The sequence below is a fragment of the Barnesiella propionica genome, from assembly GCF_025567045.1.
In the GTDB taxonomy this organism is placed as follows: Bacteria; Bacteroidota; Bacteroidia; order Bacteroidales; family Barnesiellaceae; genus Barnesiella_B; species Barnesiella_B propionica.
On the sequence record NZ_JAOQJK010000002.1, the window covers coordinates 57,672 to 288,357 of the forward strand.

178 protein-coding genes, 5 tRNA genes and 11 pseudogenes (2 of these 194 only partly in view) are annotated in these 230,686 nt (G+C 39.7%); 118 read left to right on the forward strand and 76 right to left on the reverse strand.

The annotated features are described in order from the left end of the window. The 6 genes from OCV73_RS02675 to OCV73_RS02700 all read left to right on the forward strand — a co-directional run. Window positions 1-608 carry the final stretch of a hypothetical protein gene (locus OCV73_RS02675; RefSeq protein ID WP_147548800.1) on the forward strand. The gene continues 1,168 nt to the left of window position 1, outside the view, so only the last 608 of its 1,776 coding nucleotides appear in the window; its start codon lies beyond the left edge, outside the window; the stop codon is at window positions 606-608. A gap of 11 nt (window positions 609-619) precedes the next feature. Beyond that, window positions 620-934, forward strand: a complete 315-nt coding sequence (rhaM, locus tag OCV73_RS02680) for an L-rhamnose mutarotase (RefSeq protein WP_147548802.1) — start codon at window positions 620-622, stop codon at window positions 932-934. 20 nt (window positions 935-954) lie between these two features. Continuing rightward, window positions 955-2,370: an L-fucose/L-arabinose isomerase family protein gene (locus tag OCV73_RS02685; protein ID WP_147548804.1), complete on the forward strand. Its 1,416-nt coding sequence runs from the start codon at window positions 955-957 to the stop codon at window positions 2,368-2,370. 654 nt (window positions 2,371-3,024) lie between these two features. Beyond that, on the forward strand, window positions 3,025-4,113 hold the full coding sequence (locus OCV73_RS02690) for an NAD(P)H-dependent flavin oxidoreductase (RefSeq protein ID WP_147548806.1): 1,089 nt from the start codon (window positions 3,025-3,027) through the stop codon (window positions 4,111-4,113). A gap of 31 nt (window positions 4,114-4,144) precedes the next feature. Continuing rightward, window positions 4,145-5,296, forward strand: coding sequence for a DEAD/DEAH box helicase (locus OCV73_RS02695; RefSeq protein WP_147548808.1), 1,152 nt, complete (start codon window positions 4,145-4,147; stop codon window positions 5,294-5,296). Window positions 5,297-5,410: 114 nt separating this feature from the next. Beyond that, on the forward strand, window positions 5,411-6,046 hold the full coding sequence (locus OCV73_RS02700; RefSeq protein ID WP_147548810.1) for a class I SAM-dependent methyltransferase: 636 nt from the start codon (window positions 5,411-5,413) through the stop codon (window positions 6,044-6,046). A gap of 13 nt (window positions 6,047-6,059) precedes the next feature. On the opposite strand, the gene OCV73_RS02705 is transcribed toward OCV73_RS02700, so the two are convergent. Then, window positions 6,060-6,623, reverse strand: a complete 564-nt coding sequence (locus OCV73_RS02705) for a sugar O-acetyltransferase (protein WP_147548812.1) — start codon at window positions 6,621-6,623, stop codon at window positions 6,060-6,062. Window positions 6,624-6,874: 251 nt separating this feature from the next. On the opposite strand from OCV73_RS02705, the gene OCV73_RS02710 reads away from it, so the two are divergent. The 4 genes from OCV73_RS02710 (at window position 6,875) to OCV73_RS02725 (ending at window position 9,645) form a co-directional block, all read left to right on the forward strand. Continuing rightward, window positions 6,875-7,333 carry a DUF2867 domain-containing protein gene (locus OCV73_RS02710; RefSeq protein ID WP_147548814.1) on the forward strand — a complete coding sequence of 153 codons (459 nt, stop codon included), beginning with the start codon at window positions 6,875-6,877 and terminating at the stop codon, window positions 7,331-7,333. Further along, the gene (locus OCV73_RS02715; RefSeq protein ID WP_147548816.1) at window positions 7,330-7,713 is read left to right on the forward strand and encodes a VOC family protein; all 384 of its coding nucleotides are present in this window, start codon (window positions 7,330-7,332) and stop codon (window positions 7,711-7,713) included. Before OCV73_RS02710 ends, OCV73_RS02715 begins: the two co-directional genes overlap by 4 nt. A 79-nt stretch (window positions 7,714-7,792) precedes the next feature. Continuing rightward, window positions 7,793-8,650 (forward strand): AraC family transcriptional regulator, encoded by an 858-nt coding sequence (locus OCV73_RS02720; RefSeq protein ID WP_147548818.1) that lies wholly within the window; start codon window positions 7,793-7,795, stop codon window positions 8,648-8,650. 116 nt (window positions 8,651-8,766) lie between these two features. Next, window positions 8,767-9,645 carry a pirin family protein gene (locus tag OCV73_RS02725; RefSeq protein ID WP_147548820.1) on the forward strand — a complete coding sequence of 293 codons (879 nt, stop codon included), beginning with the start codon at window positions 8,767-8,769 and terminating at the stop codon, window positions 9,643-9,645. Here OCV73_RS02725 and OCV73_RS02730 read toward each other — a convergent pair. The 3 genes from OCV73_RS02730 to OCV73_RS02740 all read right to left on the reverse strand — a co-directional run bounded on the left by OCV73_RS02730 (window position 9,642) and on the right by OCV73_RS02740 (window position 11,499). Continuing rightward, the gene (locus OCV73_RS02730; protein ID WP_147548822.1) at window positions 9,642-10,370 is read right to left on the reverse strand and encodes an SDR family NAD(P)-dependent oxidoreductase; all 729 of its coding nucleotides are present in this window, start codon (window positions 10,368-10,370) and stop codon (window positions 9,642-9,644) included. The two genes, OCV73_RS02725 and OCV73_RS02730, sit on opposite strands and share 4 nt — an antisense overlap. Before the next feature lie 74 nt (window positions 10,371-10,444). Continuing rightward, entirely contained in the window at window positions 10,445-11,197 is a 753-nt protein-coding gene (locus tag OCV73_RS02735) for a class I SAM-dependent methyltransferase (protein WP_147548824.1), read from the reverse strand. Between the two features lie 5 nt (window positions 11,198-11,202). Beyond that, complete coding sequence (locus OCV73_RS02740; protein ID WP_147548826.1) at window positions 11,203-11,499, reverse strand: nitrous oxide-stimulated promoter family protein; 297 nt, start codon at window positions 11,497-11,499, stop codon at window positions 11,203-11,205. Between the two features lie 231 nt (window positions 11,500-11,730). On the opposite strand from OCV73_RS02740, the pseudogene OCV73_RS02745 reads away from it, so the two are divergent. From OCV73_RS02745 to OCV73_RS02755, 3 genes and pseudogenes are all read left to right on the forward strand, one after another. Then, window positions 11,731-12,213 (forward strand): annotated as a pseudogene (locus tag OCV73_RS02745) (cupin domain-containing protein); the annotation flags it as partial. A gap of 226 nt (window positions 12,214-12,439) precedes the next feature. After that, a complete protein-coding gene (locus tag OCV73_RS02750; protein ID WP_147548828.1) occupies window positions 12,440-13,282 on the forward strand; it encodes an aldo/keto reductase in 843 nt (280 codons plus the stop codon). Between the two features lie 296 nt (window positions 13,283-13,578). After that, window positions 13,579-14,457: a DUF3078 domain-containing protein gene (locus tag OCV73_RS02755; protein WP_147548830.1), complete on the forward strand. Its 879-nt coding sequence runs from the start codon at window positions 13,579-13,581 to the stop codon at window positions 14,455-14,457. Between the two features lie 76 nt (window positions 14,458-14,533). Here the strand turns inward: OCV73_RS02755 and OCV73_RS02760 are convergent, their stop codons facing one another. Next, the gene (locus OCV73_RS02760; protein ID WP_147548832.1) at window positions 14,534-15,016 is read right to left on the reverse strand and encodes a YkgJ family cysteine cluster protein; all 483 of its coding nucleotides are present in this window, start codon (window positions 15,014-15,016) and stop codon (window positions 14,534-14,536) included. A 257-nt stretch (window positions 15,017-15,273) separates the two neighbouring features. Between OCV73_RS02760 and OCV73_RS02765 the strand changes: the two genes are divergently transcribed. Continuing rightward, window positions 15,274-16,116 (forward strand): ion transporter, encoded by an 843-nt coding sequence (locus OCV73_RS02765; protein WP_147549640.1) that lies wholly within the window; start codon window positions 15,274-15,276, stop codon window positions 16,114-16,116. Window positions 16,117-16,224: 108 nt separating this feature from the next. On the opposite strand, the gene OCV73_RS02770 is transcribed toward OCV73_RS02765, so the two are convergent. Next, complete coding sequence (locus OCV73_RS02770) at window positions 16,225-16,395, reverse strand: hypothetical protein (protein WP_167551194.1); 171 nt, start codon at window positions 16,393-16,395, stop codon at window positions 16,225-16,227. A 134-nt stretch (window positions 16,396-16,529) separates the two neighbouring features. On the opposite strand from OCV73_RS02770, the gene OCV73_RS02775 reads away from it, so the two are divergent. Further along, window positions 16,530-17,249 (forward strand): TIGR02757 family protein, encoded by a 720-nt coding sequence (locus OCV73_RS02775; protein WP_147548834.1) that lies wholly within the window; start codon window positions 16,530-16,532, stop codon window positions 17,247-17,249. Window positions 17,250-18,000: 751 nt separating this feature from the next. Here OCV73_RS02775 and OCV73_RS02780 read toward each other — a convergent pair. Together OCV73_RS02780 and OCV73_RS02785 are read right to left on the reverse strand one after the other, a co-directional pair. Beyond that, window positions 18,001-20,895: a toll/interleukin-1 receptor domain-containing protein gene (locus OCV73_RS02780; RefSeq protein ID WP_147548836.1), complete on the reverse strand. Its 2,895-nt coding sequence runs from the start codon at window positions 20,893-20,895 to the stop codon at window positions 18,001-18,003. A 265-nt stretch (window positions 20,896-21,160) separates the two neighbouring features. Then, entirely contained in the window at window positions 21,161-21,730 is a 570-nt protein-coding gene (locus OCV73_RS02785) for a DUF4476 domain-containing protein (RefSeq protein WP_262512851.1), read from the reverse strand. Window positions 21,731-22,556: 826 nt separating this feature from the next. Between OCV73_RS02785 and OCV73_RS02790 the strand changes: the two genes are divergently transcribed. From OCV73_RS02790 to OCV73_RS02865, 16 genes and pseudogenes are all read left to right on the forward strand, one after another. After that, complete coding sequence (locus OCV73_RS02790; protein WP_147548842.1) at window positions 22,557-22,874, forward strand: helix-turn-helix domain-containing protein; 318 nt, start codon at window positions 22,557-22,559, stop codon at window positions 22,872-22,874. Continuing rightward, entirely contained in the window at window positions 22,867-23,607 is a 741-nt protein-coding gene (locus OCV73_RS02795; protein WP_147548844.1) for a DUF6946 family protein, read from the forward strand. Before OCV73_RS02790 ends, OCV73_RS02795 begins: the two co-directional genes overlap by 8 nt. A gap of 223 nt (window positions 23,608-23,830) precedes the next feature. Continuing rightward, window positions 23,831-24,805, forward strand: a pseudogene (locus tag OCV73_RS02800) (type II toxin-antitoxin system HipA family toxin). Continuing rightward, window positions 24,784-25,104, forward strand: coding sequence for a hypothetical protein (locus OCV73_RS02805; RefSeq protein WP_262512852.1), 321 nt, complete (start codon window positions 24,784-24,786; stop codon window positions 25,102-25,104). Before OCV73_RS02800 ends, OCV73_RS02805 begins: the two are co-directional and overlap by 22 nt. A gap of 15 nt (window positions 25,105-25,119) precedes the next feature. Next, window positions 25,120-25,329 (forward strand): annotated as a pseudogene (locus tag OCV73_RS02810) (DUF2971 domain-containing protein); the annotation flags it as partial. A gap of 9 nt (window positions 25,330-25,338) precedes the next feature. Then, complete coding sequence (locus OCV73_RS02815; protein WP_262512853.1) at window positions 25,339-25,824, forward strand: hypothetical protein; 486 nt, start codon at window positions 25,339-25,341, stop codon at window positions 25,822-25,824. A gap of 6 nt (window positions 25,825-25,830) precedes the next feature. Next, window positions 25,831-29,130, forward strand: a complete 3,300-nt coding sequence (locus OCV73_RS02820; RefSeq protein WP_147548846.1) for a sacsin N-terminal ATP-binding-like domain-containing protein — start codon at window positions 25,831-25,833, stop codon at window positions 29,128-29,130. A 230-nt stretch (window positions 29,131-29,360) separates the two neighbouring features. Then, window positions 29,361-29,681 (forward strand): helix-turn-helix domain-containing protein, encoded by a 321-nt coding sequence (locus OCV73_RS02825; RefSeq protein WP_147548848.1) that lies wholly within the window; start codon window positions 29,361-29,363, stop codon window positions 29,679-29,681. 3 nt (window positions 29,682-29,684) lie between these two features. Beyond that, window positions 29,685-30,957 (forward strand): annotated as a pseudogene (locus OCV73_RS02830) (type II toxin-antitoxin system HipA family toxin). A gap of 135 nt (window positions 30,958-31,092) precedes the next feature. Then, a complete protein-coding gene (locus tag OCV73_RS02835) occupies window positions 31,093-31,347 on the forward strand; it encodes a helix-turn-helix transcriptional regulator (protein WP_147548850.1) in 255 nt (84 codons plus the stop codon). Window positions 31,348-31,365: 18 nt separating this feature from the next. Further along, a complete protein-coding gene (locus tag OCV73_RS02840; RefSeq protein ID WP_147548852.1) occupies window positions 31,366-34,638 on the forward strand; it encodes a helicase-related protein in 3,273 nt (1,090 codons plus the stop codon). Window positions 34,639-34,641: 3 nt separating this feature from the next. After that, entirely contained in the window at window positions 34,642-35,589 is a 948-nt protein-coding gene (locus tag OCV73_RS02845) for a DUF4238 domain-containing protein (protein WP_147548854.1), read from the forward strand. A gap of 3 nt (window positions 35,590-35,592) precedes the next feature. Continuing rightward, on the forward strand, window positions 35,593-36,276 hold the full coding sequence (locus tag OCV73_RS02850; RefSeq protein ID WP_147548856.1) for a DUF4391 domain-containing protein: 684 nt from the start codon (window positions 35,593-35,595) through the stop codon (window positions 36,274-36,276). Window positions 36,277-36,287: 11 nt separating this feature from the next. Then, entirely contained in the window at window positions 36,288-38,342 is a 2,055-nt protein-coding gene (locus tag OCV73_RS02855; protein WP_262512854.1) for a site-specific DNA-methyltransferase, read from the forward strand. 106 nt (window positions 38,343-38,448) lie between these two features. After that, on the forward strand, window positions 38,449-41,493 hold the full coding sequence (locus tag OCV73_RS02860; protein WP_147548858.1) for a type III restriction-modification system endonuclease: 3,045 nt from the start codon (window positions 38,449-38,451) through the stop codon (window positions 41,491-41,493). 72 nt (window positions 41,494-41,565) lie between these two features. Next, a pseudogene (locus OCV73_RS02865) lies at window positions 41,566-41,985 on the forward strand (5'-nucleotidase); the annotation flags it as partial. A 57-nt stretch (window positions 41,986-42,042) separates the two neighbouring features. Here OCV73_RS02865 and OCV73_RS02870 read toward each other — a convergent pair. The 6 genes and pseudogenes from OCV73_RS02870 to OCV73_RS02895 all read right to left on the reverse strand — a co-directional run. Next, window positions 42,043-42,186 (reverse strand): annotated as a pseudogene (locus tag OCV73_RS02870) (helix-turn-helix domain-containing protein); the annotation flags it as partial. Between the two features lie 99 nt (window positions 42,187-42,285). Then, a pseudogene (locus OCV73_RS02875) lies at window positions 42,286-43,130 on the reverse strand (hypothetical protein). Between the two features lie 136 nt (window positions 43,131-43,266). Beyond that, a pseudogene (locus tag OCV73_RS02880) lies at window positions 43,267-43,537 on the reverse strand (tyrosine-type recombinase/integrase); the annotation flags it as partial. A gap of 9 nt (window positions 43,538-43,546) precedes the next feature. Continuing rightward, window positions 43,547-44,143 (reverse strand): annotated as a pseudogene (locus tag OCV73_RS02885) (helix-turn-helix domain-containing protein); the annotation flags it as partial. Window positions 44,144-44,384: 241 nt separating this feature from the next. Continuing rightward, window positions 44,385-45,791, reverse strand: coding sequence for a tRNA uridine-5-carboxymethylaminomethyl(34) synthesis GTPase MnmE (gene mnmE / locus OCV73_RS02890; RefSeq protein WP_167551208.1), 1,407 nt, complete (start codon window positions 45,789-45,791; stop codon window positions 44,385-44,387). Window positions 45,792-45,804: 13 nt separating this feature from the next. Then, window positions 45,805-46,686: a DNA/RNA non-specific endonuclease gene (locus OCV73_RS02895; protein WP_147548864.1), complete on the reverse strand. Its 882-nt coding sequence runs from the start codon at window positions 46,684-46,686 to the stop codon at window positions 45,805-45,807. Between the two features lie 110 nt (window positions 46,687-46,796). Here OCV73_RS02895 and pepT point away from each other — a divergent pair, with 110 nt between their 5' ends. The 4 genes from pepT (at window position 46,797) to OCV73_RS02915 (ending at window position 51,855) form a co-directional block, all read left to right on the forward strand. Then, the gene (pepT, locus tag OCV73_RS02900) at window positions 46,797-48,017 is read left to right on the forward strand and encodes a peptidase T (protein ID WP_147548866.1); all 1,221 of its coding nucleotides are present in this window, start codon (window positions 46,797-46,799) and stop codon (window positions 48,015-48,017) included. 70 nt (window positions 48,018-48,087) lie between these two features. Continuing rightward, window positions 48,088-48,987, forward strand: coding sequence for a tRNA (adenosine(37)-N6)-dimethylallyltransferase MiaA (gene miaA / locus OCV73_RS02905; protein ID WP_147548868.1), 900 nt, complete (start codon window positions 48,088-48,090; stop codon window positions 48,985-48,987). A 138-nt stretch (window positions 48,988-49,125) separates the two neighbouring features. Then, window positions 49,126-50,052: a helix-turn-helix transcriptional regulator gene (locus OCV73_RS02910; protein ID WP_147548870.1), complete on the forward strand. Its 927-nt coding sequence runs from the start codon at window positions 49,126-49,128 to the stop codon at window positions 50,050-50,052. Window positions 50,053-50,064: 12 nt separating this feature from the next. After that, window positions 50,065-51,855, forward strand: a complete 1,791-nt coding sequence (locus OCV73_RS02915; RefSeq protein ID WP_167551195.1) for a helix-turn-helix domain-containing protein — start codon at window positions 50,065-50,067, stop codon at window positions 51,853-51,855. Window positions 51,856-51,895: 40 nt separating this feature from the next. Here OCV73_RS02915 and OCV73_RS02920 read toward each other — a convergent pair whose 3' ends face one another. Continuing rightward, on the reverse strand, window positions 51,896-52,168 hold the full coding sequence (locus tag OCV73_RS02920) for a hypothetical protein (RefSeq protein WP_147548874.1): 273 nt from the start codon (window positions 52,166-52,168) through the stop codon (window positions 51,896-51,898). 117 nt (window positions 52,169-52,285) lie between these two features. Here OCV73_RS02920 and OCV73_RS02925 point away from each other — a divergent pair, with 117 nt between their 5' ends. Continuing rightward, on the forward strand, window positions 52,286-54,217 hold the full coding sequence (locus OCV73_RS02925; protein ID WP_147548876.1) for an NAD(+) synthase: 1,932 nt from the start codon (window positions 52,286-52,288) through the stop codon (window positions 54,215-54,217). Between the two features lie 99 nt (window positions 54,218-54,316). Here OCV73_RS02925 and OCV73_RS02930 read toward each other — a convergent pair whose 3' ends face one another. Next, on the reverse strand, window positions 54,317-58,900 hold the full coding sequence (locus tag OCV73_RS02930) for a translocation/assembly module TamB domain-containing protein (protein WP_147548878.1): 4,584 nt from the start codon (window positions 58,898-58,900) through the stop codon (window positions 54,317-54,319). A gap of 126 nt (window positions 58,901-59,026) precedes the next feature. On the opposite strand from OCV73_RS02930, the gene tsaD reads away from it, so the two are divergent. The 10 genes from tsaD to menD all read left to right on the forward strand — a co-directional run bounded on the left by tsaD (window position 59,027) and on the right by menD (window position 68,559). Further along, a complete protein-coding gene (tsaD, locus tag OCV73_RS02935; RefSeq protein WP_147548880.1) occupies window positions 59,027-60,046 on the forward strand; it encodes a tRNA (adenosine(37)-N6)-threonylcarbamoyltransferase complex transferase subunit TsaD in 1,020 nt (339 codons plus the stop codon). 4 nt (window positions 60,047-60,050) lie between these two features. Next, the gene (locus OCV73_RS02940) at window positions 60,051-61,298 is read left to right on the forward strand and encodes a M48 family metallopeptidase (RefSeq protein WP_147548882.1); all 1,248 of its coding nucleotides are present in this window, start codon (window positions 60,051-60,053) and stop codon (window positions 61,296-61,298) included. Then, window positions 61,295-62,551, forward strand: coding sequence for a CinA family nicotinamide mononucleotide deamidase-related protein (locus tag OCV73_RS02945; RefSeq protein WP_147548884.1), 1,257 nt, complete (start codon window positions 61,295-61,297; stop codon window positions 62,549-62,551). Before OCV73_RS02940 ends, OCV73_RS02945 begins: the two co-directional genes overlap by 4 nt. Before the next feature lie 110 nt (window positions 62,552-62,661). After that, entirely contained in the window at window positions 62,662-62,901 is a 240-nt protein-coding gene (gene rpmB / locus OCV73_RS02950) for a 50S ribosomal protein L28 (protein WP_147548886.1), read from the forward strand. Window positions 62,902-62,921: 20 nt separating this feature from the next. Beyond that, window positions 62,922-63,110: a 50S ribosomal protein L33 gene (gene rpmG / locus OCV73_RS02955; protein ID WP_147548888.1), complete on the forward strand. Its 189-nt coding sequence runs from the start codon at window positions 62,922-62,924 to the stop codon at window positions 63,108-63,110. A 9-nt stretch (window positions 63,111-63,119) separates the two neighbouring features. Beyond that, window positions 63,120-63,269: a DUF4295 domain-containing protein gene (locus OCV73_RS02960; protein ID WP_147548890.1), complete on the forward strand. Its 150-nt coding sequence runs from the start codon at window positions 63,120-63,122 to the stop codon at window positions 63,267-63,269. Window positions 63,270-63,403: 134 nt separating this feature from the next. Continuing rightward, a complete protein-coding gene (gene ftsY / locus OCV73_RS02965; RefSeq protein WP_147548892.1) occupies window positions 63,404-64,357 on the forward strand; it encodes a signal recognition particle-docking protein FtsY in 954 nt (317 codons plus the stop codon). Between the two features lie 112 nt (window positions 64,358-64,469). Next, on the forward strand, window positions 64,470-65,765 hold the full coding sequence (gene rimO / locus OCV73_RS02970) for a 30S ribosomal protein S12 methylthiotransferase RimO (protein WP_147548894.1): 1,296 nt from the start codon (window positions 64,470-64,472) through the stop codon (window positions 65,763-65,765). A gap of 7 nt (window positions 65,766-65,772) precedes the next feature. Next, window positions 65,773-66,864 carry a chorismate-binding protein gene (locus OCV73_RS02975; protein ID WP_147548896.1) on the forward strand — a complete coding sequence of 364 codons (1,092 nt, stop codon included), beginning with the start codon at window positions 65,773-65,775 and terminating at the stop codon, window positions 66,862-66,864. A gap of 9 nt (window positions 66,865-66,873) precedes the next feature. Continuing rightward, window positions 66,874-68,559, forward strand: a complete 1,686-nt coding sequence (gene menD, locus OCV73_RS02980; protein ID WP_147548898.1) for a 2-succinyl-5-enolpyruvyl-6-hydroxy-3-cyclohexene-1-carboxylic-acid synthase — start codon at window positions 66,874-66,876, stop codon at window positions 68,557-68,559. 7 nt (window positions 68,560-68,566) lie between these two features. Here the strand turns inward: menD and OCV73_RS02985 are convergent, their stop codons facing one another. Further along, window positions 68,567-69,715, reverse strand: a complete 1,149-nt coding sequence (locus OCV73_RS02985) for a hypothetical protein (protein ID WP_147548900.1) — start codon at window positions 69,713-69,715, stop codon at window positions 68,567-68,569. A 190-nt stretch (window positions 69,716-69,905) separates the two neighbouring features. Continuing rightward, a complete protein-coding gene (locus OCV73_RS02990) occupies window positions 69,906-70,331 on the reverse strand; it encodes an Hsp20/alpha crystallin family protein (protein WP_262512855.1) in 426 nt (141 codons plus the stop codon). Window positions 70,332-70,701: 370 nt separating this feature from the next. Here OCV73_RS02990 and menB point away from each other — a divergent pair, with 370 nt between their 5' ends. Genes menB through OCV73_RS03005 form a run of 3 tightly spaced genes read left to right on the forward strand, consistent with a single transcriptional unit; the run spans window position 70,702 to window position 73,584 of the window. Then, window positions 70,702-71,526, forward strand: coding sequence for a 1,4-dihydroxy-2-naphthoyl-CoA synthase (menB, locus tag OCV73_RS02995; protein WP_147548902.1), 825 nt, complete (start codon window positions 70,702-70,704; stop codon window positions 71,524-71,526). 1 nt (window position 71,527) lies between these two features. Further along, a complete protein-coding gene (locus OCV73_RS03000; protein WP_147548904.1) occupies window positions 71,528-72,574 on the forward strand; it encodes an o-succinylbenzoate synthase in 1,047 nt (348 codons plus the stop codon). Continuing rightward, window positions 72,544-73,584 carry an AMP-binding protein gene (locus tag OCV73_RS03005; RefSeq protein ID WP_147548906.1) on the forward strand — a complete coding sequence of 347 codons (1,041 nt, stop codon included), beginning with the start codon at window positions 72,544-72,546 and terminating at the stop codon, window positions 73,582-73,584. Before OCV73_RS03000 ends, OCV73_RS03005 begins: the two co-directional genes overlap by 31 nt. Before the next feature lie 119 nt (window positions 73,585-73,703). Here OCV73_RS03005 and OCV73_RS03010 read toward each other — a convergent pair whose 3' ends face one another. The 4 genes from OCV73_RS03010 to OCV73_RS03025 all read right to left on the reverse strand — a co-directional run bounded on the left by OCV73_RS03010 (window position 73,704) and on the right by OCV73_RS03025 (window position 76,564). After that, window positions 73,704-73,958, reverse strand: a complete 255-nt coding sequence (locus OCV73_RS03010) for a YtxH domain-containing protein (RefSeq protein ID WP_147548908.1) — start codon at window positions 73,956-73,958, stop codon at window positions 73,704-73,706. A gap of 155 nt (window positions 73,959-74,113) precedes the next feature. Further along, window positions 74,114-74,186: transfer RNA gene (locus tag OCV73_RS03015), tRNA-Thr, on the reverse strand. 146 nt (window positions 74,187-74,332) lie between these two features. Beyond that, window positions 74,333-75,724: a DUF4270 family protein gene (locus tag OCV73_RS03020; protein ID WP_147548910.1), complete on the reverse strand. Its 1,392-nt coding sequence runs from the start codon at window positions 75,722-75,724 to the stop codon at window positions 74,333-74,335. Between the two features lie 6 nt (window positions 75,725-75,730). After that, entirely contained in the window at window positions 75,731-76,564 is an 834-nt protein-coding gene (locus OCV73_RS03025) for a glycogen/starch synthase (protein ID WP_147548912.1), read from the reverse strand. Between the two features lie 219 nt (window positions 76,565-76,783). Here OCV73_RS03025 and panC point away from each other — a divergent pair, with 219 nt between their 5' ends. The 7 genes from panC to OCV73_RS03060 all read left to right on the forward strand — a co-directional run bounded on the left by panC (window position 76,784) and on the right by OCV73_RS03060 (window position 83,298). Further along, entirely contained in the window at window positions 76,784-77,629 is an 846-nt protein-coding gene (gene panC, locus OCV73_RS03030) for a pantoate--beta-alanine ligase (RefSeq protein WP_147548914.1), read from the forward strand. Window positions 77,630-77,657: 28 nt separating this feature from the next. Further along, window positions 77,658-78,008 carry an aspartate 1-decarboxylase gene (gene panD, locus OCV73_RS03035; protein WP_147548916.1) on the forward strand — a complete coding sequence of 117 codons (351 nt, stop codon included), beginning with the start codon at window positions 77,658-77,660 and terminating at the stop codon, window positions 78,006-78,008. An 84-nt stretch (window positions 78,009-78,092) separates the two neighbouring features. Further along, entirely contained in the window at window positions 78,093-79,415 is a 1,323-nt protein-coding gene (locus tag OCV73_RS03040; RefSeq protein WP_147548919.1) for an MATE family efflux transporter, read from the forward strand. A gap of 71 nt (window positions 79,416-79,486) precedes the next feature. Then, complete coding sequence (gene ffh, locus OCV73_RS03045) at window positions 79,487-80,812, forward strand: signal recognition particle protein (RefSeq protein ID WP_147548921.1); 1,326 nt, start codon at window positions 79,487-79,489, stop codon at window positions 80,810-80,812. 115 nt (window positions 80,813-80,927) lie between these two features. Beyond that, window positions 80,928-81,809, forward strand: a complete 882-nt coding sequence (gene folD, locus OCV73_RS03050; protein WP_147548923.1) for a bifunctional methylenetetrahydrofolate dehydrogenase/methenyltetrahydrofolate cyclohydrolase FolD — start codon at window positions 80,928-80,930, stop codon at window positions 81,807-81,809. Between the two features lie 234 nt (window positions 81,810-82,043). After that, window positions 82,044-83,135: a CapA family protein gene (locus OCV73_RS03055; RefSeq protein WP_147548925.1), complete on the forward strand. Its 1,092-nt coding sequence runs from the start codon at window positions 82,044-82,046 to the stop codon at window positions 83,133-83,135. A gap of 87 nt (window positions 83,136-83,222) precedes the next feature. Further along, window positions 83,223-83,298, forward strand: a tRNA-His gene (locus tag OCV73_RS03060). 205 nt (window positions 83,299-83,503) lie between these two features. Here OCV73_RS03060 and OCV73_RS03065 read toward each other — a convergent pair. Then, window positions 83,504-84,403: a glycosyltransferase family protein gene (locus OCV73_RS03065; RefSeq protein WP_147548927.1), complete on the reverse strand. Its 900-nt coding sequence runs from the start codon at window positions 84,401-84,403 to the stop codon at window positions 83,504-83,506. Window positions 84,404-84,713: 310 nt separating this feature from the next. On the opposite strand from OCV73_RS03065, the gene OCV73_RS03070 reads away from it, so the two are divergent. The 3 genes from OCV73_RS03070 to rpe all read left to right on the forward strand — a co-directional run bounded on the left by OCV73_RS03070 (window position 84,714) and on the right by rpe (window position 86,303). Then, window positions 84,714-85,304, forward strand: coding sequence for an RNA polymerase sigma factor (locus OCV73_RS03070; protein ID WP_147548929.1), 591 nt, complete (start codon window positions 84,714-84,716; stop codon window positions 85,302-85,304). Window positions 85,305-85,382: 78 nt separating this feature from the next. Continuing rightward, window positions 85,383-85,547, forward strand: coding sequence for a hypothetical protein (locus OCV73_RS03075; protein ID WP_167551197.1), 165 nt, complete (start codon window positions 85,383-85,385; stop codon window positions 85,545-85,547). Window positions 85,548-85,649: 102 nt separating this feature from the next. Beyond that, the gene (rpe, locus tag OCV73_RS03080) at window positions 85,650-86,303 is read left to right on the forward strand and encodes a ribulose-phosphate 3-epimerase (RefSeq protein WP_147548931.1); all 654 of its coding nucleotides are present in this window, start codon (window positions 85,650-85,652) and stop codon (window positions 86,301-86,303) included. A gap of 85 nt (window positions 86,304-86,388) precedes the next feature. Here the strand turns inward: rpe and OCV73_RS03085 are convergent, their stop codons facing one another. The 6 genes from OCV73_RS03085 to serB form a co-directional block, all read right to left on the reverse strand. Further along, entirely contained in the window at window positions 86,389-88,830 is a 2,442-nt protein-coding gene (locus tag OCV73_RS03085) for a phosphodiester glycosidase family protein (protein ID WP_147548933.1), read from the reverse strand. Window positions 88,831-89,325: 495 nt separating this feature from the next. Next, window positions 89,326-89,399 (reverse strand) — tRNA-Arg (locus OCV73_RS03090). A 33-nt stretch (window positions 89,400-89,432) separates the two neighbouring features. Next, window positions 89,433-89,506, reverse strand: a tRNA-Arg gene (locus OCV73_RS03095). 54 nt (window positions 89,507-89,560) lie between these two features. Continuing rightward, window positions 89,561-89,634 (reverse strand) — tRNA-Arg (locus OCV73_RS03100). 166 nt (window positions 89,635-89,800) lie between these two features. Continuing rightward, window positions 89,801-92,089, reverse strand: coding sequence for a patatin-like phospholipase family protein (locus OCV73_RS03105; RefSeq protein WP_147548935.1), 2,289 nt, complete (start codon window positions 92,087-92,089; stop codon window positions 89,801-89,803). Between the two features lie 41 nt (window positions 92,090-92,130). After that, window positions 92,131-93,366, reverse strand: a complete 1,236-nt coding sequence (gene serB, locus OCV73_RS03110) for a phosphoserine phosphatase SerB (protein ID WP_147548937.1) — start codon at window positions 93,364-93,366, stop codon at window positions 92,131-92,133. Window positions 93,367-93,702: 336 nt separating this feature from the next. On the opposite strand from serB, the gene OCV73_RS03115 reads away from it, so the two are divergent. After that, the gene (locus tag OCV73_RS03115) at window positions 93,703-94,194 is read left to right on the forward strand and encodes a peroxiredoxin family protein (RefSeq protein ID WP_147548939.1); all 492 of its coding nucleotides are present in this window, start codon (window positions 93,703-93,705) and stop codon (window positions 94,192-94,194) included. Between the two features lie 139 nt (window positions 94,195-94,333). On the opposite strand, the gene OCV73_RS03120 is transcribed toward OCV73_RS03115, so the two are convergent. From OCV73_RS03120 to OCV73_RS03175, 12 genes are all read right to left on the reverse strand, one after another. Continuing rightward, a complete protein-coding gene (locus tag OCV73_RS03120; protein WP_147548941.1) occupies window positions 94,334-95,035 on the reverse strand; it encodes a Crp/Fnr family transcriptional regulator in 702 nt (233 codons plus the stop codon). 213 nt (window positions 95,036-95,248) lie between these two features. After that, complete coding sequence (trxB, locus tag OCV73_RS03125) at window positions 95,249-96,196, reverse strand: thioredoxin-disulfide reductase (RefSeq protein WP_147548943.1); 948 nt, start codon at window positions 96,194-96,196, stop codon at window positions 95,249-95,251. Window positions 96,197-96,219: 23 nt separating this feature from the next. After that, window positions 96,220-96,828 (reverse strand): LolA family protein, encoded by a 609-nt coding sequence (locus OCV73_RS03130; protein WP_147548945.1) that lies wholly within the window; start codon window positions 96,826-96,828, stop codon window positions 96,220-96,222. 11 nt (window positions 96,829-96,839) lie between these two features. Beyond that, complete coding sequence (locus OCV73_RS03135) at window positions 96,840-99,302, reverse strand: FtsK/SpoIIIE family DNA translocase (RefSeq protein ID WP_147548947.1); 2,463 nt, start codon at window positions 99,300-99,302, stop codon at window positions 96,840-96,842. 134 nt (window positions 99,303-99,436) lie between these two features. Beyond that, complete coding sequence (locus OCV73_RS03140; RefSeq protein ID WP_147548949.1) at window positions 99,437-100,165, reverse strand: hypothetical protein; 729 nt, start codon at window positions 100,163-100,165, stop codon at window positions 99,437-99,439. A gap of 6 nt (window positions 100,166-100,171) precedes the next feature. Continuing rightward, window positions 100,172-101,632: a TrkH family potassium uptake protein gene (locus tag OCV73_RS03145; RefSeq protein ID WP_147548951.1), complete on the reverse strand. Its 1,461-nt coding sequence runs from the start codon at window positions 101,630-101,632 to the stop codon at window positions 100,172-100,174. 12 nt (window positions 101,633-101,644) lie between these two features. Further along, window positions 101,645-102,979: a Trk system potassium transporter TrkA gene (gene trkA / locus OCV73_RS03150; RefSeq protein ID WP_147548953.1), complete on the reverse strand. Its 1,335-nt coding sequence runs from the start codon at window positions 102,977-102,979 to the stop codon at window positions 101,645-101,647. Between the two features lie 4 nt (window positions 102,980-102,983). Next, window positions 102,984-104,918, reverse strand: coding sequence for a 1-deoxy-D-xylulose-5-phosphate synthase (gene dxs / locus OCV73_RS03155; RefSeq protein ID WP_147548956.1), 1,935 nt, complete (start codon window positions 104,916-104,918; stop codon window positions 102,984-102,986). 490 nt (window positions 104,919-105,408) lie between these two features. Beyond that, window positions 105,409-106,182, reverse strand: coding sequence for a prephenate dehydrogenase/arogenate dehydrogenase family protein (locus tag OCV73_RS03160; protein ID WP_147548960.1), 774 nt, complete (start codon window positions 106,180-106,182; stop codon window positions 105,409-105,411). Window positions 106,183-106,193: 11 nt separating this feature from the next. Beyond that, entirely contained in the window at window positions 106,194-107,258 is a 1,065-nt protein-coding gene (locus OCV73_RS03165) for a bifunctional 3-deoxy-7-phosphoheptulonate synthase/chorismate mutase type II (protein WP_147548962.1), read from the reverse strand. Between the two features lie 11 nt (window positions 107,259-107,269). Continuing rightward, entirely contained in the window at window positions 107,270-108,466 is a 1,197-nt protein-coding gene (locus OCV73_RS03170) for a pyridoxal phosphate-dependent aminotransferase (protein ID WP_147548964.1), read from the reverse strand. Beyond that, window positions 108,441-109,289 carry a prephenate dehydratase gene (locus OCV73_RS03175; protein WP_147548966.1) on the reverse strand — a complete coding sequence of 283 codons (849 nt, stop codon included), beginning with the start codon at window positions 109,287-109,289 and terminating at the stop codon, window positions 108,441-108,443. The genes OCV73_RS03170 and OCV73_RS03175 overlap by 26 nt, the downstream gene beginning before the upstream one ends. A 643-nt stretch (window positions 109,290-109,932) precedes the next feature. Between OCV73_RS03175 and OCV73_RS03180 the strand changes: the two genes are divergently transcribed. The 12 genes from OCV73_RS03180 to mutL all read left to right on the forward strand — a co-directional run bounded on the left by OCV73_RS03180 (window position 109,933) and on the right by mutL (window position 127,330). Further along, window positions 109,933-110,391, forward strand: coding sequence for a hypothetical protein (locus OCV73_RS03180; protein WP_147548969.1), 459 nt, complete (start codon window positions 109,933-109,935; stop codon window positions 110,389-110,391). Window positions 110,392-110,515: 124 nt separating this feature from the next. Beyond that, on the forward strand, window positions 110,516-111,394 hold the full coding sequence (gene bla / locus OCV73_RS03185) for a class A beta-lactamase (RefSeq protein WP_147548971.1): 879 nt from the start codon (window positions 110,516-110,518) through the stop codon (window positions 111,392-111,394). A 257-nt stretch (window positions 111,395-111,651) separates the two neighbouring features. Beyond that, on the forward strand, window positions 111,652-113,007 hold the full coding sequence (gene tig, locus OCV73_RS03190) for a trigger factor (protein ID WP_147548973.1): 1,356 nt from the start codon (window positions 111,652-111,654) through the stop codon (window positions 113,005-113,007). A gap of 355 nt (window positions 113,008-113,362) precedes the next feature. Then, a complete protein-coding gene (gene clpP, locus OCV73_RS03195; protein ID WP_147548975.1) occupies window positions 113,363-114,043 on the forward strand; it encodes an ATP-dependent Clp endopeptidase proteolytic subunit ClpP in 681 nt (226 codons plus the stop codon). 34 nt (window positions 114,044-114,077) lie between these two features. Further along, window positions 114,078-115,316: an ATP-dependent Clp protease ATP-binding subunit ClpX gene (gene clpX / locus OCV73_RS03200; protein WP_147548977.1), complete on the forward strand. Its 1,239-nt coding sequence runs from the start codon at window positions 114,078-114,080 to the stop codon at window positions 115,314-115,316. A 104-nt stretch (window positions 115,317-115,420) separates the two neighbouring features. Further along, window positions 115,421-117,601 (forward strand): DNA helicase RecQ, encoded by a 2,181-nt coding sequence (gene recQ / locus OCV73_RS03205; protein WP_147548979.1) that lies wholly within the window; start codon window positions 115,421-115,423, stop codon window positions 117,599-117,601. 208 nt (window positions 117,602-117,809) lie between these two features. After that, complete coding sequence (guaB, locus tag OCV73_RS03210; protein WP_147548980.1) at window positions 117,810-119,282, forward strand: IMP dehydrogenase; 1,473 nt, start codon at window positions 117,810-117,812, stop codon at window positions 119,280-119,282. Between the two features lie 168 nt (window positions 119,283-119,450). Continuing rightward, window positions 119,451-121,406 (forward strand): peptidylprolyl isomerase, encoded by a 1,956-nt coding sequence (locus tag OCV73_RS03215; RefSeq protein WP_147548982.1) that lies wholly within the window; start codon window positions 119,451-119,453, stop codon window positions 121,404-121,406. A gap of 69 nt (window positions 121,407-121,475) precedes the next feature. Further along, complete coding sequence (locus tag OCV73_RS03220; RefSeq protein WP_147548984.1) at window positions 121,476-122,357, forward strand: peptidyl-prolyl cis-trans isomerase; 882 nt, start codon at window positions 121,476-121,478, stop codon at window positions 122,355-122,357. Window positions 122,358-122,374: 17 nt separating this feature from the next. After that, complete coding sequence (locus OCV73_RS03225) at window positions 122,375-123,745, forward strand: peptidylprolyl isomerase (protein ID WP_394802941.1); 1,371 nt, start codon at window positions 122,375-122,377, stop codon at window positions 123,743-123,745. A gap of 4 nt (window positions 123,746-123,749) precedes the next feature. Beyond that, window positions 123,750-125,378, forward strand: coding sequence for an OstA-like protein (locus OCV73_RS03230; RefSeq protein WP_262512858.1), 1,629 nt, complete (start codon window positions 123,750-123,752; stop codon window positions 125,376-125,378). Between the two features lie 50 nt (window positions 125,379-125,428). Then, window positions 125,429-127,330 carry a DNA mismatch repair endonuclease MutL gene (gene mutL, locus OCV73_RS03235; RefSeq protein ID WP_147548986.1) on the forward strand — a complete coding sequence of 634 codons (1,902 nt, stop codon included), beginning with the start codon at window positions 125,429-125,431 and terminating at the stop codon, window positions 127,328-127,330. Between the two features lie 12 nt (window positions 127,331-127,342). Here mutL and OCV73_RS03240 read toward each other — a convergent pair. Then, window positions 127,343-128,068 (reverse strand): annotated as a pseudogene (locus OCV73_RS03240) (SDR family NAD(P)-dependent oxidoreductase); the annotation flags it as partial. Between the two features lie 108 nt (window positions 128,069-128,176). Here OCV73_RS03240 and OCV73_RS03245 point away from each other — a divergent pair. After that, window positions 128,177-128,938: a YaaA family protein gene (locus OCV73_RS03245; RefSeq protein ID WP_147548990.1), complete on the forward strand. Its 762-nt coding sequence runs from the start codon at window positions 128,177-128,179 to the stop codon at window positions 128,936-128,938. A 116-nt stretch (window positions 128,939-129,054) separates the two neighbouring features. Here the strand turns inward: OCV73_RS03245 and OCV73_RS03250 are convergent, their stop codons facing one another. Then, window positions 129,055-131,178: a prolyl oligopeptidase family serine peptidase gene (locus OCV73_RS03250; protein ID WP_147548991.1), complete on the reverse strand. Its 2,124-nt coding sequence runs from the start codon at window positions 131,176-131,178 to the stop codon at window positions 129,055-129,057. Window positions 131,179-131,294: 116 nt separating this feature from the next. Continuing rightward, window positions 131,295-133,598, reverse strand: a complete 2,304-nt coding sequence (locus OCV73_RS03255) for an NADP-dependent malic enzyme (RefSeq protein WP_147548993.1) — start codon at window positions 133,596-133,598, stop codon at window positions 131,295-131,297. A 162-nt stretch (window positions 133,599-133,760) separates the two neighbouring features. On the opposite strand from OCV73_RS03255, the gene OCV73_RS03260 reads away from it, so the two are divergent. The 6 genes from OCV73_RS03260 to OCV73_RS03285 all read left to right on the forward strand — a co-directional run bounded on the left by OCV73_RS03260 (window position 133,761) and on the right by OCV73_RS03285 (window position 141,220). Then, window positions 133,761-134,435 carry a TetR/AcrR family transcriptional regulator gene (locus tag OCV73_RS03260; RefSeq protein ID WP_147548995.1) on the forward strand — a complete coding sequence of 225 codons (675 nt, stop codon included), beginning with the start codon at window positions 133,761-133,763 and terminating at the stop codon, window positions 134,433-134,435. Between the two features lie 47 nt (window positions 134,436-134,482). Continuing rightward, the gene (locus tag OCV73_RS03265) at window positions 134,483-135,943 is read left to right on the forward strand and encodes a TolC family protein (RefSeq protein ID WP_147548997.1); all 1,461 of its coding nucleotides are present in this window, start codon (window positions 134,483-134,485) and stop codon (window positions 135,941-135,943) included. 44 nt (window positions 135,944-135,987) lie between these two features. Further along, window positions 135,988-137,010, forward strand: coding sequence for an efflux RND transporter periplasmic adaptor subunit (locus OCV73_RS03270; RefSeq protein WP_147548999.1), 1,023 nt, complete (start codon window positions 135,988-135,990; stop codon window positions 137,008-137,010). A 47-nt stretch (window positions 137,011-137,057) separates the two neighbouring features. Beyond that, the gene (locus OCV73_RS03275) at window positions 137,058-140,183 is read left to right on the forward strand and encodes an efflux RND transporter permease subunit (protein WP_147549001.1); all 3,126 of its coding nucleotides are present in this window, start codon (window positions 137,058-137,060) and stop codon (window positions 140,181-140,183) included. A gap of 82 nt (window positions 140,184-140,265) precedes the next feature. Then, complete coding sequence (locus tag OCV73_RS03280) at window positions 140,266-140,559, forward strand: PG0541 family transporter-associated protein (protein WP_147549003.1); 294 nt, start codon at window positions 140,266-140,268, stop codon at window positions 140,557-140,559. Between the two features lie 196 nt (window positions 140,560-140,755). Next, entirely contained in the window at window positions 140,756-141,220 is a 465-nt protein-coding gene (locus OCV73_RS03285) for a MaoC family dehydratase (protein WP_147549005.1), read from the forward strand. A gap of 62 nt (window positions 141,221-141,282) precedes the next feature. On the opposite strand, the gene OCV73_RS03290 is transcribed toward OCV73_RS03285, so the two are convergent. Genes OCV73_RS03290 through OCV73_RS03315 form a run of 6 tightly spaced genes read right to left on the reverse strand, consistent with a single transcriptional unit; the run spans window position 141,283 to window position 148,988 of the window. Continuing rightward, window positions 141,283-142,059 (reverse strand): ABC transporter permease, encoded by a 777-nt coding sequence (locus OCV73_RS03290; RefSeq protein ID WP_147549007.1) that lies wholly within the window; start codon window positions 142,057-142,059, stop codon window positions 141,283-141,285. 3 nt (window positions 142,060-142,062) lie between these two features. After that, window positions 142,063-142,683 (reverse strand): ABC transporter ATP-binding protein, encoded by a 621-nt coding sequence (locus OCV73_RS03295; protein WP_147549009.1) that lies wholly within the window; start codon window positions 142,681-142,683, stop codon window positions 142,063-142,065. Further along, the gene (locus OCV73_RS03300) at window positions 142,680-144,803 is read right to left on the reverse strand and encodes a S9 family peptidase (RefSeq protein ID WP_147549011.1); all 2,124 of its coding nucleotides are present in this window, start codon (window positions 144,801-144,803) and stop codon (window positions 142,680-142,682) included. The genes OCV73_RS03295 and OCV73_RS03300 overlap by 4 nt, the downstream gene beginning before the upstream one ends. Before the next feature lie 13 nt (window positions 144,804-144,816). After that, window positions 144,817-146,718 carry a YgiQ family radical SAM protein gene (locus tag OCV73_RS03305; RefSeq protein ID WP_147549012.1) on the reverse strand — a complete coding sequence of 634 codons (1,902 nt, stop codon included), beginning with the start codon at window positions 146,716-146,718 and terminating at the stop codon, window positions 144,817-144,819. A 17-nt stretch (window positions 146,719-146,735) separates the two neighbouring features. Next, on the reverse strand, window positions 146,736-148,769 hold the full coding sequence (gene uvrB / locus OCV73_RS03310) for an excinuclease ABC subunit UvrB (RefSeq protein ID WP_147549014.1): 2,034 nt from the start codon (window positions 148,767-148,769) through the stop codon (window positions 146,736-146,738). Window positions 148,770-148,790: 21 nt separating this feature from the next. Beyond that, on the reverse strand, window positions 148,791-148,988 hold the full coding sequence (locus tag OCV73_RS03315) for a PspC domain-containing protein (RefSeq protein WP_147549016.1): 198 nt from the start codon (window positions 148,986-148,988) through the stop codon (window positions 148,791-148,793). 294 nt (window positions 148,989-149,282) lie between these two features. Here OCV73_RS03315 and OCV73_RS03320 point away from each other — a divergent pair, with 294 nt between their 5' ends. Further along, window positions 149,283-150,083 (forward strand): outer membrane protein assembly factor BamD, encoded by an 801-nt coding sequence (locus OCV73_RS03320; RefSeq protein WP_147549018.1) that lies wholly within the window; start codon window positions 149,283-149,285, stop codon window positions 150,081-150,083. 11 nt (window positions 150,084-150,094) lie between these two features. Then, entirely contained in the window at window positions 150,095-150,430 is a 336-nt protein-coding gene (locus tag OCV73_RS03325; RefSeq protein ID WP_147549020.1) for a DNA-directed RNA polymerase subunit omega, read from the forward strand. Window positions 150,431-150,510: 80 nt separating this feature from the next. Here OCV73_RS03325 and OCV73_RS03330 read toward each other — a convergent pair whose 3' ends face one another. Beyond that, window positions 150,511-150,858 (reverse strand): DUF3276 family protein, encoded by a 348-nt coding sequence (locus OCV73_RS03330; RefSeq protein WP_243764712.1) that lies wholly within the window; start codon window positions 150,856-150,858, stop codon window positions 150,511-150,513. Window positions 150,859-151,079: 221 nt separating this feature from the next. On the opposite strand from OCV73_RS03330, the gene nusB reads away from it, so the two are divergent. The 5 genes from nusB to OCV73_RS03355 all read left to right on the forward strand — a co-directional run bounded on the left by nusB (window position 151,080) and on the right by OCV73_RS03355 (window position 154,720). Then, window positions 151,080-152,006, forward strand: coding sequence for a transcription antitermination factor NusB (gene nusB, locus OCV73_RS03335; protein WP_147549024.1), 927 nt, complete (start codon window positions 151,080-151,082; stop codon window positions 152,004-152,006). An 81-nt stretch (window positions 152,007-152,087) separates the two neighbouring features. After that, entirely contained in the window at window positions 152,088-152,417 is a 330-nt protein-coding gene (yajC, locus tag OCV73_RS03340) for a preprotein translocase subunit YajC (protein WP_147549026.1), read from the forward strand. 139 nt (window positions 152,418-152,556) lie between these two features. Continuing rightward, window positions 152,557-153,555: a YbbR-like domain-containing protein gene (locus OCV73_RS03345; RefSeq protein WP_262512859.1), complete on the forward strand. Its 999-nt coding sequence runs from the start codon at window positions 152,557-152,559 to the stop codon at window positions 153,553-153,555. Window positions 153,556-153,558: 3 nt separating this feature from the next. Beyond that, the gene (gene coaE, locus OCV73_RS03350) at window positions 153,559-154,128 is read left to right on the forward strand and encodes a dephospho-CoA kinase (protein ID WP_147549030.1); all 570 of its coding nucleotides are present in this window, start codon (window positions 153,559-153,561) and stop codon (window positions 154,126-154,128) included. Window positions 154,129-154,210: 82 nt separating this feature from the next. After that, the gene (locus OCV73_RS03355) at window positions 154,211-154,720 is read left to right on the forward strand and encodes a DUF5606 family protein (RefSeq protein ID WP_167551198.1); all 510 of its coding nucleotides are present in this window, start codon (window positions 154,211-154,213) and stop codon (window positions 154,718-154,720) included. 114 nt (window positions 154,721-154,834) lie between these two features. Here OCV73_RS03355 and OCV73_RS03360 read toward each other — a convergent pair whose 3' ends face one another. Next, the gene (locus tag OCV73_RS03360; protein WP_147549032.1) at window positions 154,835-155,404 is read right to left on the reverse strand and encodes a sugar O-acetyltransferase; all 570 of its coding nucleotides are present in this window, start codon (window positions 155,402-155,404) and stop codon (window positions 154,835-154,837) included. Between the two features lie 238 nt (window positions 155,405-155,642). Here OCV73_RS03360 and OCV73_RS03365 point away from each other — a divergent pair, with 238 nt between their 5' ends. Beyond that, window positions 155,643-156,134: an RNA polymerase sigma factor gene (locus OCV73_RS03365; protein ID WP_147549034.1), complete on the forward strand. Its 492-nt coding sequence runs from the start codon at window positions 155,643-155,645 to the stop codon at window positions 156,132-156,134. Window positions 156,135-156,148: 14 nt separating this feature from the next. Beyond that, a complete protein-coding gene (locus tag OCV73_RS03370; RefSeq protein WP_147549036.1) occupies window positions 156,149-156,742 on the forward strand; it encodes a hypothetical protein in 594 nt (197 codons plus the stop codon). Between the two features lie 228 nt (window positions 156,743-156,970). On the opposite strand, the gene OCV73_RS03375 is transcribed toward OCV73_RS03370, so the two are convergent. Next, a complete protein-coding gene (locus OCV73_RS03375; RefSeq protein WP_147549038.1) occupies window positions 156,971-158,101 on the reverse strand; it encodes an acyltransferase family protein in 1,131 nt (376 codons plus the stop codon). 4 nt (window positions 158,102-158,105) lie between these two features. Continuing rightward, window positions 158,106-159,269 carry an acyltransferase gene (locus OCV73_RS03380; protein WP_394802942.1) on the reverse strand — a complete coding sequence of 388 codons (1,164 nt, stop codon included), beginning with the start codon at window positions 159,267-159,269 and terminating at the stop codon, window positions 158,106-158,108. A 379-nt stretch (window positions 159,270-159,648) separates the two neighbouring features. Between OCV73_RS03380 and OCV73_RS03385 the strand changes: the two are divergent. Further along, a pseudogene (locus OCV73_RS03385) lies at window positions 159,649-159,836 on the forward strand (MFS transporter); the annotation flags it as partial. A 45-nt stretch (window positions 159,837-159,881) separates the two neighbouring features. On the opposite strand, the gene OCV73_RS03390 reads toward OCV73_RS03385, so the two are convergent. Both OCV73_RS03390 and OCV73_RS03395 read right to left on the reverse strand, forming a co-directional pair. After that, window positions 159,882-160,022 (reverse strand): hypothetical protein, encoded by a 141-nt coding sequence (locus OCV73_RS03390; protein WP_167551193.1) that lies wholly within the window; start codon window positions 160,020-160,022, stop codon window positions 159,882-159,884. Window positions 160,023-160,203: 181 nt separating this feature from the next. Then, the gene (locus tag OCV73_RS03395; protein WP_147549040.1) at window positions 160,204-160,851 is read right to left on the reverse strand and encodes a pyruvoyl-dependent arginine decarboxylase; all 648 of its coding nucleotides are present in this window, start codon (window positions 160,849-160,851) and stop codon (window positions 160,204-160,206) included. 99 nt (window positions 160,852-160,950) lie between these two features. On the opposite strand from OCV73_RS03395, the gene OCV73_RS03400 reads away from it, so the two are divergent. After that, a complete protein-coding gene (locus OCV73_RS03400) occupies window positions 160,951-161,556 on the forward strand; it encodes a C40 family peptidase (protein WP_317244119.1) in 606 nt (201 codons plus the stop codon). Here the strand turns inward: OCV73_RS03400 and OCV73_RS03405 are convergent, their stop codons facing one another. The 5 genes from OCV73_RS03405 to gldB form a co-directional block, all read right to left on the reverse strand. Next, window positions 161,557-163,653 carry a ComEC/Rec2 family competence protein gene (locus OCV73_RS03405; protein ID WP_147549042.1) on the reverse strand — a complete coding sequence of 699 codons (2,097 nt, stop codon included), beginning with the start codon at window positions 163,651-163,653 and terminating at the stop codon, window positions 161,557-161,559. A gap of 213 nt (window positions 163,654-163,866) precedes the next feature. Further along, complete coding sequence (locus tag OCV73_RS03410) at window positions 163,867-164,808, reverse strand: YeiH family protein (RefSeq protein ID WP_147549044.1); 942 nt, start codon at window positions 164,806-164,808, stop codon at window positions 163,867-163,869. A gap of 96 nt (window positions 164,809-164,904) precedes the next feature. Then, a complete protein-coding gene (locus OCV73_RS03415) occupies window positions 164,905-165,792 on the reverse strand; it encodes a LysR family transcriptional regulator (protein WP_147549046.1) in 888 nt (295 codons plus the stop codon). A 23-nt stretch (window positions 165,793-165,815) separates the two neighbouring features. Further along, window positions 165,816-166,559 carry a shikimate dehydrogenase family protein gene (locus OCV73_RS03420; RefSeq protein WP_147549048.1) on the reverse strand — a complete coding sequence of 248 codons (744 nt, stop codon included), beginning with the start codon at window positions 166,557-166,559 and terminating at the stop codon, window positions 165,816-165,818. A gap of 17 nt (window positions 166,560-166,576) precedes the next feature. Continuing rightward, the gene (gene gldB / locus OCV73_RS03425) at window positions 166,577-167,596 is read right to left on the reverse strand and encodes a gliding motility lipoprotein GldB (RefSeq protein ID WP_147549050.1); all 1,020 of its coding nucleotides are present in this window, start codon (window positions 167,594-167,596) and stop codon (window positions 166,577-166,579) included. A gap of 254 nt (window positions 167,597-167,850) precedes the next feature. On the opposite strand from gldB, the gene OCV73_RS03430 reads away from it, so the two are divergent. From OCV73_RS03430 to dnaA, 3 genes are all read left to right on the forward strand, one after another. Beyond that, window positions 167,851-169,023, forward strand: coding sequence for an N-acetylmuramoyl-L-alanine amidase family protein (locus OCV73_RS03430; protein ID WP_147549052.1), 1,173 nt, complete (start codon window positions 167,851-167,853; stop codon window positions 169,021-169,023). Between the two features lie 45 nt (window positions 169,024-169,068). Continuing rightward, window positions 169,069-169,962: an MlaD family protein gene (locus OCV73_RS03435; RefSeq protein ID WP_147549054.1), complete on the forward strand. Its 894-nt coding sequence runs from the start codon at window positions 169,069-169,071 to the stop codon at window positions 169,960-169,962. A gap of 341 nt (window positions 169,963-170,303) precedes the next feature. Next, window positions 170,304-171,713, forward strand: coding sequence for a chromosomal replication initiator protein DnaA (dnaA, locus tag OCV73_RS03440; protein ID WP_147549056.1), 1,410 nt, complete (start codon window positions 170,304-170,306; stop codon window positions 171,711-171,713). 59 nt (window positions 171,714-171,772) lie between these two features. On the opposite strand, the gene OCV73_RS03445 is transcribed toward dnaA, so the two are convergent. Next, window positions 171,773-172,516: a nitroreductase family protein gene (locus OCV73_RS03445; protein ID WP_147549058.1), complete on the reverse strand. Its 744-nt coding sequence runs from the start codon at window positions 172,514-172,516 to the stop codon at window positions 171,773-171,775. A 375-nt stretch (window positions 172,517-172,891) separates the two neighbouring features. Between OCV73_RS03445 and OCV73_RS03450 the strand changes: the two genes are divergently transcribed. The 3 genes from OCV73_RS03450 (at window position 172,892) to OCV73_RS03460 (ending at window position 180,123) form a co-directional block, all read left to right on the forward strand. Next, window positions 172,892-175,417: an adenosylcobalamin-dependent ribonucleoside-diphosphate reductase gene (locus tag OCV73_RS03450; RefSeq protein WP_147549060.1), complete on the forward strand. Its 2,526-nt coding sequence runs from the start codon at window positions 172,892-172,894 to the stop codon at window positions 175,415-175,417. A 180-nt stretch (window positions 175,418-175,597) separates the two neighbouring features. Continuing rightward, the gene (locus OCV73_RS03455) at window positions 175,598-178,282 is read left to right on the forward strand and encodes a 4-alpha-glucanotransferase (RefSeq protein WP_147549062.1); all 2,685 of its coding nucleotides are present in this window, start codon (window positions 175,598-175,600) and stop codon (window positions 178,280-178,282) included. Between the two features lie 983 nt (window positions 178,283-179,265). After that, entirely contained in the window at window positions 179,266-180,123 is an 858-nt protein-coding gene (locus OCV73_RS03460) for a hypothetical protein (protein ID WP_147549064.1), read from the forward strand. 608 nt (window positions 180,124-180,731) lie between these two features. On the opposite strand, the gene OCV73_RS03465 is transcribed toward OCV73_RS03460, so the two are convergent. The 4 genes from OCV73_RS03465 to nfo all read right to left on the reverse strand — a co-directional run bounded on the left by OCV73_RS03465 (window position 180,732) and on the right by nfo (window position 184,515). After that, window positions 180,732-181,052, reverse strand: a complete 321-nt coding sequence (locus OCV73_RS03465) for a DMT family transporter (RefSeq protein WP_147549066.1) — start codon at window positions 181,050-181,052, stop codon at window positions 180,732-180,734. A 104-nt stretch (window positions 181,053-181,156) separates the two neighbouring features. Next, window positions 181,157-182,194 (reverse strand): threonine aldolase family protein, encoded by a 1,038-nt coding sequence (locus OCV73_RS03470; protein ID WP_147549068.1) that lies wholly within the window; start codon window positions 182,192-182,194, stop codon window positions 181,157-181,159. A gap of 156 nt (window positions 182,195-182,350) precedes the next feature. Then, a complete protein-coding gene (locus OCV73_RS03475) occupies window positions 182,351-183,670 on the reverse strand; it encodes an SLC45 family MFS transporter (protein ID WP_147549070.1) in 1,320 nt (439 codons plus the stop codon). 11 nt (window positions 183,671-183,681) lie between these two features. Beyond that, window positions 183,682-184,515, reverse strand: coding sequence for a deoxyribonuclease IV (nfo, locus tag OCV73_RS03480; protein WP_147549072.1), 834 nt, complete (start codon window positions 184,513-184,515; stop codon window positions 183,682-183,684). A gap of 123 nt (window positions 184,516-184,638) precedes the next feature. Between nfo and OCV73_RS03485 the strand changes: the two genes are divergently transcribed. From OCV73_RS03485 to OCV73_RS03540, 12 genes are all read left to right on the forward strand, one after another. Continuing rightward, window positions 184,639-185,403 (forward strand): RNA methyltransferase, encoded by a 765-nt coding sequence (locus OCV73_RS03485; RefSeq protein ID WP_147549074.1) that lies wholly within the window; start codon window positions 184,639-184,641, stop codon window positions 185,401-185,403. An 81-nt stretch (window positions 185,404-185,484) separates the two neighbouring features. Further along, a complete protein-coding gene (gene radA, locus OCV73_RS03490) occupies window positions 185,485-186,858 on the forward strand; it encodes a DNA repair protein RadA (protein WP_147549076.1) in 1,374 nt (457 codons plus the stop codon). Between the two features lie 18 nt (window positions 186,859-186,876). Continuing rightward, complete coding sequence (locus tag OCV73_RS03495; RefSeq protein WP_147549078.1) at window positions 186,877-188,430, forward strand: NAD(P)/FAD-dependent oxidoreductase; 1,554 nt, start codon at window positions 186,877-186,879, stop codon at window positions 188,428-188,430. Between the two features lie 59 nt (window positions 188,431-188,489). Next, window positions 188,490-189,203, forward strand: a complete 714-nt coding sequence (locus OCV73_RS03500; RefSeq protein WP_147549080.1) for an MBL fold metallo-hydrolase — start codon at window positions 188,490-188,492, stop codon at window positions 189,201-189,203. A 17-nt stretch (window positions 189,204-189,220) separates the two neighbouring features. Continuing rightward, complete coding sequence (locus OCV73_RS03505; protein ID WP_147549082.1) at window positions 189,221-189,598, forward strand: VOC family protein; 378 nt, start codon at window positions 189,221-189,223, stop codon at window positions 189,596-189,598. 476 nt (window positions 189,599-190,074) lie between these two features. Continuing rightward, window positions 190,075-191,520, forward strand: a complete 1,446-nt coding sequence (locus OCV73_RS03510; RefSeq protein ID WP_147549084.1) for a carbon starvation CstA family protein — start codon at window positions 190,075-190,077, stop codon at window positions 191,518-191,520. Between the two features lie 3 nt (window positions 191,521-191,523). Then, window positions 191,524-192,372 (forward strand): histidinol-phosphatase, encoded by an 849-nt coding sequence (locus OCV73_RS03515; protein ID WP_243764709.1) that lies wholly within the window; start codon window positions 191,524-191,526, stop codon window positions 192,370-192,372. Window positions 192,373-192,480: 108 nt separating this feature from the next. Beyond that, complete coding sequence (gene ileS / locus OCV73_RS03520; RefSeq protein ID WP_147549086.1) at window positions 192,481-195,918, forward strand: isoleucine--tRNA ligase; 3,438 nt, start codon at window positions 192,481-192,483, stop codon at window positions 195,916-195,918. A 129-nt stretch (window positions 195,919-196,047) separates the two neighbouring features. After that, entirely contained in the window at window positions 196,048-196,428 is a 381-nt protein-coding gene (locus OCV73_RS03525) for a TraR/DksA family transcriptional regulator (protein WP_147549088.1), read from the forward strand. A 130-nt stretch (window positions 196,429-196,558) separates the two neighbouring features. Then, complete coding sequence (locus tag OCV73_RS03530) at window positions 196,559-197,188, forward strand: lipoprotein signal peptidase (protein WP_147549090.1); 630 nt, start codon at window positions 196,559-196,561, stop codon at window positions 197,186-197,188. 60 nt (window positions 197,189-197,248) lie between these two features. Next, window positions 197,249-198,049 (forward strand): DUF4296 domain-containing protein, encoded by an 801-nt coding sequence (locus OCV73_RS03535; RefSeq protein ID WP_147549092.1) that lies wholly within the window; start codon window positions 197,249-197,251, stop codon window positions 198,047-198,049. A gap of 109 nt (window positions 198,050-198,158) precedes the next feature. Further along, entirely contained in the window at window positions 198,159-198,542 is a 384-nt protein-coding gene (locus OCV73_RS03540) for a hypothetical protein (RefSeq protein ID WP_147549094.1), read from the forward strand. Window positions 198,543-198,611: 69 nt separating this feature from the next. Here the strand turns inward: OCV73_RS03540 and OCV73_RS03545 are convergent, their stop codons facing one another. From OCV73_RS03545 to tgt, 3 genes are read right to left on the reverse strand one after another with little or no spacing between them, the layout of a single operon-like run. Further along, window positions 198,612-199,097 (reverse strand): RNA polymerase sigma factor, encoded by a 486-nt coding sequence (locus OCV73_RS03545; protein ID WP_147549096.1) that lies wholly within the window; start codon window positions 199,095-199,097, stop codon window positions 198,612-198,614. 34 nt (window positions 199,098-199,131) lie between these two features. After that, window positions 199,132-200,202 (reverse strand): LptF/LptG family permease, encoded by a 1,071-nt coding sequence (locus OCV73_RS03550; protein ID WP_147549098.1) that lies wholly within the window; start codon window positions 200,200-200,202, stop codon window positions 199,132-199,134. Window positions 200,203-200,218: 16 nt separating this feature from the next. Further along, entirely contained in the window at window positions 200,219-201,349 is a 1,131-nt protein-coding gene (gene tgt, locus OCV73_RS03555; protein WP_147549100.1) for a tRNA guanosine(34) transglycosylase Tgt, read from the reverse strand. A 226-nt stretch (window positions 201,350-201,575) separates the two neighbouring features. Here tgt and OCV73_RS03560 point away from each other — a divergent pair, with 226 nt between their 5' ends. The 3 genes from OCV73_RS03560 to OCV73_RS03570 all read left to right on the forward strand — a co-directional run bounded on the left by OCV73_RS03560 (window position 201,576) and on the right by OCV73_RS03570 (window position 205,778). Continuing rightward, complete coding sequence (locus OCV73_RS03560; RefSeq protein ID WP_147549102.1) at window positions 201,576-202,406, forward strand: hypothetical protein; 831 nt, start codon at window positions 201,576-201,578, stop codon at window positions 202,404-202,406. Between the two features lie 282 nt (window positions 202,407-202,688). Continuing rightward, entirely contained in the window at window positions 202,689-205,277 is a 2,589-nt protein-coding gene (clpB, locus tag OCV73_RS03565) for an ATP-dependent chaperone ClpB (protein WP_147549104.1), read from the forward strand. A gap of 72 nt (window positions 205,278-205,349) precedes the next feature. After that, window positions 205,350-205,778 carry a PPC domain-containing DNA-binding protein gene (locus OCV73_RS03570; RefSeq protein ID WP_147549106.1) on the forward strand — a complete coding sequence of 143 codons (429 nt, stop codon included), beginning with the start codon at window positions 205,350-205,352 and terminating at the stop codon, window positions 205,776-205,778. An 86-nt stretch (window positions 205,779-205,864) separates the two neighbouring features. Here OCV73_RS03570 and OCV73_RS03575 read toward each other — a convergent pair whose 3' ends face one another. The 3 genes from OCV73_RS03575 to OCV73_RS03585 form a co-directional block, all read right to left on the reverse strand. Continuing rightward, window positions 205,865-206,788, reverse strand: a complete 924-nt coding sequence (locus OCV73_RS03575) for an NAD(P)-dependent oxidoreductase (protein WP_147549108.1) — start codon at window positions 206,786-206,788, stop codon at window positions 205,865-205,867. Between the two features lie 17 nt (window positions 206,789-206,805). After that, the gene (serC, locus tag OCV73_RS03580; protein ID WP_147549110.1) at window positions 206,806-207,873 is read right to left on the reverse strand and encodes a 3-phosphoserine/phosphohydroxythreonine transaminase; all 1,068 of its coding nucleotides are present in this window, start codon (window positions 207,871-207,873) and stop codon (window positions 206,806-206,808) included. A gap of 138 nt (window positions 207,874-208,011) precedes the next feature. Then, complete coding sequence (locus OCV73_RS03585; RefSeq protein WP_147549112.1) at window positions 208,012-209,286, reverse strand: replication-associated recombination protein A; 1,275 nt, start codon at window positions 209,284-209,286, stop codon at window positions 208,012-208,014. A 168-nt stretch (window positions 209,287-209,454) separates the two neighbouring features. On the opposite strand from OCV73_RS03585, the gene OCV73_RS03590 reads away from it, so the two are divergent. Then, window positions 209,455-209,904 carry a hypothetical protein gene (locus OCV73_RS03590; protein WP_147549114.1) on the forward strand — a complete coding sequence of 150 codons (450 nt, stop codon included), beginning with the start codon at window positions 209,455-209,457 and terminating at the stop codon, window positions 209,902-209,904. A gap of 126 nt (window positions 209,905-210,030) precedes the next feature. On the opposite strand, the gene OCV73_RS03595 is transcribed toward OCV73_RS03590, so the two are convergent. Both OCV73_RS03595 and OCV73_RS03600 read right to left on the reverse strand, forming a co-directional pair. After that, window positions 210,031-211,878: a glycoside hydrolase family 13 protein gene (locus OCV73_RS03595; RefSeq protein ID WP_147549116.1), complete on the reverse strand. Its 1,848-nt coding sequence runs from the start codon at window positions 211,876-211,878 to the stop codon at window positions 210,031-210,033. A gap of 28 nt (window positions 211,879-211,906) precedes the next feature. Further along, window positions 211,907-214,606 (reverse strand): alpha-L-rhamnosidase-related protein, encoded by a 2,700-nt coding sequence (locus OCV73_RS03600; protein ID WP_147549118.1) that lies wholly within the window; start codon window positions 214,604-214,606, stop codon window positions 211,907-211,909. Window positions 214,607-214,732: 126 nt separating this feature from the next. On the opposite strand from OCV73_RS03600, the gene OCV73_RS03605 reads away from it, so the two are divergent. Further along, window positions 214,733-216,931 (forward strand): B12-binding domain-containing radical SAM protein, encoded by a 2,199-nt coding sequence (locus OCV73_RS03605; RefSeq protein ID WP_147549120.1) that lies wholly within the window; start codon window positions 214,733-214,735, stop codon window positions 216,929-216,931. A gap of 72 nt (window positions 216,932-217,003) precedes the next feature. On the opposite strand, the gene gdhA is transcribed toward OCV73_RS03605, so the two are convergent. Continuing rightward, window positions 217,004-218,338, reverse strand: a complete 1,335-nt coding sequence (gene gdhA / locus OCV73_RS03610; RefSeq protein ID WP_147549122.1) for an NADP-specific glutamate dehydrogenase — start codon at window positions 218,336-218,338, stop codon at window positions 217,004-217,006. Between the two features lie 172 nt (window positions 218,339-218,510). Here gdhA and OCV73_RS03615 point away from each other — a divergent pair, with 172 nt between their 5' ends. Continuing rightward, a complete protein-coding gene (locus tag OCV73_RS03615; protein WP_394802944.1) occupies window positions 218,511-221,483 on the forward strand; it encodes a PEP/pyruvate-binding domain-containing protein in 2,973 nt (990 codons plus the stop codon). Window positions 221,484-221,520: 37 nt separating this feature from the next. Beyond that, on the forward strand, window positions 221,521-223,404 hold the full coding sequence (locus tag OCV73_RS03620) for a coiled-coil domain-containing protein (RefSeq protein ID WP_147549126.1): 1,884 nt from the start codon (window positions 221,521-221,523) through the stop codon (window positions 223,402-223,404). Window positions 223,405-223,489: 85 nt separating this feature from the next. Here the strand turns inward: OCV73_RS03620 and OCV73_RS03625 are convergent, their stop codons facing one another. Then, window positions 223,490-226,381: a PD-(D/E)XK nuclease family protein gene (locus OCV73_RS03625; protein WP_147549128.1), complete on the reverse strand. Its 2,892-nt coding sequence runs from the start codon at window positions 226,379-226,381 to the stop codon at window positions 223,490-223,492. Window positions 226,382-226,511: 130 nt separating this feature from the next. Here OCV73_RS03625 and OCV73_RS03630 point away from each other — a divergent pair, with 130 nt between their 5' ends. The 3 genes from OCV73_RS03630 to OCV73_RS03640 form a co-directional block, all read left to right on the forward strand. Further along, a complete protein-coding gene (locus tag OCV73_RS03630) occupies window positions 226,512-228,461 on the forward strand; it encodes an ABC-F family ATP-binding cassette domain-containing protein (RefSeq protein ID WP_147549130.1) in 1,950 nt (649 codons plus the stop codon). A gap of 20 nt (window positions 228,462-228,481) precedes the next feature. Further along, window positions 228,482-230,512 (forward strand): M13 family metallopeptidase, encoded by a 2,031-nt coding sequence (locus OCV73_RS03635; protein WP_147549132.1) that lies wholly within the window; start codon window positions 228,482-228,484, stop codon window positions 230,510-230,512. 129 nt (window positions 230,513-230,641) lie between these two features. Further along, a protein-coding gene (locus OCV73_RS03640) for an MBOAT family O-acyltransferase (protein WP_147549134.1) crosses the window boundary here: on the forward strand, window positions 230,642-230,686 show its start. The gene runs 1,401 nt beyond the window's last position; only the first 45 of its 1,446 coding nucleotides appear in the window; it begins with the start codon at window positions 230,642-230,644; the stop codon falls past the right edge of the window.

Genomic DNA, 230,686 nt, shown 5'->3' on the forward strand with positions numbered 1-230,686 from the left:
CCGAAGCTTTTGAAATATATCCCTGGGACATTTCCTGGTATGCCCGGGAAGTGGGAAAAAGCCAGCCGGAACATGCACTTACAGCAGCTACGCTGAAGGGTGCATCTTGGGTGACTCCTTCTTGGTTGTCTAACCGCCGGGCTGCATTTATGCGTACTGTAGAATCCGATTATCCGCATTTTTGGATGATGGAAGATGCACAATTGCGTTTTGAGACCACTGCTTCTTTGATGGATAAAGCGTTGGAAACGGCTGCAGAATGCAGAAAAGATATACCTGAGAATCTGCTGAAAGATTTTGACGATGGAGTTCGCGAGCTTAAAGGTTTCCGGCAAAGAGTGCTTTCTTATGCTTATCATATCCGTGAAACAAATCTGGTAAATATCATGCGTCATTCTCTTCAGAAATGGGGTATGGTAAAAGATGAGAACGTACAGGAACTTAAATCGTTGCTTATACGTGATATGCAAAACCAGCAGACAGAAAGAAAGGATATGGAGGATGCCCTACAGATGTTGAATAACGATTTACATCGTTTCTTGAATACTTATTTCCAGGAAACGACTGTTCCCGGAAATTATGAGGTATGGACAATAACATCGAAATAATTTGAAACGACATGAAAAAGACAAGTTTTAAAATGTACCTCAAACCGGGTTTTGAGGAAGAGTATAAAAGACGGCATGATGCCATTTGGCCCGAGTTGAAGAAATATTTGAAAGAAAACGGTGTTTCCGATTATTCGATTTTTTGGGATGAAGAGACGAATATTCTCTTCGCTGTACAGATGAATGAAAGCGACACCGGTTCTCAGGATTTGGGAGTGGAACCGATCGTCCGGAAATGGTGGGATTATATGGCCGACATAATGGAAGTCAATCCGGATAATTCACCGGTTTCCATTCCGCTGAAAGAACTTTTTTATATGGAATAATTAAAAGAAGAATAGTTAGGATGAATACGAAAGTCGGTTTATTCGGTATTGGTCTTGAAACCTATTGGGCACAATTCGATGGTTTGCTCGATCATTTGAAAATATACCAGGGAGAAATTAGAGATAGGATTGCGTCGTTCGGTGTGGATGTCGTGGATGCAGGTATGGTGGACAATCCCGTAAAAGCAGGAGAGGCTGCCGAATATCTGAAAAAACAGGATGTGGATATCGTATTTTTATACGTGGCGACGTATGCCCTGTCATCTACTGTACTGCCTGTCGCCCGGAAACTGAAAGTTCCGGTGATTATTTTAAATCTGCAGCCTGTAGCCAGATTGGATTATGAAACATTCAATAAGTCCGGCGATAGCGGTAGAATGACCGGAATCTGGCTGGAACATTGTCAGGCTTGTTCTGTTCCTGAAATAGCATGCGTGTTTAACCGTACCGGAATACGTTATGAGATAGTGACCGGATATCTAAAAGATGAAGAGGCTTGGAAAGATATTCAGGCCTGGACCGAAGCGGCCGGAGCCGTAAGAGCATTATGTAATAACCGTATGGGTATTTTAGGGCATTATTACTGTGGAATGCTGGACGTATATACCGATATAACGAAACAATCGGCCGTGTTCGGAACACATTTTGAAATACTGGAAATGTGCGAGCTTAAGAAATACCGCGATTCTGTCACCTTCGAAGAAGTAGAAGAAAAGATTCGTGAATTTGGAGAAGCTTTTGACATTGTACCCGAGTGTGAACCGGCAGAGATAGAACGGGCGGCACGTACTTCCATAGCCCTCGATAGAATTATAAAACATCATAATCTGTCTTCTATGGCCTACTATTACGAAGGTGAAGGAGGAAACGATTATGAAAATATGGTTACCTCGGTCATTGCAGGTAATACCTTGCTTACCAGTAATAATATACCGGTCGCTGGAGAGTGTGAAGTGAAGAATGCACAAGCAATGAAGATTATGGCAGAGTTAGGAGCCGGAGGATCCTTCTCGGAGTTTTATCTGATGGATTTTGAGGATGATATCGTGATGCTCGGACATGACGGGCCGGCCCACTTCGCTATTGCCCAAGGCCGGGTGAAACTGGTCCCCCTGCCGGTATATCATGGTAAACCCGGGAAAGGATTGTCGATACAAATGTCGGTGAAATACGGACCGGTTACCCTGTTGTCTGTCGTAGAAGGAGCCGACGGTATATCTCTGCTGGTTGCCGAAGGGGAGTCGGTTCCCGGACCTGTATTGCAGATAGGCAATACGAACAGCCGTTATCGTTTTTCTATCGGAGCGAAGAGATTTATGAACGAATGGTCTAAATACGGACCTGCACATCATTGCGCCATAGGGGTAGGACATATTGCCGGTAAAATAGAAAAATTAGCATTTTTGCTTAATATCCCGGTAAATATTGTCTGCTGATTATAACAATGTTTTCCAGTTATAATAAAGTAAAAGATTGCCGACGTCACACCTTTTTGAAAGAATAGCAAAGTAAATAAATAATACCGTGGAGAAAATTACCCGAGAATTGTTTTTCCATCCTTTAATCGGCAGTCTTGTTAAGTAAAAGCAATATTCATAGAATGTATCGGGTAAGAACGGGCTGCCCGGAATAATTTTGTTGTAAACTTCACGGTCGGGGAGACGGACTGAGCCAGTTCGTCTCCCTTCCTTTTTTGAAAGATTTGGGTATATTTATCTTTTTATGGTTAAAAGCTGTTTTAAAAAAGATGAAAAGTGTAAATATCGGGTTTTTGAAAAAAATATATGTTGAATCATAGTACAGAATCAAAATATTGTTCCCTCCTTTGTACCATAAACATTGAGTTTATTTTGTTCTTCTCTTCCTTGTATTTATCTTGACCTGTGAGTCGAGTCTTTTTCAATGTTGGAATGACCTTTAGAAACTTTCTTGTTTTTTATTAGTTATCAGTTTTTTATGAAGTTTTCAAAAGGTATCTGCCGGAAAAACGGCAAATCGAAATCGCAAGAGCTTGAGTTTAATTTACATTTTAGCATATAAATCATACGGACGGTTCCGGTTCTGGAATTGTTTGTCTTATCTTATCATTTATGAAATCGTTTTACATAGGTAATATGGAAATAAAACTGCCCGTTATTCAAGGTGGTATGGGGGTAGGAATATCTTTGTCGGGGCTTGCTTCGGCTGTAGCCAATGAAGGGGGTGTTGGAGTAATTTCATGCGCAGGGCTTGGATTGCTTTATCACAAGTCGCCTTCGGATTATAAAAATAATTGTATATGGGGGTTAAAAGAGGAATTGAGGAAAGCGAAAGAAAAGACCCGGGGAATTATAGGGGTGAATATCATGGTTGCATTGAGCAACTTTTCCGATATGGTGCGTACGGCTATTGCAGCTAAAGCCGACATTATTTTTTCGGGAGCCGGTTTACCTCTTGATCTGCCTTCCTATCTTACACCGGGAAGCAAGACCAAGCTTGTTCCGATCGTTTCTTCGGCCCGGGCAGCTAAATTAATTTGTGAGAAGTGGAAGACCGGATATAATTATTTGCCGGATGCCATTGTCGTAGAAGGACCGAAAGCCGGCGGACATTTAGGTTATAAAAATACCCAGATAGAAGATGAGAATTATTCTTTAGAACATATCGTTCCTGAAATACTGGATGTTACACGACAGTACGAAGCGGAAAAGAAATGTGCGATTCCCGTGATAGCCGCCGGCGGACTCTATACGGGAGAGGATATATATCGTCTTATTTCTATGGGGGCTTCGGGAGTTCAACTGGGTACGCGTTTTGTGACTACGGAAGAGTGTGATGCTTCCGTAGAATTCAAACAAACTTACATTGATGCACATGCTGATGATATAAAGATCATAGCCAGTCCGGTAGGAATGCCCGGAAGAGCTATAGACGGAGAGTTCATACGTAGAGTTGAAGCTGGTACCGAAAGACCGGAAAGATGTTCTTTCCATTGTATAAAAACATGTGATTATACCAAAAGTCCGTATTGTATCATAAAGGCATTGTATAATGCGGCGAAAGGAAATTTTAAAAAAGGATATGCCTTTGCCGGGGCGAATGCCTATTTGTCTCAGAAAATTGTAAGTGTGAAAGAGATGGTATCATCTTTGAAATCTGAGTTTTTCGAGGCTGAAAAAAGTCGGCAGAATATTAATTAAAGATGGCTGCTAAGAGAGCAGTTTTAAACAAATGACATTTGATAAATTAAATATTATCGAGCCTGTATTGAAGGCTTTGAAAGAAAAAGAATATTCGGTTCCTACTCCTATTCAGCAAGAGGCCATTCCGGTGGCTCTTGAGAAGCAGGATTTGCTGGGCCTGGCTCAGACCGGAACTGGGAAAACCGCAGCGTTTGCCATACCTATTATCCAGCATCTATATAACGAAGCTCGTCAGGAAAAGAAAAAAAATAAGGAGATTAAAGCTCTTGTACTTACTCCTACCCGGGAACTGGCTATACAGATTGAAGAAAGTTTTCGGGATTATGCCAAATATACCTCATTACGCCATTGTGTGATATTCGGTGGGGTCAAACAAAAGGCACAAACCGATGAATTACGTAAAGGAGTGGATATACTTATCGCTACGCCGGGACGTTTGCTGGACCTTGTGGCACAGGGATTCGTGAGTTTGGATGCAATCCGCTATTTTGTTTTGGATGAAGCTGACAGAATGCTGGATATGGGATTTATTCATGATATAAAGCGTATCCTGCCGAAATTGCCGGTGAAAAGGCAAACCTTGTTTTTTTCGGCGACGATGCCTCCTGCTATATCTTCTCTATCCCGTTCCATCTTAAAAAATCCCCGGAGGGTCGAAGTTACTCCGGTTTCATCTATTGTGGAGACAATCGAGCAGTATCTTTATTATGTGGAGAAACAAGAGAAAAAAGATTTACTGATTAAGTTACTGGCTGAAAAAGAAGAAGCGTCTTCGGTACTGGTATTTTCCCGTACTAAACATGGTGCGGATAAGATTGCCCGTATATTGTGTAAGGCGGGGATCGGGAGCGAAGCTATACATGGCAATAAATCACAGAATGCCCGTCAAAAGGCTTTGTCCAATTTTAAGTCGCATAAAACACGGGTGCTCATAGCTACCGACATAGCCGCCCGGGGAATCGACGTAAACCAGTTAGAAACGGTAATCAATTACGATCTGCCGGATGTTCCGGAAACTTATGTGCACCGTATAGGCAGAACGGGGCGCGCGGGCAATAGCGGAAAAGCTTATACTTTCTGTTCGCAGGATGAACGGCCGATGTTAAAAGATATACAGAAACTTACAGGAAGAGTTTTAAGGCCGTTAAATGCCGGGATAGGAGAAATGTCCGGTTTGTAATATATCACATACAGAACTTTATAAGAAAGAGGTACGGGATTCCCGTACCTCTTTCTTATTGCAACCGGGTTGTGAATGGAAGAAACTATTTTTGCCCGGTAAAAAGAACAATGCATGAAATGGAATAGATTTATTGCGTCTCAATTTGGGAAACCATCGGGGATATCCGGTATTGTGGCGACTTTCATAATGAATAGAATGAATGGAAAATTATATCGTTTTGTTGAGGACAAACTGAGTTTGAAACCCGGAGAAAAAGTTCTGGATATAGGTTTCGGGAACGGAAGCTTTATCCGTCGGCTGTCCGGCATAGGAAAAGGTAATAAAATTTATGGTATAGATATCTCTGAGGATATGTTAAAAGTAGCAGTAAAGAAGAATAGGAATGCCGTTTTACAGGGAAGAATGGATCTAAAGGTCGGTGATGTTATCTCATTACCATATGAGGATAGTACTTTTGATAAGATATATACGATAAATACCCTTTATTTTTGGAAAGATCCGGTAAAAGGACTGAAAGAGATCGGACGGGTATTGAACCCGGATGGAAAATGTTTTCTGGTCGGTTATGAGAAAGAATGGCTGGATAAGATACCTTGTACCCGGTATGGTTTCAGAAAATATGATTTTCCGGCTATTTTGCGTATGATAGACAAAGCCGGGTTGGTAATAGTAAATACCGAACCTATAGAAGAACGCAAGTCTTACGGTATGACCATTTCCCGGCATCCCTATTCTTTATTTCCCTGAAGTATATAATAGATTATTGTCCTGTAAGTTTCTTGATTATTCTGGCCGGAACTCCGGCAGCCATGCAGTCATCGGGAATATCTTTACTTACGACGGAGCCTGCTCCTATAACGCAGCGGTTGCCTATTGTCACCCCGGGACATATCACCGCACCTCCTCCAATCCAGCAGTCGTCTCCTATACTGATAGGTTCTCCATGTTCTATTCCGGTAGCCCGTAGTTTATAGTCTATAGGATGCATAGGGGCGTATAATTGTACGTTAGGTCCTATAAGGATATTTTTTCCCAGTGTTATTTTTGCCGTATCCAGAATAGTGCAGTTATAATTGATAAAACCGTTTTCTCCACCGTAGATATTAAATCCGAAATCACATAGAAAAGGCGGCTGAATGACCAGTGACGGATGAGCATGAGGAAGTAATTTGTGAAGGAGTTCTTTTCCTTCATCGCATCGTACGAAATACCTGTTGTTATATTGTTCCAGCAGCGTAAGCGCATCCCGGTGCATTTTCGTTAGTTCCGGGTCATACGGACTGTATTCTTCACCGTCCGCCATTTTTTCTTTTTCTGTTTTCATCTTTTTTTATTGTGGCCTCGTAAAGTTAATCATAACTTTATTATTATATATGATTTGTAGCGTGAAGAGTGGTATTTTCTCCGGTTTCGGGCTTGAGACCCCGGAGAAATATTTATCTTTGTTCGTCTTGTTATCGCAAAACGACATAATAAAATAATAACAGATGAAGAATATATGAAGTTTGAATTTGTCGTTTTATTGTCTAAGCTATAGAGTCCTGTAATACTTTATCTTATAATGACTGGATTGAAATGAAAGAAAGCCTGATAGAAAAATATTTGCCGGCAGATTATTCCGACAGATTTACACGCCGGATAAAAACCGGAAAAAAAATAGAACCGGGCGATCTCCTTACAGGTATGTTCGGCATGACTCCCGGATGGGTAAATGTACTTATGAAAATCAGGAATATGATTGTAAAGCCATTCGGCATAAAGAGTGGAAATCTCGGGACGGAATTTTCTAAAACAGTAAACGAGCAGAATGACGATGAAGCTGTTATAGGGATGGATGACAAGCATCTGGAATTTCATGTTTCTGTCGGTGTATTTGCCGTTGAAGAGAATGAACAGGAAATAACCGTAACCACGGTCGTTAAATATCATAATACATTGGGACGGCTTTATTTCTTTATGGTATTTCCTTTTCATAAAATCATAGTTCCGGTCATGACAGACCGCGTAATAGCAAAAATTATTATTAAAAAATGAAAGTACATCATTTGGCTCTGTGGACACATCATCTGGAAGAGATGAAAGATTTTTACTGCACCTGGTTCGGAGGAGAGTGCAGCGAAAAATATGTGAATCCGGTGAAACAATTCGAATCTTATTTTATTCGATTCGTTTCGGGAGCATCCCTCGAAATCATGAGACGTCCTGATATTACTGTCATTGAACCTGGAGAATATAAGGGCTATTGTCATATAGCATTTGATGCAGGTTCCGAAGAAAGGGTAATAGCCTTGACGGAAGCTCTGAGGGATGCCGGCTATACGGTCGCCGGAGAGCCCCGTACGACCGGGGACGGATATTTTGAAAGTGTGATACTGGATATTGACGGAAACCGGATAGAACTGGTAGCCGGGTGATTATTTTCGTTTTTAGCAAGTTTGGAAAAGTTCGTGTAATTGTCATAAGGTATTTTTGTTTCGGAAAACCAAAAGAATCATGCAACAAAGACCAACGACGATAGAAGATTATCACGAAAGGGTGAATAGACTCGTAGAGTACATCAACAATCATCTGGAAGAAAATATCGATCTGGGAGTACTGGCCGTTATGTCCGGGTTCTCACCCTGGCATTTTCACCGGATAACCAAAGCTTTTTTGGGAGAGCCGATAGGTGCTTTTATTGTAAGAATGCGCATGGAGGCTGCAGCTCGTTTATTGCGTTATTCAGTTCTTCCCATAGGGGAAATCGCTTACCGGATAGGATATGACGTACCATCTTCCCTGTCGAAGTCTTTTAAGCGGTTTTATGGTATTTCTCCTAAAGAATATCGTATTAATAAAGACTACACGATTATGAAACCAGTAGAATTAAGGCCCGAATTGGATGTGGAGGCCGAAGTAAAAGAATTACAATCTTTCCGGGTTGTTTATGTTCGTCTTACAGGAGGATATAGCAATAACGATTATTGTGCCGCATGGAACAAATTATACGGTTACATGGCGGCAAACCGTTTGGATATGTCCGATGTGGAACATATATGTGTATATCATAACGATCCTAAGGTTACTCCCGGAGACAAATTACGCACTGATGTTTGCCTTTCAGTACTGCAGGATGTTTCTCCTGTAGGAGAGATAGGAACGAAAGTGATTGAAGGTGGGAAATATGCCGTATTTCGTTATAAAGGATATTATGAGAACCTGAGTTCCGTATATGATACTATTTACGCCTGTTGGTTGCCCGAATTAGGATACTCTCTAAGGAATATCCCCGGTTATGAGAAATATTTGAATCATCCGGGAAATACAAAGCCGGAGGATTTGCTTACCGAAATTTATATACCTGTCGGATAAATGTTATGATAAAAACAGATCGGGGAAAACAAATCGTTTTTCCCGATATTCTTTATTGGAGGCAATAGAACTTTTCTGTCATCCGGTCGTTCTATTTTAATTAAGATATGTATAAAATGAAGATCAAGACAGTACAGCAAATATTACCTCCTCCTCCTTCTCACATGGTGGGCGATGGTTTTAGGGTTCATAATTTCTTTCCTGGCGGATATAATATGGGGCACGACAGAATGAGCCCGTTCATTTTGTTGGACTATAATGCTAAAATGGAATTCTCACCCCGGGATATCCCTCGTGGAGTGGGAGTACATCCTCATCGTGGATTTGAAACGGTAACTTTTGCTTACCACGGTAAAGTAGCGCATCATGACAGCCGGGGGAACCGCGGAGTAATAGGTGAGGGAGATATTCAGTGGATGACGGCGGCGGCAGGAATCCTCCATAAAGAATATCATGAACTGGAATACAGTAAAAGAGGAGGACCGTTCCAAATGGTCCAGTTGTGGATTAATTTGCCGGCGAAGTATAAAATGACTGAGCCCGGCTACCAAGCCATTGTCAATCGTATGATACCCAAATATGAAATACCGGATAACGGAGGCACAGTAGAAGTCGTTGCAGGGGAATATGAAGGGATTAAAGGTATAGCCCGTACATTCAGTCCTATGAATATATATAGTATTCGTATGAATGAAAGTGCATATTTGAATATGTCTTTGCCAACGGATTATAATACCGGAATATTAGTCATAGAAGGAAATGTGCGTGTAAATGAACAGGATGATGCTCCTGCCGACCATTTTATCCTGTTCCGTAATGACGGTGAAGAGTTCGGGCTTTATACCTCATCGGGTTGTGTGCTGTTATTGCTGAGCGGAGAACCCATTCGGGAACCTGTTGTGGCGTATGGACCTTTTGTAATGAATACGAAAGAGGAAATATTACAGGCTTACCAGGATGTAAATACAGGGAAGTTCGGTAAATTGGAAGATTAACCGTTCTTTACAGGTAATCTTTCCCATATCCGGCGGGGGATCAGTTTCCAGAAAAATACGAGCAAGCGGTATCTCCGGTCTATAATGGCAATCCGTTTTTTCCGGTCGAGAGCGTGTACGATATGTTCTGCTACTTTTCTTGGGTTCATTAACATGGGATATTTTCCCCCTTTCAATAAGTCGGTAGCGACAAATCCCGGTCTTATATCGGTAAACGAAATATTTAATTTTTCCATTCGGGATAACTGGGATAAAGCTTCTATGTATGTGTTCTGGAAGCGTTTGGTCGCAGAATAAGCGGCTGCTATACCTAATCCTTTGGTTCCGGCGATGGAACTGATAACGGCGATATGTCCTCTCCCTTTTTGTCTAAAGTATCCGAATGCCGTAGTAATGACCCGGATAAAACCTTCGACATTTGTTTTTGCCGTATTTAATTCGATATCGGGATTTAACATGGGATTTTGACTTCCTATGCCCGAGCATAAAAGCAATATATCCATACCTCCTGTTTTTTCGATCAGATTGTTTATTTTAACCGGAGCATCTTCCTGGGTAATATCTATAGTTTCCGTCTCTACCCGTTCGGGAGAGATCGATTGTAATTCGGTCAGGGCAGTTTCGCGTCTACCTGCTATACCTGTTTTCCAGCCCTGTTTTATATATGCCAGGGCAACTTCTTTACCTATACCCGATGTGGCTCCGATAATGACGATTCTTTTCATATAATTTATTTAAGGTTTTTATCGGTCTGACTTCATCGATTTAATAATAAACTTTTAGCAAAGCCATTGATTACTTATTGGCAAACAAATATTTGTTTGTCGGAGTTATCATAAAACACTTCTTCTTCGAAACTTCCGAATTTATGAATAATTTTAAAACCATTCCATTCCAGATAAGAATCTAATTCTTGAGGAAAGAATAATCTCATATCCAGATTTTGAATCGAATCAAACTCACCATTAATAAAATAATGCCATTCTATGCGGTTTATCTGGGTTTTTCTTTCATATCGCATGATTTGCCTTATCAATATGTCCCTTCCGTCTACGGTTGTATATTCGGCAACTTTTGTTTGTTTTTTTGAATGTTCAACAATATACTGAATATTGGGATTAAAACAATCTAACAGAAATAAACCTCCTGTTTTGAGATGATTTTTAACGGCATTTAATGCCATAAATAAATCTTCATTTTGATATAAATGATGGATTGAATTAAAAGGAATAAAAATAAAGTCATATTTTTTCTGTAAATCCAAAGTTCTGATATCTGCTTCAATAAACTCGACTTTTAGTCCTGCTTCGGATGCTTTTATTTTTGCTTGTTCGAGCATAGAAGAAGTGTGATCTACCCCGCTAATATCATATCCGTCCTTTGCTATCGGAATAGTAAGTCTGCCCGTGCCGCAACAAAGCTCAAGTATACGGGCATCTTTATTTTCCGGCAGCCACCGTTTGTAAAATTCCAAATCATCTATGTGGGTGTTCATTCCATCATAAATATTAGCATCATAAATTAAATCTCCAACTTTATAATTGCTGTTCATTTTGTTTATTTTAAGTAATGACGTAATAATTCGAGAGGAGCATACCAAATCATACGTGGTCCCATATATCGCATTACTTCTTTTATTCGTTTTTTCATCTCTGGTTTGTAGCAATGTACCGGACATTTTTTGCACGAATGTTTTTTCTCTCCGAAAGAACAGTGTTCCAATCGTGAATTTGCATAGCTAAGAAGAGACTCGCACTCCGGACAAAGAGTCTTGTTTCTCTCTTTTTTCCGGCAGTAGAGCCGTATCATCAAGGTTATAATTTCTTTCTCTTTTGCAATGCGTGAACGTGCCATAAGTTCGTTTTCATATTTTATTTCAAAGATAAGGATAAAAAGCGTGAAACAGAATAAGGGGGGAAGATGATATTGTAAATAAGCGTACTTATTGTAAATTGTACGTCAGAATATTATAATCCGTAAAAATGGTCTGTCAATCTGTAATTCGTATAATTGAAACCTTATTGTATAAGTTTACTTTTGTAAAGTAGATAAAAAAGAATGATTATAGAATAACGTATGGAACAAATAAATAAAAATTTAATTATTGTGGTATTGACGATATTCGTCATATATCCGCTTAACGCTCAGAATCAGAAAATGGATAAAAAAACAGAATTTGAACAGATTTTTCCACTTGGCGAAAAGAATGATAGTTTTTCGCAATATTTCATAGGCCGCTCATATCTCGCTCCGGTAAGTAATAACGAGACATTGGGTACGCATATTTTTAATGTTACGTTTGAGCCGGGATGTCGCAACAACTGGCACAGCCATACCGGCGGACAGTTACTTATATGTATTGCCGGCCGGGGATATTATCAGGAGAGAGATAAAACAGCCCGGGAACTACTTCCCGGCGATGTGGTCGAGATAGCTCCGGATGCGGTTCACTGGCATGGAGCGGCTCCGGACAGTTGGTTTTCACATCTGGCAGTAGAATGTAATTCCGCTACGAATAAGAATATATGGTTTGAGCCTGTGAATGATGAACAATATCTTGAAGCAACAGCAAAACCGTAAGTCTTTTTTTTATAAGAGCCAAAAAACTATTTGCAGTATGGCGAATACGTATGCGGCTGAAATTCTTTTTGAAGAGGCAGGAATGGTTGATTATGACAGATTGAGGGGAGCAGGGATGGTTTATTTTAAGACAAGAGAATAGGTCTTTATGTGTGTGAGAAAATATAAGGAAGGTATTGATTTGTAATTACCGGAAATTTTTAATTGGAAAAATATGGAATATATAAAATTGAATAACGGCATTGAAATGCCGGTTTTAGGTTATGGTGTTTACCAGGTAAGCCCTGAAGAATGTGAACGTTGCGTTATGAATGCTATCGGAGCAGGGTATCGCTCTATTGATACGGCACAAGCTTATTACAATGAAGAAGGGGTAGGTAATGCAATGGCTAAATGTGGAATACCTCGTAACGAATTATTTGTCACGACTAAAGTGTGGATATCGAATGCAGGTTATGAGAAAGCAGCGGCTTCTATCGACGAGTCTCTTCGTAAATTGAAAACCGATTATATAGATCTGTTGCTTATTCATCAACCGTTTGGGGATTATTACGGAACATACCGTGCCATGATCGAGGCTAATGAAGCCGGTAAAGTACGGGCTATCGGTGTATCGAATTTTTACCCCGATCGTTTTAAAGACCTGGCTGAATTCGGGCCGGTCGTTCCCGCCGTTAATCAGGTGGAAACACATGTCTTTAATCAACAAGTGAAGGCTCGGGAAATCATGCGTCAATATGGAACTCAAATTATGTCGTGGGCACCGCTTGCAGAGGGCCTTAATAATTTCTTTTCCAACGAGGTATTAAAAAATATAGGAGCTAAATATGGTAAATCTGTAGCTCAAACAGCCTTACGTTTTCTTATCCAGTGCGGAGTGGTAGTTATACCTAAATCTACACATGTAGAACGTATGAAAGAGAATTTCGACGTGTTTGATTTTTTTCTTTCGGAGGAGGATATGGAACGTATTTATGCATTGGATACAGGCAAGACCTTATTCTTTTCACATCAAGACGATTCCACGGTAGATTTTTTTGTAAGTATCGGTAAATAAGATGACAATGAATATAGTGATGGAAAAGGGCCGTTTTACAAGAATGTACCGTGGAAAGTAAAGAAAATTTATCTTTTAGTTATAATATTTCCGGTATACGGTAGTTTGTATTGTTTCTTAAAAAAAATCCATATATTTTGTTTGTTAATTATTTTTATACATAGATGAAGATAAAGAGTGTTGTTTCTCCTTATGAAATAGATTTGTATCTATTACTATTTTTATAGTATGATAAGATAAAATGAACAAAATAGTGTTTCCGATTGTATAAATGTAAGTTATAAAACTAAATTACAATGAATCGGAAATATTATTTAGGAATGGCCATAAGTTTGTGCGCATTTGTACAATCTTTACAGGCAGCTGAAAAGAACGATACGCTATGGACACTGTCGGGATATGCCGGCATTAAGTTGACACAGGTTAGTTTTTCCAATTGGGCGACGGGTGGAGATAATGCCGTAGCGTTTGATATACAGGGAAACTACGAGGCGGATTACAAGAACGAGAAACATTTATGGAAGAATAGGATAGAATTGGCCTATGGGCTTAACCGGAATGGAACGGACGGTACTAAAAAGACCAGCGATAAGATTTATCTGAATACGAATTACGGTTACGAGATATATAAGAATCTTTATCTGAGTGCATTGCTTAATTTTCAGACTCAATTTGCCCGAGGATATGATTATGCAGTAAGCCGGGATATATACATATCGGAATTTATGGCGCCGGCTTATCTTTTAACGGGCGTCGGTCTCACCTGGACTCCGGTTAAATATTTTTCTGCTACTCTTTCTCCGGCTGCCTGGCGTGGAACGTTCGTGCTGAGCGACCGTCTTTCGGAAGAAGGGGCTTTCGGAGTTAAACCGGGTAAGAAATTACTGTCGGAATTTGGTGCGAACCTGAAAATGGAAGCTAAATACGAATTTATGAAAAATATGACAGTTTATTCCCGCCTCGATTTTTATTCGGATTATTTGCGTAAGCCTCAAAATGTGGATGTAAATTGGGAAGTGCAGATAAATATGCAGATAAATAAGTGGTTTGCGACTACTTTGACAACCAATCTTGTATATGACGACGATATAAAGATTATTCAAAAAGACGGAAGCAAGGGACCTCGTGTACAGTTTAAAGAATTGTTGGGAGTAGGGGTACAATTTAATTTCTGATAATAGCAGAGATAATTTATGTAAAGGTGATACTCATATAGTATCGCCTTTGTTGTATGATAAATGAATTGTATGGTCAGAATTCTTTTTTTAACCGTTCCAGTATTTGATATACGGCCGGACATGTTTCTGTATTGAGGATTGCCAGAGAATGTATCTGGTAGAATTTTTTCCGGTCGGTATGAGGATATTCCCGGCATGCTTTAGGACGGTCTTCGTAGATATGGCAATAGTTGTCGTTTCCCAGAAAGGGACATGGCATTTCCTTGAAAACATAGTCGTTGTCTTCATCGATGCGTAAATAAGAATTGACTATCTCATGCGGTTTCATACGTAGCTTTTTCGACATGCGTTCTATGTCTTTATCGGTGATACGCGGTCCCAAAGTACGGCAGCAGTTGGCACATTCGAGACAGTTTATATGGCTGAAAGTCTCTTCGTGAAGATAATGAACAAAATCATCCAGTTCGCGTAACCGGTTTTTCTTGATCAATTTGAAGAAATTCTTATTTTCCGTTCGTGTTCTGCGCGCTTTCTCTCCGAGGTTTTCCAGATTCATATTTAAATGATATGATTCGGATGCAAAGATACGATTAAATAATTCTTATACAATGATGAGTACCTACGTACAGGCGGATAAAGAAAAATAAAAGAAGGAAGAAGAATGGTTTGTGGGAAAATTGTTATACTTGCATAAATAAAAATGCAGGTAAGAGTGTTGTATATGTAAAATTGCCTGAATAAAAGCAAATATAAAGAGAGATTCGTGATATGGAGCAACAAAGTAAAAAAACGGATGGAAGTTTCCTGGAGGAAATGAAAAGGCGTATTAATAATTTTCTTCATGATAAAGAACTAAAGAGAAAACTTTATGTCATTATTTTTGAATCGGATACTCCTAAAGGCAAGTTATTCGACGTCTTTCTTATTGTCTTTATTCTCCTGAGCGTAATGGTGGCGATACTTGAAAGTCTGCAATCGGTATCTTCTTTACATAGAATAGGTTTCAAGATTCTGGAATATATTTTTACAGCCTTTTTTACGTTCGAATATCTTACCCGTATATATTGCTCTCCCAAGCCCCGTAAATATATATTCAGCTTTTTTGGAATTATAGATTTACTGGCGACATTGCCGTTGTATCTGAGCTTTTTCTTTTCCGGAGCACGCTATTTCTTGATATTGAGAGCTTTTCGCCTGATACGTGTATTCAGGATATTCAAATTGTTCAATTTTCTGAAAGAAGGAAATTTGTTGTTACGATCATTAAAAGCCAGCGCCCCTAAGATCTTTGTGTTCTTTTTGTTTATTTTAATATTAGTTACTTCATTGGGTACGCTTATGTATATGATTGAAGGTACTATACCGGGAACTTCCTTTAATAATATTCCCAATAGTATTTACTGGGCTATTGTTACTATGACGACAGTGGGATATGGTGATATAACGCCAGTAACACCTTTGGGCAAGTTGTTGTCGGCCTGTGTTATGCTCATTGGCTATACGATTATTGCGGTTCCTACTGGAATCGTATCGGCTAATATTATGCGGGAACATCATAAACTAATGATGGAAGAATGTCCGCATTGTCATCGTACCGGCAATGACGAAGCTTCTGTTTATTGTAAGTATTGCGGAGGTTTGCTGGAAGAAGAATAGCCGCAATACTTTTATAAAAGTTTTTATAGGACTCATAAAATAATTCCATCCGGCAGGATTCTTTAAAAAAATCATGCCGGATGGAAAGAAGAGGAAGACCAGGTAAATTTATGAGTCTTCCAGTTCATCGTCATCGTACAGGTTGTTTAATTCGAAAGACAAGCTGTCCATTTGCTTGTGCCAGGCTTCCACAATTTCCTGAGGCGTTTCGGGAGAGGCATTATCGAGGCATTCCTGTGTAAGTTCTATTTCTTTTTCGAGTTCCGAACGTCTGCTCATAACATATTATTTATAGGTTTATTTAATGTGAGAACAATATCCGGTTTAAAAAGTTCCGTTTATATTTGTATCTTTATGGAATAAAAACAAGAATAAAGAGACGGATCTCTCTTGAAAAATGAAAGATTTGTAATATGGACTCCCATACTTTAGAACAGCTTTATCAGTGGGCCCGGAAATATAATACATCCGAATTTATCGCGGACGATCCAGTCCAATTTCCTCATCGATATAAAGAGCATGAAGATATAGAGATAAGTGCTTTTCTTACTTCTTGGATTTCATACGGAAATCGCAGAGCCATTATTCGTAAAGGAGAAGAATTGGATGCTATGTTCGACGGCTCCCCCTATAGTTTTATCTGTAACAGGAAGTATAACTTGTATAAAAATGATAAAAGAAGTTTTTACCGCTTTTATAAATATGAAGATTTGTATGGAATATGTGAGCGTCTGGCTGTTTGTTACCAGAATTACGGCACTTTACAAAATGCGGTAAAAGCTTCGTTGTCTTCCGGTGTGATCCGTAAAGTGCAGGATACTTTCTCCGGTGTTACCGGAATACCCGATATAAATGGAAATTCGGCCTGTAAAAGATTATCTATGTTTCTCCGCTGGATGATACGACGGGACGGAAAAGTGGATTTGGGAATATGGAACGGATTCTCCCCCTGTGATTTATTGATCCCGTTAGATACACATGTTCATCAGGTCGCGCTGGAACTGGGGATTACTTCCCGAAGATGTGCCGATATGAAAACGGCAATAGAGATTACCGAATATATGAAAAATGTTTTTCCTGAAGATCCTTGCCTCGGCGATTTTGCTCTGTTCGGGTATGGTATATCCCGTTAAGGATTAGTATTCCGGTTGCATTGCGATGACAGGAGCAGTATATGATTTTATTATATTTTCTCCTTCTGTTTCAACAATAGCTACTTTGCCTCATTTAAAAAGCCTGTCCTTAATGTCCTGATGGATATAATCCAGTATGAGGCAATTCTTCGGGGAGTGTGAGAAATGGCATGATTTCCTTTATCATAGTAAATAATTGGTTCTTATGGTTCTCCTGTTATGTATTTCATAAGTATATATAATTCCCCGGGATCCCCCTCTTTAATCATAAAACTATCAAGGGGTATGAAGCTGCCTTTTGAATATGGAATTAATGCGGGTGAATATCTTTTTAACAACAACTTTATCTTGTAGTTGAACTCTTTTAATTGGGAGCCTGTTTCATCGTTTATATTTTGAAATAAATTAGTTTTTTCCGGAATTCCCCTTTTTTGTGTAGTCGTTTCATTATTTCCCTCCTTGAAGATATAATTTCAGCTTCATAGGTATAAAGGTTTTAGTCACTTTTTCTCGGGATAATTCGCATACCGATATCTTTTTGTTGTTCCGTCAAATTTCCAATATATTTTCAGAAATATCAGGTAATATTATTTTATCCTGGTTATTACGTTTAAAAACGGCTGCTTTTTTGGAATAATTGAGATATAATATAGCTTTGTCCCGTTCGTTATCCGGTGCATATAATACATGAGTTTATTGTCCTTACTAATGGTAAATTCAAAGTGAATATGTTCTTTCATATTCTTGCATGCTAATTATTTTCTGTTTTCTGGTCGATAAATTCATTAAGCAGTTGTTCGAATTCATCGTCTTCTGTCACTGATGTAAGGTGTTCCGTACCTTCATTCATCATTAAATGAGGGATGTTTTCACAGGCTTTCCGGCATTTTTCCAGCAGGCCTATTTCCTCCTCATTAGGTTTGGTTATTTTTTCTATCCATTGTTTGATAATAAGATAACTGTGAGGAAGGTTTTTGTTATCCAGTATTTTTGTATATACGGCTCTGTAGTCTGTGTTCGTTTGACTGTATTCGGCTTTCTCGATACTCAGGTATAGTCCGTACATCTCGGGAATAATAGTTTCGATGGATATGTTAATTTCGACAATATTTATGAGTGCCATTTGCAGCTCTTCATCTGTTTCTTTTTCTGCTATGTCCAGTATTTGTTCGTGGTCGTAAAAATAAGTGTTATAAAGCTTATACCGGAAATATCGTTTCAGGAAGAACCAGCTGTTGATAATGTCAAGTCTTATTTTTTTACCGATATCCAATGTATAGATAGGAAATAGTTGATCTATCTCTACAATGTTGAAATCGAAAGGTTTGACATTTATATTTTGAGCGATATTTTTTATCGTGTTTTCGAGGCTTACCCAGGCATTATACATGTCCAGTACATAAGCGGGAATGATCATCTGCTCAGTTTCGTTATCTTCGTTTTCTCCGGTTGATACGCTTGTTTGACTGCATTCTTTATATGAGATTAACGGAGCATAAAATTCTTTGAGTTTGTTTTCGATAATTTCGGCTGAATCTCTTTCATCACCATAATCCAGAGGGAAAATTTTTTCATAGATATCTTCATTATCATCGTTAGATGCCAGAAAAACATCTTCTTCTTTGCGAGTAGTCTCGTTCAGTTTTTGTCTGTTTTTAAAAATAGAATGAAGTTGTTGCTTTGCTTCTATATATCCGTTCTCAATGGCATCTTTCAGGTAAGGTTCCGCTTCATCATAGTTCTCTTTTTCATATAAATAAACTCCCGACTTGTATTGTCCTTCGCCGCTGCCGTTTTTGGCTGCCAGCTTATACCATTCGAAAGCTTTATCTTGATTCCGGCAAATGATACCCGGAATACCTTTTTCATATAAACCCGCCAGTTCCAGTTGTGCTTTCAGGTCGTTGGCTTCGGCTGCTTTCTTATACCATAGAATGCCTTTGGATTCATTCAGAATTTTTTGTTTTTCCGAAGACGCGCCTACTCCATCCAAATACATTCTTCCCAATCTTCGTTGTGCATCTACATCTCCGTTTTCTGCTATCACCTTTACCCAATGTAATAGTTCAGTATCATCTTTTTCTACCAATTTACCTTCACTATAAAGTTCGCTCATTTTTTTTTGTGCTTCCGAAAGTTTTTGTTCTGCGGCCATACGGTACCATTGAACAGCTTCTTTGGGATCGTGTCCTTCGGGAGCTATCCCGTCTTCGCACATGGAACCTAATTGATACATGGCATATATGTTTTTATGTTTTGCGGCTTTCATAAACCATTCCCACGCCAATGTCGTATTTTCTTCACAGCCTATACCGTTCTGGTAAAAATATCCAAGTTGGCATTCGGAATCTGGATCTTTCAGTATGGCAGCCTTGTAAGCCCAGGCAAAAGCGATATCCGGTTCGTTATTTTGCCAGTAATAACATGAAATTCTATATTTTGCCGAAAGCTCTCCTTTTTCGGCTGCAAGCTCCAGGCATTCGAGAGCTTTGGCACGGTCTATATTGATATCGAACCAACCGAATTCGTATAGATTTCCCAGATAGGCAAGATACCATAATTCTCCGGCATCTATCGCTTTATGGATATATTCCAGTCCTTTCTCTTTTTCGTTTTCGTTCAGGTATAAAATACCTAAGTTTCCCCAGCATACGCCGTCGTTTAATTGAGTACCTCGTTGATACCATTCTATTGCCTTATTGATGTCTTTACGGACACCTTTTCCACGTTCGTACATAATCGCCATATTCACCATGGCGAACGAATCTCCTTTTTCCGCAGCTTTCAGGTACCAGTCCAGAGCCAGTTTATAGTTAGTTTCAACACCTTCTCCTCGTTCGTAATGCCTTCCTACCAGGAATTCTGCATATTTTAGCTGTTGTTCGGCTGCTCTCATTGCCCATTTGAAAGATTCGCTGGAATTGCTTTCCTTATCTTCAAAATCCTGTTGATACATTTTCGCTATAATGAACTGTGCGTATGCCTTGCCTTTTTCCGCTTCGGGAAGAAACTGGGAGTAGGTCGTTTCGGTGAACTCCGTGCATCGTAGTTTATCACGAAATATCTGGCATAACAATTCCTGGGCTTCTTCATTGTCGTTTATAGCCGGTGTGATTAGCATTTCTACTGCTCTTTCATACTCTTGATTCTCTATAAGTTCGCGTCCGTCCGAGCATAAGGTTTCAGCTTTATTGATGCTATGAGGGATTGTTTCATCAGGAGATTTTATCTTTGGCTGTAATCCTTTATCCTTCAGAAAATCAGTTATCTGGTCACATATCTCTGAAATGGCATTTTGATTGAAATTATCTATTTCGAGATAATTGTTCTTGGATAGGCGGTATATCAAAGTTCCGGAAGGTTCGAATCTTCCTATTTTAAGAGCTACGATCGGTTTCTTTAGATTAAAAGCTATAGATATTTCTGAAGTGGCATGTTCCGATATATTGGAGTTTTCACTCCATATAAAAAGCATGATTTTACATTCTTTTATCGCTTCTGCTATTTCTTCAGCATAATCTTTGCCTAATTTTATATTTCGTTTGTCTATAAACGAATTGATCTTGCGGTTGGCGAGTTCTGCTTCGAGAAATTTCAGTATGTGAGTATCTTTTCTGGAATAACTTACAAATACGTCTTTTTTCATGGTATCCTATTCTAAGGTTGTAATAATATAAGTTTTTCTATTTTGCTAAGATACGGTCTTAAAATTATATATACAATCTTCTATATTTATTTGTCGGATTTTTTTGAAATAAGACTTTTTTATATCGTTCAATATAAGAATTATGCCTGTTGAAAAATAAAAATGGGAATCTTTAGAAAATGATTCTCCCGGTCATGTTGTATTGGTGTTTTGTCATAATCGGGAAAAATTGTGGTATTGAATTGTCTTTATCGAAATAATATTTTTAATAGTTGTTTTTATAATTCGGAATACCCATTAATATTTTGGCTTTATCTTTATTGGAAGAAAAAGTTAAAGACTCTGTAATTATCTCATAATTTTGTTTATCCACCAAACGTGATGCAAGTATATTGAGTACCTTCAATTTATCGTTATCAAAAGTATATAAGGACATGAGTTGCAGTTCTTGTTTACAGGTGAAATAATTATTCATGGCTTCTATATTCAATAGTTCCAGTTGGTCGTCTTTGAATGGCTTTTTCTTTAAGTTGTTATATAATTTCTGAAAATCTTCATTGTATATACTTCTGCCGTTCGGTCTGTGATTAGGTTGCTGAATGATCGGCGGAATGAATTCGGCTTCGTTAGTAGGTGCTAAGATTACAGGAGGATGAACTACCGTTTCACCTTTGAAAGAATTCATATTTACTACCTGATCGTTTATAATATTAATTATGATGACGGTCGTTTCATCACTCAGAGGATTTTTCTGATATTCCCATTCTTCCGACACTTCGTTGAACCGGCGGTATTTCGGCTCTCCCAACAGGCTTTTAATTTCTTTTTGCGTCATGCCCTTTTGTACTTTCATTAAAATATTGCTGCCGGACATATAACTTTTACAACTGCTGGTAAATACGATAAGTATTAATGTGACGAATAACAGTTTTTTCTATTTTCATACTTTAGTTTATTTCGTTCAAAGATAAAATATCCGGATTTATATTACTTCGTTTTTAGATTTATTTAATAAGATATTTATTTTCACTACTCCGAGAGATATAATCATTAAATTGGCAAGCCGTTGGAAATATATAAGTTGTTGATTCTAATATTATTATTTCTTTATATTCCCGTTTTTGGGAAATATAAAAGAGTATTTTATCCAAGATGATTTTTTGAAATTGATGATGTAGCATATTATGCTGGTTGATTTTCAATGGTTTATGGTTTAAAAGATAGAAGCCTCGAAAATTTACTTGTTTTTTTGCCGAAAATCGAAGATTTAACACTTTTAACCTTGATTTGTCTTCACGCGAAGGGAAAAAGAGGAAAATGGCTCTCTTTTGCTCCGAAACCTCCGGTTCGCAAAGATAAGGCATATCGGTGATTATTTCGCCGATTGGGGCTGCAAAATCGTAGATGAGTTAACAGATATTTTAGTTGATGGATGCAGCCAAAAGAGAAAGTCAGCAAGCATAGTTCGGCTTTGGCGCAGCCATCTCTTTTCTTCCCTTTTTAGCTTTACTTTAATGCACGCATATATGAATACGGAGATAAAGTAAAGCTGTTTTTCATTTGAGGTGCAAATAAATTCTCAATTTGGCGGTATGTTCAAGAATAAATTTTATCTTTATATTAAATAATATTTTATTTGTTGGTTGGTAAATATGTGAACTATGAATAATATAGTAGCTTTTAATTTTTCTAATCCCAATGATGTTGCTTTACAGATTGCAGCGAGGGTCAATGCTCGGAGACTTGAACTGGATTTAACCCAAGAGGGATTGGCAGCAAGAGCCGGGATCGAGTTTGCCTCTTATCGTAGATTTGAGCAGACGGGAGAGATTTCATTGAGAGGATTGCTCCAGATTGGATTTGCCTTGAATACGCTATCTGAGTTTGATGCTCTTTTTATGCAGAAACAGTATCAATCGATTGATACTGTGTTGAATGAGCAGAGTGTTATACGTAAACGAGGCGAGAAAAATGAATAGCTTTATAAGGAAGATAAAAGTTAAAAATACGGAGATTTCTAGTTTCAAAGAGTGGGAACATGCGTTTCATGATTCTATACATTGGAAAGAGGGACGAAGTGCCTATTCATTAGCTGATTTCGTGATTAATAGGAATGGGATTGAAAGGATAACTGAAATATTAGGTCGTTGTGGTTTCATTGGTTTACAACTTTTATCTTGCGATGTAGAAACATCTGTTAAATTTGATGATTATAATAGGCCCAGTCAGAGAGACATGATCTTAACTGGAGAATTGAAAAATTCGGATAGGGTCTTTATAACTGTAGAAGCAAAAGTGGATGAAAGTTTTGGTAAAACAATAGGTAATAGTATTATTTCTCAAAGTTCTCACAGAGCGAAAGAATTACTTAAGAAATTCATACCGTATTATAAAGATCAGGATAAAAAACTGCGATATCAATTGTTCCATGCAACAGCTGCAACAATAGAAAAAGGAGATTATGGGCAAGATTTTCAAATATCGATTATGCTTGTTTTAGTGTTTAAAACAAAAGGATATGGGAATGGTGTGGACTATAATGAAGAAAAAAGCCAAAAAAACTTCTCAGATTTTAAGGATTACATGCAAGCAATAGGAGCTAAAAAAATTATTGATATAGAACCTTATGTTTGGAGCCTCAATTATAATGGTAAAGAGGTTGTTTTCATATATTCACAAATTGAACATAAAAATCTTCAAATCAAAGAATGAAAATATATTTGCGTATAAGAAGTGATTTATAGTGGAATAATGTATTGAACGAGCAAAATGTTACCCGTAAAAGAGGATAGAAAAAATGAATAGCATAAAACAGATAGAGGTCATTTATGATAATCGGCAGGTTGGCCGCTTGGCTCTGACCAAAGAGGGCTTGTGCGCATTTGAGTATTCGGTAGAGTGGCTCAATGCATGATTTTCCATATCTCCGTTTGAACTGCCATTACGCAGTGGGGGCGTAAAACCTCGTCCGTTTGAAGGTGGTTTCGGTGTTTTTGATGACTGCTTGCCTGATGGGTGGGGATTGCTAATGATAGATACTTGCAACAGAACGGAATCAAGCCATGTGTATTGTCATTACTTGACCGCTTTGTATTGGTCGGTTCGACAGGACGTGGAGCATTGGAGTTCCGTCCTGACAAAAGTGTCGTGTCGAAGCAAGAGTATGCGGATTTCGAGAAACAGGCTTTGGAAGCTGAGCAGATTCTTGATAATGAAGATTACACAGTGGAGGGGATTAAGGAGTTTCAATATAGAGGCGGTACTCCCGGTGGTGCCAGACCGAAAATTTTCACTCGTTATGAAGGGAAAGAGTGGCTGGTGAAGTTTTGTTCAAAGAGAGATTCCAAACGCATCGGTGTCGATGAATACCGTTATTCGCTTCTCGTAAAGAAGAGTGGAATAGAGATACCTGGCGGCTATTTGAGGACAAATACTTTGGTGTAGAGCGTTTTGACCGTACACCGAATGGTAAATTGCACGTGGTAAGTATTGCTGGATTGATTGGTGCTGACTATCGGATACCGAGTATAGACTACACGCATATCTTTCAGGTGGCGCAGCCTTGATACATAGTGTTGTAGAATTGTGGAAAGTTTATCGTCTGATGGTATTCAATTATCTGATAGATAACAAAGACGACCACGCCAAGAATTTTGCCTTTATCTATCGTGCTGGAGACTGGCATTTCGTACCGGCATACGACCTTTTGCCAAGTGATGGGATAAACGAGTTTCGCACAACGTCAATTAATGATAGCATCGAACCTGTGAAAGAAGATCTTTTGAGTGTTGCTGTAAAGGCTGGTTTGGATAAGAAAGAGATTGTAGAAGTGTTTGAAAAAATAGAAAAATGTGTAAGAAGGTTTTTGTCTCACCTAAACCAAAGTGAATGTTTTTCAAAGGAATGTTGAATACGATGAGGAAATATTACAAATACAGAGGAGGAATAGGCGTTTTTGATAAGAATGGTAATTCGATATTTGAGAGAGATATAAACACTCTTGCAAATAATCAAATCTTTCTTCCCACAAAAAGAGAATTAAATGATCCAACGGAAGGCTTTTGTAATGACGATGTGATTAGAACTTTATTTGAAGAACTAAAAGATTTTTCAATAGAAGTAAAAAGACAATATGAAGGATTGCTTGAAAAGTTTGCAAAAGTAGGGATTTATTCGTGTAGTAACAATGTGACCAATGAATTGTTATGAGCTTATTATGGTGGTGGACATTCTGGTTTTGCTATAGAATATGACATTGATAGGCTCAAAGAATCGTTAAATTATAATCAATATTTTCAATCTATTTTTGATTTTGACGTTAAGTATTCTCGAACCATTCCTATTGCAGATTTAACGGTACTTCATGGGAAAGACATTATTCGAATCCTGAAGACATTCTTAGGAACAAAATCATATTCATGGAAGCATGAAGAGGAACATCGTTTGATTGTTGAAGGGAGTGGATTGTTTGATATTGATTACAGAGCAATAACAGGGATTTATTTTGGATATAGAATGCATGAAGGAGAAGTAGATTATATAATGAATACTTTGCAAAGCAGAGGATTGTCATATTATAAAATGGAACTAATAGATAAAACTTACGAGTTTATACCCATGCCAGTTGAAGATAAATATGTTAATGCAACTAAATATGTCGCTAATTGTATTGACTATGATGTGGATAAATTACTTCTTAATAGTTGTGTTAGCGAAGAGGATATTCTATTGTATAGAGATAAATTTATTGAGGCATTGGAAAGTATAAAAAATGAGCCATTCATAAAAGATGTTTATATAGCAACAAAAAGTTCTGATTCTGTAGAACCGTTATTTAAAATCTTTGCTAATACTAAATCCGGGATGCCTCCGATTAGAGAATTTAATTTTAAACTCAACGATAAAGGAGAACTTTATAGAATAAAATAATGTGTTATGGAAGATAAAGAGTTGACTCTACAAGAAAGGATAGAACAAGAAGCTAAAGATACCTTAAATAGAACAATGTGGGAAGGTTATGCAAACGATATTCTTACAGGACTTCAAAAAAATCCAGGTATACAACCAGATCGTCCAATATGGGAACTTGTACAAAATGCTCGTGATGTTTCACTTGAAGGAGAAAAGTCTAAAATTGTGTTTGTGCGTAAGCAAGATAGTTTTATATTTAAGCATAATGGACAGCCATTTACTCGCAGAACATTGCAATCGCTTATCTTGCAAACAAGTTCGAAAGTTAGGCAAGATATTATTCAGGTTGGACAGTATGGAACAGGTTTTCTGACTACCCATAAGTTTGGTTTGAATTTTCGCTTAACAGGTTCGTTGTCTTTACTTGATGGATTGAAGTTCCACGATTTCTATGGCGGAGATTTTATGATTAAACGTTCTGCCCAAGACAGAGTAATGCTTAGCAAAGATCTTGGCGACATTATTTCTAAAACTCAACAATGGGGCATAGATTTAAGTTCTTTGTTAGATGTACCTATGAAAGAAACAACATTTGAATATCTGCACAATGTTGATGCAGAACGTGAAAATGCTAAAGTTGCTATTGAGGATGCGTCAAAACTAGTTCCATTTGTGCTGGCTTTAAACAAGCACATAGAATCAATCAGTTTTAGGGATGAGGTAGAAAACTCTATTGAAAGTTTTATTTTTCAGAAAGAAGAAGTATTTGATAGTTTTGAAGATCTATGGGTATATGAAACCACTATCCTTCATTCAAAAAATGGACAACAGAGTGAGATGATAAATTTGTTTCTACTAAAAAGTAAAACTTCATTAGAAGAGAAAACAGGGGAAAGTAAATTTACTGTTATTTTACCTTTAGAGAAAACAAAGTATGGATTAAAGGTATTCAGTTTTGATACTGATATCCCTCGTCTTTACCTCTATTTGCCTCTTCTAGGATCAAAACAATGGGGTTCTAATTTCTTATTTCATAGTCCTTCATTTACATGTGATCAAGATTCTAGGGATTCGCTTATGTTGCGGTCAAATCCTCAATCAGAGGTGCAACATGATCAAAAGAATAAAGCTATAATTAAGGAGGCGGGAGAAGCTCTTAGGAAATATTTAACACACAAATATTATTCTATAAAGGATGCAAGATTGTTATGTCCTATTAATTTTATGATGGGAAAAGGAACGGATGAGGTTGGCCGATATTACCGTGACTTACAAAAAGAATGGGTTTCTTTTTTCGAGAGTTTAGATCTTGTTGAGACAAAAGATCACAAGACATGTTCGGTTCAGTCTATTCGTGTACTTAACAATGAACTTAGTTCTGCATGTGAGCAGGATGCAGCTTTATTAGATGCTGTCTACGAATTGCTATCCAAGACAACTCATAATTTAGTTTTACCCAAGAAGGAAGAAATGTTGTTTTGGAGTAAAGTGACAAATGAATGGTATGAAAGTGATGAATCCCCAAACAAACATGTAGTATCTATGGACAGTATTGTATCTATGATACAAATAACTGTCATTACTGAAACGGATTTGGATTGGTTGCATAAACTCTGTGATTTTTTCAAGTATAATAATCATGCAGATTATTTAAATAAGCCAATAATCCCGAATGAGGAATACACCTTATGCACTCAAAAAGATTTGGTGAAACCTGCTAACTTTGGAAATCAGTTAAGGACTATTCTTAAAATTTTGACACCAGAATCTATAAAAAAATTCGTTCATTATCGCTTTGTTGATATTGTAAAAGAATCTTCTATCGACTTTGGATATATAGAGGTAAATACTACTTTAAGTAGTTATTTCGAGCATCTATCTCCTTCTTACGATGTGCTGAAGAATTCTATAATCGCAGGTAGTAGAGTAAATATTTATCAGTATACCGAAAAGCGAATTCCGCAGAATGAGGTTCATGCAATTTTGGACTTGTATAAAATGCTGGTAGCAAACAGCATTGGTGGGTTTCCTGAAAGATGTTTTAATCTACTTTCTGAGTATTATGACTATCATTCAGAAATAACAGAAATCGCCACTAAGGATGTTCTTGATGTGCGAAAATGTTATAATACCTTATTACATGATGCTTTGCTGGGATTTACATTACAGGAAGATAAAAACAGTATGGCAAATTGGACCTTAAGAATGGTAAAGGAATTGTTTGATTTTAAGGATAGTCAAATTTTTCTTAGAAATTATCAAGTATATCCTGATCAAATTGGGACCTTTAAGTATGCTTCTCAATTAAAAAAAGAGGAAAGAGGTATGCCTCCACGGATTAAAGAACTATATAACGAGATTTGCAAAAATGGAGACGATAAAATTGAAAATGAATTGGTAGATAATGCTTTTGCACCTTATTTTGTTGAATTAAACGAATTGAAATCGCAAGAATTGGCTGATGAAATCCAGAAGCCATTTAAGGGAGATGATGGCAAAAGAACCATAGCGAAAGATAAGAATCAAAAGCAATATTTGGAAATTATTGAGCATTTTAATGATAAAGAGGATGGACCTGTTTGGAAAGGATTGTTTTCCATTATAAACAATATACGTCCATACTTAATGCTCTCGGTTATTGATAGCCCACAGAAACAAGAGAGTATCTTTACAATTATGAAAGTAGAAGATGAGATAAAATTACAAAAGATTGCAGAACTTGCTAAAGATCCGAATTTTGATCTTATAGTCACATTGGGCAAGGAAGCTCTTGATAAGGAAGAACGCGAAAAGAATGATTTTGAATTTAAAAAAGAACTTGGTTTTATTGTGGAAAAAATTTTGCAGGAAGAATTTAAAGGCATTCTAGGAGAAAATAAGTTGACGGCACCCTTAGTTGATAATAAACAAGGGGGGCAGGATTTAATGTTATATATCAACGATGTTCCTGTCTATTACATAGAGGTTAAGTCGAGATGGTCTTCTGATAAGTCTGTTTTGATGAGTACCCTACAGCACAGAACCTCTTATCAAGAAAAAGAACACTATGCTCTTTGTGCTGCTGATATGACATCGTTTATTGAGCAGGCTAGGAAACATGAATATCCTCCTTTCAAACAAATTGAAAGTCATCTAACTTTTGTTCCAAATATTGGAAAACTAAATGACCGATTGAAGGATGCAACATTAGAGGAAGATAAGCAAGTGCATATTGCTGGAGGTTATCAAGTGCTTGTTTCCCAAACAGTAATAGGTGATAATGGTATTTCGTTTAGAGACTTTATGGAATTGCTAAAGAGTAAGATTAACGAGACCTTAAGGTAACAATTTTCAAAATTGGAACGATTGCTTATATCATAAAACTGTAATATGTTTGGCTAGAAAATTGGTATATTGGTAGTTTGGATGTGCATGACAATTGTGTGATGCGGCTGCATTTTAACCTATGACATATCATTAAATAAATAAAAAGCATTAATTTTGCATATTATATGATATGTTGGACATAGCAAAGTCATTGACGCAGTCGCTTTGCACCTTAAATAGATAAAATAATGACAAAGAATACAATGGGGACTAAGTTGCCCCGAAAATTAGAGCAGAAAATGTCGGTTGTGGGAGAGCAGATTAAATTGGCTCGCTTACGCAGAAATCTGAGTGTGGCTCAGATTGCAGAACGTGCAACTTGCTCTCCGTTGACTGTTTCCCGAATAGAGAAAGGCGTACCAACAGTAGCAATCGGAATCTACTTGCGAGTGTTGTATGCTTTGCAACTTGACGCTGATATTCTGTGGCTGGCAAAGGAAGACAAGTTGGGAAAAGCTTTGCAGGATTTGAGTTTGAAGACAAGGGGACGTGCCTCAAAAAAGGAATAAACGATGAAAACACTATATGTATATGCCGATTTTGACTGGTTCAAGGAAACAGAACTCGTTGGTGAGTTAGGCTATGAATCTCTTCGTGGCTCGGACAGCTATTGTTTTACTTTCAATGATGAATGGTTGAAAAAACACGGAGATTTGTTTCTGAGCGATGACCTGAATAATTATCCGGGACAACAATATACGCAACCGGAGAAAGATATATTCGGATGTTTTGCCTGATCGTTGGGGGCGAGCACTGTTGCTGCGACGTGAGCAGATTGCAGCGATGGAAGAGAAGCGACCGGTACGGAGACTTTCTTCTTTCGACTTTTTGATCGGTATCGATGACTTTTCCCGGATGGGTGCTTTCCGTTTCAAGGAATCAAAAGACGGAGGATTTATAAATGTAAGTGAGTCGTTGAAAATCCTAACTCTGACGGATATTAGAGAATTGATTGCAGCCAGTACGGAAATTGAGAAAAGCGAAGAGGGGAATGTCCTTCCTGATAGGAAATGGGTTGCCCAACTTGTACAGCCGGGCTCTTCATTGGGTGGTGCAAGACCTAAAGCCAGTGTGATAGACACGGATAAAACGCTTTATATCGCCAAGTTTCCTTCTCGCAAGGATGATTATGATGCCGGACTTTGGGAGCATTTCAGCCACCTTCTTGCCGTGAAAGCCGGTATAAATGTAGCGAAAACCAAAGTGCTGGCTACCGGAGAGAAATATCACACGTTGCTTTCTCAACGCTTTGACAGAACCCAAGAAGGTAAACGGATTCACTTTGCTTCTGCCATGACCTTATTGGGGCTCAATGACGGCGACAACGCAACTACGGGACACGGTTATCTGGATATAGTCGATTTCATAATCCAGGACTGTACGAATGTGGAAGAGAATCTGCAGGAACTCTATCACCGTGCAGCTTTCAATATCTGCATTGGCAATAGCGATGACTATTTCCGCAATCATGGTTTTCTTTTGACTGCAAAAGGTTGGACGCTTTCTCCTGCATACGATATGAACCCCACTCTGAATGAATATCAAAGTCTGCTTATCTCATCAACTTCCAACAAGGCAGACCTTGGTATTTTGCTTGATGCTTGTGACGACTACATGCTTAACCGTAAAACGGCTGAAAAGATTATTTCAGAAGTAGTTGAAGCAGTGAAAGGATGGCGAGAATTGACAACGTGGTTAGGCATTTCCAAAAGAGAGATGGATGTGTTTGGTGGGGTGTTGAATAAAAAGTATAAGATAGGGCACAAATTAGCATTTGGAACATAGACGCGACGTAAATCAACCAGTCATCATCTATTATTAGACGAAAAACGCAAATAATTATCGAAATAGACCTAAAGATTGTGGTGTGTGAAAATAATTTAGTAAATTTGAAAACGACAAACATCAAATTGGATATATATGGTGACGAACAAAGATATTAATCGTATAAAAGTAGTACTTGCAGAAAAGAAATTAACCAATAAATGGCTGGCGGAGCAGTTAGGTAAAGACCAAGCGACAGTGTCGAAATGGTGCACTAATAATGCCCAACCATCATTGGAAATGCTATTAAAGATAGCCGGGGTACTTCAAGTTGATGTAAGAGAATTGCTAAGGCCTACTGAGAATGATGCTACATATATCAGAGTGCCTAAAGAATTTACAAAAAAGTAATATCTAATAAAAACGAGGATGGAACAACCCAAGTTAATAAACAACATAAGTGAGCGTGTAGTGGATGACCTCAAACAACGGTTATCCAAAAGTTCTTGTGTGTCTATTGCAGCGGCATCATTCTCTATCTATGCTTACGAAGCATTGAAAGAAGAATTGGAGCAAGTGGAACAATTGCGTTTCATTTTCACGTCTCCTACTTTTATCAAAGATAAATCAAAGAAAGAGAAACGAGAGTTTTTCATCCCTAAACTTAACCGGGAACGCAATTTGTATGGTACAGACTTTGAAATTCGCCTTCGTAACCAATTATCACAAAAAGCGATTGCCAAAGAATGTGCGGACTGGATTCGTAGAAAAGTGCAATTTCGTTCCAATGCTTCGCAAGAACAAATGGGTGGATTTATGCACGTTAATAACGAGCCCCAACAGGTTTATCTCCCATTTAATGAGTTTACCACCACACAGTTGGGCTGTGAACGAGGTGCCAATGTGTATAATGTGGTAAATGTATTGCCTTCACCGACTGCAAGCGCATATTTGGAAATTTTCAATGAGCAATGGAGTAACGATGCGAAATTTGAGGATGTAACGAAACGTATCTTGGAGTATATAGATACAGTTTATCAAGAAAATGCACCGGAATATATCTACTTTATTGCTCTTTATAATATCTTCAATGAGTTTTTGGAGGACATCAGTGAAGATGTGTTACCCAATGAACGCACGGGGTTCAAAACGAGTATTATTTGGAACAAACTCTATAATTTCCAACGTGATGCTGCGCTGGCTATCATTAACAAATTGGAAAAATACAATGGCTGTATTCTTGCCGATTCTGTAGGCTTGGGCAAAACCTTTACGGCATTGGCGGTAATCAAGTATTACGAAAATCGTAATAAGTCGGTGCTTGTGCTTTGCCCGAAAAAGTTGAATGACAATTGGCAGACTTTCCGTGCCAATTACAAGAACAACCCCGTAGCTGCCGATCGACTAAGGTATGACATCCTCTTCCATTCCGACCTTTCACGTGACCGTGGTTTGAGCAATGGTCTCGACTTGGAACATATGAATTGGGGTAACTATGACTTGATTGTAATTGACGAAAGTCATAATTTTCGCAATGGTGGTAATGTGGACGAAGAGGATGAAGTTGATTTTGATACATTCATAGAAACAGACCGTCACAAGGAGAACCGTTATCAGCGGTTGATGCGATGTGTCATCCGTCAGGGTGTAAAGACGAAAGTACTCATGTTGTCAGCAACTCCTGTCAACAACCGATTCGGTGATTTGAAGAACCAGTTACAACTGGCATACGAGGGGCGTGTGGAGAATATCAACGAAGCCCTCGAACTTGACCGTAACATTGACGACATATTCAAGTCTGCTCAGACTGCCTATAACCGTTGGGCTAAGCTAGAACCAAACGAACGGACTACGGAACGATTGTTGTCAGGTCTTCAATTTGACTTTTTTCAGATACTCGATGCTGTGACTATCGCACGTAGTCGTAGCCATATCATCAAGTATTACGACACGAAAGCTATTGGCGAGTTCCCTAAGCGGCTTACACCCTTATCCCGCCGTCCGCACTTGACGGACTTAGGAGATGCTATCAATTTTAAGGATATTGCCGAACAACTCAATGCCCTGAATCTTTCCATATACACCCCTTCACTCTATCTCTTCGATTGTGCCCGTAGTGGTTACAGCATTGACTACGATGGTGAAGGGCTGTCTATTGACGGTCGTGAGAAAGGCTTGCGCAAACTCATGGCCACCAACCTATTGAAACGCCTGGAGAGTTCGGTCAATTCTTTTCGACTGACTCTTAATCGTATTCATGAGTACATCTGGCAGACAATGGAGTTGATTGACGCATACGACAAGAAACATTCCGGTGCAACCATTGATGTATCTTCTTTCACTGATGATATGGATTCATCCGAAGGTGACACCGATCCGTTTGCCACTAAGAAGTCGAAGATTTCATTGGCTGACATGGACTATGTAAGTTGGCGACGTGACCTCGAAGCCGATTTTGAACGGTTAGACCAGCTCTTGCTGATGCTGAAGGATATTACGCCCGAGCATGATAGTAAGTTACAGATGCTTATTGAGGATTTGAAACATAAGTTCAGCAACCCGATAAACGGAGAAAACAAGAAAGTGCTTATATTTACGGCATTTGCCGACACAGCCAATTATCTCTATGAGCAGTTATCCACGAAGATAAAGGCAACTTGCGGACTTGATACGGCACTTATCACCGGATCTACCGATGGCAGATGCACGTTGCCGAAGTTCCCCATTTCGTTCAATAATGTACTGACCTATTTTTCACCATTCTCAAAAGACCGTGCAGCCCTCTTTCCCAATGCTACGGGTGAGATTGATGTACTAATTGCTACTGATTGTATCAGTGAGGGTCAAAACTTACAAGATTGTGACTATCTTATCAATTACGACATCCATTGGAATCCTGTGCGCATCATCCAGCGTTTCGGGCGTATCGACCGTATCGGTAGTCGGAACAAGCAAATTCAGCTCGTCAACTACTGGCCGGATATGGAACTTGACGACTATATTCAACTCAAAGGACGTGTAGAAAGCCGAATGAAAGCCACCATCCTTACCGCAGCAGGTACCGGCAATCCGCTTTCCATGGGTGAAGAAGCTGATTTGGAATATCGTCTTGGGCAACTAAAGAAATTGCAGAACGAAGTGGTTGACATCGAGGATATGGACACCGGCATCAACATCATGGATTTGGGATTGAACGAGTTTCGGCTTGACCTCTTGCAATATGTCAAGGAGCATCCTGATATTGAACATGCACCTTTCGGATTGAATGCGGTGGTAGCCAGTTCTGAATTGGCGAAGCCGGGTGTGATGTTTATACTGAAGAACCGTAACAATGCCGTCAATATCGACCGCAAGAATCAATTGCATCCGTTCTACATGGTCTATTTGTCTGACGATGGAGAGGTAATTTATGACCATCTGCATCCCAAGCAACTGCTCGATACCATGCGTGCGCTTTGCAAGAATCAAAAGGACTATGACCATGCACTCTGTTCTTTGGTCAACCGTGAAACACAAGACGGTCGCCGCATGACCAAGTACAACACGTTGCTTCAAACGTCTATTGACAGCATCGTAAATATTAAGGAAGAAACAGACATTGAGAGCCTTTTCTCTGTGGGTGAGACAACAGCCCTACAAGGAGAAATCAAAGGTTTGGACGACTTTGAGTTAATCACGTTCTTAATTATAAAGGAGAAGTGAATTATGGGTAAAGACAAGAAGCAACATTATATCCCTCAGTGCTATCTGAGATTATTTTCGGATGACCAAAAACATATATGGACCTTTGATAAGAAAAAGGGAAGCGAGTACTCTTCGACTATCACTGATGTTTGTACGAAAAATGATTTTTATACAATATCGAAAGAATATGTTGAGTCAAATGAAGGGGTATCTCCTCTGTCTTTGGAAAAAGACTTTTTTGCGGATTGGTATGAGCCAAAGTTTTCCGAATACTTACAGAAAATAAACCACTTAGCTATAGAGGCTATTAATAGTTCGCATAACATAATATCGTTGAATAACGAACAAAAATATAGCTTTGCAAAGCTATTAGTGATACAATGGTTTAGACTACCATCAATAAAGTACGATAATGAGTCTACATTTGATGAGTTTATGCCAAAAGTAATGCAATTATTCAAGGAAGGTCTTTCAAAGGAAATGAACAATCCAGATATAGCGAAATTAGATGTAGAGGTTTCGATAGTAGATAAATCAGTCTATCATGCAAAAAACACTTTCTTAAACGAAGAACTCGTTGGTAACTATGCGGCTGAATTGAGTAAAAATATTTGGACGTTCTCTTTTTCAAAAGATTGTGATTTTTATACATCGGATTTCCCTATTACGGTAAATGCTCATAAAAAAAATGTGAGACCAATATGTCAAGGATTAGCACAGTATGGTGCAGAAGTAACATATCCATTGTCTAAGAACTTGGCTTTAACCATTTGGGATAAAGAGTATTTTGCTGATAAGGACAAGAAAGATTTATCTTTATGTACAGCTACACCAAAGGAAATAAGGACCTTTAATGCATTGCGTTACTCATATGCACAAAGACAACTTTTTAGTTGTAAAAACAATTTTGAAGTAGTAAAATATATGTCTTTATTCTGTCCAACATCGTTGAACCCATTTAAAAAGTAGATTATGGACAACATACTTAACTTTCCCACCTCCACGCATGTGAACAGATTGGTGCCCAAAACAGCCTTCTACAAGCATTTGGAGATAAATACCCGCTTGAAAACGCGATTTGTGGAAGATGTAGAACGCATACAATGGCTCTATAAGTTGACACCGTCTACAATGAATGTGGACGAGGGTAAGGCGGTGCATGAAATAGTGGTGTTTATGGTGACGCTCAAAGTGGAAGATACGCCGGATGATGTGTTCCTTGCCATCGACCGTCAGATGCCGCGCCATGTGGTGTTTGTGCTGCAATATGTCAACCGTGGCCGACTGTTGCTCAACTACAAGGAATGGGCGGATGCGGACAAAACGCTATTCAACATTTTGAAGACCTTCCGCACGGAATGGATGCCATTGGCAGAGGTGAAGTTGGAATTGATTGGTTCGTCACTGGATAACATATACGAAATTTTTGTTGGTCAAATCTCTGGATTCGGCACAACCAATGCCGCCGAAACGAAACAGATTTTGGCACTGCAAGATGAGATAGCCCGTAAACGACGAACAGCGGAAGCCTTGCAGAAACGGGTACGGAATGAAAAACAGTTTGCCAAACAAATGGAACTTAACAGCGAAGCCCGCACATTGAAACGTGAGATGGCCAAGCTGGAGGAGGAAGTAAAAACATTAGAAAACAAATAAGAACAAGATATATGACTGACATATTAAAACATTTGGATTTGAACTCCGTGGACGGAACGCAACTCAATCTTGATGCACTCTATCAAATAGCTCCTTCGGTATTTACCGAAGTACGTGATGACAAGACGGGTGAAATCTCCCGAAAGGTAAACTTTGAAGTGCTTCGCCAGTTGCTTGGCGACAATGCCACAGATGGTGACGGAGAGATGTATCAGTTTACATGGGTAGGCAAGAATGCTGCCCGTACGGAAGCAGCCAAACCGACAGATAAAACATTACGCCCGGTGTTGGAAGATTCCGTGGATTGGGACAACACGAAGAATATCTATATCGAAGGCGATAACCTTGAAGTGCTCAAACTCTTGCAACGCTCTTATATGGGTAAGGTGAAGATGATTTATATCGATCCTCCCTACAACACTGGTAATGACTTTGTGTATCATGATGACTTTACTCGCACTGCTTCCGAGGAGGATTTCCAAGCTGGCAATGTGGACGAATTGGGCTATCGCTTCCGTAAGAATACCGATACGAATGGTAAGTTTCATTCGGATTGGTGTAGCATGATTTATAGTCGTCTGTTGGTAGCTCGCTCTTTACTTACTGAGGATGGCGTTGTCTTTATTTCGATTGATGATAATGAAGTTAATAATCTCCACAAAATATGTGATGAAATATTTGGTTATAGTAATCGAATCAACACAATATGTATAAATATGAATAGTCTTTCTGGTGTAAAAATGACTCATGTGATTAAAGGAAAAAGATTTCCAGCACAGAAAGAGTATCTGTTGATATATAAAAAAGGAGGAGTACAACCAATATTATCTATCGAGAAGAAACCAAAGGACAAATGGGATAAAGAATATAATATGATTATTCCTGAATTATCTGACAACCAATTCGAGTCTTTTTCAGAAATGACTGATGAAGAAATGAATAATATTCTCAAAAAAATGCATTTGATTTCTTTGGCAGAATATGCAAAAACTAATAACATTGAACTTTCTGATGAATGGAAATTTACAAACTCGTATAGAATATTTGGGACTAAATCGAACCGTTCTTTAGCAAAGAAGGTTGCAAATCAAACTTTTGGTCAACAAATATTGGGATATACTAATACGGATGACAACAAGCGTTTCTTCAGAACTGATTATAACGAAAACACTAAGGATCCTCGAATTGAATTAGTGCAGGCGAAATCAACTCTTGAGGTCTTTATTAGTGATAATTGGGTGGATATATCAAATGATGGTGGAGTTGCTCAAGAGGGAGATGTAATCTACCCAAATGGTAAGAAACCATTACAGCTTATCAATAGAATAATTAAAACATCAAATTCTAAAGAAGGTATTGTTCTTGATTTCTTTTCGGGGTCGGCAACAACAGCACATTCTGTATTCTTACAAAATGTTATTGATGGAGGAACAAGACGTTTCATAATGGTTCAATTACCAGAAAACCTTGATGACACTTTACAAAGAGCAAGTGGTGATGATAAAGATGATGTACAGAGTCTGATAGATTTCTGTGATAGTATCAATAGACCTCATAATATTTGTGAATTGGGCAAGGAGCGCATTCGACGTGCCGGCAAGAAGATAAAAGAAGACTCTTCTCTTACTACCCAAAACCTCGACACTGGTTTCCGCGTCTATCGTTTAGACGAAAGCAACTACGAAAACGTATCACTTTCACCCAAGGAATATAAGCAAGACCAGCTCGACCTCTTTGCCAACAACATCAGACGCGACCGTACCGACCTCGACCTGCTCTATGGTTCTATGTTGGCATGGGGCGTTCGTTTGGATTTACCCTTGCAGACAGAAACCGTGGATGGCTGCACCATCTACATCGTCAATGATGGCGACCTCGTGGCTTGTTTTTCTCCAGATATTACCGATAAGGTAGTAGCTGCCATGGCCGACAAAAGCCCCTTGCGTGTACTTTTCCGAGATGCCTGCTTCAAAGAAGATGCTCAGAAAATCAACATTTACGAACAGTTCAAGCAAGCCTTGGACTGGGCGGATAATGATGCGTTTAATAATATCAGGGTGATATAAATATGTGAGACACGTTTCACATATCTCATTATAGGTAATGCCAATTGGGTCGTTGGTAACGACCCAATTAGATAAAGAAATGTTACTATAAACATTGGAAACAAGAATGAAAATCAGATATAAACATCAACGCTTTCAAGCAGAAGCTACCAAATGCGTGAGCGACGTATTTCAGGGGCAACCCAAACATGACGGCAGCCGTACCTTCTTGAATAAGTTTGGTGCGCTCGACTTCGATGGCTTCGGCAACCTACCCCTTGTGCTTGACAATGAAAGCATTTGCGAGAATGTGCGTGGTATACAGATGGCTGAAGGATTGAAGCCTGTGGAGCACTTGGAAGGCGACGGACGTACCTTTACCATCGAGATGGAAACAGGTACGGGTAAGACCTATACCTACATCAAAACCATGTACGAGCTGAACGCCCGCTATGGTTGGTCGAAATTTGTAATCGTAGTGCCTAGCATTGCCATCCGCGAAGGCGTGTTCAAGAGTTTTGAGAGTATGGCGGAACATTTTGCCGAAGAGTACGGCAAGCGTATGCAATACTTCATTTACAACTCCAAGCAGCTCGCCAAGATAGAAGCGTTTGCTTCGGATAACAATATCCATGCGATGATTATCAACACGCAAGCATTCAATGCTTCGCTCAACGAAGATAAGAACAAAGAGGGGCGGGCTGGTGATGCTGCTGCCCGTATCATTTTCTCACGGCGTGACGATTTTGGTTCGCGAAAGCCGATTGACATCTTGGCCAAGACACATCCCATCTTGATTATCGATGAGCCACAGAGTGTGTTGGGCACGGATAAAGGCAATGCCACACGAAAGGGAATCAAACTGTTTAACCCACTCTTTACCTTACTTTATAGTGCCACACACCGTGAGATATACAATTTGGTGTATCGCCTTGATGCCATTGACGCTTACAACAAGAAATTGGTGAAGAAAATAGAGGTGCGCAGTGTGCATCAGGTGGGTTCTACAGCTACCAATGGCTATGTCTATCTTGATGAAATTGTCATTAGTAAAGGCAATCCACAGGCTCGATTGGGCTTCGATGTCAAGACTACTAACGGTACGCGTCAGACTATTCGCTTGGTCAGCGAAGGCTTCGACCTCAAAGAGCAAAGTGGCGGTCTGCAAGAATATGGCGACAACTTCAAAGTAGAACGTATTGATGGATTGACCCAAACCGTACATTTCTTGAACGGATTGACGCTTCATCCCGGCGATGTGGTGGGCAGCGTGAATGAGGATATTCTCCGTCGTAATCAGATACGAGAAACCATCAAGACCCATTTGGAACGTGAACGTCAACTTTTTGCTCGCGGCATCAAGGTGCTTTCACTTTTCTTTATCGACCATGTGGACAGCTACCGTATCTACGATAAAGATGCGGTAGAAAAGGGTAAGTTCGCTCAAATGTTTGAAGAGGAATACCAACGTGCCTTGCAGGAGTTTATGTCTACCTTTACGGATGCCGCCTACACTCGCTTCCTTTCCGATCCGAAGAATACGCCCGAAAATATTCACGATGGTTACTTCTCTATCGATAAGAGGGGAAAGAGTGTGGAGTCGAAAAATAAGGAAGGCGAAAACGAAGAACGTGGTTTCGACCTTATCATGAAGGATAAAGAGCGTTTGCTTAGCCAAAGTTGCCCCATTCGCTTCATCTTTTCACACTCGGCCTTGAAGGAAGGTTGGGACAATCCTAATGTATTTCAGATTTGTACGTTGAAAGACACCTCCAACGAAATTAAGAAACGCCAGGAGGTGGGTCGTGGTATGCGCCTATGCGTCAACGATAAGGGCGAACGTCAAGATGCCGATGTATTGGGCGACCATGTGTTCGATACCAACATCCTGACCGTCATTGCCAGCGAGAGCTATGATGACTTTGCCAAGAAGCTGCAAACCGATATGGCAGAAGCCTGCGCCAACCGTCCGGTAGTAGTAACGGCAACACTATTTACCGACCAACAGACACAGACACAAGATGGACACAGCATAAAGATTACGACCGAACAGGCCGTGGAAATCCACGAAGAGTTGATAGCGCAAGGCTACATCAAGAAAGGCAAACTTACGCAAAAGTACTTTGACGAAAAGAAAGCTGGTTCGCTCCACTTTGGTGAAGTAGAACACATACACTCATTCATCGTCAAGCAACTCGATAAGGTGTTCAATCCGGATGCCATCAAGCCGACTAATGGACGTAATAAGACGGAGGCGCACTTCGTGAAGGACAACTTCAATAAGAAAGAGTGGCAAGAGTTGTGGAAGCGCATCAACACACGCACCTACTATAACGTGAGTTTTGAAACGCCGAAACTCATCAAGAATGCTATTGATGCACTTGACAAACACCTGAACGTGACAGAAATCCGCATCATAGTGGAGAGTGGCGGTATGGAAAGCATCCGTGACCGTGAAGAATTGGAAGCCGGAGCAGCCATGAGTGCCGCTACCGTGAAAACCGTTCGGGTGACGGAAGCTATTGGAGCAGAAGTAATTTACGACTTGGTGGGTGAACTCGTACAAACCACCGGTCTAACCCGCCGTACCATTGTAGAGATACTGAAAGGCATCAATCCTGCGACTTTCCATCAGTTCAAACTAAATCCGGAAGAGTTCATCATCAAGGCAGGACGTATTATTAATGACTGTAAGGCTATTTCGCTCATCCAACACATCCAGTATGAGAAACGTACCGGAACCTTTGGTACTGACATCTTTGAGGAAGCTACGCTGCGCGGTACACTCGGCAGGGACGCTATCGAAAGTACCAAGTCGCTTTACGACCTTGTAGTGGTGGATAGCGAAGGTATCGAAAAATCCTTTGCCGAGTCACTGGAAGCTGAGAATGATGTGGTGGTATATAGCAAACTGCCCGGTGGATTCTACATCAACACTCCGATGGGCAAATATAATCCCGACTGGGCTGTAGCCTTCCGCGAGGGTTCCGTGAAACACGTCTATTTCGTGGCAGAAACCAAAGGCAACGACATCGAAGTATCACAACTTCGCCGTGCCGAGGATGCCAAGATAGAGTGTGCCCGTCGTCACTTTGCAGCCATCAGTACAGGTGATGTGGTGTATAGTGTGGTGAAGACCTATCAGGATTTATATAATGCGGTAATGAAATAAAATATCAATAATATGCCATACCCAATAGAAAAGAAGCTTGTAATAGCAGTCTCTACGAGTGCGTTATTTGATATGGAAGAGTCCGATAGTATTTATCAAGCAAAAGGTGTTGATGCCTATCGGAAATATCAAGAGAAGAATTTGGACGTTCCTCTTAACAAGGGAGTTGCGTATCCTTTTATCAAAAGGATACTTTGTCTAAACAACTCATTTCCTGCAGAAAATCCGGTAGAAGTAGTTGTATTCTCAAAGAATAGTCCTGAGTCTGGATTAAGAGCCTTTCGTAGCATTGAGCACTATCAACTGGACATTTCAAGTGCTTGCTTTTCTTCGGGAAAGAGCAATTTCCAGTATCTGCCTGCCTTCAATGCATCCTTGTTTTTATCTGCAAACCCAGATGACACTCAGAAAGCCATACAGGCAGGATTTGCTGCAGGTACAGGGTTGGACACGAAAGTCATTGATGATGAGAATGATACGCAACTTCGGCTAGGCTTCGACTTTGATGGCGTGATAGCAGATGATTCTTCCGAGCAGTTTTATAAAAGTGCTCATGGGGATGTGCGTGTTCTCTTTGGTTTCGTACTGCTTGGAAAGTTTCTCTGTCAGCAGGTTTTCCATACTTGCGATTCTGTCGCATAGTTCGCCTACCACAGTAGGCAGGTCGTTGAATGTCAGTTGGTCTTTTTCCATATTATGACTATTTTAATCGTTTAACATGCTGCGAACCAACTCAATGAAACCTTGCAGAACAATACAGACCGGATTAATTATTTCGTCTGTATACGTTTTTTATTGTGAGTCATCATCATCTGCATCTAAATGGAAACGATAATCGCCTTTATCGGGCACATCAATGGGAATCTGGCTTGAGACATTATCCCGTAAATTAAGTTTGAGATATTCAGGAGTGGCATTTACAAGTTCATGCGGAAACGAAGCCTTTATGAATTCAGTTCTTTTTACCAAAGATACCCCCAATCGTTCACCGATATTCCATGCCAGAAGGCGTAATCCTGGCGATCTTAAAGGATTATCTATATTGGAACGAAGCGGTTTATATAAATCGGTTTGACCGCAAACCATGCACTCGATATTGGCAATGAGGGTGGCAAGAGCTTCTTTAGAGAGATAAGGTGCTGTTTTGATTGTTACATATTCCCGAATAGCATCCATGATGTCCGCCTGTCTTTTAATTTCTTTCTTTTTTAGTTCCTCCAATATTGCGTCATAATTGTCTAAATGAGAACTTTTTCGGCAATCCAAATCCGATGAATTTTTTCTAATTGAAGAGGTGAGGAAAAGTCGTGTACAATCGATTCATTTGACTGCTCGATAGGTTGCGTTTCATCTGTACAAATGACTTTAATGGCATTGTCTGATTCTGTGACTGGGGAGGATTGCCCACCCAAAGAGGATAAAATCTGATTTTTTGTCAGTCATACATAGAAAAAACGGTTTAACAGGCCGCATAATAGAATTGTTACCACAAGTCCGAGTATGACCGGAGTCGTTACCTTCATGGTATTGATCTCGTGGCAGGTGAAAAGATAAGTGTCTATCGCCGCATAGGTGATTACAAACAGCGCAAGAACAAAACTTATTTTCTTAGTCTGAATTTGGGTCTTATTTGTCATATTCTGTAAGTATTTGGAATTATTGTACGTCAAAATTATATGCGATATTCCAGATACTAAGAATAAAAGAGTGATAATTGCAATATATTATGCAAAATATCATATTCCAACCGCTAAAATTGGAGTAAAACTACTGTTAGTCTTTCCTTGTCAAAGTAATCTTCTTGCTGGCTTCACGTTTGTTGGCATCCACGACTTTGATATACCTTTGAGTGGTGGTGATACTCTTGTGCGCCATGATGCTCTGTATAGTGCGGATGTCCGTCCCGGCAGCTGCTTGTAACGTTGCAAATGTTCTACGATACGAGTGAAATGTTATGTTCTTGGTAATTCCGGCAGAACGAATCCACTCTTTCATCGGGATTTGCGTCCAACTAACTACGCATAAGCCCCTTGAATACCAAACCTTACGAGTGTGTCACGCCGTACTTCTCCTGAATCTCTTCCGGTGTGTACCATTCAGTAAGGTCGGAATCCGCCTCGTATTTGGCAAAGGCGGCATCGATATGCTTTTTGCTATAATAGTTGAACTGGCGTATTCTCACCTTCGGCACTTTATGTTGCCGAGTGTAAGTCCACACCCATTTAGCGTTGACCTTATATTTTTCCGCAATCTCTTCGGCTGTGTAATACTCGGAGATGTCGAAGTTATTTTTCGCTACCAATTGTTCGTAAGGTTTGCTTTTGAGCATTAACTCTATGTCTGCACGCCTTACCAAAGCCATTCTTCCGCTAATTCGGGATGCTCTAAGTTTATCCTCTTTGACTAATTTATAAATGTATTGACGACTCACACCCATCAATCGGGCAGCCTGCGAGAAAGTGAAATATTCTTGTTTCTCCAGACTGGAGCGTAACTCCTGCATTTCTTGAATATGGCGCAGTTCCATTTTGCGCTCCTTAATACGATGTTTGTAACCTCGCTTCGAGCATTGAGGGCTACAATAACAGGTCGTTGTTTTCTGTGCGATGAATGGTTTTCCGCACCATTGACAAATTCTCTTTACTTCCATATTTTCTATATCATTTTCTCTGTTTTTTAATTTCCCTTTTTGTCAACACATGTAAACTGATGCGTCATTGTGACATTCGGGCTAACCGTGAATTTGTGTCGTGGTAGAAATATGATAGAAAAATATGGATAAAAATCGTTACTTCCAAATACGGACTGGAAAGTGTTAAAACATAAAAGTCGCTGATATACAGTGACTTTATTGTAAATAATTATGGTTGGTTATGGCTGTTTCCAAGCCATCACTTGCCGATGCAAAACTTGCTGAAGATATTTTTCAATATATCTTCGGTAGAAACTTCTCCTACTATTGTACCGATGTAATAGAGACATTCGCGGATATCCTGGGCGAGGAAATCGCCCGACACTCCTGTGGCGAGTCCTTCTTGTACTCGTGTAATAGATTGCAGGGCGTGTAATAAGGCTTCGTAATGTCGTGCGTTGGTAACGATAATATCGTTACCGGATTCCGGCAGATGTGCTGCGGTTATCAGTAGTTGTTCAAGCCGGTCGATATTTTGGTTTTCCGAAGCGGATATAAATAATATATCTGTGTCGGGACGATCCTTTAGCAGAGTATGTATAAATTCTTCTTTTTCTTTTTGTTCGTCAGCAGATAAACGGTCCAGTTTGTTCAGTAGGATGATCAGTTTTTTTTCTTCACAGCGAGGCAGGATACGTGTAGTAACATCCGTAATATGTTTGTTTTCTCCTGTGGCATCTATAAGCCATAAGACGATATCGGCTTGCTCCAGTTTTTTATAGGTCCGTTCTATTCCCATGCTCTCTATTTTATCCTGCGTATCCCGTATGCCGGCAGTGTCGATAAAACGGAAAGTAATGCCTTGTATGTTGAATGTATCTTCAATGACATCGCGAGTCGTACCGTGTATGTCCGATACAAGGGCTTTTTCTTCGTGAACCAATCGGTTCAGTAAGGTTGATTTGCCCGCATTGGTTTCTCCGATAATAGCCGTCGGAATACCATTCTTGATGGCATTACCGATATGGAAAGAATCGGAAAGACGACGTATGACCTGTTCTATTTCCCGGGAGAGTCCGTTAAGTTGATCCCGGTCGGCAAATTCCACTTCTTCTTCGCTGAAGTCGAGTTCCAGTTCTATGAGCGATGCAAAATCGAGCAAACGTGTACGTAACTGCGCAAGTTCGTTGCTGAAGTCTCCCCGCATTTGGTTTATAGCCAGGCGATGGGTAGCTGCTGATGTAGATGCGATAAGGTCGGCTACGGCTTCGGCCTGTGACAGGTCTATTTTACCGTTGGAAAATGCCCTGCGGGTAAACTCTCCCGGCCGGGCCAGACGGCATCCGGTACGTATGAGAAGTTCTATGATACGTTGTTGAATGTAGAGAGAACCGTGACAGGATATTTCTATCGTATCTTCTCCTGTGAAAGAGTGGGGGGCGACGAATTTTGCGATTACCACTTCATCCAGTAGTTTGCCGTTTTCTTCTTTTAATTCTCCGTATAGCAGGGTGTGGGATGTTTGTTCCGCAATATTTTTATTTGTCCGGAATGGATGGAATATTCGGTCAGTAATCTCAAACGCTTTGTTACCGCTGATACGGATAACGGCAATACCTCCTTTTCCGGGAGCTGTAGATATGGCGCATATAGTGTCTTTTGTCATCATAATCTTTGTTTTATCTTAAATTCCAAATGCCGGGATTGGAATATCCCTCTACAAGAGTTTCCGCTTCATCGGGAAGAGCCGGAAAGAAGTCTATTCCTGTTATGTCTTCTATACTGTCAATAGTAACAACATAGTCCTGCAACCTCCTGTTCTTATCGTCGTTCGTGAAAAGAAATCCTATTCCTCTGGGTTTTTCCAGATATGGTGCTACGATTACTTTGAAAAACCGCTCCGGTATTGTTACTTTATTTTTTCCTATTGTTTTGTTCTTGCTTTTATCTGTGACAACGGGCCCGCATACAATGAGCAGGACGCTGTCCAGTATGGCCCATTCCCGTATTTGTTCTTCCAGCTCTTTCCAATTTCCCCGATTTAGTCCCGGTTTCTGAGGGCATATGTTCGTCATATAAAACGACTCTTTCATTGCTTGCCTGTTCCATTTCATATCCCCGGCAGGGGCCATATGTCCCCGGTCATATCCCGATTGGCTGTAATCTCTGTATGTCGGGCATGTACCTATAACCCCGGGGTCAATTTCGAAACGGCCGCTTCGTTCTTCATTCCCGTTTACTTCATTTCTCAGTAATTCGTAAGCTACCCAGTTTGGCAGACGTAGTTGGTTATTATATGATACGGTATAACCTTTATGGCGGATTATTTGTTCTTTGCGGTCTTTTAGCCGGGCCGGTATTTCGGCATCAGGGATGTGCGTGAGAATCCGTCCTCCGGTATACGTGATTTCAGATTTGCTTTCAGGATATAGCACTTCTCTATTCCGGGAGATATACCAGCAGCATCCGGTTACGATTATCAGCAATATTATTGTTCCGGTCTTTTTGTATATGGAAGACGCGAAATTATCCTTTTTTTTCCCTTTTCTTTTCCTCGCCATATATTTTGAATAATGGAGTACAAATGTACAAAAAAAATGTCTTATCTTTGTTTGTCGTTTTGAACAAACGTCGTACCATGACATATCAATGAAATTTTAAAACACACAATATGAAATTAGTAGAACGCTTTCTTCACTATGTAAGCTTCGACACACAGTCCGATGAACTTACCAATATGACACCCAGTACTCCGGGGCAGATGATCTTCGCCAGGGAACTTGAAGCGGAACTTCGTAAAATAGGTCTTACTGAAATCACTCTGGACGATAACGGTTATCTTATGGCTACATTACCGGCGAATACCGATAAACAATTGCCGGTCATAGGCTTTATTGCTCATCTCGATACGAGTCCTGACATGTCGGGACGGCATGTTTCTCCCCGTATCGTGAAGAATTATGACGGAAAGGATATTGCACTTTGTGCGGAAGATGATATATATTTGCGTCCTTCGGAATTTCCCGAACTGTTGAACTATATAGGACAGGACCTTATCGTTACGAACGGTAAAACATTGCTGGGTGCTGATGATAAGGCTGGTGTTGCCGAAATTATAACGGCTATGGAATATTTGCTGGCTCATCCTGAGATAAAACATGGTAAAATCCGTGTCGCTTTTAATCCCGATGAAGAAATAGGAAAAGGTGCGCATAAATTCGATGTGAATCATTTTGGTGCCGATTGGGCTTATACTCTGGACGGTGGTGAAATAGGAGAACTCGAATATGAGAATTTTAATGCCGCTGTTGCTCGCGTAACTTTTAAGGGACGAAACGTACATCCCGGATATGCCAAACATAAAATGATAAATTCTCTCCGCATAGCCAATCAATACGCTATCATGTTACCTCGTTGGGAAACTCCCGAGCATACCGAAGGTTACGAAGGTTTTTATCATCTTATTTCTTCGGAGGGTACGGTAGAAAAAACGGTGTTGACCTATATTATCAGGGATCACGATAGAGATCGTTTCGAACGCCGTAAAAAAGAGCTTGAACATCTGGCACGTAAAATTAATAAAGAATTTCCCGGATGTGCGAGCATTGATATTAAAGATCAGTATTATAATATGCGTGAAATGGTGGAACCTGTGATGCATATCGTAGATCTGGCCTCAGATGCCATGAAAGAAGTCGGTATCGTGCCTAAAGTGAAGCCAGTGCGTGGAGGAACAGATGGTGCCCAACTTTCTTTTAAAGGGTTACCCTGTCCCAATATTTTTGCAGGAGGTCTCAATTTCCATGGACGTTATGAGTTTGTTCCGGTACAGTCGATGGAAAAAGCTATGGAGGTCGTGGTACAGATAGCTCGCTTGGCAGCTGCGAAATAATAAAAATTTTAGAAAGCCCTCCGTATAATTAAGATTGTACGGAGGACTTTTTCTTTTACGACAATGTGGTATGAATAAAACTCTGATCGTATTGTCCGGACCTACCGGGGTAGGGAAGACCGAATTAAGCTTGCGTTTGGCGGAATATTATAATTGTCCTATTCTGTCGGCAGATAGTCGTCAGTTATACCGGGATTTGCCTATAGGGACGGCTGCTCCTACTGTGGAACAACTGGCCAGAGTACCGCATTATTTTGTAGCACGGTTAGGGTTGGAGGAATATTATAGTGCGGCATGTTATGAAGAGGAGGCAGTTCGTTTGCTGGATGAATTATTTGTGGTTCATGATGTCGTTCTCATGACAGGAGGCTCTATGATGTACATCGATGCCGTATGTAAGGGTATAGACGAGATACCTACCGTCAGCGAGGAAGTGCGTAAGGAAGTAGTGGAATGGTATGAACGGGAAGGACTTTCGGTTTTGTGTGAAGAATTAAAACGTCTGGATCCCATGTATTATACACAGGTCGATCTTAAAAATCCTAAGCGGGTCATTCATGCAATAGAGATTTGCAGGATGACGGGTAAACCTTATTCAGAGTTCCGTACCAATAAGGCAAAGCCTCGTTCGTTCCATATTATAAAAATAGGCCTTAACCGGGAACGTGAAGAATTGTATGCGCGTATTAATGCCCGGGTGGACGCCATGATGCAGGACGGATTACTGGAAGAAGCACGTAAAGTATATTCGTTCCGTAACTATAATTCTCTTAATACAGTAGGATATAAAGAGTTGTTTGCTTATTTTGACGGAATAATGACATTGGAGCAGGCAATTGAAAAAATAAAACGAAATACTCGGGTATATTCCCGGAAACAGGTGACCTGGTTTAAACGTGATGCCGATGTAATGTGGTTCTCTCCCGATAATGAAAAAGCTATTCTCAGGTATCTGAATAGCCGTTTGTAAAAAAAAGGTACATTTCTGTATCTGATTAATTGATAAATTGTTATATATTTGTCAATTAAGAAAGTAGGGGAGAAATGTCTTCGAAAAACGGAAAACAGGTGTTTTCTGTATTTGAAATCTATCCAAAAAATAAGAAGTGTGAGGGTATTTGTAGTGTTGAGTTCGATTGTTGTGTTTTTTTTGTTTACCATTATATCTGCGGGTGCAAAAGAGACTCGTATTATTCCTGTTTTGCCGCAACATAGTCTTGCAAAAAAAATTCTACAACCCGATTCTTTAATTATGCAACGTAAGAAAGCCTGGGAGATAGAAGCTGGTATGCTTGCGTGTAAGGGCGATTATGCCGGTGCATATGAGAAGTCCTGTCTTATCGCAGCCTTATCCGATTCTCTGGCTTCACGGGATATTCATTTGTCTTCTATTGCTATAGATAAAGCTTTTAGAAATTGGGAAAAGCAGCAGGAAATTATCCGGCAAAAGCAGGAGTTGAAATATTGGAATGTATTGACCTATCTGTTATTGTTTCCTTTATGTGCGTTTATATTTATGATAGTGAAGCAATGGTATAACTACCGTACGATTCAGCAAGTGAATCTGAATCTGATAGAACATGTCAATATGCAAAGAGAAGAACGTGACAGATTATTTCGTTCGCGGGCAGAGTTACTCAAATTACAGGAACAGGGAGGGCGTGCGCAGCAGGCAGCGAATGAGTTACTCTTCATTAAGATAAATGAATATCTGGAGAAAAACGACCGTTTTCTGGAACGTGATATATCCAGGGAGATGCTGGCTACGACTTTAGGTACGAATCGTAATTATATAGGTGACGCGGTAAAGAGTGAAACCGGTATGACTTTTAATGATTATATCAATAATCTTCGTCTGGATTATGCCTGGCAATTATTAGGAAGAGAGCCATCTTTTCCGGTGAACATGGTGGCGGACGAATCAGGCTTTAATTCGGTCAGGACTTTTTACCGGCTTTTTAGGGAAAAATACGGGATGACACCTTCGGAATACCGGTATATCTTGTCAAAACGGAAGAATACGGATTGTAAATAAATGATTATGGTTATGGAACGATTAGAAAATGAGATAAAGTGCCTAAAACGGTTTATCCTGCTATTGTTCCTGCTTTCCTGCACTGTTTCCGGTTCTTTTGCAGGAGAGAATTTAAGACAGCTTCTTGATCTGGTGTATGATCTGTCTGCAGAATCGGACGATGCATACCGGTTGTTGGATAGCGTGAAGCTTCTTTCGAAAAAAGATAATTATAAAAATATCCATTGGCTGGAACTGGAATATGCAAATGCCTATGTCGATTCCAGACGACAAAGAACCCGGGAATCCATACAGAAGCTTGAAAAGCTTTTTCATAATGATTCTGTCCAGAGTAATCCGGATTGGTATATGAAGGTAACGGGATTATTGGCAAATGAATATTATATGCTGAACCTGGTCGGTAAATCCATGAAGTATTCTCTTTTGAATATGAAAAAAGCGCAAGCGGTGAATGATTTAGGGATGTGTGCCAATGCTTATATGCAGCAATATATGTTACATCGTTTAACGGGAAATATGCGTGAAGCCGAATCATTGATTAATAAAGCGTTGCCATTGTTTGAAAATATGTCTGATTCCGAACGTAATTCTTATATGGTGTCCGGTCTTAAGTTACAGGCATATTTTTATATGTGTGACAAACAGTTCGATAAAGTAGACGAGATAAGCCGGAAACTTTTGAAACTTATAAGTGCGCTTAAACCTTCGGAATGTTATGGAACAGAACTTGACACTCAGGAACATTTTGATGCCCGTCTGCTGGAAGCTTATCTTATCCGGGCTATAGCGTTGAAAAAAAACGGAAAATTCAAATTGGCTGAAAAACATTATCGTCTGGCTATAGAAATAGAGCAAAGACGTTCCGGAAGGCTAAGTGCAGAAATAAGCTGGTTAATGTTATATTATCTTATATCGGGCAATCGTTGGGATGAATCACTGACCTTGGCACATAGATTCGAATCGTCCATTATGGATATTGATTCTATAAACATTAATAATATTTTTATTAAAAGGGAGTTATGCAAAATATACTCTGGATTTGAAGATTATGAGACGGCTTACAAGATGCAAGTCATTTATAATAATTTAACCGACAGTCTATTAGCCAGAGAAAATTATGGCCGTATGATGGAAGTCCTTTCTATATATAAGTCTATAGAAAATGACCATGATATTTATGCTCAGAGAGTGAAAATAGTCCGTCAGCGTATTTCGTTCAGTATGCTGTTACTTTTTGTGTTTTTGATGCTCGGTATATGGGTACAGCAAAAAACTAATAGTCGGTTATTAATAAGAAAGAACAAAGTTCTGGAATCGAAAATAAATGAATTCAGAAAAGATTACCAGGTTCATAACCGGATTAAAGAAAAAACTTTATTGTTGAAGAAACAGGCAGATTCTTTCGTACGTGGAACCGGTCATTTGCTACAAAAGCCGGAATTATACGGCAAAAATAAATCTGCCGATCTTTTAGCAATTTATCAGTCGCTGGAAAAATATATGAAACAATCATTTCGGAATCCCGGTCTTACACGGGATGTTGCGGCGCAACATCTGGGCACGAATCGTACATATATCAGTGAAGCATTGAACCGATGTACCGGACTTACTTTTAATAATTATCTTATATCCCTAAGACTTGATTATGCATGTGTGTTGTTAGCCGATCCTCATAAGTATACGATAGAAGCCATATCAACCGAATGCGGGTTTAAAACGACCCGGACCTTTTATCGTTTATTCCGGGAGAAATTCGGATTCAGCCCTTCTCAATATCGTTCTACTATAAAGAATAGAGAATAGTTTGCGTTTACGGTTTTTAGGTATCTGAATGGTTTGAAATTTAAAAATAACTTCTGATGACAGCAAGTACGAACCTGTAGAAAGCCCAGTAAAGAATAGCCAGAAAAAGTAGAGAAACAAACCAGGAAGCCCATTCCGGCATACCGAATCCGAATGACATCATGAAGGTCATGCTATTTACCGTCTCAGCCGGGTTCAGGCTGGATAATTGTCCCCAGGCTCCCTCTCCGCCCGCCGTTGCATTAAATATATAAAGTACTGCCCACATAAGTAATGCAGCTATGATACCGGATAAAATATTGTCTTTTTTCATTATTCGAGAATTTATCGATTGTTTGTTTTTCAAAAATAATATATATCTGCCGAAATATAGAGAATAGGACTAATTTTTTTACATTTGTGGTATAATTACATGTAAAAGCAAGCAATGATGAACCATGGATTTTTTAAAGTAGCGGCTGCCGTTCCCCACGTTACTGTAGCTGATTGTCGCGAAAATGCCGGGCATATTATAAAACAGATAAAAGAAGCTGCATATGATGGGGTACAGCTGATTGCTTTCCCCGAATTGTCGCTGACTTCGTATACGTGCGGAGATCTTTTCGGTCAAAGGCTTTTGCTGGAAGATGCGGAACAGGAAATGAAGAGGATTCTGGATGAGACATCTTTTAGTGATATTCTATGTGTGGCAGGCATGCCGGTTGCAATGGGCGATAAGATGTATAATTGTGCCGTCGTGTTCCAATCCGGACACGTTCTTGGCGTTGTCCCTAAGACCTTCTTACCCAATTATAAAGAGTTTTATGAAAAACGCTGGTTTACTTCTGCTTCAGATGTATGTGAGGATAATATCGTTCTATGCGGTGAATCGGTTCCCTTTGGTTCTCATCTTCTTTTTCATAGCGGTAATGCCGTCGTAGGAGTTGAATTGTGTGAGGATCTTTGGGTTCCTATACCTCCCAGTTCAGTGCATGCTTTACATGGGGCCGATATCATTGTAAATCTCTCAGCCAGCAATGAAGTGATAGGAAAACATAATTATTTATTGTCGCTTATCCGTCAGCAGTCCGCTCGTTGTATGTCTGCGTATATTTATGCTTCCGCCGGATTTGGGGAGTCGACTACCGACCAGGTGTTTGCCGGTAATGCTGTTATTGCCGAGAATGGAACGATTCTGGCCGATAGCGGGCGGTTCTCTTTTGAACCACGTATGGCTGTTACAGAGATCGATCTCGAACGTTTATTGACGGAACGGCGTGTGACCGGGAGCTTTAGCGAAGGAAGAAATATATATTTTGCGGAATATAGGAAGATCCCTTTCCTTTATCCTGCCAGAGAAGATATAAAGCTTACCCGGGAGATACATCCTTTGCCTTTTGTTCCTTCTTTATCCGGGGAACTTAATGATCGTTGTGAGGAAATTTTGCAAATACAAATATCCGGGTTGGCAAAGCGTTTGCTTCATACTCGTGCGCAAACGGCTGTAATAGGTATTTCCGGTGGACTTGATTCAACTCTTGCTTTATTGGTTTGTGTAAAAGCATTTGATAAGCTTGCTTTACCTCGTGAGAGGATTATAGGAATAACTATGCCGGGATTTGGGACTACGGACCGGACTTATTATAATGCACTCGGACTAATGCATTCTTTGGGAGTAGAAGTAAGGGAAATATCTATCCGGGAATCTTGTGAGCAACATTTCGAAGATATAGGACACGATGTACAGGTTCATGATATCACTTACGAGAACTCACAGGCAAGAGAGAGGACACAGATATTAATGGATGTAGCCAATCAAACAGGGGGACTTGTCATAGGTACGGGCGATCTTTCTGAATTGGCATTGGGGTGGGCAACCTATAATGGGGATCATATGTCTATGTATGGTGTTAATTCGGGTATTCCCAAAACGCTGGTCAGGTATCTTGTCGAGTGGATTGCAGATAATGGTCTGGAAAAAGAATCGCGCGAAATATTATTGGATGTAGTTAATACGCCTATCAGTCCCGAACTTATTCCGGCAGACGAGAAAGGGAATATATGCCAGAAAACCGAAGATATCGTAGGGCCTTATGAATTGCATGATTTTTTCTTATATTATATGGTAAGGTACGGGTTTCGTCCGGCTAAAATATATTATCTGGCAAATGCGGCTTTTGAAGGAAGATATCCCCTTGCGACTATAAAGAAATGGATGGTCGTTTTCTATCGTCGTTTCTTTAACCAGCAGTTTAAACGTTCATGTCTCCCTGATGGTCCTAAAGTGGGTTCGGTGAGTTTATCTCCCCGTGGGGACTGGCGGATGCCGAGCGATGCATCTTCTGCTATGTGGATTAAAGAATGTGAGTCCTTGCCTGAATAATAAAAATAAATAAAAGTATAATATATGTGGCGGAAACCGGTTTAAACCGGTTTCCGTTTTTGTATACCGGAATATCAAAGAAGCGGATGTAAAGTGTGGCTATTTACTTTCCGTATTTTTAATTTTTATATCTTTTCTTCTTGTACTCGGTATGGAGTCTAACCGATTTACCTGAACAGAATCCGTAACCAGTTTCAGGTCAGGTATGAGCTTATTTTTCTTTTTTCCCCAGGGAATAAGGTCTCCGAATACACGGTTGAAATCTCTCTTGAATAAAATACCGACCCCCTGAGTGGTTAGGGCCGATTTTATATAATAATTCCGGTCATTGTAGTGGTTATAAGCTTTTAAACGTAAATTACCGCTCTTGGTAAGTAAATATTCCAGATCGAAATCGCCAATAAATGTATTGTTGTTCATTGTATTGTCCCGGTAGCCGAAATTCCCGTTAAAAATAAGACGGTTATTTAATAGCTGGCTGGATAATGCCAATTCTACCTCCATGTCCGAGAAGTCTCCTTTTTCGCTTCTGAAGTTCGGAGCGATACTCCAGTTGTCGCTTAATTGCCCTAAGATATTCGTCAATTGGGAGGATAAAGTAGAAGATGCCACCGATGCAAGTTCATTATTCCGGTTTTGTCCTGTATTCATATAATCGGGCGTATAGAATCTGTTCAGTGCCAATAAATAAATTATTTGCCTGTTCATCATGTCATCCGTATTGATGATGCTTTTCACCTTTCGGTCTATATCTTGTGTCAGTGTAGGGAATTCTATATCGAAACTCAGGTCGGGATGCTGGATATCCCCTCTAACGTTCAGTACAGTATATACCGGAACTGTGGTACGGGTTAGATCTTTGTCGTTTACGAATGTTTCGTCCAGGTCCAGTAAGTTTGCAGTCAGAGAATATATGGCGCTAATATCCAGCATGGCCGCCATAGGATTACCGTGGAATGCAATGCTGCTTCCCTGGCGGATGGAAAAATCCCTCATGATGATATCCTGCAGACTGAAATTGTAGTTCCCTTTTTCGAGCGTATAGGTACCGTATATGTTTATATCTTCGGAAGAAGAGTTGTATTCCAGACGCATAGCTCCGTTTCCGGTTGCTTTTATCATATCGCCAGAAGAGGGATCCATGACAAGATTGACTGCCGTATTGTTGCCGGCATCCACCTGAAGGTTGAGATATAGCACGTTTTCGGTTTGCCTTTCCTGTAGCATGCGGGCGTTGTTCGTTGTCACCGTGCTATCTTCCAGCGAACTCTGAATATGTTGTTGTCTCCTCTTGTCGGTAAAAGTAATGAATGTATAATCCCCGGCTGCTTCGGTATTGGAAAGTACAAACGTGAATTTAGAATCTCCGGCCGTACTCATATTTACATCTATATCGGTGCGGGCCGGATTTCCTTTAATGGAAGCTGAGCCGGTTCCGAATATTGTACCGTAATAGGTAGGACTTTGTAATTCTGTTACATTGTATGACAGGAAATTACGGGCATCTGTAATAGATATGTCGAATGTAAGGTCTTTAAAATAATGATGCCGGAGCAATCCGCCCGCTTTTGCCGTATGTCCGAATTTATCATGAACAGTAACATTATTGAACGATACGCTGCTGGGGGTAAGGTGAACGCTGTCGGAAAGAGTATAAGCCGTGTTGAGATATTCTATACCGAATTTCAGGTTTTCGGCGTAGGCATCTCCGGCTACTGTAAGCTCCTTGAAATTCCCGTAAAAATCTATATGTCCAGAAGCAGTTCCTGATATATTTTTCATGATTTTCGATATGAACGGCTGTAAGAATGAGATATTGAGTTTTTGCGCGTCGAAAGAAAGAGATAGGGAATCTTTCGTGGGGAAAATATAACCGTCTATCCTCGTCTTGTATCCTTCTGCCTGATCGATATGTCCCTGCATGAGGATACCTTTATTGTCATTGTTCCACATACTGTGGAGATTCAAGTCGCCGAATATAGCATAATTATAGGAGAAGTTTTTTACAAAAAGACGATCGGTATTGAGTTGAGGAGCACCGCTGAACAAGGATGAAGCAGTAAAATCGCCAGTAGCACGGCCTCCGAATGTTACATTATTGATATTCAATGTTTCAAAAACATAATCAAGGTTGACATCATTCAGCCGGAGTACTATCATATCTTCGGGGTTTGGGGATGCCGCACCGTTGACACGAATATGCTGGGATTCATGGGCTATTTCAAAATTATTGACCGATATCTGTTTGTCACGTATTGAAATGTCTGCCGGATGCATTTGCCATATAGTATCATTGAAAATGATTTGAGACGGATTTATTTTCACTTCTGCCTGTAAGGATTTATCTTTATCCGGTCTAAAGATATGTGTGGACGTGTTTATTTCTCCGCAATATGTTTTTGCCATATCATTATTCCAGTTTATGATAAGATCTACGTTATCTTGTAAGGCTGAGCTCCGCAGGTTCCAGTTTGTATGTGAATTGAGTTTTTTATTGAACATGCTTACTTCTGCCAACAGGGATATTTTCCCGTTACTTTTATTCAAAGTAACAGTTATGTCTTCCAGTTGCTTTTTTTTATGCCATAAATAAGGCGCACTGAAAGAGAGGTTTATTCGGTCTGAGGGATCGCTCAGACTGCCTTGTAATATAGCCCGATCCGTAAGAGTGACAGGTAAATTAAATATCCGGGCCATTTCAATATTGGGCTCGAATGTGAAATAGTAAGAAAAATCGTTTTCATTGTCATATTCGTTTTGTTTCGGTAATTCCGGTAATAAAGAAGGAAGTGCCGAAGAAAGCAACTTATATGCCGATTGCTTTAATGTGCTGAAACGATATTTTCCGGTGATGGACCCGTTTATATAGTCCGAAGTTATGGCGATGGATTGAGGATAAGTCTGGTTATGTGCTTCTATGGTAAATTGGGCTATTTTAAAATCTTCTTTGCCATTAGAGAACTTTACGCTGTCCAGTTTAATGGTTCCATTCGAATTATCCAGATTATTACCTGTGAAATTGGCATCGGTGGCGAACGATAGTTCGTAACCGGGATATTGCTTGGTAAGATGTAGTTTATGCAGATTAATTTTGCTTCCCCGGATAGTCAGGTCGAATTCCGGTTTTATTTTGTTTATGTCGGCTAATCCTTCTATCCGTAATTTACCGTTAGGATCTTCTATATTTATGAAGCCTTCATATCTGTTGTCCCCGAAAATGCCGTTGATCTCGATATTTTCATACGGATAATCGTTATAATCCACACGATTTATAATTCCGTTTATAGAACCTTCGGGTGCTTTTTTCCCTGTCTTTTTTGCATCCAGTTGAATAGACAAGCTTACTTTACCATAAGGATTTTTTTGTCCGAATAAGTTATAAAGGTCAAATTCTTTGGTTTCTACAATGCCTGTGCATATATGTGTATTTCGCGCCGTGTCGTTGCGGAGAGTGAGATCGGAATGTACGCTCCCACAGTCTGAGGATAATATGCCGCAGGCCGATAAATCACTTAAATATCCCGATAAATCTCCATTGAAATGGATATTTCCCAAGCGGCTGAGTACAGGAATAAAGGAAGCGTCTTTTTGGTTCAGGTTTTCTATTAATAACCTGGTACCTTCTGCCGTAGCGTTCAGCTCTATAGGTTTGCATTCCAGTCTTGTTCTTTTTTTGTCGGTAATATAGTTCAGGTTCATATCTCCGGTTACAGATACGTTTCCCTGACTCGTTTGTAATTTTATTTGTTTTATTTTCATTTGGTTGATGCTTCCGGACAGGTCGACGGAAAAAGAAACAGGAGAAGTGAAATAAGATAATGCCGGGACAAAAGGCGATGCGTCCTGTAGTACTAATTTTGAATTATCCAGTTTGAAATGTATTTGTGCGCTATCGCAGAATTGTTGCAAAGAGTCCACGTGGGACATGTTTATTGTAGCGGCAGTTGAGGAAATTTGACTTTTGTTCAGGTGGATGAGTAGATTGTTTAACGTCGCTTCTTGTGTGTTCGTGATAAAACGGAAACTCATTCGTTTTAATGCGAATCCCGATTTTTCTTCAAAACTCAACCGTTTAACGAACATGTTGATAGAATCTCGTGTAAATGCTTTAAGTGAAATGGTCGACAGGAGATTATGCACTTCTATGTGATTCTTGTCAAATAGTCCAGGAGCTTTCCCGGACTCGGACAATACGTCGTATTGTATCCTTCCTCTTCGAATAAGGGCCGAATTAATACGTAGGTCTATGTTGTTTTTTTGCTTCGGTTTATCCTTCTTAAAAGCGTCGATAATGAACTGGAAATTCGGAACTGAGTCGGGGTGTGCTTTGGAAATGCGTGCGTCTACTCCGAATAACTGTATATTGTTAAATACCAGATGTTGATAAAATAGATCCGATATCTCGATTCCGGCTGCCAGTTTTTTTGCATATAATAATGTATCACCTTGCTGATCAGGAATCAAAACCCCGAATAGCTCGAGTTTATTGAAAGGTGATATATTTATTCTGTCGATTTGTACCGGAGTATGCAGGAGTGCTGTCAATTCTGTGACACCGGCCTTTTTTACTTTTTCCTGTATAGACGGAATAAGTAAAAGTGTATATATCCCCACGTAGAGTATTACAAGGATGATCAGGGGGATTTTTATCAGATGTTTAAATATTGAAAATAATCTTCTCATAACTATAAGCAGACAAAAATATTACTTTTCATTGAATAAATCTCCATTTAATTGGTTTTTATTGTTTAATTTCGTCCCCGGTTTCATCACTGTTCAATGAAATGAGTAATTAACGACATTAGTTATATGAGTACAATTATTTTAGGGATAGAATCTTCTTGTGACGATACGTCCGCTGCGGTGATCCGTGACGGAGTTATCATGTCCAATGTCATTGCAAGTCAGGCTGTACATGAAGCGTTTGGCGGTGTGGTTCCCGAACTTGCATCCAGGGCTCATCAACAAAATATAATTCCGGTGGTATCCGAAGCCATTAAACGGGCTGGGATCGCCAAAGAAGAATTGAATGCTATCGCTTTCACGCGGGGCCCCGGCTTATTGGGTTCACTACTCGTAGGGACCTCTTTCGCTAAAGGGCTTGCCACTTCGTTGAATATTCCCATGGTCGATGTAAACCATTTGCAGGCGCATGTCCTGGCTCATTTTATTAAAGAGAGTGAGGATGATAATGATCAACCGTCCTTTCCATTTCTTTGCCTGTTAGTATCCGGTGGTAATTCTCAGATTATTCTGGTTAAGGCTTATAACGATATGGAGGTGATAGGGCAAACTATAGACGATGCCGCCGGAGAAGCGTTCGATAAATGTGCCAAAGTAATGGGTATGCCTTATCCGGGGGGACCTATTGTTGATCGTTTGGCAAAGGAAGGCAATCCTAAAGCATTTGTTTTGAGTAAGCCTCATATTGCCGGATATAATTATAGTTTCAGCGGGCTTAAAACTTCTTTTCTGTATTTACTGAGGGATAATTTGAAGGAAAATCCCGATTTCATCGAAAAAAACAAGGCCGATTTGTGTGCTTCATTACAAGCAACAGTAGTATCTATTCTGATGGATAAATTATATAGGGCTGCTCGTGATCTGGGAATAAAAGAAGTAGCGGTGGCCGGCGGGGTTTCTGCTAATTCCGGAGTTAGGGGTGCTTTTGAAGATTATTCAAAACGGTACGGATGGAAGATTCATTTGCCTAAATTCGCTTTTACAACCGATAATGCGGCGATGGTCGCTATAACCGGGTATTATAAATTCCTTGATAAACAATTTTGTCCTGTTTCCGAGGTTCCTTTTGCCCGGGTAGAATTATGATATAATGGAATATAATGCTCTGTTCTGGATAATAATTTTTATTGTGACAGGCGAATATCTTTTGTCCCAATATTTGTCATTATGTAACCGTAGAGCGGCTTCTCAGGAACTTCCTGAGCTTCTTGCCGGATTTTATGACAAAGAACAGTATGCACGGCAACAAGATTATTTCAAGGTGAATAATCGCTTCGGAAGTGTTACTTCTACGCTCATGTGGATACTTACAGTAATATTGCTGTGTATCGGATTTTTCGGATGGCTGAACGGCAAAAGTCTGGAAATAACATCTTCGCCTGTTTTGTCGGCTTTAGTGTTTTTCGGGATCGTAGGTTTGGGAAGCGAATTGATAAGTTTGCCGGTGGAATGGTATGAAACTTTTGTTATTGAAGAACGTTTCGGATTCAACCGAATGACAAAATGTACTTTTATTCTGGATAAAATCAAATCTTTATTATTGACGGCTTTGATAGGAGGCATGCTATTGGGACTTACCGTATATTTATATGAGATATTCGGTCAGATGTTCTGGATTTCGGCTTGCTGTGCCGTCATGCTGGTGCTCACTTTCATGAGCCTTTTTTATTCGCAGTGGATAGTTCCGGTTTTTAATAAACAGACTCCTTTAGAGTCCGGGGAATTGCGTAATGCTATAGAAGACTTTGCCTCTGAAGCAGGTTTTCAGATTCATGATATATATGTGATAGACGGTTCGCGTCGGTCTACCAAAGCCAATGCTTATTTTAGCGGCTGGGGCGCTACTAAAAGAATCGTATTATATGATACGCTTATACAGGATTTTTCGGTTCATGAAATAGTTGCCGTTCTTGCCCATGAGATGGGACATTGTAAGCATAATGATACATTGAAGATGTGGAGTCTTTCGATATTTAATGTGTTGTTATTGTTTTTTCTTTTTTCTTTGACAATCGATAATACTTATTTGGCCGGAGCTTTGGGAAGCCGGGAGTCATCGTTTATGCTTTCGTTGGTTGCGTTTTCTTTGTTATATACGCCAGTGAGCCTGGTGACGGGGCTTGTGATTAATAGTATGACACGCCGGGCTGAATACGCTGCCGATCTTTATGCCGCATCTTGTGGTCTGGCAGTTCCCCTGATAGAAGGATTAAAAAAAATATCGGTGAAGTCGCTGACTAATTTGACCCCTGATAAACGATATGTATGGTTTTATTATTCGCATCCTACGCTTTTACAACGTATGGCTAATTTAAATAAAAGAAAGGATTTGCTATGAATGTCGAAATTGTTGTTATAGGAGATGAGTTGCTGATCGGGCAAGTGATTGATACCAATTCCAACTGGATCGCTCGTGAAATGAATAAAATAGGATGGGAGGTAACTGAAATTACTACGGTTCGTGATCGCAAAGAAGAAATGGTATCTGCGTTCGACCAGGCTTTTTCCCGGGTGGATGTTGTTCTGGTAACAGGAGGCTTGGGACCGACCAAGGATGATATAACCAAACAGACATTATGCGAGTATTTCGGTGGAAAACTTGTACTGGACGAATCGGTACTTATTAATATTGAAAGGCTGTTCCGGCTACGTAATATTCCTATGAATGTACTTACTCATGATCAGGCTTATGTTCCGGACGTTTGCACCGTAATACAGAATGAAGTGGGTACCGCCCCTGTCATGTGGTTCGAAAAAGAAGGGAAAGTTCTGGTTTCCATGCCGGGAGTTCCTTTTGAAATGAAAGCAGTTATGATTGGTGAAGTAATTCCCAGGCTGCGTGCACGCTTTTGTCTGGATTCGGCGATACTTCATTATACTTGTCTGGTAAAAAATTATACGGAATCCAGACTGGCGGGTTTTCTGACAGACTTTGAATCTGCGTTGCCATCTTGTGTAAAATTGGCATATCTGCCTGCTCCCGGAGTGATAAGATTGAGATTGACGGCCCGGGGAACCGATGAAGAAGAATTGAAAAAAATATTGGATGAGCAAGCTTGTAAACTTAACAGGCTGATAGGAGACGATGTATTTTGTAATGAAGATACGTCGCTGGCGGGAGCATTAGGGCTCATATTATTACGTAAGAATATGACTTTGGCTACAGCCGAAAGTTGTACCGGAGGTAACATAGCGCATGAAATAACACGGATACCCGGTAGTTCTGCTTATTATAAAGGAAGTGTGGTTTCTTATGCTAATGAAATAAAGGAACATGTATTAGGCGTAAGTCCTGTTTCTTTGGAAAGAGCCGGAGCCGTGAGCCGTGAAGTAGTGGAACAAATGGCTTTAGGAGCGTGCCGGGTATTGAATACTTCTTGTTCTATCGCTACGTCGGGCATTGCGGGTCCCGGCGGAGGAACACCTGAGAAACCGGTAGGTATGGTATGGATAGCTTGTTGTATTGGTTCGGATGTAGTCTCGGAAGAGTTCCGTTTTGCCAGTACCAGAGAATACAATATAGAGCGTGCGACAAGTGCTGCCATGCTTAGAATGATTAAATTTCTTACGGAAGAACATCTCCAAAAATAAATATATTTTGAATTTTACCGTTCTAAAATTTGGAACGTATTTACAAAATCATTTACTTTGCACTCTGTTTGTGAAAGCAGTATGAAATTAATAAAAAAATAAAGATAGCGATGTCAAAGATTTGTCAAATTACAGGAAAAAAAGCTTTGGTTGGCAACAACGTTTCGCACTCCAAGAGAAGAACGAAAAGAAAATTTAATGTCAACCTGTTTACTAAAAAGTTCTTTTGGGTAGAACAGAATTGCTGGATTAGCCTGACTATTTCAGCTGCTGGTCTTCGTACCATCAACAAGTTAGGCTTGGATGCTGCTTTGAAACAAGCAGCCGGAAAAGGTTATTTAAACGCATAATTTAGAAGAGAGTTAGAAAAATGGCAAAGAAAGCTAAAGGTAATAGAGTACAAGTTATCCTTGAATGTACGGAGCACAAAACAAGTGGTATGCCCGGCACGTCAAGATACATTACCACCAAAAACAGAAAAAATACCACAGAGAGATTGGAATTGAAAAAATATAACCCGATTCTGAAAAAAGTAACTATTCACAAAGAAATTAAATAAGCTTGAACCATGGCAAAGAAAACAGTTGCATCATTGCAGAAAGGCGAAGGCCGTACCTATTCTAAGGTAATTAAAATGGTGAAATCACCTAAAACAGGAGCTTATATTTTTCAAGAAGAAATGGTTCCTAATGACGCAGTTAAAGACTCTCTTAAGTAAGAATTTTACTTTAAACGATATGAAAAAACTTTCTCACACGAAATGTGCGGGGAAGTTTTTTTTTAACATAATAAATTTATAGCTTTGCATTGCGAATATTTCGCTATTTCTAATTTTGATAAATATTGTAGATCATGGGATTGTTCAGCTTTTTTTCAAAAGAAAAAAAAGAGACTTTGGATAAAGGTCTTTCTAAAACAAAAGAAGGCGTTTTTTCTAAACTGGCCCGGATAGTTGCCGGTAAATCAAAAGTTGATGACGATATACTGGACGATCTTGAAGAAGTTCTGATTACTTCCGATGTTGGAGTCGATACGACTTTGCGGATAATAGAACGGATTGAGAAGAGAGTGGCCCGCGATAAATATGTGAGTACCAGTGAACTGAAAGCTCTTTTAAGAGAAGAGATTACTGCACTGCTTACTGAGAATAGCGGGACGGACGAGAGTGAATTTACAGTACCGCAAGACAAGAAGCCTTATGTTATTATGGTCGTCGGAGTGAACGGTGTAGGTAAAACTACTACTATTGGGAAACTGGCATACCAATATAAGAAAAATGGAAATAGCGTATATTTAGGTGCGGCTGATACTTTCAGGGCTGCTGCTGTAGAACAATTGGTTATATGGGGAGAACGGGTAGGAGTACCGGTGATAAAACAAAAAATGGGAGCCGATCCGGCTTCCGTTGCCTATGATGCGCTTAGTTCGGCGAAGGCAAATAATGCCGATGTCGTAATTATAGACACAGCCGGTCGTCTTCACAATAAAGTGAATTTGATGAATGAGCTGACCAAGATAAAAAATGTTATGGAGAAAGTCGTTCCGGGTGCTCCTCATGAAGTATTATTGGTTCTTGACGGTTCGACAGGACAGAATGCTTTCGAACAGGCTAAACAATTTACAGCAGCTACTGAAGTGAATGCTTTGGCAATAACCAAACTGGACGGTACGGCAAAGGGAGGAGTGGTAATAGGTATATCGGATCATTTTAAAATGCCCGTTAAATATATAGGACTGGGAGAGGGTATGGAAGACCTGCAGGTTTTTCGCCGTCAGGAATTCGTAGATTCTCTTTTCGGGGATTGAATCGGACCGGATTTATACCGGAGGTATAGTTCAGGCACGCACTCATAAGACTGTTACGGAGTTTTTTACACCGGCAGTAGTATGGATTCGTGCTTTTTATATATAAAGAAATATGGTAAAAAACAGAATAGATATTATTACATTAGGGTGTTCCAAAAATCTGGTGGATTCGGAACATTTAATGCGGCAGTTCGCGGTAGCAGGTTACGAAGTGAGGCATGACGCTGCAAGAGTGACGGGAGAGATTGTGGTGGTGAATACTTGCGGTTTTATTGGTGATGCTAAGGAAGAGTCGGTTAATATGATTTTGGCTCTGGTAGACAAGAAAGCAAAACGTAAAATACGTAAACTTTATGTAATGGGGTGTCTGGCCGAACGCTACCGGAAGGATTTGGAAACGGAAATACCCGAAGTTGATAAATTCTATGGAAAGTTCGACTGGAAAGATCTTCTTTCCGATTTGGGAAAAACATATGACGAGCGCTATGATTTGGAACGTGTACTTACTACGCCTCCGCATTATGCATATATCAAAATTGCAGAGGGCTGTAACCGTTTTTGTTCTTATTGCGCCATTCCTATAATTACCGGACGTTATGTTTCATATCCGATGGAAAAGATTCTTGAAGAAGTCGAATTGTTGGTCTCTCAAGGAGTGAAGGAATTTCAGGTGATAGCACAAGACCTCTCTTATTACGGACTTGACCTGTATAAGGAACTGAAATTACCGGAACTTATCGACCGAATGGCCTCTATTCCCGGAGTAGGCTGGATACGGCTGCATTATGCATATCCGTCTCAATTTCCTTATGATTTGTTACCTGTCATGAAGAAACATAAGAATGTCTGTAAATATCTTGATATTGCATTACAACATGTCAGTGATAATATGCTGGATAAAATGCACCGTCATGTGACCCGTAAGGAAACTTATGAGTTGCTGGAACGCATACGGAGGGAAGTTCCCGGAATACATATCCGTACAACGCTTATGGTAGGACATCCGGGTGAGACCGGGGCTGATTTCGAAGAATTGAAACAATTTGTAAAAGATATGCGTTTTGAAAGGATGGGGGCTTTCACTTATTCAGAGGAAGAAGGTACATTTTCGGCCAGACATTATACCGATGATATACCGGAAGATGTGAAACGGGCTCGTCTGGATGAACTTATGGAGTTACAGGAAAGCATCGCGGCTGAAATAAATACAGGGAAAATAGGGGAAGTTCTGCAAGTGATAGTAGATCGCGAAGAAGATGATTATTATGTAGGCCGTACTGAGTATGATTCTCCTGAGGTGGATCCCGAAGTGCTTATTTCAAAAGATACACCTTTAAACATAGGCGAGTTTTATAAAGTGAGAATAACAGATGCAATGCCATTCGAACTTATAGCCGAGTTAGTCTGATATAGATATGGAATTTATAGATATTCAACATGTAATTGCGGAAGCCCAGAGTCATTGTTTAGCGGGGAATATTCCTTTTTTTTCTTATAGAAAACCTGGTGAAGAGATGGTTTTCGGAGCGCAAATTTCGGGAAATGATGTATCTTGTCCTAGCTCCGCAGAAGCGTTTTTGCAAGAAGGTTTTTTATTAGTTCCGTTCAATATGCATGGTTCTGATGTTCCTGTTTTTATTAGAGGAGAAATAAATACTTTACAAAAACGGACATTAGATTTAAAAGCACTATCGGATAAAAGTTTTTTCCAGGAAGACAGTTGCTTTTCTGTAACAGATGTCGCGTTTGAAATGTATCGCCGGCAGATTGAAAACATGACCTCGTATATGCGTCAGGGAAAACTGAATAAAGCCGTTCTTTCACGGACGATCACGTTGAATAAAGCTATATATGACGATGTGGTACCTTTGTTTTTCCGGCTTGCAGAACAATATCCGGAAGCTTTTGTTTTTCTGGTCTCCACAGGTAAATACAGTTGGATAGGAGCTACACCCGAAACTTTCTTTTCAAAAAACGAAACAGGATTTTTTACAATGGCTCTTGCCGGTACAAGAAAAACCGGTACAAAAGGAGAATGGGGAGAAAAAGAACTGGAAGAACAACGTATCGTAACCGATTATATATATAAAGCTATTACTGATATTGGAATTACTCCGGAGGTGGAGGGCCCCTTTTCCCGTAATGCTGGTCCTGTGGAGCATCTATGTACTACTTTTAAAGGATATACGGAGCTTTCTTTTGAACAAGCTGCAGCTTTGGTAGGTGCTTTGCATCCTACTCCCGCCGTAGGCGGATTTCCGAAAGATGAAGCAATAAGGCTGATTCTGGAACAGGAGTGCCACGACAGAAGATATTACGGTGGATATCTGGGACCTTTGCATGGTAACGGATGTTTCGATTTATTTGTGAATTTGCGCAGTATGGAATTTAACCGTCATCAGGTACGCCTTTATATCGGTGGTGGTATCACTGCTCAATCGGAACCGTTGTCCGAATGGAACGAGACGGTTGCTAAGTCCCGTACATTACTGGATATGATAAAATAAAGAATAAGTATGGAAACGACAGATAAAGAGGCTTGTCTTATACTGGTTGATTTACTGGTAAAAAAAGGAGTTAGACGTGCCGTGCTTTCTCCGGGTTCACGAAACGCTCCTTTACTCGTAGCCTTTGCCCGTACCCGTGAGATAGAGCATTATGTGATGGTGGATGAGAGGAGCGCTGCTTTTATGGCTTTGGGAATGTGCCAGCAAACAGGTGAACCGGTTGCTTTGATATGTACTTCGGGCAGTGCATTGCTCAATTACGCTCCTGCTGTAGCCGAAGCTTATTATCAGCATTTACCTCTTATCGTGATCTCTGCCGACCGTCCGGTTGAATGGATAGACCAGAATGATAGCCAGACGATAAGGCAGCAAGATGCCTTACGTCCTCTTGTTAAAAGAGTATGTACTTTTCCGACGGCTGTTTTTGGAGAAGAAGAACGCTGGTATATCAATCGTATGGTGAATGATGCGTTGAATTATGCTGTAAGAGGAGAAAAAGGTCCTGTGCATATTAACGTGCCGTTGAGAGAGCCTTTATGTGAGGTGCGGTTTTGCGAAAAAATAAGCTCCAGGAATGTAATAGTTACGGAACCGGAATCAGTATTAAGCGAATGGGATTTATCCCAAATGACACAGGAATATTCTTCGGCCGGTAGGGTTATGATCATTGCGGCATTCGGATCGCCGGATAAGGAGCTGAATACGGCGCTTTCTGCTTTAGCCGGTCTGGATAATACGATTGTATTTACAGAAAGTATAGCGAACCTGAAAGATGAACGTTTTATCTCTACGATAGACAGGGTGCTTTCGGTCACAACCCGGGAAGAAAAAAAATCATTAGCTCCCGATTTGCTGATTACGCTGGGAGGAGCATTGGTCTCTCGTATCATAAAAAAATATTTGAGGGATAATCCTCCGAAATATCACTGGTATTTCAGTAAAAGTGAATTTCTTATCGATACGATGCAATGTATTACCCGGCAGGTAACTGTAAATGCTTCTTCCGCTTTGGAGCGATTGAGTAAAACAGTCGTTTCTCCAGAGAGCGATTATTCGGTGAACTGGCATAGACAAGCCTCTTTGGCAACTCGTCTGCATGATTCGTATGTTTCGGGAGTCGGATGGTGCGATTTGAAAGCATTTTCTCTTATTTTGCCGGCAATACCGCAAGGTACGGCTTTACAACTATCCAACGGAACTTCGGTGCGGTATGCACAGCTTTTCCCGTGTGAACAGGTATCAAGGGCCGATGCAAATCGCGGTGTGAGCGGTATAGACGGTTCTACGTCTACGGCATTGGGAGCTTCCTGTGTATATGAAGGGACGACTCTTCTTATTACGGGAGATATGAGTTTTACATATGACGTTAACGGTTTAGCCTCTTCTTATAATTCCCCTCGTTTTAAAATTATCGTAATGTGTAATGGCGGAGGTGGAATATTCCGTTTTATTAAGGGACCGAGCGATCTGAAAGAATTGGAAGAATGTTTCGAAGTAGCCAGAGATATTCCGGTAGAGGGATATGCTGCATTATTCGGATATCGTTTTTTTCGGGCCTCGAATGAGGAAGAATTGAAGTCGTTGCTTCCTGTGTTTTTTGCAGAAGATAAGTCTCCGGCTATTCTCGCAGTAGAAACTCCCCGTGTAGAAAACAGTGTAGTGCTTCGCGGGTATTTCCGTCGTCGTCCCCGATAAAGCCGTCTTATCGTTTTAATATACCGGCGTTGATGTGTAAGGCTAAAGATATGCCTATTTGAGAACCTCCGATATTTATATCCGATTTGTAATTTGTTCCTGTAATGAATATTTTGGTACGGATAGAGTATATGTCGTTTTCTCCTCCTGCATTGCGTAAAATAAAAGATTGTGCTGCTCTGAAATTGTAGATGTTTTTAAATCTGAAATCAAAACATAATCCTGCATTCCAGCTGTTACTTTCGTTTTTAAGAATCATATATTTATCTTCATTCTTATATTTTTTGGAATATGTTGAGCCGTTATACCCTGCAAACGGGATAAGTGCGAACCTGGGAGTAGAATAAATTTCGTAAGCCAGGGAGAACATACCATTTAAATATTGAAGGTTTTTTCCTCTTTCCCATATTTTGTTGCTGCCGTCATATAATAAAAGTATATCTTCTTTTGGAGTCGCATTTCCTATATTATAATCGAACATTAAATATATCCGTTGCCAACCAAGTTCAAAACCCAAATTCAGACATGGTGCAGCGTTATATAATTTTCCTATATCTCCGGTCGGGATGATATAGCTTCCTCCGAGATATACACTTACATTGAATTTACGTTTAAATGTTTTTTGTAATACAGGCTCCGGATTCTCTACCAGGGCTTTATTCACATATAATTCCCATTCTTCTAAACGATTCTCATTTAGACCGTTTTTTGTTTCTTCATCTATAATCTTTTTTTGTTTTTCAAAATCATCCAGTACATACTTGTAGTCTGCAATCATGTTATAGTTACCTGCAAACAACTGTTGTTGTATAAACCTTCTGTATACTTCGAGCAAGTCATAATTCAGTTGGGCAAAGCGTATGGCATTTATATTTGCTGAATCGGTGATATATGAGTTTTTCCGGTCGAACAGGTTTTCTACTTTATAGTATTTATATGTGATTCCATTATATTTTTCTTTTCCATTGGTTATTTCCAATCTGATGGAGTCTTTAGATGGTATTCCTTTGAATGTGTTTTGACCTTTAAAATCTTCTTGAGAGAGTTTTCCGCTTTTCCATTTTTTTACGTCAGTCTCATTCGTTTGTGTGTGAACAGGAAAGAAAAATAAAAGAAGAGAAATTAATAGTAAGAATCTTAGAAATGTGTTTTGCATGATATGTGATATTTGAATGATATTTACAAATATATATAAAATAATAGGAATAGAAATATAATGGGCTGCTGAAATAAACGTTTATATTGGGAATCCGAGTATAACGTCATAGACTTATAATAAATAGATAAAAAAAGAGATACCTTTTTTATAAAGGTATCTCACAAATCTGAAAGTATTTAGGTTATGCTTATTTAACCTCAATGCATTTTTGTATCTTGGTCGCTTCTTCGTTTCGTTTAGGAATATCCACAGTCAATACGCCATCTTCAACTTGTGCAGTAATTTTGTCTTTTTCAACATCATTAGGCAATATCATTGTTTGTTGAAATTTAGAGTATGAAAATTCCCGGCGCAGATATCGGCTGTTCTTTTTCTCTTCTTTCTTTTGTTCTTTTTTCTCCATGGCGATAACTAAATTATTATCTTCGTCAATGTGGACATTAAAATCTTTTTTAGTCATACCCGGAGCAGCTAATTCGATTTTATAATCGTTTTCGCTTTCGATTACGTTAATAGCAGGAGCTGTGGCATTGGCTCTTTCCATCCAGTCGTTATCAAAGAAATCATTAAAGATACTTGGTAACCAATTCTGAGTTCTTCTTACAGGCATCATAATTTAATCTCCTATCATTTAGTTAAACATTCGGTTTTATTGGAACTGAGTTTTTTAACTTAGTTCATTTGATATGAGACAAATACAATGCCAATATAAGAAAACTGACATTTTGTAACTATATAAATGATATATACTGTAAAAATGTCTTTTATTGTGTAAAAATGTCATGTTATATTAAAATTAAAGATGAATACTTGTGGATAGTCTTTAATATTGAAATTATTTTTTTAACAGCAATATAAAGTAAAGCGTATGTAGAATTAATGCCGATTGAATAATTCTTGCCTGTGATATTATAACTCATCGTTGGTTTTTATTAACTTTGAAGAATTGAAAATGGAAATATCAAACTTTTAAATATAAAATTATGGCTACGAGAGAATGGAAGAAAATAAAAGATTATGAAGATATTAAATTTGATTTTTTTGAAGGAATAGCGAGAATTATGATAAACCGTCCGCAAGTATATAATGCCTTTCGTCCTCAGACTAATTTTGAAATGCTGGATGCTATGGCGATATGCCGGGAGAGAAATGAAATCGGTGTTGTCGTTCTGACAGGTGCCGGAGATAAAGCCTTCTGTTCGGGAGGAGATCAAAAAGTAAAAGGAATAGGCGGTTATATCGATGAAAACGGAGTACCCCGGCTTAATGTGCTGGATTTACATAAAGCTATTCGTTCTATTCCTAAGCCGGTTATTGCTATGGTAAACGGCTATGCCATAGGGGGTGGCCATGTGCTTCATGTCGTGTGTGATTTGACGATTGCATCCGAAAATGCCCGTTTCGGTCAAACAGGCCCTAAGGTAGGCAGTTTCGACGGAGGGTTCGGTTCTTCATATCTGGCACGTGTGGTGGGACAAAAGAAAGCCCGGGAAATATGGTTCTTGTGTCGTCAATATACTGCTAAGGAAGCAGAAGATATGGGTCTGGTAAATAAAGTTGTACCATTTGAGAAACTGGAAGATGAGACTGTCGATTGGTGTAAAACGATACTCCAGCGCAGCCCGATGGCTATACGAATGATAAAACGTGCATTAAATGCCGAGCTAGACGGGCAGCACGGTCTTATGGAATTTGCCGGAGATGCCACTTTGATGTACTATCTGATGGAAGAGGCACAGGAAGGAAAGAACGCTTTCCTGGAAAAAAGAGATCCCGATTTTCAGAAATTCCCTAAATTCCCCGGATAAAATGCAGGCAGCTTTCACACGCTATGTATTGCAGTTTAAAACACCTTCAGGAACTTCCAGGGGAATTTTACGTGAAAAGGAAACGTATTTTATCAAAATATGGGAGACAGCTTCTCCCGATATTTTTGGTATAGGGGAGTGTGCTCTTTTCCGGGGATTAAGTGCGGAGGATAATCCGGAGTATGAAGCTAAATTAGCACAAGTTTGCCATAGTATAAACGACGTAACTTTAGATTCGTTAAAGGATTGGAGTTCTATTTGGTTCGGCCTGGAAACTGCTTTGAACGATTTAAGAAATGGTGGCCGCAGAGTTATTTTTCCCGGAGAGTTCGTGCAAGGAAAACAAAAGATAGAGATCAATGGTCTTATCTGGATGGGTGACAGGGAGACTATGAAGCAACGCATTGAGGAGAAATTAAGAGCCGGCTTTCGGTGTATAAAATTGAAAATAGGAGCCATAGACTTTAGTAGCGAGTTGGATTTGCTGCAATATATACGTTCCCGTTTCGATAAACATACTGTGGAGTTGCGTGTGGACGCCAACGGTGCTTTTGATCCGGCGGAAGCTTTACAAAAGCTGCAAATGTTGTCGAGATATGATTTACACTCTATCGAGCAGCCTGTTCGGCAAGGGCAATGGGAAGTGATGGCGGAGCTGTGCAGGCGTTCTCCTGTACCTATAGTTTTGGATGAAGAATTGATAGGAATAAACGATTTGATCGAAAAAACAGCTTTGCTGGAAACTATCAGACCGGCATATATTATTTTAAAGCCTGCTTTGGCCGGAGGATTTTCCGGTTCGTCCGAATGGATCTCGTTAGCTGAGGAACGGGGAATCGGATGGTGGGTGACATCCGCGCTTGAGTCTAATGTTGGCTTGAATGCTATTGCTCAATGGACAGGTATGATGCCAGTCACAATGCCGCAGGGTCTGGGAACGGGTGGTTTATATGTCAATAATATAGGATCGCCTCTATACCAGAACGGTTCTTCTATCGCCTATGACCCGCAGAAAGAATGGATTTTACCGATGGAATCATGGAAATAAATGTAAATCATATCTTATGTACTTCCTGGAGTGAATTGGAACAGGCTGCTTTACCCGAAGTCGTTGCTTTTTTAAGGGAGTGGTATGACGGTTCACCCTATATTGTCGCTCATACTTCCGGTTCGACCGGAATACCTAAAGAATTAAAATTGCTAAAATGTGATATGGAAGCTTCGGCTAAACTCACGAATGATTATTTTGGAATTGATCGAACGTCTGTTTTGCTGTTGTGTCTGTCTCCCGATTATATTGCAGGAAAAATGATGATAGTAAGGGCTTTGTGTTCCGGCGCTTGTTTATTGACTGTCTCTCCGTCTTCACATCCCTTGGACAAGATAGAAGAAAAGATTGATTTTGCGGCTATGGTACCCATGCAGGTTCAGAAGATACTGGAAAATGAATCTGGTAAATCACGTTTAAACCGCATAAAAAAACTCATAATCGGAGGAGCTCCCGTTTCTCAGGAGTTGGAAAGTAAATTGAAAAACTTGTCTGTCGCCAGTTATATTACGTATGGTATGACAGAAACCGTGTCTCATGTGGCTTTAAGACAACTGAATGATGGGTCGAATATCTATTTTGCGTTAGGAGATATTTCATTTTCGGAAGATAATAGGAATTGTCTGGTTATACACGCACCTCATCTGAGCCAAAAAGTATTTGTGACCAATGACGTCGTGTCATTGTGTGATAGAACGCATTTTATTTGGAGAGGCCGTTTTGATTGGGTGATAAATTCAGGCGGAGTGAAAATATTCCCCGAATCCATCGAAAAAAAGCTGGCTTCGGTCATACCGGTAAGATTTTTTGTAACGGGAGTTGATGATGTTCTTTTAGGACAAAAGGTGGTATTGGTCTTGGAGGGTGAAATGTGGGATGAGAAGGAAGAACAAAAATTGAGAGCATGCATGAATAATATCCTGGGACGTTATGAACAACCTCGTGAAATAAAATATATGCCTGTTTTCAGGGAAACCGCTTCCGGCAAAATAATAAGAGAAATACACTGATTTTATTTCGGGTATGTGTTGCACGATGTTTTACCTGATAACGGTTGTTATGATGATATATATTACATGAGTAGTATAATAATAAGCATAGATGGAATGCCATCTATGCTTATTTCTTTTTAAGAGTTGAACTTTTCTTTTACCCTGTCGGTACCTTGCTGTACTTTTTCTTTCACCGTATCGGCTATTTCCGTACCTTTTTCTTTGGCGACGTTTACGGCATGTTTCGTTTTTTCTTTTAATTCCGATGTTTGTTCTCTCGCCTGTTCTTTAGCATTGTCCATAGAGTTCTTCGTTTTTTCCTGAGCAATGTTTGCAGCTTCTTTCAGATTTTCTTTTGCTGCATCTACTTTTTGTTTCACTTCTTTGTCCATAATCATGTAATTTGGTTTAATTGTAATACAATGATTATAGCTGAAAGTTTGCAGTATTAAGCTTCTTTGTTCTATCGTTTCGTTTATTTTAAAAGAAATGATATAATAAATGAAAAGCCCTTTTGAATCTTAAAGAATCAAAAGGGCTTTTTATGAGCCACGACCGGGACTCGAACCCGGGACCTTTTCGTTACGAATGAAATGCTCTACCGACTGAGCTATTGTGGCGAAAACGGTGCAAATGTAATGCTTTTTAATCGTTGAAACAACCTTTTTACAAAAAAAATGCGGAACTTTTTTGTTGAAATAAAAAGTAACGGGAATAAATAATTTTATTCCCGTTACTTTTATTGTTTTAGTATATTGATATCCGGCTATTTATAAGCACTTTTCACACTGAAGATCATATTTACCTTGATGTTTTCGGTATCGAGGTGTACTAATGCGGGACCCATTACGAAAGGAATTATTTCATTCACTACAACGGAACTTGAATAACCGTTCGATACGGTTTCGGTATATACCCATACCGGAGTTAGTACTATTTCTTCGTCTTCTGCTGTCGCATTTCCATCAGGATTATTTTTCATGATATTCGTAATATAATCTCTCAGATTACCGAAATCATATTCTTTTTTGGTACTGTTATATGTTGCATAAAAAGAATTTTTATTGTCCGGTAATTCTTTATCTTCAAAGAATTTATCTTTTTTTGATTTACGGATAAATAACAAATATTGAGGCGGTTCTATATCGTATTTCGTTTTTACCGGTGAAAATGCCGGTACTTTAAAAGATATTGTATTCAGAACACCTTGGGCATTTCCGTCTTCTTTTAATCTGTTTTTGTATGTGTCGATGATCTTTTGAGCAGGAAAATTTATAATAGCATCATATCCTACAGGAGCCTGAATGTAGACGTCTCCATTATTGACGGCTTCTTCTATTTTAGCATCAGGCGTTAATTGTATATGATTTACCGAATTGATTTCGGGGGTGACCGCCAGGAATTGTTGGCTTGCGTTGTATAACGATTCTTTCCCGTCGTCGTCGGTTTTGAATTTCCTGTAATACATTGCCATTACGGTTTGTTGTATGTTTATTACATTACCGCTGCCGTAACTGCTTTGTACATATATGCCCGGAAAGAACTGGGCGAATTTATTGGGTGATTCGTAAGTTGAAGGATTATTGATGTATTCCCGGTAAAAATTAAGAGCCATTTCTCGTGGTAGCTTTACGTCTACTGCTTTAATTTTAAGTTTTTGAAGAGTATCCGGCATACTCACGAAAGATGCCGTATATGCTTTTTTAGCAAGTAGATTATTCTCTGAATAATATTTGTCCGGGTTAATATCGGTGTACAAAGGTTTCTCTAATGTTTTTGAAAGTTGATAGACTTTCAATTGCATGGGAGCCAGCGAATCTCCGGTAAAAGAGTTGATACTGAAATTGAGATGGAGTACGAGAGAATCTATATTTTCTTCCAGAACTGTTGTTGTGTCCAGTTTCGTGGCCGGCATGAATTGTGTGAGGAAATCGGAACGGAGGTTCCCGTATCCCGGAACATCTATCTCTCCGATCAATTGTATAATAGTACGTCCCGATGCCCGGTTAGTTATTTCGGAATGTGCGCTTACCTGAAACGTAGAATCTATAATGCTGACAACGGAATTATCGACCGAAGTACCTATCTGGCTTAAATCGTCTCCACAAGATGTCAATAGGGCTATAGCCGCAATAGGTAAGAATCTTGTAATCTTCATTGTATCTTAATCGTTTTGATGTTCTTGACCCCAAACTTCATTGTAGAAGTCATTATAAGCGTCGATATAAGAGTCTGGTTGTTGGTATCCGAGGAATGGCACGTTCGTAGATTGTGCGTATTGCAATATCTCGGGTGAGATGTTTTCACTGGCCTGTATTATTCCGTCGGAATAATTGATGGCGAGTTTAGTTAAATCTTCTGTATTAACCGGAGTCCCGGCTTTAAAGTTGATATCGTCGGGTGTAATACCGTCCAGTAGCAGCTTATTGGCAAAATTAGGATCAAAAGGTGTTTTAAATGCTCTGTCGTATAGAGAGAATATGACTTTCGTATCCCGGAATGACGGATCTTCGGCGTATGCTTTCTTTATATATAACGGGGTAAGCGAAGTCATCCAACCGTGACAGTGAATAATATCGGGTACCCAGCGTAATTTCTTTACGGTTTCCATAACACCCCGTACGAAGAAAATACTGCGTTCGTCGTTATCACTACGGCTGTCTTCATCTTCGTTTCCGTCTCCATTGCAACGTTGGAAGTAATCATCGTTATCAATAAAATAAACTTGCATACGAGCCGATTGTATGGAAGCAACCTTGATAATTAAGGGATGGTCTGTATCATCGATGATTAGGTTCATGCCGGATAAGCGGATTACTTCGTGAAGTTGGTTCCGACGTTCGTTAATATTGCCGTATTTGGGCATGAAGGTCCGTATTTCGTGTCCTCTTTCCTGGATTCCCTGGGGAAGATTGCGACATACGGTGGATATTTCCGTTTCAGGTAGATACGGTGTGATTTCTTGGGCAATAAATAGGACTTTTGCAACTTTCATTATGGTATTCCTCTGATCTCAATAAAATTATTCTGCAAAGATAATAAAAAAAACGGCTCGAATATCCAAATGTTAGAAGTATTAACATGTCGTTATCGCTATTTTATTGTTATTTGTATCTTAAACGAAGATTTCAACCGACATTTTATGAATTTTATCCTGCTTTAGTTTCGCTGTTTGGGTTTTATTTACTTCTTTTGCACCGATTTTCTAAATACGACTATGGAAATAATAACAAAAATAGCTGATCTGCAGCAGAAAATGTCTTCTGCCAGAATTCAGGGAAAGCGTGTAGGGCTATTACCTACGATGGGTGCTCTTCACGAAGGACATATAACACTAGCCAGAACTTGTGTCGATGCTAACGATTGTTCTGTGGTGAGCGTGTTTGTTAATCCTACCCAGTTTAATGATAAGAACGACCTTTTACTTTATCCCCGGACATTGGATAAGGATTGTGCCCTTTTGGATGAAGTGGGGGTGACTTATGTGTTCGCTCCTTCGGTCGAAGAGATATACCCGGAAGAGGACACGAGGGTTTTTCATTTAGGCTCTGTTGCAGAAGTCATGGAGGGCAAATATCGTCCGGGACATTTTAACGGGGTGGCTCAGATCGTAAGCAGGCTTTTTGACATTGTGAAACCTGATAATGCATATTTCGGAGAGAAAGATTTTCAGCAGATAGCCGTAATAAAAGCTATGGTTAAGCAATTAGGGATGAAAGTCCATATTGTTGCATGTCCCATTGTCCGCGAGCCTGACGGATTGGCATTAAGCAGCCGGAACGTAAGACTTACTCCCGAACAAAGAAAAAATGCGCCTAAAATAGCAGAAACTTTATTTAAAAGCCGTACCTTTGCGCAAGATCATACGGTAGCGGAAACTATTAAATACGTGACCGATACGATCGATGCGGTTCCTGAAATGCGGGTGGAATATTACGAGATTGTGGATGGTAATAATTTGCTCCCTGTAATATCGTGGGAGGACTCTGAATATATAGTGGGTTGTATTACAGTGTTTTGTGGAAACGTTCGTTTGATCGATAATATATCATATAAGCACTGAGTGTATTCATAAATATAAATAGAACGGTATGCTGGTAGAAGTAGTAAAATCTAAGATACACCGGGTGACAGTTACTCAGGCGGATCTTAATTATATCGGTAGTATTACTATCGATGAAGATCTGATGGATGCGGCCAATATCATTGCGAATGAGAAAGTGTCGATTGTAAATAACAATAACGGAGAACGATTTGAAACTTATGTGATAAAGGGCGAGCGGGGATCGGGTGTAATTTGTCTTAACGGAGCTGCCGCCCGTAAAGTCCAGCCTGGAGATATCGTTATAATCATGTCGTATGCGCTGATGGATTTTGAAGAGGCAAAACAGTTTACCCCAGCGGTTATTTTCCCGGATACGGCAACGAATAAACTTATTTAATACAAGGAAGTTTATAAAATAAAACCGGGACCCATCTTTTACAGATGGGTTTCTTTTTATTATTAAATTGTAAATTCATACTTTATGTTTAGCAAGAAAGAGATATGGAATGTTTCATATCCGATCCTGATCAGCCTGTTTGTGCAGAATCTTATTAATATTACCGATACGGCTTTTATGGGACGTGTTGGTGAGGTGGAGTTGGGTGCATCTGCTCTGGCCGGAGTATTTTATCTGGCAATTTATATGATGTGTTTCGGTTTTAGTACCGGTGCGCAGATTTTGATGGCCCGTCGTAACGGAGAAGGAAGATATCGGTGTATGGGAGGGATTATGTCGCAGGGAATAATTTTTTTGGAGTTATTTTCAGTTTTGCTATTTTTTATCGTTGCATCGTATGCGCCTGCCTTATTACGTTTGCTGATTTCTTCTGAGTCGGTTTATAGGGCTGCCGCAGAATATATGGACTACAGGATTTACGGACTTTTTTTCTCATCGGTAGCAGTTATGTTCAGGGCTTTTTATGTAGGAATAACCCGTACCCGGGTATTGATGCAGAATGCTGTCATTATGACTCTGTCCAATGTTATGCTGAATTATCTTCTCATTTTCGGGAAAATGGGATTTCCGGCAATGGGGATCGGTGGTGCTGCGTTGGCTTCTTCACTGTCCGAAGCGGTATCAATGTTACATTTCATAATTTATACGTTGGCATGCATGGATACACGTAAGTACAATCTGTTTCATTTTGGGGAGAAAAGTATGAATGTTATTGCAGGCATACTTAAAGTTTCTATATGGACTATGATACAGAATTTTGTTACGATAGGTACTTGGTTTCTGTTTTTTGTTGCTGTAGAGCATTTGGGTGAAAGACCTCTTGCTATCTCTAATATAGTGCGTAGTCTTTCAACCGTTTTGTTCATGCCCGTAAATGCTTTTGCCGTAGCTTCCTGTACGTTGGTGAGTAATGCACTGGGGGCGAAACGGTCGTATGATGTAATTCCAATTATCCGGCGTGTTATAGTTTTGTGTTATATGGTGGTCATACCGTTAATCGGACTTATTTATATATGCCCGGATTTGTTTCTTCGCATTTATACCGGTGATACGCTTCTTATAAATAGCAGTTTGCCGTCGTTATATGTGATGGCTTCATTTTATATATTTGCCGTGCCGGGCAGTATCTTGTTTCAGTCGGTTTCAGGAACAGGTGATACCCGTATGGCGTTTATTATAGAATTTATAACTGTGTTGTTCTATATAGCCGCAATATATGTAATCGTGCTTGTCTTGCGTTCCGATGTGGCTTATTGCTGGACAGTAGAACATGTATACTGGGGGGTAATGTTATTGCTTTCTATATTTTATTTTAAAAAAGCGGATTGGCGTAATAAAAAAATATAGAAAATCCCAACCTTTTTTGTATTTTTGCGCTTTCAGATAATCGAGGTAATAAGAAAAAGATAAAATAAATTATGTTTGAGAATTTAAGTGAAAGACTGGAACGTTCTTTCAAGATACTTAAAGGTGAAGGTAAAATTACTGAAATAAATGTTTCCGAGACCTTAAAGGACGTACGTCGCGCTCTTTTAGACGCCGATGTCAATTATAAAGTAGCCAAGCAATTTACCGATACGGTTAAGATGAAGGCTCTGGGACAGGATGTATTGACCGCCGTTAAGCCCGGTCAGTTAATGGTGAAAATTGTTCATGACGAGTTGACTTCCCTCATGGGTGGAGAAGCGGTAGATATAAAAGTATCGGATAATCCTTCGGTGATTCTTATGTCGGGTTTGCAGGGTTCCGGTAAAACTACGTTTTCCGGAAAATTGGCCAATATGCTTAAGTCCAAAAGAGGCAAACATCCTTTGTTGGTTGCAGGTGATGTGTACAGGCCGGCGGCTATAGAGCAGTTGAAAGTTCTGGGTGAACAGATCGGGGTTCCGGTTTATACCGAAGAAGGAAGTAAGGACCCTGTGTCTATTGCCCGTAACGGTATAAAGTATGCAAAGGAAAATCATCTGGATCTTGTGATTGTCGATACTGCGGGACGTCTGGCGGTAGATGAACAAATGATGAAAGAGATTAAGGCTATAAAAGATGCTATTAATCCGAATGAAATATTGTTTGTCGTGGATGCCATGACGGGACAGGATGCAGTAAATACCGCGAAAGAATTCAACGATCGTCTTGATTTTGATGGCGTAGTCCTCACGAAACTGGATGGAGATACGCGTGGCGGTGCCGCTTTGTCTATTCGTACGATAGTGGACAAACCTATCAAGTTTGTAGGTACGGGAGAAAAAATGGAAGCTATCGATCCATTCCATCCCGCCCGTATGGCAGACCGTATCCTGGGAATGGGGGATATCGTTTCTCTTGTAGAGCGTGCACAGGAGCAATATAACGAAGAAGAAGCAAAACGTCTTCAAAAGAAAATAGCAAAAAATCAGTTTGATTTTAATGATTTTATTAGTCAGATACAACAAATCAAGAAGATGGGTAATCTCAAGGATCTGGCTTCTATGGTTCCCGGATTGGGAAAAGCCATCAAAGACGTTGATATTGACGATAATGCATTTAAAAGTATAGAAGCGATAATTTATTCTATGACTCCTGCGGAGAGAACTTCTCCCGAAATATTGAACGGAAGCCGTCGCCAGCGTATCGCACGAGGTAGCGGAACCACAGTTCAAGAAGTGAACCGGCTTATTAAGCAGTTTGATGAGACGAGAAAGATGATGCGTATGGTAACACAGAATAAAGGCGCAATGCGTATGATGAGAGGAATGAAGAAATAAAAATAATACATACAATGAAAACACCGGATACATTTTGGTTTTCTGTTCTTATTGAGTGAATAAAGAGCCGGGAATGTATCCGGTGTTTTCTTATATAATTAAATAGAATAATATTATGCAGCTGATAGACGGTAAAGCTATTTCGGATCGCATTAAGCAGGAAATTGCCTGTGAGGTGGAAAAAATTAAAGCAGAAGGAGGGAAAATACCTCATCTGGCAGCCATTCTGGTAGGTCATGATGGAGGTAGCGAGACCTATGTGGCGAATAAAGTAAAAGCGTGTGAGCAATGCGGTTTTAAATCTACTTTAATTCGTTATGAAACTGATGTGACGGAAAACGAGCTTTTGGCGCGGGTGGAAGAATTGAATAGGGATGAAGATATTGACGGCTTTATTGTACAGCTCCCTTTACCTGGTCATATTTCGGAACAGAAAGTAATAGAAGCTATAGATTATCGTAAGGATGTCGACGGTTTTCATCCTGTAAATGTAGGTAGAATGAATATCGGTCTTCCGTGTTTTGTTTCCGCTACTCCCGCCGGTATATTGGAATTACTGAAAAGGTATGATATAAATACCAAGGGAAAACATTGCGTCGTATTGGGAAGAAGTAATATAGTGGGGAAACCTGTTGCAGCACTGATGATGCAAAAGGCTGTACCTGGAAATGCAACGGTAACCGTGTGCCATAGCGCTACGCCGGATATTAAAGATATATGCCGTTCGGCCGATATTATTATTGCAGCTCTGGGCTCTCCGCATTTTGTTACAGCAGATATGGTAAGGGATGGTGCGGTGGTTATTGATGTAGGTACGACAAGAGTTCCGTCTGATAAAACAAAATCAGGTTTTAAATTGACCGGAGATGTGAAGTTTGACGAAGTGGCTTCTAAATGTTCTTATATAACCCCTGTACCCGGGGGAGTCGGCCCTATGACGATCGTATCTCTTATGCGTAATACTTTACTCGCAGGGAAAAAAGAAATATATAAATAAACGGAAATATCTGCTGAAAAAGTATTTTTTGTGAAGGAATAACATTTCCAAAGAGATCAGGAATTCTCTGTCTTTTGATATATATAAGACAGGGGATTTTTGTATTATTTTTCATAGGCGGGTAGGAAGGGGTAATATGAAAAATATGTAATAGAAGCGGTTAAAAAGAATAGAATACATATATTTGTAAAATTGAGACTTGTTTTTGTTTAAAGTCTTTTTAAATGCAGAGATATGTTTTCACTTATACCATTTGCCTTAGCTCTGATGATGGGGTATCCTGTGTCAGATTCTCCGGAACCGGTAACAATACTTTTTGCGGGGGATGCTATGCAACATACCGCTCAGATTGAAAGCGCCGGAAAATCGGAGAGGTATGATTATAGGCATTGCTTCTCTCTTGTGGAAAATGAAATAAAGTCGGCAGATTTAGCTGTGGTAAATCTGGAAGTTCCGTTGGGAGGAAAACCTTATACGGGATATCCGGCTTTTAGTGCTCCCGATGAATATGCAGTAGCTTTAAAAAATGCGGGATTTGATATTTTCTTAACGGCAAATAATCATTGCTTGGACAGACGTTCTTCGAAGGGATTGCTTCGGACTATACAGGTTTTGGATTCTATAGGTGTAAGGCATGCTGGTACATACCGGGATCGGTCGGCACGGCATAGCTGTTATCCGTTGATGATAAAGAAGAAAGGAATCCGGTTTGCTTTTCTTAATTATACATACGGAACGAATGGAATTAAGGTCGTTCCGCCGGCTGTCGTGAATTATATAGACAGAAATACGATAAAAGAAGATATAAAAAGGGCGAGAAAACTCGATGCGGATATTATTGTGGCTTGCATGCATTGGGGGGAGGAGTATAAATTGCTACCAAACAGCGAACAGAAAGGATTGGCCGATATGCTGGTAGAAGAAGGGGTTCAATTGGTGATAGGCGGACATCCTCATGTTATACAACCTATGGAAATGAAATATGATGAATATGGGAATGCGAAGGCTCTGGTAGTATATTCTTTGGGAAATTTTATTTCTAATATGAAAACGCGTGATACGGTAGGAGGAGCTATGGTAAAAGTAACAGTTACAAAGGAAAAGCATAAAATCAAACTCAAATCCGCCGGGTATTCTTTGATATTTACGGTGCGTCCGGGACAAGGTTATACCGATAATTTTGTTATAGTGCCGGCTGATAAATCTTTGAATGATAAATTATTTCCGAATGTAGTGTCCCGGCAATTAGAGGATTTTGTGAGAAGCGCCCGGAATATTTTTTCAAAGTATAATAAAGGAGTAAGCGAATACAATTTCCCGAACTAATTTTAATAAAAATATTTTTGTAAAAATAGACTTCAGATATTGCAGGATTCAAAAAAATATCCTATCTTTGCATCGCATTTGAGAAATGGTGTTTGTAGCTCAGTTGGTTAGAGCATCGGATTGTGGTTCCGAGGGTCGTGGGTTCGAGTCCCATCTAGCACCCGTTGTAAAAAAGCCGGTTATTAACCGGCTTTTTTATTTATATTTTATCTATGATATAAGGATGATTACTGTTATTTGAGAGTTTAATGAGGAACAAATAAAGTTCTTCTGCCCGAACATAGAAGAGGAAAATATTGGCATATGGACTAAATAAACGACCGGAGAAACATATATGTTTCTCCGGTCGTTCTTACATGAAAAGATTCTTAAAATAATTTGGCAGGATAATCGCCTTTTTCTATGAGTGCATTGATTTTATCAACAACCGACTGCCGGTCTTGCGCATATGTAACTCCGAACCATTTGGACGGTGTATCCAGCACTTTTACGGTTGCCGTATTGTTTTGGATCAATTCATTTACCATTAGCGGAATGAAAAATTCGGCTTTGATATTATCGGCATTTTCTTGTAAAAATGTTGTGAAATAATTTTCGCTGTATTTGAAATAATCGGGAGTAAATCCCCACATGTTCATGGAAACAGGAGCATTTTCGGCTACTTCGGTCCATGTTTCGCCTTCCTTGAACATCACTTTTCCCTCATGACGTTCGATATGAGTGCGTTCTACGACAGAAGTAAGGTTTTCCTTGCTATCTGTTTCGCAAATTCCGCGTGCTACGCTGCCATTCTCCGAAAGAGTATTGCATATTCTGTAGCCTACCATACAATATTCGTTCTTTTTACCTTCCAGCTTTTTGAGATAGTCAGCCAGAATCGCGAAACTTTCACGGCCATAGAAGTCATCGGCATTAATTACAGCAAAAGGTTCTTTTATAACATCTTTTCCCATAAGTACTGCATGGTTGGTTCCCCATGGCTTTACACGTTCGGGATTTAAGTTATAACCTTCCGGCAAGTAATCGAGTTCCTGAAAAACGAGTTCGACAGGTATTATATTTTCGTATTTTTTTATTATTTTATCTCTAAAATCATTTTCGAAAGTATGACGTATGACAAATACTACTTTGCCGAAACCGCCACGCACGGCATCAAAAATAGAATAGTCCATAATGGTTTCACCGTTTGGACCCAGACCATCCAGCTGCTTTAAGCCTCCGTAGCGACTTCCCATTCCGGCAGCAAGTACAAATAAAGTAGGTTTCATGTTTTTCTTATTTTTTATAGTGGTTAATAAATGATTTTTGAATTATGACGACGCAAATGTAACGAATAAATTCATATATTGACATAGTGAATATTCTTCTTTTACATGGAAAATATTCTGATATTTACTTTTAACTTTTTATGGGTTAATTGTGTTAAATTGTAGAGTTGGGTTTAAAAAATAACTATTTCTCTTCCATTTTATTGAAAAATGTATTTTATTTGCATCATAGATAAATCATTTCTAATCCTAAAATCAAAAGCCTATAGACAAACATTACTCTTTAAAAACTAAATAACACACAAAGGTAATGGATGAACTTATGTTACGAACAGATGAAGAGCTGGTCGTACTTTATGCAAAAGGGAATAATGAGGCATTTGATATTCTTCTCAGACGTCATCAGAACAGAATCTTTTCCTATATTTATTATATAGTGAAAAATCGTGATTTGGCGGATGATATCTTTCAGGAAACATTCGTTAAAGCTATTATGACTATAAAACAAGGAAGATATACCGAGAATGGGAAATTCCCGGCTTGGATATCACGTATAGCACATAATCTTATTATTGATTATTATCGTCAGGAGAAAGCAGAAAATCATCAATTGAATGGTGATGAAAATACCGATATATTCAATAAGAAGGAATTAAGCGAAGGGACCATAGAAGATCATATGGTAAAGCGTCAGATAGATTCGGATATACGTAAACTGGTTAAAGCTTTGCCGGAAAATCAACGGGAGGTTTTAGTGTTACGTTATTATAAGAATATGAGTTTTAAAGAGATAGCAGATGCTACTCATGTGAGTATAAACACGGCGTTGGGGCGTATGCGTTATGCTATACTTAATATGCGAAAGATGGCCGAAGAAAATAATATCGTTTTAACTCTATAAAATAAAAAAATAGGATAGAATAAAATAATTCATAGGTATAGGCGTTATAAATATACAGTCCTAAAAAATAAACAGCCTATGAAGAAAAATTTTACTATTAAAGACATTCCAGCTCCTTGTATTCAAAAATCTCAGAGAATTACTCCCAAAGCATCGACATTGGATGCGATAATGCAATTTGCGCGGGTGTATTCTTATGAAATACAGATGCCGAAAGGATTAGGCGCTTTTGTCGCTAATTAAGAAATAAAAAGAGCTCTTATCGTAAGAGCTCTTTTTATTTCCTGATAAGTATATAAATCTTCTTCGATATTTGTTATATTTGTTCATCTAATAGATTTTGATATGAGTGATGTAATTGTTTCCCCGTCATTATTATCTGCCGATTTTGGCAGATTGAATGAAGAGATAGATCTGATAAATGAGAGTGATGCCGATTGGTTGCATATAGATGTAATGGACGGTGTTTTTGTTCCTAATATATCTTTTGGATTTCCGGTACTCGAGTTTGTAAAACGCCGTTCTGTTAAGCCCTTAGATGTACATTTAATGATAGTCGAACCTCAGAAGTTCATTACGGAAGTAAAAGAGTCGGGAGCTTATATTATGAATGTACATTATGAGGCATGTCTCCATTTGCATCGTACTATTCAGGAAATAAAGAAGGCTGGTATGAAAGCCGGGGTTACTTTAAATCCCCATACGCCGGTATGTATGCTCGAAGATATAATTCAGGAATTAGACCTGGTTCTTATCATGTCGGTAAATCCTGGTTTCGGCGGACAAAAGTTCATCGAGCATTCTGTAGAAAAAGTATCGAAATTACGTAATTTATTGGAGCGGAAAAATTCTCACGCTTATATCGAGGTTGACGGAGGAATTAATCTGGAAACAGGAAGGAGACTGGTAGATGCCGGTGCCGATGCACTAGTGGCCGGAAACTTTGTTTTCCGTTCTTCCGATCCTCTGGAAACTATATCGTCACTTAAGTCATTGTAAGAATAGATAGGAATGAATAAAAAACCACGGTAATTTAAATTACCGTGGTTTTTTGGTGGCTAATAAACGATAAGTTATATAAAACTTATTTTATTACGATTTTTACAACATCTGTTGCATTATCTCTGTTAATTTGTACAAAATATGTACCTGTGGAGAGAGAGGATGTAGGAAGTAAAATATTGCCTGCTTCTTGCATTCCGTATTTTTGTGATTTAACGAGCTGTCCTCCTATATTATATATGTTAACAGAAATATTGGTCCTTTCCGTATTTCTGAAATACATATTTTCTTCTCCCTGACGTGCGGGGTTCGGGAATACAATGAGATTGGATAATAATTCATTTTTTTCGACTGAACTAAAATTCTTATAAACAGCATTTATAGCAGGGATTTTTACCGTGTATTTTCCAACTTTGTTTCCTAAGTCCAAATAAAAGCGTATGCTTGATAATTTGATCGGATAGTTGATAAGATCGTTTTTGTCTGTCAATAAATCAGACATATTTACCCGGATTATAGTATCCTTGTTCAAAGACGGAGCGGCAATATCAATTGTTTTGCTGCCTCCTGAATTGGGCCGGAATTCTACCTGAATCTTCGTCATCAATAAATTGCCGGGATTCATATTTATTTCCATAGCTTCAGGGATACTGTATAATGCAATTGATTTTGCAATTTGTACATACGGACCCCGTGTTACGGCATATTCGATATTTAAATTGACTCCCTCTTCCGCCTGCTCCGGAGTTACAGCTATAGCACCGGTCTTTGTGATGGTCCAGGTATTCATATCCAGATTATCTACAGGCATTTTTGCACTGGTAGGGATCTCTACTGTTACGGGTAATACTCCCGTAAAATCTTCTAATGTTCCGGTTATATTTGCGGTTCCATTTACATGCCCTTTTAAAATACCCGCTTCCGATACAGTAGCTACGCTTTCGTTGTCACTGCTCCATGTCAGGCTAGAAGGGGCAATATCCATTTCTCCTTTATCCACCATGGATTTTACTTCAATAGGATATTCGATAAAACCATCATTAAGAACATTGCTGAGACGTAATTTTAATCCTTTTGATTCAAGGACGGTAACGGGTATTTTTGTGGTTGCACCATTGTATTCTGCATAGATAAAACCACTTCCCGGATCGCCGGCTATAAAAGTATTCCCTTCTATTCTTCCGATGGCTTCATCACATGTGAATTTTACGTTTTGTACATCGAGATCCACTAATACGCCTTGTTGGCTGTAACCGTATATTACCGGTATATATTGACCGTATTTCGGAAGGTCGATTTTCCAGTCTTTGCAATGGATTTCCTTGATTTCTTTGTCCATGGTTCCGGTATATACGGCAAACATGGCGCTACCTACGGCTCTTTCTTTTCCGTCGCTACAATGATTGCGTACTCCGAGAGCATTGGTATATAAAGTGCTGGAACCGCCGCCATCCCAGTTCATGGCCCAGGCCGCACCTGCATATCGCATTACATCGCCTAACATAGAGGTGGTTACACCTACCGATAAAGCGCGTCCGTCTATTACCATTAAAATAATTTTGGATTTGTCTGCACTGTATCCGGCAGCAGTACGGGGATGGCGTGCCGATGCGTCTCCACGGTCGCCTTCTGTATCAAGGGTTTCTCCGTTACCTACAATAATAGGATTACCTCCACTCATATTTATGAGATTGTGTATTTCACCGTCTACTGTCAGGTGATTTTCAATTTCTACTATATCACCGGCTTTTAAATCCTTGATGAATTCTTCGGCAGTTCCGTGTCCAGATAATACGAATCCGTTTTCGGGAATTTTCATATTACCGACTTTAGCGACAGGAGCGGCTGTGACTTTTACTTTGAATGTATTTCCTATTTTAAATTCACCTTCAGTTAATTCTACGGCTACTTCGGTACCGTATGCATTTGTGCCGGTATTGCCGTCTCCAATGATAGGTGTATATAATATTAAATTATTTTCGCCGCGTCCAACATTTATTCCTTCTAAATCATGTGTTTGCGTGCCGATTTTTGCCGTACCATTGAAAGCTGTAACTCCCAGCCAGGGAATTCCATCAGCATCCACACCCATTTGTTTATAGGATTTGCTTGTTTTGCAGGGAACGCCTTCTACCGTACTGGAACCGGTAGGTGTTCCTATAAAACCGGAAGTATAATAAAAGTCCCCGTTTACACCACAAAAATATAATTCGTTTTCTGTACTTTTGCGATTTGCCATAGTTGCAACAGTTTCATTGCCTGGTAACCGGTCTTTGGCTAATACAGCTTTCATTTTAATATTAGGGTTCGTACGATCGATTGTGAGATAGAAAACTCTAAGTTGGTTGGTCGCACTTCCGTTGGGGAATAAAGCCAGTGATGTCTGTGTCGTTCCAGGCCCTACTTTAGCATGGAAAGTAGTATCGACTTCATAATCAACACCCTTAATGTTGATAGACCCTACTGAATAAGATGACAAAACCAGGGTAAGAAATGCCATCAAAAAAGTAATTTTTAATTTCATAACAGTGTGTTTTTGTTAGTTACGATTGTTTGATAAAAGTATAATTTTGAATCGTATTATGAAAGAATTATTTATGGAAAAATTGTTCATAATTCTTATAAAAAGTAAAAATAATAGTGGATTTATTGTATAATTAATGATACTAAAATCAGAACTGTAAAAATATAGATACATGATATAACTTTTGTGATATATGAAATACAGGATTTTATTTGGACGGCAAAGGGTTGAAATTATAATTGACGGGAAAAAATTATATTTTTCTTGCACAAATATTTGTTTTTGTATTTTACGTATTGATTTATATTATTTCCGTATGATGGGAAGTTTGTAAGCGATTGTTTTTATATGGGAAATAATGAATAAGGTCTTTTGGAACCGGACAGATCGTTTGGTATTGAAGATGTCTCCGGTTAAGCTTTTTGTTATATGTAAGAAACTCCTGCAATATTTATATTACAGGAGTTCTAATTGCTTATTTAGTTTTTATTTCTGTGATCCCGACAGGATTCAAACCTGTAACCTTCTGATCCGTAGTCAGATGCTCTATTCAGTTAAGCTACGGGACCTTATTGTATTATTTTTTGATTGTATCATATGTGTGATCCCGACAGGATTCAAACCTGTAACCTTCTGATCCGTAGTCAGATGCTCTATTCAGTTAAGCTACGGGACCTTTTTTTGATACTATAAAAAATAAAGATAACTGTTCTCGCTTGAAACAGTGCTGTGACTCCGACAGGATTCAAACCTGTAACCTTCTGATCCGTAGTCAGATGCTCTATTCAGTTAAGCTACGGAGCCGATTGCGGATGCAAAGGTATGAATAAAATCGATTAAAACAATAATATTTTCCCCTTTTTTGGGATTTTGAATATATAAATAGTCAATCTAACAAAGTTTATGTTATACGAAACAAAGGAAATAAATTGAAATAAAATAAGTTCCGTTATCGTTATGTTTAGATTGATTACTCTAAAAATTTAGGGCTGAATATCAGTAAACCTATATTAACGCCAAAATTCCAGTTATTTTTTGGATAACTATATCGGTTTCCATATACGCTGATAGATGCGAAAGGTAAATTGTAAACAATGGAGACTTCGCCCATGAAACTTACCGTATTCATGAATTTACCATAATAGGCTTGATTCTCTGAATCCTCTTTAATTTTAAAGAAAGGAGAAAAAGCGTAGAATTCGGTACGTAGCTGAAGATTATCTATAATTTTCCAGATAGGTACTAACCCTCCCGCTAAATATTGAGTAGAACGGAATGCCGGATTGAACGAAGTTTTGCTATGAGGAGTAGGGGTAAATGCCGGAGCTTGTACTATAGTTGCCGTATAGTTGTCGTAAAAATCTTTACTCGATAGTACCAATTCTCCTCTAATGCCTAATGTGAAGTTTTTGGCAAGAGAAAAATATTTACTGCCGTAAGCAGTCATTTGCAACCAGGAATGATAAGTCTTATTGTTGTTCTTTTTTCCTTGTTCCAGATACCTTTCGGAGCCGTAAACAACTTCGCCCGTTATCGAAATTTCATTTCCCGTAGTAGGATACATGAAGTTGTCCAGATTATTTTTTTCAAATCTCATGGAGCCCATCCATAATAAATATTTGCTGCGGTCGCTCTTGTTCTGGGCGAAATCTATATTATTGCTTTGATAATAGTCGTCAAACAGATACCCGTATCCTAAAGAAACTTCGGCTTTAGCTTTTGTAAGAAAAGGAAGACCCAAACGTAACTTCAAGTATGATTCGTTTTTACTGATAAAAGTAGGTAATTTGTCGGAATAGAATAATTTATCGCTTTCGTAAAATTTATGTTTGGATAATACTCCCATGAATTTTAGAAACATAGGTATAGAAGACGGAAGGTCTATACGTGCAGTAAGCATACCTGAGTTGTAAGATTGTCCTATCTGTCCTGTCAGATCCAGGTCGAGGGAGTTCAGACTTACTGTACGGTAATGTGCTCCCAGACATATTTGATTAGAGCTGTTTGACGCAATAAATCCCCCTATTCCCAATGCCAGACGGTCTTTTACTTTTGCCTGTAGATTGAGGTCGAACATTCCTGTTTCGGGATTATATATGGCGTGCGGGATCAGGTCTGAGATTTTGCCGTCGGATATAATCTTATAATAAGCCTCTTTAGCTTCTGCCTCACTCAATACACCGCTTTTGTTGTCGGTAAACTGTTTTTTTATATAAGCTGTTTGTGCGTGGTTAGCTCCTTCGATATTGACACGGTCGAACTCCAGTTTAGGAGTTTTGCTCTTAAAGACTTTACGTTGTAAATTTTTTCTTTCCAGAGGTATCTCTCGGGGAATACGTCCTTTAATAGAGTCTATCATGCTGATGGCTTTGTCATAACCTATCTGGTATATTTCTTTTGCGTTCGGGAAATCGAGCAATTCTACTCCTTTTAGATCAAATTTTAACAAGATGCCATCTTTAGGATCCACGGTGTAATCGCTTTTTTGCATCACCATGTTTTCTATCTGCGTCATCAGGTTGTCCTCTTTAGGTTTTGTTACTTCTGTTGCTACGACACTACCGATAATCACATCAGGATTGAAATCCTCTTTCATAACATCTACCGGGAAGTTGTTATAAATGCCCCCGTTATATACCAGGACACTGTCGATCTCTATAGGTTTGAAAACGAAAGGGAAACTCATAGAAGCCCTTACCGCATCTCCCAGATCTCCGTTTCTTAATATCACTGCCCGTTTATGGTAAACATCCGAAGCTACCGCACGAAAAGGAACAAATAATTGATTGAAATCGTTATTAGCCTGGGCAGAATAAGGCGCGAAAATACGCATGAAAGCGAAATTCATAGGTAATGGATTGATAAGGCTTCTGGGAAGGAAGTGTGGTGTGATTTTGGATGAGTCTTGTATTCCCAGATTGAATGTTACGAATTCGGGAGTAGGCTCGGGTTTCTTGAAATAATATATATAGTCGTCTTCAAGTATGCCCCGGGACCATGAATTAAAATCATCCGATAATATTAGCTGGATCATTTCTTCCGGTGTATATCCCATTGCATATAGCGCACCTACAATAGCGCCCATAGACGTTCCTGCCACATAGTCGATAGGGACATTATTTTCTTCCAGTGCCTGTATGAGACCGATGTGTGCGATGCCTCTAGCGCCTCCGCCGCTCATGACGAGACCTACGGATTGGGATTTTATTCCGGTACAAAACAGAATGACTGCCAGAAATACCATAATGATTTTTTTCATACGATCCTTTAGTTATATTGTTTTTTCTATGGGGGACGGTATTACATCAGGGTAGAGTCGTCTGCGATGAACGAATCTTTGAATCCCAGAAAATAAAGTACACCATCCAGTCCTATAGTGGAGATGGACTGATCTGCATTAGCTTTTACTTTGGGTTTGGCATGATAAGCAATACCTAATCCGGCCGCACTCAGCATAGGCAGGTCGTTAGCTCCGTCTCCAACAGCAATCGTTTGAGCTATATTCACATTTTCCACCTGGGAAATAAGTCTTAGTAATTCAGCTTTACGTTTGCCATCTACGATATCTCCGACATGGCGTCCGGTCAATTTATTATTTTCAATTTCCAGTTCATTAGCATAGACATAGTCTATACCATATTTCTGCTTCAGATAATTTCCGAAGTAGGTAAATCCTCCGGACAAGATCGCTATTTTATAACCGGCTCGTTTTAAAACTTGCATGAGACGATTAACACCTTCTGTAATGGGTAGATTTTCCGCAATTTCGCGCATAACGGAGACGTCCAATCCTTTTAAAAGGCTTACTCTGCGTCTGAAACTTTCCGAAAAATCAATTTCTCCTCTCATGGCGGATTCCGTGATCGCTTTCACTTTTTCGCCTACACCTGCTTTCATTGCCAGTTCGTCGATGACTTCCGTTTCTATAAGGGTAGAGTCCATATCGAAACAGATTAATCTCCGGCAACGCCGGTACATACTGTCTTCTTGTAAAGAAATATCCATTTCCAGTTCTGAAGATAGTTTCATAAAATCCGATTGCATTGTATTCCTGTCTTTCGGAGTACCGCGAACCGACAGTTCTATACATGACTTGGGAGGGCGGATGTTCTCATCCAAGGGAATACGGCCGGTAAGACGTTGTATAGCGTCTATATTCAGTCCCTGGCTGGCTACGATGCGCGTAACCTCACTTATTTGACGGGCGGTAATGCAACGGCCCAGTATGGTGATAATATATCTGTTTTTTCCCTGTAGGCTCACCCAACTTTCATATTCCTTTTCACTGATAGGATTAAACCGTATGTTAATTCCCAGTTCATATGCCTTAAAAAGCAGGTCTTTAAGAATTTCCCCTGATTTGGTCTCGTCTGTTTTGAACAATATACCTAAAGATAAAGTGTGATGTATATCTGCTTGTCCTATATCCAGAATAAAGGCATCGTACCGTGCCAATACTTCGGTGAGTGCTGTTGTTACTCCGGGCTTATCTTCACCGGATATGTTGATAAGGATAATTTCAGTCTTAGGGTTCATTTCTTGAAAATGTTATTAACTAACGTGCAAAATTAATAAAAAAGGGAAGAAATAGATATTTAAACGTCTAAATAATCATTTGTATTCACAAAGTGTTGTTGTTTTTACTTATTTCGTAAATTGTTTATTATTAGATGTTTGACTTTTATTAGTGCTAAAAAAACAAGTGAAAATTTGCTTATGTGGTTGTAAATGTGCAACTTTGCGCAGTTTTGTAGCATTATGGGGCAAAGAGAGCTTTGTAGACATAATTGCTTACCGCTGAAAATCAGTGGGGTTTGTCGTTTCGGTGTGATGCCTAACCGGCAGATTTAGTGTAAACTATAAAACTTCGATATGAAGAAAACAAAGTCAATCATTGTTGTACTGTTGTTGTTTTTATCTTTATCGTCGGCCTTTAACCCTCAGGATACAGGACTTAAACCAGGCAAGTTCGCTCCTGTATTTGAGATTAAAGATTCATCACAGACTTTTAGTCTGAGTTCTTTGAAAGGACAATATGTCGTGTTGAATTTTTGGGCTAGTTATGATGCCCAGTCACGTATTGCCAATATTCGTCTTCGCAATGCTGTGGATAAGATGGTAAATAAAAACGTTTGTCTGGTTTCTGTTTCTTACGATACAAATAGGAGCGTATATGAGGAAACTCTGAAACTTGATAAATTTAACACTGGTAGACAATTCTATGACGAGGCTGGTAGTACTTCGAAAGTTTTTGGAGATTATCGCCTTAAAAAAGGATTTACAAGTTATTTAATTGACCCCGAGGGAAAGATAATAGCGAGTAGCCTTAGTCCGGAAAAATTGACAGAACTGATTAGTCAATAACCTTAATAAAGCCTGTTTCTTATAAAGATACAGGCTTTTTCTTTTTATCGTATAAAGAAATATCGTGGAAGCCGGAATAAAAGATTAGAAGAAAAGAAAGGCGGAAGGAATAAGATTCTTATTAAATAAAATTTATTGATTAACCGAATTTACTGATTTTTTTTAATTTCTCTTCATCCAGAATTTTAATTTTTCGTCCGTCTACAATAATGATTTTTTCATTGACAAAGCAAGATAAAGTACGTATTGCATTGGAAGTAGTCATGTTTGAAAGATTGGCAAGATCTTCCCGAGCCATATATATGTTCAGTGTCGAACCGTCTTGTTCCAGCCCGTAGTTTTCTTTCAGGAAAATGAGAGACTCGGCGAGCCTTCCGCGTATATGTTTCTGTGTAAGATTCACAGTACGGGCGTCCGAGATTCCCAGATTGGTCGCTAATTCTTTAATAAAGAAAAGTGCGAATTGATTGTTACGTTTCAGTTGTTCTTCAACAATGGACATGGGTAAAGTTCCGATCGTAGAAGTTTCGAAAGCCGATGCCGCAGTAACGTAATTTTCATTGGCAAAATGAGCCCGGTATCCGAAATATTGAACAGGGCGGATAAGCCTGATAATCTGACTGCGTCCTCCTACGCCGTCTTTGTATATTTTTACTTTTCCTTTAAGCAAACACATGAGCAGCTTAGGTTCTTCCCCTTCACTGTAGATCACTTCATTCTTTTTAAAGGTATGAATGCGAAAATTGTCGGTAATAATACGTTTATCTTCGTTCGTTAAAACCGACCACATTTCTGACATTTCTTCTTTAAGAATCGATTCTAATGTGCTTTTTTTTACCATTTTTTGTTGTATAACACTGTTTTACAGCACAAAATTAGAGAAAAAAATGGTTCTTGTTACATTTTGTGAACAAAAAAAGCATAGAAGTTTCTGTTTTTTAGAAAAGTTAATGGTTGCTTGATAAATATTAGGAAGATCGGCTGGCAAAATGCTGGAATATGAGAATCCCCCATATTTGAAGTTTCCGGCATATGGGGGATTTCTATAATGAGATTATAAATTTTGATTTGTTAAATAGCGTTCCGCATCGATAGCCGCTTTACAACCCGAAGCAGCAGCCGTGATGGCTTGCCGGTAAATGGGATCGGCTACGTCTCCCGCGGCAAAAACACCGGGAATATTTGTTTCTGTGGTATGAGGATTTGTGATGATATATCCGTTATCATCAAGTTTCAAAAAGTCTTTGAAAATATCCGTGTTAGGTTTATGGCCTATTGCCAGGAAGAAACCGTCGATAGGCAGGTTAAAACGTTCTTCGTGGCTACTCCCCAGTCCTTTTACCAGATGGACACCTTCTACTCCGTTACTTCCGAATAAACCTTCCGCCTGTGTTTCAAAAAGAATTTCTATATTATGGTTTTCTTTGACACGTTTTTGCATAATTTCCGATGCGCGCAAATAGTTTTTGCGTACGATCAAATAAACTTTACTGGCCAAATGGGAAAGATAAATAGCTTCTTCGCATGCCGTATCACCTCCGCCAACGACTGCAACTACTTTTTTCCGGTAGAAAAAACCGTCGCAGGTAGCACAGGCCGAAACTCCCATGCCGGCATATTTATCTTCGTCCGGTAACCCTAAATACTTGGCAGAAGCACCTGTAGATATGATAACCGTATCTGCTTCAATTATCTTCTCTCCTTCTATGGTAATACGATAAGGTTTTTTTGAGAAATCAGCAGCAGTCGCGATTCCTCGACGTATATCTGTACCAAAGCGGGAAGCCTGTTTTTTCAAATCTTCCATCATGTCGAATCCAGATATACCATCCGGATAACCTGGGAAGTTTTCTATATCTGTCGTTGTTGTAAGTTGACCTCCGGGTTGTAAACCTTCATAAAGGACAGGGGCCAGGTTTGCACGGGAGGCATATATAGCTGCTGTATATCCGGCAGGCCCGGAACCAATGATCAGACAGCGGACTCTTTCATTTTGTTCCATGATTTCTCTCTTTTGTGTTGTTATTATCTTAGGTCTATCAGTTCTGCATCGGGATAGTTTTTCTTATCGAAAACAAATGTACGGTCAGGATAGTTCAAGCCACTTTTGTATTTTGAAATTTCTATCTGCGTCACTTTATTGTTTTTGTCATAAATTGTTACAGACAATGGATATAATAATTGGGAATCTATTATCAATACTATTTTTTTAAAGTCACTCTGTTTGTTCTTAGGGATTAATGTAACGGTTTGTTTTCCGTTTTTGGGTGTTCCCGTTTTTTCGGTAAATCCTTTTTTATATCCGTTTATAATAGCGTAAGGATTTATATTTTGTAATTCTGACAAGCTGGGAGTGCTCAAATTTACTTCTCGCGTAGAAAACATATAGGACCACATCTCTTTTCCGTTATACCACGAGATTATTTCAGGGGTGTTCAGGACGAATTTTTCGCCAGCCATTTTTATGTCTCCGACGATCTTTCCCTGGGTTCCTTCCTGCATGATTGTAAAAACAGCCGAAATACCTTTGGATGATTCGTATTTCGATTTTACTTTATCTAATAGCGAATTTTGAGCATGTGATAAAGGTAATATCAGCAAAATCAATAAAAAAGATATATATGCTCGTCTCATTTTTTTAAATATTAAGAAAGTTTATTTTCCAGTTGCATGATGTCCATTACCAGCACCTGTCTGGGTTTACCACCTTCACTCGGTCCCACGATACCCGCTGCTTCCAATTGGTCCATGAGCCTGCCTGCCCGGTTGTATCCTATGGAATAACGTCGTTGCAGGGAAGATGTAGAGGCTTGTTGTGAAACGACTATCATGCGTGCCGCTTCGTCGAACAAGGGGTCTCTCTCTCTCGTTTCGGAAAAATCTATAGCACCGCCTTCGCTGTCACCCCCTGTATATTCAGGGAGCATGAAGGCGGTAGGATAACCTTGTTGCTGGCTTATATATTCACAAAGCCTTTCTACTTCCGGTGTATCTATAAACGCACATTGTACCCTTTCCAGTTCACTGCCTTTGAATATAAGCATATCTCCCCGCCCGATGAGTTGGTTGGCTCCGGGACAATCCAGAATAGTGCGGGAATCTATCATGGACATGACACGGAATGCGATACGGGTCGGGAAGTTTGCTTTAATAATACCGGTAATCACATTAGTCGAAGGTCTTTGTGTCGCTATAATCATATGTATACCTACGGCACGCGCCAGTTGTGCTATACGTATGATAGGTGCTTCCACCTCTTTTCCGGCTGTCATGATGAGGTCGCTGAACTCATCGATAATGACTACTATATACGGCATATAATGATGACCGTTGTTCGGATTAAGTCCCCGGTTAATAAATTTCGTGTTATATTCTTTGATAGTACGTACACGCGCCTTTTTTAGCAGGTCATAGCGGTCGTCCATCTCTTTGGTAATAGAACTGAGCGTTTGTACCACTTTGGTGACATCTGTTATAATAGCATCTTCGGTATCAGGCAATTTTGCCAGAAAATGCCGTTCAATAGCAGAATACAGGCTAAATTCCACTTTCTTGGGATCTACCAATACAAATTTGAGTTGGGACGGATGCTTTTTGTACAGCAAAGACGATATGATGGCATTCAGTCCTACCGATTTTCCCTGGCCTGTAGCACCTGCCACCAGTACGTGTGGCATCTTGCACAGATCTGCCACATATACGTCGTTCGTGATGGTTTTTCCCAACGCAATAGGTAGCTCATAGTTACATTCCTGGAATTTTCTGGATGCTATGATAGAATACATGGAAACCGTTTGCGGTACATTGTTCGGAACTTCTATACCGATGGTGCCTTTACCGGGGATAGGAGCGATGATACGTATTCCGAGTGCAGACAGGCTCATGGCTATATCGTCTTCCAGGTTCTTTATTTTTGCAATCCTTATACCGGCTTCCGGAACGATTTCGTATAATGTGATGGTGGGGCCTACGGTCGCTTTTATCGAAACGATATGTATTCCGTAGTTTTCCAAAGTTTCCGTAATGCGTTTTTTATTGGCGATCAGTTCTTCTTGATTAATCTCCGATGACGATTCGTATTTATTCAACAGATCAAATCCCGGCGCCTTATAGTGGGATAGATCGCGCGTAGGATCGTAGTTTTCCAAAGGTGCGTTATTGTCGGTCAGTTCCTCGGTTCCTTGCGCGATAGTAAATCCGTTTTCTCCGGCTATAGTCAGTTCTTTTAAAGGTGGTGCAGGTATATCATTACCATCTGTTTCCCCAGTAGATACTTCGAATGGTATTTCATCTTCTGTATCGTCCGAATACGGTGCTTCTTCATCGTCGAAAGTGAGTTCCGGCGATGGAGTATGGGCGGCATATTCTTTAATTTCTTTTTTGGTAACGTTATTCTTTTGCTCTGCTTGAGCGATATTTTTTTCAGGAACCGGATCGGTTACAGGCTCATTTAAGATAGGCTTTATGGTTTTCTTTGAAGAAATTTTCAAGGTAAATATACGGCGAATAATATCAATCGTTTTTTTGCTGATAATTATAAGAAAAAAGAGAGTCAGCGCCATGATCAGGAGAGGTGTTCCTACTTCTCCTATGTTGTGCTCCAGAAACAGAGTTGCATAATACCCATGATATCCTCCCAGAAATAAGAAGCTGTCGTTATAATTGTCTATAAAGAAATAGCCGAAGAACAGAGAAGATATGATGATAGTCAGGCTGCAATATAAGGTAAGTTTAGGCAGGTTGCAGCGATTTACCTGCATGAGTTTAAGCCCTATGACTGCCAGCCATAAACTTACGACAAAAGAAGATATCCCTATCCATCGGTTAATGAACAGGTCGGACAGATAGGCTCCGAAAGCTCCTCCCCAATTAAGTATTTCATTTTCGATACGGCTGAGTTCTACTACAGGTAAATTTTCTATTTTACTTTGATCTACAGTTCCTGTATAGAAAAAAGAAAGAAAAGAAATAAATGTATATGCAGCGAATAGTACGAAAAAAATGCCTGTTATAAAGTGTATGCGTTCGTTTCGTAAAAAAGCTCGTATGCTGCTAAAAAATCCTGTTTGGGGTGTATCTTTGGGATTTGCATCCTTTTTTGCTGCCATGATATTCAAGTAAAGAGTTGATTCGCTTACAAAAATAATAAAAAAGTTTGGTGAGAACAGAAACAATCATGAGCATTCTTTTTTATTTTTTCATATCTGCGAACAGATTATGGTTTTAAAAGACGAATCCGATTTTATGTTCCGGTATATTCTTCTTTTATGGAATGGAATTTTTGTATTAACCCTTCTTCTAATATACATTCTCGTTGCAGTTCTTCCTGCTCATTACTTTCGCACAGATATTTGTTCAGAATATTTAAATAGTCTAATACATGCACTATAGATAAATGAAGATAATATTTAGAGCGGATATATCCATTATTTGCAGCCAGAACAGTACCGTTGTAATTAAGCATGTTTTCCAATTCAATATCGGTGAACTGGAACAAGACCGGATGTCCGGCGTTTCCTGAAATCCGTAAGGTATATTGTGGCTGAAGAAGAAAATTACAAAGAGTAAAAATTTCCTGTCCCGATAATTTTTGAAGTGTTTTTATTTCTTCTTCACTCAATGGGAATTTATTTTTCCAGTAATCAACTGCCTTTTGTTCGCTTGTTCCGGTCGCATGTTGGAATAGGATGCCTGCGCCTACATATATCGAACAAAGAGTAGTAAAGGCATCGGTATGTAAACCTTTTAACATTCGAAGAAAATCAAATTCATGCGGATAATCTCCGGGGGAAGCTTTCTCTGTTTCATCGAATATAGTAGCCGTAATTATGAGGGTAGCTATACGGTCATGAATGCGGGATATTATTTTTTCATCTTCGTAGTCCAGTTGGGCTGTTTCCAGATATGGATTTAAAGGCAAGAAAAAACCGTTCTCGGTAAATAATTTTTTATATAGGGAAGATAGTTTCATTATTTATTATTTTTTCCAAAAATATTTAGTAAATAAAATAAGGACGGTAAATAGCTCCAAACGTCCGATAAACATCACAAAGGATAATATCCATTTGCCGGATTCGGGTATATGGGAATAATCTCCGGCCGGTCCGCTTGCTTCAAGTCCTGGGCCGACATTGCTTATGCAGGAAAGAGCCGCCCCGAACGATTCGTCCATACTGAGACCTAATGCAGTAAGCGAGACCGTACTGGCTACTATCACGAACATGTATACAATAAGAAAAGCCATTGTTTTTGTAACCAGCTCGTGTGATATCAGTTTGCTATTTACCCGTATAGGGACAACGGCATTAGGATGTATAGCCCGGTAAAATTCATTCTTGATATTTTTGATTAAGATAACCATGCGGTCTATCTTTGCCCCGCCGCTGGTAGAACCGGCGCATGCTCCGAAAAACATGAGTATAAGGATAATAACACAGAAGAAAGGTCCCCAGACTGTATAATCGGCCGTGGAAAACCCCGTAGTAGAGATAATAGAAGAAACCTGGAAAAAAGTCATACGGAATGTTTTCTCGAATCCTTCCCATTGACCGGTAATGTATAATCCCGTCATGATGACGATAATAGCTCCTATTACCATAATCAGGAACCAGCGTAACTCTTCGCTGTGGATGAGTTTGGAATAATCGCCTTTTACCGCGCGGTATACCAGTGAGAAATTGATTCCGGCAATAATCATAAATATCGCTATAACATATTCGGTATAAGAAGAATTCCAGTAAATAATACTTTCCTGCCGGGTGGAAAATCCTCCAGTTCCCATAGTACTCATAGCGTGACAAACGGCTTCGAATAAGTTCATGGGCCCCATAAACAGCAAAATTACTAATACGGCAGTAATAGTACAGTAAACCACCCATAGTTTCTTTGCCGTTTGACTGATACGGGGACTAAGTTTATCGTGAGTAACACCGGTCACCTCGGCATTAAATAATTGGATTCCTCCTCCGGAATTAAGCATAGGAAGAACGGCAAGTGTGAAAAGGATAATTCCCATACCTCCCAGCCATTGTATGAGACACCGCCAGATATTAATACCGTGTGGCAGGATATTTATGTTCTCCAGGACTGTAGCTCCGGTAGTTGTAAATCCCGACATGGTTTCAAAAAAAGCATCGACAATACGTGGTGCGTATCCTGAGAAAATAAAGGGCAGCATTCCGAAAAATGAAAAGAATAGCCAAGTGACCGATACTAAGAGAAATCCTTCCCGTTTTCCTACATGGTTGGATGCATTTTTTCCGCATAATACCATGATTCCAGCACATCCTGAGGTAATAAGTAAGGTATAAAGAAACGGCATAAAGTCGCTTCCTCCGTATAAAAGTGAAGTTACTAAAGGTATCAGCATAAAAAAAGCTTCTACAAATAGTAGCAAGCCGATAATTTTTAATAACAGACGATAATTTATTTCTGCCATTTCATTTTTTTTTTAATAAAACAGTTTCTCTATTTTTTGAATAGCAGTATCCAGGCAAAAGACGACTACATGGTCATTCGGCTGTATATGAGTATTACCGGTTACGATCATTCCTTTTCCTTCCCGTATAAGACCACCGATAGTGAGATCTTTTGGTAAAGATAGTTCTTTAATAGGAGCTTTTGTTATTTTAGAACCTTCTTTAGCTACTAGTTCCGCGACTTCAGCATCTGCCAGAGCCATACATTTGGCATTTGAAGAATCTTCAGCCAATAACAATTGGAAAATACGGCTGGCGGCCAACAATTTTTTGTTGATAATAGTACCTATATTTAATCCTTCTGCAGTGGAAATGAATTGTATGTTTTCGACTTCGGCAATCGTTTTGCGTACACCGAACTCCTTAGCGGTAAGGCACGCTAATATGTTCGTTTCCGAGCTGTCCGTCAGTGCTATGAATGCATCTACATCTTTTATCCCTTCTTCTTTTAAAAGTTCCGTATCTCGTCCGTCACCTTGTATGATAATGGTATCATCCATTTTTTCCACGAGTTTGTAACTTTTTTTACGGTCTATTTCAATGAGTTTGATTTTTATATCGTTAGGGGTACAGGCTGCAATGCGTACGGCAATACGGCTGCCTCCCATGATCATTACTTTCTTGATATCTATTTCTTGTTTTCCGGTCAGTATGCGAATGTCTTTAATATGATCAGGCGTAGTCGTAAAATAAACGATATCTCCTAATTTCAATTCGTCGTTACCCCGGGGAATTATGGTCTCGTGTTTCCGTTTTATGGCAGCTATGTGAAAATAACTGTCCGCATTGGTCAGTTCAAACAGTTTTTTATTGAGTATCATTGCTGTATCTCTAAGCCGTACCCCTACCACAATGAGCTCGCCGTTACAAAGTTCGAACCAGTTACGTACCCAGTTTCTTCGTAAAGCAGTACTCACTTCATGGGCAGCTAGCATTTCCGGATAGATAAGTTCGTCGACACCCATTTTTTTGAAAAATTCTTTATTACCCGGTTTCAGGTATTCGTAATTATCTATGCGTGCAACTGTTTTTCGGGCTCCTAAGCTGGATGCTATGGCACATGCCGTAATATTTCGTGTTTCGAACGGGGTTACTGCAATGAAAAGATCGGTATGTTCTACATCTGCCTGTTTTTGCACGTGGAAAGAAGTCGGACTGCCTATTATGGTCATGAGGTTATAACGAGAATCCAGTTCCTGAAGTTTCTCATCATCGGTGTCAATTAATATGATGTCCTGTGCTTCTCTTGAGAGCATTTTGGCAAGGTGGGTTCCAACTTCTCCGGCTCCCGCAATTATTATTTTCATTTTATTATTGTATCGTGTGCAACAACTGTGTTTGTTTTTGAGGAACAATGCTCAATATTGTGTTTAATATACTGTCCTCGTCCATTCCGCATAATTTATATAATTCGTCAACTGTTCCGTGTCCGATAAATTCATCAGGAATACCTATACGTTTTACAGAGACCATGTATCCGTTATCATTCATAAATTCTATGACGGCCATTCCAAGACCGCCTTTGATACTACCGTCTTCGACGGTTATGACCCGTTTGTAATTTTTCCCTACCTCATGCAGGATATCTTCGTCTATAGGTTTTAAAAATATCATATCATAGTGCGCCGCAGAGATTCCTTGCAGGTTTGCTTTTTCAATAACATGGGCGACGGATGTCCCTATAGGGCCTAATGTAAGTATGGCGACATCATTGCCGTCGCGTAATTTGCGGCCTTTGCCATATTCCAGTAACTGAGGCGTACAATGCCAATCGGTCATATTTCCGCGTCCGCGGGGATATCTTATAGCAATAGGGCCCGACAGTTTTTTTTGCGCCGAGTACATTAAATGTTGCAAAAAATGCTCGTCCATCGGAGACGCGATATTCATGTTAGGTATGCAACGCAGATAGCTGAGGTCGAAATTTCCATGATGTGTTACGCCGTCTTCCCCGACAAGACCGGCCCGGTCGATACAAAAAATTACCGGAAGATTTTGTATGGCGACATCGTGAATTACCTGATCGAAAGCACGTTGCAGGAATGTTGAATAAATGCTGCAAAAGGGGATAAGTCCTTCTTTTGCCAGACCGGCAGCGAATGTAACGGCATGTTCTTCGGATATTCCTACGTCAAAGGAACGGGTAGGGTGGGCTTCCATCATATATATCATGGAGCTCCCGGTAGGCATGGCAGGAGTTATGGCGACTATTTTGTCGTTTTTATCGGCCAGCTCCACCAGTGTTTTGCCGAATACGTCCTGAAAACGGGGAGGAAGAGAACTTTCGTCCGACTTTACCCGTTCTCCCGTATCTTTATTGAATTTACCCGGGGCATGCCATGTAGTCGCCTCTTTTTCGGCAGGTTCGTAACCTTTTCCTTTTATCGTGCATAAATGTAGTATCTTGGGACCTGTCATGTCTTTAATATCGTTCAGAACACGAATGATATAACCTATATCATGTCCGTCTATAGGTCCGAAGTAACGTATGTTTAAGCCTTCGAATATATTTTGTTGTTTACTCAGTAAGGCTTTAAGACTATTGTTAAAGCGTAATATTGTACCTCTGTGGGCTTCATCTATAAGCTTAAGACGCCGTAATGTACGGTAAACGTCATAACGCAATTTATTATAACCTTTCGAGGTTGTGATATCTACCAGATAATTATTTAATCCTCCCACGTTATGGTCTATTGCCATATCGTTGTCGTTGAGGATAATGAGCATGTTGTTGGGAATGATGGAGGCGTTGTTCAAACCTTCGAATGCCAAACCTCCGGCTATGGAAGCATCTCCTATAACAGCAATAACCTGCCGTTGCTGTTCATCTTGTAATTGGGTAGCAGTCGCCATTCCCAAAGCGGCAGAAATAGAATTGGATGCGTGTCCGGCTACGAACGCATCGTATTCACTTTCCGAAGGGAGAGGAAAACCGCTAAGGCCGTTTAATTTTCGGTTGGTATGAAAAAGGTCACGTCTTCCCGTTAATATTTTGTGACCGTAAGCTTGGTGGCCGACGTCCCATACGATCCTGTCGTACGGAGTATTGAATACGTAATGTAAAGCGACGGTTAATTCCACTGCACCCATACTGGAAGCGAAATGTCCCGGATTCTTTGATAAAGAATCTATGATAAAGGAGCGGAGTTCGTTGCAAACTTGAGGTAGCTGATCTATGTCGAGTTTACGAAGATCTTCGGGAGAATCCAGAGTGGATAATATATTTGTTTTTTTTGTATCCGTCATATCTGATATATATGAGCAAAATAAAATATTCGGTACGGTTAAATCCAAATTGGTCTAAGAAAGTTATTTCTTATCCTTTTCACGGTTTATTTTTTTATATATGGGGATAAAAATAATAATACCCGATGCTATGATAGTAAATATTACCTGACCGTTTATTCCTCGTCCTCTGATTAATAAGAAACATAGGAATACCCATAATAATACAACGCATAACAATCTGAATATACTGTATTTTCGCATTTTAATTTTCGGTTATTTATAAATAACTACGGGCAGGAAAATTCCTGTCTGTTGTAACTTACAAATATAGATAATGTTTTACAATTGCGAAAATTAAAGTTTTTCTTTTACGGGTTATGTGTATATTCTTTGATATGATATTTCAGTTTGTTGGGAAAGTGTTTTTACGGATATTGCTTATAATGATAAAGATAAGTAGGGTGTTTATAAGACAAAGGCGCTTTAAAAGCGCCTTTGTCTTATAAATTTATTTGATGTTTTCCCTGAATTTTTTCAGATATTGCGTCATTTTTATATTGTCTTTTTCTTTGACTATTTCCAATAAAGTGGATAATTCGGTTCTTATTTTTTCCAATTGTTCCGGAGTATGCGGATTGAACAGGATTTCGGATAATAAATAGTCGTCTTCCGACGAAAGTCCTCGTGCGATAGACATATGCTTTTTAAAGGTAGTTCCGGGAGCGTCCTGGTGTTTCATGACCGCTGCGAACACAAGCGTAGAGGCGAAAGGAATGGATAGCGAGTATGCTATCGTTTCGTCATGCTCTTTGAATGAATATTCGAAAATATTGAGATGCAATTCATTATACAGGTCTTTGAAAAAGACTTTACCCAGATGGTCGCTTTCGGTGATAATGATCGTGTTTTGTGTACTCAAGTCACTCAGGTTTGCAAATGTGGGTCCGAACATGGGATGGGTTGATACGAACGGATGCCCCGCTTGTTTGTAAAATTCCGGTAATCCTGTTTTTACCGATGCGATATCCGATAATATACAATTCTTGGATAAATATGGTAATATCATTTTAAAAGCATCGATAGTATATTTTACGGTAGCAGCGTTAATAACAAGTTCAGGCTTGAAATCGGTTATCTCTTCCGGACGGGACATACGTATAGTATTGAATGTAAAACGCAGTCTCTGTAAATCGGTGTCGAACATAGCGACCTCATGTTTAAAACTTAGTACGTCCGCAAAAAACGAGCCCATTTTCCCGGCCCCTAAAATCAATATTTTCATGACCTGTGCTTCTATTTATTTATAATTTCGATTTGCTGACGTACCGATTCTTCATGGATTGCCTGCAATACCAGTTTCATAAATTCTCCGTCCATACCCAGTTCCATAGCTTGAGAGATACGTTTACTCAATATCTCATCATATCGGGTTGCTTGTAATACAGGCATGCTATGTTCTTTTTTATATTGCCCTATTTCTCTGGAAATACGCATACGTTTAGATAGAAGTTCCAGGAGCTGGTTATCCAGAATATCTATCTGGCTGCGTAATTCTGCCAGATTTTCAGTGGTTTGTGTGGTGTCACGAATAACCAGCATATGTAAGATATAATTCAGTACATCGGGAGTAATCTGCTGATTTTTATCACTCCATGCGCAATCCGGTTCGCAATGGGTTTCCACTATAAGACCGTCGTATCCCAGGTCCATGGCCTGTTGAGAAAGAGGAGCTATCAATTCTCTTTTACCACCCATATGGCTGGGATCACAGTAAATAGGAAGATTTGGCATACGTCTTCTCAATTCAATCGGTATGTGCCATTGAGGTTGATTACGGTAAATCTGCTTATCATAAGTACTGAATCCCCGGTGGATAACTCCGAGTTTGTGTATTCCCGCGTTATAAATACGTTCGACAGCCCCTATCCATAATTCCAGATCGGGATTTACAGGATTCTTGATAAGAACGGGAATATCCACGCCTTTAAGAGCATCGGCTATTTCTTGTACGGCAAAGGGATTGGCGGCAGTACGGGCTCCTATCCATAGCATGTCAATACCATGTTTCAATGCTTCGAATACGTGGCGTTCTGTGGCAACTTCGGTAGAGATGTACATCTCTGTCTCTTCTTTTACGCGTTTTAACCAGGTAAGTCCTTCTACCCCGACCCCTTCGAATCCTCCGGGTTTTGTACGGGGTTTCCATATTCCTGCACGAAATATTTTTATTCCTTGTGAGGCCAGCTCTTTGGCTGTTCTCATTACTTGTTCTTCTGTCTCTGCGCTGCAAGGACCGGCTATGATTAATGGTCTTTTCGCTTCTATACCGGGAAGCAGGATAGGTTCTAAATCTTTCATTGGGATATATTTTATTTATTTTCTTTAAAATTTAATGTCTTTATACGTTGAAGTGCTTTTTCCAGGACATCCTCAGTTGCACATAAAGAGATTCTTATATAGCGGTCTCCTTGGCTGCCGAAAATAAAACCGGGAGTGATAAATACATTAGCATCGTATAAAACCCGGTCTGCCAATGCTTCCCCGCTATTTGCGGTATCGGGAACTTTGCCCCACAGGAAAAGACCTTTTTGTCCAGAATCGAATGTGCATCCGAGAGCATTCATGATTTTTTCGGCAACCAAACGTCGTGACGCATATTGGCGGTTGAGGGAATCATACCAGTCTTTACCGCAATGTAAAGCTGTTACGGCTGCCGATTGTAGCGGACGGAACATTCCTGAATCGATATTACTTTTTACCCGTAATATCCATTCGATGAATTGGGAGTTCGAAGCCAGCATACCGATGCGCCATCCGCTCATATTATGGGATTTGCTCAATGAATTCATCTCTATGCATATTTCTTTGGCTCCTGCAATTTCGAGGATGCTCAACGGATTATCGTTTAAGATAAAACTGTACGGATTGTCATTCACAATTATAATTTTGTGGCGTTTCCCGAATTCTACCAGACGGGTGAATAATTCGATAGTCGCACAGGTTCCGGTAGGCATATGAGGATAATTTACCCACATAAGTTTTATTTTTTCGAGAGGCATTTTTTCAAGCGCTTCGAAATCAGGCATCCATCCGTTTTCTTCCTGAAGGTCATATGTGTAAATATCCGCTTCGGCGAGACGGCTTACCGAACAGTAAGTAGGATAGCCTGGATTAGGAACGAGAACTCCGTCCCCCGGGTTAAGAAATGCCAGAGAAATATGCAAGATACCTTCTTTCGAGCCTATCAAAGGTTGAATTTCTGTTTTAGGGTTTAATGTTACTCTATACCATTTTTTATACCATTCTGCAAATGCCTGCCTCAATTCGGGAATACCGACATAAGGCTGGTATACATGAGTGTCGTCCCGTCGGCTTTCCCGGCATAAGGTTTCTATGGTGTCGGCGTGAGGCGGCCGGTCCGGTCCGCCGATGCCCAGGCTTATTACCTGTTTTCCGTTGGCATTCATTTCAGCTATTTCTCTTAATTTTTTTGAGAAATAATATTCGCTGATGTTGTTTACCCGGTTTGCCGGGGTTATTTCAGATAGTTTGGGTGCATTCTGCATATTCTCCAAGTATTTTAAAGTCTTTAGTTAATGGTCTTATTGCGTCGAGAGATTGTTTGTACCGGGTAAAGTTGTCAAAGGTTACATCTACGTAGAAGCGGTATTCCCATTCTCTTCCGATGATAGGTAATGACTGTATCTTAGATAGATTGATATCATAAAAAGATAAGATAGTAAGAACTTTTGACAGGCTGCCGTGTGTATGGGGAAGACTGAAAACCAGAGATGCTTTGTTTATAGTATGTCTGGCCGTGTATTCTTCTCCGGCAAAACGGTCTGCCAGAATCAGAAAACGGGTAAAATTCCGTTTATTGGTTTCGATCCCTCTTGCGAGGATGTTTAGACCGTAAATTTGTGCTGCGAGCTCTCCGCATATGGCTGCATGTCCTTTTAGTGAATTTTCCGATATTTCTTTTGCACTTCCTGCTGTGTCGTCCTTTTCTACGATCTTCATGTGCGGATTGCTTTTGAGGAATTCTTCACATTGCATTAATGCGATAGGGTGGGAATTCACTTCTGTGACAGTTTGCAGGGTATCGTCCGGAAGAGCAGCCAGTACATGGGAAATGCGTAATTTATATTCACCTATGATGTTTAATTCACTTTTACGTAATAACTCGTGGTTTTGTAATAAACTACCCGCAATCGTATTTTCGATTGCCATGATTCCCAATAAAGTGCAGTCATCGTTCATTTTTGCAAATAACTCCGGAAAACTCATGCACGGAACGGCTTCTATTTCTTCCTGATAAAAATAAGAACGTGCGGCAGCTTCATGATAACAGCCTGTTACTCCTTGTATAGCAATTCTTTTCTTTTCCATTTTATAGTCATAAAATAAAAATCCCATCTTTTGGCAAAGGTGGGATTTGTCTTTTTATTTGAAATTCGTATTTATAACAGCAACAACCCACCTTACATTTTTAGTAAAGAAAAAATAAAGGCCGTAAAAGAAAAATGTATGATTGACGTTCATTGTCGTATCGTATTAAAATAAAAAATCCCGTTTGTTCGAAACGGGATTTTAATATATTATTTTGTTTTTATCGTTTTTGTGTTTTACATAAAACCCCGTTTTTATTTTTTTCCGAAATAAAAATAAAAATAAAAGTAATATGCAAAATTCAGATTTTTCATTGTTTGTAAATTGTCATTTTTCTGTGACAAAAGTAATGATTAGTTTCTTCTTTCCAAACTTTTTGCGGCTTTTTTTGATGTAATATTAAAAAAATAAGTTTGAGGACTCGGTGGAGAATAATACAATTCTGAATACCGGAAATATGATTAAAATAAACCAAGATAATGTGTGTAAGTATTTAAAAATATATATTATGCTTTGGAATATATATGTTGGTAAGTATGGCAATAATGAAGTAAACAGGGAACCTTTTTATTAAAAAATAAGCAGGAATAGTAACTTTTACGAAATTTTCTTTATCTTTGAACGATTTATAAAGGAGGCAAATATGAAAGCTGTAGAGCAGATACTGGTAAATGGTATAGAAAACGCATTTAAAGAGGCGATAGCAAAAGCTGATGAGAAGAATTTGGCATTATCCGATATGTACATACGGATAAAAAATGAGGAAGCTTCTTTTACTATATATGATGATACCGATAATGTATTGGTCCAGGTGAATGTTGATGAACTCAGTGAATGGAAAGATCCTTCGGACGAGGGTTATGAAATGGCTTTAACCGGATTCCTGAAACAAATATTGAATACTCCCTCATTGAAATCTGAATTTGAAAAGCTCAATATATTAACTCCTTTTTCGGTTGTGCTGGTCGATGATGATTTTGAGGCAATTGCCGAGTTATTGACTATAGATGATGAAAATATTTATCTTGAAGATAATTTCTGGAACAAAATGGATAAGGAACTGGATGAATTTTTTGAAAATCTGATGAAAGATGTAAAATAAGAATATACTGAAAAAATAATATAAAGTGCCGGTCATTATTCTCTATGAACGGCATTTTCGTGTTTTGTACCCAATATAAAAGATAAATCATGAAATAAAAAATATAGAATTGTAAACTATTAATATGAAAAAAATAATTCTATCAATTGCATTATGTCTTTATTGTATTATAACATTCGGACAAAATCTAACTCAAGAAATTGAAAAAGTGATACAAGAGAAACAGGCTTCTATAGGCGTGGCAGTCATGTATGGAGACAAAACTTTTGCTGTCGCCAATCATAAAAAATATCCAATCATGAGTGTATTCAAATTTCATATTGCAGTAACAGCATTAAAAAAGATGGAAACGGAAAATATACCTTTAGATAGTATGATATATATAGAGCCAAAACAAATCCATAAAAAAACATTTAGCCCATTAAGAGATAAATATCCAAATCAAAGAATACACCTATCATATCGAGATATGATAGAATATACAGTTGCACATAGCGATAATAACACATGTGATTTACTGATAGAATTTGTAGGAGGGATAAAGAATGTGGATACATATATAAAATCACTTGGAATTAAAGACCTAAATCTTACGGAGACGGAACATGATATGCATGAAAACATAATGAATTGCTACAATAATTGGAGTACGCCTTTATCTATTGCACAATTATTAAAGAAAGTCTATACAGAAAATATTTTGACTGAAGACCACTTTACTTTTTTAGAAAAAATCATGCTTAATTGTTCTTCAGGAAAAGACAAATTAAAAGCAGGATTGCCTGCAGACATTAAGATAGCTCACAAAACAGGACATTCAGATCGCACTTCTGACGGTTTGCAAATAAGCGAGGCTGATGCCGGGGTTATTTATTTACCTAATGGAGAAAAATGTTATATTGTGGTTTTGATAAAAGATTCTCGAGAGTCGGATAAAGACAATGCTAAAATAATGGCAGATATAGCGAATTTAACTTTTAGAATTTATAATACCGGTATTTAATATATGAATTACCCCAATAATATAATACGTACAAAAGGGCTCTTTTTTCAGAGCTCTTTTGTATTTAGATATTCTCTTATACTGAAATAGAGTTATACCTAAAGATGAAAAAAATCAAGTATTAGTTTGAATATCGAAACTAAACAACTATTTTTGCGGTCGCATTTTGTAAACGTGTGTACAAATATCTTTGTTCTTGTTATACAAAGCATATTATCGTATTGATTATAAGTTTAATATTAAATAAATTCGAAAGAATGAACGTTTCGCAACAAAACACTGACAAATTAAATGCAGTAATTTCTATTGAGGTTACTAAAGCAGATTACCAGGAGAGTGTAAATAAAGCTCTGCGCACTTATGGCCAGAAAGCAAATATTCCCGGTTTCCGTAAAGGAAAAGTTCCCTTTGGTATACTCAACAAGATGTTCGGAAAATCTGTGTTGGTAGAAGAGATCAATAAGTTGGTTTCTGATAAACTTTTCGGATATATTCGTGAAAATCAATTAAATATTTTAGGTGAACCTATGCCTGTAGAAAATCAGGAAATTGATTTTGATAAACAGGAAGATTTTACCTTTAATTTCGATATAGCTTTGGCTCCGGAAATAAAAGTTTCACTGAATAAAGATGTACATGTTCCTTATTATAATATCACCGTGGATGATGATATGGTTAATAAACAGATAGACGCTTTTGCAAACCGCTATGGAAAACAAGTAGTAGTGGAAGAAGTGGGAGAAAAAGATCTGGTGAAAGGTTCAATGGTGGAACTGAATGAGGATGGAACATCTAAAGAAGGAGGAATTGTGGTGGAATCTACGGTCGTTTCTCCTTATTATTTTAAAAATGAAGATGAGAAAGCTAAATTTGTCGGTGCTAAAACAGGTGCTAAAGTCGTATTCAACCCGGCAAATACCTGTGATGCGAATCCGGCTGAACTGGCTTCGATGCTGAATATTGATAAGGCTGTTGCTGCTGATGTGAAGTCTTCTTTTGAAATGACCATTAAGGAAATTACAGGTTTGAAACCTGCTGAAATGGATCAGGAATTCTTTGATAATGTATTTGGTAAAGATACGGTAAAATCGGAAGATGAATTCAAGGCAAAAGTTCGTGAATTCATTGCCATGCAATTAGCTCCCGAAAGTAATTATAAGTTCGGTATCGATGCACGTGAAGTCATTGAAAAACAAATCGGGGAATTTGATTTACCTGATACTTTCCTGAAACGTTGGTTGTTGGCTACCAATAAAGAACGCAAAGCAGAAACTATCGATGACGAATATACAAAAATGTTGCCGGACCTTAAATGGCATCTTATCAAAGAACAGATTGCTAAAGATACTCAATTGAAGATAGAAGACGCCGATCTTATGATTATGGCTAAGAACGTAGCTGCATCGCAATTTGCTCAATACGGAATGACCGGACTTCCTGACGATGTATTGGAAAAATATGCTAAAGAAATGCTGGATAACCGGGAAACAAAAAGCAATTTGATAGATCGTGTTACTGAAACCAAGATACTTGCCGGTATTAAAGACGCTGTGACATTAGATGAAAAATCTATATCCAGCGAAGATTTCTACAAAATGTTTGAGAATAAATAAGACCTTATAGATATTCTCTTTTAAGGAACCCGCTCTGTTCAAATGCAGAGCGGGTTTTTATTTAGGTTTTCCTTTTTACCGGAAATAAATTTGTGACTATAAAATATGGTTACTTGCATGTCAATGTTTATATTTGCACTCCTTTTGCTGAAAATGTGTAAAGACAGTTCTTGCAATTATGCGGATAAATAGAAAATCCTTCGGGATTTTTGTTTTATAGAACAAAATTTACAGTGTGTAATTCTTAATGATATTAAATACTGTTTTCCGCGTGAATAAAACTTGCAGGATTCTTGAATTTATTTATAACTTTGTTTGTTAGTATAATAGAAAACCAATTAAAAAGAACATATTTATGGCTAATGACTTTAGAAATTATGCGGTAAAACATCTGGGGATGAACGGGCTGGCTATAGACCAGTATATGGCGGCTTCGGATATTACCAGTAGTTACATTTCTCCGACCATTATCGAAGAGCGTCAGCTCAATATCGCTCAAATGGACGTGTTTTCCCGTTTGATGATGGATCGTATTATATTTATGGGAACTCAGGTAGATGATTATTCCGCCAATGTGATTCAGGCCCAGTTGCTTTATCTGGATTCGGCCGATCCCGGAAAAGACATATCTATTTATTTCAATAGTCCCGGAGGTTCGGTATATGCAGGATTAGGCATTTATGATACTATGCAATATATTAGCAGCGATGTATCCACTATATGTACAGGCATGGCGGCATCGATGGCTGCTGTATTATTAGTATCTGGAACCAAAGGAAAAAGATTCGCTTTACAGCATTCTCGCGTAATGATTCACCAGCCGATGGGTGGTGCTCAGGGGCAGGCTTCCGATATAGAGATTACGGCTCGGGAAATACAAAAACTTAAAAAAGAACTTTACACCATAATAGCCGAACATTCCGGAAATTCTTATGAAAAGGTAGAAAGAGATTCCGATCGAGATTACTGGATGACTGCTGTCGAAGCAAAAGAATACGGTATGATTGATGATGTATTGATAAAAGCGGCCCGTTGATATAAAGGCCCGCAGTTATATAACCTAAACAAGAATGGCAAAAAAAGAAAACAGATGTAGCTTTTGTGGCCGCTCCGAACACGAAGTTAATTTGCTTATGCCCGGCCGTGACGGATGCATTTGCGATATGTGTGCCGAGCAAGCCTATCTCATAACAGAAGAATATTTGAACAAAAAGAAGTCGGGAAACAAGAATGATTTGGGTTTCACCAAGCAGGATCTGCCTCGTCCGGCCGATATTAAAGCATTTCTGGACCAGTATGTTATAGGACAGGATGCCGCCAAGCGTTATCTTTCCGTATCGGTGTATAACCATTATAAACGGCTGATGCAGAACTTTTCTCAGGATGATGATGTGGAAATCGAGAAATCCAATATTATCATGGTGGGACCTACGGGGACAGGAAAAACTTTGCTGGCAAAAACAATCGCCAGGCTGCTGAAAGTACCGTTCACGATTGTCGATGCAACAGTGCTTACCGAAGCCGGATACGTAGGGGAAGATATAGAAAGTATTCTTACCCGTTTATTGCAGGTGGCTGATTATGATGTTGCCGCTGCCGAACGTGGTATAGTTTTTATCGATGAAATAGATAAAATTGCACGTAAAAGCGATAATCCGTCGATAACGAGGGATGTTAGCGGCGAAGGAGTTCAGCAAGGGCTCTTAAAATTACTGGAGGGTTCTATTGTGAATGTTCCCCCTCAGGGAGGACGTAAGCATCCGGAACAAAAAATGATCCCCGTAAATACTAAAAACATACTATATATTTGCGGAGGGGCTTTTGATGGAATAGAGCGTAAAATAGCCATGCGCCTTAACACTCATGTGGTAGGATATAATAGAGGGAACCGTCATTCTGTAGCCGATCGCGATAATATGTTGCAATATGTGGCGCCTCAGGATTTAAAGGCTTTCGGCCTGATTCCCGAGATAATAGGCCGCTTACCTATACTTACTTCGTTACAGCCGTTGGATAAGGAATCTTTGCGCCGTATACTCGTCGAACCGAAAAATTCCATTATTAAACAATATATCAAGTTGTTCGATATGGATGGGGTTACTCTTACATTTGATGACGATGTGCTGGACTATGTTGTAGAGAAAGCTATTGAATTTAAGTTAGGAGCACGCGGTTTGAGGTCTATAGTCGAGACTATTATGATGGATGCCATGTACGAGATACCGTCTTCCAATAAGAAGAAATTGACTATTACCCAAAAATATGCTGCGGAGAAACTTGAAAAAGCAAATTTGTTGGCGTTGCATTAAAAAATAATCAAGAAAAAATTGGAGAAATCAAAGAGATATTTATAAATTTGTTACAGTCAATTATGCTAAAAAACTGTTTTGAACACCAATAATCCTAACGTTACATGGCTGATTATATAAATCTGACAGATGAACTGAAAAAAAACTTCGGGTTTGATACATTTAAAGGAAATCAGGAGGCAATTATAAAAAACTTACTGGCTGGAAAAGATACTTTTGTACTTATGCCTACAGGAGGTGGAAAGTCATTATGCTATCAGTTGCCGTCCTTAATGATGAAAGGTACCGCCGTTGTTATTTCTCCGTTGATCGCATTGATGAAAAATCAAGTTGATGCCATGCGTAATTTCAGCGAAGAAGATGGTGTCGCTCATTTTATAAATTCATCTCTGAATAAAGCTGCGATAGATCAGGTCAAAAACGATATACTTTCGGAAAAGACCAAATTATTGTATGTAGCACCCGAATCGCTTACTAAAGAAGAAAATATAGAATTCCTTAAACAGATCGATATCTCCTTTTATGCCGTAGACGAGGCTCATTGTATTTCGGAATGGGGACACGATTTCCGTCCGGAGTATCGCCGTATTCGCCCGATCATTAATGAGATAGGCGTACGTCCGGTTATTGCTCTCACGGCAACGGCAACCCTTAAGGTTCAGCACGACATTCAAAAGAATCTTGGAATGACCGATTCTGCTGTATTTAAATCATCCTTTAACCGCCCTAATCTGTATTATGAGGTACGTCCCAAAACACAGAATATTGATAAGGATATTATTAAATACATAAAATCGCAGGAAGGAAAATCGGGTATTATTTATTGCCTGAGCCGTAAAAAAGTAGAAGAGCTGGCCGAAATGTTGCGTGTAAACGGTATAAACGCCCTGGCTTACCATGCCGGGATGGATTCTGCTACCCGCACACAAAATCAGGACGCTTTTCTTTTGGAGAAAATCGACGTTATTGTGGCGACTATCGCTTTCGGGATGGGTATAGATAAACCGGATGTACGTTACGTTATCCATTACGATATACCTAAAAGCCTGGAAGGATATTATCAGGAAACCGGTAGAGCCGGTCGTGACGGCGGAGAAGGTCAGTGCATCACGTTCTATATGAATAAAGACTTGCAAAAACTGGAAAAGTTTATGCAGGGTAAGCCTATTGCCGAACAGGAAATCGGTAAACAACTATTGCTTGAAACAGCTGCTTATGCAGAGTCTTCCCTCTGCCGTCGTAAACTGTTGTTGCATTATTTCGGGGAGGAATACAATGAAGATAATTGCGGTAATTGTGACAATTGTTTAAACCCTAAAAAACAAGTGGAAGCTAAAGATTTACTTTGTGCAGTTATTGAAACTGTTATTGCGTTAAAAGAGAAGTTCAAAGCAGATCATGTGATCGATGTGATGTTAGGAAAAGAGACTTCCGAGGTATTATCCTATCATCAGGACGAACTGGAAGTGTTCGGCTGTGGCCAGGGAGAAGATGAAAAGACCTGGAATGCCGTGATACGGCAAGCCCTTATCAGTGGTCACCTCGATAAAGATATTGAGAATTACGGATTGCTCAAGGTGACTAAAGCCGGGCATGCATTCCTTAAGAAACCGGTTTCTTATAAAATTGTGCAGGATGCCGATTTTGAGGATACCGAAGAAGAAGTACCGATGAAAGGAGGGGCAATATGTGCCGTTGATCCCGAACTTTATTCTATACTTAAGGATTTACGTAAAAAGATTGCTAAAAAGCTGGAATTACCTCCTTATGTAATATTTCAGGATCCTTCGCTGGAAGCTATGGCTACGACCTATCCGATCACAATGGACGAGCTGCAGAATATTCCCGGTGTCGGAGCCGGCAAGGCTAAACGATACGGAGAAGAATTTATTAAAGTTATTAAGGCGCATGTAGAAGAAAATGAGATCGAACGTCCTGAAGACTTGCGTGTACGTACCGTAGCTAATAAATCGAAACTTAAAGTCTCCATCATTCAGGCTATCGACCGTAAGATAGCATTGGATGAGCTTGCAGAATCCAAAGGCCTTGAGTTTACCGAGTTACTGGATGAGGTAGAGGCTATTGTATATTCCGGAACAAAAATAAATATCGATTATTTTTTACATGAGATCATGGACGACGATCATATAGAAGATATTTTCGATTATTTTAAAGAGAGTGAAAGCGATAGTCTGGAAGATGCGATTGAAGAATTCGGTCGTGAATATACCGAGGAAGAAATACGCTTGATCCGTATAAAATTCCTTTCGGAAATGGGAAACTAATAGATTTTGTATATAATATAAATGCAGTAAATGCGGTATTCAATACCGCATTTACTGCATTTATATTATTGGATGGAATATTTTTATAGTATAAATAGTTTCAATAGTCGTAATTTAAAATTTTCTTAAAAATAAAAGGAATCATTTCCTGCGAAACGGGAAATATATGTATCTTTGCGTGCAATAAAATTTTAATGTCACCATCATTATGTCATTTATTGCAGAAAAAGTGGTTATGGACGGTCTAACATTTGACGATGTTCTGTTAGTTCCGGCGTATTCCGAAGTCCTTCCAAGAAATGTCGATCTCTCGACGAAGTTTTCACGCAACATCAGTCTTAATGTCCCTTTGGTTTCAGCGGCAATGGATACTGTAACCGAAGCTCAGTTGGCTATAGCTATAGCCCGCGAAGGAGGAATAGGAGTGATTCATAAAAATATGCCTATCGAGGCGCAGGCGCGGCAGGTACATGCCGTGAAAAGAGCTGAGAATGGCATGATTTATGACCCGGTAACGATCAAGCGGGGGTCAACGGTGAAAGACGCTCTTCAAATGATGAAAGAGTTCCATATCGGAGGCATTCCTGTGATAGATGATAATAATCATTTGGTAGGTATCGTTACGAACCGGGATTTAAGATTCGAACGAGATTTGGATCGCCTTATCGATGAAGTCATGACTTCCGAGAGTCTGGTTACCACTACGCAATCTACCGATTTACAACAAGCGGCCGATATACTTCAGCAGTACAAAATAGAAAAACTGCCCGTAGTAGATAAGGATGGAAAATTAGTCGGTTTGGTTACCTATAAAGATATAACTAAGGCGAAAGACAAGCCCTTTGCCTGTAAAGATAAATTAGGCCGTTTGCGTGTCGCAGCCGGGGTTGGTGTTACCAACGATACAATGACTCGAGTGGATGCATTGGTAGAAGCTGGCGTAGATGCGATCGTGATAGATACGGCTCACGGACATTCCGTTTATGTCGTGAATGTTCTTAAAGAAGTAAAGGCAAAATATCCCCATATAGATGTAGTCGTAGGAAATGTCGCAACAGGAGAAGCTGCCAGATATTTGGTTGATGCCGGTGCCGATGGTGTGAAAGTGGGTATAGGTCCGGGTTCTATTTGTACGACACGTGTGATAGCCGGAGTGGGAGTTCCCCAGCTTTCTGCTGTTTACGATGTCGCTAAGGCGCTGGAAGGAACAGGGGTTCCCCTTATTGCCGATGGTGGTATACGCTATTCCGGCGATATTGTTAAAGCGATAGCAGCCGGAGCTTATTCTGTAATGTTAGGTGGTGTGTTGGCCGGAGTGGAAGAATCGCCGGGCGAAACTATTATTTATAATGGACGTAAATATAAGACATATCGTGGAATGGGTTCTTTGGAAGCCATGGAAAAAGGTTCCAAAGACCGTTATTTCCAGGCGAACGAATCCGATACGAAGAAGCTGGTTCCAGAAGGAATAGCAGCCCGGGTTCCTTTCAAAGGATCATTGTACGAAGTCGTTTACCAGATGGTAGGTGGTTTGCGTGCGGGAATGGGATATTGCGGAGCCGGGAATATAGAGAAATTGCACAAAGCTAAATTTGCACGTATAACCAACGCCGGTGTTGCAGAGAGTCATCCGCATGACGTGACTATTACAAGTGAAGCACCGAATTACAGCCGTGGATAAAGAATTATAATTATTTTTTATCTTTATAATACACTATTTTCTCGTGTTCAATATAATTTTCTTATATTTGGAACGTTAAAATAGTGTATTATTTTTTATACTAAAATTTATGATGAATAAAGCGGAGTAATGCTCCTCTGCTTATAGTGCTTAAATATGATAAAACCAATGAAAAAGAAATTGCTGTTACTGTCTTTGTGTGCCGGAGGAACTCTCCTAATGGCGCAACCTGTCAATGACCCAGTATTGATGAAAATAAATGGGAAGGATATCAAGAAATCGGAATTTGAGTACATTTACAACAAAAACAATCAGCAGCAACTTGAACACAAGTCGCTTGATGAGTATTTGGTTCTGTTCACCAATTATAAACTAAAGGTAGCTGAAGCAGAAGCTTATGGTCTCGATACGGTGCAGGCGTTCAAAAAAGAACTGGCCGGATATAGAAAAGAACTGGCGAAACCATATTTGGTCGATTCCAAGCTGGATGAACAAATGGCCCGCGAGGCATACCACCGCCTGAAAGAAAATGTGGAAGTCGAGCATATTCTTTTTTCTATAAATAATCCGAATGATGAAGCTGAGAAAAAGGCCGCTTTCGATAAGGCTATGCAGGCCCGTGAAAGAATATTGAAAGGCGAAGATTTCGGTAAGGTGGCTTTTGAATGCTCTGATGATCCTTCTGCGAAAGAAAATAACGGTTATTTGGGCTTTATCAAAGGATTCCGTACTGTATTGCCTTTCGAAGATGCTGTTTATAGCATGAAACCGGGAGATTTGTCCAAACCTGTATTAAGCCAGTTCGGATATCATATTATAAAAGTATTGAGTACTCGTCCCGATCCGGGGAGTGTGCTTACCGCCCATATCGCTCTCATGGTTCGGAAAAATGCGCCGGAAGGATTGATGGCTGAAAAGGAGAAAGAAATAAAAGAAATTTATAATGAAGTTATCAATGGAGGTGACTTTGCCAAAATAGCAAAAGAAAAATCAGAAGACAGAGGTTCCTCTCGCAACGGAGGACAATTACCTTGGTGTAACAGTGGTGATTTCGTTCCTGAATTTGAAAAAGTAGCATTTGCCTTAAAAAATAAGGGTGATATTTCGGAACCAGTGCTTTCTCCTTTTGGCTGGCATATAATTAAATTACTGGATCGTAAGGAATTTCCTTCCTTTGAAGAGAAAAGAAACGAAATTATGAACCGCCTGGCACGCGATAGTCGTGGAGCGAAAGCAAAGGAGTCGTTAGTTACACAATTGAAAGAAGCATATCATTTCAAACTGAATCAGGATATTTTAAATAAAATGTATGCTCGGACAGAAAAGAAGGGAATCGATTCTTTGTTCTTGGCTGATATAAGTAAAGATGAAACCTGGTTGTTTTCGTTTGACGGAGGAGGAATGAAATTATCCGAATTTGGTGAAGCGATAACTCCGGTAGTTTATGGTCTGGTTTATAATCCCAATACTCCTGCCCGTGAGTTTATAGATACTCAAATTAAGAAATATGTAGAAAACCAAATCCTAACGTATGAAGAGAATAATCTGGATGTTAAGTATCCCGATTTTCGTAATCTTATGAATGAATACCGTGATGGTATGCTGCTTTTCGAAATAAGTAATCGTGAAGTTTGGGAAAAAGCATCTCAGGATACTCAGGGACTTGAAAAGTATTTCAAGAAAAATAAAAAGAAATACAACTGGAAAGAACCTCATTTTAAAGGGTATTTGGTTCAATGTGCGAATGATTCTGTTGCCGGACTTGTGCAGAACCGGATTAAAACCGCTCCTAAAGATTCTGTCATATATTATGTAATTCGGGAATTCAATAACGATAGTGTCAAGAATGTCCGTATTGAACGTGGATTATATGTGGCAGGAGACAATGCGAATATAGATAATCTGGTATTCGCGCAAGGGGAAAAACAAATAGATGAAAAATTTCCTGTTATGTTTACAGCAGGTAAAATCTTGAAAAAAGGACCGGAAGAGTATACCGATGTTCGTGGGCAGGTGACAGCCGATTATCAAACTTATCTTGAAAAAGTGTGGGTAAAGATGCTAAATAAGAAATATCCGGTTGAAATAAATAAAGATGTTCTAAAAACGGTTAATAAACAATAGATTCAGCACTTTTCGTTGTATTTTTATGACGAAGATTTGTTTAGAACGTTTTTTATTAAATCGTAAAATATGCGAAAGTCCGCTCTCTTATTCGTACCATTTGTTTTATTTTCTTTGCTTGTAATAGCATGCAAAGGAAGTAATAACGGCGAAGACGGGAACGGACTTTTGGTTAGGATAGGCGGTCATACTCTGTCAAAAGAAGATCTGGCAGAGGTCATGCCGAACAATTTGTCGGAGGCAGACAGTGCCGAGTTCGCCGAACATTATATCAGGCAGTGGATTGACGACCAGTTATTATACGAAGTAGCCAGTAAAAATGTTCCGGATATGGACCGTATTGACAAGGAAGTAGAACGTTATCGAAAAGAACTGATAACTTATGAGTATCGCAATAGATTGATAGGCGAAAAAGCTGGTACGGAGTTTTCCGATGAAGATATGGAAGCATATTATAAAGCCAATCCTGAACAGTTCAGACTGAAGAGAGCGGTAATAAAAGGCCTTTTTTTGAAAGTACCGGAAAAGTCCCCTAATATTGACAAGCTGAAAAGATGGTATAGTTCCGGTAAACCCGAAGCCATAGAAAATATAGAAAAATACGGTTTGAAAAATGCCGTGATTTATGAATATTTTTATGACAAATGGGTAGATCTGGATGAAGTAATGGCAAATATACCTTATGTAATGGAAGATGAAACTTCTTTTTTGAAAAATCATAAAACTTTGGAGGTTCATGATAAGGGATATTGGTACTTGCTTCATATTAGTGAATATCGTCCCGAAGGAGGAGAAGCTCCTTTTGACTTCGCCCGTACTCAGATACAAGATATTTTTGTAAATAGAAACCGGTTAAGGTTTAACCGTGAGATGGAAGAGGAGTTGTATCGTGAAGCTATGAATAAGGATAAGATAGAATTCTTTTATAAAAATCCTGAAGAAAAGAAATAAAAACGAATAAATAAAAAATGCGAAATCTAAAAAGTATTACGGCCGCTATGCTTTTGGTATGTGCGGGTATTGCAACACCGTTTGCAGCGACGGCGCAGGAAAACAATGTTATTGATGAGGTCGTGTGGGTAATCGGTGACGAGGCTATTTTTAAGTCCGAAGTGGAGGAACAATATCGTCAAATGCAATATGAAGGACAAAAGATAGACGGGGATCCTTATTGTGTCATTCCTGAACAACTGGCAATTCAAAAGCTTTTTTTGCATCAGGCGAAGATAGATACGATTAGTGTTCCCGATGCTACTGTATTTCAGCAGGTCGAATCCCGTATGAACTATTTTATAGCGAATATAGGTTCGAAAGAAAAACTGGAAGAATATTTTAAGAAATCGGTTACCGAGATTCGTGAAGAATTGGCGGAAGTTATCCGCAATACCGGAACCGTGCAGGAAGTACAACGTAACTTAGTGAAAGATGTAAAAATTACACCTTCCGAAGTTCGCAAATATTTCAGTAGATTGCCCGATGACAGCATACCGTTTATTCCTCTTCAGGTAGAAGCGCAGATAATAACATTAAATCCCCGTATTCCCCAACAGGAGATAGATAATATTAAAGCTCGCCTCCGGGACTATTCAGACAGGATCATGAGAGGAGAATCGGATTTTTCAACGCTGGCTATTTTGTATTCCGAAGACGGTTCTGCCAGAATGGGAGGAGAAATCGGTTTTCTGGGAAAAGCTGAATTAGATCCGGCTTATGCCAATGTAGCTTTTAAACTTACCGATACGAAGAAGGTTTCCAAGATTGTAGAATCGGAATTCGGTTATCATATAATACAATTGATAGAAAAGCGCGGTGACCGTATCAATACCCGTCATATATTGCTGAAACCTCATGTATCGGATAAAGACCTGACAGATGCTTTAAATCGTTTGGATTCATTGCGTACTGATATTATGGATAATAAATTCACTTTTGATGATGCCGCGGCAGTTGTTTCTCAGGATAAGGATACGAGGAATAATAAAGGAATTATGGTGAACCAGAATACCGCTACAACCCGTTTTGAAATGAGTCAGTTACCTCAGGAAGTAGCGAAGGAGATAGATAAAATGAAGGTTGGCGAAATATCCAAACCTTTTATCATGATGGATCGAGCCAAAGGAAAAGAAATTGTCGCTATTGTCCGGTTGAGGAATCGTATTGAAGGACACAAGGCAAATATGTCCGACGATTATCAGGAACTGAAAAGTATAGTTGAGGCTGAGAAGAAAAACGAGATTATCAATAACTGGATTAAGAAAAAACAGAGTGAGACATATATCCGCATTAACGATGGATGGAGAAATTGTGATTTCCAGTATGATGGTTGGATAAAAAAATAAAAAAATGTCTTTTCACAGAAAAAAAATGCATAACAGCGGGCATAGGATACTTGTATGTATTCTATGCCTGTTGGCTCTTTGTGCCTGGGCACAGACGATCCGGCGGGGAGCGCCTTCCATGCCCCAGGCCCTCAAGGATAATCCCGATAAAGTATATTTATTATATAGCGATGAACTTACGCTGAACGAAAGCCGTCCCGATTATCAGGTATTAAGAGGAAATGTCCGTTTTCGTAAGGATAGCATGTATATGTATTGCGACAGTGCTTATTTCTATAGTAAATCCAATTCTTTAGATGCGTTCGGTAATGTGAGAATGGAGCAAGGAGATACCTTATTCGTATTTGCCGATGTCCTGTATTATGACGGACCAGCCCAGCTCGCCCGTTTGCGTTATAACGTAAGAATGGAAAACCGGGATGTAACCCTTTTTACAGATAGCCTTAACTATGATTTGGTTCCTAATATCGGTTATTATTTTGAAGGAGGGAAAATAGTGGATTCTCAAAATGAACTTTCCTCCGTTTACGGACAATATTCTCCGGATACGAAAGAAGCTGTTTTCAATTATGATGTGGTATTGGTGAACGAGCAATATACTCTTTATTCCGATACGCTCGAATATAGCACAATGACTAAGATAGCCGATATTGTAGGCCCTTCGAAAATTGTATCGGACAGTAATATTATATATTCCAGTAAAGGATGGTATGATACGGAAAATAATAAAGCACTGTTACTTGACCGTTCGGTGGTGGTTGGGAAAACTCAGCAACTTACCGGCGATTCACTTTTCTATAATAGAGAAAAAGGGTTTGGAGAAGTATTCGGTAATATACAACTTACCGATTCGGCCCGCAAAGTGATTATGGAGGGGCAATATGGCTTCTATAATGAGAAAAACGAATTTGCTTTTGCTACGGATTCGGCTCGTTTATTGGAATTTTCAAGGGGAGATACCCTTTTTCTTCATGCCGATACTCTCCAATCTATGTTGGTATTGCCCGATTCATCCCGTATTTTGAAAGCTTTTCATGAGGTCCGTTTTTTTCGTGTAGACGTACAAGGTGTTTGTGATTCATTGGAATATCTTACAGCCGATTCAACTTTATATATGTTCCGTGATCCTATTATATGGAACGGAAGTTACCAGATATTCGGAGATACGATAAGGGTGCATATGAATGACAGTACGGTCGAATGGGTTCATATACCTCAATTTGCTTTTGCTGCACAACACAAGGATTCTGTATATTTCGACCAGTTGGCCGGTAAAGATTTAAAGGCATTTTTCCGGGAAGGAGAGCTATATAAAATTGATGTCAGCGGAAATGTACAAACCATATTTTATCCTATGGAAAGGGATTCCACCTATACGGGGCTGAATAATGCCGAGAGCAGTTTCCTTACCATGTTGTTAAAAGACCAGAAAATGGACAAGCTTACTATGTGGCCCGAGGTAAAAGGAAGTATGACGCCTCCGCAGCTTATTAAGCGTTCCCAGCTTTTTTTGCCGGATTACCGTTGGTATGAACCTATTCGCCCAAAAGATAAGTGGGACATATACCGTAAAATTGAGAAAAAGGTTGAGGACGTGCCTAAAAAACAAAAGCATCGTTTTGGAGAACAGTAACATATTATGCGTATTACCGCAAAGTTTATAATCTTTGTCTAAATGAAAATATGAGTGATGTAATTAAACTTTTACCCGATTCGGTAGCGAATCAGATAGCAGCTGGGGAAGTGATACAACGTCCGGCTTCTGTGATCAAAGAATTGGTGGAAAATGCTATTGATGCCGGCGCGACATCAATACAGATAATATTGAAAGAAGCCGGACGCACTCTTATACAAGTGATCGATAATGGAAAGGGTATGTCTCCTACAGATGCCAGACTGGCTTTTGAGCGCCATTCCACCTCAAAGATACGTTCGGCAGAGGATTTGTTTACCTTACAAACAATGGGTTTCCGGGGAGAAGCCCTGGCTTCTATTGCAGCTATAGCCCAGGTCGATTTAAAATCCCGTCGTCCGGATGACGAAATAGGTACATGTGTGTGCATATCGGCTTCACAATGCGAGTCTCAGGAGCCCGTTTCTTGTCCTCCCGGCAGTAATTTTTCGGTCAAGAATATATTCTTTAACGTACCAGCCCGGCGTAAGTTTCTTAAATCCAACCAGATTGAATTGAGTAATATTCTTACTGAATTTGAACGTATAGCATTAATCAATACCGGTGTGGAATTTTCTCTTTCTCATAATGGTAATGAACTGTTTAACCTGCCGGCTTCCAATTTCAGGCAACGCATCATCTCTATTTTTGGAAAAAGTTTGAATCAGCAGTTGCTGACGGTCGAAGTAAAAACTTCATTGGTAGAAATGGAGGGTTATATTGGAAAACCGGAAGCCGCTCGGAAAAGAAATGCATTGCAATATTTTTTTGTAAACGGGAGATATATGCGCCATCCTTATTTTCATAAAGCTGTAATGACTTGTTATGAAAATCTGGTTCCCGTAGGAGAAATGCCTAATTATTTCCTGAATCTGAAAGTTGATCCTGCTTCTATAGATGTAAATATACATCCTACGAAGACCGAAATAAAATTTGAAAACGAACAACCCATCTGGCAAATTATTTCTGCTTCGATCAAAGAGACTTTGGGAAAATTTGGAGTAGTTCCTTCCATTGACTTTGATATGGCGGATGCTCCCGAAATTCCGGTATTTCATAACAATCCGTCCGTTAAACCTCCTCGTGTCGATTTCGACCCCGCTTATAATCCGTTCAAAAGTTCCCCCGGTGTTACAGGCAAACGCCCTGAGTATGACTGGAAACAGTTATATGACGGATTTCGTTCCGGAGACCGTCAGCAAGAAACAGGAAAACCTTCTGACAATGAAGTGATATTTGAATCTCGTCTTAACAAAGACGAGATTGTAGACGGAATAACAGGAATGATTGATATCCCTGAAAATGGGGAAGAGCAGATTCTTATTGATGGAATGGATAACGTATCGGGAAACGGCTCTGATTACTTACAGTTAAAAGGGCGTTACATACTGGCTCCTGTTAAGTCGGGCTTGGCGATGATAGACCAGCACCGGGCACATGTGCGTATATTGTTCGATGAATATATCCGCCATATATCATTACATAAAGGAATATCTCAACGAATACTTTTCCCGGAAATTATACAGCTTACTTCGGTTCAGGCAGCTGTTTTGCAGGAAATCAGTGAAGATTTGCTGGCATTGGGGTTTGAATTGAGCGATATGGGACATTTTTCATATGCCGTGAATGGAGTTCCTTCAGGTATTGAAGGAGTGGATGTAAAAAACCTTATAAGCAGTATGATTGATTCGGTAACAGAAAAAGGAAACGATATAAAAAATGATGTTCACCAGCGTATTGCCCTTTCTCTTGCACGGGCAGCTGCTATTCCGGTAGGGCAAGTGCTTTCCGTTATGGAAATGGATAGGCTCGTCGGAGACCTGTTTGTCTCGGCTATGCCCAATTATACCCCCGACGGACAAGTGATTATCCATATTCTGTCCGATGAGGATATCAAACGTTTTTTTTCATGAAATAATCCGGTTTTACAGGTATATCATTTTTTTTGTCATTCCCCCGTCAACTGTTATGTTCTCTCCGTTGATAAAGTCATTTTTGTCTTCACATAGGAAGAGGCACGTCCGGGCGATGTCTTCCGGTTTTCCTACTCGCCCTGAGGGGTGCTGATGGTGATCTTTGTCCGTAAGAGAATCGTAATTATGAGTTTGTATCCATCCCGGACTTATACTGTTTACCGTAATATGATAAGGACTGAGAGATATTGCCAGGGCATGTGTCAGGGCATATATTCCCCCTTTAGAGGCAGCATAACCTTCACTTCCGGGCTCGCTCATTAAGTAACGGGTCGAAGATATATTAATGATCCTGCCGTACATGTTTCGAACTTTTTGCTTATCGCGATGGATGGCAAGCAGTTGGGAGGTTATAAATACGGGCCTCAGATTAGTCCTTATGATTTTATCGAATTCTTCTATTGATGTTTCTGTGATAGGAGAGAAGCAGCTTATTCCGGCATTATTCACCAGGATATCTATATCCCCCCAGTTGTCTAATACCTGTTTCATGCAATTTTCCAGTTCCGTTTCATTATTCAGGTCTGCCGGATAAAATACAGCTCCGGTATCACGCGCAACTTCTTTTCCAGCTATTAGGTCTTTGTCACAAAACGCTACATTTGCTCCTGCTTTTATAAAAGCCGTTGTTATACTTTTACCTATGCCGCGGGCGGCTCCCGTTACAAATACTCTTTTTCCTTTCATTCCGGTAATTTATTATAGAAGTAAATATAATGTTTTCCAGAGAAAAAATTATCCTTTATCTGCTTTTTTGTAAATTTGCTATATATAAATAACCTTACTATGATTATTTTAATATCCTCGGCCAAGACTATGTCATCCTCCTCTTCCATAATAGTGCCGGAAAGAACAGTTCCGATATTTGGTGCGGAAGCAGCCGGATTAATGAAGCAAATGTTACAATATTCTCCGGAAGAATTAAAGGAAATATTAAAAGTAAGTTCCCGGATTTCTTTAGAGACGATTCTCAGATACCGGCGTTTTTTCGAACCGGATTATTTCGGTCTTCCAGCTATTCTGGCATATACGGGGGTTGTATACAAGCATATTGCTCCGGAAGATTTCTCTCCGGAAGATTTTCTTTATATGCAGGAACATTTGAGGATTGCTTCTGTCGGTTATGGTTTACTGAGACCATTGGATTCCATTCGTCCTTATCGTTTGGAATATGATGTGCAGCTTCCGGATTTCGATTCGGGGAGTGTCGCTGATTTTTGGAAACCGAAACTTACGAATAAATTGATAGAAGATATTCTGGCGGATGACGGAATTTTACTTAATCTTGCCAGTAAAGAAATACGGGCTGCTTTTGACTGGAAAAAACTCGATAGGGAAGTAAAAATCGTGACACCGGAATTTAAAACGTGGCGGGGAGGAAAATTAAAAACAATTGTTATATATGCGAAAATGATGAGAGGACAAATGACGCGGTATGTTTTGAAGAAGCGGATTCGTGTTCCGGAAGAACTTGTTGGATTCGGCTCCGAAGGATTTAATTTCAGACCTGAATTTTCGGATGATAAATCTCTGATATTTACGGTATAGGATTAATATTATCCTTATCACGTTGTATGTGAAATAAGGTTCTGTTATAAAATTTATTTTAAGATGAAGTCCGGTTCATAATTAATAAACCGGGCTTCATCTTTTCTGGTGGTATATTATTTAAAATCAGGTTTCATGCCCAGATTGTACATGATAAAAGAGAACATGTCAGCTTGAGCGTCAATAACCTTACTTATAGGTTTTCCTGCACCATGACCGGCTTTGGAGTCGATTCGGATAAGAGTAGGGTGAGTTCCGTTGTTCGCCGCTTGTAATGTTGCCGCAAATTTGAATGAATGTGCCGGAACTACCCTGTCGTCATGGTCTCCCGTCATAACAAGAGTGGCCGGATAAGCTGTACCTTCCTTGACATTATGAAGAGGAGAATAGCCCAGTAGATATTGGAACATTTCGGGGCTGTCGTCGCTTTTACCGTAATCTGTGGCCCAGGCCCATCCGATTGTGAACCGATGATATCTCAGCATATCCAGTACCCCTACTTCGGGTACTGCCACTGCATAGAGGTCCGGTCTCTGGGTAAGACAAGCACCTACTAAAAGTCCGCCGTTCGAACCTCCGTTTATAGCCAGTTTTTTCGATGAAGTATATCCTTTGTCTACCAAATATTCCGCAGCAGCAATAAAGTCGTCGAAAACATTTTGTTTTTGCATTTTCGTTCCGGCTTTGTGCCATTCGGCGCCATATTCGCCTCCCCCTCGCAAGTTTGCTTCCGCATATATTCCGCCTTGTTCCAGGAAAGGTATTTTCATGACCATGAAACGGGGATTCAAATTGATGTCGAAACCTCCGTAACCATATAACAGAGCAGGGTTGTTACCATCAAGTTTAATCCCTTTTTTATAAGTAATTGTCATCGGTACTTTTGTTCCGTCTTTGCTCGTATAGAATACCTGTTCGCTCGTATAATCTTCAGGATTGAAATTCACGTCACAAGAACGGAATATTTCCGATTTATTATTTTTTACGTCATATTTATAAATAGTGGGAGGTAAAGTATAGGACTGGAATGAGTAAAAAGCTTCGTTATCTTTTTGTGTTCCTGAAAATCCTTCTATGGAACCTAAAGCGGGAAGTTCTATCTCCCGGGGATTAGTTCCGTCCAGATTATAACTATAGGCGTGGTCTATCGCATCTTTGATATAAGTGACCAGTAATTTGTCTCCGGCGATACGTACGCTGCTCAATACATTGTCCGACTCAGGGATGATTTCTTTCCAGTTTTTCTTTTCCGGAGCTTTGGGATCTACGCTGATAAGTCTCCATTTGGGAGCATTATCATTGGTGAGTATAAATATATTTCCGTTCACATCATCGATAACATTATAGTCTGCATCGAACCCGCCGGATATCGTGATCCAAGGTGAACCGTGACGTGTGAGATCTTTTATTTGAAGCGTATTTCCCGATGTAGATTCCGTTTGGGAGATGAACAGGTATTTTTCGTCATCCGATGTACCGGCATTAACATTTCGTAAAGGATGTTTTTTATCCTCGAAGATCAGTTTATCCTGCCTTTGCGGAGTACCGGCTTCATGGAAATATACTTTGTGATATTCATTTTTGCCGGAATATTCTTTTCCGCTTTCCGGGGCGTCATAACCGCTATAGTAAAAGCCGTTTCCCTGCCATGAAATACCCGAAAATTTTACCCATTCAAGGCGGTCTGATAAAAGTTTTCCCGAATGCAGGTCCAGCACATATATCTCGTTCCAGTCCGACCCGCTGCGGGCGATAGAGTAGGCAAGATATTTTCCGTCTTTAGAAAAAGATATTTGTGAAAGGGCTACTGTTCCGTCTTCCGACAAAATATTCGGATCCAATACGATGACGGGTTCGGCTCCTATACTATCCTGAACATATAGAACAGACTGATTCTGTTTACCTTCCCGTTTGAAAAAATAATATTTATCGTTCTTTTTGAAAGGTATATTATATAAAGGATAATCGGAGATATTGGTAAGTCTTTCTTTTAAAGCTTCCCTGAAAGGGATATGAGACAGATAGTCGTTGGTAACCGCGTTTTGCTGTTTTACCCATTCGGCTGTTGCTGCGGAAGTATCGTTCTCAAGCCATCGGTAAGGATCGGACACTATGTGGCCGAAAAATGTGTCACATACTTCTTCCCGGGCGGTTTCGGGATATGATAATTTAGGTGTTGTTCCGCAAGAGGTTGCCAGGATTGCCATGATGCCGGTAGATATGAATAAGTTTTTTTTCATATAATATATATGTGTGTGAATTTGTTCGTGGAGACAAATTTAATCATTAAAAAGGAATAATAAAAGAAGGCGGTAGATACAATTTCTGCCGCCTTCGAATGTATGAGGGAATATTATTATTTACATTTGCATGAAGAATCGTGGTCCAGCTTCTCTTGAACGATAGCGTCCATGACAGCAACGGTCGTAAGGTTTACAATATCCCGGGTAGAACTTTCGATATCTGTAAAATGAATCGGTTTGTTCAATCCCATTTGTATAGGACCGATGGTTTCCGCCATACCCATTTCCAGTAACATTTTATAAGCTGTGTTTGCAGAACTCAGATTCGGAAATATAAGAGTGTTTACTTTCTTTCCGGCCAGTTTGTTGAACGGGTAGGTTTTGTCTCTCAATGTATTATTCAATGCGAAGTTAACCTGCATTTCTCCGTCTATAGCTAAGTCCGGGCAACTTTCCTGTATCAGGCGCACTGCTTCATGTACGCTTGCCGGACTACCTTTCTTATCGGAACCGAAATTGGAATAAGAGACCATTGCCATGACAGGTTCGTGTGCAAAGAACCTTACCGAATTTTGAGCCAGTTTAGCGATGTCAACCAGCGTTTCAGTCGTAGGATGTCGGTTAATCAGGGTGTCGGCCAGAAAGAAAGTTCCCTTTTTCGTATTCATGATATGCATGGCACCGAAATGTTTAAATCCGGGCTTGATGCCTATTACGTCTTTTGCGATTTGTATCGTGTCGGTATATTTTGAATACGTTCCTGTTATGAATGCATCCGCTTCGCCTACTTCCACCATCATCATACCGAAATAGTTGCGGTCGTACATTTTTTCTCTTGCTTCGGCAAGGGTGATACCTTCCCGTTCCCGTTTTTGAGTAAGGGTTAATGCATATCTTTCCCGTCTGTCCGCCTGATTATCATGTCTCAGGTTCACTATTTCTATATCATCCAGGTTAACACCTATCTCTTTGGCTGTCCGGTTGATAAAGTCCGGATTACCCAATAAAACAGGAATGCATATTCCTTCTTGTTTGGCTTGTACGGCGGCCCGTAGCATATTGGCGTGGTTTGCTTCAGCAAATACGACACGTTTTGGATTTTGTGCCGCCATTTCTGAGAATCTCCGGATCATCTTATTATCACATCCCATGAGTGTTTTCAGTTTCGTTTCATACTCGCTCCAGTCCTCAATACGGTGTTGTGATACACCCGAATCTATAGCGGCTTTAGCTACTGCCGGGGCTACCGTGGTAAGCAAACGGGGATCGAGGGGTTTCGGGATGATATAATCGGGTCCGAAGCTCAGGTGCTTCATATTATATGCCGCGTTTACCACATCGGGAACCGGTAATTTCGCCAGATTGGCAATGGCATACGTAGCTGCCAGTTTCATCTCTTCATTGATAGCAGTAGCCCGGGCGTCTAAGGCGCCCCTGAAAATATATGGAAATCCCAGCACGTTGTTTATTTGGTTCGGATAATCGGAACGTCCTGTAGCGAAAATCAGATCCGGCCGCGATGCTTTGGCTTTTTCGTAAGAAATTTCGGGATTTGGATTAGCCAGGGCAAAAACAATAGGTTTGTCGTTCATGCTGCGTATCATTTCCTCTGTTAATACATCGGCTACGGACAATCCTAAAAATACGTCGGCTCCTTTTAACGCATCGGCGAGAGTATGAATGTCGGTACGTTCGGTCGCGAAGAATTTTTTAGAAGAATTCAAATCGGTCCGGCTGGTAGAAATTACGCCCTTGCTGTCTACCATGACAATGTTTTCCTTACGTACACCAAGCATCATATATAAGCGGGTACACGAACTGGCCGATGCTCCGGCTCCGTTTACGACCAGTTTTATATCTTCTATTTTTTTATTTTGTATTTCCAGGGCATTCAGCAAACCGGCACCGGAAATGATGGCGGTCCCGTGCTGGTCATCATGCATGACCGGTATATTCAGTTCCGCTTTTAACCGGTTTTCTATTTCGAAACATTCCGGAGCTTTTATATCTTCCAGATTGATACCACCGAAGGTGGGAGATATAGCTTTAACCGCCTGTATAAATTTTTCGGGATCTTTTTCATCCACTTCGATATCGAATACATCTATGCCGGCAAATATTTTGAATAGCAAGCCTTTTCCTTCCATGACAGGTTTCCCCGCCAGTGCTCCTATATCGCCGAGTCCCAGAACTGCAGTACCATTCGATATTACGGCTACAAGATTTCCTTTTGCCGTGTATTCGTAGGCTTTTTCCGGGTCTTTTTCTATTTCGAGACATGGTTCTGCTACTCCCGGGGAATATGCGAGGGACAGATCGAGTTGGGTACTATAGGGTTTCGTTGGAACGACTTCTATTTTTCCAGGTTTGCCTTCGCTATGATATTTCAAGGCAATTTCTTTTAAATTTTTAGACATAACCTAACATTTGTAATTTAATAAACCTTTTTCCTTAATAATTAAAAATTAATCACCATACAAAAGTAATAAATGAAATTATCATTATCGATTTTTTCTTTTGGTTTTATGAAAGTTCTATCATTCGTTTTGTTTAATTAACGTAATACACAAAAAAAATCTATGAAAACTATTTTGGTTTCCAAAGTTTTCTATACTTTTGGCAAGAATTTATTGCAAGATATGGATCAGGAACTAAAAAACAGAATTATTCAAAATGCAAGTTTGTTGTTTTTACAACACGGAATAAAGTCCGTAACGATGGATTTTATTGCTGGTCGTTTGGGTATATCGAAACGTACTTTATACGAGGTCTTTCCCGATAAAAATACTTTAGTGATGGCCAGCCTTCAACATTGTGAAGAAGGACGTCAGGTGCTTTTTGAAGAATTGACTCGTAGCAGCCGCAATACTTTGTACCTTTTGTTGGGTTTTTATGAGGCGACACTACAATTTATGCGTAATGCGAGTCGTTCTTTTTTTACCGATTTGGAACGTTACCATCCTCAAATAGCGGAAGAATATGAAAAAGAGAAACACAGCAGCAATGAATATATTGCAGGTGTATTGACAAAAGGAATGGAAGAAGGTCTTATAAGAACCGATATAAACCCACATGTAGTGGCTGTCTTGTTGAATGCGCAGATCGAAACGTTGAAGAAATCGGACGATTTGTTTACTTCACGTTATACCTTTACCGAGATTTTTGAAACTATATTCAAGATGTTCTTACGGGGAATTTCCACTCCCGAAGGGGTTAGACTGGTCGATGATTTTATGGAGACCCACAAAAAATAAAATTAATGTTAGATTATATAATGATGATTCTTTAGAAAAAAAGAAGTATGAAAAGAAGATTGAACTTTAAGACGGTCGGTGCTTTACTTATTCTTTCTCTTCTCCCCGGAATTTCCAGGGCGCAGGAAACGGCGAGTCGTCCGGCTTCTCTGACTCTTGATCTGAATACAGCGATTGACATTGCGATGAGTGAGAATCCTCAGATCAAAATTGCAGATATGGATATTGAGAAAAAAGATTATTCGAAAAAAGAGACTATTGCCGGTTTATGGCCCCGTATCGATGCTTCGGGGAGTTATAGCCGTGCTTTGAAAAAGCAAAAGATGTATATGAACTCCGATGCTTTCGATGTATCTTCAATGCTCGAACCTTTAATTACAGCTCTTTGGGGACCGGAAGGTGCGGTAGCAGGAACAAAACCTCCTCAATTCAAAACACAAGAAGGTGGAGACGGTGGAATAGAAGTTGGATTGGATAATACATATTCTATGGGATTCAATTTACAATTACCATTGGTAGCGCCTCAGTTGTGGAAAAGCGTTCAGTTATCTTCGGCCGATGTAGCGCAATCGGTTGAAGCGGCACGTTCCTCCCGTCTTTCTTTGGTAAATCAGGTACAAAAGGCTTATTACAATCTGTTATTGGCTCAGGATTCCTACGATGTTATCAAGCAAAGTTATGAAAACGCAAAGGTTAATGCCGTGGATTTCAGACACAAATATGAACAAGGAACAGCATCTGAGTATGACGTGTTGCGCGCCGAGGTTCAGGTAAGAAATTTGGAACCTTCTTTGTTACAGGCCGAGAACGGAGTGAATCTTTCCAAATTGCAACTGAAGGTATTAATGGGAGTGGATATGGAACTGGAGATAAAAGTAACTGATCAGCTTGCTGCATACGAGTCATCCATGTATGACACAACTCTTTCTATAGATACATCATTAAATAATAATACCGATTTGAGAAAACTGGATTTGCAGACCGACTATTTGAAAAAAGCGCTCGACGTACAAAAAGCTGCATGGTATCCGACCCTGTCCTTGTCTGCAGGTTATAATTGGATATCCATGTCTGACGGAGCAGTCTTCAATCAATTTCGTTGGAATCCTTATTCAACTGTCGGCTTGACTTTATCGATACCTATTTTTCAGGGAGGGGCCCGTTATTACAAGATAAAACAAGCGAAAGCCAATGTGATACAGATGGGATGGCAGCGTGAGAATCTGGTGCGCGGATTATCTATGCAGGTGCGGAATGCTATGGACAATATCCAAAAATCGGTCAAGCAGATAGCCTCAAACAAGCAAGGAGTATTACAGGCTGAAAAAGCCTATTCAATCATGCAAAAAAGTTTTGAAATAGGTTCTGCTACCTTTATACAGGTAAATGATGCCGATCTGGCACTTACCAGTTCGAGACTTTCCTACAATCAGGCTATTTTCGATTATTTGACGGCAAAGTCCGATCTTGAATTATTATTGGGTAATACCGATGTGAAAAAGTATTAATAGAAAGGATAAATTAAACACATGTAAAAAATAGAATATCATATATGAAACGTATTAATTATTTTACAGCAGCTATTATTGGTCCGGCTTTGTTATTAGCATCTTGTTCCGGATCGAAAGAAGATGAAAAAGCCGGACAAAAACAAGATGAGGCTACATTGATAAAGGTGGAGAATGTAAGGATTCAGCAAGTACCTCAGATTGCCGAATATACGGCTACGGTAGAGCCATATAAAAAGAACCAGATCAGTTCCTCGATGCCCAACCGTATTAAAAAAATATATGTGGAAGTCGGCGATAACGTAAGGGCAGGACAGAAACTGGTAGAGTTGGATGCTGCGAATCAGGCCCAGCAAAAATTACAGCTGGATAATCTTGAACTGGAATACAAGAGGGTGCGTGAATTGTTTGCCGTAGGCGGTGCTTCCCAGCAACAGGTGGATCAGTTGCGTACACAGTACGAAGCAGCGAAGACGGCTTATACCAATCTGGTGGAAAATACAATATTGGTAAGTCCGGTAAATGGAGTGGTAACAGCCCGTAATTATGATGACGGGGATATGACCGGTGCGAATCCTATCCTTACCGTTATGCAGATACAGCCGGTTAAAGTATTGGTAAATATATCGGAAAGTGATTTTTCAAAGGTGCATGTAGGTATGCCGGTAAATATCAAACTGGATGTATTCGGTGAGGAAGAATTTAAAGGTAAGGTTTCGCTGATCCATCCTACGATCGATGCAGCTACCCGAACATTTGTTGCCGAAATAAATATACCGAATGCCAACAGCCGTATACGCCCGGGAATGTTTGCGCGTGTGGTACTTGATTTTGGTATAGCTAACCACGTAGTAGTTCCTGACCGCTCTATCGTAAAACGCACAGGTTCCGGCGATCGTTATGTTTATGTGTTTAAAGACGGAAAAGTTTCTTATAATAAAGTAGAACTCGGTCGCCGCATGGATGATACATATGAAGTTATATCGGGGGTTGATGATAATGCCCAGGTCGTAGTAGCCGGACAAAGTTCATTATCCGATGGAGCTTCTGTTCGGGTTGAGAAATAACGGCCTATTTCCGATAACTTTTTACAAACTATTAAAAAGACAATTTTATGAGTATATATGAAGGTTCGGTTAATAAGCCGGTCATGACCTCCCTCTGCTTCCTGGCAGTGGCTATTATGGGACTTTTCTCTTTGCAGAAACTCCCTATTGATTTGTACCCGGATATAGAGACTAATACCATTATGATAATGACGGCCTATCCGGGTGCCAGTGCGGCCGATATAGAGACAAACGTTACCCGTCCTCTTGAAAATACGTTGAATGCTGTAAGTAATTTGAAGCATATTTCTTCGAAGTCCAGAGAGAATATATCGTTGATTACTTTGGAATTCGAGTTCGGTAACGATATAGATGTGATAACTAATGATGTGCGGGATAAACTGGATATGGTGAAATCGGATTTGCCGGATGATGCAGAGAATCCTATTATATTTAAGTTCAGTACGGATATGATACCTATCGTATTGCTCTCTGTACAGGCGAATGAAAGTATGCCCGCATTGTATAAGATACTGGATGAAAAAGTGGCAAACCCTCTTGCCCGTATCAGCGGAGTAGGTTCTGTCTCTATCAGTGGTGCGCCGAAACGGGAAATACAGGTTTATGTAGATCCGGTTCGTTTGGAAGCTTATAATCTTTCGGTGGAGACAATTGCTTCCATAATCGGGGCAGAGAACCGCAATGTGCCGGGTGGTAGCTTTGATATTGGTTCTGAAACGTATTCTTTACGTGTACAAGGCGAATTTGCCGATGCGTCTCAGATGAAAGATATTGTAGTAGGTGCTTATAACGGAAAACCGGTTTATTTGAGAGATGTTGCCCGTATTCACGATTCAGTCGAAGAACGCGCCCAAGAGAGTTATAATGACGGGGTACAAGGTGCTATGATTATCGTTCAGAAACAGTCGGGAGCCAATTCGGTTCAGATTTCCGAGGCGGTTCTGGCTGCTATGCCGAAATTGCAGAAAACATTACCAGCCGATGTGAAACTGGGTGTGATTGTCGATACATCCGATAATATCCGTAATACGATCAAGAGTTTGTACGATACGATTCGCGATGCACTGATCTTTGTGTCGTTGGTGGTGTTCCTCTTCTTGGGAAGATGGCGTGCAACGGCGATAATCATTATTACGATTCCGTTATCGTTGGTCGGCTCGTTTATCTATCTGGCGGTTTCGGGAGGTACCTTGAACATTATTTCGCTCTCTTCTTTGACGATTGCAATCGGTATGGTTGTGGACGATGCGATTGTGGTGCTGGAGAATGTTACGACGCATATAGAAAGAGGTAGCGAACCTAAACAGGCTGCTATCCATGGTACCAATGAAGTGGGGTTATCTGTTGTAGCTTCTACGTTGACTCTTATTGCCGTATTTTTCCCGTTGACAATGGTAACCGGTATGATGGGAGTGTTCTTCAAACAATTAGGATGGATGGTGACGATCATTATGATTATATCTATTATATGTGCTTTGTCACTTACTCCGATGATGTGTTCGAAAATGTTGCGTCTGCAGACCACACAATCTAAATTGTTTACGAAATTATATGGTCCGGTACAAAAAGGATTAGACGCTTTTGATAATTTTTATGAGCGGATGTTGAACTGGGCGCTCGGCCACCGTACGGTTATAATACTTTCGTGTATGCTTTTCTTCATCGGCAGCTTATTCTTGTTTAAATTCTTAGGTACGGAATTTATGCCTGTTCAGGACAATGCCCGTATAGGTGTAACCGTAGAAATGCCTATCGGTACGCGAACCGAAATATCAAAGGATATTGCAGGTCGTTTGTACTCTCAATGGAAAGAGAAATATCCCGAAATAAAGGTCTTGAACTATACCGTCGGACAGGCTAGTACCGATAACGTCTTTGCATCGATGAGCGATAACGGTTCACATATTATTACTTTTAATATCAGTCTTACAGATCCGGATCAGAGAAAACGCGGACTGGAAGAAATATGTGATATGATGCGTCAAGATTTATCCAAATATCCCGAAATACGTAAATCCCAGGTAAATCTGGGAGGTGGTATGGGAGGAAGCATGGGAGGGCAGGCTACTCTCGATTATGAAATATACGGTTATAATTTTGCGGAATCGGATAGCGTGGCGTCTCAGTTGCAAACTTTATTGAAAAGAATAGAGGGGGTTTCGGAAGTACGTATTAGTCGTGGAGACTACCAGCCCGAATATCAGGTTGATTTCGACAGGGAAAAACTGGCCTTGAATGGTTTGAATTTGGGTACGGCGGCATCCTATTTGAGAAACCGTATCAATGGCGCTACTGCCTCGAAATTCCGGGAAGAGGGTGATGAGTACGACATCAAAGTGATGTATGCACCTGAATACCGTACTTCTATTGAGGATATTGAGAACATTATGATCTATAATGCTCAGGGCAAAGGGGTGCGCCTTAAAGAAGTAGGAACAGTGGTTGAACGTTTCGCACCTCCTACGATTGAACGTAAGGACCGTGAACGTATCAATACGGTATCGGCTATTATATCCGGAGCGGCCATGAGTGACGTTATAAAAGAAGCTCAGGTAAAAATAGACAAGCTGCATTTACCGTCGGGCATAAATATTCAATTGTCCGGTACGTTTGAAGATCAACAGGATTCTTTTAGTGATCTCGGGGTATTGGCGATATTGATTATTATTCTCGTATATATTGTTATGGCGGCACAGTTCGAGTCTCTGGTATATCCGTTTATCCTGATGTTCTCTATTCCGTTTGCAATTTCCGGTGTATTGATTGCCTTGTTTATCACCGGAAATACCTTTAATGTCATGTCTATGATCGGCGCTATTATGCTTATTGGTATTGTGGTGAAGAACGGTATCGTGCTTATCGACTATATATCCTTGAATAGAGAAAGGGGAATGGCTGTTTTAGGAGCCGTTGTTAAAGGCGGAAAATCTCGTTTGCGTCCTGTAGTTATGACTACCCTGACTACGATCCTGGGTATGGTACCTATGGCTATAGGAGGCGGACAGGGTTCTGAAATGTGGCAGCCTATGGGTATCGCTGTGATTGGAGGTCTTACTGTCTCCACTGTATTGACTTTGATTTTCGTTCCGGTAGCGTATTGTGTATTTGCCGGTATTGGGGTAAAACGAAGCAGAAGGAAACACAGGAAATCATTAAGAGTGGTAAGTGAATAAAAATTTTAAACTTGAGGAGCCGGCGGCAGTTGTCCGCTTCAAAGACAATACCGTCGGTTTCCTTTATAATGGTATATAAACAATGAAATCGGTATTAATAACATTTGACCAGGCTCATTACGAAAATATTGTGGATTTACTGGATAAAAGTAATTGCAGGGGGTTCTCTCATCTTCCTATGGTAAGAGGAAGAGGTTCTAAAACAGGCGATCCTCACTTCGGAAATCATGCGTGGCCTTCTATGTGTTCTGCTATTATTACTATAGTTGAAGATGATCGTGTGAAAAATTTATTGGAACGGCTCCGTGAGATAGATAAAGCTAAAGAGCAATTGGGACTTAGAGCTTTTGTCTGGGATATAGAAGATTCTATTTGACAGATATTCAATTTTTATTGTATAGAACTCCGGCTTTTTGTCGAGAAATAGCCGGAGATTTTTTATGGGATAATGAATCACGTTCTATTTCTTATGTATTTTTTAGTTTATATAAAATTGATTATCTTCGTTGCCGGAAATAAGATTCGGATACAAGAAAAAAGAAATTTTTAAAGATATAAACAATCAGATAATTATGGATAAATTAGTTATCAATAGCTTTGAAGAATTTGAACAATACGTGGGGAAAGAGTTGGGGACATCTGACTATATTAAAGTTACCCAAGAACAAATCGATAAATTTGCCGATGCCACATTAGATCATCAATGGATACATGTGGATGCGGAAAGGGCTAAAACCGATAGTCCGTATCATTCGACAATAGCTCACGGATATCTCAATCTTTCCCTGTTGCCTTATCTATGGAATCAGATTATAGAGGTGAACAATATCAAGATGCTGGTTAATTACGGGATTGAAAAGCTTAGATTTAATCAGGCCGTTTTGGTTGATAGTGAAGTACGTATACGCGCTAAGCTGCTTTCTCTGGTAAATCTTCGCGGCATAGCAAAGGCGGAAATACAGGTGTCTTTGGAGATAAAGGACTGTAAAAAAAACGCATTGGATGCGACAGTGGTATTCCTTTATCATTTTAATTAGTAAGAAATTTAAAAAATATAAAAAAGGTACGGGATCATATGTTTTCCGTACCTTTTTTATATTTAGAATTTTTTCATGCCGAATTCGTCAAATGCCCGGCGGGAAGAAGTCCATAAAGTAATTAAGACAGATATGAGGGAAGATGCGAAAATGGTGACCATGAGCATGATCTGGTATTTGATAGCCACGTTCGGGCTGCTGCCGCCCAGAATTTGTCCGGTCATTGTGCCCGGTAAAGCGATAAGCCCCATAACAGCCATGGATGCTATCGTCGGATTGAATGATTTTATAAGAGCCTCTTTCATAAAAGGAGATAAAGCTTCGTTTTTGCTGGCACCGTTTCCGAGTAGATAAAAATATAGTTGACGTTCCCTGTCTATACTTCCGTAAAAGGCATTTAGAGCGATTACATTAGCCGAAAGCATATTTCCTAATATCATACCGCTAATGGGAATAAAATAGCGGGCTTCCAAAAGATTGGGCGGACGTATGACAACTCCCAGGAAATATATATCAATGAAAAATAAAGCACATAGAAAAGCTGAGATAACAGGGGTTAGTAGTTGGCGGACGGGTAATTTTGTCCGTTGTAATATGGTGTAAGATGCTATCCCTATCATGATCAGTACCCAAAGTATGTTGATATATATATTGTTCCAGGTAAACAAATATTCCAGATAAAAACCGATGAAGAATAATTGTACCGTCATGCGTACCGCCGCAATGATAGTTTCTCTTATAAGTCCGGTGCGATAATAATACAGGAAATATAAGGGAATAAGCAATAGTAAAAATCCCAGGAGCATATGTATATAGCTTATATCTATGGTCGAGGTCATATTTCAATCTCCTATTTTTATTTTTTGTCCGAATGATTCGATAAAACGGGAATCGTGCGATACCATTACGACGGTAGCATTCATTTTATCGTTAATAAAATTGACAGTACGGTCTACCGATTCGTGATCTAAAGCGGAAGTCGGTTCGTCCAGCAACACTATTTTCTTTTTTAAAAGGGCCGTAATAATAAGCATAACCCGTTGTCGCTGTCCTCCTGATATTTCAGAAGGACGTTTAGTATATACATTATGTTCCAATGCGAGAGAGTCGAAATATTCCATTAAGACAGATTTTGCAGGCAGGTTGTTTCTGTTGGAGCGCAACCGGAACGGGGATTCTATCATTTCTTTTACAGTCTCGAAAGGCAGATAGAATTCCTGCGGCAGCCATGCTATATTCTTTCGTATTTCATTAATGTGAAGCGGAACTACCGGATATTCCATAACTTTTATGGTTCCCGATGAAGGCCGGATAAACCCTGCTATAGAAGTGAGAAGGGTGCTTTTCCCTTGACCCGAAGGTCCGAAAAGCACCGCTTTTTCTCCTTCTTTGACAGAGTATGAGAAATGTTCTATCAAAGGTTTGCCGTCATATATGAACGTGACGTCGTCGAATGTGATCATTTGGTTTCTTCAGTTTTATTATCTGTAGCCTGTGGTTTTAACCAGCGGTCTAGCCAGCGGAAGAAAATACGTTGCCACAACACGGCATTTTGTGGTTGTGCTACCCAGTGAGTTTCATCCGGAAATATCAGCATTTCGGCAGGTATTCCTCGTAATTTGGCGGCATTGAAAGCCGACATACCCTGTGATGCAAGGATGCGGAAATCGTGTTCACCGTGTATCACAAGGATGGGTGTATCCCATTTATCAATGAATTTATGGGGCGAATTGGCATACGTACGCTGTGCTACGGCATTGTTTTTGTCCCAGTACGGGCCTCCCAGATCCCAGTTGGCGAACCACATTTCTTCGGTCTCTACATATTGTTGTTCGAGATTGAAGATTCCTGCATGGGCGATGAATGCTTTAAAGCGTTTGTCATGATGTCCGGCCAGCCAGTATACCGAAAAACCTCCGTAGCTGGCTCCTATAGCACCCAGATTGTCTTTTTCCACATAACTTTCTTTAGCCATTTCATCTATGGCGCTCAGGTAATCTTTCATATTCTGTCCTCCGTAATCTCCGCTTATTTGTTCCAGCCACTCTTGTCCGAAACCATACAGACCTCGGCGGTTAGGCGCGACTACGATATAGCCATTGGCGGCCATCATTTGCAAGTTCCAGCGATATGACCAGAATTGGCTGACAGGGCTTTGGGGGCCTCCCTGACAATAGAGCAGCGTAGGATATTTTTTGTTGGGATCGAAGTTCGGCGGGTATACTATCCAGGTAAGCATTTTTTTATTGTCGGTAGTAGGGATCCAGCGTTCTTCCACTTTTCCCATTGTGAGCTGGTCGAGTATTTCTTTATTTTCGAAAGATATTTCTTTCGCCTCTTTGGACTGCAGATTGATATTATAAATTTCATCCGGTTGCGACAGAGAATGACGCATAGCTATGAGATTCTTATCATCTACCGGTGACAAGGAAGCATAGTCATAATAACCGGTAGTAATCTGTTCGATAGATTTATCGGATAATTTTACGTTGAAGATATGTTCTTCTCCCTGATATGCTGTGATGAAATAGATGGAATTGCCATCGGGGCTCCAGGAGAACATATCTACGCTGTAGTCAAAATTATCGGTGAGGTAATTTTTTTCGCCTGTTTCCAGATTCAGAATGAAAAGTCTGTTCTTGTCGCTTTCGTATCCGTCACGCTCCATGCTTGTCCATGCCATATATTTTCCATCCGGAGAGAACGAAGGATTTGTATCGTATCCCATCATCCCGACGGTGAGATTGACCGTATCTTTAGTTTCCGGAGTATAAAGGTAAATATCTGAATTGGTCGACAAAGCATAATCTTTTCCAGTCTTTTTCCGGCTGGTATATGCTATTTTCTTACTGTCGGGAGTCCAGGAAAAAGATTCAACTCCGCCAAAAGGTTTCATCGGAGATTCATACGGTTCTCCTTCCATAATGTCGGTAATACCAGTGAGTGCGTTACCGTCGAATACAGCGATGTAAGGATGAGGAATTTCATCTACCCATTCGTCCCAGTGTTTGTACATCAGGTCGTCGATAACACGGCCGGTAGCTTTGGGCAGGTCCGGGTATATATCACCGGCTTTGTCGGTTGCTTTTATATTGGCGATGAAAAGGATTTTTTTCTCGTCCGGGGAAAAGAGAAATCCCTGAATATCTTTTTCGTAATTACTGATTTGTTTTCGGTTACTGCCATCGGCATTCATTACCCATATTTGAGAAGAACCGCTTTCAGGAGAAAGAAAGGCGATTTTTTTACCACCGTCAATCCATACCGCATTTTGTTCTGATGTGGAGGTATTGGTAAGTTGTTTTTTATCGCTGCCGTCGGTGTTCATGACGAACAAGTCGCGATTGCTTTTGTTTTCTTCGACGCTAACATAAGTGACGCCGTAAAGTATTTTTTGTTTATCCGGTGAAACGACCGGTTCGCTGATACGCCCGAAAGACATAAGTATCTCCGGTGTCATTATACCGTTCTCAACGGTAATGTTGCGCTTTCCGATAACTCCCGTATCGGTTTTGTCCTGCGTGTGACAGGCCGTGAGTAATAATGCTCCTGCCATCATAAAACTGTTTAGATATGTGTTCATTGTCTCTAAAAAATTATTTATGTCTTTTTTTCTTCTTTTCCCGTTCTTGTTTACTTTTTGGATTTATCCGTTCCGGCTCGATAGAAGTGTGCCCGTACAACTTTTGTAACAGGTCTGTACGATGCATGCGTAATAAAGATTGCTGTATATCCTTTCTTTGTTCGGGGTGATACCAGAAAAAGTATTTTCTTTGCCCTAATTTTTCTTCTTTGGTTCGTGCAGTATAGATTTTTTCTCCGGTATAAGGATGATATCCGGTATAATATATTTCGGTTGCTAAGGTCATAGGGGTGGGAGTGAAATCCTGTACTTGCTCCAAATGGAAATTCAGATTTTTTGTAATAGTTGCCAGTTCGGCCATATCTTCTTCCCTGCAACCCGGATGACTGGAAATAAAGTAGGGAACAATTTGTTGTTTCAACCCCTGTTCTTCATTGATAAGATCGAATGTCCGTTTAAAGTCTCCGAATAATTTAAAAGATGGTTTTCGCATTATTTCCAGAACTTTATCCGATGTATGTTCCGGTGCTACTTTGAGTCTGCCGGATACGTGCCGGGATATTAATTCTTCGGTATATTTTTTTGTGGAAATATTGATTTCGTCATCTTTGTGGCGATGTGTCAGTAAATCGTATCTTACTCCACTACCTATGAATGATTTTTTAATCCCTTTTAGGCTGTCTACAATCTTATATATGTCGAGGAGCGGAGTATGGTCGCTGTTCAGATTGGGACATACTACAGGATGCAGGCAGGATGGTTTTTTGCATTTTAAGCATATTTCCTGATTCTTGCCTTTCATTTTGTACATATTAGCCGAAGGACCTCCGAGATCGCTGATATATCCTTTGAAATCAGGCATCTCTATCAGAGATTTCACTTCTTTCAATATAGACTCTTTTGAACGGGAGGCAATGAATTTTCCCTGGTGTGCCGATATAGTACAGAAGGCACATCCTCCGAAACATCCCCGGTGCATATTAACCGAGAATTTTATCATTTCGAAGGCAGGTATGTTTTTACCTTTATAACGGGGATGAGGCAGGCGGGTGTAAGGCAGGTCGAATGATGCGTCTATTTCCTCCTCTGTCATAGGGGGAAATGGGGGATTAACTTTTATGACAGAGTTTTTATAGCGTTGCCACAATCGTTTTGCGTGATATTTGTTTGACTCTTCTTCGATATGTCTAAAGTTCCGGGATTGTTTCTTCCGGTCTTTCAAACATTCTTCATGAGAAAATAAAACGATGTTATCTTCATCTTCGGTGCATAACGGCATTTTATCTGTGGATTGTATGACTGCAGTTTGTCTCAGATCGCAGATATTTGCGAAAGATTCTCCGTTCTGCAAGCGATGTACCAGTTCACGTATAGGTTTTTCTCCCATACCGTAAATTAACAAATCTGCATTGCTTTCTGCCAGTATGCCGGGCTTTAATTTATTCTGCCAGTAATCATAGTGGGTAAGTCTGCGTAAAGATGCTTCTATACCGCCGATTACGACCGGGATGCCGGGATATAGCTCTTTTAGAATCCGGGAGTATACAATAGTAGGGTAATCGGGTCTCATGCCGTATCGTCCGTCAGGGGTGTATGCGTCATCGGAGCGGAGCCGTTTGTTAGCCGTATAATGATTAACCATTGAATCCATTGCTCCGGCAGATATGCCAAAGAAAAGACGCGGGATTCCCAGTTTCTTAAAATCCCGGAGATCATCCCTCCAGTTAGGTTGAGGAACTATTGCTACCCGTAAGCCTTCAGCTTCCAGTATTCGTCCTATGACTGCTGCTCCGAAAGAGGGATGGTCTACATAAGCATCTCCTGAAAACAGGATAATATCCACGTAATCCCATCCTCGCATTTCAAGTTCTTTTTTCGTTGTGGGCAACCAGTCCTTAAGAGAATATTCTTTCATTTATATAGTTTGTTTCTCTATGATTGTTTTTTGTCGAGTATTTCTTCCAATTTTATCAGTTCGTCCCTTAATTGGGCTGCTTCGATAAATTCCATTTTTTTTGCTGCTTCGACCATGGCTCTGCGTGTACGTTCTATGGATTTTTTTAGTTGATCCTTTGTCATATATTTTACAACGGGATCGGCTGCAATAGATTGGACCGGATTGTATTCTTCTTCATAGAGAACTTTGGAGTGAGGTGCCGGGGTTCCCTTTTGTTCCTGTGCCCATATCGAACTTTTTACTTTTTGTATGGCCTGAGGTGTTATATGGTGTTCCTCATTATATGCAAGTTGTTTTTCCCTGCGCCTGTTCGTTTCATCTATAGTCTTTTGCATACTTTCGGTAATTCGGTCGGCATACATGATAACCATACCGTTCAGGTTTCGGGCTGCACGACCCACTGTCTGTGTAAGTGAACGATGTGAGCGAAGAAATCCTTCTTTGTCCGCATCCAGAATCGCGACTAACGAAACTTCGGGCAAATCAAGCCCTTCTCGCAATAGGTTGACACCGATGAGCACGTCATATATACCGGCTCGTAAATCTTCCAGTATCTTGATCCGGTCCAACGTATCTACGTCGGAGTGAATATAGTTACAACGGATATCCAGTCGTCCCAGATAAGAATTGAGTTCTTCCGCCATTCGTTTGGTGAGTGTAGTAACTAAAATACGTTCGTCTTTTTCGATGCGCAATTGTATTTCTTCCAGTAGATCGTCTATCTGGTTTAAGCTGGGACGTACTTCTATGACGGGATCGAGCAATCCCGTGGGACGTATTACCTGTTCTACTATAACTCCTTCGCTTTTTTCCAGTTCGTAATCTGCCGGCGTTGCACTGACATAGATAACCTTAGGAGTCAGATCTTCAAACTCTTCGAACTTTAAAGGTCTGTTGTCAATGGCTGCTTGTAGACGAAAACCATATTCCACCAAATTCATTTTGCGGGAGCGGTCTCCACCGTACATTGCCCGTATCTGAGGTATGGTCACATGACTTTCGTCTATAATGGTAAGAAAATCATCGGGAAAATAGTCCAGCAGGCAGAACGGCCGTGTACCGGCCGGACGTCCGTCAAAGTAACGGGAATAATTTTCTATACCCGAACAATGACCTATTTCACGTATCATCTCCACGTCGTAGGTAACTCGTTCGTAAAGACGTTTAGCTTCCAGGTTTTTTCCTATGGATTTAAAGAACTCGACCTGTTGTCCCAGATCTATTTCGATTTCGCCGATAGCCCGGTTTATACGTTCCTGGGTCGTAACGAAAAGATTTGCCGGATATATATTGTATTCTTCGAATTGTGTGATGCTGTTTCCGGTAAGCGGATTAATTGTTTCTATGGACTCTATTTCATCATCCCAGAATATGACGCGCAATATAGTTTCGTCGTAGGCCAGATAAATATCTACCGTGTCCCCTTTAACACGGAAATTTCCCCGGTTAAGCTCTATTTCGTTACGGGAATACAAGGCGTTTACCAGAGAGCGGAGGAATTGATTACGTCCTATTTGACTTCCTTTTTTCGCCGTTATGACATTGCTGTGGAAATCGGCTGGATTCCCTATGCCATATAAACAGGAGACCGATGAGACCACTATTACGTCTTGACGTCCTGAAAGTAGTGCGGAAGTAGTAGCCAGCCGTAAACGGTCTATTTCTTCATTTATGGCCAGGTCTTTTTCAATATAAGTATCGGTTACGGGTATGTAGGCTTCGGGCTGATAATAATCATAATACGAAACGTAATATTGTACGGCATTATCGGGAAAGAAACCTTTAAATTCGTTATATAATTGGGCTGCCAGTGTCTTATTGTGACTTAATATGAGCGTTGGCTTTTGTACTCTTTCAATGACGTTAGCCATCGTAAAGGTTTTTCCTGAACCGGTAACACCCAGCAATGTCTGATAGGGGAGCCCTTCTTTTAGTCCCCGGCTCAATTCTTCGATAGCCTCCGGTTGGTCTCCGGTCGGTTTGTAGGGTGAAACGATTTTAAAATCCATGTATATATCCGGAGCCTTTGGTTAATATTTGCTTTGTGGAATAATGAGAGCCATGGCGATATATGCAATCACACAAGGTAATATAGCCGTGACCAGTGTTAGCAGGACAAAGATTACACGTATTACGGTCGGGTCCAGATTCATATAATTTGCCAGTCCCGCACATACACCCGAAATGATGCGGTCATTCATTGGACGTGTTAATTTTTTATTTTCCATCTTTCTTCTTTACGTGTTACAATGTAAGAATTACTGGTTTTGTTTTACTGCAATATCAGGCAAAAATATAAAAAAAAGATGAGACTGATCGTTTCTTGTTTTATATTATGTAACTTTGTGATAGGTTAAAAAGAGATTCAGCATGAATTTTTTATTAAGGACGAACATATTACGACTGTAAACTTACATGATGCTTTTATAGGTAATTACGGATTCTTACCGTTAAATTTCACTTTTTTACTTTTGTTATTCAAACAGATTGTCTAAATTTGCACACTAATAAATATTTTGGCAATGAAGAAGATACTGTATCTATTGCTTTTGGTGAGTATAATGACGTCGTGCGGAGAGTACAATAAAATACTCAAAAGCACCGATTATGAGGCGAAATATGAATATGCCAAGAACGCATTTGAAAAGAAAAAATATACACAGGCCTATACTCTTCTGGAAGAACTGGTTACTATATTCAAGGGAACTGATAAAGCGGAAGAATCTTTATATCTTCTGGCCCGCAGCCATTACTTGAATAAGGATTATGAAACCTCCGGTCAATATTTTACGCATTATTATACACATTATCCGAAAGGACAATATACCGAACTGGCTCGTTTTTATGCCGGTTATGGGTATTATTTGAACTCGCCTGAAGCAAAACTTGACCAGTCGGGAACCTATAAAGCAATTGATGAAATGCAGCGTTTTCTTGATTACTTTCCACATAGTGAAAGAGCAAAAGAGGCTCAGGATGTGATATTCGAATTACAGGATAAGCTGGTGTATAAGGAACTATTGAATTCCCAGTTATATTATAATCTGGGAAATTATATGGGAAACAATTATCAGTCTGCCGTCATTACAGCACAGAACGCTATAAAGGAATATCCTTATTCCAAATATAAAGAGGCTTTATCGATGATAATACTCAAGGCTAAGTTTCAGGAAGCTTCACAAAGTGTATATGAAAAGAAGGCCGACCGTTTCAGAGATGTGATCGATGAATATTATTCGTTCATCAACGATTATCCCGATGGCCCGAATGCGAAAGAAGCAAAGGATATTTTTAGAGTGGCAAATAAATATGTTAAAGAATAATCAATAAGATAATGGATTACAAGAAAACAAATGCACCGACGAATACGGTGACCCGCGACATGATCGCCCTTTCCGAACCGACAGGAAATGTATATGAAACTGTTTGTATAATAGGAAAGAGAGCCAATCAGATATCTGTAGAGATGAAGTCGGACCTTGAAAAAAAATTGCAAGAATTTGCTTCGTGTAACGATAATCTCGAAGAAGTATTTGAAAACCGTGAACAAATAGAGATTTCACGTTATTATGAAAAATTGCCGAAACCGACACTTATTGCTACCCAGGAATATGTCGAAGGTAAGGTATATTATAAAAATCCGAATAAGGAAAAAGATAATCTGGATTGATATTTTTTATTTGATAAATAAAGATAAGGCCCTGAAAAACTTTTCAGGGCCTTATCTTTATGTTTTCTTAAAAGGCGAAATTATAAAATATCGTCCATTTCTATTTCTACGGCAACGGGTATCTCATCTGGCTGCTCTTTTTGTTCCGGCAGTTCTTCTTTCTGATTTTTCTTAATGTAGCCGATACTTTCGCTAAGTCCATTCAGGAACTTGTCAAAGTCTTCTTTATACAGAAAGATTTTGTGTTTTTCAAATTGTACGACAGGGCTGGCCTCGTCTCCGCTAAATATTTTCTTACTTTCGGTAATAGCCAGAAATAACTCCTCTTTTCGATTTTTCTTTACATCCAGATAATAAATCCTTTTTCCGGCTTTAATTGATTTCGAAAAAATGATATCCGTGTCTCTCTTTTCATCTGTGTCTTTCATAATTATCATTTTTTGTAACTATATATGTTTTTCTTATGTTTTGTGAAACTTAATATGACAAATATATAATTTAGCTTTTATAAAAACAATTTTTTAGATAAATATTTCAAATATAGTTGAAAGAAAAAATTAAAATCAAAAAGTCCTTTTGTAAATCGTTTATAACATAAAAAAGTGGTAAATTTGCGCCGAATTTAATTTACATAGCTCATTTAAATATTATGGTCAATCGCATTTTAATCCGCATCAAAGTAGTACAGATGGTTTATTCTTACTATATAACAAAAGATAAGACGCTGGATACGGCAGAAAAAGAACTTTTTTTCAGTCTTGATAAAGCTTATGAATTATATCATCTTTTGTTACAGTTGATGGTAGAACTGACGCGTACACAAAGAAATCGTGTAGAAGCAGCGAAAACGAAATTTCTGGCAACGGCCGAAGAAAAAAATCCCAATACCCGTTTCATAGATAATCGTTTCATTTCTCAATTGGAAGATAATGTGATGCTTCGGAATTATCTCGATGAGCATAAGATTTCCTGGGCCAATGAGCCTGAGTTTATCCGGGGCCTTCTGGAACGGATTGTAATATCGGATATTTACGAAGAATATATGTCTTCTCCGGAAGATTCTTACGATGCCGATGTAGAATTCTGGAGAAAAATATTCAAGTCTGTTATATCTGAAGATACGGAATTAGTAGAATTATTGGAGTCTCAATCGTTATATTGGAATGATGATCTGGATATTATTTCTACGTTTGTTCTGAAAACTATCAAGAGGTTTAAAGAAAAGAGCGGAGTGGAGCAGGGATTGCTTCCTATGTTTAAAGATGAAGAAGATGCAGCCTTTGCGCGTGATTTGTTCCGATATACTATTCTGGAAGGAGATAAACACCGGGAACTTATCAATTCTTTTACTAAAAACTGGGAAATAGAACGGGTTGCTTTTATGGATGTGGTGATTATGATGGTTGCCATAGCGGAGATAAAACATTTCCCTTCTATTCCGACCCGTGTTACTTTGAACGAGTATATTGAGATTGCCAAGGCTTATAGTACGCCGAAAAGCGGGGTGTTTGTAAATGGAATACTGGATTCCGTTATTTCACAGTTAAAAAAAGAAGGTGCTCTAACAAAAGAATAACTAAAATGTTATATATTTGTGAATGAAATTTTCCTTATGTAAGAAGGATTTGAGTATAAACATTTATTTAATAATACGATTATGACTTTAGCTACAATTTTATTACAAACAGCAAGTCCGGCTGGTGGGTCTGGAATGTCTACTATTATCATGATGGTTGCATTGGTGCTCGTTTTCTATTTTTTTATGATTCGCCCCCAATCTAAAAAACAAAAAGAAATTCGTAAATTCCGTGAGAATCTGTCCGTGGGAGATAAAGTAATTACTGCGGGAGGTATTTTCGGTAAGATTAAGGATATCAAAGACGATGCATTTGTCTTGGAAATCTCGGAAAATGTACGTATACATATTGATAAAGGTTCTGTATATCCTACAGCTGCAGATGCAACGCAGAACGCAGTTCAAAAATAAAAATACCATCGTTTATATTTGTCGTAAGACAGAAGAATATTTTGATAAAGTTTTTTCTCTCCTGCTTCGGTATGCAGAGAAAAAACTTTATCTTTGTTTACAAGATATACGATAATACCGGCAAAAAGCCTGAAAATAAATGGGAATGCGGAGACTGAATATAGTTATATATCGTTTACGGAAAAGAATCAATAGTTTCTTTAAAACGAGTCTTAGTAAAGAGTTATTTATCTTTCTGGGATTTGTTGTACTTTCTTTTTTCTTTTGGCTGCTTCAGGCCATGAATGAAGATGTGGAAGATACATTCAAGATTCCTGTTGAGGTTACTAATCTTCCCGATAAAGTAATGCTTATAAATGATCCTCCAGCATATATCAACGCGAGGTTGAGAGACAAAGGGCCTATCATCATAGGATATTCGGTTAATCGCATATCTCCCGTTAAGATCGATTTTTCGACCGTATCGGGAAAAGACGGCAAAGTATCGGTCACATCTTCCCAATTGACCGATTATATACGTAAAGAGATAAGAAATACGACACAACTCATTGCTTTTTCTCCAGACTCGCTGCAGATATATTATACGACAAATCCGGGTAAAAAAATACCGTTGGTTATTGACGGGGATGTTTCTACTTCTCCACAGTGCGTGATGAGCGGACAGATTCGCTCAAGTACCGATTCGGTTATGGTTTATGCACCTTCGCACATATTGAGACATCTGAAAAAAGTTTCTACCGTTCATTTTTCAGCCCAGCAGTTAAGCGATACCTTAAAAACTCAAGTGAATATATTACATATTCCGGGTGCTAAGATCGTGCCGGATAAAGTTTCATTAATGATACCTGTGGAAGAGTTGACTTCAAAAAGTCTTACACTTCCTGTTATTCCTCAGGGGCTTCCTGAAATGTGGAAAATTATGACTTTTCCCTCGTCCGTAAAACTCACTTGTATGGTTCCGGTCAGTATGTTTTCCTCGTTGAGCGAACGGGATTTTCTGATTGGTGTCAATTATAAGAAAGCCAGAAATACAACCGATAAAAAATTACCGGTTGAAATTTTAAAATATCCTTCATTTGTTCGCACTATCGAGTTGATTCCCGATAGCGTTGAATTTGTTTTGGAAGAAAATTTATAAAAAATGAGATCCATTGGTATCACCGGAGGTATAGGAAGCGGAAAGTCTGTTGTATCTTCATTGCTTAGGGTGATGGGATATCCGGTGTATGATTGTGATGAAGAGGCCCGGAAAGTCATGCATTATCCTTCGGTTAAAGCTTCTCTTGTAGATACTTTCGGAACGGCTGTTTTTAAGAATGGAATGCTTGACCGGAAAGAAATGGCCAATCGTGTTTTTGGAAATAAAGAACAGTTGTTACGTTTGAATGCTATCGTTCATCCTGCCGTCAGGACCGACTTTTTTGAGTGGATGCGTAAACAAAATACTTCATTGGTATTTATAGAATCCGCTATTTTGTACGAATCGGGTCTCCATATGGAAGTGGATGAAGTTTGGTTTGTTACTGCTCCGCAGGAGCTAAGGATAGATAGGGTAATGTCCCGTAGTGGTTTGTCTCGGGAAGAAGTTCTCAGGCGTATCGATTCTCAGATGAAAGAGGCTGAAAAAGGAGAAAAGGCAAATGTAACCATAATTAATGACGGGGAAAAAGCACTTATTCCGCAGTTAGAAGCACTCATATCCCGATATTAAGTTTATTTTAGTGAACTCATTTTATATATTTCATACAGAGTATTACTTTTGTACACAATTTTAAATTTAAAACGAATATATTATGTTGAAATTGATTTTATCCATTTCCGGTAAGCCGGGCTTATATAAACTTGTTTCCCAGGCTAAAAATATGTTGGTAGTAGAATCTTTACAAACAGGAAAACGGCAGCCCGCATATGCCCATGAGAAAATTATCTCTTTAGGAGATATTGCTATTTTTACCGATAGCGGAGAAGTAGCATTAGGTGAAGTAATGGAAAAAATTAAGGAAAAAGAAAACGGCGGAAAAGTGTCGGTGGATCTTAAATCGGATAACAATATCCTGAAAGAATATTTTTCTGGGATTTTGCCTGATTTTGACAGGGAAAGAGTATATCCGACCGACATTAAAAAATTAATGTCGTGGTATAATTTATTGATAGAAAAAGGATATACCGATTTCGTAAAGAAAGAAGAAGTAGCAAAAGAGACGGAAAAAGAGGCTGTAGAGCCTGTCAAAGAAGAATCTGCACCAGTAAAAAAAACGGTGAAAACAACAAAGCCTAAAACAAAAAAAACGAAAGAAGAATAGAATTATCTATTTATACAATGATAGAATAAGGAGGATTGGAAACTAAGATTTTCAATCCTTTTTTGTGGAAAGGATGGAAAGATTTCCGGAGGTATCATATTTTCATGAGAAAGATTATAATTCTTTGATAACTTTACAGGGATTCCCGACTGCAATACAATTTGCCGGAATCGACCGGGTAACGACACTGCCCGCACTTATGGTACTTCCGTCACCGATTATGACTCCGGGCAATATGATAGAGCCTCCTCCTATCCAGACATTTTTTCCAATAAGTACAGATGAACTTTGTGATTTCCAGAAAGTACTTTTTCCCGATAATCGTTCCGCTGGATTTATCGGATGAAAAACAGTATAAATATGTACACCGGGTCCGATACCCGAATAATCTCCGATCGTTATATTGTTGCAATCCAGAAATACACAATTCGTATTTATTTCTACATTATTTCCTATGTATATGTTTTCTCCGTAATCAACGAAAAATGGTGCGGATATCCATATATTTTCACCTTTAGAACCTAGTAATTCATCTAATAGGTTAGAGAGTGTTTTGGTATCTGTCGATAATGTATTGTTGTATTCTTTTTGTAATCGTTTTGCTTTATGCCATCTGTTTAGTAATTCTGTATCGCCACCATTATATACTTCTCCTGCCAGCATTTTTTCTTTTTCTGTTTTCATAATAAGTTTTTTTCAGTTTTCGGTGAATATCGTTTAATGGGCATTATAGGAAATATTCTGTGATACTTCAACACGATATTCCACGGATTTTAAATGATCTTGGAAAGTATATCTGAATCTACACAAAAATAAAAATATCCTTTAATTTCTAATCAGTATTTTCAGTAGATTATTTTTTATATTCATGTAATCATTTTGCTTTTTTTGCGACTAATATGGTAAAATGAATCAGTTTATTATGAACACACAAGAATTGGAAATGCAGTTTGTTGCTTTCGTGACAGAATATAAGCATGTTATTTATAAGGTATGCTACATTTATGCTACGGACAACGAAAACCTTAATGATCTTTATCAGGAGGTAGTGATAAATCTTTGGAAATCTTTTCTCCGTTTTCGGGGCGAGTGTAAATCTTCTACTTGGGTTTATCGCATTGCTTTGAATACCTGTGTCTCTTTTTTCAGAAAGTCTGCCTCAAGGCCTCCTATAGTTCCTATTTCGGTAAACCTGGAGGTTGCTGATGCAGATGAAGAGAATAAAACTTCTCTACTTCAGGAACTTTACCGGATGATCAACTGCCTGAGTACATTGGAACGTGCGTTGATTTTGCTTTGGCTGGAAGAAAAGAGCTATCAGGAAATTGCAGCGATATTGGGTATATCCAGAAATAATGTGGCTGTAAAACTCAACAGGATAAAAGAAAAATTGAAAAAAATGTCTAACGATTAAAAAACATTTGTCATATGGATTTGGAAGAAATGAAAACGGGATGGAACGTTTTAAATGAGCGTTTGATCCAAAATGAAATATTGAATCAGAAAATTATAAAAAAAATGATTATGATGCGTACGCAATCGGCATACGAAAAAGTATATAATTCCGAATTACGGGGATTGTGCCTGGTGCTGGCTATCGGCATCGTTTTACTCCCACTCATCAAGTTTGTGGGAGATGTCCAGATGAAATGTATATCATTCATTTTGCTGGAAACGATTATGTGCTTTGCCGTCATTTATCAGGCTTTTATGGTTTATTATTTGTCCAGATTTAGTTTGGATACGCTCAAAATGCAAGACCTTGAACGTTTATTTTTAAAGTATAAGCGATGTTATTGGTATGGTAAAATATATGGTCCTATTGTGAGTATTGGCGGCATTGCCGGATTCATGTTTCTGGAAAAAACGCAGGTGAATGTTTATTCGCTTATGATGATCGTATTTACGTTTATTTTGGGAGTGATATTTACTATTGTGCAAGAACGCAGACATAATCAAAATATGAAGTCTGTTGAATATGGATTAGAGGAACTTAGGGAGTTTGAAAAAGATGCAAGCTAAACAAAAGCTTAATGTTTTCAAGATGGATTTTTTTCTGTAAACGTAATATAAATGGTGAGATTGTAATTTTAACTATTTGATAATTAATTTGTTCTGTTATTCAGGATGAAATCAGCCATGCGAAAATATTTTATTTCATGTTAGATAATGAATATAATCTTTCACTTTTGAACTTATTACTAAATAAATGAAAGGAATTTACCCGGTAGGAAATACCGGGTAAATTAGTTATTTTTCTGCATGTAAAAGATGTTTTGTTAAAAATTTGCGTACGGGTTCGTCATATAACTTTAAACACAGGTAAGCCAATATTATACACCCGATAACAAGAGCTACAGCCCCCGGTAAGGATTGTACGAATGTGAGATTATCATTTTTTACCCAGGCATAATATAAATATATAAAAGGATAGTGTACCATATACAGCGGGTAAGAAATATCTCCCAGGAATTTACATATTCGGGTGGTAGTTTTGTCTGTCGTTTTTCCAGATGCTCCGAGATAAACAAGTAAAGGAAAGGCTATCGCGAAGCATACCGTATCGTATAATCCATTCATCCAGAAATGTTCACTGCCGCCGATTCGGGGTACAGCCAATAAAATAACTACAGACAGACTACATATCCAAAAAGCCCCTTTTATTTTAATCGGTTTGAATATGCGGAATAGCAGTAATCCGGCTGAGAATGAAAATAATAAGCGTAAAGATCCGCCGATTATATTCTCGCCTGTCAGTGAAAATCCTGCGCATATATCGCCGTACGGTCCCCATATAGCAAATACGGCTAAACCGCAACCGGCAAGTAAAACTAAAAGAGAGAGAGCTTTTGTCGGGAGTTTATGGATAAAGAATGCATATAAAATATTACCGATATATTCATAAAATAAAGACCAGCTCGGACCATTCAGAGGGAACATTTCCGTAACTCCCCGAATTTCGAAACCGGGGGTTGACGGGATGAGGAATGCATTCATTAGGGTAGCTATAAGTAACATAGCTACAGATATTTTCGATACGTCCCAGACAGAACAGCCCTGAAAGTAAAACATAATAGCTCCGATAATGGCTCCCATTATTACCATGGGATGTAAGCGGATGAATCTGCGCCTGATAAAGTTTTTTATTGTCATTGTTTTCCAGCGGTCGTCGTATGCATAGCCTATGACGAATCCCGACAAGATAAAGAAAAAATCTACAGCCAGATACCCGTGGTTGATATGCTGGTCTATATGACTGGTTGCATAGGCTTCAAATATATGAAAGAATACAACCATTAATGCCGCTACTCCTCGTAATCCGTCAAGTATGTTGTAATGCGGTTTTGTGTCTGTAAATGCTGCTGCTGAAATTTTTGACATCTGTTTATTTGATAAATCGTTTTGTTATTGTGAATGAATTCATAAATCGTACCACTATATAGCTTATCAGGAAAGATATACAAGCCATACCTATTATACGTATGATGACGGGAACTGTGGGAATATATCCGAAAATGTCATAAGAAATTTGTACGAATATGAAGTGGCACAGATATATGCCGAAAGTCATGGAAGCCAGATTTGATAAATTTTGTGAAGAAGGTATGTTCAGTTTTTGTATAATAACGAAAACCGAGAATGTCATCATAAATACGTTGATACCGGCGAAATACCATACGATTTCCAGATTTGCGTAATTTCCCGGAAAATATTCCTGGGTCAGAATATATCCGAGAGAAGTGATTAAATAACCCGTCAGGAACAAAGGTATGGTAATAGATAATGTTTTTTTCCAGTTCCAGTTTAACGGATATTTTACCAGATAATAAGCCAACACCAGGTAACCGATGAATCCTGATACGTAATAGAACGTGCCGTAGTCATTCCAGTCGCATATACCGAATAATCCCATATTTCCGAAATTTCCGGTGTATCCTAATACCGGGGCTGCCATTTTTATATACGGAAGTATAAGGGAAATCCCCCATATGATAAGAAATAATTTTATGTCCTGGCGCGGAGCTTGTTTAAGCCATGCACTCAGGATGGGCATAATGAGGTATAGCCCCACCAGCATATAAAGATACCACAAAGGGGTGGTGTCATAATTGAAATTGAATATAAATGTGTATATTTTATTTAGAGTAGCTGGCAGGGTGAAGTTTTCCATTGAAATAGAAGGACTTTGCGTCGTGCCGATATAATTCAGGTAAATATAATACAGGACAGGTAAAGTTACCGACCAGAAAATAAGGGGAATAACTATACGTACAATACGTTTTTTGTAAAATGTTTTCATATCCGTAAGTACAGGCAATAATAATACTCCTGTCATCATGACGAATAAAGGAACGCAAGCCCTTACTAGACTTCCTGAAAATGTTCCGGTAAGAAATGAATTTCTGTCATTATCGAATTGCGCTACAAAAGGGTCGCAACAGTGGGAAAAGACGACTAAAAAACAGGCAATAACGCGTAATAAGTCTATCCAGCCGATGTTTTCTCTTTTTAAAGAGCCAATAGCAATGTTGTGAGATGGTTGTGTCATGGTATTATAAAATAAGCATAGCTAAAAAAGATGGAAAAGTTCCTATCTAAATAATTTCAGTGAATGAATTAATTTCGCAAATATATAGGAAAAAATTAATAATTGGAGTAATCTCTTGATTTTAGAGAGAGTTTATGTTTTTTAATTCTAAATATATACCGGCTTTTAACATGAATCAAAATAATGATTACCTAAGTATTTCCAAAAAAGAATTTATGAATATATTAATATAAATATATTTGTTCCGAATCTGCTACGTCTGGTTAGGCTTTATTTCAATTCCTTTTTTGAGGTCGGCATAACTTATTATTTTTTGTTCCGGTTGTAAAGCGATGAAATTTGTTTATTGTTATCATCTGTTTTAACGACTGCATTTATTATGAATGGCTGGAAAAAGAAACTTATTGTTATATGGACGGAAAAGCTGTTCTCTATATTGAGCAGTGCCGTTACGCAATTTGCTATCGTATTATGGATCAGTTTGAAAACAGGCTCGGCTGAAATTCTTTCTTTCGGCCGATAGCAACTTTATTGCCTCAAATATTATTAGGACCGTTTACCGCTTTGCTCCAGACACAGGTAGAACCTTCTTTCCTGGGACGCGTATTTTCCTTATTCGGCAGCATAAGCCTTCTTTCCTTCGGTTATAGGTTTGTTTATAATAGGAATTATTGGCGATTCGGTAGGAATTCCCGAGGTATTTATCGCATGTGGTTCGGCTATAGGGGTGATAGGAATATCGGCACTTTTCATACCTTCCGCCTGGAAACCGGAGAAAAAGAAATGATTGTGTATTATAAGTAGTGCCGGGTGTGATTCGAATTTGGCGGCATTCGTTCAGATGACGGAAGGAAGACCACTGTACCTATCTAAAGCACTTCTTAAAGCAAAAATTGCTTCTAAGCATTCTTTGGAAAAATACAGTGGTCGTTTGTCACATCTTTTCGGTCTGGCTTATGGGAGGCGCATATTTGAAATTCAGAAAACCTATACAAGTTAAGCAATACCCGAAAGGATTGTTTTCAGGAATATTCAGGAAATTATGGAACATATCCTTTTCTCCTTCCTGTTCCAGCCCTCTGATAGTAAGTTCGTGATCCAAGGACTTGTTCAGCCACATATGAGCTTCAGCCCGGGCTATATCGTCGTTGATAATAGAATCGTATAACTGTACATATTCTGCTGCAAAGCCTCCGATGAATTTTCCTTTGTTTTTTGCCCATACTATGCCTATTCCGGTCGCAATCGCTTTATGTTCAGTATAGTTGGCCCCATGTCCGGCTATGATTGCCTCGAGGACTGCTCCGTGGTGGAATTGTTCGGTAAGTTCGGGATGGTAGGGTAAATAAGGAAATTTTCTGTTTACCGTGTCAGTTATGGTCACCAGGTTTCCCCGGAGTTCGGGAGGAAGAACAGAAGTATATGGAATTACGTTGAAGTTCTCAATGGAAGCTTCCAGTAAAGCCAGGTCATAAGCGAAAGTTTCGTACGGCTGAGGTGGTATACCATCGTTTAATACTCCTTTTCCCCCGGTAATAAATCCGAAAACAGGATAACGGGTTCCTCTGTATTCATTTGTCATGATAATTTGTAATAAGTATCCTTTATAATATATCCCTGAACTATAATTTAAAAAAGAACAATATTATCCGGTATTTTGCTTATCGGTTAAACATAAAGAATGGTAAAGAATATAGAGAAGAATAAAGAATTTTCCTGTTTTATTGTTATATTTGGAACACAATCATCTATGCGTAAAATTATGAAGCGGTTTCGTAATGGAAATTTATATATTATTCTTTCGCTTTTAGTGCTCATTACGAGTAGTTGTTCTTCTTCCCGCCGTTTACAGAATAAAGAATATGAAATTTTATCGCAGAAAATAGGAGTTCGTCTCGATGCACACGATGATATTCGTTTGTATCGCGAATGTGCCTCGTGGCTGGGCAGCCCTTATAAATACGGAGGTAATACGCCTCGTGGAACAGATTGTTCGGGAATGGTCAGCCATATCTATAACAAGATATACAACATAAAATTACATCGTTCCTCCGAAGGAATTATGAAAATGAATTGCCGTAAAATCTCCCGTTCCAGATTACGGGAAGGGGATCTCGTTTTTTTCAAAACAAAATCTAAAAATAATAAGATAAATCATGTAGGTATCTATTTGAAAGACGGATTTTTCATACATGCGTCTACTTCCAAAGGTGTGATAATAAGTAATCTGGATGATAATTATTATAGACGTACCTGGGTATGTGGAGGAAAGGTAAAAGGAAGGTGATTATTTTTCTTTTATTTTTTCTATCCACATTCCCTGTAACCGTATGTCATAATACGGTATTCCCGCTTTTTTGCATAATTCTCCCCATCTATAGGCCTGTGAGGGATATATATCCGGGGACAATATAATGATTCCCGGTGTATAAAGGCGAAGAATATCCGGCAGCTTCCCTTTAAAATTTTTATTTATGACTACATAATCGACCGGTATTTTATTTGTCGTGGCGTAGGATCTTTGGGAATTATCTGCAATTACTATTCGTTTTCCATAGTATCCGATGAAAGGCGGATGATAATAAATGTTTGCGTCCGACATCGGGCTGTTTATGGAATGGCAGCTTTCCAGTCTATGTCTCATGAGATATTCTTTACATAACTCGTAATTTTTTTCCGGATTTATAATACTGTCGGTTGATAAGATATAGCATTTTGCAGGGCTGGACAGGCGGATGTAAGTAGCTTCCCGGGTATCATATATAGCTATATCGGGATATTCTTGTTTTTTGTAAGCCTCGTGAGCATCCCATATAAAGAAAAAAACAGCAAAGAGCATGACTGTGATCAGGTAACGTATCTGTCGTGTTCTTAATGCCAGCCATATAAAAAGGAAAAAAATAAAATAGAGAAAAAGATAACGCTCTTCGAGCCATACCCCCTGTATATTACCATAGGGTATTTGTCCTATGTAATGAATAAAGTTCAATATGAACTCTACGGATATATTTAAAATATGCACCAACCAGCTTGCATGGAATCCCGAAATTACAGATAAAAGAACAAGTATTCCGGCTCCTATTATTACGGGAAGAACAGGTAATATCAGCAAATTGGTGAATAGGAATAATAATGGTATTTGATGAAAATAAAATACAGATATGGGCAGTGTTCCTACTTGTGCTGCGGAAGAGACAGCAACCATTTTCCCTGTGTATCGTATAATTCCGTTAGTATTTTCACACCAGCGGGTAAGATAAGGGTATAATAATAAAATAGAAAGTACGGCACTAAAACTTAATTGAAAACTGATGTTGAATAACCATGAGGGGCGGTAGAGAAGCATGAAGAATGCAGAAGCCAGAAGTGCGTTAATACTACAGTTCCGTCGTCCCAGGACAGGGGCTGTGAGTACAAAGGTGGTCATAATACAAGCTCGTATTACCGACGGTGATAAGCCGGTAAAAAAAGCATAAAACCAAAGTATGATGATGGTAGCGATAGTTTGTATTCTGCGCATACCAAAGAAACTCAAGGGCCATAAAAGTAAATAAATAAGATAGGCGATGATGCCTGTGTGAAGTCCGCTGACCGCTAAAACATGTGACAACCCGGCGGCGGAGAAATCCGCTCGGGTAGATGCTTGCAGGCTACCTGTATATCCCAGAATAAGAGCTTCCAGTAAAGAGAGTACAGGTTTTGACAATCCGCTTTTCCGGAGAGCTTCTATAGCCCTGTCTCTCATTATTTGAGACGAATATGTAAGAGAAGACGGAGTAACATATCCCATACGTTTCCAATCTCCGGTTTTTAGGTACTGCGAATATAAGATGCCGTTTCTTTTCATATAACGTGCATAATCGAAACTGTATTGGTTGCTGTTGTTCCGGATGATAGAAAGCTGTTGTCTGAATATAATTATATTACCTTCGATCAATGACTCGGATTCAATATCGTTCCGGAATATCAATGATATTTTTTCATTTTGCGGAACCATTTTTCCGTTACTGTCGCAAAGTGCCGTGACAGTTGCATTTACTTTTAATGATTTTCCGGATACTTTGACAGGTGTATCCAGACGGGCAATGGCAGTTGGATATAAAGCTGTATTCCAAACTTTCTTTTGAGGAGTATTTGCAAGAGTAATTAATATGCCTATCGTAGCGATGAGTAAGAAAGAAGCTATTCCGAATAAGGATTTTTGCCGGTATTGTGAAATTGCCGATGCATGTTTTATGCTGAATGCCCATAATATAATCCCCGCCATACCTGTAAAAAGATATGTCTGTACCTCAGGAAAGAATTCCTGAATACATATTCCGGTTATCAAAGGTATCAGTAGCCGCAGGAACGGAGTACGAGATACCAAAGGTATGTCCTGCATAGTTTAATTGTTCTAACGGCAAAAATAAGAACAAGAATTGGAATAAAGAAATAGAATCTAAACCATGAAAAGAAATAATAAAGAATGCACGAACCGGGAAAGATACTTATGCTATATATGAAAATGAAAAATCAAGCGTTTGTATATAGCATCTTAAATGAATAAATATATAAACAGATTATTCCGAAATGCCGGCAAAATAAGTGTTTTTGTTTATAAATATAAAATTACCAGCAAGCTCATAATAGCTATACATATCCATAAAATGATTCCTTGTACCATAGGTTTGATTCCCACTTGCTTGATTACTGTTTGAGATAAACCGGCTCCAATAAGAAATAATGTGACCGTTAGTCCTTTCTTTGCTATCCATACTATGGAACTGCTTATCGATTCAGGAATGTTCAGATAAGTATTTGCTACCATAGCCAGCACGAAAAAGAAGATGAACCAAGGTATTGAGATTTTACCCGACTTTTCTTTGAACAGGAATGTCGTGATGATAGCCATAGGGATGATCCATAATGCCCGGGTCAGTTTGACCAGAGTGGCTATTTCAAGGGCTTTGCTGCCGTAGGCCGCTCCGGCCCCTACAACCGAGCTGGTATCATGTATGGCGATAGCGGCCCACATTCCGAATTGCTCCTGGGTCATTTCCAGCCAATGGCCTATCGGTGGGAATATGAACAAAGCTATTGCGTTAAGAATGAATACAGTACCCAATGCTACAGACATTTGGTTACTATCAGCTTTAAGTACTGGAGCTACGGCCGCGATAGCACTGCCACCGCAAATGGCCGTTCCCGATGAGATAAGATATGATGTCTTTTTGTTTACTTGCAGTTTCCGTCCTATAAGAAACCCCAGGATCATAACCATAGCTACGGAAATGATGGTGAACATCATACCTTCTTTTCCCGCTTTGAGAGATTCGTGTAAGTTCATTCCGAATCCTAATCCTACGACAGATATCTGTAATAGATATTTAGAACATTTTTTGCTGAATTTAGGAAAGGGCTGACCGGCTGTGAGAGCGAAAGCAAGACCGGCAAATAATGCTACGGCCGGGGATACACCGGGAATTAAAGTCAGCAATAATAAGATAATAAAGATGATACGATTGTTTTTTTGCAGGAACGTCAAAAGAGGTTTCATTTTTTCTTATTTTTATTTTCGGATGCAAAAGTAACAAGAGATAATAATATATCCTTATCAATAATAGATATGTATCATAACTAAAAGTTATAATATTTAAAACTGCTTTGTTACATAACGGATAAAATCTTTTTCCAGCCCGTTGCCTTCCCCTTGCTTTTGTACGAAACAAAACATCCGTTCGCAAGAAAAATCCTCTATATCTATAATTCTTAATTTGCCGGTTGTAAGCTCATTCATCACTGCTTGGATAGAGATTATTCCCAGGCAGTCGGTATTTTCTATAAAGCGTTTTATACTTTCGGTGCTTCCCAGTTGCATGACGATTTGAAGAGAAGATAGCTTGATATGGTGCTCGTTTAAAGAATTCTCAAGAACTTCCAGGCTTCCCGAACCTGCTTCCCGAAGTACTATAGGCAATTTTTGAAGTTCGCTTAATGTTATTTCATCCAGTTCGGCCAATTTCCCGGATGTACGCGTTACCAGTACCAATTCATCTTTCATGAACGGAGTATAGTGCAGGTGAGACTGGCGGCTGTAGCCTTCGACCAATCCGAGGTCTATCCTGTGTTCGTCCAATGCTTTTTCAATTTCTCGTGTATTTCCGTTAACGAGAGAGAGTTTGATATGCTTGAATTTTTGTATAAAAGAAGCCAAGTAACCGGGCAGTACGTATTGTGCGATAGTGGTACTCGCTCCCAGTCTCAACTCTCCCATATGGCGTTCGCTCAATAAATTCATTTCAAAATCAAGTTGCCGGTATTGTCCCAGGATTTTTTCAGCATGGCTTAACAGTAGTTCTCCATCGGCTGTAAGTGAAATATGGGTTCCTTTGCGTTCGAAAAGACGTATTTTATATTCAGCTTCCAGTTCTTGTATATGTTTACTGATTGCCGGCTGGCTTATAAATAATTCTTTTGAAGCTTTTGTGAAACTCAGGTTCCGGGCTACACTGCAAAAGACTTTCAGTCTGAAGTCGATCATATGTGCAATATTATTATATTCTTTTATTCATTCCATATGTTCCAGGCAGCGAATGCCTGAAGAAGGAGCATTTCCAGTCCGTTCTTTGCTTCTGCTCCATATTGCTTTGCCTTTTTCATGAAAAGCGTTTCGTCCGGATTGTAAATCAGGTCGTAACACAAATGTTGGCTGTTCATTAAATGATAAGGGATGTCAGGACAATTGTCTTCATGCGGGTACATACCTACCGGAGTGGTATTAATAATTATTTTATGCGTGTCCATGATGTCTGGTGTCAATTCCGCGTAAGTCAGGCGGCCGGGTGTGGCTGTTCGGGAAACGTATGTAGGTTCTATTTTTAAAGATTCCAGCCCGCAAAATACGGCTTTGGCGGCGCCTCCGGTTCCTAATACCAGCGCCTTATTCCGCTCCGGCGTGAGTAGCGGACTTATAGAGTCGGTAAAACCTACGACATCGGAGTTATAGCCTTTTAATGTGAGCCTTCCTTTCGAACGGATGAATTTTATTACATTTACCGCTCCGATACGGGCGGCCGTTTCATCCATTTCATCCATATAGGCGATGACTTTTTCCTTGTATGGAATGGTGACGTTCATTCCTGCAAGTCCAGGGTTTGTGTCTATAATTCTTTTTAATTCTTCAATTCGGGGAATTTCGAAGTTTATATATTCGGCATTTATTTTTTCCATCTCGAACTTCTCATTGAAATATGATTTCGAAAAAGAATGAATGAGCGGGTAGCCGATTAGCCCGTAGATCTGTTTCATAATTTAAAACCTTAAAATTATCCTTTGTACTTCGATTGTTTTAAAACGGTATTTGCCATGTCTTGCCGGATGATGTCTGTAATATTTGCTTCCGGTACATTCCTGAGATATGCTTTCACCAACTGGTACCCGATCCATCGGCCGGTTCTTCCGGGAGATTCAGCCGTTAAAGGGGAAGTAAAAGGAGCCGGGTTCAAATATTTGTTTTGTAAAAGCATATCGCCCGAGAACAGATGTTTTTCACTTACCATTTTGTTCCATATTTTAGATTCATTTTTCCGGCACCAGTCCAGTTGCTCTTGACTGAAACCGAGAAGATCTTCTTCCTTTTTATCGGGGAATATCTGTTCAAGCAGGTATATCACAGCACCTTCATAAACAATATGGTCCAGTAGGGTGGCATTTTCTTTCCGGAAAGGTTCTTCGGTATAAATAACAGCTGATATTATATCCAGAGGAATTTGACGCCGTATTTTACTTTTTAGCTCGTAATCATAAAAGAGGCCTTTATATAACCGATAATCACTTCCAAGGTAATTGTCTATGGATACGGAAATAAGGCTGTCTGCGATGATAACAGGAACACCCAGACCTGATACATGCGATAGAATCCGGGGGACTTTGTATTCCGGGAAGAAAGCTCCGTATCGTCCGAAAGCTTCGGATAAATTATTCTCCAGGTCCGACATATCCGAGTATTCATCCTCACAGTCGGCGTATAGTACCTTAACAGCCGTATCGCTGACGAATCGTTTTAACCCGGGAAGGTATCCTGGGGCAGTTTCCGGAGAAAGTTTTAATATGGATTGACAATACAAGGAAAAAAAAGGTGAATATTTTTTTCTGAAATTATCCCGGAATACGGAATCTTCTGAAGATACATATTCAGGCAGATGCCGGTCAAAACGTTCAATATGGATGGGAAGTATTTGTGTTGTTATGATTTTTCGCTTGCTGTCTTTACAGGCGGTAGCGATAAATATAATACTGATGGTTAAAATACCGGTTTTTAATTTTCTGTACAGGATCTTACTCATTTGCTTTCGAGATTTTTTTCAGTGATGCAAAAATAAAAGATTTATTCTTAAATGACCGGCTCCGGCTCCTATACTTTGTTAATATGTGTCCAGAAATAAAAATGAGATTGAAATCCTCTTAAATTTCTTCATATTTTGTACCTTTGTAAGATATTTTTGATTAAGCATGTTTTTATTTGAAGTAATCTGCATTTACAGTATTTTGTTGAATAAATAACATGTAATTGTATGAAAGTAGTATCGTATATTGAGAGATGAATATTACAAAGATAATAGGTAAAGTCGCTATCCTGACCATGATTATGATATGTGCATTTCCTGCCGGTTATGCCAAAGATTTTGTTTTGGTAATAGATGCAGGACATGGAGGACATGATTCCGGCGCAATAGGGGCTCACGCTAAAGAAAAGAATATTAACCTGGGAGTTGCTCTTAAGCTGGGTAAAATGGTGAAAGAGAATATTCCTGGTGTAAAAGTAGTCTATACCCGTAAGAACGATACATTTCTTACCTTGCAGGAACGGGCTGATGTAGCGAATAAAGCCGGAGGAGATTTGTTCATTTCTATTCATACCAATTCGGTGGACCGTAAATCTCCCAACCGCAAATCGGTGAACGGTGCATCTACCTATACGTTAGGGCTCCATCGTACCCGGGAGAATCTGGAAGTCGCTAAAAGGGAAAACTCCGTTATATTATTGGAAAAAGATTTTTCTACCCGTTATGAAGGTTTCGATCCTAATTCGTCCGAGTCTTATATTATTTTTGAATTTCAGCAGGATAAGCATATGGAACAAAGCGTGAATTTCGCATCTGATATACAACGTCAATTTAGATCGGTTGCCGGACGTGCGGATAAGGGTGTGAGACAAGCGGGATTCTGGGTGCTGGCTAAAACCAGTATGCCGTCGGTGTTGGTTGAGCTTGATTTTATTTGTAATCCTAAGGTTGAGAATTTTCTTTCTTCGGAAGAAGGCCAGCGTAAAATGGCAAAATCTATATATAACGCTTTTGTGGCGTTTAAGTCCGACTACGACAGAAAACAAAATTCTAATCGGTCTAAAGCGGAGAATACCCGGGAAAACCTTCCGGTGGAGCAGGTAGTGGAATTACCGGAAGAAAAAAATAAGAATGTTTCGCAGAAACAAGTAACGGACAATGAACAAAAGAGCGCGGTTAACAATACCGGGAAAACAGTGTATAAGATACAGCTGTTAACTTCGCCTAAAAAGTTACCTTTGAGTTCTTCTCATTTCAAAGGTCTCTCTTCCAAATCGATCGATTATTACTATGAGAATAATCTTTATAAGTATACGTATGGAGAATTTACCAGTCAGGCAGAGATAAGACGGGAATTTTCTAAGATAAAGAAGACTTTTAAAGATGCTTTTATTGTTTCTTTTAAGGATGGTAAAAGAGTAAAGTAATTTGGATGCAGAATTTATTTAGATAGATCATATAAACAAATAAAAATGAAGAAACTATTTACGAAAGAGGTGGTTATTGCCCTTTCGGTTATCGTAAGTGTAGCGATTTTAGTGACCGGGATAAATTATCTTAAAGGTGTAAATATACTTAAGCCTACTAATTATTATAATATACAATATCATAATGTAACCGGTCTTACGGTTTCTACCCCTGTGCTGATCGACGGATTTAAAGTCGGTTTGGTACGGGAAATCGTATATGACTATGAAAAACCCGGTAATATCAATGTAGAAATTGATCTGGATAAAAAATTGAAAATTCCCGAAGGAAGTAAAGCCATTATTGAGGTCGATATGTTAGGTACGGCTTCTATCGTATTGAAATTAAATAAATATGTGAGTGAATATCACAAAGTAGGGGATTATTTAGAAGGAGAAGTAAATCAGGGTCTGATGGGGAAATTACAGAACGACATTATACCCCAGGCCGCTAATTTGTTGCCTAAGCTGGACAGTATTCTCGTATGCGTGCAAGCTATCGTTTCAAATCCGGCCCTCGGTTCTTCTATTACCCGTTTGGACCGGATGACGGCAGAGTTGGAATCATCTTCGATACAATTGTCCCGGATGATGAAAAAAGATATTCCCGTAATATTAGGAAATGTATCGGAAATATCTTCCAATGTAAATACTTTAACTGGCGATTTACAGGAGTTACCTCTGAAAAGTACGATGAATTCGGTAAATGAAACGGCAGAAAACCTTAAGTTCATAACGGGACAATTACGGGCTACGGACAATACGGTGGGACTTCTTATCAATGACCGTTCTTTATATGACCGCTTGAACAGTACGGTAGGAAATGCCGATTCTTTATTGGTGGATTTGAGGTTACATCCGAAACGTTATGTGCATTTCTCAGTATTTGGTAGAAAATAAGAATAAATTTTATTATTTAGAATCAGTATAAATAAACTTGCAAGGGGCGTTTTTTTTATTAAAGACGATAAAGAGCTTTAATATACATCTTTTTATGCTTGGTGCCCAGTTATATGTATGTCGCTTATTGAATTTATATTTTTTGTAAGTATTTGATATATAGCATAGTAATGAATAAAAACATTCTGTTTGAATCTAATTTCGTAAGAGTGACATAAATAATTGTAAAACAAACAGTTGTAATATCTTTGTAAAATGCAAAAAAAAAACCGTTTGTTTTTGAAAAAAATAAGTTGAAATTTTGTATTCCGAATAATTTTTTTGATAGAAGATTTTTAGAGATGAGTTCAGATTATGTCACACTTTGGGACCGCTGTTTGAGCATTATAAAAGATAATGTGCAAGAGGCTAATTTTGATAAATGGTTTAAGCCGATTGTACCATTGAGTCTTGATAATAATGTATTGAATATTCAGGTGCCATCTTACTTTTTTGTCGAGAGACTGGAAGGTGCATATTTACCATTGCTTAAAAGTACGCTTTGTCGTGTATTTGGCAATGGTATAAAGCTTCGATATACCGCATTGGTTATTGAAAAGCCTAAGGCTACCGTAACTCAGGATAGCACGAATCATTCGATCCGTATTGAGCAACAGAGAAAAAAAACTGATGCGCAGCCTTCTGTTACAGTTGCCGATCCTTTTCGGCAGCCGGAATATTGTGATCTGGACCCTCAGTTAAATCCGGTCTATACGTTCGATAGTTATTATTCAGGCGAAAGTAATAAGCTGGCTCGTACGGCAGCCGAGTCTATAGCTTCCGATCCCGGAAATACACCTTTTAACCCTTTGTTTTTATTTGGAGAATCGGGGGTGGGAAAAACCCATTTAATACAGGCTATCGGGATTAAAATAAAAGAAAACAATCCGCGCGCCCGTGTATTATATATATCTTCTCATCTTTTTCTGGTACAATATACCAATGCCGTGCGTAATAATACGGTAAACGATTTTATTAATTTCTATCAAAGCATCGATGTATTATTGATGGATGATATTCAGGAGTTTGCCGGAAAGCAAGGTACACAAAATACATTCTTCCATATATTTAATCATCTTCATCAAAATAAGAAACAGTTGGTACTGACCTCAGACCGTCCCCCTGTGGAACTGGACGGAATGTTGCCTCGTTTGCTGACCCGTTTTAAATGGGGATTAACGGCCAAAGTGGAACGTCCGGATTATGAACTTCGCAGGAATATCCTGATGAATAAGGTAGTACACGACGGTCTGGCCATTCCGGAGCCGGTTATTGATTATATTGCACGTAACGTAACGGATAATGTACGTGACTTGGAAGGTATTATAGTTTCTCTTATGGCTCATGCTACTATATTTAACCGCGAGGTCGATATCGATCTGGCCGACCGGGTACTGAGTAATAGCGTGAAAATCGAGAAAAAGCAGATAACTGCTGAGTCTATAAAAGATACGGTTTGCGGGTATTTTAATATAGAACCGCGTCTTTTGCAGGCTAAGTCAAGAAAAAGCGAAATCGTGCAAGCTCGTCATATATCTATGTTTCTGGCTAAAAAATATACCGAACTGTCATTGGCTTGTATTGGAGATGTTATAGGAAAACGCGACCATGCTACTGTATTACATGCCTGTAAGACCATCGGAGAGCGTATGGCGGTGGATAAATCTTTAAAGGCGGCACTGGGTGAAATAGAAGAACTGTTACAAAAATAGATGATTAGCGAAATAAAAAAGGAGCTTGCATAAAGCTCCTTTTTTATAAATGTAATATTTCAGAATTCGAATCCTTGCTTTTTTATGAGGTCAAGCAGCACTTTAGAATAAATTTCGTTATTTTCTTTCGTATATCGTATATCAGTGAAAATCTGGGCGAGTGTTTCTTTTTGATTTTCAATTATATACTGTTTGTTTGCCGGATCTGATTCTTTCTCGAGGTAAAGGCGGTCTATATCATCCTTACTATAGTCTGAGTAGGTTTCGTAATGTACGATAGCTTCTAAAGGCAGACGTTCTGTTTGTTCCGGTATATCTTCCGGGTATCCTACCGTAAGAGTGGTTATAGGTATTACATACCGGGGGAGGTTCAATATTTCCACGATTTGTGGTGCGTTGTAGGTCGTAGTTCCCAGATAACAACATCCCAATCCTACCGCTTCGGCCGCCGTATTGAATTGTTGTGTTACGATGACTGCATCTAAAGCGGCCGTTACAAATGACTGGAAATTTTCATATCCGGGATTAGCATTCCTGTATCTACACCATTTTATAAAACGGTTGAAATCTGCACAAAAAGTAAGAACTACAGGTGCTTGTGTGACAGTAGGTTGATTAAAATGAGCTGGTGCCAGTTTTTTCTTGTTATCGGTATCTCGTGTTATTACGACGCTATATACCTGCATATTTCCCGTAGTAGGAGCTCTGAAGGAGATTTCAAGAAGTTCGTTCAGTAATTCGTCACTGATGTCTCTATTGCTGTATTTGCGTATTGTTCTTCTGTTTTTTAAAGTGTCTAACATAACTTGTTAATTAAGAATGATTGATACAAAAGTAATGATTATATGAACGAATTAAAAGAGAAAAGAAGAATATCAAATATTTTTTTTGTAAATCGCTTACGTCTGAAAATCATTCGTATAATAAATTATGTTGTTTGTATGGTTATTGAAAAAAATATTTTGGGAAACTTTTTTGATGTATATTTAATTTAATATACTGATAATCAGGATGTGGTTTGGCGTTTTTGGGAAACTTTCTTTTTTGATTAAAATAATGAATGATATATTTGTGTAAATAAAATGTTTTATATAAACTTGCATTGTAAATCTTATATCAAAAATCTATTCGGAATTTTCGTCTGTTTTGATGAGTATAGTACTTAAATTTTTTTAAAAGTGAAATCTACAGTTTACACTTACGATGAAGCATTGGCCGCTTCATTGGAGTATTTTAAGGGCGACGAGCTGGCTGCTCGTGTATGGGTAAATAAGTACGCTCTTAAAGATTCGTATGGAAATATCTACGAAAAAACACCCGATGACATGCATTGGCGTTTAGCCAGTGAAGTAGCTCGTATGGAGAGCAAATATCCGAATCCGTTATCGGCTCAGGAGTTGTTTGATCTTATGGCCCGGTTTAAATATATCGTGCCTCAGGGTAGTCCGATGAGCGGTATAGGTAATAATTATCAGGTAGGGTCCTTATCCAATTGTTTTGTAATAGGGTTGGACGGGGCTCCTGACTCGTACGGCGGGATTATTAAAATAGACGAAGAACAGGTACAACTGATGAAGCGTCGGGGAGGTGTAGGTCATGATCTTTCACATATTCGTCCTAAAGGCACTCCGGTGAAAAATTCTGCATTGACCTCTACCGGTTTGGTTCCTTTTATGGAGCGTTATTCCAATTCTACCCGTGAGGTGGCTCAGGATGGGCGCCGGGGGGCATTGATGCTTTCTGTATCTATAAAACACCCTGATTCGGAGGCTTTTATCGATGCTAAGATGACCGAGGGAAAAGTAACGGGTGCAAATGTTTCCGTAAAGATACATGATGATTTCATGAAAGCTGCGATAGCAGGAGAGCCTTATACACAACAATATCCTATAGATGCGAAAGAACCGGGAACGACGAAAACTGTAGATGCCCAGGCTATCTGGAAAAAGATAGTACATAATGCCTGGAAGTCTGCAGAACCGGGCGTACTTTTCTGGGATACGATAACCCGGGAATCTGTTCCCGACTGTTATGCCGATTTAGGATTCAAGACTGTTTCGACCAATCCCTGTGGAGAAATACCTTTGTGCCCTTATGACAGTTGCCGGTTACTGGCTGTGAACCTATATGCTTATGTAGTTAATCCGTTTACACCGGAAGCCTATTTCGATTTCGAGCTTTTCAAGAAACATATTGCTCTGGCTCAGCGTATCATGGACGATATTATCGATCTTGAAATGGAAAAGATAGATAAAATTATCGCCAAAATAGCATCGGATCCGGAGACTGCCGAAGTGAAAGAAACAGAACTTCACTTGTGGAATAAGATACGTACAAAGACGCTCAAAGGACGCAGGACCGGGGTAGGAACAACAGCCGAGGGAGATATGATAGCCGCATTGGGATTGCGGTATGGTACCGAAGAGGCAACCGATTTCTCGGAAAAGGTACATAAAATATTGGCATTGGCCGCCTACCGTTCTTCTGTAGATATGGCTCGTGAACGTGGCTCATTCGAAATATATGATGCAAAAAGGGAAGAAAATAATCCCTTTATATCCCGTTTACGCGAAGCCGATCCTGATTTATATGAGGATATGGTAAAATATGGACGCCGTAACATTGCTTGTCTGACAATTGCGCCAACGGGAACAACCAGCTTGATGACACAAACAACTTCCGGTATAGAGCCGGTATTTATGCCGGTATATCGCCGCCGCCGTAAAGTGAATCCGAATGATCCTCAGGTTCGCATCGATTTTGTGGACGAGTCGGGAGATGCCTATGAAGAATATGTGGTATATCACCATAAATTCGTTACCTGGATGGAAAATGCCGGAATAGAAGTACGTTCTGATTACAGCCAGGAAGAAATTGATAAACTGGTGGAGAAGTCTCCTTATTATAAAGCAACCTCCAATGATGTGGACTGGATGCAGAAAGTCCGTATGCAGGGACGGGTACAAAAATGGGTCGACCACTCTATTAGTGTAACGATTAACTTACCTGCCGATGTGACCGAAGAATTGGTCGGTAATCTTTATGTGGAAGCCTGGAAATCGGGATGTAAAGGATGTACGGTATACCGTGACGGTTCCCGTTCCGGTGTGCTTATTGCAGCAAAGAAAGAAGAAAAGAAACCGGTCGTTGCTCCCGAAGAGATCAAACGTCCTATTGAGCTGGAAGCAGATGTCGTACGTTTCCAGAATAATAAAGAAAAGTGGATCGCTTTCGTGGGGTTGAAAGATAACAAACCTTATGAAATATTTACCGGACTTGCCGATGACGAGGATGGTATATTTTGTCCTAAGAATGTGGTGAAGGGAAAGATCATCAAAGCTGTAGACGAGGATGGTACAAAACGTTATGACTTTCAGTTTATTAATAAGAGAGGATATAAAACAACGATTGAAGGGCTGTCCGATAAGTTCAATCCCGAGTACTGGAACTATGCCAAATTGATTTCTGGAGTGTTGAGATACGGTATGCCTATCGACCAGGTTCTCAAATTAATTTCCAGTCTGGAACTCGACAGCCAGTCTATTAATAGCTGGAAAAACGGTGTAGAGCGTGCCTTGAAAAAATATTTGCCGAACGGGACTAAGGCGAACGGTCAGACATGTCCTCATTGCGGACAGGAAACACTCGTTTATCAGGAAGGTTGTCTTATATGCACTTCATGCGGGACTTCCAAATGCGGATAATAAATATACCCGGATATTGAGTAACAAGAGCGGAACCTTATGGTACCCGCTCTTGTTATTTTATTGTATTTTCTCCGGTCGTATGAATTATAATGTTTTTTAAGTTGTGTTTTATGCCCGGATGTTGTATTTTTATATGCACATGAGTGCCTTGTCAATATAGTAAAAAACGAATAGTATATGAGAATAATTTTCAATATCGAATACAGGACTGTATGGGGAGAAACGCTTTGCATTTCGGGGGATATACCCGGGTTGGGAAGCAGCTCTGCCGAGAGTGCCGTCGAGATGACCTGTGAAGGAGAAGGACATTGGTCGTATATTCTGGATATTCCGGATAACCAGGGATCGTTTCGTTATCGTTATCTGGTAAAACATAACGGATATGTAAGTCAGACAGAGTGGGGGTCTTCCCGCACTTATATGCCCGAACCGGGCGTGGAGGTCAGTCATGTTTATGATTCGTGGTCGTCCATGCCATATAATAAGTCTTTTTATTCATCCGCATTTACCGATGGTATCTTTTTGAGAGAGTTTGCCGATAAAAAGGCGGTTAAATCCTGTCGTGGGACAATTACCCTTCGTGTAGCAGCTCCTATGATTCAGGCCGATGAAGTCCTGGCGATTACCGGAAACCTGAAAACTTTGGGAAACTGGAATATTTCTGATGCGTTATTGTTGAATGATAAGGATTTTCCTGAATGGAGTATTGTTTTAGACGCGTCGAATCTTTCCTATCCTTTCGAATATAAGTTCGTTATCCTGAAAAAAAGTTCGCGGGATATGGTTGCCTGGGAAGCCGGAGATAACCGTTATTTCAATTTGTTGCCTCCGGGAGAAAAGGAGAACCTTATACTTTCGGGATTGCGCTTTGTCAATCCTTCCAGGCCTTGGAAAGGAGCTGGTGTGGCAATTCCGGTCTTTTCTTTACGTTCTGACGATAGTTTCGGAGTAGGAGAGTTCAGAGATCTGATGAAATTGGTAGACTGGGCCGTGGAGACCGGACAGAAGTTCGTCCAGATACTTCCTATAAACGATACAACCATGGCAGGGACATGGCAGGATTCCTACCCTTATAATGCCAACTCTACTTTTGCTTTACACCCGCAATATATACATTTGCAAGCTGTCGGATTGCTTTCCGATAAAGCGAAAATGATCCGTTACGAGAAACTCGGCAAAGAGCTGAATTCCTTAGAAGAAATAGACTACGAACGGGTAAATCGTGCCAAGTCGGAATATTTAAAGGATATATTCGTCGAGATAGGAGAATATACTTTGGCTCAGCCGTCTTTCCGGGATTTTTTTAAACGAAACCGTTCCTGGCTGGTTCCTTATGCGGCGTTCTGTAGTTTACGGGACAGATTCGGTACCAGTGATTTCAGTTGCTGGGGCGAATATGCTGTTTATGAAGAAAGTAAAATTATATCGTACACAGCATCCAATAGTCCGTATTATAAAGAAGTATCTTTAGTATATTTTATTCAATACCATTTACACTTACAAATGTCCGAAGTACGGAATTATGCCCGTCAGGAAGGAGTGGTGCTGAAAGGGGATATACCTATCGGCATTAGCCGCACGAGTGTGGACGCCTGGGTGAACCCCCGCTTGTTTCATTTGGATTCACAGGCCGGTGCGCCTCCGGATGATTTTTCGGTATCAGGCCAGAACTGGGGATTTCCAACCTATAATTGGGAGGAGATGGCACGGGACGGATATGAATGGTGGAAAGCAAGATTCCGAAAAATGGCGGAATATTTCGATGCATACCGTATCGACCATATTTTGGGATTCTTCAGGATATGGGAAATACCTTGCGATGCGGTACAAGGTTTGTTGGGGCATTTTAACCCCGCGTTGCCTTTTACCCCCTCCGACCTGCAGAATTATGGATTTGAATTCCATAAGGAGCGCCATGCTACGCCTTATATCTATGATTATTTTTTGGGGGATTTTTTCGGAGAATATACCGGTGAAGTGATTTCTTCTTATCTGGAGGACAAAGGATACGGCCGTAAGGTCTTTAGAAATGAAGTAGATACACAGCGAAAGGTGGTGGAATTATTTTCCGGTAAAGAAGATGAAAAGAGCTTGAGGATAAAGAACGGTTTGTTAGGATTACTGGACGAGGTGTTATTCGTTGAAGATCCCGTAAAGCAGGGGTATTACCATCCTCGTATATCGGCACAATACACCTATAGCTATCGTGCTTTGTCCGATGGTGAGCGTTGGGCTTATGACAAAATGTATAATGATTTTTTCTATCATCGTCACAATGAGTTCTGGAAACAGGAAGCTATGAGAAAATTACCTCCTCTTATTTCGTCGACCCGTATGCTGGTTTGCGGAGAAGATTTGGGAATGATACCTCATTGTGTTCCGGAAGTCATGAAAACATTACAGATATTATCCCTTGAAATACAGCGTATGCCTAAATACCCTGAATATGAGTTCGGCGATATCTGGCATTATCCTTATTTGTCGGTATGTACGACATCTACTCATGATATGTCTCCTATTAGGGCCTGGTGGGAAGAAGATAGAAGTAAGACGCAGCGTTTTTATAATCAGGTGCTGCATGAAGGCGGTCAGGCTCCGTTCTATTGTGAACCCTGGGTTTGTGAAAAAATAATTTATATGCATCTTAATTCGCCTTCTATGCTGGCCATATTACCTTTACAGGACTGGTTGTCCATGGATGGTAAACTGAGGCGTGAAAATCCTCAGGAAGAGCGTATAAACGTACCTGCGAATTCTCGTCATTACTGGCGGTACCGTATGCATTTAACCTTGGAGGAGTTGCTTGAACAAGAAGATTTTAACCGTCGGATTCGCCGTATGATAGGTGAGAGCGGACGTTAATCCGGCAGATTATTACTAAAAAGAGGGTGTGTTTTTAAATATACCCTTTTTTTGGGTGAACAGCTCAGATTCTTTTCAAGCCTTTGATATACTCCTAAGTTATGGTAACTTCAGGAATAGGTTAAAAACTAAATCAAAGTTACAATTCCCAACAGGTGCAGCTTCTTGACAGGAACGATCAGGTAAGCTTTGATGTGGAATAAGATAGAATACAATGCCAACGAATATATTTAAAGGCGGTGTTGAGAATGCCTGGGGAGTAATGGATTAGAGTGGAATATTATATTGGAGTGCAGCAGCTTTTTTACGCAGCCAGAAAAGTACGGATCGCAGCGGGAAATAATCTCTTTATGGATTTCAAGTATTTTGATTTTATTATTTAACAAAATGACGGCATTATTTATCGATGCCTTATAAGCAACGCATTCAACTGTTAGTATACTGGCAGCCTTTTTAACAGTATAGATTATATAGAAGTTAAAAATTCCGAAGGTGTTGATACAGTTTTCTTTACCACTGATTTATCTTTTCTTTTTATCGTTGTAATGACAGGAATTTTGGTTTTATAACCTCTTCTCGGGTTTCTTTTATTCTTCTTATTACCATGTTTATTTTCGTCTGTACCATTGCATTAGTATTTGTTTTTTGCACATTTGTATACTGATCATAAGGGATCATTACATTAACATTGTCCCCGGTATAAGTTTTCTCCCGATGATCAATGTAAGTTTATAATATGTTATATTTTCTTGCCAAACCGGATAATAGATTAAATCATAATATCTATATGCATTATAGTTAGTTATGTAGTATAAAAATACGAGCAATATTTATGTATATGTATAAATTAACGTTGTTTAATTGTAGTAAACGAAAAATCCGGCCTAAAATTTTAAAATAATACATACATTTGTCCAATTATTAGTAACCTTTTTTAACTTACTTGTTTGAAAATTGGAGAGTAACAACCAACAGTATTCAATATGACTATTATAAAGAAAATAAAATATAAGTATATTTGGAAACGCATATTTGTAGAACGTTTTACCGAGCCGCTACATTTAAATTTGATCTCTTTTTTTGTTTGGTTATTTGGGAGTTATCGTTCCAAAATAGACTTCGATTTAATTATCAGACAACAACATGCTTATGGATTATTACAGGCAGCTGACAGGGCTTTAAAATTAGGATTTCGTTCCGTAACTGTGATTGAATTTGGTGTTGCATCAGGTGCTGGGATTATGAATATTCAACGGATAGCCTCTAATATTCAAAAAATGACAGGTGTGAAATTTGATATCTATGGATTTGATAATATAACGGGAATGCCGCCTCATAAAGATTACAGAGACCATCCCGATTTATATAAGGAAGGTGATTATAAAATGAATTACGACGTGTTGAAGAAACATTTGAACAGTAATGTCACTATAATACAAGGAAATATTAAAAGCAATATCAAACAATTTCTTGAAAATCTTCCGCCTCAATCTCCTATCGGTTTTGTAAGTATTGATGTGGATTATTACTCATCGACTGTTGATGCACTGACAGTTTTTGATGGCGAGGCTTCCAAGTATTTAGATATTGTATACCTATATGTTGACGATATTCATAAGGAAGAACATAATAGCTTATGTGGTGAACTTTTAGCTATAAATGAATTTAACAAAAATCATAGTAAAATGATTATTGAAAAATATGCTTTTCTTGAAAGTCAGCGGATATTTAAACATGCAAAATGGATTAAACACATGTATTCTCTGCATGTATTGGAGCATGAACATAGAAATCAGATTCATTTCAAGGAAATTCAGGAATTAGAAAATCCATATTTGTGATAGAATTATAATTCATTTTCTGACATTTATTTTTTTATTGGGTTTCTTAATGGCTGCCATTAAGAAAAGAATGAAACTTTAATCTTACTAATCTCTTTATTTTTAGTTAAATAATCTTCTTTCTGATTCTTTGACTATGGGATCGGTTCATTGGAACTGATCAATCGCCGTGATTTTTCGATCGGAGTTATATCTGTTATATTTTTTCATTTGAAAAGGATGTAAAATCCACCTGACCTTCAATAACTGATATATTATTTTGATTTCCCAATCTGTTTTATTATCTGTCGAAGCAATAGAACTACTTCCGATTGTATGACTTTCTTTTACTTAAACTCCATTGCCCATTGAATTATTCTTTCCCGGAGAAGATAAGTTACCTGTGACAAATCCGGAATTACCTGTAATGGTTTCCTTTGTTGCTATTCCATAAATGTATACTTTCATCATATTACATATTTGTAAAAGATAAAATTGAATGATAAAGGAAAAAAGTGTTGTTAACGGGACAATCACGATAGGCTTATGAATGATGAGAAACACTCCATTTTTGTATATAGTATTAATTGATTATAAACGGAAAGTTATTACAAGCAAATATTTATCCGTTAATGAAATATCTTTAATCCTACGATACCTATAAGTATGAGTGTTGCGAATGATAATCTGAGAATACTGGCAGAATCGTGAAAGAATAATATGCCGATGATAAATGTACCTAAAGATCCTATACCTGTCCACACGATATATGCGGTACTGATAGGAATACTTTTTTGGGCCAGATATAATCCGAACCCGCTTAATGCCATTGAAATGACAGAAAGTGTAATATACAGGTAAAAATGTTTAGGATAGGTGCTCGCAAGTTTGAAGCCTAACGGCCATCCCAGTTCAAATATTCCTGCCAGAATCAACAGTAACCATGCCATAAATTATGAATAAATAATTTTGCTGTAAAGTTATACATTTCTATCTATAAAAGCAGGTTTCTTGTCCTATAATAAGGATAACATCAGGCAACACAGAAACCGTTTTATTTTTCCATTATTTCTTTTACTATTTCTTCAAAGTCTTTTAAGAATAAACAGATATCTTTTTCTGTCGTATCGAAAGAGGTTACGAACCGGGCTTCGTTGTTCTGTTCGTTCCAAATATAAAAAAAGTATTTTTGTTGTAGCTTATCTATAATCTGGCGGGGCATTGAAACGAGGATAATATTGGCATCGGTCGGTTGTGTAAATTTTACTATTCCCGTATTTTTGAGTCCTTCTCTGAGCAATTGTGCCATTCGGTTGGCATGGATTGCATTTTCTTTCCAAAGTCCGGTTTCCAGGTATGGGATATATTGGCAGGACAAATATCTCATTTTGGAACAAAGTTGTGCCGACTGTTTCCGGTAATATTGCAGATTATGAGATAGTTCTGGGCAAAAACTGATAACGGCTTCACCTGTCATCATCCCGTTTTTTGTTCCGCCGAAACTAAGTATATCGACTCCGCAGTCAATCGTTAATTCTTTCATGGAAGTATTTAAAGATGCACAGGCATTCGCTAATCTGGCACCGTCCATATGCAAATACATATCGTATTTATGTAATAATTGTGATAAGGCTTTTACTTCATCGGGGGTATATACGGTTCCCAATTCACTGCATTGTGAAATATAAACGACCTTTGGCTGGGAGTGGTGTACTTCCCCGAAATTAGTTAATTTAGGGATGATTAGCTGTGGCGTGAGTTTGCCGTCACCTGTAGGAATAGTAGCAATTTGGCAACCTGTTTGAAATACCGGAGCGCCACATTCATCTACAACGATATGGGCCGATTCGGCTGCAATGATCGAATTAAAGCTATGAGTGCAGGCGCGTAAAGCTACCGTATTGGCTCCTGTCCCGTTAAAAACAAAATAAGGATCGGCTTTTTCTCCGAATGTTTCTTTAATTAGGCTTATAGCTTTTTCTGTCCAGGGGTCATCTCCGTAGGCTATGGCATGGCCGGTATTGGCATCTTTTATTGCTTTTATGACTGAAGGATGAATTCCGGAATTATTATCGCTGGCGAAACTTCTCATGAGTATATTTTTTGAATGCAAAGATAGAATATACGTGTGAATATATTTCTGAAAATAATAAAAAGAGATTGACTCCATTGTCAATCTCTTTTTACACCGAAGATAAAGGAGTATAATCTTTTTCATGTAAGATAGAATATTCACTTTTTATGATTTCTATCTCGGAGATTGTTCAGCGTATGTTTCTTTTATTAAACCGACGCAGGCTGCTGCGATGAGCAAAAATATTCCTGCCAGTAGCAGCATGGTTATTTGATGTCCTCCCGCCAAATTCCGTAATAAAATGCCTCCTATGGCAGCAGCTACGATTTGGGGAACACAAATCGTTCCGTTGAATAAACCCAGATATGCTCCCATATTTTTCCCTGAGATAGAATTGGTTATTATTGTAAAAGGCATAGCCAGGATGGCAGCCCATGCAAAACCTATCAGGATAAAAGATATAAATAAGGTGTAAGGATTATGCATGAACAAAGTTGATATGAATCCTATGCCCCCCAATAACAGACTTAACGAATAGGCTGTTTTTATAGAACGGAAAAGTGGCAGAACGGCCGACCAGCAGATAGAACCGATTGCCTGTACGGCAAACAGGACTCCCACCCAGTTACCGGCAGCCTGATATCCTTCCGATGATGTATCGGTCGTATTCCATACTGTATCGGCAATGGCGCCGTTTGTATAAGTCCACATATACATGAATGCGGCCCAGCTGAAGAATTGTACGAGCCCGACGGTCCAGAATACTTTAGGTGCGTGTTTCAGCAAAGAGATAAAGTCGCTTTTTTCTTTTTTCTCGGCAGCCGTTATACCATGAAACTCATCATATTCTTTCGGGGGCATTTCTTTTACCTTTAAACTGGTAAATAATACGCAAAGCATGAGGATGGCGGCTCCGGCATAAAACGAATAAATTACCGAGTCGGGAATAATACCCGTCGGTGCGGTATTACTGACGTGGAAGAATGTGAGTATGAACGGAAATAAATATCCTATAAGGCTTCCTGCATTACTTAAGAAACTTTGAATGGAATAGGCGAGTCCTTTCTGTTTCTCGTTTACCAGATCACCTACCAGCATTTTAAAAGGTTGCATGGCCATATTGATAGAGGTATCGAGGAACATCAGAGCTATGAGCCCGAATAGCATGGCATTGATAATGTGGGCAAAACTTCCTGCATTCGGTAAAAGGCACATAACTAATACGGCGGCCAGAGAACCGATGAACAAATAAGGGATACGCCGTCCGAAACGAGTCCAGGTACGGTCGCTTGCGTAACCTACGATTGGCTGGATGATAATTCCGGCCAGAGGAGGCAATATCCAGAAATAACTTAGGTTATGAGGGTCTGCTCCCAGTGTGGCGAATATACGGCTGATATTTGCGCTTTGAAGAGCATAAGCTATCTGTACACCAAAAAAACCGAAACTAATATTCCATAATTTCCAGAAACTTAAATCAGGTTTTATTTTCATATATAAGATGTTTATACAAAACTTTTCAGCCAGGAAATTTCCTGTTCCCATATACTTTCATCGGGAGTTTCCAGTATAAGCGGTATGCCATCGAAACGTCCGTCTTTTATAATGCGTTCGAAAACTAAAGCTCCTATGGTTCCTTTTCCCAGACTTTCGTGGCGGTCTACACGGGAGTTCACTTCCTTTTTGGCATCGTTCAGGTGCATTCCTTTAAGAAACCGGAATCCTATAGTTTTTTCGAACTGTTTCCATACGTTATCGAAGTTATTTACCAGGTCATATCCGCCGGCAAAGGCATGGCATGTATCTATGCAAACTCCTACCCGGTCTTTGTCCTTTACCCGTGAAATAATATAGGCCAGATGTTCAAATTCGAAACCTACATTACTTCCTTGCCCCGCCGTATTTTCAATTACAGCGGTTACTCCATTAGTCTGTTCCAGGGCCATATTAATCGATTCGGCCACATTATTTAGGCACTCTTCGACACCGATAGCTTTCAGGTGACTGCCGGGATGGAAATTGAGGAGTGTAAGTCCTAATTGTTCACATCGCTGCATTTCGTCCAGAAAAGCTTCCCGGGATTTATTCAAAGCTTCGGGCTCGGGATGTCCGAGATTGATAAGATAACTATCATGAGGCAATATTTGTTCGGGAGAATAACCGTATTTTATACAGGCTTCTTTAAAAGCGTTGATACTTTTTCCGGACAGCGGGGAAGATTTCCATTGACGCTGGTTCTTTGTGAACAGGGCAAATGCCGTAGCCCCGATGGTATGTGCGTTTAACGGGGCGTTTTCCACACCGCCCGATGCACTTACATGCGCTCCTATATACTTCATAGTCTATTGTTTTTATTTGCAAAACTAAAGAAAAAAAATTCTTTGTGGTATTTTGATATGATTTATTAAACTAAGAAGTAAAAAATGATGTATCTTTGTTTACCAGATATATAGAATGAAAATATGCTGACAAAAAATACGATAAGATTCATCCAGTCGCTGGAACAGAAAAAGTGCCGCAATACTTCGGGATGCTTTTTGGCCGAAGGCAATAAGCTGATAGAAGATACTATCGGATATTTTTCTTGTTGTTTATTAATCGCTACGAAAGAATGGCTTTCTTCTCATGAGGTTCCCGGTATTTCCGGAGAGGTTATTGAAGTTTCATCGGAGGAGATGGGCCGGGCCTCTTTATTGAAATCTCCCCAGGATGTTCTGGCTGTATATCGTATTCCTCAATATAAGCTTGATTGTGACAAGTTGAAAAAACAACTTGTTCTCGCTTTGGATACTGTCCAGGATCCGGGTAATCTGGGGACAATTGTCCGGATGGCAGATTGGTATGGTATCGGCGATATTATTTGTTCTCCCGGATGTGCCGATGTATATAATCCGAAAACCGTACAAGCTACTATGGGAGCTATTACCCGGGTAAGGGTACATTATACCGATCTAAAAGATTTTTTTGATTCCATGAAAGGCGTTCATATATATGGTACGTTTTTGGATGGGGAAAATATATATGAAAAACAACTTACAGATACAGGTATAATCATTATGGGCAATGAAGGTAACGGAATTTCTCCTTACTTGGAACCGTATATCGGAGACCGCTTGTACTTACCTTGTTTTCCTCCCGGAGGAAAAACTTCCGAATCTCTTAATGTGGCGGTGGCTACAGCTATTACATGTGCCGAATTTCGCAGAAGGCAAACAGGAGGAAAATAAGTTTCGGGGTTAATTAGAACCCCATACTATCTGTTTTAAAAAGATATGCTATATTTGTATCAATAAGTTCTGGATATAATTATGGCAAAAACAAAATCCGTCTATTTCTGCAATAATTGTGGAGCCGAATCTCCCAAATGGATAGGAAAGTGTCCCGTTTGTGGCGAATGGAACAGCTATGTGGAAGAAGTCGTCAGTACAAAACCAACCGGTACGGTCAAAACTGCTTATCATTCCGAGGGCGGTACTCAGGCGAGACCTTTGCATATCAATGAAATAAAAACGTCCGAAGAACCCCGTATGGATCTGGGGGATCAGGAATTAAATAGAGTGCTGGGTGGAGGATTGGTTCCCGGATCGCTCGTGTTGATAGGAGGAGAGCCGGGGATCGGAAAATCGACTTTGGTATTGCAGACGGTACTTTCTATAAAAGGACGTAGAACCCTGTACGTATCTGGAGAGGAAAGTGCCCGCCAGCTTAAACTCAGGGCTGAACGTATAAAACACGATTCTCCCGATTGTTATATCGTTTGTGAAACATCCCTTGAAGATATATTCGTACATGTAAAAAATACTAAGCCGGATATTCTTATTATAGATTCTATCCAGACTATTTCCACCGGTATACTGGAATCTTCGCCGGGAAGTGTGTCACAGGTCAGGGAATGTTCTGCGGCCTTACTTAAATTTGCCAAAGAAACAGCCACTCCTGTTCTCATTATCGGCCACATCAATAAAGAAGGAAGTATTGCCGGACCTAAAGTATTGGAACATATTGTAGATACGGTTCTCCAGTTCGAAGGAGACCAGCATTATATGTACAGGATACTCCGTTCTATTAAGAATCGCTTTGGCAGTACGGCCGAATTGGGAATTTATGAAATGAGGCAGAACGGATTGAGAGAAGTCAGCAATCCTTCGGAATTGTTATTGACACAGAACCATGAGGGATTAAGCGGAGTAGCCATCGCTGCCGCTATAGAGGGTGTGAGACCTTTTCTTATAGAGACTCAGGCGCTTGTAAGTACGGCGGCTTATGGAACCCCGCAGAGATCGGCTACAGGGTTTGATTTGAGAAGGATGAATATGTTGCTGGCGGTTTTGGAAAAGCGAGTCGGTTTTAAATTAGCCCAGAAAGATGTGTTTCTCAATATAGCAGGGGGCATCAAAGTAAATGATCCGGCCATGGATTTGGGAGTTATAAGTGCTATTCTTTCTTCTAATATGGATATGGCTGTCGAATCCCGGATATGTATGACTGGTGAAGTGGGGCTGTCGGGAGAGATCCGTCCTGTGAACAGGATAGAGCAGCGTATTCTGGAAGCGGAAAAGCTGGGTTTCCGGCGAATTTTGTTGCCTCATAATAATTTGAAAGGTTTTGACTCGTCCAGGCTGAAAATAGAGATTATTCCGGTTCGTAAAGTAGAGGAAGCTTTCAGACAGCTTTTCGGATAATAAATCAGGATTGAATAAATGATAAAAGAAATACAACTTCGGTTATTGCCGAATCAGGCAGCTTCGGAACAGTCGATAAAACAATGTGTCGTGAGAGACTTTGCAATTGATGCCGGGGCAGTTAAAGCAGTACGGATATTAAAACGTTCTATCGACGCCCGTCAGCGGACAGTAATGGTGAATCTCACAGTCCGGGTTTATATAAATGAGTTACCGGCCGACGATGAATATGTCCGTATCCATTATGGAGATGTATCGGATAAGCCTTCGGTTCTTGTCGTAGGTGCTGGGCCCGCCGGACTTTTTGCCTCGTTGAGATTGATAGAATTAGGTTTCAGGCCGGTAATTATCGAGAGAGGTAAAAATGTAAGAGACCGCAGGAAAGATATAGCTTTGATATCCAGGGTGCATAAGGTCGATCCGGAATCCAATTATTGTTTTGGAGAAGGAGGGGCCGGAGCATATTCCGATGGTAAATTATATACCCGCAGCAAGAAAAGAGGGTCGGTGGACCGTATATTGAATATTTTTTGTCAGCATGGCGCTTCAACTTCTATTCTGGCAGATGCTCATCCGCATATAGGTACCGATAAGTTGCCCGGAGTTATTGAAAATATTCGTAAACAGATACTGGCTTCCGGTGGAGAGGTGCATTTTGAGACCTGTATGGACAAGCTGATACTGGAGAATGGGAAGGTAAAGGGAATTATTACCACAAACGGCCGCGTTTTTACGGGAAAAGTTATTTTGGCTACAGGACATTCCGCCCGGGATGTTTATTATCATTTGCATGATGCAGGAATAGAGCTGGAAGCAAAAGGCATTGCAGTAGGAGTGAGACTGGAACATCCTCAGGAATTGATAGACCAGATACAGTATCATAATCCGGAAGGAAGAGGTGAGTATTTACCGGCGGCGGAATATAGTTTTGTAACTCAGGTGGCAGGACGGGGCGTATATTCTTTTTGTATGTGTCCCGGTGGCTTTGTCGTTCCTGCGGCAAGTGGTCCCGAACAGTTAGTCGTGAACGGAATGTCTCCTTCTACCCGTGGGTCTAAGTGGGCTAATTCGGGCATGGTGGTGGAGATGCGTCCCGAAGATTTTTCTTCATATAAAGAATATGGTGTATTGGCCGGAATGAAATTCCAAGAAGAACTGGAACGGCAAAGTTATCTCAACGGGAATTGCCGTCAAACAGCACCTGCTCAACGTATGGACGATTTTATCCGAAAAAAGAATTCATATGATCTTCCGGTATCTTCTTATACCCCGGGGTTGGTTGCTTCACCTTTGCATTTCTGGATGCCGGAATTCATTACCAGCCGCTTGCGCGAGGGTTTTAAATATTTCGGGAAAGTTTCCCGTGGATTTCTGACGAACGAAGCTCTTATGATAGGAGTGGAAACTCGTACGTCTTCTCCTGTGCGCATATTGCGCGATAAAGAAAAACTATCTCATATTTCCGTGGAGAATCTCTATCCGTGCGGTGAAGGAGCCGGTTATGCGGGAGGGATCGTATCGGCGGCCATTGATGGCGAAAGATGTGCCGAAGCGTTGGTGGCTCAATGGTGATATCTTACTTTTTTGCGGCAGAATTGTTATAACTCATATAATATAAAAAGGAGGAGAACATGAAAATAACATATCTGTATCACAGTGGTTTTGCCATAGAAGGAGAAACGTTTGTCTTGATTCTGGATTATTATACAGGAGCGGAAAATATAATAGCAGGTCTTTTAGCATCCCGGATACCGCTTTATGTTTTGGTGACGCATTCTCATGCCGATCATTTTAACCCTGATATATTGACATGGAAAGATAAACATCCCGATATTCACTATATATTTTCATCCGAACTGTATCGAAGAGTAGGAGATCTGCCGGACGTAACGTATTTAAAGACATTGGAAGATTATCATGATGACCGTTTAAATATAAGGGCGTTCGGTTCTACCGACACGGGCGGTTCTTTTCTCATCGAATCCGATGGTATAAAGGTTTTTCATGCGGGGGATTTGAACAACTGGCATTGGAAAGATGAATCCACGCCGCAGGAAGTTCGTCAGGCCGATTCCGATTATTTGCACGAACTGGGAGTGCTGGCTAAATATGCACCGTCTATTGATGTAGTGATGTTCCCGGTAGATGCCCGCATGGGTACAGATTATATGTTAGGGGCTGTCCAGTTTATAGAAGAGATACAGGTGAAAGTTTTTATACCTATGCATTTTACGGCGCATCCCGAGGCTGTAATGGAGTTTCGGGAAGAAGCAGCCAAAAGGAATGTGCAATTTGTACCCTTGATGGAAACTGGCGAAGGAATAGAATTTGTAGCAGAAAAATAAACAATATAATTCAGACAATGGAAATAAAAGGACGATTTGACCATTTTAATATCAATGTGACCGATCTGTCACGTAGTATTGATTTTTATAACAGGGCATTAGGACTTACGGAATTAAGAAGGAAAGAAGCATCCGACGGTTCATTTATCTTAGTTTACCTGACAGATAATACGACCGGCTTTTTGCTGGAACTTACCTGGTTGAGAGATCATACCGAAGCGTATGAACTGGGTGACAATGAAAGCCATTTATGCATCCGGATGGAAGGTGATTACAGTAAGATACGCGAGTATCATCGCCAGATGGGATGTATCTGTTATGAGAATACTGATATGGGGCTTTATTTTATCCATGACCCGGATGATTACTGGATAGAAATATTACCTGTAAAATAATGAAGGACGTAAAAGATTTCTGTTTTCTTGTAGGGAAAAACGGGAACCTTTTATAATCGTATGTGTAATAAATTATATATGAGAAGAAAAGACCAATAGGCAACGGATTGTGAACAATCAAAGACATTATTTTGTACTGCTATTGCTGAAATCTGGGGTACGGGGATGGCGAAAAGGTCTGTATAGCCCCGTTGAAATTTGGATATAAGGAGAGAGACGGGAAAAGAATATTCTGTTTTCATATTAAACTGGAAGCCTGAAAAGAACATTTATGATGTTTTATTTATGCTTTCAGTGCGTGGTGTCGTCGCATAAAGTTTGCTGCCGATATTCATTCGGCCGTTTTAAGCGGTATGAGTTTATTCATATCTTTTTAAAAGCCGTATTTTCATTTTTCGGGTAATAAAATTAGCCGGAAAATATTTCTGTTTTACTGGTAATCTCATACCTTTGCGAAATGAAAGGATAAAGTTACCATGATCACATTTTGTATAGCGTTATTAGTCCTTATAGGAGGATATTTTACTTATGGCGTATTCGTTGAAAAAATTTTCGGAGTAAATGAAAACAGGAAAACACCAGCTATGTCAAATCCTGACGGAATAGATTATATTCCGTTGCCTACCTGGAAAATATTTCTGATTCAATTTTTGAATATAGCCGGCTTAGGTCCTATTTTCGGGGCGATTATGGGTATAATGTTCGGTCCTGCGGCTTTTTTATGGATCGTCTTGGGTACCATATTTGCCGGGGCCGTGCATGATTATTTGTCAGGAATGTTGTCGGTGCGCCGTAATGGGGCGAGTTTGCCCGAATTGGTTGGTGAAGAACTTGGAAATAACCTGAAACAGGTTATGCGCGCTTTTTCACTGCTCCTCATGATTCTGGTCGGTGCCGTATTCGTTGTCAACCCGGCTGAATTATTGAACCAACTGACTGGTGATGCTACGACTCTTACCCTGTGGATTGCTGTTATATTCGCTTATTATATATTAGCCACCTTATTGCCTGTAGATAAATTGATCGGTCGTTTATATCCCGTATTTGGTTTTGCTTTACTATTTATGGCGGTAGGAATTCTGGTTTCTCTTTTTTTATATGATGTACATATTCCCGAAATAACCGATGGTCTGTATAACCGTCAGGCCAATCCCGATAAACTACCGATATTTCCTATGATGTTTATTTCGATAGCCTGTGGAGCTATATCCGGATTTCATGCTACCCAGTCGCCATTAATGGCTCGTTGTCTTAAAAATGAAAAGATGGGCCGAAGGGTATTTTACGGGGCTATGGTGACCGAAGGAATAGTCGCTCTTATCTGGGCGGCTGCGGCGATAGGCTTTTTCGGTTCTTTTGAGGGATTGGGTGAGTTCCTTAACGGAGGTAAACCTGCTGTACTCGTGAATAAAATATCGGTAGAATGGCTGGGTACATTCGGAGGATTGCTGGCTCTGCTGGGAGTTATTGCTGCTCCGATTACTTCAGGAGATACGGCTTTGCGTTCCGCTCGTCTTATAGCTGCGGACTTTCTTCATATAGACCAGAAGTCCATAAAAAAACGATTGATAATATCCGTTCCTATATTTATTCTTACGTGGATGATCATGCTGATGGATTTTAACGTCTTATGGCGCTATTTTGCTTGGTGCAACCAGACCTTGGCCGTATTTACTCTCTGGGCATTGACCGTTTATCTTGCTAAGGAGCGTAAATTATACTGGATAACTTTATTACCGGCTTTATTTATGACAATGGTGACCGTTTCATATATTTTATTCGCTCCTTCACCCGAAGGTTTCGGATTGGGATACGAAGTCTCTTTATTATTGGCAACCTGTGTTTCTCTGGTATTGGCGGGATTATTTTTCCGTTTCAATAACCGCTGCAGATTACTGGCCCGTATAGTTGTAGATAAATAAAATATGATAATAAATAATAAGACCAATTACCATACACATTGCGATTTCTGTGATGGAAAAGCTCCTATGGAGATGTTTGTACAAGAGGCGATAAAACAAGGAATGACGTCTTACGGGGTTTCTTCCCACGCACCGTTTCCTTTTCCCAATGAGTGGTGTCTTGCGCCGGAGAAAGTGGATGACTATATCGCTGAATTCCATCGGTTGAAAGAAAAATATGGCGAACGTATCGATCTATATCTCGGACTTGAAATAGATTATCTGAATGATGAATTGTCCCCGGCAGGGGAATATTATAAAAAACTTCCTTTGGATTACCGTATAGGGTCGGTTCATTTTGTGATAGCCGATGACGGTACTCCCGTCGATACCGATGGAAATCCCGAACGTTTTATTTCCTATGTAAATACATATTTTCAGGGAAATATAAAAGAGGTAGTTATCCGGTTTTTTGAACAGAATATGAAGATGATAGAACAGGGCGGATTTGATTTTATGGGACATCCCGATAAGATTTCTTTTAATGGTTCCCACTATGATGTCTCCTTGTTGGAACAAAAATGGTATGACGATATAGTTCAAGATTATTATCGTTATATCGCCAGCAAAAAAATATTGATAGAGGTGAATACCAAAGCCTGGGAACGAAACCGTTTTCTTTACCCTAATCTCCGTTATTTCAAACTCCTGAATTCTTTGCATATACCGGTAGTGGTGAACGCCGATACACATGTACCCGAAGCTGTGAATAGCGGGCGTGACGACGCATTAAAAGCTCTTTTGGAATCTGGTTATAATTCTGTATATCAGATTGTTGATGGAGACTGGAAATCGGTTCCTATAGTTCTTTAAAGATAAACACTTTGATTACCTGTTGAAAAAACGTTTAATCTTTTGACAGTTAACGCTATTTTTTCGTATCTTCGTGGCAATTTTTGAAAGCAGAAAAATCTAAAATATATGAGTAAGAAATTTGCCGAATATTCTCGTTTCGACCTTTCTGAAATAAATAAAGAGGTCTTGAAAGAATGGGACGACAACGACGTCTTTCACCAGAGTTTAACGACACGCGAAGGTCATCCCTCGTTCGTTTTTTACGAAGGACCGCCTTCTGCCAACGGTATGCCGGGGATTCATCATGTAATGGCCCGCTCTATTAAAGATATTTTCTGCCGTTATAAAACGATGAAAGGGTTCCATGTGAAGCGTAAGGCAGGCTGGGATACGCACGGATTGCCTGTGGAACTGGGAGTTGAAAAAGCTTTGGGTATCACGAAAGAAGATATAGGAAAATCTATTTCGGTTGCCGAATATAATGCAGCATGCCGTAAGGACGTGATGAAATATACCAAAGAGTGGGAAGACCTGACACACCGCATGGGATATTGGGTAGATACGGAGAATCCTTATATTACCTATGACAATCGTTATATTGAAACGTTGTGGTGGCTGTTGAAGCAGCTTTATAATAAAGGTTTTCTTTATAAAGGATATACGATCCAGCCTTATTCCCCTGCGGCCGGTACTGGTTTAAGCACGCATGAACTTAATCAGCCGGGATGTTACCGCGATGTAAAGGACACTACTTGTGTAGCGCAGTTTCGTATTAAAAGCCCGACAAAAGAAATGGCGGCTTTCGGTACTCCTTATTTCCTGGCGTGGACGACTACTCCGTGGACATTGCCTTCCAATACAGCGTTGTGTGTAGGGCCGAATATAGATTATAATCTGGTACAGAGCTATAATCCGTACACGGGTGAACCTATCAGCGTAATCGTAGCTAAAGCTTTGCTCAATACATTGTTCAATATAAAAGCAGCTGATATCGAGCTGGAAGAGTATAAGCCGGGAGATAAGCTCATCCCTTACCGGGTTATAGCCGAATATAAAGGTTCCGAATTGGCAGGAATGGAATATGAACAGTTGCTTCCCTGGGTAAATCCGGGAGAAGGAGCGTTCCGGGTAATTACCGGAGACTTTGTAACGACCGAGGATGGTACGGGTATCGTACATATAGCGCCTACTTTTGGTGCCGATGACGACCGCGTAGCTAAAGCGAACGGAGTTCCGCCCCTGATGATGACAGATAAGGACGGAAATAAACGCCCGATGGTCGATATGAACGGTAAATTTTATTTACTGGAAGATCTTGATCCCGGTTTTGTAAAAGATAGTGTAAATACGGAACTGTATAAGGAATATGCCGGACGGTACGTGAAAAATGCTTATGACAGCAGTTTAACGGCCGAAGATACTACTTTGGATATTGATATCAGTGTAATGCTGAAACAAAATAACAAAGTATTCAGGATAGAAAAACATGTGCACAATTATCCTCATTGCTGGCGTACCGATAAGCCTGTATTGTATTATCCTTTGGATAGCTGGTTCATACGTACTACGGCTTGCCGGGAACGTATGATGGAACTGAATAATACCATTAACTGGAAACCGCAGTCCACAGGAACAGGGCGCTTTGGAAAATGGCTGGAGAATCTCCAGGACTGGAATCTGTCGAGAAGTCGCTATTGGGGAACTCCGCTTCCTATATGGCGTACCGAGGACGGCAGTGAAGAATTATGCATCGGTTCCGTAGAAGAGCTTTACAATGAGATAGAAAAGTCGGTGGCAGCAGGTTGTATGTCTGAGAATCCGTATAAAATCCGGGGTTTCGTTCCCGGTGAATATTCGGCTGAAAACTATGATAAGATAGATCTTCACCGTCCGTATGTCGATGATATTACGCTGGTATCCGTTTCGGGAAAACCAATGAAGCGGGAGAGCGATTTGATAGATGTGTGGTTCGATTCGGGTGCAATGCCCTATGCACAGATACATTATCCTTTCGAAAACAAAGAATTGTTTGATAGAAGAGAAGTCTATCCTGCAGACTTTATTGCCGAAGGAGTGGACCAGACACGCGGATGGTTCTTTACTTTGCATGCCATCGCATCCATGGTGTTTGATAGCGTAGCTTATAAGGCTGTGGTATCTAACGGATTGGTGCTGGATAAGAACGGTAATAAAATGTCTAAACGTCTCGGCAATGCCGTAGATCCGTTCGGGGCCATAGAAAAATACGGTTCCGATCCGTTGCGCTGGTATATGATAACTAATTCTTCTCCCTGGGATAACCTAAAATTTGATCTGGAAGGGGTGGAAGAAGTCCGCCGTAAATTTTTCGGAACACTATATAATACTTATTCATTCTTTGCATTATATGCCAATGTAGACGGATTTTCTTATAAAGAACCCGAGATACCGGAAGAAAACCGTCCCGAAATAGACCGTTGGATCATTTCCCTTCTGAATACACTGGTGAAGGAAGTGGATGAACATTATTCCGCTTATGAACCGACACGTGCCGGACGGGCAATTTCCGATTTTGTGAATGATAACCTGAGTAACTGGTATGTACGTTTAAACCGCAAACGTTTCTGGGGAGGAAGTATGGATGTTGATAAGCTTTCTGCCTATCAAACTTTATACACTTGTTTGGAAACTGTGTCAAAACTGATGGCTCCTATAGCTCCGTTCTTTGCAGACCGTTTGTATAGAGACCTTACAGCCGTTACCGGACGCGATACGGGATCGGTGCATTTGAGTAATTATCCTGTTCCGGAGTATGGCTATATAGACAAAGGCCTTGAAGAGCGTATGAAAATCGCTCAGGATATTACTTCCATGGTACTGGCTTTGCGGCGTAAGGTTAATATAAAGGTTCGGCAACCGCTTACCACTTTAATGATACCCGTACTGGATGCGGAACAGAAAGAAAGCATCGAGGCCGTGCAATCATTGATATTAAGTGAGGTGAATGTGAAAGAACTTAAATTCGTAGATAATACCGCAGGAATATTGGTGAAACGTGTAAAACCCGACTTCAAGAAACTGGGACCGCGTTACGGTAAAATCATGAAACAGTTGGCTGCTGCTATTTCGAACATGACGCAGGAGGAAATTCTGACTTTTGAACAGAACGGGAAATTTATTTTTGTCATAGAGGGGCAAGAAGCTGTTATCGAGGCAGGAGACGTAGAAGTAATATCCGAAGATATTCCCGGATGGCTGGTGGCTAATGAAGGCCGCTTGACTGTAGCACTGGATATAACTGTGACCGACGAACTTAAAAGAGAAGGAATAGCTCGTGAACTGGTGAACCGGATTCAAAACATACGTAAAACCAACGGTTTCGATATTACCGATAAAATAGAAGTTTCTTTGGAATCTAATGCCGAGACGGATGTGGCGGTGGAAGAATATAAAGATTACATTGCCCGTCAGGTATTAGCCGACAAGGTGACGGTGGCATCCGGTGTACTGGAAGGAGAAGGGACTACCGAACTGGATTTCGATACGTTCAAATTGAACGTGAAGATTATTAAATCGGGACGATAAAGGGGGATTAAACAGATTTTTCGTATATTTGGCCGGAAGAATTTCCACACGAGTAAACAAACGGGAATAATATACGTTTAATGTGGATTGAGATAATTTAATTGATGGTTGAACTAAATCGTATGAACTATGAGCGAGAAAACACGATATTCAGATGCCGAGTTAGAAGAATTCCGTACAATAATTATGGAAAAGCTGGAAAAAGCATATAAAGATTATGAATTGTTGAAGGCCTCTATAATGAATACCGACGGGAACGATATAACCGATACGGCGCCTACTTTTAAAGTTTTGGAAGAAGGTGCGAGCACACTCTCCAAGGAAGAAGCCGGACAACTGGCCCAAAGACAGATGAAATTTATTCAACATCTCCAGGCGGCTTTGGTGCGCATAGAAAATAAAACGTACGGGATATGCAGGGAGACCGGCAAACTTATTCCGAAAGAACGTCTGCGTGCCGTACCTCATGCCACATTGAGTATTGATGTGAAAAAAGAGGGAAAACATTGAAAGTTCGATTTTGAATTTGAGACTAAAGACAATTCGCCTCTTGCAGAGAACAAGAAATGCTCGGGGACGAATTGTTTTTTATGTTGCGATACCCCAAAGTGCCGGATTTATTAAATAATAGAGGAAGAATATGAAATTATCGAAAGGAAAAATAGCCGTTATCGTCGTTTTGCTGGTGTTGATCATTGATCAGGTAACGAAGATTTGGATAAAAACACATATGTATCTGGGTGAATGTATTCCCGTGACATCTTGGTTCGAAATTCTATTTGTAGAGAATAACGGTATGGCTTTCGGACTGGAAATTATCAGTAAGCTTTTCCTTTCCGTTTTTCGTATTGTGGCAGTCATAGTAGTAGGTTATTATCTGTTTAAGATTGTCAGGAGCAGGAATATAAGTACGGGGTATGTAGTATGTGTATCTCTTATACTGGCCGGTGCAGCCGGGAATATAATCGACTGTCTTTTTTACGGACTTATATTCAATGCCCCTATGCCTCCCGAGGTAGCTGTACTCTTTCCCGAAGGCGGAGGGTACCAGTCTCTTTTTCACGGACGCGTAGTGGATATGCTGCATTTTCCACTGTTCAGTTTTTATTGGCCCGACTGGATACCCTGGATAGGAGGGAACCGTTTCGAATTTTTCCGCCCTATTTTTAATATAGCCGATTCCGCTATTTCGGTAGGAGTGGTCGTTGTGTTGTTGTTTTACAGGAAATATCTTTCGGTACCGGAGAAAGAAAAAGTGGAAAATATCTGATATATTATAGGCTTTAAAAGCCGGTTTTATGTTCCGGGTTTCCGGATAAAAAATATCTGAATGAAAATATTCTTCTATATAATAGTTAGTTCGTTATCGGTCGCTTTTATTTCCTGTGACCGGACTCCCGACCATGTAATAGCCGGGCCGAAAATGGAAGATTTGCTTGTCGATATTCATAAAGCTGAAGCCGTAATGGATGTGAACTACGATGATTATCGCGATTCTGAACAGAAAAAGGCATTGCGTGAAGCTGTTTTTCTCCGTCATGGCGTTACAGAAGAACAGTTTGATACGTCTCTTGTCTGGTATGGACACCATATTGACAAATATGTGGAAATGTACGACAAGGTTATTGAGCGGCTAAAGAAAGAAAATGAAGACGTGAAACTGCTGATAGCCCGTGAGAACGAGCAGACGATTACACGTCCGGGGGATTCGGTCGATGTCTGGAAGAAAAAGAATTGGTTCGAATTCAATCCCCGTACAATGGATAATATATTGGCGTTCGAGATTATTCCCGATGAAAATTTCATGATACATGATCGTTTTGTACTCCGGGCTAAATTCCTGATGATCCCTCGCTCTTCTGTTCATCCTGAGGTCTATCTGGCGGTAAGTCATGAAAATAAAGATGTGGCTTACGTAAAAGCTGGCGTAATGAAAAACGGATGGTTCGAATTGGCTGTACAGTCCGATTCGGCTCTCGCTGTAGAGAGAGTTTACGGATATGTCTCTTTCCCGCCTGAATGGGAGGATAGCCATATATATGCAGACAGTATATCCCTGATGCGTCTCCGTTATAAGGATGTTATGCCGGAATTGGACGCGATGAAATGGCAGAGAAACAAAAAGGATTGAAGGGAATTTTATTCTTTCCGAAAAAGTTTTAGATGTTGCTTTTCTACTGAAATCAGATAAATGCGGTTACCGTAGGAGATACTTTGAAATTGATAGGGAAGTTGTATCTATGAAAAAAGGTTTTTTATCACATCAGCTTTGTTGCGGTCGTACATTACATAGTAAATATGTGCTCTTTCTTACTTCCGATAACCGGTTCGATTCTGTCGTACCGTTTCAGCAGGAAGTTCCTATGACTGTTTTTTGCGAAGGATTATTGCTGGTGGTATCTCCGGCATTCGACAAGTTTTCTGTTTCTTTTACAGATACGTTGAGTAAGCAACTTGAAAACGATAAAGATTTAAGGGTAGGCGATGCTGTTATTTCCAATCCTGTTTATCTTTCCTGTATGGTTACAGAAGAAGAATATTGTTCTGTTTATTCGATAATGCCTGTCGATTGGTCTACCTGTCGTTTGTGTGATAACAAAATTATACTTGTTAAGATATTATGAATAAACGTAATATGGATGTTAAACAATTGATAATGAAATTTTAATAGTATCTGAACAGTTCTTTATTGATTATCTCAGTTCTTTTAATCTGTCCTTTAATATTTGACGCGCCTGGTGTATACGGCTCTTTACTGTTCCTAACGGAATTTTTAGTTTTTCCGCTATTTCATCGTAACTGTATCCGGTGATATACAGGAGAAAGGGGATACGTTTTTCTCTGTCCAATTGATAGATTATTTTAAGTATTTCGCCGCTGATTATCCGGCTCTCTAATTGATCATCTATGAAAGGTATTGATAATTCCTCCGCAGGAATATTATCTTTCAACTTTAATAATCGGGATTGGTCGTTGAGAAATGTGTTTCGCATAATGGTGAATAGCCAACTTTTTACAGTGCCGTATTCAATATAATCATTTTGTCCTTTTAAGGCTCTGTAAGAAGTTTCCTGTAACAAGTCTTTTGCATCGTTTTCATTACTGGTGAGACGAGATGCGAAACGATACAAGATATCTTGCATGGCTATTATTTCTGCGACGAGCTTATTTTGTTTCATATACAACCGTTTTGAGATAGGTCACACATTGTTGTTATTTTGGTGCTTTCCTGTACAAGTATATAGCTATGATAGTGTATATGACATTGGGAATCCACATAGCTACCAGGGGAGATGTGAGTCCCGATACTGCGAAAGTGGAAGTTACCGTAGAGAACAGTATGTATGAAAAGCTCAGTAGAAGTCCTATTCCTATATTCAATCCCATCCCGCCTTTTACTTTACGGGAAGATAGAGCCATACCTATAGTCGTGAGGATAAAGGCTGCCGCTGTCATGGCGTATCGCCGTTCGTATTCTATTTCAAAATCCTTGATATTAGCAACGCCTCTCTCTTTCTGCCTTTGTATGTATTTCTTTAATTGCGGGGTTGTCATCATTTCACTGTCATTTTTGGAGATGAGAAAATCGGACGGTTCTATCGTAAGAATCGTGTCCAGCGAAGTTCCCTGAGTCAGGGTTTCCCTCATGCCCTTGAATTCTCGTATCATGTAATCCTGTACTTTCCAGTGATATGCAGAGTCATATGTTATTTTCTGAGCCGTCATTCTGGATTTGAGGACTTTTCCTTCGAATTTGTCCAGGGAAAAGCGGTATCCGGTCTTATTGCTGTTGTCGAAACGGGACATGTAGGCTATTACTCCCGGTTCTACCTGCAATTGAATGTTACTGGCGTAATCCACCCGTTTATTTTTGACATATGTGTTCATATATTCGATGCGTGTCACGTTTGCCGGAGGTATGACGTAACAGCTCAAATAGAAATTCAGAGAAGCGATTATGGCCGCCGATATCATATAAGGGAGCATGAGTCGCTTAAAACTGATGCCGCTCGACAGCATAGCGATGATTTCAGAGTTATCCGCTAATTTCGATGTGAAGAAAATAACGGCAATAAAGATGAACAGGGGGCTGAATAGGTTGGCGAAATAGGGAAGGAAATTAAAAAAATAGTCAAATACGGTGGCTTTCAGCGGAGCTTTGAGAAACGAGTCCAGTTTTTCGTTGATATCGAACATGACCGTGATCAGCAATATCAAAGCAATGGCAAAAAAATATGTGCCTAAGAACTTCCGTATGATATAGAAATCTATTTTTTTAAGCATTTCATTGGTGTTTAGTTTACAAACGGGTGGTTACACGCTGTAACATTTCATCCTTCCAGGATTTGAATGTTCCGGTCAGGATATGCCGGCGTGCCTCCTGCGAGAGCCATACATAGAACGCCAGATTGTGTATCGATGCTATTTGCATGGCGAGTATTTCGTCGCTGATGAACAAGTGTCTCAAATATGCTTTGCTATAGACTTTGTCTACATAAGAAGTCCCGTTTTCATCGATAGGGGAAAAGTCGTCCGCCCATTTCTTATTGCGCATGTTCATGATGCCGTTGCTGGTAAACAGCATCCCGTTGCGCCCGTTCCGGGTAGGCATCACACAATCAAACATGTCCACTCCCCGTTCTATACCTTCCAGTATATTGGCAGGCGTTCCCACTCCCATAAGATAGCGGGGCTTATCCTTAGGTAATATATCATTTACGATCTCTATCATTTCGTACATCTTTTCGGTTGGCTCGCCTACGGCAAGACCGCCTATTGCGTTTCCGTCCGCTCCCAGAGCGGCTACATGCTTTGCGGCTTCGATACGGAGGTCAGGATAAACGCAGCCTTGTACGATAGGAAAGTAAGCCTGTTTATAACCGTATAATCCTTCGGTTTCAAGGTAATGTTTCCATCCTCTTTCCAACCATCTTTGCGTGAGGGCCAGTGATTTTTTTGCGTAAGAATAATCGGCATCTCCAGGGGTACATTCGTCTAAAGCCATCATGATGTCGGCTCCGATGATACGTTCTGTATCTACGACGTTTTCAGGAGTGAATAAATGTTTCGAACCGTCGATATGGGAACGGAAATGTACGCCTTCCTCTTTCAGTTTCCTGATACCGGAAAGTGAAAAAACCTGGAATCCTCCGCTGTCGGTAAGGATCGGACGGTCCCAGCCGTTGAATTTATGCAAGCCTCCGGCTTGTTTTAGTATTTCAAGACCGGGACGTAAATACAAATGATACGTGTTGCCGAGTATGATCTGTGCTTTTATATCCTCTTTCAGCTCATGTATATGTACGGCTTTTACGGAACCCAGGGTGCCTACCGGCATAAAGATAGGCGTATCTATTGTTCCGTGATCGGTCGTTATTTTTCCGGCACGCGCGCAACTGTTCGTGTCGGTATGTTGCAATTCAAAATCCATGCAGTGAATTAAAATTTGTGCAAATATAGCTCTTTTCTTATAGCGTCCCAAATGTTGTTTCGTATTATTGTTTCAGTAATACGGGAGCTTCTTCTTTTATTTAACACCTATTGTGTATAATGATCCGGTATATGTTTCGTACTGTATAATGAGGTTAATTAAGGTTCTATTTGCAGCATCTTTTTTAATAAGAAATATCTTTGTAACCAAGAAATAGTTAGTAGTATTGAATCGTTATAAAGTTCTATATACCATTTTATTCTGGTCGTATGTTATCGGTATGTATGCCCAGGAGATTCAGCAGGCCGATTCGGTGCGTAGGAACTGGTCCCGGCTAACAGATAATACACCGGCCGTTTTTTCTATAGATAAGATAAAGTTCGGTCCGGAGCCTGTTTTTGAGGAACCGCCTGTCCTTACTTTGAAAGAATATATAAAACCCGCAGTAACTACCAACATCTTGTTGCCTTCCATGTTCCCGGCTAATCCGTCTTTTTTGATGAGAAGAGTAATGATCCGTCATATGGCCAGTGATAGTGTGGCCGGTGCAAATGATAAGTATATAAAAATATATATGGAAAATTTTTATAAAAACTTATTAAAGGGAGGTTCATTGTCTTTTCAGTATGTACCCCCTGTGGAATATTCCTTATCACGATTCGGCGGACCGCTTTCCGTTGGTGCCGGATGTGCTTTTGTTGGCGTCATCGATCCGGTGGAAATGTATCGTATGTATAAGAAGCGACGGCGGGAAAAAAAAACACAGGAGGTACTTTTCCATTTGAAAGATGCCCGGGACTTTGCCGACGATCTGATAGCCTATAATGATTATTATAAAAGAAACCCCCGTGAATTGGGAACGAAAGATATTATCGGGGATTACGCAGTTATTCCTCGTGATAAGGTATCTTATACATCTTCCTTGAAACTGGAATATCAGGCTGACACGTCCATTGTAAAAAAAGATTCTTTATTAGTAACAGAGCGGGATACTCTTCGTGTTCCGGCCGATACGGTTATACCGCTTTTTTTGAAGACCGATACTGTCGGTCAATGAACAATAGTTTAAATTTCTTGTTTTTTCTATAGTCGTCCGTTAAGGACGATAGCGACAAAATGTCACTATGTAAAACTATTTATTTCTTAATTTATTATCGTTTTTTTATGTGTTATATAACCTATATTAGGTGAAAAAATGTCAGTATAACTTATTGAAATTTAGACTAATTGTCTTGTTTGTCGGACTGGCATCCGTTTTGATGGCCTGTAGTTACAGGCGTTAATTGAATAGCGCCGTGAGAAATAAATAACAATAAATGAAAGAAAGGAGAATTAATATATGAATTTCAACAATTTTACGATTAAATCGCAGGAAGCTGTACAAAAAGCCGTACAGATTACCCGTGATCACGGACAACAGTCTATAGAGCCTGTACATTTACTGAAAGGCGTTTTGGATGTAGGCGAGAGTCTTGTCAATTACGTTTTTCAGAAATTGGGAGTGAATGACAATATGCTGGTGACTCAGGTAGACCGCGAGATAGATTCATTGCCCAAAGTAAGCGGGGGGGAACCTTACCTGAGCCGTGAGGCGAATGAGGTATTACAAAAAGCTATTGATTATTCGACTAAGATGGGAGACCAGTTCGTTGCATTGGAATCCTTACTTATGGCTATATTCCTTGTTAAAAGTCCGGCTTCGTCTTTCTTGAAAGATGCAGGGGTGACGGAAAAAGAACTTGGCGCCGCCATTGACGAGTTAAGAAAAGGAAAAAAAGTGAATGATGCTTCGGCTGAAGATACTTATAATGCTTTAAACAAATATGCTATAAACCTGAACGAGAGGGCTCGTACCGGCAAATTAGATCCGGTGATAGGACGTGATGATGAAATTCGCAGGGTATTGCAAATATTGAGCCGTAGAACAAAGAATAATCCTATTCTGATAGGTGAACCGGGTACGGGGAAAACAGCTATAGCCGAAGGACTGGCACACCGTATCGTGAGAGGGGATGTTCCTGAAAACCTTAAGACGAAACAAATATATTCGTTGGATATGGGTGCATTGGTGGCCGGAGCCAAGTATAAAGGTGAATTTGAGGAAAGGTTGAAAGCTGTAGTAAATGAGGTAACACAGGCCGAAGGTGAGATCATATTATTTATTGATGAAATCCATACGCTGGTGGGAGCCGGAAAAGGTGAAGGAGCCATGGATGCCGCCAATATACTGAAACCGGCTTTGGCCCGCGGTGAACTGAGGTCTATAGGTGCCACGACCCTCGATGAATATCAAAAGTATTTCGAGAAAGATAAAGCACTCGAACGTAGATTTCAGATCGTTATGGTAGATGAACCGGACGAAATGAGTACCATATCCATTTTGCGTGGTTTGAAGGAACGCTATGAGAATCACCATAAAGTTCGTATCAAAGATGATGCCATTATAGCAGCCGTACAATTGTCCGAGCGTTATATAACCGATCGTTATCTTCCTGATAAAGCTATAGACCTTATGGATGAAGCCGCTGCTAAATTAAGGCTGGAAGTGGATTCCGTACCCGAAGCACTGGACGAAATTTCCCGTAAGTTGAAACAACTGGAAATAGAACGTGAAGCCATTAAACGTGAAGATGATAAAATAAAATTGAAACAACTGGAAGAGGAGATAGCCAATCTTAAGGAAGAAGAGACCAAATACAAGGCCAAATGGCAAAGTGAAAAAGAATTGGTAAACCGCATACAGCAAAATAAAATCGACATCGAAAACCTCAAATTCGAGGCTGACAAGGCCGAGCGTGAAGGAGATTACGGTAAGGTAGCCGAGATACGATATGCCAAAGTTAAACAAAAGGAAGACGAAATAAAGTCTATCCAGGAACAGTTGCATTTGCAACAGGGAGACAAGGCTATGATCAAGGAAGAAGTAGATGCCGAGGATATTGCTGATGTGGTATCCCGGTGGACCGGAATACCCGTCAACAAGATGATGCAAAGCGAAAAGGAAAAACTGCTGCATCTCGAAGAAGAATTGCACCGGAGAGTGGTAGGACAGGATGAGGCTATTGTTGCGATATCTGATGCTGTAAGACGAAGCCGTGCCGGACTGAACGATCCGAGGCGTCCTATCGGTTCATTTATTTTTTTGGGAACGACTGGTGTAGGTAAAACCGAATTGGCGAAAGCTTTGGCTGAATATCTGTTCGATGATGAGAATATGATGACACGTATCGATATGAGCGAATATCAGGAAAAGTTTAGTGCGACCCGTCTTATCGGTTCGCCTCCCGGATATGTCGGTTATGATGAAGGAGGCCAGCTGACCGAAGCTATTCGCCGGAAGCCTTATTCGGTAGTCTTGTTCGACGAGATAGAGAAAGCACATCCCGATATATTTAATATCTTGTTGCAGGTTCTGGATGATGGCCGGTTGACCGATAACAAGGGACGTCTGGTAAATTTTAAAAATACGATTATCATTATGACATCTAATATGGGATCGGCACTTATTCGAGAGAATTTTGAAAAGATAACGCCTGAGAACAAAGCGAAAATCGTAGAGGAGACGAAAGAACAAGTAATGGGATTGTTGAAACAAACCATTCGTCCCGAATTTTTGAATCGTATAGATGAAACGATTATGTTCACTCCGTTGAGCGAGAAGGAGATTGAAGAGATCGTAGCTATGCAGATAGACGGAGTGAAACATTTGCTCGAAAAGAACGGAGTGAGACTGGAAGTTACACCGGCAGCATTGAGCCGCATCGCTAAGGACGGATATGATCCCGAGTTTGGAGCCCGTCCTGTGAAAAGGGTTATACATCGTTTGGTACTGAATCAGTTATCTAAAGATTTACTGGCGCAGAAAGTAGACAGGGACAAACCTATCATTATAGATGCCGAAGGTGATAAACTGGTGTTTAAAAATTGAAAAAATAGCTGTTTAATAATATTATCCTCCTGCGGAATATAATTCCACAGGGGGATATGCAATTTAAATCTTATGGGACTTTATAGTTACAAACGGTTCGGGAATAAGTACATTGTAAGTGTACGGAACCGTATGGAAATAGTCGAAACATTATACACTTTTTGTAAAGAGAAAGAGATAAAAGCCGGTAAAATTTCGGGAATAGGGGCCGTAAGTGAAGCAACCCTTCGTTTTTTTAATCCGGAAACCAAAAAATATGAAGACCATACTTTCCGTGAACAGATGGAAATAGCCAGTGTGACAGGTAATATTTCTCAATTAGACGGGAGTATCTACGTTCATATTCATGTAACACTCGGTCGTTCCGACTTTACAGCATTGGCCGGACATCTTCATTCGGCACGTTTGAATGGAGCAGGAGAATTTGTTATAGAAAAATATGACGGAGTATTGGATCGTTATTATGATAATAATATCGGACTTAATATGTATGATCTATGATGAGTCGTATTATACGAGGTTAGATTGGCAGAAATAAAAAAAGTATCCATACTTGGATACTTTTTTTATTATAAGAGTAATGTCTGTTATTTGTTTACACGGAATTTATCTATCCCTTCCTTCAGGAATCCGACTGATTGTTTTGCAGCAGCTATACCGGCATTGATATTCGCTTCTGCTGTTTGAGCTCCCATTTTTTTAGGAGTGAAGAAATATCGTCCGGGGAATTTCTCTGCAAATTCAGCAGCGTTCGATGGAGCTATATCTGCGACGTATTTAAAGTCGGACCTGTCTTCCATGATCTTTACTAGCTCATCTTCGTCAATGACTTCTTTTCTAGCCGTATTGATAAGTACGGCTCCTTTCGGCATTTTCTTTAAAAGATCGTAGTTAATGGATTTTTTTGTTTCGCTGGTTGCCGGAATGTGCAGGGAAATATATTGACAGGAGGAGTATAGTTTATCCACATTTTCTGTAACAGGAATAACACCGGCTTCTTCCATTACCGATACAGGACAGTAAGGATCATAAGCATAAACATCCATACCGAACCCCTTGGCTATGCGGGCGACATTGCGTCCTACTTGTCCGAATGCATGAATACCCAGTTTTTTACCTTTAAGTTCCGTACCGGAGGTTCCATTATAAAGGTTCCGTGCCATCATCACGGCCATACCGAATACAAGTTCCGCTACGGCATTGGAATTTTGTCCCGGCGTATTCATAACACATACTCCTTTTGCAGTAGCAGCTTCCAGATCTACATTGTCATAACCGGCACCGGCACGCACGACAATTTTGAGATTTTTAGCTTCTTCCAGTATTTCTTTGTCTATAATATCGCTGCGGATAATGATACCTTCTACATCTTTTACTGCATCCAGCAATTGTTTTTTATCCGTGTATTTTTCGAGAAGTACCATTTCTATACCGGCATTGTCCAATTCTTTCTTTATACCTTCCACAGCAATGGCGGCAAAAGGTTTCTCGGTTGCTACTAATACTTTCATAATATTGTGTTTAGAGATTAGTGCTTTTTCTCGAATTCTTTCATAGCAGCTACTAAAGCTTCTACGCTAGATTTTGGCATTGCGTTATAAATAGATGCGCGGAAACCTCCCACAGAGCGGTGTCCTTTTATACCTACCATGCCTTGACTGGCTGCGAATTCGTTGAACTGCGGTTCCAGTTCTTTATACTCTTCTTTCATCACGAAACAAACATTCATGATAGAACGGTCTTCCGGTCTGGCAGTACCAACGAACATTTTACTGTTGTCAATAGCGTCATAAAGGATAGCAGCTTTTTCAATATCCATCTTTTCCAGTACTTTGATACCGCCTAATTCCTTATAAAACTTGAGTGTTTGTAATGCAGAGTATATGGGTAGGCATGGGGGAGTATTGAACATCGAACCTTTTTTGACATGAGTGCGGTAGTCCAGCATTGTCGGAATAACACGGTCTACATGACCTAATGCATCTTCTCTTACGATAACAATCGTAACACCCGCAGGCGCGAGGTTTTTTTGAGCTCCGGCATATATGACATCATATTTGGATATATCGACGGGACGGGAGAAAATGTCAGAGGACATATCGGCTACCAGACGTATTTTTGTGTCCGGGTCGTAACGCATTTCAGTTCCGTATATGGTATTGTTCGAAGTGAAATGGAAATAATCGGCATCTTCGGGGATGGTATATCCTTTAGGTATATAAGAAAAGTTTGCCTCTTTGGAAGAAGCAACGACATCGACTTCACCGAATAGTTTTGCTTCTTTGATAGCATTGACGGCCCATGTGCCGGTTTCGAGATATGCAGCTTTTTTATTTAACAGATTGAACGGAACCATACAGAATTGCATGCTGGCACCTCCGCCCAAAAAGAGTACTTCATATCCCTGAGGAATTTCAAGCAACTCCTTTACCAGTGAGTTGGCCTCTTCGATAACTGCAGTAAATTCTTTACTGCGGTGCGATATCTCCAGAATGGATAGTCCGGTTCCGGCGAAATTCGTTACGGCGTCGGCCGTATTTTTGATAGTGTATTCACTCAGAATCGAGGGACCTGCATAAAAATTGTGCTTCTTCATATCTTTATTCTTTATATCGATTAGAAATTTGTTTTTTGTGGTTTGTCGATAATACTCTGCGAAAGTAATACAAATTTTTGTATATTTCCATTATAAGTCGTCAAATTGATTGTATATGTACATTTTCTTTTTCAAATGTTATTTAAATCGTTTTTTCCACAGACTTCCCATGAATTCTTTCAATCGGTTTTCGGCCGGAGAGTTTTGTGGTTCCCATATACTTTGTTCCTTTAGCATATCCGGTAGATACTGCTGTTCTACAAAATGGTTGGGATAGTCATGGGAGTATTTGTAATTCTGTCCGTAGTTCAGTTCTTTCATTAGAGAAGTAGGGGCATTGCGCAGATGTAGAGGAACCGGAAGATTTCCGGTCTCTTTAACTATCCCCATTGCTTTATTGATTGCCATATAAGCCGAGTTGCTTTTAGGGCTGCTTGCCAGATAAATGGTAGCTTCTGCCAGAACAATACGTCCTTCCGGCCAACCTATATTTTGAAGGGCGTCGAAACAGGCATTTGCCATTAAAAGGGCATTCGGATTTGCCAGACCGATATCTTCGGCGGCCGATATAACCAGGCGACGGGCGATAAATGCAGGATCTTCTCCTCCCTCTACCATACGGGCCAGCCAGTATATGGCTGCATCGGGATCGCTCCCCCGGATAGATTTTATGAAGGCAGAGATGATATCGTAATGCATTTCTCCGTTTTTATCGTAAGCAGCAGGATTTTGTTGTAACCGTTCTGTTACGATGCTGTCGTTGATGATGATTTTTTCATTCTCTTCTGCCGAGCCTGTGACCAGATCAAGAATATTCAGTAGTTTACGGGCATCTCCTCCCGAATAGCGGAATAAGGCGTCTGTTTCTGTCACTTCTATATCCAGCGTTTTCAGATATTTATCTTCATGGATAGCCCGGCCGAGAAGTTGATGGAGATGATTAACTTCCAGTGATTTCAATACATATACCTGACAACGTGACAATAGGGGACGGATAACTTCGAAAGACGGGTTTTCCGTAGTAGCTCCGATAAGAGTTACAGTCCCGTTTTCCACAGCCCCCAGTAGTGAATCTTGTTGTGATTTATTAAAACGGTGAATTTCGTCTATGAATAGGATGGGGCGGCCTTTACGGAACATGCCTCCTCCCTTACAGCGGTCTATTACTTCCCGTACGTCTTTTACACCCGAATGGATGGCACTAAGAGTAAAAAACGGGACTTCCAACTGGACAGAAATAATGTGTGCCAAAGTAGTTTTTCCGACCCCGGGAGGACCCCATAAAATAAAGGAGGAAATTTGTCCGGCATCTATCATGCGCCGTAATATGGCACCTTGGCCCACCAGATGCTCCTGACCTATGTATTCATCAAGCGTAGACGGCCTTAATCTTTCGGCTAACGGCTGTTGCATATCATCACCTTATTAGATTACAAAGATAATCAAAAAAAGATGATATTATTTTCGTTATTTATTAAATAATATTTTTCTTGAAACCATATATTAAACCTTTATGATGGACAACTGTCTATAAAATAGTTTGCAAACAGAAATATGAATTGAAAATTAAAAAATTGTATTATGAAAAGGAATGTATTTTTATCCGCTTTAGTAGTAATAGCCGTTGCTTTTACTACTGCTTTTGCCCAGAACACAGGTACTTCTAAACAAAAGAGAGACCGTTCTTTTCCCAGTGAAAAATTGATAAAAGAACTGAATCTCTCCGATAAACAGGTAGCAGAAATGAAAGCTGCCGATGAAAGTTTCAGGACGGAGATGAAGTCTATCCGGGAGTCCGATTCAGCTTATATGAAACAATCCCGTGAAAAAAAGATAAATGCCCGTGAAAGAAGACAGGAAGCTACTAAGAACATCATGTCTAAAGACCAGTATATAAAATATCTGGAAATGCAAACGAAGAATTCCCGTAAAATGATGAGAAAGGAAGATGGAAATCGTGACCGTATGAATAAAATGGGGGCGGATATGCGTAAAGAATTTAAACGTCCTGTGATAAAAGCTAATAATTAGGAAGGAACTCTTTGTGCGATGCGCCGTGTTTGATATAACAAAAGATACCCGTCTCAAATTCCCCTCCTCGCGGAGTTAAATTTGAGGCGGATATCCACCTAAACACACACAACACAAAGGTTCTTTTTAATACTCCAGAATATATAGCGCTCTGGGAGCAAATGTCATCGTCGGCATGAAAGTTATCATTTCACCACTGATAATATCCCGGGCTGAGTTTACTCCTTTCAATACTTCATCATATCTGCTCATATCTATAACCTTTTTCTGGTCATTTCCGTTCATTATAACCAGCACATTTTTTCCATTAAATGAACGCCGGTACAGATAAATGCCGTTATTAGGCATAAAATGTATCATCTCTCCTTTTGAAATGCATTCATTGCCTTTGCGCCAACGAAGTATTTTTTGTATAAAATCGAAAGCTTCATTTTGCATGGGGGTACGGTCCTTGGCGAGAAAATCATCAACTTTATCTCCGGGAAATCCTCCGGGAAAATCGAGTCGTATAAGTCCGTCGCTTTCTTTTTTCGTACCATGCATAAGAATCTCGGTTCCGTAATAAATCTGGGGTATTCCGCGAGTCGTAAGAAGAAATGCAATGGCTTGTTTAAAAAATCCCAGATTTTCCGGCATACTCAGCAAGAACCGGTCCGTATCGTGATTATCCAGAAATGTCAGAACGTCCATCGGGTTACTGTACATAAAGTCCATGGCGATGCGGTCATACAGGATATTCAGTCCGCCGTTGGCATCTGTTTGCGATGTGAAAGCATACCTTGCTTTTTCCTGTAAAGGAAAGTCCATCACTGTTTTCAGGTTGGAGTTCCGTTTCGGGTCAAGTATCGTATTTCTTTGCCAATAGGCCGAGCCTGCTTCCGTCCCGTACCAACATTCTCCTACAATATTGAAATTCGGATATTCTTTTAATACTTCTGCGCACCAGTCGGCCATGGAGTCGAAAAATACATAGGGATGCGTATCCATGCGTATACCGTCTATCTTGGCATATTCTATCCACCAGATACTGTTTTGAGTTAAATATTTCATCAGGTGCGGATTGTGCTGATTTAAGTCCGGCATACTTTCTACAAACCATCCGTCAACTACCATTTTTTTGTCATATTTCGATACATAAGGGTCAAAATGAGGAGTGAGCCTGTAACTGGTTTGCCGGTAGCCGTCAGGGAAATTGAACCAGTCGTGTGTTGGACGATCCCTGAACCATATATGCTGGTCCCCGCAATGATTGAAAATCATATCCATGACTACTTTCATTCCCCTTTTATGAGTTTCCTCGATAAGCTCCTTATATTGTTCGTTTGTTCCGAAGCGCGGGTCTACTTTATAATAGTTGGTCGTAGCATATCCGTGGTAAGAACCGCCGGGCATATCGTTTTCCAGTACGGGATTCAGCCAGATAGCGGTAACTCCCAGGTCCTGAATATAACCGAGATGATCATATATCCCTTTCAGGTCTCCTCCGTGGCGGTCGTTCGGGTTATTGCGGTTTACCGGAGCCGGGAATCTCATGGACGGTATGACATTCGTAGCAGGATCCCCATCGGCAAAACGGTCCGGCATAATAAGATACAGTACATCCGAGGCGTCAAAACCGGTATATGCAATGTCGGGTTGAGTTCTGGCTTTGAGCTCGTAACGAATCTTCTTCTTTTCTTTTCCTTTGGTAAAAGTCAGGTCGAACATACCTGGTTTTACATCAGGAGCTAATGTAAGATATATGAACAGATAATTCGGGCTCTCGAGTTTTACCGCTTTTTCCAATTGTACTCCCGGATAATTTACATTAACTTGTGTTCCTGCAATATCCTGTCCGTAGACCATAATCTGTAATTCTTTGTTTTTCATACCGCTCCACCAGAAAGCGGGATGGACTTCCTGCACATTGATTTTAGCCCATAAAGGAACAATAGTAAAAATAATGAGGAGCGATCCGATGATTGTTTTCTTCATTTTGTTTTGTTTTTACTTTAATATAATTTTAATTCTTTCTGCGCAATCTTATATAATCAATTAAAGCGCTGTTTACCTGTCCGTTCATATTTTCATTTATTTTAGGATCGAATTGTATTTCCAGTTGGTTCGTTCCTGAATTCAGGTGAACTGTAACCGGATTGGAAAATCCCCAGTTGGACCACTCATCCTCTCCACGTTGAGGCATAACCAAAGGCCCAGCGAAGGAACCGTTTGCATATAGTGAACGGATGGCACATTTGTTCTCTGTATTAACAGGGCCGCTTCCATTGGCATATCTTACATCGATATAATAATCCCCGCTTTTTTTCAGAGTTATTGGATAAGTCAACCGGGTATGCTTTTCTTTGGTAATCTCGGTAAATCCTTTTCCGGAAAAACCTTTGATATCCGGATTCTTATCTTGTCCGTAATTTTCAGCTTCGATGATGATTTCGTCATTATCAGGGACTAGCGTGACCGGATTCCCGGAAAATCCATACCATTGTCCGGGATTGATCGCTTCGATATACACGCGTGTAAATTCCGTGATATCATCCAGAGGATATTGGCCGGAATTGATGAGACCTTTGAATTCTCCGTCTATGTTTACGGCATATTGGTTTTTTTCGTTATAATTTATGATTTCGGCACTGTTGTTGGCTTTATTATAGCGTAAGTCTGTAGTGGCAGGCATATATTCTACCGGTCGTACGTGCAGTGATTGTTGTGCTGCCGGTTCATCGTACAGTCTTATTTCTATCTGGTGTTTCCCTGTAAGGGTTGCAGGAACGAATGCATTTTTATATAATTTACCGTCCAGAGTGAAACGCTCTATATTATTTCCTGTTCCCTGTACCGTTATGTTTAGTTCTGCATTGCGGTAACGGAATGACTTTAGTTCCTTTTTTCCGGGAAGTGTAGCAGGAATGAACGGCATAAAATGTATACCGTCTGTTTCGAACTGCATACCTAAATATAATCTGTAGACCAGTGATAATTGTCCGGCTATACTCCACAACATTTTGTCGGAATTTACGGCACTTCCCGTAAAGTCTCCAGTGGAGGCCACATAAAGTTCTTTATTAGTCGCAAATAACATGCCGGAGCGGTACATGGCTCCTATTCCATGCAATACACCGGTTTCGTTTTTAGCTTTAGCTGCTGCTAAGGTCCAGAACGATTGTACAAAAGGCCATACCGCGTTGTTGTGATAAGGCTTGATATCCGGAATTTGAGGAAATATACTCGTAGTTCCGAAAGCCGTAACGGGAACGTTCGATATAATCTGGCGTTGTTGTTCGGGATCTGCTATTTCGAAAAGAATACTTAATGATTCTCCCAGATTATCGGCCGAACGGGATAATATGGGATAAATGCCTCCGTAAAGATATTGACCATAATAGCCCCGGTCTTTCATCCAAAGATGCAGGTTGATGGCTGCACCTAATTTTTCCGCGTTTTCCGCATATTTTTTTGTAATTTCTTTCGGGAATTTTAACTCGACCGACATTTTTTCCAGAATACGGTACATTTGATAGTGTACGGCATTGGTTCCCAGACATAATGATTGATAAATGTCGACAGGCTGCATCCACCGGGGATAACTCTGTTCTCTCCAGTCAAGATAAGATTGTTCTCCTCTCATAAGCCCTGTACCGGGATCTTTGAGTATTTTTATATCTTCTTCGGCTGTACGGGAAATAATATCATACGCATAGGCCAGCCATTCCTTGTCTCCGGTATATTTGTATATTTCCCAAGCTGCAATACTCCATACTACCCGGTCGCTGGATACGGGCCATGCTCCTCCGGTTCCGGTGTCCTGGATAATGCGGCCGTCTTTTACTTTAGCTTTCAGGCTCATGATGGATACTTCAGGTTGGAGATATGCGAGGGCCAGATAAATAGAATAACTTATATCCCTAGTCCACACGCCGTCCCATGCAGCTCCGGCCCTGAATGTACCATCAGGTCTTATATTGGTTTTCAGTTCATCTATTGCCATATTATACATGGCATCGGCTACAGGTATGCCGGAATTAAATAGGGGATATTTCTTATCCGGTTCGGCAATATTCCAGCGGCTATATCTGCCGGATTCCTCATCACGGGTATTCATAATAAGGGTAAGTTCGTAAATGCCGTCTCCGTCATTGTCAGTCAGCTCTTTGTCCGAACGACTGTAGAGATTATCAAAATCCCAGGTCAAAGGTTCACTGTCTCCGGCAATATATACCCCTTTAAAATCGGTTTCATATATTGTATCTCCGGTAGATGTTGCATAAAATCCCTGTTTTTTGAATGCATCCAGCATGGGTCTCATATCGACTTTTACAGTCCATATAGTGTTAAGTGGTAGCATTTTTCCTTCGGCCGGTGTCTGATTGCTTTCTGCTGTGTCGCCGAACAAGATTACAGGGCTTTCGTATTTCCCGTCTACAGGTTTTAGTAATACTTTGTGTACCTTGTTTGCCGGCATTTCATTATCGCGGCTGTTTATACTGAAGCGGAACGAGATAACAGGTGAATATATTTTACGGACCGGACTTTGATAATCCGATATAATGTCGGTCGGGGAAAGAGCGAAAGATTTGAAATTTCCTTGCGTCACCCGGTTATCATAAACGGTATAAACGTCATTGCTGAAAATCACGTGGTCTTGTTGTCGTGTATGACAGGCTGTAAACATAAGGATACAACATAGTATAGGAAGATTCGCTTTCATGTTAAAACATAATTTTATATTATTCAAACAAATGCGTTAAGCGTTAGTTCATAAATTGCAAAGCGAGAATGTGGTTTACACTTTATTTTCGTATTTTTGTAAATTAAATAATTATAAAACCTATTTATGTCCTTTCCTAAACTGCTGTTTATTACTCCTCCGTTTACTCAGTTCAATACACCTTATCCGGCGACGGCATATCTGAAAGGATATTTCGGGACATTGAATGTACCATGTTCGCAGGCCGATCTGAGCTTGGAGACCATTCTCAAATTATTTTCATCTGAAGTTTTGTCTGGAATATTTGAGAGGGCTGTTTCTTCAATGACGGTTCTTCCGGCTCATTTGAAACGTATGGTGCGTTTGCGGAAAGAATATGTGGATACTATTGATGTCGCTATCGCTTATTTGCAAGGGAAAGAACAATCTTTGGCTCATATGATTTGTTCCGGTGATTTTTTACCAGAAAGTAGCCGTTCCGGTGATGAGGAAGATTTGGAATGGGCTTTCGGCACAATGGGGATTCACGATAGAGCGCGTCATCTTATTACGCTTTATCTGGAAGATATTGCCGATTTTATTAGAGAGACTGTGGAACCGAATTTCGGTTTTACCAAATACGCCGAGCATTTGGGACGCTCCGCTTCATCGTTCGATGCTATACAGGCCGAGCTGGATAAACCTTCGACCTTGATTGACTCGTTGATGTATGAGTGCCTCGAAGCGGTTCTTGTACGTGAGCGGCCTGATTGGGTGATGATAACGGTTCCGTTTCCCGGAAATCTTTATAGTGCATTGCGATGCGGTAAGTTTATAAAACAATACAATCCGGATATCCAGATTGTGTTGGGAGGCGGTTTTCCATCTACCGAACTGAGAGAGCTTACTGATATCCGTATTTTTAATTATACTGATTATATCGTGTTGGATGACGGGGAGTTACCTTTAAGCCGTTTGATAGAATATGATGGTTCGGACGATAGTGTACTGGTTCGTACCTATTTATGCAGGAATGGAAAAGTTTTATATTTTAATGATTGCGATTTAGAGGATATACCTCAGAGTGAAAAAGGTACGCCCGATTATTCGGGGTTATTTTTGGATAAATACCTGTCCGTAATAGATATGCTTAATCCGATGCATTCATTATGGAGCAATGGCAGATGGAACAAACTTACGTTAGCGCATGGATGTTACTGGGGAAAATGTGCTTTTTGTGACGGCTCGCTGGATTATATAGGGCGGTATCAGCCCGATAAAGCAGCGTGTATAGTGGACCGGATGGAGAAATTGATAGCAGATACCGGAGAGAGAGGATTTCATTTTGTGGATGAGGCTGCTCCTCCTGTCTTATTGAAAGAACTGGCTATTGAAATATTGCGGCGCGGATTAAAAGTGGTATGGTGGGGCAATATCCGTTTCGAAAAGAGTTTTACCGCCGATTTATGCCGTTTGCTTCGGGAGTCCGGATGTATTGCTGTATCAGGTGGACTGGAAGTCGCTTCGGATCGTTTGCTGAAGTTAATTAATAAAGGTGTTTCGTTGGAGCAGGTTAGCCGGGTTACCGCACATTTTACAGAATCGGGTATTATGGTTCATGCTTATCTGATGTATGGATTTCCAACAGAAACGGTTCAGGAAACGATAGATTCACTGGAAGTAGTGCGTCAGTTGTTTATGACAGGTTTGGTTCAGTCCGCTTTCTGGCACAGGTTTGCTCTTACGGCTCATAGTCCCGTAGGAAAACACCCTGAAGAATATAATATACTAATCACAGAATCCCCGTTTTGCGGATTTGCCCGTAATGACTTGTCTTTTATAGATAGGACGGGTACGGAGCATGAACTCTTCGGAGAGGGATTAAGATGTTCATTGTATAATTATATGAGAGGTACGGGATTTGATGTTCCGTTACAAAAGTGGTTTGATATTCCTGTTCCCCGTACCCAAATACCGCCCCGTTTGATAGAACGTTTTTTGGAAGGTGACGTGCAGGATGATTCCAAAAATGAAAACAAAAGACTATTATGGATGTATCCTTATCCCGAGATACGATTGGTAGAACGTAAGAAAAAAGGAAAAGTCTTTCTTTCTTGCGAAATTTTGCTTATCGATAAAAAAGTAGAAGAACGATTCTATTTAGAGAAAGAGTGGGGTAAATGGCTGGAAAAAGAAATACCTCATTGGATGTTATCTGAAGATATACCTCATACATTCGGTGATATGAAGCGTAATTTTGAGTCTTTCTTCCCGAATGAATTTGAACGGTTTTTATCTACGCCATTGTGGAAAACGATCCGGAGGTCGTATCTTGTATTGATTTAATTTTTATAAAGCAAGGGGGCTACATATTGCAGTATGTAACCCCCTTTATAATTGTTATGAAGAATATTGTAATCAGATGATTCCTTGTGCCATCATGGCCCGGGCCACTTTCATGAATCCGGCGATATTGGCACCTTTCATGTAGTTGATATATCCGTCACGTTCGGTACCGTATTTTACACATTGGGTATGAATATCACTCATAATTTGGTGCAGACGGGTATCTACTTCATCGGCACTCCAGGAAATATGCATAGCATTCTGGGTCATTTCAAGTCCCGATGTTGCAACACCGCCGGCATTTACGGCTTTTCCCGGTCCATACATAATGCGGTTCTCTATGAACAAATCGATAGCCTCGGGACGACAGCCCATATTGGATATTTCACCTACGCATATTACGCCGTTATTGATTAGTTTTATAGCGTCGTCTGCATCCAGCTCGTTCTGGGTTGCACAAGGTAATGCAATATCCACTTTTTGTTCCCAGGGGCGTTTTCCCGGGAAAAACCGGGCACCGAATTCTTTAGCGTAGGGTTCAACTATATCGTTGCCTGATGCACGCAATTCAAGCATATAATCTATTTTTTCACCCGAGATGCCATCCGCATCGTATATATATCCGTCCGGTCCTGATATCGTAACGACTTTGGCCCCAAGTTGGGTCGCTTTGGTTGCCGCACCCCAGGCTACATTGCCAAATCCGCTGATAGCGATGCGTTTTCCCGCTATATCTATGCCTTTGGTCGATAACATTTGTTTTACGAAATAAAGACCTCCGAAACCGGTAGCTTCCGGTCGGATCAAAGATCCTCCGAATTCAATACCTTTACCCGTAAAGGTTCCGGTATGTTCCTGTTTCAGTTTTTTATACATGCCGAACATGTAACCTACTTCACGTCCGCCAACACCTATATCACCGGCAGGTACATCGGTATCGGGACCTACATGTCGCCATAGTTCCAGCATGAATGCCTGGCAGAAACGCATGATTTCGGCATCGGACTTTCCTCGTGGGCTGAAATCGGAGCCTCCTTTGCCGCCACCCATAGGAAGAGTAGTAAGTGCGTTTTTGAACGTTTGTTCGAAACCGAGAAATTTTAAGATAGAGAGATTTACCGATGCATGGAAACGGATACCTCCTTTATACGGGCCGATAGCATTGTTGAATTGTACACGGTAACCCAGGTTTACCTGTACTTCGCCGCGGTCGTCGACCCAGGGTACTTTAAAAGTAATGATGCGGTCTGGCTCTACGAGACGTTCTATTAATTTTGCTTTTTCGAATTCGGGATGCTGGTTGTATATTTCATCTATAGAAATCAACACTTCTTTTACAGCTTGAAGATATTCTGCTTCACCAGGGTGTTTAGCCTCCAAAGAGGAGACAATGTGATCGATATTCATAGCTTTAGGTTTTAGATGGTTATAATCTACTATAGGGTTATCACAAAAAATGATAAATCATTTATCGCAAATGTACATATTTATGCGGATAAAAAAATATTTTTTACTAATTTTGAGCATTAAAGTTGTTTAAAATTTTCTGACAAATTGTAAGGATAAACAGGTCGAATTGATAATGGATAGCTCAAATTTAAAACAATTATACTTAAAAGATACCACGTTTGCTAACTTAATGCAAAAAAGAATCTTTAATGTCTTACTTGTTGCAAGTCGGTATGATGCTTTTATCATGGAAGAGGACGGACGTGTGGAGGAACAGATTTTTTTTGAATATGTTTCGCTCAATCTGAGTTCGCCCCCTCGGGTGAAGCAAGTACTTACCCATGAAGAGGCGTTTGAAGAGCTGTCTCATAAACATTACGACTTGATTATTACTATGCCGGGGGTGGAATGTGGCGAAACTTTTGCACAGGCCAGGGAAATGAAACGGCTATATCCCCATATTCCGATCGTTGTACTTACTCCTTTTTCTCGCGAGGTTTCCCGGCGTATATCCAATGAAGACCCGAGTGGAGTAGATTATGTTTTCAGTTGGTTGGGAAATGTCGATTTATTATTGGCTATCGTAAAACTGCTGGAAGATAAGCTGAATGCCCAAGAGGATATAAAATCGGTAGGAGTTCAGGTCATACTTGTGGTAGAAGATTCCATTCGTTTTTATTCATCGGTATTGCCGCATATCTATAAATTTGTATTGAAACAGTCACAAACGTTCTCTACGGAGGCTTTAAATGAACATGAACAGATGCTCCGGATGAGGGGACGTCCTAAAGTCCTGTTGGCCCGGGATTATGAGGAAGCTGTTACTTTGTATGATAAATATGCGGATAATATGCTCGGGATTATTTCTGATGTTTCTTTTATGCGTAACGGAGAAAAAGATAAAAGGGCCGGGCTTAAATTTTGTTCTTATGTGCGGGAAAAAGATCCTTATATACCTATTATAATAGAATCTTCCGATCTGGATAACCAGTGTGCTGCTACCAGGTTGAATGCTTCGTTCCTGAATAAAAACTCCAAAAAACTTCCGGTCGATTTAGGAAAAACTATTATGAAGAACTTCGGTTTCGGGGATTTTAGTTTTATTAATCCTCATACCGGAGAAGAGATTGCCCGCATTAGGAACCTGAAAGATTTGCAGAATATTATTCTCTCTATTCCTGATGATTCTCTTTATTACCATGCCTCTCGTAACCAGATTTCCCGCTGGCTTTATTCCCGGGCTATTTTTCCTATTGCCGAAGTATTGAAACAGCGTCGTTTCGACCGTATCGAAGAAGCCCAGGAAATACGTCAGCTTATATTTGGCGCCATAGTTCAGTACCGTAAAATGAAGAACAGGGGAGTCGTCGCTATTTTCAAAAGAGACCGTTTTGACAAATATTCCAATTTCGCCCGGATAGGTCAGGGTTCTTTAGGAGGGAAAGGACGGGGTCTGGCTTTTATTGATGCGATGATAAAGAGAAATCCTCAATTGGAGAATTTCGGAACAGCCAATGTAACGGTCCCTAAAACTGTCGTGTTATGTACCGATATTTTCGATGAATTTATGGAATTGAATAATCTTTATCAAGTCGCGTTGTCGGATATATCGGATGAAGAAATATTGGGACATTTTCTGCAGGCAAAATTACCGGAACAATTCAATGAAGACTTTATGGCTTTTTTTGAGGTTGTTGGAAAACCTATAGCCGTGCGTTCTTCCAGTTTGCTTGAAGATTCTCATTATCAGCCTTTCGCAGGAATATATTCTACTTATATGATCCCTTATTTGGATGATAAGAACGAGATGCTGAGATTGCTGAATGACGCTATTAAAGGGGTTTATGCTTCGGTATTTTATGCCGATAGCAAAGCCTACATGACAGCGACTTCCAACATTATCGACCAGGAAAAGATGGCTATCATCTTGCAGGAAGTTGTCGGGACACAGTATGACGATCACTATTATCCTTCTTTTTCCGGAGTAGGCAGGTCTTTGAATTATTATCCTATCAATGACGAGAAATCGGAAGATGGAGTCGTGGATATAGCTGTGGGATTGGGAAAGTATATCGTAGACGGAGGGCGCAGTTTACGTTTCTCTCCGAAACATCCGGCCAAGGTTTTGCAGACAAGCACGATGGAACTGGCATTAAGAGATACACAGACCCGTTTTTATGCTTTGGATTTGAAAAACACAGATAAGTCTTTTGTCGTGGATGACGGATTCAACTTATTGAACCTTTCCATACGGGATGCTGAAAAAGACAATTCACTACGTATGATGGTTTCTACCTTTGATCCTTATGACCAGATGATACGCGATGGATATTATGAGGGAGGGCGTAAAGTAGTGACGTTTGCCAATATGCTTCAACATGACGTATTTCCTTTGGCGGATATTCTGGATTCTATGTTGTCTATCGGGCATCGTGAGATGGGACGTCATATAGAAATAGAATTTGCCGGAAACCTGATAGGTCCTGAGAACAAGAAAGGTACGATATACTGGTTGCAGATAAGACCTATTGTAGATACAAAAGAGATGTTGAATGATGCTATATTGGATGTTCCGGATGAAAAAACCATATTGAAAAGCGATACGGCTTTGGGGCATGGTATTATGGATAATATACATTATATCATATATGTGAAAACCGAAGGCTTTAAAGCTTCAAATAATTTGCTTATTGCACGTGAAATAGAAAAAATTAATGCTACCTTTACAGGGCAGGGAGAAAATTATATTCTTATTGGTCCGGGACGTTGGGGTTCCAGCGATTCGGCATTAGGAATTCCGGTCAAATGGCCACACATATCAAATGCCCGTCTGATAGTAGAGGCGGCTCTTTCGAACTATCGGATAGAACCAAGCCAGGGGACACATTTCTTTCAGAACCTGACCTCGTTCGGTGTAGGGTATTTTACCATTAATCCTTTTTCGGGAGACGGTTATTATGATGAAGAATATCTTAATTCGTTACCGGCAGAAACGGAAACTCAATTTTTGCGTATGGTACGCTTCGATAATCCGGTAAGAGTAGAGATAAATGGAAAGAAAAGCAAAGGTCTCGTACTAAAACCGGAATTGCGGGCGGAATAGAAAAATGAAACAAGAAATATTATAGAAGAATTTTAAAATGTCAATGTTTAAAAAATCGTTGAGGGCACTTGGATTTACCGGAATAGAAGAGGATGAAGAGCAGAAGCCTGTCGTGATAGAAAATACGGTAAAGAAAAATGATAAAGCGGAACAATCTGGCTCTGTTTTGAAAGAAGAGACAGAAGTAAGGCCGCCGGAACTGAATGTAATACAGGAGACTGATTTGCCGGATGTCTTGCTGGATGGTATTTTAGCGATGGTAAATGATTCTCTTCCTCCTTTTGTGCGGGATTGCCTGGACCGGGAGGCGGAGAAAAAGTATGTTTACAAACAGTTAGGTGCTTCTTTGAATGATTATGTACACCTGCTTACATTGCAGACCCGGGAAAATTCGATAAAGGATCTCAATGAGACTCGTAAAATACTGGAAGCGGAAGCCGCAGACTTAAAAAACAGAATGAAAGACGCGGATGACCGGAAAGAAGAACTGCAGCGTATGCAATTAAGTGCAGAGAGACAAAAACGTGCTTTGAGTGATAAGGTACATGAGCTTGAGATGCGCGTTGTTACTCTTGAGGCAGAAAAGGAGCAACTGGATCTTGAGGGTAAAAGTCTGCTGAATAAACTTAAGGTAGCGAATGTTCATCAGGAGGAAATAGATAAACTGCAAGAAGAAAATAGCCGTTTGCAGATTGAAATCAATGAACTAAGACAATCGCAAATATCTCCGGAAGAGTTCCAAGAGATGCGGGAAAGATTGGACTTCGCAGAGAAGGAGCGGACGGAAAATGGTATGCGTATCTCAGAACTTACGGAGCAATTGGCTGCCGCCCGCCTGGAGGCTGTGCAGGCAGAAGAAATAGAAGCAGCTTTGGAAGCTGCGCGGGGAGAAATTGCGGAAAAAGAAGCGACTTTGGAACAGCTTGACACAAAGCTGGCAGAATTAGCCGGAGAAACGGAAAATACCGGAAAATTACAGGAGAATTTGCGCCAAGCTGAAGAAAAAGCGGCATTACAATCCCAACAGTTTACTGAATGGCAGCAGGAAACAGAAAAACGTATGGAACAAATGGCCGAAGAGCTGAAGCACAATTATGAGGTGATAGAGGAAAAAGAACGTCATATATCGGAATTGGATGCGGAGATCGGGGCTATGCGGAGTGAAGAACTCTCTAAAATAAAAGAGTCTGAAAAAATATTAGCGGAAAAGGATTCTATAATTTCACAGTTGTCCGAGGAGCTTGAAGAAGCAAATTCAAACCTGGAAGTGGTGCATGAAGTACAGGAGAAATTAAATCAGTTTGAGCAGATAAAACAGTCTAAAGAGCAAAAAATAATCCAATTGAATGAAGAACTGAAATCGGCCCGCGATGAAATAGAACGTTTAACTAACGATAATGATCTTATGCGTTCTAATTTGCAAGAACAGGTGAATAAGTTTGCTGAATTCAAACAACAGGCAAATAAGCAGATAGATAATGAGATTGTTTCCAGATTAGATAAAGAGTTGAATACGGCCAATGATATGATAACGGCCCTTAAATTACAAAGGCAAAAGATGCTTGAGGATATGGAGCTCTTGAAAAAAGAAAAAGAAGAATGGAAACAGGCGGCAGATAAATTAAACGTGCGTGTGGAAAAGCTGGAGAAATCAGAAAAAGAAATAGCCGTTAAGCTGGAAAATGCCAATGAAGATATAGAAGTATGGAAAGATAAAGCGGAAGATGCTGCCGGGACAAATGCGACGACAGAAGAGGACAACTATGATGACTTGAATTGGTTGCTTCCCGTACCTCCTGACTCTCCTGAAACTATTGCTAAAAGAAAAGAGGAAGAAGAACGCAAAAGAAAAGAGGAAGAAGAAGCTGAAGCTCGTAAAAGAGAGGCTAAACCAGATCCTTCACAAATGTCCTTGTGGTGATTTTAAAATAGATGCGGCGCAAAATATTTTGCGCCGTCGTTTTATTATAAAAAACGATTGGAAATCTTGTACCTTTTTGGTTATTTTATCTTTTACATAAACCTGTGAAATCACAATATTGACAGTGATCTGTACATGGAGTTTGAGAAAAAGGAACTGCCGGATCGAATATTTCAGATATGCATCGATTGAAAACTTCGGTATATTCTGTATTGCAGGAAAGATAACTTTCTATCGTTTCATATTGGTTTCCTTGTTTTATGCGTATTTCAGGATCGAAATCACGAAAGAGTTTTTGAATTAAGTAAATGGACGGATGAATATCTTCTCCGGTATCGTGTTTTAAAGCGTACATTTTACAATAAAGGAGAACTTGCATTACGGCTTTTTCCCTGTGATTAATATTGTGATCGAATAGTCGTTCCATACTTTGGAAAGATGTTTTGTCTCCTCCGGTTTTATAATCTATGATATGAATTTTCCCGTTATGCCTGTCCACCCTGTCGATGTATGCTTTAATACGTACCCTTTTTTCCGGAGAAAAAGGAATTTCCAATTCTATTTTTTCTTCTGATCTCAGATAGGTAAAAGGAGTGTATTTTTTATCTGCTGTTAAGGTTTGACGTATATATTTGCGTATAATTTCCCCTATCATGTAATTATATCCGGTAAGCGGTTGAGGATCTTTGTATTTTTTGAAGAAAGTTCGAGCGAATGCTTCTTCGATGTATGCAGTCATTAAAGAGTTATCTTTAAGTATGGTATTGATCATGTCCGCTGTGACAAGTATTTCTTCGTTTACTCCTTTCATGCGGTCGTATATTTTTTGCATCACATAATGGAATATACTGCCGAAAACGCTTCCGTCTACAGTTTCGGTTACTTCGTCTTCTTTACCTATTTCTTCCACTTTTTGTAGATAGAAACGTAAAGGGCAATCGAGGTATGTATTGATGGAACTTGCAGACAAATACCGGTCTCCTCCCGACAGAAAACGGGATAGTTTCTGTATAATATCGGGAGTTTTTTTTATTTCTATGGGTTGGGCTTGATTTGATGCAATGTTATAAGTAATTATTCTTTCTTTTATATGAGCCTGATAATGATGTTTGAGCTGATATATATAACGGCTCATTTCACCTTTTTTGAGTCCTTCGGTGCGGCTGTCATATAAGAGATATACCCGTTTGGCTCTGCTTATCATACGGTAGAAATAGTAGGCATATATGCTATCTTGATGTTCTGTCGTCGCCATGCCAAATCCCCGCCGGAGATTATAGGGAATGAAAGAGTTCGCTACTTTTTTGACCGGGAATATCCCTTCATTTACAGACAGTATAATAAGGTTTTCGAAATCAAGTGCACGTGTTTCTAGTACTCCCATGATTTGAAGGCCGGATAACGGTTCGCCCCGGAACGGGATGGATATAGCGGAAGTAAGTTTATGCAGAAGCCGGAAATAAGTATCGATATCCATCTTTATATTGTGTTCTTCAATGACATCTTTCAGGCGTTTGATAGCAGTATGGTAATGAAAAATAAATTCTCGTTCCAGAGAGGATAACCCTGTTTTAACAACCTCTTTTTCTTCGTTCTCTGTAGATTGGTGAGTATTTTGCAAGAGGAATTCCAATAATGAAAGCAAATAACCGGATGCTTCTTTTTCATTCCGTATATTACGGAATAATAGTTTCAACAGGTAGTTTTTTCCTAATTCGTCAGATGTAAGGTAGGTCTTATTATTTTTGTTGATAAAGGCAATGAGTGTGTCTCCTTCTATTCCGGCATGTGCCGCAATAAAGCGATGGCTGAGGATAGACTTTACTTCTAAGTGATAAAATAGAGCTTCTCCTTTAGAATATCGTACATGGCGTTGCATTTCGTAAATCGTATCCATAAGAGCCGCAACAGGGGTGCGTTGCAAAGAGTAGCCCATAGTTACGTTAATAGGGTCTATGATTTCAGGTATGGAATATAATACGGGCATCAGGAGATTTTCATCCGGCAATACGATGGCCGTATTAATGGCTTTGTCGGTCTGAGGAATATAATCGTTTTGAATAAATTCGTCTAATAACCGGGTTACCAATTTTGCTTGTCCGGCCGCAGATGGGATAGTGATAAGTTCTATTTCTGGCATAGTAATAATATCGGGTTCTCCTATGTCGTATGCAGAAGGAAACCTGTGGATATTATCGTTCATGAAATAGGTGGCTTTATTGAATTTATCTCTTAAAGTCGGGGCATTGTAATCCCAATAAAAATCGGCAATTCCTTGTTTTTTTATTTGTTCCATGAATACTCGTTCCGATTCTGTAAGAGCATTGAAACCTATAAATACCAGTTTTTTATACGGGATTTTCAGTCTGTTCACTTCCTTTGATTTTTCTGCTACTTCCCTGAATATCATCCCTTCATAGGCTATGCCCTTGGAAGATAGTTTTTGTCGGAAGGAAAAATAAAGTTTATACAGGATAGACCAGAGGGATATGAAATCTTGTTTTTTCTCGCTATCTATGGATGGATATGAAAAGTTATGCCAGAACCTTTTTATTACGGCTATTTGTTCTTCATTAAGATAAAATTCTTCGATTTCTTTGAGGTCTTGTATGTTGGTGAATAATTGTTTTGCGTCGACCATGTATTTATCTACGTCATCAAAATCATTCAAGAGCATATCTCCCCAAAATACAAAGTTGTCAAAAGACTCTTCGTTATTGTACAGTTCCATGTATAGTTCATATAACGTGAATAACATTCCTGTACGGTCGGCGGGAATATAAGGAGATAACTCTGTCATAAGATCGTTGATCGTTGTGACAGGGGGAGAAAACATCGGTTTTCCGGCAATTTCGGCCAGATATTTTTGAAAAAAAAGTCCGCTTCTGCGATTAGGGAAAACAAAACAGATGTGGCCGATATCTTCAGTATGGTTATGATAAAATAATTCTGCTATTCGGTTTAAAAAAGGTTTCATATACAGCTTTTTTCTTTGCGTTACAAGTTTACGGTTTTTTATTGGATTACCGTTTCTTTGTTACAGACTTTTCTTTAGGCGGTATGCATATTTTTATTACCTTTGCTCTGTTTTAATAAAAGGTAAGAGGATGATTTCGGTAGAAGGACTAACGGTTGAATTTGGAGGAAATCCGTTGTTTGATGATATAACTTATGTCATTAATAAAAAAGATCGTATCGCATTGGTTGGAAAAAACGGCGCGGGTAAATCGACCATGCTTAAAATTATTGCCGGTTTGCAGTCTCCTACGTCCGGATCGGTTAATATGCCTAAAGATCTCACTATCGGTTATTTGCCTCAACAAATGAAATTGGCCGATTCCCGTACGGTAATGAATGAAGCTGAACAGGCTTTTTCCCATATATTCGAGTTACAGTCTCGCATCGAAAGGATGAATGAAGAATTATCGGTCCGTACCGATTATGAAAGCGAGGAGTATCACGAATTGATAGAAAGAGTTTCTAATGCAACAGAACAGTTATCTTTGATAGGAGCCGCCAGTTATCAGGCCGAAATAGAGAAGACACTGACCGGATTAGGTTTTTTGCGAAGCGATTTTGACCGCCCTACATCGGAATTCAGCGGTGGGTGGCGAATGCGTATAGAATTAGCAAAGCTTCTGTTGCAACGTCCTGATGTACTATTACTGGATGAGCCTACTAACCACTTGGACATAGAATCCATACAATGGTTGGAGAATTTTTTATCTACGCGTGCCAATGCTGTCGTTCTTGTTTCGCACGACAGGGCATTTATTGATAATGTGACGACTCGTACTATCGAAATTTCTTTAGGACGTATTTATGATTATCAGGTCAATTATTCCAAATATGTAATTTTAAGACAGGAGAGGCTGGAACAGCAGATCCGGGCTTTTGAGAATCAGCAAAAACAGATACAGGATACCGAAGCATTTATAGAACGTTTTCGTTATAAAGCGACGAAATCGGTTCAAGTACAATCCCGCATTAAACAATTGGAAAAAATAGAACGGGTAGAAATAGATGAGGTGGATAATTCCCGTCTCAATTTGAAGTTTCCTCCAGCTCCCCGTTCTGGAGATTATCCTATTATAGCAGAAGGAGTGGGAAAAAATTACGGAGAGCATATTGTTTTTTCTGGTGCTGATTTCATTTTAAAACGGGGAGAAAAAGTTGCCTTTGTAGGAAAGAACGGTGAAGGCAAATCTACGTTGGTAAAATGTATTATGGGGGAGATCCCATATACCGGAACTTTAAAGTTAGGACATAATGTCAAAATCGGATATTTTGCACAAAATCAGGCTCAGTTGCTGAATGAGGAACTGACTGTATTTGATACGATAGATAAAGTTGCGGTAGGAGATATTCGTACAAAGATCCGTGATATATTAGGTGCTTTTATGTTTGGGGGCGAGGCTTCGGATAAAAAGGTAAAGGTTTTATCGGGAGGTGAAAAAACACGTCTGGCAATGATACGTTTGTTGCTTGAACCGGTGAATCTGCTTATTTTGGATGAACCTACCAATCATTTGGATATGCGTACGAAAGATGTATTGAAGCAGGCTATTGCCGATTTTAACGGGACGGTGATACTCGTTTCCCATGACAGGGAATTTCTGGATGGACTGGTGACTAAGGTGTATGAGTTTGGGAATCAGTGCGTACGTGAACATCTGGGCGGTATTTACGATTTTCTGCAACGGAAAAAGATGGATTCGTTACACGAACTTGAGGTTAAGGCTGTCAAAGACGAGGTTAAAAGTAAGGCGGCTGTAGAGGAAAGATCTGTTACCGGCAATAAATTAACTTATGAAGAACGTAAAGAACTTGCCAGGCAGATAAAAAAAATGGAAAAATCCGTTGTTGCTGTCGAAGAAGAAATAAAAAGCCTGGAAGCATTAATAGCCGAAGTGGAATCAAAACTTTCTACAGTAGAAGGAGCCGCCGATGTAAGTTTGTATGAAGAACACGGACGTCTGAAAAAAGAGTTGGATAATGCTATGTGGCAATGGGCTGAACAAAGTGAATCTCTGGAAAAAATAAAGAATAAAAATTGATATTTATAATAATTACCAAAATGAAACAATTCATGATTCTATCACTAGCGGCCGGGCTTATGGCGACTTCGTCATGCTCGACCAGAGTAAGCGAAAAAGTTCCTGGTTTGGATCTTTCAAATCTGGACACTACTGTTGCTTGCGGAGATGATTTTTACCAATACGCTTGTGGCGGTTGGATGGTGAAAAATCCGTTGAAACCCGAATATGCCCGTTATGGTTCATTCGACATGCTTCGGGATAATAACAAGGAGCAGATCAAAGCTTTATTTGAAGAATTAGGCAAGATAAAATCCGAATCAGGCAGTGTCGCTCAAAAAGTCGGGGATTTTTATACAATGGGTTTGGATAGTGTTCGTTTGAATAAAGAAGGTGCCTCTCCTATGGAGGTTGATCTGGCCGAAATAAAAACTGTTTCGGGAAAAGAAGCTGTTAGTAAACTGTTGGCTAAGATGCATCGTACTGTGGCAAATCCGTTCTTTGCTCTTTTTGTAGATGCAGACATGAAGAATAGTTCTATGAATATAGCTAATATTTATCAGTCCGGAATGAATATGGGGGATCGTGATTACTATTTGGAGAATGACGAAAGCACTCGTAAAATTCGTGAAAGCTATATCAAGTACATCAATAAAATATTTGCACTGTCCGGATATTCTGAAGCCGAGGCAGCAAAAGCGGCAGAATCAGTAATGAAAATTGAAACGGCTATAGCAAAAGCTGCTTTTTCGCGGGAAGAATTACGTGATCCTCAGAAAAGTTATAATAAGATGTCTATCGATGAACTTAAAAAAATAGCGGGCGGTATAGATTGGGATAGTTATCTGGCCGGCATGGGTTTGAATCTGAAAGAGATAAATGTATGTCAGGTTCCTACTTTAAAAGCAGTCAGTGAGTTGATAGTATCGCTTACCGATGAAGATATCCAGAATTATCTGGCTTTTAATTATATAAATAGTGCGGCTTCTTATTTGAGTGATGATTTCGTCAACGCTTCTTTTGAATTTTATGATAAGGCTATGTCGGGTAAAGAAGTGATAGAACCACGCTGGAAACGTGCTTTATCGGTTCCCAATGCTCTTTTGTCGGAGGCTGTAGGTGAAATGTATGTACAGAAATATTTTCCACCCGAAGCTAAAAAACGTATGGTAGACTTGGTTTCTAATTTACAGGTTGCATTGGGGCAGCATATAGATAGCCTGGAGTGGATGAGCGACGTAACCAAGACGAAAGCAAAAGAAAAACTGGCGGCTTTTCACGTAAAAATAGGATATCCTGATAAATGGCGCGATTATACGGCTCTTACTGTCGATCCGTCTAAAACCTACTGGGAAAATGTCAAGAATGCAATGGCATTTGAAACGGAATATTCATTGAGTCAGGAGGGGAAACCGGTAGATAAGGATAGGTGGTTCATGGGGCCCCAGACGGTAAATGCCTATTATAACCCTTCTTCGAACGAGATATGTTTTCCGGCTGCAATATTACAACCTCCTTTCTTTAATGTAAATGCGGACGATGCAGTGAATTATGGTGCTATCGGTGTAGTCATAGGTCATGAAATGACCCATGGTTTTGATGATCAGGGACGCCAGTTCGATAAAGACGGTAACTTGCAGGACTGGTGGACGGCAGAAGATGCTGCACAATTTGAGGATAGGGCTAATAAGCTGGCCGCCCAATATGATAATATAATTGTTTTGGATACCGTCCATGCAAACGGTCGTTTTACATTGGGAGAGAATATTGCTGACCATGGAGGTTTGCGTGTTGCTTATACGGCATATCATAATTCGTTGCAAGGCAATATGCCGGAACCGATCGATGGGTTTACAGCAGATCAGCGTTTTTATCTGGGATATGCAACCTTATGGGCACAAAATATCCGTGATGCGGAAATCTTACGTTTGACAAAGATAGATCCGCATTCATTGGGAAAATGGCGTGTAAACGCAGCATTAAGAAATATGGATTCGTTCTTTAATGCATTTGGAATCAAAGAAGGAGACCCTATGTATATGGTTCCGGCAGACCGTGTGGTTATTTGGTAACTAAATTACATATTAATCTGTTAAAGGGTAATATAATACATATTACCCTTTAATATTTTATAGAGAAAAAGTGTTTTGTGAAAGGTTTTGTATAAATTTGTCTCATATAATATATATTATGATCGCATAATGCTGTTTAATTCTTTTGAATTTCTTATATTTTTTCCTTTAGTA

What these genes read in the sequence shown, in the direction of transcription:
- OCV73_RS03595 (WP_147549116.1), bottom strand. Translation starts at nt 211,878, where the DNA reads ATGAAGAAAACAATCATCGGATCGCTCCTCATTATTTTTACTATTGTT.
- OCV73_RS03465 (WP_147549066.1), bottom strand. Translation starts at nt 181,052, where the DNA reads ATGGCATGGTTACTGTTGATTCTGGCAGGAATATTTGAACTGGGATGG.
- OCV73_RS02710 (WP_147548814.1), top strand. Translation starts at nt 6,875, where the DNA reads ATGAAAGAAAGCCTGATAGAAAAATATTTGCCGGCAGATTATTCCGAC.
- ftsY (WP_147548892.1), top strand. Translation starts at nt 63,404, where the DNA reads ATGGGATTGTTCAGCTTTTTTTCAAAAGAAAAAAAAGAGACTTTGGAT.
- OCV73_RS03415 (WP_147549046.1), bottom strand. Translation starts at nt 165,792, where the DNA reads ATGATCGACTTCAGACTGAAAGTCTTTTGCAGTGTAGCCCGGAACCTG.
- folD (WP_147548923.1), top strand. Translation starts at nt 80,928, where the DNA reads ATGCAGCTGATAGACGGTAAAGCTATTTCGGATCGCATTAAGCAGGAA.
- OCV73_RS03365 (WP_147549034.1), top strand. Translation starts at nt 155,643, where the DNA reads ATGAACACACAAGAATTGGAAATGCAGTTTGTTGCTTTCGTGACAGAA.
- OCV73_RS03165 (WP_147548962.1), bottom strand. Translation starts at nt 107,258, where the DNA reads ATGAAAGATTTAGAACCTATCCTGCTTCCCGGTATAGAAGCGAAAAGA.
- OCV73_RS02780 (WP_147548836.1), bottom strand. Translation starts at nt 20,895, where the DNA reads ATGAAAAAAGACGTATTTGTAAGTTATTCCAGAAAAGATACTCACATA.
- bla (WP_147548971.1), top strand. Translation starts at nt 110,516, where the DNA reads ATGAAAAAAATAATTCTATCAATTGCATTATGTCTTTATTGTATTATA.
- pepT (WP_147548866.1), top strand. Translation starts at nt 46,797, where the DNA reads ATGAAATTAGTAGAACGCTTTCTTCACTATGTAAGCTTCGACACACAG.
- OCV73_RS03620 (WP_147549126.1), top strand. Translation starts at nt 221,521, where the DNA reads ATGTCAATGTTTAAAAAATCGTTGAGGGCACTTGGATTTACCGGAATA.
- OCV73_RS03220 (WP_147548984.1), top strand. Translation starts at nt 121,476, where the DNA reads ATGCGAAAGTCCGCTCTCTTATTCGTACCATTTGTTTTATTTTCTTTG.
- OCV73_RS02730 (WP_147548822.1), bottom strand. Translation starts at nt 10,370, where the DNA reads ATGAAAAGAATCGTCATTATCGGAGCCACATCGGGTATAGGTAAAGAA.
- OCV73_RS02860 (WP_147548858.1), top strand. Translation starts at nt 38,449, where the DNA reads ATGAAAATCAGATATAAACATCAACGCTTTCAAGCAGAAGCTACCAAA.
- OCV73_RS02915 (WP_167551195.1), top strand. Translation starts at nt 50,065, where the DNA reads ATGGAACGATTAGAAAATGAGATAAAGTGCCTAAAACGGTTTATCCTG.
- clpP (WP_147548975.1), top strand. Translation starts at nt 113,363, where the DNA reads ATGGCTAATGACTTTAGAAATTATGCGGTAAAACATCTGGGGATGAAC.
- OCV73_RS03175 (WP_147548966.1), bottom strand. Translation starts at nt 109,289, where the DNA reads ATGGAAAAGAAAAGAATTGCTATACAAGGAGTAACAGGCTGTTATCAT.
- OCV73_RS02930 (WP_147548878.1), bottom strand. Translation starts at nt 58,900, where the DNA reads ATGAGAAGATTATTTTCAATATTTAAACATCTGATAAAAATCCCCCTG.
- menB (WP_147548902.1), top strand. Translation starts at nt 70,702, where the DNA reads ATGGCTACGAGAGAATGGAAGAAAATAAAAGATTATGAAGATATTAAA.
- OCV73_RS03485 (WP_147549074.1), top strand. Translation starts at nt 184,639, where the DNA reads ATGCTGACAAAAAATACGATAAGATTCATCCAGTCGCTGGAACAGAAA.
- OCV73_RS02760 (WP_147548832.1), bottom strand. Translation starts at nt 15,016, where the DNA reads ATGAATCTGGAAAACCTCGGAGAGAAAGCGCGCAGAACACGAACGGAA.
- OCV73_RS03055 (WP_147548925.1), top strand. Translation starts at nt 82,044, where the DNA reads ATGTTTTCACTTATACCATTTGCCTTAGCTCTGATGATGGGGTATCCT.
- OCV73_RS02985 (WP_147548900.1), bottom strand. Translation starts at nt 69,715, where the DNA reads ATGCAAAACACATTTCTAAGATTCTTACTATTAATTTCTCTTCTTTTA.
- OCV73_RS02755 (WP_147548830.1), top strand. Translation starts at nt 13,579, where the DNA reads ATGAATCGGAAATATTATTTAGGAATGGCCATAAGTTTGTGCGCATTT.
- OCV73_RS03540 (WP_147549094.1), top strand. Translation starts at nt 198,159, where the DNA reads ATGAAAAAAGGTTTTTTATCACATCAGCTTTGTTGCGGTCGTACATTA.
- OCV73_RS02840 (WP_147548852.1), top strand. Translation starts at nt 31,366, where the DNA reads ATGGAACAACCCAAGTTAATAAACAACATAAGTGAGCGTGTAGTGGAT.
- OCV73_RS02705 (WP_147548812.1), bottom strand. Translation starts at nt 6,623, where the DNA reads ATGAAAACAGAAAAAGAAAAAATGGCGGACGGTGAAGAATACAGTCCG.
- OCV73_RS03320 (WP_147549018.1), top strand. Translation starts at nt 149,283, where the DNA reads ATGAAGAAGATACTGTATCTATTGCTTTTGGTGAGTATAATGACGTCG.
- OCV73_RS03085 (WP_147548933.1), bottom strand. Translation starts at nt 88,830, where the DNA reads ATGAAATTAAAAATTACTTTTTTGATGGCATTTCTTACCCTGGTTTTG.
- OCV73_RS02790 (WP_147548842.1), top strand. Translation starts at nt 22,557, where the DNA reads ATGAATAATATAGTAGCTTTTAATTTTTCTAATCCCAATGATGTTGCT.
- OCV73_RS03585 (WP_147549112.1), bottom strand. Translation starts at nt 209,286, where the DNA reads ATGCAACAGCCGTTAGCCGAAAGATTAAGGCCGTCTACGCTTGATGAA.
- OCV73_RS03300 (WP_147549011.1), bottom strand. Translation starts at nt 144,803, where the DNA reads ATGAACACATATCTAAACAGTTTTATGATGGCAGGAGCATTATTACTC.
- yajC (WP_147549026.1), top strand. Translation starts at nt 152,088, where the DNA reads ATGACTTTAGCTACAATTTTATTACAAACAGCAAGTCCGGCTGGTGGG.
- OCV73_RS03525 (WP_147549088.1), top strand. Translation starts at nt 196,048, where the DNA reads ATGAGCGAGAAAACACGATATTCAGATGCCGAGTTAGAAGAATTCCGT.
- OCV73_RS03265 (WP_147548997.1), top strand. Translation starts at nt 134,483, where the DNA reads ATGAAAAGAAGATTGAACTTTAAGACGGTCGGTGCTTTACTTATTCTT.
- OCV73_RS02685 (WP_147548804.1), top strand. Translation starts at nt 955, where the DNA reads ATGAATACGAAAGTCGGTTTATTCGGTATTGGTCTTGAAACCTATTGG.
- recQ (WP_147548979.1), top strand. Translation starts at nt 115,421, where the DNA reads ATGGCTGATTATATAAATCTGACAGATGAACTGAAAAAAAACTTCGGG.
- OCV73_RS02835 (WP_147548850.1), top strand. Translation starts at nt 31,093, where the DNA reads ATGGTGACGAACAAAGATATTAATCGTATAAAAGTAGTACTTGCAGAA.
- OCV73_RS02690 (WP_147548806.1), top strand. Translation starts at nt 3,025, where the DNA reads ATGAAATCGTTTTACATAGGTAATATGGAAATAAAACTGCCCGTTATT.
- rpmB (WP_147548886.1), top strand. Translation starts at nt 62,662, where the DNA reads ATGTCAAAGATTTGTCAAATTACAGGAAAAAAAGCTTTGGTTGGCAAC.
- OCV73_RS03455 (WP_147549062.1), top strand. Translation starts at nt 175,598, where the DNA reads ATGAGAATAATTTTCAATATCGAATACAGGACTGTATGGGGAGAAACG.
- mnmE (WP_167551208.1), bottom strand. Translation starts at nt 45,791, where the DNA reads ATGACAAAAGACACTATATGCGCCATATCTACAGCTCCCGGAAAAGGA.
- tsaD (WP_147548880.1), top strand. Translation starts at nt 59,027, where the DNA reads ATGAGTACAATTATTTTAGGGATAGAATCTTCTTGTGACGATACGTCC.
- OCV73_RS03410 (WP_147549044.1), bottom strand. Translation starts at nt 164,808, where the DNA reads ATGAAACCTCTTTTGACGTTCCTGCAAAAAAACAATCGTATCATCTTT.
- OCV73_RS03010 (WP_147548908.1), bottom strand. Translation starts at nt 73,958, where the DNA reads ATGGACAAAGAAGTGAAACAAAAAGTAGATGCAGCAAAAGAAAATCTG.
- menD (WP_147548898.1), top strand. Translation starts at nt 66,874, where the DNA reads ATGGAAACGACAGATAAAGAGGCTTGTCTTATACTGGTTGATTTACTG.
- OCV73_RS02795 (WP_147548844.1), top strand. Translation starts at nt 22,867, where the DNA reads ATGAATAGCTTTATAAGGAAGATAAAAGTTAAAAATACGGAGATTTCT.
- OCV73_RS02765 (WP_147549640.1), top strand. Translation starts at nt 15,274, where the DNA reads ATGAAAAGGCGTATTAATAATTTTCTTCATGATAAAGAACTAAAGAGA.
- OCV73_RS02960 (WP_147548890.1), top strand. Translation starts at nt 63,120, where the DNA reads ATGGCAAAGAAAACAGTTGCATCATTGCAGAAAGGCGAAGGCCGTACC.
- OCV73_RS02945 (WP_147548884.1), top strand. Translation starts at nt 61,295, where the DNA reads ATGAATGTCGAAATTGTTGTTATAGGAGATGAGTTGCTGATCGGGCAA.
- OCV73_RS03355 (WP_167551198.1), top strand. Translation starts at nt 154,211, where the DNA reads ATGTTGAAATTGATTTTATCCATTTCCGGTAAGCCGGGCTTATATAAA.
- OCV73_RS02770 (WP_167551194.1), bottom strand. Translation starts at nt 16,395, where the DNA reads ATGAGCAGACGTTCGGAACTCGAAAAAGAAATAGAACTTACACAGGAA.
- OCV73_RS03535 (WP_147549092.1), top strand. Translation starts at nt 197,249, where the DNA reads ATGAAAATATTCTTCTATATAATAGTTAGTTCGTTATCGGTCGCTTTT.
- nusB (WP_147549024.1), top strand. Translation starts at nt 151,080, where the DNA reads ATGGTCAATCGCATTTTAATCCGCATCAAAGTAGTACAGATGGTTTAT.
- dnaA (WP_147549056.1), top strand. Translation starts at nt 170,304, where the DNA reads ATGAGTTCAGATTATGTCACACTTTGGGACCGCTGTTTGAGCATTATA.
- OCV73_RS02695 (WP_147548808.1), top strand. Translation starts at nt 4,145, where the DNA reads ATGACATTTGATAAATTAAATATTATCGAGCCTGTATTGAAGGCTTTG.
- OCV73_RS03625 (WP_147549128.1), bottom strand. Translation starts at nt 226,381, where the DNA reads ATGAAACCTTTTTTAAACCGAATAGCAGAATTATTTTATCATAACCAT.
- OCV73_RS03140 (WP_147548949.1), bottom strand. Translation starts at nt 100,165, where the DNA reads ATGAAACTATCTTCCCTATATAAAAAATTATTTACCGAGAACGGTTTT.
- OCV73_RS03630 (WP_147549130.1), top strand. Translation starts at nt 226,512, where the DNA reads ATGATTTCGGTAGAAGGACTAACGGTTGAATTTGGAGGAAATCCGTTG.
- OCV73_RS03400 (WP_317244119.1), top strand. Translation starts at nt 160,951, where the DNA reads ATGGTAAAGAATATAGAGAAGAATAAAGAATTTTCCTGTTTTATTGTT.
- OCV73_RS03295 (WP_147549009.1), bottom strand. Translation starts at nt 142,683, where the DNA reads ATGATCACATTCGACGACGTCACGTTCATATATGACGGCAAACCTTTG.
- OCV73_RS03230 (WP_262512858.1), top strand. Translation starts at nt 123,750, where the DNA reads ATGTCTTTTCACAGAAAAAAAATGCATAACAGCGGGCATAGGATACTT.
- OCV73_RS03315 (WP_147549016.1), bottom strand. Translation starts at nt 148,988, where the DNA reads ATGGAAAATAAAAAATTAACACGTCCAATGAATGACCGCATCATTTCG.
- trkA (WP_147548953.1), bottom strand. Translation starts at nt 102,979, where the DNA reads ATGAAAATAATAATTGCGGGAGCCGGAGAAGTTGGAACCCACCTTGCC.
- OCV73_RS03530 (WP_147549090.1), top strand. Translation starts at nt 196,559, where the DNA reads ATGAAATTATCGAAAGGAAAAATAGCCGTTATCGTCGTTTTGCTGGTG.
- OCV73_RS03115 (WP_147548939.1), top strand. Translation starts at nt 93,703, where the DNA reads ATGAAGAAAACAAAGTCAATCATTGTTGTACTGTTGTTGTTTTTATCT.
- gdhA (WP_147549122.1), bottom strand. Translation starts at nt 218,338, where the DNA reads ATGAATATCGATCACATTGTCTCCTCTTTGGAGGCTAAACACCCTGGT.
- OCV73_RS03325 (WP_147549020.1), top strand. Translation starts at nt 150,095, where the DNA reads ATGGATTACAAGAAAACAAATGCACCGACGAATACGGTGACCCGCGAC.
- gldB (WP_147549050.1), bottom strand. Translation starts at nt 167,596, where the DNA reads ATGAGTAAGATCCTGTACAGAAAATTAAAAACCGGTATTTTAACCATC.
- OCV73_RS02845 (WP_147548854.1), top strand. Translation starts at nt 34,642, where the DNA reads ATGGGTAAAGACAAGAAGCAACATTATATCCCTCAGTGCTATCTGAGA.
- ileS (WP_147549086.1), top strand. Translation starts at nt 192,481, where the DNA reads ATGAGTAAGAAATTTGCCGAATATTCTCGTTTCGACCTTTCTGAAATA.
- OCV73_RS03250 (WP_147548991.1), bottom strand. Translation starts at nt 131,178, where the DNA reads ATGAAAAAAAACTTATTCATATCTACCGGCATCATGGCAATCCTGGCA.
- OCV73_RS03575 (WP_147549108.1), bottom strand. Translation starts at nt 206,788, where the DNA reads ATGAAAGTATTAGTAGCAACCGAGAAACCTTTTGCCGCCATTGCTGTG.
- dxs (WP_147548956.1), bottom strand. Translation starts at nt 104,918, where the DNA reads ATGACGGATACAAAAAAAACAAATATATTATCCACTCTGGATTCTCCC.
- OCV73_RS03445 (WP_147549058.1), bottom strand. Translation starts at nt 172,516, where the DNA reads ATGTTAGACACTTTAAAAAACAGAAGAACAATACGCAAATACAGCAAT.
- OCV73_RS02820 (WP_147548846.1), top strand. Translation starts at nt 25,831, where the DNA reads ATGGAAGATAAAGAGTTGACTCTACAAGAAAGGATAGAACAAGAAGCT.
- OCV73_RS03215 (WP_147548982.1), top strand. Translation starts at nt 119,451, where the DNA reads ATGAAAAAGAAATTGCTGTTACTGTCTTTGTGTGCCGGAGGAACTCTC.
- OCV73_RS02720 (WP_147548818.1), top strand. Translation starts at nt 7,793, where the DNA reads ATGCAACAAAGACCAACGACGATAGAAGATTATCACGAAAGGGTGAAT.
- uvrB (WP_147549014.1), bottom strand. Translation starts at nt 148,769, where the DNA reads ATGGATTTTAAAATCGTTTCACCCTACAAACCGACCGGAGACCAACCG.
- OCV73_RS03260 (WP_147548995.1), top strand. Translation starts at nt 133,761, where the DNA reads ATGAAAACTATTTTGGTTTCCAAAGTTTTCTATACTTTTGGCAAGAAT.
- OCV73_RS03360 (WP_147549032.1), bottom strand. Translation starts at nt 155,404, where the DNA reads ATGAAAACAGAAAAAGAAAAAATGCTGGCAGGAGAAGTATATAATGGT.
- clpX (WP_147548977.1), top strand. Translation starts at nt 114,078, where the DNA reads ATGGCAAAAAAAGAAAACAGATGTAGCTTTTGTGGCCGCTCCGAACAC.
- rpmG (WP_147548888.1), top strand. Translation starts at nt 62,922, where the DNA reads ATGGCAAAGAAAGCTAAAGGTAATAGAGTACAAGTTATCCTTGAATGT.
- OCV73_RS02740 (WP_147548826.1), bottom strand. Translation starts at nt 11,499, where the DNA reads ATGGCACGTTCACGCATTGCAAAAGAGAAAGAAATTATAACCTTGATG.
- OCV73_RS03040 (WP_147548919.1), top strand. Translation starts at nt 78,093, where the DNA reads ATGTTTAGCAAGAAAGAGATATGGAATGTTTCATATCCGATCCTGATC.
- OCV73_RS03430 (WP_147549052.1), top strand. Translation starts at nt 167,851, where the DNA reads ATGAATATTACAAAGATAATAGGTAAAGTCGCTATCCTGACCATGATT.
- OCV73_RS03145 (WP_147548951.1), bottom strand. Translation starts at nt 101,632, where the DNA reads ATGGCAGAAATAAATTATCGTCTGTTATTAAAAATTATCGGCTTGCTA.
- OCV73_RS03420 (WP_147549048.1), bottom strand. Translation starts at nt 166,559, where the DNA reads ATGAAACAGATCTACGGGCTAATCGGCTACCCGCTCATTCATTCTTTT.
- miaA (WP_147548868.1), top strand. Translation starts at nt 48,088, where the DNA reads ATGAATAAAACTCTGATCGTATTGTCCGGACCTACCGGGGTAGGGAAG.
- OCV73_RS03600 (WP_147549118.1), bottom strand. Translation starts at nt 214,606, where the DNA reads ATGAAAGCGAATCTTCCTATACTATGTTGTATCCTTATGTTTACAGCC.
- OCV73_RS03130 (WP_147548945.1), bottom strand. Translation starts at nt 96,828, where the DNA reads ATGAGACGAGCATATATATCTTTTTTATTGATTTTGCTGATATTACCT.
- OCV73_RS03075 (WP_167551197.1), top strand. Translation starts at nt 85,383, where the DNA reads ATGAAGAAAAATTTTACTATTAAAGACATTCCAGCTCCTTGTATTCAA.
- OCV73_RS03470 (WP_147549068.1), bottom strand. Translation starts at nt 182,194, where the DNA reads ATGAGAAGTTTCGCCAGCGATAATAATTCCGGAATTCATCCTTCAGTC.
- OCV73_RS03120 (WP_147548941.1), bottom strand. Translation starts at nt 95,035, where the DNA reads ATGGTAAAAAAAAGCACATTAGAATCGATTCTTAAAGAAGAAATGTCA.
- OCV73_RS02920 (WP_147548874.1), bottom strand. Translation starts at nt 52,168, where the DNA reads ATGAAAAAAGACAATATTTTATCCGGTATCATAGCTGCATTACTTATG.
- OCV73_RS03570 (WP_147549106.1), top strand. Translation starts at nt 205,350, where the DNA reads ATGGGACTTTATAGTTACAAACGGTTCGGGAATAAGTACATTGTAAGT.
- clpB (WP_147549104.1), top strand. Translation starts at nt 202,689, where the DNA reads ATGAATTTCAACAATTTTACGATTAAATCGCAGGAAGCTGTACAAAAA.
- OCV73_RS03345 (WP_262512859.1), top strand. Translation starts at nt 152,557, where the DNA reads ATGGGAATGCGGAGACTGAATATAGTTATATATCGTTTACGGAAAAGA.
- OCV73_RS03160 (WP_147548960.1), bottom strand. Translation starts at nt 106,182, where the DNA reads ATGAAAATATTGATTTTAGGGGCCGGGAAAATGGGCTCGTTTTTTGCG.
- OCV73_RS03330 (WP_243764712.1), bottom strand. Translation starts at nt 150,858, where the DNA reads ATGAAAGACACAGATGAAAAGAGAGACACGGATATCATTTTTTCGAAA.
- tig (WP_147548973.1), top strand. Translation starts at nt 111,652, where the DNA reads ATGAACGTTTCGCAACAAAACACTGACAAATTAAATGCAGTAATTTCT.
- OCV73_RS03180 (WP_147548969.1), top strand. Translation starts at nt 109,933, where the DNA reads ATGAAAGCTGTAGAGCAGATACTGGTAAATGGTATAGAAAACGCATTT.
- OCV73_RS03105 (WP_147548935.1), bottom strand. Translation starts at nt 92,089, where the DNA reads ATGAAAAAAATCATTATGGTATTTCTGGCAGTCATTCTGTTTTGTACC.
- OCV73_RS02990 (WP_262512855.1), bottom strand. Translation starts at nt 70,331, where the DNA reads ATGATGCCTGTAAGAAGAACTCAGAATTGGTTACCAAGTATCTTTAAT.
- OCV73_RS02715 (WP_147548816.1), top strand. Translation starts at nt 7,330, where the DNA reads ATGAAAGTACATCATTTGGCTCTGTGGACACATCATCTGGAAGAGATG.
- OCV73_RS03590 (WP_147549114.1), top strand. Translation starts at nt 209,455, where the DNA reads ATGAAAAGGAATGTATTTTTATCCGCTTTAGTAGTAATAGCCGTTGCT.
- OCV73_RS03505 (WP_147549082.1), top strand. Translation starts at nt 189,221, where the DNA reads ATGGAAATAAAAGGACGATTTGACCATTTTAATATCAATGTGACCGAT.
- OCV73_RS02940 (WP_147548882.1), top strand. Translation starts at nt 60,051, where the DNA reads ATGGAATATAATGCTCTGTTCTGGATAATAATTTTTATTGTGACAGGC.
- OCV73_RS03405 (WP_147549042.1), bottom strand. Translation starts at nt 163,653, where the DNA reads ATGCAGGACATACCTTTGGTATCTCGTACTCCGTTCCTGCGGCTACTG.
- OCV73_RS02925 (WP_147548876.1), top strand. Translation starts at nt 52,286, where the DNA reads ATGAACCATGGATTTTTTAAAGTAGCGGCTGCCGTTCCCCACGTTACT.
- rpe (WP_147548931.1), top strand. Translation starts at nt 85,650, where the DNA reads ATGAGTGATGTAATTGTTTCCCCGTCATTATTATCTGCCGATTTTGGC.
- rimO (WP_147548894.1), top strand. Translation starts at nt 64,470, where the DNA reads ATGGTAAAAAACAGAATAGATATTATTACATTAGGGTGTTCCAAAAAT.
- OCV73_RS03020 (WP_147548910.1), bottom strand. Translation starts at nt 75,724, where the DNA reads ATGAAGATTACAAGATTCTTACCTATTGCGGCTATAGCCCTATTGACA.
- OCV73_RS03475 (WP_147549070.1), bottom strand. Translation starts at nt 183,670, where the DNA reads ATGAAAATAAAACCTGATTTAAGTTTCTGGAAATTATGGAATATTAGT.
- OCV73_RS03170 (WP_147548964.1), bottom strand. Translation starts at nt 108,466, where the DNA reads ATGCAGAATGCACCCAAACTATCTGAAATAACCCCGGCAAACCGGGTA.
- OCV73_RS02750 (WP_147548828.1), top strand. Translation starts at nt 12,440, where the DNA reads ATGGAATATATAAAATTGAATAACGGCATTGAAATGCCGGTTTTAGGT.
- panD (WP_147548916.1), top strand. Translation starts at nt 77,658, where the DNA reads ATGCTGGTAGAAGTAGTAAAATCTAAGATACACCGGGTGACAGTTACT.
- OCV73_RS02700 (WP_147548810.1), top strand. Translation starts at nt 5,411, where the DNA reads ATGAAATGGAATAGATTTATTGCGTCTCAATTTGGGAAACCATCGGGG.
- OCV73_RS03435 (WP_147549054.1), top strand. Translation starts at nt 169,069, where the DNA reads ATGAAGAAACTATTTACGAAAGAGGTGGTTATTGCCCTTTCGGTTATC.
- OCV73_RS03510 (WP_147549084.1), top strand. Translation starts at nt 190,075, where the DNA reads ATGATCACATTTTGTATAGCGTTATTAGTCCTTATAGGAGGATATTTT.
- OCV73_RS03290 (WP_147549007.1), bottom strand. Translation starts at nt 142,059, where the DNA reads ATGACCTCGACCATAGATATAAGCTATATACATATGCTCCTGGGATTT.
- OCV73_RS02725 (WP_147548820.1), top strand. Translation starts at nt 8,767, where the DNA reads ATGAAGATCAAGACAGTACAGCAAATATTACCTCCTCCTCCTTCTCAC.
- OCV73_RS03245 (WP_147548990.1), top strand. Translation starts at nt 128,177, where the DNA reads ATGATTATTTTAATATCCTCGGCCAAGACTATGTCATCCTCCTCTTCC.
- tgt (WP_147549100.1), bottom strand. Translation starts at nt 201,349, where the DNA reads ATGGATTTTGAATTGCAACATACCGACACGAACAGTTGCGCGCGTGCC.
- coaE (WP_147549030.1), top strand. Translation starts at nt 153,559, where the DNA reads ATGAGATCCATTGGTATCACCGGAGGTATAGGAAGCGGAAAGTCTGTT.
- panC (WP_147548914.1), top strand. Translation starts at nt 76,784, where the DNA reads ATGGAAATAATAACAAAAATAGCTGATCTGCAGCAGAAAATGTCTTCT.
- OCV73_RS03270 (WP_147548999.1), top strand. Translation starts at nt 135,988, where the DNA reads ATGAAACGTATTAATTATTTTACAGCAGCTATTATTGGTCCGGCTTTG.
- OCV73_RS03275 (WP_147549001.1), top strand. Translation starts at nt 137,058, where the DNA reads ATGAGTATATATGAAGGTTCGGTTAATAAGCCGGTCATGACCTCCCTC.
- OCV73_RS02825 (WP_147548848.1), top strand. Translation starts at nt 29,361, where the DNA reads ATGACAAAGAATACAATGGGGACTAAGTTGCCCCGAAAATTAGAGCAG.
- OCV73_RS03280 (WP_147549003.1), top strand. Translation starts at nt 140,266, where the DNA reads ATGAAATCGGTATTAATAACATTTGACCAGGCTCATTACGAAAATATT.
- guaB (WP_147548980.1), top strand. Translation starts at nt 117,810, where the DNA reads ATGTCATTTATTGCAGAAAAAGTGGTTATGGACGGTCTAACATTTGAC.
- serB (WP_147548937.1), bottom strand. Translation starts at nt 93,366, where the DNA reads ATGAACCCTAAGACTGAAATTATCCTTATCAACATATCCGGTGAAGAT.
- serC (WP_147549110.1), bottom strand. Translation starts at nt 207,873, where the DNA reads ATGAAGAAGCACAATTTTTATGCAGGTCCCTCGATTCTGAGTGAATAC.
- OCV73_RS03135 (WP_147548947.1), bottom strand. Translation starts at nt 99,302, where the DNA reads ATGGCAGCAAAAAAGGATGCAAATCCCAAAGATACACCCCAAACAGGA.
- OCV73_RS02805 (WP_262512852.1), top strand. Translation starts at nt 24,784, where the DNA reads ATGTTTTTCAAAGGAATGTTGAATACGATGAGGAAATATTACAAATAC.
- OCV73_RS03255 (WP_147548993.1), bottom strand. Translation starts at nt 133,598, where the DNA reads ATGTCTAAAAATTTAAAAGAAATTGCCTTGAAATATCATAGCGAAGGC.
- OCV73_RS03495 (WP_147549078.1), top strand. Translation starts at nt 186,877, where the DNA reads ATGATAAAAGAAATACAACTTCGGTTATTGCCGAATCAGGCAGCTTCG.
- OCV73_RS03000 (WP_147548904.1), top strand. Translation starts at nt 71,528, where the DNA reads ATGCAGGCAGCTTTCACACGCTATGTATTGCAGTTTAAAACACCTTCA.
- nfo (WP_147549072.1), bottom strand. Translation starts at nt 184,515, where the DNA reads ATGAAGTATATAGGAGCGCATGTAAGTGCATCGGGCGGTGTGGAAAAC.
- radA (WP_147549076.1), top strand. Translation starts at nt 185,485, where the DNA reads ATGGCAAAAACAAAATCCGTCTATTTCTGCAATAATTGTGGAGCCGAA.
- OCV73_RS02785 (WP_262512851.1), bottom strand. Translation starts at nt 21,730, where the DNA reads ATGACGCAAAAAGAAATTAAAAGCCTGTTGGGAGAGCCGAAATACCGC.
- OCV73_RS03225 (WP_394802941.1), top strand. Translation starts at nt 122,375, where the DNA reads ATGCGAAATCTAAAAAGTATTACGGCCGCTATGCTTTTGGTATGTGCG.
- OCV73_RS02735 (WP_147548824.1), bottom strand. Translation starts at nt 11,197, where the DNA reads ATGAACAGCAATTATAAAGTTGGAGATTTAATTTATGATGCTAATATT.
- OCV73_RS03380 (WP_394802942.1), bottom strand. Translation starts at nt 159,269, where the DNA reads ATGACACAACCATCTCACAACATTGCTATTGGCTCTTTAAAAAGAGAA.
- OCV73_RS03285 (WP_147549005.1), top strand. Translation starts at nt 140,756, where the DNA reads ATGGATAAATTAGTTATCAATAGCTTTGAAGAATTTGAACAATACGTG.
- OCV73_RS03370 (WP_147549036.1), top strand. Translation starts at nt 156,149, where the DNA reads ATGGATTTGGAAGAAATGAAAACGGGATGGAACGTTTTAAATGAGCGT.
- OCV73_RS02855 (WP_262512854.1), top strand. Translation starts at nt 36,288, where the DNA reads ATGACTGACATATTAAAACATTTGGATTTGAACTCCGTGGACGGAACG.
- OCV73_RS03545 (WP_147549096.1), bottom strand. Translation starts at nt 199,097, where the DNA reads ATGAAACAAAATAAGCTCGTCGCAGAAATAATAGCCATGCAAGATATC.
- OCV73_RS02850 (WP_147548856.1), top strand. Translation starts at nt 35,593, where the DNA reads ATGGACAACATACTTAACTTTCCCACCTCCACGCATGTGAACAGATTG.
- OCV73_RS02895 (WP_147548864.1), bottom strand. Translation starts at nt 46,686, where the DNA reads ATGGCGAGGAAAAGAAAAGGGAAAAAAAAGGATAATTTCGCGTCTTCC.
- OCV73_RS03005 (WP_147548906.1), top strand. Translation starts at nt 72,544, where the DNA reads ATGGATTTTACCGATGGAATCATGGAAATAAATGTAAATCATATCTTA.
- rhaM (WP_147548802.1), top strand. Translation starts at nt 620, where the DNA reads ATGAAAAAGACAAGTTTTAAAATGTACCTCAAACCGGGTTTTGAGGAA.
- OCV73_RS03305 (WP_147549012.1), bottom strand. Translation starts at nt 146,718, where the DNA reads ATGAAAGAATATTCTCTTAAGGACTGGTTGCCCACAACGAAAAAAGAA.
- OCV73_RS03515 (WP_243764709.1), top strand. Translation starts at nt 191,524, where the DNA reads ATGATAATAAATAATAAGACCAATTACCATACACATTGCGATTTCTGT.
- OCV73_RS03550 (WP_147549098.1), bottom strand. Translation starts at nt 200,202, where the DNA reads ATGCTTAAAAAAATAGATTTCTATATCATACGGAAGTTCTTAGGCACA.
- OCV73_RS03070 (WP_147548929.1), top strand. Translation starts at nt 84,714, where the DNA reads ATGGATGAACTTATGTTACGAACAGATGAAGAGCTGGTCGTACTTTAT.
- OCV73_RS03500 (WP_147549080.1), top strand. Translation starts at nt 188,490, where the DNA reads ATGAAAATAACATATCTGTATCACAGTGGTTTTGCCATAGAAGGAGAA.
- OCV73_RS03065 (WP_147548927.1), bottom strand. Translation starts at nt 84,403, where the DNA reads ATGAAACCTACTTTATTTGTACTTGCTGCCGGAATGGGAAGTCGCTAC.
- OCV73_RS03395 (WP_147549040.1), bottom strand. Translation starts at nt 160,851, where the DNA reads ATGACAAATGAATACAGAGGAACCCGTTATCCTGTTTTCGGATTTATT.
- OCV73_RS03375 (WP_147549038.1), bottom strand. Translation starts at nt 158,101, where the DNA reads ATGTCAAAAATTTCAGCAGCAGCATTTACAGACACAAAACCGCATTAC.
- mutL (WP_147548986.1), top strand. Translation starts at nt 125,429, where the DNA reads ATGAGTGATGTAATTAAACTTTTACCCGATTCGGTAGCGAATCAGATA.
- ffh (WP_147548921.1), top strand. Translation starts at nt 79,487, where the DNA reads ATGTTTGAGAATTTAAGTGAAAGACTGGAACGTTCTTTCAAGATACTT.
- OCV73_RS02775 (WP_147548834.1), top strand. Translation starts at nt 16,530, where the DNA reads ATGGACTCCCATACTTTAGAACAGCTTTATCAGTGGGCCCGGAAATAT.
- trxB (WP_147548943.1), bottom strand. Translation starts at nt 96,196, where the DNA reads ATGGAACAAAATGAAAGAGTCCGCTGTCTGATCATTGGTTCCGGGCCT.
- OCV73_RS03635 (WP_147549132.1), top strand. Translation starts at nt 228,482, where the DNA reads ATGAAACAATTCATGATTCTATCACTAGCGGCCGGGCTTATGGCGACT.
- OCV73_RS02975 (WP_147548896.1), top strand. Translation starts at nt 65,773, where the DNA reads ATGGAATTTATAGATATTCAACATGTAATTGCGGAAGCCCAGAGTCAT.
- OCV73_RS03460 (WP_147549064.1), top strand. Translation starts at nt 179,266, where the DNA reads ATGACTATTATAAAGAAAATAAAATATAAGTATATTTGGAAACGCATA.
- OCV73_RS03390 (WP_167551193.1), bottom strand. Translation starts at nt 160,022, where the DNA reads ATGAAAAGTGCCGATATTCCTATCACCCCTATAGCCGAACCACATGCG.
- OCV73_RS03605 (WP_147549120.1), top strand. Translation starts at nt 214,733, where the DNA reads ATGTCCTTTCCTAAACTGCTGTTTATTACTCCTCCGTTTACTCAGTTC.